This window comes from Sorangium sp. So ce590, from assembly GCF_051521365.1.
In the GTDB taxonomy this organism is placed as follows: Bacteria; Myxococcota_A; Polyangia; order Polyangiales; family Polyangiaceae; genus Sorangium.
Map to the genome: position 1 here is coordinate 6,233,642 of NZ_CP150346.1, position 230,686 is coordinate 6,464,327.

The window sequence follows — 230,686 nt, forward strand, 5'->3', positions numbered from 1 at the left end:
GCAGGCACCGGCAGGTTCACCGACGGGCACGGCTCCGCGACCCAATGAAAGCAGTCCGAGCCGAGCGCCCCCCGTGGTCTCGGGGCCAAGGCCGTCGACGCCCTCGCCGCCGCGTATAGCATGGCGCGGCCCATGACCACGAAGACCAACGCGGCGCGCATCCTCGACAGCCTCGGCATCCAGTACGAGCTGCGCGCCTACGAGGTCGATCCGAGCGACCTGACCGCAGGCACGGTGGCCAGGAAGATCGGCCTGCCGCCGGAGCAGGTGTGGAAGACGCTTGTGGCGCGCGGCGACCGCCACGGCGTCTGCCTCGCGGTGGTGCCCGGCAACGCCCAGCTCGACCTGAAGGCGATGGCGCGGCTCACGGGGGACCGGAAGGTCGACACCGTGCCTCTCAAGGACGTCCAGCCGCTCACGGGCTACGTGCGCGGCGGGGTCACGGCGCTCGGCGCGAAGAAGGCCTATCCCGTCTACGCGGATGAGACCATCGAGCTCTTCGACGTCATCTCCGTCTCGGCCGGCGTGCGCGGCACCCAGATCCTCCTCGCTCCCGGCGACTACCTGCGCGCGACGAAGGCCAGGGTCGGCGCCATCGCCATGCCCGGCAGCGACGCAGATTGACGGCGCGCGCCGCCGGATCGCGGTAGGATGGCAGAGCTCGGCTCCGGCTCGAGCCCGGGGCGGCGACGAGGGATATGACCAGAGCGGCCTGCGACGTGCGCGACCCGAGCGAGCTGAGCACCGCCGAGCTGCGGCAGCTGTGCCAGGGCTGCCACCCGTGGGAGCTCGGGCTCGGGGCGGTCCAGCTGGTCGCGTCGACCGCGGCGAGCGGCGCCGTGCTCGCCGCGGCCGCCGCCTGCATCCCCGGGCTGGTCCAGTGCATCAGCGTGGGCCCGGCGCTCGCGGCGGGGCTCGCGGTGTGGGAGTCGCTCGGGGTGGCCAGGGCGTGGCTCCCGGGCGCGGCGTACCGCGAGGAGCTCGCGTTCCGGTCGTGGCACGCGGGGCTCTCTCCCTGGGCGGGGGCCCAGGCGCTGCGGCGCTGGGCAGGGCGCGCGATGGCGCGCCGGCCGGCGCCGGACTGGCTCCTCGTCCTCGAAGGCATCGCGCCGGCCGGCGGAGGGCGCCGCTGGGTCAAGGTCGAGCTCTCGCTGTCGCCGTCCTCGGACGGCCCGTTCCGCTCGCAGGCCGGCGGGCACGCGCTGCTTCACCCGGGCGGGGGCGGCACGGCCGGGCCGCGCGAGCGGCGCCTCGCGCCCGAAGAGCTCGACGACCTGCAGCGGGCGCTCGCGGAGCTCCCCGAGGGGCTCTCGCTCGCCCCCCCTGCTTCACCCCGGAACCCGGCGGTGTTCAGCGGCCACTGCGAGCTGCTCATCGCCAGGAGGGCGCCGTTCGCCGCGGTCCAGCTGACGTGCGCGTTTCCGTCGCTCGAGGCGGGCTCGCAGCCGCCCTCGCTGTCCCTGCTGCACCGCCTCGTGCAGATGGCCTGGAGCGAGGGCGAGAGGGGCCCGGCTTGATCGGCCAGACGATTGACCGCAAATACAAGCTGATGCGCCTCCTCGGCGAGGGAGGGATGGGGTCGGTCTACGAGGCGGAGCACACGACAACGCAGCGGCGCGTCGCGATCAAGGTCATCAACAGGCGACATCTCCTGCCCGGCGGCGAGGGGGAGCAGCGCCTCCGCCGCGAGGCGCGGGCGGCGAGCGCGATCGACAGCGAGCACATCGCGCAGGTGCTCGACGCGGGCATCGATGACGCGACGGGCACCGCGTACATCGCGATGGAGCGCCTCCACGGGAGGGACCTCCAGCAGCGCATCGACGCGGGCGGGCCTCTGCCGCCCGACGTGGCGCTGCGCATCGGCGCCCAGGCGCTCGCGGGCCTGCAGAAGACGCACGAGGCGCGCATCGTCCACCGCGACATCAAGCCTGCGAACCTCTTCCTCGCGAGGCGCCCGGACGGGTCGCTCACGGTCAAGGTCCTCGATTTCGGCATCGCCAAGATCCTGGCCGATCCGCTGGCCGCGCGGCTCACGACGGGGCTGACGAACACCGGCATCCTGCTCGGCTCGCCGCTGTACATGTCGCCCGAGCAGGTGCTGAACGGCCGCGACGTCGATCACCGCACCGACCTCTGGTCGCTCGCCAGCGCGCTGTACTGCGCCCTCGCCGGCCACGCGCCGTACCAGCAGGTCGGCACGGTCGGTAAGCTCGTCTTCACGATCTGCAGCACGCCGCCGCTGCCGCTCCACGAGGTCGCGCCGTGGGTCCCGGTCGAGGTCGCGGCGGTCCTCCACGGCGCGCTCGCGCTGGATCCGGCGGCGCGCTACCCGAGCGCCGCGGCCATGCTGGCGGCGATGCGCCCGCTGCTCACGGGCGGCACCGAGCTCGATCCGTCGATGTTGGACGGCGATCTCCGCATGAAAGAGCCCATGTCGAGCGCTCCTTCCCTCGATCTGGCGCGGCCCGAGCGCGAGCCGATCAGCCGCTCTGTCGACGCTGCCGCGCCGATCTCGCGGGGAGAGACCACGGCGTCGCTCGACATGAGCTCTGTAGCCGAGGACGTGTCCGTCACGCAGGGTGACGCGATGGCCACCCTCGCGGCGCCGCTACCGCTCACGGCGGCTGCCGTCCCCAGGGCAGCAGAGCGCGACGCGTCGCTCGATGCGGCCAGCCGCGCCGGCGATCCGGCCCGGCGCTCCCCCTCATCGCGCTGACAGGCGAGCCGGCGCGGCAGCGGGAGGCGGCGCCTCGCGCATCAGGTGCAGGCCGCCGAGCACGAGCAGGGCCCCGGATACGAGGAAGGCCAGATCCCAACCCAGCTGACCGGGCCCTGGACGGACGTGGTGAATCTGGAGGAGGTGGTGATCGATCACCCCCTCGACCAGGTTGAACCCCCCCCAGCCCACGGCGGCGGCGCCCGGGAGGATCCGCCCGGGCAGCGGATCTCCGCCCGCGCGCAGCGCGCTCCAGAGCTTGCTGACACCTGCCACGGTGAGGCCGAATGCGACAACGCTGAACAGGCCGTCTGCGAAGATGTTCCGCCTCACGTCGTCGAGGGTCGCGCCCGGATGGCAGCTGAAGCAGATCAGGTGGTGCCACTGCAGGAGCTGATGGAACAGGATCCCATCGAGCAGCCCGCCCGCGCCGATGCCAAGGAGCACGCCGGCCGTCTTCACGGCGCGTGACGTCCTCGCGGGGGTGTCGTTCTCGATCGGGCGGGCTGTGCTCATGGGGGTCCTCCTGGGCAGAGCGCCATGCGAGGGTCAAACCACGGGCGCGTGCGGAGGAGGGCGGGTGGGGCCGGGTCGACCGCTCTCGGGGCGATGCCTCGGCGACGTCGACCGGCCAACGCGGAGCTGGCACGGAGTTGGCACATGCCCTCGATCCTAGGTTTCCGCAGAGTCGTCGAAAGGTGTGAGATGGATAATCGAATGAACCCGGAACGCCCCGCAGGAACGCCGGAGCCGGAGCACCAGGGTCCCAAGCCGGTTCACTACACGTATCACGACGGCCGCGAGGATTATCTCCATGTCGGCCGCCAGGGGGGCACGGAGACAGACAAGTCCGAGGCGCTGATCCCCCCTTCCGAGGAGGTGCCTTCACCGCTCCAGGCGACGGCCCGGGCGCCCGAGGCGAGCGCTTTGCCGCCCGAGGCGGCGGCCCTGCCGACCGAGGCGGCGACCTCGCCTGCCCCGGCGAGCGCGCCGCCGCCCGAGGCGACGGCCCTGCCGCCCGAGGCGACGGCTGGCGCAGCGGCGCAGCGCCCTCAGCAGGGGATCCGGATGAGCGAGATCGTCACGCGCGGGCTGCGGACCGGCGCCGTGCTGACGGCAGCGACGATGTGCACGATGATGGCAGCCTCCACCCTCAAACGCGGGTCGCCCTGGGCCTCCATGAACGCCATGGCGACGGCGGTCGGGCTCGGGGGGCGCCGCGCGAGCGACCGGTTCGACCCGGCCGTCACGCCGGCCGGGGTCGCGGTGCTCGCCGGAGGCCTGCTCGTGTGGGGCATCGGCTACGAGAAGGCGCTCGACGCGGCCGGGCGGCGCAGCAGCCCGCTCACGGGCGCGCTGTCGGCGCTCGGCGGCTTCCTGTTCGACGAGCTGGTCTTGCCCGACCGGCTCATGAAGAACTTCCGCGCCAAGATGGGCGTGCTCGGCACCCTCAGCAAATACGTCGCCCTGGGCGTCGCGAGCGCCGCGGCCCCTCGGTGAGCGCGCTCCGCGCCGGCGCGGTCGCCCCCGGCTCGGCCTGATGGAGGGTGGGGGTCAACTGTGCCCAGAGAGAGTTCACATGTAGGCGACAAGGCGGTAAGGCGTGAAGATCATTGGATTTTTCTTCCCGCCTTCCCGCCTTCATGGTCAAATTTGACAACTACCCGCGCTCCCCCGCCGCCGCGCCCTGCTACCCCTGCCCGGCGGTCCTGCGCTCCTCCGCGCTCCGCTCCTCGTGCTGCGGCAGCGCGCCCGCCACGGGCCGCGCCTCGTCGGGCGCGTCGCCGCTTTGCGCCGCCTGCTCCTCCGGCAGCGCCGCCGCGTCCTCGGCCGCGATGCTGCGGTCCCGCGGCTCGCGCGAGCCGGCCGGGCCACCGCGACCGGACTCCTCGTATGGACCGCCGCCGAGCGTGCCCGGCGCGCGGAGCTCGGCGTCCTTCGGGTGCGGCCCGTCGAGCCGGAAGATCCCCTTCGACTGATCGACCTCGTCGGTACGCCCCTTCCCCTGCGCCTGCGGCTCGGGCCGCTCCTTGTCTTCGCGCCCCATGGTTCCCCTCCCTCGCTCGGCGTGCGCCGTGCATCCCCCGCACACACACGCGGTTCGGTTCGCTGCGTGCACGCGAGGTGCCGGCGCGCGCCGGCCCCGCCCGCTCACGCCGGCCGCGCCGGCCGCTGCTCTCCGGGGGATCCCTCCACCGGGACCGGCTGGGTGAGCTGCTCCGCAGGCGTCCCGGCGGCCATCTGCTGGGCGATGATGAGCTCCCGCCCCTGCTGCCGCAGCCGGGGGAGCCTCGTCGCGAACACCGCCGCGGCCACGACGCAGCAGGCGCCGCCGGAGGCGACGGTCGCGGGCGCGCCGATCCGGTCCGCGAGCCAGCCGGCGAGCAGCGCGCCGAGCGGGGCCATCCCCATGAACATCATCGCGTAGACCGCCATGACGCGGCCGCGGAGCGCGTCCGGCACCATCGCCTGCACGAGCGTGTTCGACCCCGCCATCTGCACCATCTGCGAAAAGCCGACGGGCACGAGCAGCAGCGCCGACAGCCAGAACGACCGCGACAGCGCGAACAGCCCGAGCGCCACCCCGAACCCCGCGCACGCCGCGGCGACCCAGTGGCCGAGGCCCCGGAGCCGCCTGCGCCCGGCGAGGACGAGCGCGCCGAGCAGCGCGCCGATGCCCGACGCGCCCATCAGGATGCCGAGCCCCCGCGGACCGCCGCCGAGGATCCGGTCGGCGAAGATCGGCATCAGCACCGCGTACGGCATCGCGGTGACGCTCACGACCCCGAGCAGCACGAGGAGCGCGCGGACCGCCCCGGTGTGCGCCACGAACCGGAAGCCCTCGGCCGTCTCGGCGAGCGCCGAGCCGAGACGGACGGCGGCCGGGCGGGGCGGCACGCGCATCGCGAGGAGGCTCGCGATGACGGCGAGGAAGCTCAGCCCGTTCGCGAGGAAGCACCACGCCTCGCCGATCGCGCCGACCAGGACGCCGGCCACGGCCGGGCCGATGATCCGGGCGCCGTTGAACATCGAGGAGTTCAGGGCGATGGCGTTGGCGAGGTCCTCCCTGCCGACCATCTCGACAACGAACGCCTGCCGCGTGGGGATGTCGAAGGCGTTCACGACGCCGAGGAGCACGCTGAACCCGAGGATGTGCGCGACCTCGACGCGCCCGCTCAGGGTGAGCGCGGCGAGCCCGAGGGCGAGCACCATCGCGGCCGATTGCGTCGCGATGAGGATGCGGTGGCGGCTCCGCCGGTCGGCCACGGCGCCGCCGATGGGGGCGAGCAGGAAGACGGGGATCTGCGTGGCGAACCCGACGGTGCCGAGCAGCAGCGACGAGCCCGTGAGGCGGTAGACGAGCCACGACAGCGCGACCGACTGCATCCAGGTGCCGACCAGCGAGACGAGCTGCCCCGAGAAGAACAGCTGGTAGTTCCGGTGGCGGAGCGCGCGCACAAGCGCCGGAGCAGAGGCCGCCGGCCGCCGGCCGTCGCCCGCCCCGCGGAGCGGCGCCGCTTCAGGTTCAGGCTGACGCATGGCCGCAGTATGGTGTGCTGGAGGGGCAGGAACCCGGGATCGGAAGAAATTGCGCGCCGAGATCTCCGGGCCGTTTCATGTTACCGAGAGTCTCGATGCGCTGGGTGTCCCGTCCCCTGTTCTGGGTCGTCGTGGTCGCCACGATCGCAGGGGGCGGTTACGCCGCCGTCCGCGCGCGAGGGCCCAGCGTGCGCACGGCCCGCGTGGTCGCCCGCGATATCGAGCAGCACATCGTGGCGAGCGGACGCGTCTGGGTCCCGTCCCGGGTCCAGGTCTCCGCGCAGAGCGCGGGCCTGGTGGTCGCGGTCGGCGCGGTCGAAGGACAGCGCGTGCGCGCCGGCGACCTGCTCGTGCAGCTCGATGACGCCGAGGCGCGAGCGGCGGTCGCGCAGGCCCAGGCCGCCGTCGATCAGGCGGCCGCGCGCGTCGAGCAGCTCCGGCGCGTCGGCGCGATCGTCGCCAGCGAGGCGCTGCGCCAGGCCCAAGCGCAGCTCGAAGGCGCGGAGAAGACGTTCGCGCGCACCCGCGAGCTCGCGAACTCCGGCGCGACCCCCCCGGCGGAGCTCGACGACGCGCAGCGGGCGCTCGAGATCGCGCGCGCGCAGAAGGCGGCGGCAGAGGTCCAGCAGCTCTCGTCGGCGCCGCTCGGCGCCGACTCGCGCGTGGCGCTCACGGCGCTGTTGCTGGCCCGGGCCCAGCTCACCGGCGCCAACGTGCGGCTCGCGCAGGCCCGCATCACCGCGCTGGACGACGGCGTGGTGCTGTCGCGCTCCGTCGAGCCCGGCGACGTGGTGCAGCCGGCGCGGACCTTGCTCGTGATGGCGGCCGACGCCGCGACGCAGCTCGTCTTCAACCCCGACGAGCGCAACCTCCCGTTCATCTCGCTCGACCAGGCGGCCCGGGCCTCGGCGGACGCCTACCCGCAGATCGTCTTCGACGCCGTCGTGAGCTACATCGCCCCCTCGATCGACCCGCAGCGTGGCAGCGTCGAGGTGCGCCTGCGCGTGCCCCAGCCTCCCGCGTTCTTGAAGCCCGACATGACGGTCTCGGTCGACCTCACGGTGGCGCGCGCGGCCGGCGCGCTCACGCTGCCGAGCGAAGCCGTGCGCGGCGCGGCGACCCCGGAGCCGTGGGTATGGGCGGTCGAGGGCGGCCGCGCGGCGCGCCGGTCGATCGCGCTCGGGCTCAAGGGCGAGGGCAGCGTGGAGGTCGCCTCGGGCCTCCCGGCCGGCGCCGAGGTGATCGTGCCCGACGGGCGCGCCCTGTCCGATGGCCAGCGCGTGCACACGGAGCGCGACTGATGCCGTTCGAGTGGTTCGTCGCGCTGCGGTACCTGCGTGATGCCCGGGGCCAGAGCGCGCTCATCCTGGCCGCCGTCTCGGTGGGCGTGAGCGTCATCGTCTTCCTGTCTGCGCTGATCGGCGGGCTGCAGACCTCGCTCATCGACAAGACGCTCGGCTCGCAACCACACATCACGCTGCGCGAGCCGCGCAAGGAAGCGCGGCCGCTCGTGCAGCCCAGCGCGGCGCTCGCGATCGCGCGCGGCGTGCAGCCCGCCCCGCAGCGGCTGCGCTCGATCGACCAGTGGCCGACGGTGCTGCGCGACCTCGAACGGCACACCGGCGTGCTCGCCGCTTCGCCCATCGTCACCGGCGCGGGCTTCGCCGTTCGCTCCGACGCCAAGAGCCCGATCGTCATGTACGGCGTCGATCCGGAGCGCTTCGTCGCCATCATCGACCTCCGGAGAAAGATGGTCGCCGGCCGCTTCGACGTGACGGGCGGGTCGGTGGTGATCGGGGCGGCGCTCGCTGCCGATCTCGGCGCCGTCGTCGGCGACAAGCTCCGCGTCACGAGCAGCGAGGGCATCGACGACGTGGTCACGATCTCGGGCCTGTTCAGGCTCGGCAACGAGGCGGTCGACCGGAGCTGGCTCGTCGCGTCGCTGCGCCACGCCCAGGCGCTGTATGCCCTGCCCGCCGGCGCGACCGCGATCGATCTGAAGGTCGCCGACGTGTTCGCGGCCGAGCGCATCGCGGCCGAGCTGCGCGAGCGCACGGGGCTCGACGCCGATAGCTGGATGGAGCTCAACGCGGAGCTGCTGAGCGGGCTGTCGGCGCAGTCGAGCTCGAAGGACATGATCCAGTTCTTCGTGGTCGTCGCCGTCGCGCTCGGCATCGCCAGCGTGCTCATCGTCTCCGTCGTGCAGAAAGCGCGCGAGATCGGCATCCTGCGCGCCGTCGGCACGCCCGCGCGGCGCGTGCTCGCGATATTCTTGATCCAGGGCGGCGTGCTCGGCGTCGCGGGGTCGATCGTCGGCTCGGCGCTCGGCGCGGCCTTCGCCAAGCTGTTCGAGGTCATGACCCAGAACCCCGACGGCGTGCCGCGTTTTCCGGTGACGATCGACGCCGGGCTGATCGCCGCCGCCAGCGCGCTCGCGACCGGCATCGGCTTGCTCGCCGCCGTGATCCCGGCGCGGCACGCCGCCCGGCTCGACCCCGCCACCGCGATCCGCAATGGCTGAGCCGCTGCTCGTCGTGGAGAACGTGGTCAAGGACTACGGCCACCGCGTGCGGACGCGAGCGCTCGCCGGCGTCGACATGGCGCTCGAAGAGGCCGAGTTCGTCGCGCTGATCGGGCCCTCTGGCTCCGGCAAGAGCACGCTGCTCAACATCATCGGCCTGCTCGATCGCCCCACCAGCGGGCGCGTGCTGCTCGGCGGCATCGAGACGACGCGCCTCGACGAGCGCGAGCTCACCCGGGTGCGCGCGCGCATGCTCGGCTTCGTGTTCCAGTTCCATCACCTGCTGCCCGCCTTCAGCGCGCTCGAGAACGTGATGCTCCCGGCCTGGGGCGACGAGGGCGCGCCGAGCCGCGCTCTGCGCAAGCAGGCCGAGGAGCTGCTCGTCGCCGTGGGCCTCGCGGACCGCATGCATTTCAAGACCACCGATCTCTCCGGCGGTCAGCAGCAGCGCGTCGCCATCGCGCGCGCCCTCTCGCGGCGGCCGCCGCTCGTGCTCGCGGACGAGCCCACCGGCAACCTCGACACGGACTCCTCGAACGAGATCTTCGCGCTGCTCCGCAAGTTCAACCGCGAGCTCGGCACCACCTGTCTGATCGTCACCCACGATCCGCGCATCGCCGAGCGCTGCGATCGCACCATCACGATCGTCGACGGGCGGGTGCGCTGACGCACGGCGAGCCTGGAGCCCATCGCCATCGCGCTCAGCCTCAGGCCGCGCGCGCCGGCTCGGCCGCTGGCGCGCGCCTCAGCCTCCGCCCGCGTAGCCCGCGGGCCACGACGCCGACACGAGGCCGCCGTCGACGACGAGGTCCTGGCCTGTGACGAACGAGGCCTTGTCGCTGAGGAGGAACGCGACCGCCGCGGCCACCTCTCCCGGCTTGCCGACGCGGTTCATGGCGTGCAGCGACGCGGCGAAGGCGCGGCCCTGGGGATCGTCGAGGCGCCAGCCCGCCGTGGCCATCTCCGACTCGACGATGCCAGGGCTCACCGTGTTGACGCGAATGCCCTTCTGCGCGTACTCGACCGCGACGGTGCGCGAGAGCCCGACGATGCCGGCCTTGGAGGCCCCGTAGACGGAGAGCCCGGGGAAGAAGCGCGACGCGGCCACCGAGGCGCAGTTGACGATGGAGCCCCCGCCGCCCGCGAGCATGGCCTTGAGCTGGTACTTCATGCACCAGAAGGCGCCGCGGAGGTTCGTCTCCATGAGCAGGTCGTAGTCCTCGTTGCTCATCTCGATGAACGGCACCAGAAAGCCGCTCCCGGCGTTGTTGAAGCTGCCGTCGAGGCGGCCGTAGGTGGAGACGGCGGCGTCCACGAGCGCCTTGACGTCGCTCTCCACCCGCATGTCGGCGGTGACCCAGGTGATCTCGCCGCCGCGGTCCTTGACGGCGGCGACGAGCTCGCGCCCCTGCGCCTCGCGCCGCGCGCTCGCGACGACCTTCGCGCCCTCGGCGGCGAGCGCGGCGGCCGTCTCCCTGCCGATGCCCGAGCTCGCGCCAGTGACGATGACGACCTTGTCTTTCAAAGCTCCCATGCCGCACGTCCTCTCGCGAAGGTAATCGGCGCCGCGGTGACCGGCTCCGGCGCTCGAAACGCCGAGATCAAGCAATCGTCCTCGCTCGCCCGGAGCACCTCCCAGCGCGCAGAACGGGCCGCGACGATGCCAAGGGCGCGACCAAATGGGAAGCGATTCCGGCGCCGTTCAGCGCAGCGCGCCCTGCGTTCGCCGTGTGCCGCGGGGCGCGGATGTGGGATGCCGGGACTGCGCCCGGCGGGGGCGAAGTTGGGTTATAGCCCTGCTCCCATGAACCGATCCCGCCTCGTCGCCGGCGCGCTCTTTCTGGCCGGCCACCTCTTCGCGCTCGGTTGCAGCGCCCCCAAGCCGGAGCCCGAGATCGCCTCCTCGGCCCCGCAGAGCGGCTATGCCGGGCGCTACCCGGCCGAGCTCCAGGCCACGGCCACGTCGCTCAGCGAGCGCGAGGACCTCGCGAAGCGCGCCACGGACCAGCTCGCGGGCTATCCGGACCAGCTCAAGGAGCCGGACTGGAAGGTGGTCGTCGACGTCATCGAGCAGGCCGACGCGGCTGGCCGGAGCTACGACTACGTGGAGCGCGTGCGCGCCGTGAACGGCGCCATGGAGTTCTTCGACGACAACAAGGACGAGCTCAACCGCAAGGTGAGCGGCGCCGCGCAGTACGTCGTCAAGCAGAAGGGGTGCGACGCCGACGTCACCGGCGCCACCGCGCACGCGCTCGAGGAGGGCGTCGCCCGCCAGCTCGAGAAGTACGTCCGCGACCGCAACGAGGCGCACCGCCGCATCGAGCGTCATCGCGCCTCGCTCGGCAAGGAGAACGCCGCGACGCTCGAGAGGCAGGCCGATGCCGTGAGCTTCGCGAGCTACACCGTCCACATCGACATGGTCGAGCACAAGCTCCGGCTCCGCCGCATGCTCGAGGAGATCGAGGCGATCAAGGCGTCGATCGACGAGGCCGTGGCGGCGGAGCGCGCGTTCCAGTCCTCGGGCGATCGCACCGACGCGGAGAAGAAGGCGTCGGACGCGCGCATCGAGGAGCTCGGGCGCAGCAAGGCGATGCTCGACTCGTCCGCGACGCAGGTGAAGCAGATCGACGAGACGATGGAGGAGCGTCTCGCCGCGGCCCAGAAGAGCTACCGCGAGGCGATGGACGCCCTGATCGCCACCCTCCGCAAGAACGCCGGCCTCCCTCCCGCCCCCCGCGAAGACTGAGCCCCCGCCTCACCCCTCCGCCCCGTCCCCCTGTCTTTCGTGCGCGTGCGCGCCCTCGTGCTCGCCCTCGCTCCCCTTCCCTACCCCCCCCACCGCTCCGCCATCGCGAGCGTCTTCTGGTTATCCGGCACCGTGAGGAACCTCTCCCTCCACACCGGATCGCTGATCTTCCCCGCCCTCTCCAGCAGCCTCTCCCGCGCCGCCGCGATCACCGCCGCGCAGTCCGCCTCCATCCCGTTCGCCGCCAGCGCCTCGGCATAGACGAGCCGCACCGCGGACTCCCCCTCCTCGATCGCCCCGATCGCCTCCAGCATCGAGAACGCCTCCCCCGCCGCCGACAGCCCCTCGTCGAACCTCCCCAGCCCGAGGAGCGCCCGCGCCCGCGCCGCCACCGCCGCCGCGCGCAGCGGCGGCGCGCTCTGCAGGATCTCCGCCGCCGTCGTCGCCTCGCGCTCCGCCCCCTCGAAATCCCGGGCGAGCAGCGCGATCCGCGCGAGGTACGTCCGCGCGCTCCCCTCCTGGCGCGGATCCCCGAGCCGCTGCGACAGCGCGATCGCCTCCCGCTCGATCCGCTGCGCCTCCTCGACGCGCCCCCGGTAGCCGAGGACGTTCCCCAGGTTGCTCAGCGTCGCCGCCACCAGCTCGTGCAGCCCCATCCGCTCCGCGCCCGCCAGCGCGCTGCGCAGCACCTCCTCCGCGCCCGCGAAATCCCCGAGCTCCGCGTGCATGTAGCCCACGTTCATGCGGACCGCGCAGGCGTTGCCGCGATCGCCCGCCCGCTCGAACGCCGCGAGCGCCGCCGACAGCCCCGCGAGGCAGGCGCCGGGATCGCCGTTCACCAGCGCCCGGATCGACCGCGCCTCGTGCAGCCGCGCCACCACCTCGGCCTCCCGCTCCGCGAGATCGGTCCCGTCCCCCTCGATCGCCTCGATCAGCGCGTCCGCGAACGCGTAGCGCCCCCCGAACACGAGCAGCAGCGCGCCCTCGCCGAGGCACATGTGCTTCGCCACGAGCGCGCCCTCCGCGTCCGCCTCGGCGGCCTGCGCCGCGCCCATCCAGCGCTCCACCCGCTCGAAGCCGCCCAGCTTGCCCGCCGCGACCGCCACCTGCTTGATCGCCGAGAACCACGGCGCCGCGCCGGCCGGCAGCCGGTCCACCGCCTCCGTCCCGCGCTGCTCCGCGAGCGCGAGCTCCCCGCGCCAGACGTGCGCCTCAGCCTCCACGAGGCGCAGCGCCCCAAGCGTCTGCGCCGTCGGGCCGCACGCGACCCCGCGCTCGGCGCGCTCGATCGCGGCCGCGAGGTCCTGCGCCCGCAGCGCCTGCTCGGCCGCGCGGCAGTACGCGGCCGCGGCCCGCGAGAGCTCGCCGCCGCGCTCGAAGTGCTCGCCGAGCGCCATCGCGTCCGCCGCGCCCGCCCGCGAGAGCCACTCGCCCGCGAGCCTGTGCCCGAGCCGCCGGTCGCCCTCGGTCAGCATCCCGTAGGCCGCCTCCCGGACGATCGCGTGCTGGAAGCTGTACTCGACCTCGCCGGGGAGGCTGCCCTCGCCGCGCCGGGCGATGACCTCGCGCTGCTCCAGCTCGACAAGCTTCGGCGCCACCTGCGCCCCGCCCACGAGCGCCGAGACGCCGCCCTGCCAGAACGTCTGCCCGAAGATGCTCGCCGCCCGCAGCGCGCGCCGCGCCTCGACGTCGAGCGCCTCGATGCGCGCCTGCACCATCGCCAGCACCGTCTCGGGCAGGTCGGCGCCCTTGCCGTCGGCGACCGCGCGGATCTGCTCCTCCAGGTAGAACGCGTTGCCGTCGGCGCGGTCGACGATCATCGCGAGGAGCTCCGGCGCCACGCCCTCGCCGAGCACCTGGCGCACGAGCCGCTCGCTGGCGCGGCGCGGCAGCCCCGAGAGCTGCACCTCGTGGACGCCGCGCCCCGCCCAGAGCTTCGGGAAGAGCTCGCGCACCTCGGGCCGGCCGAGCGCGAGCACCATCAGCCGCTGATCGCCGAGGTTGCGGAGCGCCGAGTCGACGAGCATCACGCTCGGCAGGTCGCCCCAGTGCAGGTCCTCGAGCGCGAGCAGCACCGGCCTCGCCGAGCACTCGGCCCGGAGCAGCTCCTCCCAGGCGAGGCGGATCTGGTCGCTCATCAGCACGGGGCTGCGCCGCGCCGCCTTGAGCTGCGCGCTGTCGCCGTCGGGGAACGGCACGCCCATGAGCTCCCCGAGGAACGCCGCTGTGCGCGCGGAGTCGCCCCGGCCATACCGCTCGACGCGCGCGCGGATCTTGTGCTGCCGCGCCTCGATCGGCTCGCCGTCGAACAGGCCGATCGCGCGCCGCAGCGCCGGGGCGAGCAGGGCGAAGGCCGAGCCGGCGCTCATGGGGTCGCCGCGCCCGATCCACACCTCGATCTCCTCGCCGCGGTCGCGGAGGCGCCGGAGCAGCTCGGTGCGGAGGCGGGATTTGCCGGCGCCCGCGGGCGCGGTCACGAGCACGGCGCTCGGCGTCGACTCCTCGACGCAGTGGGAGAACGCGGCCTCGAGGAGGGCGAGCTCGCGGTCGCGCCCGACGCACGGCGTCGGCTTGCCGAGCAGGGGCGGCGTGGTGGCGAGCGCCTCGCGCTCGCCGTGCACGCGGAGGGCGCTCTTGTCGCGGGTGACGTCGAACCGGGAGCCGAGCAGCCCCGCGGTCACCTCGTCCAGGCGGACGGCGTCCGCGCCGACCGGGGCGTGGACGGACGGCAGGAGGTGGACGGCGCGGTCGATGAGCTCGCCGACCGGCAGCCGCGAGGAGATCTCGGCGCGGCCGGTGACGAGCGCGACGGGCACGCAGCCGAGCAGCGCGTTCAGCGCGAGCGCGCAGCGCGCGGCCTGGGCGGCGAGGTCGGTCGGCGCCCCGCCGGTGGAGAGCACGATGAGCGGGGAGCGGGACTCCAGGATCTCGAGCTCGCCCTGGTAGCGCTCCGCGACCGCGATGAGCGCCTTGCTGCGCTCCAGGTCCTCTTCCTGGGAGCGCGTCGCCTCGGCGTCGCCGGTCACGTCGCGCGCGAGCACGAGGCACATCATCTTGCGCTCGTTCGTGGTGATCTCGCTCCCGCGCACGGTGTTCGAGGGGCGGCTGCTCACGACGTCCGGGCCGAGGTCGTCGAGCGCGAGGAGCTCGGCCACGACCGCGTCGCCGTCGCGGGGCCGGTCCTTCGGCGACTTCGCGAGCATACGCGCGACGAGATCGTCGAGCGCCTCGGGGATGTCGCCGCGGAGCTCCCGGAGCCGCGGCGGGTCCTCGAGGATGACCTTGATGAGCACCGAGAGCCCGTCGGCGCCCTGGAACGCCGAGCGCCCGGTGAGGCACTTGAAGAGCACGCAGCCGAGCGAGAAGACGTCGGCGCGGGTGTCGATGTTCGGCTCGCTGCGGGCCTGCTCCGGCGCCATGTAGCCCGGGGTGCCGAGCATCGTGCCCGGCATGGTGAGGTGCCTATCGATGGCGCCGAGGCGCACCACGCCGAAGTCGAGGAGGGTGACCCCCTCGATGGCGCCGCCCACGAGGAGCAGGTTGCTCGGCTTGAGGTCGCGGTGGACGATGCCGGCGCGGTGGACGACGCCGAGCGTGGCGGCGATGCTGGAGCCGAGCGCGAGGGTCTCGGCGACGGTGAGCGACCTGCGGGCGAGGCGCTCGGTCAGCGTCTCGCCGGCGAGCCACTCCATGGCGAGGTAGGGCTGCCCGGTCTCGGTCGCGCCGTGCGCGGTGTAGCGCACGATGCCCGGGTGTCGGAGCGCGGTGAGCGCCTCGAGCGCCTCCACCTCCCGCGCGAACCGGATCGCCTCCTGGAGCCCCCGGCGCTGCAGGACCTTGAGCGCGACCGGCTCGTTCGTGTCCAGATCGATGGCGCGGTAGACGTCGCCCATCCCGCCGGAGCTGGCGAGGCGCTCGATGCGGAAGCGACGGTCGATGACATCTCCCACGCGCATCTCGGCTTCCCGTGTTACCTGAGATCTCGCATGAGCTTGCTTACAACGGTGAGTAGACGAACTCGGCGCCGATCGCCAGCGAGTCCGCCCGGAGCGACCGGACACAGCAGTACATTGCCGGTCGCGACAGAGCACAGAATGTGAGATAAAAAACATAGAGCGCCGGAGCACGGGCGGAAGCTCCATGCAGCGCGGAGCGCGACCCCGTGCGGCACCAGGAACCCGGCGGCTTTCCTGGGAACGGGGTCGCTCCCCGTCGGGCTCGCCTCGCGGCGGGCTCGCGTCCGCTGTCACCCTGGCGGATCTGCGCTGAGGTGTGGCCGCGCATTTTCACCACAGCGGGGCAAAATGCCCTGTCCGCAGGATGCGCGTCACGACGGCTCATCGTCTCCGTACGGTGTTCTGAACTCGAATTCATGGCACGCGGCGTGCTGGACTGAAGCGCATGAAGAGGAGCTGACCAGGTGAGCAAAGGAAGCGGTTCAACCAGCTCGGTTGGAAGGTCCTCAGGCCTGTGGCTGCCCGTTGAGGCGTTCCGAGGCGGGCCCCGCACGAGCATCTCGCGCCTGACGCTCTCCTGGGGTAGGTTCCGCCGCCGATGGACACCCAGACTTACTTCCAGGGCAAGAGCGTTCTCGTCACCGGCGGATCGAGCGGCATCGGTCTGTCGTTCGCGCGGCTTGTCGCTGGCTACGGCGCCGCGGTGACGCTGGTCGCGCGCCGCCGCGCCCTCCTCGACGAGGCGGCGGTGGGCATCCGGCGGGAGCACCCGTCGGCGCGGGTCGACGTCCTGGAGCTCGACATCAGCCGGGCGGACGACGTCGCGCGGGCGATGGAGTCGCGGATAGCCGAGCGCCCGATCGATCACCTCGTGAACAACGCGGGCGTCGTGATGCCGGGGCGCTTCCTCGAGCTGCCGATCGAGGAGTTCCGCGGCATGATGGACGTGAACTTCTTCGGCGCCGTCCACCTGTGCAAGGCGGTGCTGCCGGCGATGGTGGCGCGCGGCAGCGGCCATGTGCTCAACGTCTCGTCGCTGGCGGGCGTGATCGGCATCTACGGCTACACGCCGTACGCCGCGAGCAAGTTCGCGCTGATCGGCTTCTCGCAGGCGCTGCGCGCGGAGATGTGGCCGCACGGCGTCCGCGTGAGCGTGTGCATGCCGCCCGACACCGACACGCCGCAGCTCGCGTTCGAGAACCGGTACAAGCCCGCGGAGACCAAGGCCATCGCGGGCAACGTGAAGACGCTGGAGCCGGACGCGGTGGCGCGCAGCATGGCCGACGGCATGGCGCGCGGCCGGTTCGAGATCTACCCCGACCTCGGCTCGCGTGTGGGCGCGATCGCGCAGGGGGTGCTCCCGGGCGTGGTCCGCTGGGTCTGCGACAGCGCGCAGCGGAAGGCCGGCCCGGCGGCGGGCTGAGCGCCCCGGCGGGCGGCATGGGGCACGCCTGCCTCCGCCCCGATTCGGCACCTCCTGGCGTCCCACGCATCCGGTGCGCTGGTCGACGCATCCGCTGCGTCCCGAGCTGCTCCTCGCGACGTGCTGGCGCGGCGCCCCGGAGGCGGCGAGAGGCACGCTCCTTGCGTGTCGATCACGAACACACACGAGGACATCTCAGGGGAGAACGCCATGGAACCGAATTCTTCGAGCATTTCGAGCAACACAAAGCCGTTCAACGTCCTTGCGGCCGTGGATCTCTCGCCCGCGAGCCGGGGCGTGCTCCTCCGCGCGCTGTGGCTGGCGAACGCGGAGGAGACGGGCGGCGAGGTCCACGTGGTGACGGTGACGGACAGCCAGCCGGAGATGCTGAGCTTGCAGGGCCTCGCCCGGACCTCGAGCGCCGCGGACGCCGCGCAGCGGCTCCAGGAGCTCGCGACGAGCGTCGTCAACGAGTTCGCCGTGCCATCGCGGCCCGCGCACGTCGAGCGCGTGGTCACGCACCTCCTCACGGGCGATCCCGCCCGGGAGATCGTCTGGCTCGCGGCGCACATCGACGCGGATCTCATCGTGATGGGCACGCACGGGCGCACCGGCGTGAAGCGCGTCCTGCTCGGCTCGGTCGCCGAGCGCGTCGTGCGGACCGCCGGGTGCCCTGTCTGCGTCGTCCGCGACAAGCACCACGACGACTCCTGGCGCGTGCCGGAGATCGAGCCGCCCTGCCCGGAGTGCCTCGTGGCGCGCAACGGGAGCGGCGGGGCGAACCTCTGGTGCGAGCGCCACCAGGGCCATCTCCGCGCGCACGTTTACTCCAGTGCCGAGACGACGAGGAGGGTGCAGCGCGCCGTGAAGCCCTGGGGGTTCTCGACCTGACGTCGCGGGCCTGGCTTCCCGCCGGCCGAGAAACTGCACCACGCCACGCGATGGCAGCTCCAGCCGTGTACGCTTTCGGGTCACGGCGAGCGTAGTCGTGAGCCGGTTGGCCGCGTGCGCGGCGCACCACCTCCAGCGCGCGCCTTCGCGGCGCTCGTGGGGCGTCTCCTCGACGAGGCAGGGCGTGGTTCCGCGAGAGCCCGACCTTGTGCCAGGGGGGCGGCTTCGGCCGCGTTCTTGGCAGTCTGCGAGCGGGCGCGGGTTCTGTGCGCTCGCTGCTCGATCACCTCGCGGAGGACGACCGCTTGATTGTGAAGCTCATCCTTCGCCCCATACACGAGCGTGAGCGCCCCGCGATTCGCCAGCGCGACGAGCTCGTCGACGAACCCGGCGGCTGGCTGCCGGCGGAGCTCGCCGCGATAGCCCGCCGCGAACTCGTCCCATCGCGCGGCGTCGTGACCGAACCAGCGGCGGAGCTCATCGCTCGGCCCGATCTCCTTCATCCAGGCGTCTATCGCGAGCGCGTCTTTCCGCACGCCTCGCGGCCACAGCCGGTCCACGAGCACCCGGTATCCGTCCGTCGCCTCCGGCCGCTCGTAAGCCCGCTTGAGGCGCACCGGCTCCGCCCTCTTGGCGCCGAGGTGCGCGGTCCGCACTCTACCCGTCGTCGTCCGTCGCTTCACGTTTGCCATGCGCCCTCTTCCCTTCTTCTGCGACAAGCCCGTGATCGTCAACCATCTACCGGCGGAGAACTCGCGAATGGTCCCCTGGCGCGTGCGGCGCAAGCTCACCGAGGGCGAGCAGACGTTGACGGCGGAGCCGCGTGAATGAGGCCCTTCGCGAGGAGGCCACCTCCCAGGGCGAAAAAGTAGAGATAGCCCCGGCGATCGCCGAAGCTCGCCAGGGAGCGCCGCAGCGACGCTCCAGGCCGAAGCTCCATCAGCCCGCTGAGCCCGCGTAGGGCACCGACGTCGCCCGGCGGGAACACGTCGAGACGCCTGAGACCCCGAAGCAGGACCAGGCTGGCGCTCCAGGGGCCGATGCCCGGTAGCTCGTCGAGGGTCCTGAGCGCATCGCTGGTGGTCATGCTCGAGATCCCTCGCTCCGAGAGCTCACCCGACTCGATCGCTCGGGCGACGTGCCGGAGCGACTCGGCCTTCACGACGCTCAGGCCGCATCTCCGCAGCGCATCGAGACGAGCCTCCGCGATCGCCTGGGCCGTGGGGAACGCCCGGAAGCGGCGACCGCCCTGCTCGAGGTACCTGCCGAAGCGCTCGACGAGCCGGCCGACGATCGCGATACCGGCGTCCAGGCTCACCTGCTGGAAGGGGATCACGTTCGCGAACGCCTCGAAGAGGTCAGCGAACCGCGGGGGTCGCATGCCTCGCAGTGCGAGCGCCGTGGCGCGGAGCCGGCGCTCGGCCTCGACCACATGTTGCAGAGGTTCTGGATCCAGATCCAGGCCGAGCACCTTGCGGAGGGTCCGCTCAAGCCCGGCGATCGTGGCGGTGGAAGGGTCGCCTCCTCGGACGAAAAACCGAACATCGGGGCTGTCGATGGTCCCGCGGTTCTCCACTTCGACCAGCGCGAGATCGTCGCCCGTCGCCACCACCCGTTTGTAGCGCTCTCCCTCCCAGACCTCGACCAGGTTTGCCGGTCGTCGCAGAACGCGCACGGTCGCCTCGAGGTGGAACGGCGCTCGGGTCCTGAGCCGCCCTTGCGCGACCGCTTCGCCTGGGCACGTGGCGTGCGTTTCCAGAGACCGATCGTGCGGGCATCTGCTCGGGTCCGCGTCAGCAGCCAGTGAATTCCTCCGTCCGGATATCATCGTCATCGACACCGGCCTTGTTCAGCATCGCGCGGAGGCCCGCGACCATCGCGCGTGGACCAGCCAGATGACAGAGCGGTCCTGTGATCTGGTCCCCCGGCGAGGCGCTGCTCTGCAGGTGCTTCCCGATGAGCGCGGGCTTGTCGAACCGGAGCGCCAGCGTTCGTTCGGCCACCTCGGATCGTGTCTCCAGCTTCAACGAATAGAGGGGCCACTTTGCTTCGGTGGTCATGTCTCTCCCATGAACAGCCGCGAGATCAGCGCATGGCTTGGATCCACTCCGTCGAGCCCGTCCCGCAGCCCGGTGGGACTGAGGCATCGCATCGGTACACTTCGCACTTGGGGTCCTCGGACGGGCTGTCAAGCCGCCCTTCTCTGTTCTTGCACCCTGCAGGCGCACCTCAGCGGTTACATCGGCGCCTGGACGTAGATGCAGCGCGATCGGGCCGCCCGTCTGCGCTCACGCGGCCTGGGCTGCGTGAGCGGCTCGGCGAGCGGTTCTTCCGCGGCGAGGAGATCGCGATACCGCCGATCAGCTACGATACCGACGCTGTCGAGGAGCTCACGGGCAGGGCCGGCGGATCCGTGTGGGTCTGCTCCTTCGGCGTGCCGGTGCGCGACGCCGAGGCCGCGGGGCGGCGCAGCGACGCACGGCGGCCGCGGCGCGCGCACCGGCGCCGGAGCAAGACGAACGGGGAGAGGCGCCGCGGTCGGGGGCAAAGCCCCGTGGAGAGGCTCCTCCTCACAGGCGGTGAGCGCTCCTCCAGCTAGGACGAACAGTGCGGCGGGCGGACTTCTGTGCTGCTGTCCACCACGAAGCCTCGAGCAGATCGCCTGATGACGAGGTAGGTGGGCGTGCTGCTCATGTACTCGGCGAGCGCCGGCGGCGCCGGGATCCGAGCCGTCCATAGCCACGCGGGGGCGTGCGGCGGCGTGGCGCAACCGGACACGTCGGCGAGCTCGATGCGCTCCGCGGCACGAGCGCGCTGCAGGCGCAGGTGCTGAGCGCTCAGCCCGGGCGAGCCGCTCGCCGCGGACCTGGCTTCGCTCCAGGGCTTCTCGAGCCAGGCATCGACGAACGACTCGAGGTCGCTCGGCACATCGGCCACCGGGCACGGTGAGGCGTCGAGCACCGCGCTCACGCGGGCGGGCTGCCCGCGGGGCTGCCGGACGACGACGAAGGCCTCTCGGCTCCACGCCTGCGGCGGATCGTGCTCCGCGTGGAGCTCAAGACCAAAGACCCACGCGCGCTCTCCAGCGCGGGGCTCGCACGCCCGGACGGCGCCGTACTGCCAGCGGACCCCCTCGGCGTCGAGCGCCCGCAGCAGCGCCGTCGCCTGCGTCCCTGCGAGCTCGGTCGGGCTCTCCAGCCTGTCTCGATACGCCGGCACGCCGAGCCAGCGCTCGACGAGCTCGTAGGGCGCGGCGCTGCCGTCGTTGCTCCGCAACCACCGCTCGCAGAGCCGCTCCGTCTCGCGGTCCGCCTCGGGCGATTCGCCTGGATAACCATCGCGACAGCGGACGAATCGATTCACGTCGTAGGCCGACGTGGAAGCGCTGTACTTGCCGTCGTACTCGATCACGATGCGCCCGCCGAAGCCATCCACGGGATGGAGCCTCCAGAAGCCGAGACGTAGGTCCGAAAAGCCGTGCGTCCTCGTCGGGAGCGGGCGCAGCAGCGCGGGCACGTCGGCCACGACCCGCAGGCAGCGCGGGTACGCTTCGTTCACGAGCAGCCGCGTACCGGGACTCGTGAAAGCCGCCTGGTACTCGACGCGGAGATCCCGCCGGCCGTCGGCGTTCAGGTCCAGATCGGTGTCGACCGTGAACGGGAACTGACCGTCCCAGTCATGGATACCGCGGGTCGCGAGGTCCTTCGGACAGGAGCTATCGGCCAGGTCGCTGATCCGGTACGCGAAGCCATCGACGCCCGGTGGCACGCCTGACTCGGTGTACTCCGCCGAGCGGACCCGGCCTCGCAGCGCGTACCTGCCCGGCGCGAGCTCCACCGACAGCGCCGGGCCGCACGCCAGCACGTTCCCTGGGCCGGTATCGGACATCGCCTGCACGCTGATCAGCGCGCGCGTCGTCATCAGCTCCGGCGACGGGAACGGCCCCGTGCTGGCCCACAGCCGCAGGGGCTTCGGCACCTCGATCACCCAGAGCGGCGGATTCGCGGCGTCCGCCGCCATGGCCTCGCAGCCGAGCTCGGCTTCCGTGCGCGCCGGCGTGAGCGGCTCGGGTCGCGCGGCGTACTCTCCAGGCCGCCATTCGAGCACGGGGACCGCAGCCGCGCCGCGAGGCGGCGTGACAGCCACGACCGCATCGAGAGGCGGCGCTCTCCCTGTCGCAGGCGTGGCCACGATCGGAGCGGCGACGTCAGTCGGTCCGAGCGCTCCGGCTTTACGTGGGATCTGCGAGGGAGCGCTCGCTGCCGGCCCGCACGCGCACAGGCTGAGCCCAACAGCGACCAGATTCCGGCCCAGACGCGGCCCGAGTGTGCCCGGAGCTGGACTCCCTCGCAGACGCTCGCCATCGTTCATGCCGCGGCGCGCCAGCAATCCGCGCGCCGTACGCCGCATGCCATCGGCGCCGTCTCTTTCATGATTCGCGCACCGGAACCGTCGTCGTCGGGACACAGCGACCGTGGGCGTCGAGACGCGCTCGGCGTCGACGGGGGCCATGGAAACGGCAGGAAGCAGGGCGGCTCGTACAGGTTTCATCGGCCTGATCGCTCGGCCGAGAGCGGGCTCAAGCTTCGACCCGCTCCTCGGCTTCCCATCGCCCGATCGGCGCGTGCGCGATGATCGTCAGCTCGTTTCCCTCGATCGTGTAGTCCATGTCGAGCCCGCCCTCGGCCCGGACGCGCGCGAGGCCCAGGCCCGAGATCCCGTCGATCATCGCCGTCTCCGTGATGAGCTGGTCGTAGTGCTTCACCGGGTCGCTCGCGGCTTTCAGCGCGATGAGCTGCCGCTCGACCTCGCGCAGGCGCTCGGGCGACGCCTCGTTCCGCGCGCGGATCTTCATGACCTGCGAGCACTGGTCCTCCTCCAGCGCGAGCTCGAGGCTCACGCGAGAGCCGGAGGAGTACTTGGTGATGTTCTCGGCGAGCTCGTGCGCGGCCATGTAGAACCGCGAGCTCACATTCGCGTCGTCCAGCACCTGGCCGCAAAAGCTGGACACCAGCCGCAAGACCGCCGTGGACAGCCGCTCGTTCGGGAAGAACGTCACGCAGAGGAACAAAGAAGCACTCTGCGCCTGCTTGGGTGTTAACACGATCCGTGATTCTACGCGGTTTCCCTCCTGGCGCCAACCACGACTTTCCGTTCCCACTCCCGATCGCCTCCCCTACTCCCTCTCCGCCATACTCCCTCTCCCCCTACTCCCTCTCTTCTACTCCCTCTCTCCTCCACCGACCCATCCAGCGAGGCGTGTCCGCTCGAGCCCGACACGGCCCCCGGTGCGCCTCGGGCGCACCACGTCGCCGCCTTGCGGACACATCCTCAGCGGCGCCCGCACAAGGAGGTGACGTGCGCCCTGAAATCGCCGTACCGCATCGCACATCGCGAGCGCCCGTCATCGGTTGTTCTGCGGGGCAGGCGGCTCGTGCACGCCTCGTCTCTGCCACGCCTGATGGCGCGGCGCTTCCGCCCGAACATCCCGCCTGGGTCGTCCAGGCGAGGCGCGACATCGTCGCGGTGAGTCGCTAGCATCGCCTCGGGGTATCACCGATGTCGCGGTTCAGCGGGATCGTCTCGACGCGCGCTTGTCGCGGACGAACCGAGGAGAGCTGCCGTGAAACATCACAAGGATCTCTGGAAGCTCGCGTGTGCAGCGTTCGCCATGCTGTCGATGGCATGGATCGCAGGCTGCGATCAGGGCGGTGGGGGCGAGGTCGTCAGCAACGGCACCAGCAAGGCGCGCGCGAACGTGGAGGACATCATCGACGCCCACCCGGACCTCAACGTCGCGACGGGCCTCTTGTCGTACAACGGGCCGGCCATCGTCGCCGCCGTCGAGGCGCTCGGGAAGAAGGGCAAGGTCATCCCGCGGTCGTCTTCGACCAGGTTGTGCACATCGTCCAGGAGCAGCGGCGCGTGCGGCGCACCGCCGAGGCGAACGCCGCCCCGCCGCGCCAGCTCGAGGCGCCCCCCACCGCCGGCGCCGGGTAGCCGCCCGCCGGGATCAGCGGCGCGTCGTCGTGCGGCGGCGCGCCCGCGCGAGCGCGTAGCGGAAGCCGCGCGCCAGGTTCGCCTGCGTCACCATCGCGCCGACGTCCAGGCCCTGCGCGACCATCATCTGCGCGGCCTCCGGCGTCATGCCGACGAGCACCGCCTCGGCGCCGAGCAGCGCGGCCGCCTGCGCCGCCTTCACGAGCTGCGACGCCGCCGACGCGTCCACGACCGCCATCCCGGTGACGTCGATCAGCACGACGCGCGCGCGCTGAGCGCCGATCGCGCGGAGCATCGACTCGATGAAGTTGCCGGAGCGCTCGGCGTCCATGACGCCCACCACGGGCATCACCAGGATGCCGTTCGCGATCGGCACGACGGGGCTCGAGAGCTGGCGGATCGTCTGGAGCATCGCGGCCTGCTGCTCGTTGGCGCGCTCGAGCGCCGCGCTCCGCTCGGAGATGCGGCGGAACAGCCGGGCGTTCTCGACGCCGACCGCCACCGTGCCGGCGACGCGGACCAGGAACGACACGTCGCCCTGCCGGCACGCTCCGCTGCGACGGCTGCTCAGGACGAGGGCGCCCAGGACGGTGCCCCGGGCCTGCAGGGGCAAGGCGACGGCCGTGCGCGCGCCGGCGTGCGCGGGGGGCAGGGCGACGTCCGCGCGCGCCTCTCCCTCGTCGGGATCGATCACGAGCGGGCTGCCCGCCTCGATCGCGCGGCCCACGAGAGAGCCCGCCGGGATCGAGACCTGGTCCTCGATGACGGAGCGCGAGGGGGGCGGTAGCCCGATCAGCATGATCTCCAGCGCAGGAGCGACCGACGGGCCCCGAGCGCCCTGCCCGACGGCGACGCGGCGGGCCGCGTCGAGCGTGAGGTAGTCGCTCAGCGTCGTGGACCACGGCGTCCGCTCGAGGGTGACGCAATCAACGCCGGTGTGGAGGGTGCGCGAGGGCGGCAGCTCGGCGAGGGTCGGCTCGAGGCCCTGCGTGACCATCCGGTGGATCACCTCGACCGCGCGGAATCCCATGTCGTGCTCGCGCTGGACGATCGTCGCGTGGATCGCGCCCTGCCGGAGCAAGGCGACCGTGCCGGCCATGAGATCGAACCCGACGACCTTCAGATCGCCCGCCCTGCCGAGGGCCCGCGCCGAGAGCCCCCAGGACGGCCCGTTGTCGGCGGCGGCCCCGAAGGCGCCGGCGACGTCGGGCCGCGCCTCGAGCGCCGCCGTGGCGAGCCGCGTGCCGGCCTCGAGATCCCAGTCGCACGCGAGGGTCGGCAGCACCGTGAGGTTCGACCCGCGGGCCGCCGCGCAGAAGCCCTCGACGCGCTCGCGGACGCCCAGCGCGAGCTCCACGGCGCCGAGGGCCGCGACGACGCCGCCGCCCGGGAGCAGCCGCTTCATCACCTCGGCCGCCAGCCTGCCCGACGCCACGTTGTCCGTCCCGATGTAGAGCGGCGCCCGGCTGCCCGGGATCGGCGGCGTGTCGATCACGACGACCGGGATGGCCACCTCCGCGGCCTGCCGGAACGCCTCCTCCGCGTTCTCGGGGTTGCTGGGCGCGATGAGGATGCCGGACACCCGCCGGCGGATCGCCTCGTCGAGCAGGGCGCGCTGCGAGCCCTCGCCCTGGCCGCCGTGGCCGGTCCGGAAGTCCACGGTGACGCCCAGGGGCCGCGCGGCGCTGTCGGCGCCGGCGCGGATGTTCTGCCAGTAGGTCGTCGGCTCCGACGTCGGAGCCCGGTACACGCGGGCGCGGCGGTCGCCCCGGCCAGGCGCGAGGCTGTCTTCCTCGAGCAGCCACAGCTCAACCGTGCTCCAGTCCGGATCGAGCTGCACGCTCTTGATGCCGTGAGCGATGGTCTCGATGAGGTCGTGCAGCGCGACGGTCGTGCCCACCGCGCTCAGCAGCTTCTCGAAGAGGCGGATCTCCTGCGCCGCGCTCGCCTTGTCGTCATAGAGCCGGTGGCGCTCCAGCGCGTGTCCGGCGGTGTCCGCGAGGGCCTCGATCGTGGCGCGGCGCGCCTCGTCCGGAGACTCCAGGGTCGCCTGCTCGATCGCGAGGTAGCCGACCGGCTCGCCGTACAGCTGGATGGGCGCGACGAGCATGCCGGCCCCCTCCGGGACGGCGCCGCCGATCCCGAGCGCGAAGGGCAGGTACGCCCGGTACCACGCGCGCGCATCGACGACGTAGCTCCCGCGCACGGCCTCGGGCGTCGCCTGGGCGAGCGCGGCCCCGTCGCCGGCGAGCTCCGGGGCGACCGGCATGTGCACACCGGGTCCAGGGGGCGCGTCGAACCCGACCAGCGCGCGCGCCACGAAGCGGTCGCCCTCGCGGAGGAGCAGGCTGCCGCGCGGCGCGCGCGAGAGGATGGCCATGGCCCGCCGCACGATCTGCTGCAGGACGGCGAGGAGGTCGGGCACCTTGAGCATGCGGGCGTACCGAGGGGCCATCACGAGGCGCGATGAGCTGGCTTACAATGCGCGAAACGCCTTGCCTCTTTCAAGATCGCTCCCAGCCTCGCGACGACTGCAGCATGGATCTCGCCGGAATCCGCCCGAGCTTCAACTGGTTCGCGCTCTATCCGATCAGAGAAGCGTGCGCCGCAGCCGGGCACGCTCTCGGGCCTCATCCCTTCGATCCCATCAACACACACAGGCCGTCAGGCACGGTGTCGAGCGCGCCGGCCGAGGCGAAGTCGACATAGACGCGCTACCGGGCGCCCCGACAGCGATGTCCGAGAGGCCGTCTCCATGGAAGTCCGCCGAGGCGCCGAGCTCGCTCACGTTCTGCTGCTCGCTCACGTTCTGCTGCGACTGAGGGTCTCGCCGCGCGCCTTCCGCGACCCGGCCCGGGAGAGGCGATCGCGCGCGGCCCGGCTCGGGAGAGGCGGCGACCCGCGCCGGGCGCGCGCCGCGAGGGGGCGGCGCTCAGGGCGCCTGGCAGGAGACGCGGTGGATCGGCGCCTCGTCCCCCTCGCCGATCGTCACGTAGTCCCACCCGCCGGGCACCCAGGCGATCGCCTCCCCCTGGTCCTCGTCGGCCGCCGGCATCTCGCAGGGCGGCCCGGCCAGCGCCTGCGCCACGGTCTGATCCGGCGCCATCGGATAGAAGAAGACGTGCGAGTACGTGCGGAGCAGCACGCCGGCGCCGTCCGGGTGCACGTCGCCGCCCGTGAATTGCGGCTTGCCCACGGGCGCCTTGATCGAGCCCGCGCCGGCGAGCGTCGCCGGCCGGCCGGCGGCAGGTCGCGTCGATAGCTCGTAGATGCGGGCGCTCTCCTTCTTCTTCTTCACCTTCGTCACCACCGTGAACGCGCCGGTGACCGGGTGGACCAGCAGCGTCTCCGCGTTGTGGCTCCCGTCGGGGTACGCGAGCGAGATCGCCTCCGCGGACAGCGCGCGCGGCGCTCCCCCGAGCGCGTCCGGCTCCCTCACCTCGTAGAGCGCATAGCCGTCGCGCTCCCGGTCGTTGTCGCCGATGTCCCCGAAGAACAGGCAGCTCCCCCCGCCTGCGCCGCACGGGCCCCGCGCGACGTCCTCCCAGTCGACCGCGGTCGCGCCCGTCACCCCGAACTCGCCCCGCGGCGCGCCGTCAAGCCCGATCGCAAAGAAGCGCGGGGCATCGCCCGAGTCGTTGTGGAGGTACAGCGCGTCCGCGTGTACCGCAGAGCCGACCACGCCGGAGCACTCGGCGAGATCGCCCTTCGGCAGCGCGCCGACCCGCGCGACCCCGCCGCAGCGGGGGCAGCCCGAGGTCCGCACCGCCACGCCCGCCGGCGGCCCCGCGCCCCGGCAGCCCGAGGCGAGCAGCGCCAGCGCGAGCGCGGGCTGCAGGAGCCACCGGACTGTAGCTTTGCGACTCCAATGCAACGCGCGGGGATACAGCGGCGATATCGAGGGCTTGCCAAGGATTCCGCTAGCGGACATCCGGTGAAATTTATGTCATCATGGCGTACATACAGTAACAATTTCGCGACGCCGCGGCGGCGCGACCCACGTGGCCCTGACGATCGAGGAGGCCGCCATCCTGGACGTCATCGAGAGATACGAGTTCAAATACCTGGTCCCGGAGCGGCTCGTACCAGCGATCCGGGAAACGGCGCGCGCTGTCGGCCGGAGGGACCGGTACGCGAACGAGGACGGCTCGTACCGCATCCGCTCGCTCTACTTTGACACGCGCGGGTTCGACCTCTTCTGGGCGAACTCCCGTGAGCAGCGGGACCGCTTCAAGCTGCGGGCGCGCACCTACCCCGGCAAGAAGAGCCCGGTCTTCCTCGAGGTGAAGCGGCGCGTACAGGACGTGATCATCAAGTCGCGCGCGTGCGTGCCTGCGGACGAGTGGCGGGAGCTGCTCGAGCACCACCGCCCCGCCGCGCTGGAGCGGCTCGCGCCGGGCCCGCGGAAATACGCGGAGCGGTTCATCAGCGCGTTCCACCGCCACGATCTCCGGCCCGTGGTGGTCGTCGACTACGAGCGCGAGGCCTACGAGAGCACCCTCGACAAGTATGCGCGCATCACGTTCGACCGGAGGGTCGTCTGCCAGCGCAGGGAAGCGCTGGATCTCGACGCGCCCGACGGGAGGTGGCGCCCTGTCGACCACCCCGTCCAGACCCAAACGCACGAGCCCGTCTGCGTCCTCGAGCTCAAGTTCGAGCGCAGGCCGCCCGCGTGGATGGCGGCGCTCGTGCAGCGCCTCGAGCTCGTCCGGCACTCGTTCTCCAAGTACTGCTTCAGCGTCAACGCGCAGCTGACGCTCCCGGAGGCGCGCGCGGCCCGGATCGAGGGAGGGCCGCGGCCATGATGGACTGGCTGACGACGGTCTCGCAGGGCGAGGCCATCGAGTGGCGCAGGGCGCTCATCGCCCTCCTCGTCGCCTTCGGGCTCACGCAGGGCATCGCCGGCGTCTACATGCTCACGTTCCGCGGCCTCTCGTACTCGCGGACCATCGTCCAGAGCATGGCGCTGGGCAGCATCATCACGTGCACGCTGATGCTCGCCGTCGGCAACAACATCGCGGCCGGCATCGGGATCGCCGGGGGCGTCAGCGCGATCCGGTTCCGCACCACGATGCGCGATCCGCGCGACGTCGTGTTCGTCTTCGCGTCGCTCGCCATCGGCATGGCGAGCGGCGCGCAGGCCTACGGCGCGGCGATCGCCGGGGCGGGGATGTTCGCCGGCGCGACGCTGATGCTCCACGCCACCGGCTACGGGTCGCGCCGGCAGCCGGACGGGCTGCTCCGGTTCGTCGCGCCGTCCGGGCCGGCGGGCGCGGACCTCGGCGGCGCGATCGCGGGCGTCCTCCGCGAGCACTGCGGCTCCTTCTCGCTCGTGACCCTGCGCGAGGCGGCGCAGGGCGCCGTCATGGAGCACGCCTACCAGATCAGCGTGCGCCACCCCGACCTGCGGGTGCGCCTCGTGACGAGCCTTCAAGCGCTCCCCGGAGTGGAGGACGTGAGTCTGATGCTCCAGGAGCCGACGCTGGACCTCTAGTGATGCATCTCTGGCGAATCCGATCCGCGCTCTCCTCCGTGACCCCCGCGCTGACGATGCTGGGCACGCTCGGCCTCGCGGCGTGGCTGCGCTTCTCCGGCGCCCCGACCGGCGGGATCTTCGCGTTCGCGCAGGCCGACGTCGAGATGGTCGCCGCGATCGAGGTCGGGCGGGTGGCCTCGATCGAGGTCGACGTCGGGGACGAGGTGACGCCGGGTCAGGTGCTCGTCACGCTCGACAGCGGCGCGATCGACGCGGAGCTCGCCGTGGCGCGCGCCGACGTGGAGCGCCTCCGGGCGCTGATCCCCGCGGAGCACGCGCGGCTCGATCTGGAGCTCGAGGCGGGCGTCGAGGACCTGAAGCTCGAGCTCGCGCGCGAGGTCGAGGAGCAGCGCCGCGCGAGCGCCGAGGGCCAGGTGCTGGCCAGCGAGATCTCCCGGGTGAAGCGGCTGATCGAGGACAAGCAGGCGAGCCTCGACGTCCTGGGCTCGCTCGACGTGCAGCGCGCGGGCGTCGACGCGATCGCGACCGAGAAGCCCCGCACCATCCAGCTCCTCCGCGCGCAGATCGCGGTGGCCGGGGAGCGCCGGAAGAAGCTCCTCCAGCAGGCGAGCCCGGAGACGGCGAAGATCGAGGCGGACCTCGCGATGGCGAGGCGGAGCGCCGAGCAGCTCGAGGTGCTTCGCGCCCAGCAGACGCTGCGCGCGGCGCACGGCGGGCGCGTCTCGGCGGTGCGCAAGCGGCCTGGCGACGTCGCCGTGCCGGGCGACCCGATCGTCGAGATCGCCAACGCGCGCGGGCAGGTCATCGCCTGCCTCCCGGACAACTCGGTGCTCCACGTCGAGGCGGGCGACACCGCGACGCTCTGGGCGCGCGGCGGGACCGGGCGGCCGCTCACGGGCAGGGCCGTCACGGTCGGGGCGATGGTGACGCAGCTGCCGCTCCGCTGCTGGACGGACCTGAACGTGCCGGTGTGGGGCCGCGAGGTCACGATCGCGCTCGATCACCCGGTCGATCTGCTCGCCGGCCAGCCGTTCGATGTCGCCTTCGAGCGCTCGAGCACCGCGCCCCCCGCGCCGCCGGCCCCCGGCGCGCCGGCCGCCCCCGTGGCGAAGGGCGCGCCCGCGGCGGCGCCGCCCGCCCGGGCCGCCGACGCGCTCCGCATGACGGTCCCGGCGGCGTTGCGGCAGCGGACGCGCTTCGAGCCGTCCGGCATCCTGCCCCGCCCCACGGAGGCGCGGTACCTCCTCGTCAGCGACGACACGGGCCACAAGGACGAGAAGGACGAGGGCGTCCCCTGGCTGTTCGCGATGTCCGCGGCCGGCGCCGTCGATCCGGAGCCGGTGCCGGTGAACGGCGTGAAGGAGCTCGCGGACATCGAGTCGATCACCGCGGGCGACGGGGGCGACGTGTACCTGCTCTCGTCGCAGGGCTACAGCGCGAAGGGCAAGCGCAAGAAGGCGCGCACCGCGCTGCTCCGGCTGAAGCCGGACGGCCGCGGCTTCCGCGTCGACGCCGAGGCCCACCTCGCGGAGCTGCTCGACGCCGCGGGCCCCGCGGCCCTCGCGCAGCTCGGGCTCCCTGGCGGCACGCGCCCGCTCGAGATCGAGGGCATGGCCTACCGCGACGGCGCGCTCTACTTCGGGCTCAAGTCGCCGCTCGACGCCGAGGGCAACGCGCTGATCTGGAAGCTCGGCGCGCCGCGCGCGCTCTTCGAGGCGCGGGGCCTCGATGGCGCCGGCCTCTCGCTCTGGGCGCGCGCGCGCGTCGACGTCGAGCTCGACGGCGCGCCTACGCCGGGGGGGATCTCCGATCTGTGCTTCCTCCCGGACGGCTCGCTCGCGATCGCCTCGACCCCGTCCACCGCCGACGGCGCCGCGGGGTCGCTCTTCCACGTCCTCCGCCCCGAGGGCGGCGTCCTCTCGCCCAGCCTCGTGCGGCGCTTTCCCGGCCAGAAGCCGGAGGGGATCTCGCTCGCGCTGTCCCCGGGCAAGCTGATCGTCGTGTTCGACGCCGGCGCCGAGGCGCCTTTCTTCCTCGAGATGCCGTGGCAGGGCTGAGCGGCGCAGGGCGGCGCCGTCCAGGCCCGGAGAGATCCCCACGAAGGCCGTAAGGCATGAAGATCACTGATATTTTCGCCCTCCTTCGCCGCCGCGCCGCGCGCGCGGCAGCGCGGCCCGCCGCGGCGGCGCTGTCGTCCGTCGCGTGCCTCTCGCTCGTGGCCTGCGCGGCGCCCGCGCAGCTCGAGGGGTCGGAGCGCGCGATCGCGCTCTACCGCGAGGCGCGCGCCGCGAAGGCGCAGGCGCGCGCGCGGGCGGGCCTCGCGGCGGGGCGCAGCGCCGCGCCGCGCGAGCTGAGCGCGGACGAGGCGGTCGCCATGGCCAGGGAGCAGAGCGGGACAGTCGCGTCGATGAGGGCGCGCGAGGCCACGGCCCGGGCGGCGGTCGACGCCGCGTCGGCGGGCACCTACCGGAACCCGGAGATCCGCGTCTCGCAGCTGCGCCTCGATCAGGTGCTCGATCGCGAGCCGCGCTTCTCGGCGGGCGTCCGCATTCGCCCTCCCCGGCCCGGCGAGGCCGGCGCGGCCGCGGACGTCGCGCGCGCGGACGTGGACGTCGCGCGCGCGGAGACACGCGTCGCGGAGCTCGAGCTCGAGGCCGAGGTCCGCTGGATGTTCGACGAGGTGCTGCTGCTCGACGCCGAGCTCGAGGCGCTCGGGGCGGTCGCCGCGACGCGCCGCCGCCTCGCGGACCAGGAGCGGGCGCGGGTCGCCGTATCGCAGGTGACCGCCGTCGACGAGGCGATGGCGGCGCTGTCGGCCGCGGTGGCCGAGGAGGACGGCGCGGCGCCGCGCGCGCGCCGCGAGGTCGTGCTCGCGGCGCTGCTCGATCGCGTCGGGCTCGACCCCGCCGCGCCGGTGCGCCTCGTGGGCGAGCCGCTCGCGACCGCGCCGCTCGTCCCCCTCGCGTCCGAGGAGGCGCTGATCGAGGCCGCGCTGAGGAACCGCCCGGAGATCGCGCTCGCGGCCGCCGAGCTCGACGCCGCCGGCGCGGAGGGCGCGCTGGCGCGCACGCTGCGCTGGCCGTGGTTCTCGTTCGTCGAGTTCGGCTACGAGTTCTCGCCCGCGACGCGCGACCCGATGGGCTGGACGTTCGAGGCCGGGATCGAGCTGCCGCTCTTCGACACGCACGCGAGCGAGGTCGCCGCCGCGGACGCCGGGGCGGTCGCGGCGCAGCGCACGCTCGCCGCCGAGGTCCAGCGGGTCGCGCGCGAGGTGCGCGATCGGCTCCGGGAGGCGCGCGCGGCGGGGGCGCTTGTCGAGGAGTTCAGGGCGCGCGCGCTCCCGGCCGTCGAGCGCGCCGGGGTCGAGGTCGCGCGCGCGCTCGACAGCCGCCAGATCGACGGGGTGCGCGCGCTCGGCCTGGAGGAGCGGGGCGCCGCCGCGCGGGTCAAGCTCCTGCGGCTCGTGCGCGAGTACCGGACGGCGCTGGCCGAGCTGCGCATCGTGGTCGGCGGCCCGCTGGACGCGAGCAGGCCGGCGGCCCGGCGCTGAGCTCCGGGGCTCCGGCCATCCAGTTCCAGGGACAGCGCGATCCGGCGCTGCGCGGCGCTTCACGGCCACGGGCTCGACGTGAAGCGCGCGGTGGCGCCCCGGCTGTCTCCATGCGTCCTGCGCCGTTGCTCTTGCTCCGAGGCGGCGATCTGCGCCTCTCCTGAGCGGTTGAGCTGCGCCTCGCGCAAACCGGCCGCCTCCCGGCCCTTCAGCGTGCTCCGCGACCTTGCGTGCAGCGCTCTCCGTCGTGGATCTGGCCGCTTGAGCTGCGGCCGGTCCAATCGGAGCTCCACGCCTCCGCGTGTCCGACGGTGAGCTTGATGGCGAGGAGAGCTGCGCGCGTATCGCAAGCGGCTGTTCAGCCTCGCATCAACGGTCTCCAACGACTCACGCCCATCCAGGGTCGCGCGACGCACCTCTCACGCGGGCTGGACCAGCCGCGAGCGGCCGCCACCGCCACGGCATCAATCGATGTCAGCGAGGTCAGCACGGCACGTGCCAGTAACGAACCCATGGCAAAAGGCGCGCGACGCCGGCATTCTCGCCACCACCGCTGCTGATCCGCTGCTGCCTGGGAAGCAGTGAATCAGCAGCGCAGCTGGCCAGGACGCCGGATGGACATGGCGCGTGGGTCGAGCACCGATCATCGGAACACGGCGCCCCAGGCGAGGTGGCACCATCGCCGCGAGCCATGGAAGGACATCATACGAGGCGAGTGTGCTTGCCAAGTCGAGAGGAGCAGAGTAAGAGTCGTTCGCAGGACGAGCCCGCGGCCGCGCAGCCGACATCGAGGCGGTGTCGGCTGCGGCTCCGGACGCGACAGACGAGGGTCTTCCCCGGGAGGACTACCGGGTCATCGCGCTCGCTCCCGCGGCGGCGAGGGGCGAAGCCACCTGTCCGTGCTGTGGCGCGCGGGTCGCGCCGAGCGCGCCTGGTCGCCCATCCGATGATCCGAGCGCCCGCCAGACGTTCAGCCAGTTGAGCAAGAGGAACCGATGTCACGAGCTACAGTCACGTTGAAGACCCGGGACGGTCAGACCGAAGCATCCGTCTTCCGCCCCGACGCTGGTAAGGGTCCCTGGCCCGCGGTGCTGGTGTACCAGGATGGCCGCGGCATTCGTCCCGCGCTCTTCGAGCTGGGGGAGCGCATCGCGCAGGGCGGCTACTTCGTCCTGTTGCCCGATCTGTTCTATCGCGGCGGCCCCTATCAGGCGCCGGACGCCGAGACCTTCACGCGCGATCCGGAGTTTCGCAAGCAGTGGCAGCAAAAGTACATCGCCACGGCCACGAAGGCCAACGTGCGCTCGGACACGGAGGCGTTCCTCGCCTTCCTGGCAGCCGAGCCCGATGTCCGCTCGCTGTCGATCGGCACCACCGGCTACTGCATGGGAGGCGGGTTGTCGCTGTCGGCCGCCGGCCAGTTTCCCGACCGTGTGATCGCGGCGGCGTCTTACCACGGCGGCAACCTGGCGACCGACGACCCGGAGAGCCCGCACCTCCTCGCGCCGCGCGTTCGAGCGCGCGTCTATGTCGCGGGCGCGGTCGAGGACGCGTCGTTCCCGGACCAGCAGAAGCAACGCCTGAGCGACGCGCTCGAGCAGGCCGGCGTACAGCACACGGTCGAGACGTATGCAGGCGCGAAGCATGGCTGGGTCCCCTCGGATTCGGCGGTGTACAACGAGGCCGCGTCCGAGCGCCACTACCAGACGTTGCTCGCGCTGTTCGACGCGACGCTCAAGGCGGCGGCTCCGAAGAGCTGAAGAAGAGGAGAACCATGACGGATTTACCCACTCGCCTGCTCGGACGCACCGGCGTCCGCGTCACCACGCTCGGCTTCGGCGCCATGGAGCTGCGAGGCGCCCCGCGCGGCCCGGAGCTCTCGGATCAGGAGGCGGAGCGCATCCTGAACGACGTGCTGGACACCGGGATCAACTTCATCGACACCTCCATCGATTACGGTCGCAGCGAGGAGCTCATCGGGCGCCACATCTCGCGCCGCCGGAGCGAATACTTCCTGGCTTCGAAATGTGGCTGCGTCGTCGGCGGGGCCCAGGGTGAGCATGTGCACACGGCACAGAACATCCGGCACGGCGTGGAGAACAGCCTGCGCCTCCTGAAGACGGACCACCTCGACCTGGTGCAGTTTCACCGGAGCCTCACCCGGCGAGAGTTCGAGCAGGACGGCGCGCTGCAAGAGGCGCTGAAGCTCAAGGACGAGGGCAAGGTTCGTTTCCTAGGCGTCTCGGGCACGCTGCCCAACCTGGTGGAGCAGATCGAGATGGGCGTCTTCGACGCCTTCCAGATCCCATACTCCGCGCTGCAGCGCGAGCACGAGGACGTGATCAGCAAGGCCGCCGAGGCCGGCGCGGGCACCATCATCCGCGGCGGCGTCGCGCGCGGCGCGCCCACCGATTGGCAGCGTACGAACTATATGCTGCCGGGCACCACCATGCAGGACCGGTGGGAGCGGGCCAGGCTCGACGAGCTGCTCGACGGCCTGAGCCGGATCGAGTTCACCCTGCGCTTCACGCTCTCGCACCCGGGCCTGAGCACCACCATCGTCGGGACCCGGAACCCGCAGCACCTGCGCGACAACCTGACGTTCGCAAGGAAGGGTCCCTTGCCGAGCGAGGTGGTCGCCGAGGCGAAGCGGCGCTTGAGCCAGACGGGCTCGGCGCCGGAGCCCGTGCCCGCGGCGGCCGCGCGCCCGCCCAGCGCGGCGCAGGTCTCCGCGGCGATCCGGCCCTGAGGAGCCGCGCTGGACAGCGACCCTCCCGCCGTGGCGGGAGGGTGCAGGGCCTCGCTGCTCCGGAGCCAGAGCACCGTCGTCGCGGCAAAGCGCCTTGGTCGTGCGCAGTCGTCAGGGCGGCGCCTACCCTCTGGGTGTCGAGGTCCTGTCGAGGAATTCGCGCACGTCCTGCGGGAGCTCGCGGTGAAACGCCTCGCGATCGAACCCGGCGGGGTCGCTGGCGGGCAAGAAGCCCGGGGTCCGCATCGGGGGAGGAAACGGGCTCAAGAAGGAGAAATGGCCTGCATTCTCGACGATCTTGAACGTGACCTGCGCCCGGTCGGGAATGAGGTCGAGCACGAGCTGCCCTTGCCATCTCGGCGTCATGCGGTCGTGCTCCGCGACGAGCAAGAGGATGGGCACCGTGACGTCCTGCAAGGAGTCGTTGAGGCCGAACCAGCCCGTCGCGGGCGCCATCAGGACCAGCGCCTTCACGCGCGGGTCCTTCGTGACCTCGACCCGCTGCCCCGGCCCTGCCCAGGGCTGCCCGCCCGCGACGGCGAGCGCGGTGTAGCCCCCCATGGAGTGCCCGATGACCGCGATGTCATCGCCCCGCAGGTGCGGCCCGATCTCCGCATCGGAGCAGAGGGCATCCACCGTGAGGCGGACGTGCCGGGGTCGATCCCGGAGGTTCTCGACCGTCTCTGACATGGATCGATCATTGCGATTGTCCCCGGGGTGCTCGGGCATCGCGACGACGTATCCGCTCCGCGCGAGGTGGGAAGCGATCGTCCGGTACACGAGGGGTGAGCTGCCGCTGCCGTGCGAGAGGACCACGAGGCGCCGCGGGCCCCCGTCGACGGGGGCGTTCGGGGCGACCTCGAGCGAGTAAGGACCCATCGCGACGATCTCGGCGGGGACGTGCGTCGGGTACATCAGCAGGACCGGGAAGGAGAGGTCCTGCACCTCGTCTCGCACGACCAGGCGGCGGCTGCCAACGAATCGAATCATGCTTGTTTCTCCGGAGGTCATCTGGGTGAGCGGAGGGCCACGGGAGGTGGTCTTCTACTGGAGCGGGAGGAGGATGTCGGTGACGCCCTCGTGATCGGGCACCTCCGGGAAGAAGCGCACCCGGTGCAGAAAGAGCGGGAAATCCCGCGGCGCCTCTCCGCTCGCGGGGAGCCAGGTCGCGTACAGGTGCCTCGCGGCCTGGAAGAGCGTGTCATCGCCCCCGATGTGCCGCAGCACGGCGCAGCGGCCGCCGGGGATCGTCTTCTCGACGACGCCGGACGGGTTCTCTGACACAGGGCGATGGATGGCCGCGCAGAGGTCGATGCGGTAGGCCTCCGGCGGGGTATCGGCCGGGTCGTCGTGGAGGATATTGAAGGTCGCGCTTCCCCTCGGCGGCAGCCTGTTCTCCTTGCGCCACCCGATGAACCGCCGCACCGATTCCAGGATGAGCTTCGGGTCGCCCCGGTGCTCGAGGGCGGCGACGCGCGTCTCCTCGAAGCGCGCGACCTGCACGTCTCCGGCACGATCGTCGGCCTGCAGGGGCAAGGTCCTCGCCTCTCTCAGGCGCTCGTGGGTCGCATGCCACGAGTCCCACCGGGGCTGCTCTCGGAACTCGGACGGGGTCTGGCCGAAGGCCTTCTTGAAGGCGCGGGAGAACGCTTCGGGGCTCTCGTACCCGCTCGCCATCGCGATGTCGATGATCCGGGCGCGATCCTGGAGGGCGAGCCGGTACGACGCGTGTCGCAGGCGGACGAGCTTCACGTACTGGTGGACGCCTATGCCGAAGAGCTCGGAGAACTGCCGGAGAAAGTGATACTTCGAGAACGCGGCGACGCCGCTCAGCCGCTCGAGCGTCAAGTCCTCGTCCAGGTGCGCGTCGATGTACTCGAGCACCCTGCGGAACCGGACGAAGCAGGCGTTCGCGGCGGCCTCGGTCAAGGCGGTGTCCTCCACGGCGAGCGACAGGGTAGCGAGGGGCTGCCCGTCATGCCTGACCGAAGTTGCTGAGCTTCAGGGCGACCCCTGGCGCGGGCTGCCCGTCCAGCGCAGGTCGGCGAGGATGGGGAGGTGGTCCGAGCCGAGATCCGGGCCGATCCACGCGCGCTCGGTGGTCCAGCCCGGCCCGGCGAGCACGTGGTCGATGCGGATACCGAACCAGCGCGTCCGCTTCGTCGTGCCGAACCCGAGCCCTGCGCGGGAGAACGCGTTCTCGAAGCCCGCCCAGAAGCGCCGGTAGATGGCGCTGTCGACCGGCATGTTGAGATCGCCGACGATCACGGCCGGGTGGGGCGCCTCGTCCACCCATTGCCTCGCGAGCTCGGACTCCCACGCGCGCAGCGCGATGACGCGGTCGTGCTCCGCTGCCTGCTTCCACAGGCCGTGGATCAGCGCCTCGATCGCGTCGCGGGGCGTCTCCAGGTGCAGGTTGAGGAGGCTGAAGGTGCGCGTCCCGGGCGCCGCTTGCGCGCCCAGCTGCGACGCGTCCGGCGCGTCCGCAGTCGCCTGCGGCGCGTCCGACGCCCCGACGTCGGCGCCTGGGCCGGGGGAGCCGGCCCGAGCGCCGGGGGTCGCGCGGTCCGGCAGCGCGATCGCGTAGCGTAGGATGGCGCCGTGGCCGCCTGCACGCCAGACGTCGCGGCGGTCCCTGGACTCGGCCTCGAGGAGCGGATACCGGCTCACGAGGCACATCCCGCGCTCGACGTGGACGAACCACCCCGGGAAGGCGGCCGTCAGCTCCGGCTCCGGCGTCGCGCACTCCTGCAGCGCGAGCACGTCGGGCCGGGACTCGGCCACGAAGCCCTTGAGTCGCTCCATGTTCATGGCGCGACTCCCCGTGTTGAACGAGGCGACGCGCAGATCGCCGCGGCCCGTCCCGCCGGCGATCGCCCGGAGCGAGAGGGAGTATCCCAGGATGGGCCCGACCACGATGGCTGACGCCAGCGCCGCCAGGAGGAGGGCACGGCGCTGCAGGAGGAGCGCGGCGGGCACGATCACGAGCAGAGGCAGAGCGAGGAGCTGGCGCGGGCCGAAGAGGATGAGCGTCGCGAGCCACCACCGGTCGCCCAGGACGGGCAGGGCGAGCCAGATCGCGACGACCACGACGAGGTAGAGCACGGCGCCGGCGAGCACGACGGCCCGGAGCCGGCGCCAGCGCGGCGGGGGCGGAGAGCGCCGGGCGACACGCTCTTGCGGAGCGGAGGAGGATTCTGTGGATGGCTCGCTCTGGCGCATCGATGTCTTTCCGTGGGTGTGCTCGGGGGAACGCTCGCGAGCGCGGCGCTTATCCGCGCTTCCGGGCCAGCTGCGCTCGCGGCGCCGGCGCCTTCTTCTTGGCCGGATTCCCCTTCTTCGCCACCGCCTTCTTCGCCGCAGCCCCCTTCTCCCCCGGCTCCGGCGCCGCGTCGTCGAGCGCCCGCAAGGCCCGCTTCGGCGCCACCGCGCGGTAGCTCTCCTCGATCCACTCGAGCAGCATCGCCTCGGGCACGCGGTCCTTCGGACCGAAGCGCGCTGTCACCCACCCGCTCTTGCCGAGGTTGTACCCGGTCGGCTCCGCAAACGGCAGCATGAGCGCGGCCTCGCCCGACTGCGGGAGCTTGGCGGTGACGCGGAGCTTCCCTTCGTGGGTGTTGAGGAAGACGAAGATCTTCCCGCGCACCTTGGCGACGCGATCGCCCCAGGGGAACTCCTCCACCGCCTCGGGATAGGCCAGCGCGGCGTCGCGCAGCCTCGCAAGGAGAGGTGTGAACGTCGCGTCGTCCTTGATCGTGGTCATTCGCCGAGCGTAGGGCGCACGCCGGCCCGCGTAAAGCCGGCGCCGCTCGCCGCCTCGCCCGCGCGCTCAAGGGCTGACTTCCCCGGAGCCATCAGGTACGGTGGGCCGCTCAGGAGCTATCCATGTTTTCGCTCGAGAACCGTGTTCAGGAGTATGCCTGGGGCTCGCGGGAGGCCATCGCGACGCTGCTCGGACAGGGACGTTCCGACAAGCCCCAGGCCGAGCTCTGGATGGGCGCCCACCCGGCGGCGTCCTCGTGCATCGAGCTCGACGGCGGCCGCGAGCGCCTGATCGACGCCATCGCCGGCCGCGCGGACGCCTTCCTCGGCGGGCCGACGCGCGATCGCTTCGGCGCGCGGCTCCCCTTTCTGCTCAAGGTGCTCGCGGCCGACCAGCCGCTGTCGCTGCAGGCGCATCCGGACGAGGCGCAGGCGCGGCGCGGGTTCGACGCGGAGAACGCGGCCGGCACCCCCATCGACGCGCCCGAGCGCACCTACCGCGACCCCCACCACAAGCCCGAGCTCCTCTGCGCGCTCACCCCGTTCGACGCGCTCTGCGGCTTCCGGCCGGCCGACGCCCTGCCGGAGGTCTTCGAGCTCCTCGCTGGAGGTCCGGCGGACGCGCTCGTCCCGCGCGGCGCCGCGCCGGTCGACGCTGCCGCCGTCGCGCGGCTCTTCCAGGGCCTCCTTGCGCTCGACCCGGCGGCGCGGCGGGAGCTCGTCTCCTCGGTGGTCGAGGCGTGCCGGGCGCGCGCGCAGGCGGGCGGCTGGCTCGCGCGGGCCTCGGGCTGGGCGCTCCGCCTGCACGAGCTCTACCCGGGCGACATCGGCGTCGTGATCGCGCTCCTGCTCAACGATGTGCACCTCGAACCGGGCGAGGCGCTGTACCTGCCGCCGCGCCGGCTGCACGCCTACGTGCAGGGGGTCGGGATCGAGATCATGGCGAGCTCCGACAACGTGCTCCGCGGCGGGCTCACCCCCAAGCACGTCAACGTCGACGAGCTCGTGCGCGTCCTCGACTTCTCCCCGTGGCGCGTCGAGCCGGTCGCGCCGCGGCGGGCCGGCGCAGAGTCGTTCTACGACACCCCCGCGCCGGAGTTCCGGCTCTCCCGCATCGAGCTCGACGCCGTGTCCACCTGGAGGACGGACGACCGGCGCGGCCCGGAGATCGTGCTGTGCACCGGGGGACACGCGTCGCTGACCGATGCGCGCGGCGTCGCCCGCGATCTCCGTCAGGGCGGATCCATCTTCGTCCCGTTCGCCTCGGGGGCCTACGCCATCGAGGGAAATGGCCAGTTCTTCCGCGCCACCGTAGGCCTCTGAGGCCGAGTCGAACGGCGCCCCCCCGCGCCGCCGCCTCCCCCGACGCTGCTCCTGAAAACAGAGCATCAAAGAGCGCGGAGCCATCATCCCTTCTCCCCTCTGCGCCTCTGCTCCTCTGTGGCTCACCCTCTTCCTCTTCTCATGAAGCCACGGATCCGCGTGGGCGCGACGCACTACCCGAGAGCGTCCTCCATCCGCACGCGCACGAGCCGCACGCCGGAGGGCAGCCGGAGCAGCGTATCGCACCACTCCGAGCCCCCGAAGCGATAGCGGATCTGCACGCCGAGCGCCGTCCCGTCGCCGAGCGCGCGGCGGGCGAGGGCGAGCTCGTCGCCCCCGCTCCCTGCCCGCGGGAGGTCTCCGGCGCGGGCCGTCGCGCCCGCCTTGAGCGACACCGAGACGAGCTCCGCGGCCCCCGCGATGTCGAGGAAGAGCTGTTCCAGGGTCGCCTCGTCGAGCACCGCTTCCTGCAAGGGCGGCAGCGGGATCTCGGGACCGATCTCCGTCTCAAGCATGGCGTGGAGCTCCCTGCGGCAAGGCGCGCGGAACGACGGTAAAGCCGCGCACCGGCGCGGGACAGACCTCGACGCAGCGGCCGCAGCCGGTGCACCTGTCCTCATCGAGCTTCGGCCGCCCGAGCTCCATCACGAGCGCGCCCTCGGCAGGACAGCGCTCCACGCACACCGAGCAGAACGACTCGAGCGCGATGCAGGCGTGCGGCAAGAGCCGCGGGACGGCGCCTGGCGGCAGCGCGCCCTCGGCCCCTCCCCGGCGCCATGGCGGCGGCGAGGGCTGCTCGGCAGCGCTTGCGCGGGGTGTGGGGACCTCGGCCGGCGCGGAGATCCCGAAGGCGGGAATCGTCTCCCCCGTGACGGCCCCGGAGCCGACCCGCTGCGCGTAGAACGCGTCGAGCGAGAAGGCCGCCGCCGGCGCAGGCGCGAAGGCCGCCGCCGGCGCAGGCGCGAAGGCCGCCGCCGGCGCAGGCGCGAAGGCCGCCGCCGGTGCCCGGGTCGACCCCCGCGGCGCCTCGGGTCCCGGCGAGAAGATCCGGAGCAGATCCCGCCGGCGCATCTTCGGCCGCTCGGCGCTCATGGCCTGTCCGCTCCCATGCTCGGCGGCGGCCACGCCGAGAGCGGCGTGGGCGCGCGCTGATCCAGCTCGGCCGAAGGCGCGTGACACTGGGTGCAGCTCTGCCGGTAAGGGTGGGTCGAGCGCAGGCCGAGGGCGCCATGGACACCGTGGCAGCTCGCGCACTCCGAGCGCATCAAGGTCGGGTGCGGGATCGTCGGTGGCGCGCCCTCGTAGGCGCGCGCGCCTCGCTGCGGCGAGGCCAGGCCCACGAAGCTGTTGTCGGGCGCCGGCGGCGTCTCCGCGAGCGGCCTCGGGTCGTCCCCGACGACATGGCACTGCGTGCAGCTCTCGTAGCGCCGGTGGCTCATCCTGGGCGCGGTGAGGTTTGCGACGCGCAGCCCGTTCTCGTGGCACGACAGGCAATCCGGCGCGCCGAGCTGCTCGATGCGGTGCGGGATCGTGGGCGGCGCGCCGTCGTAGGCGCGGCGGGAGGCGCGCCGCTCGAGCGCCGCCTCGCGGTCGGCCTCGGATGGCTCCACGCGCGCGTAGAGGCCGGCGTGCGCCGCCTCCAGCCGGGAGAAGGCGCCCTCGTACATGCTCGCGTTCGGGCCGTGCGCGCGCTCGCGCATGTCGGCATAGCTGCGCGCCTCGACGCTCGCGGCGGGCGGCGGCGAATCGCCGCGCAGCGCCGCCACCCCCTGATCCGTGCCGCGGAGTCCCGAGAAGAAGCCCGCCGCCGTGATGGCGACGACCGCCGCGAGGCCGACGTGCAGGCCGCGGGCGCTCCTCATCGCGCCTCTCCCTGCCTGCGCTGCGGCTTGCGCCGGATCCGGACCGCGCACTTCTTGTAGTCCGGCTGCTTCGAGAGCGGATCGTAGGCCTCCAGCGTCGCGCGGTTCACCATCACCGTCTCATCGAAGAAGGGGACGAACACCGTGCCCGGCGCGGGCGCGCCGCGGCCCTCGATCCAGACCGGCAGCTCGAGCGCGCCGCGCCGGCTCTCCAGGATCACGACCTCGCCGTCGGCGACGCCGAGCTTCCGCGCGTCCTCGCGGTTCATCTCGAGGTACGACTGCGGCATCGCCCGCTGGAGCTGGGGTATCCTCATGGTGAGCGAGCCCGTGTGCCAGTGCTCGAGCACGCGGCCCGTGCACAGCCAGAAGGGATAGTCGGCGTCGGGCGACTCGGGCGGCGGCTCGTAGGGGTGGAACCAGACGAGCGCCCGGTCGTCCCTTGTGACCGAGTGGTAGAACTGGATCTCGTCCTTCGTCACATAGGGATCGTCGAACTTCGAGAAGCGGAACCGCGTCTCCCGCCACGAGCCGTCGGGCTGCTCGACCACGGGCCAGCGCAGGCCCCGCGCCTTCACGTACTCGCGGTAAGGCGCGAGGTCCTTGTGCTTGAAGCGGGTGAACTTGCGGTACTCCTCGAAGAGGTGCTCGTCGACGTTGACGTCGTAATAGTGCCTGTGGTCCCAGACCGGCACCTCCTTGCCGTCCTTCCGGATGTCGAACAGGAAACGCCCGTCCTTGTCCTTCATCCCGGCGAAGCCCATGTCGTGGAGCTTGCGGGCCACAGCGATGATCTGCCATCCGTCGTCCCGCGCCTCGCCGGGCGGATTGACCATCTTGAACCACTGCTGCGTGCGCCGCTCGGAGTTGCCGAACATCCCGTTCTTCTCGACCCACATGGCCGAGGGCAGGACGAGATCCGCGGCGCGCACCGTGGCCGTCGGGTAGACGTCGGACACGATGAGGAACTTGCCCGGGATCTTGCGGCTCGCGTCGAAGAGCTCGTTCGTGTTCGGCAGCGACTGGCCCGGATTGGTCACCATCACCCAGAGGGTGTCGATGTCGCCCCCCTGCTCCTTCGGGGTCGAGAAGCGCTTCCAGAGCTCGACCGCGTGGTAGCCGGGCTTCGGGTTGATCCGCCCCTCGGGCAGGTTCCAGAGGTGCTCCGCCTTCTGCCGGTGCTCGCCGTTCGTGACGACGAGGCCGCCGGGGAGCCCGTTGGCCACGGTGCCGACCTCGCGCACGGTGCCGCAGGCCGACGGCTGGCCCGTCAGGCTGGTCGGGGCGTCGCCGGGCTTGCCGAAATGGCCGCTGAGCAGGTGCACGCCGTGCACCAGATCGTTGATCGCGGTGCCGCGGGTGTGCTGGTTCATCCCCATGCACCAGAGGCTCGTGATCCGCAGGTCGCGGCGCCCGAAGAGATCCGCCAGCATCCGGAGGTCCTTCGCGGCGACGCCCGAGAGCGCCTCCACCCGCTCGGGCGTGTACTCGGCGAGCGCCTCCCTGTACTCCTCGAAGGTCATCGGCCGTCCGTCGAGGGTCGGGTGCTCGGTCCGCTGGCGGAAGTTGCAGAACTTCTCGACGAACGCCCGGTCGAACGTCCCGCGCTCGACGAGCAGGTGCGCGATGCCGTTCGCGATCGCAAGATCGGTGTTCGGCTTGAAGTACAGCGTGTGCTGGCAGAAGGCCGAGGTGCGCGTGCGCCGCGTCGTGAGATCGATGAGCAGCACCTGCTCGCCCCTCGAGCGCCTGTCGACGACGCGCGAGAAGAGCACGGGGTGCATCTCGGCGGGGTTGTTCCCCCACATGAGGAGGACATCGCACCTGTCGAGGTCCTCGTAGCAGCCGGCCGGCTCGTCCACGCCGTAGGTCGAGAGGAACCCGGTCACCGCCGACGCCATGCAGAGGCGCGCGTTCGGGTCGATCTGGTTGTTCCCGAGCCCCGCCTTCACGAGCTTGTTCGCGGCGTACCCCTCGGGGATCGTCCACTGGCCGCTGCCGTACAGCGCGAAGCCGGCCGGGTTCTGCGTCGCGCGCCTGGCGATGATCTCGATCGCCTCGTCCCAGCCGATCGGCTCGAGCTTGCCGTTCTTGCGGAGCAGCGGCCTCGTGAGCCGGTCTTTGCCGTAGAGGGCGAGGCCGACATGATACCCCTTCACGCAGAGAAGGCCCTTGTTGACGTCCGCGCTCTGGTCGCCCGCGACAGCGACCACGCGGCCCCCCTTCACGCCCACCTGCACGTGGCAGCCGGTGCCGCAGAACCTGCACGGCGCCTTGTTCCACACCACATCGGCGGCGACGGGCGCCGCCTCGGCGGCGACCGCGTCCTTGCCCAGCGCGAGCCGGCTCGCGGCCACGGTCGCCGTGCCCATCGCGGAGTACTTCAGGAATTCACGCCGCTCCATCACTCCTCCAGATCCGAGAAGTCGACCGACACCAGATCGACGAAGTCCACGCCGTCAATGAGGAGCACCCGCTCCAGGAGCTCTGCGCCCGCGAGCAGCGATGCTGTCTCGGCGACCGCGGGCAGCCTGGAGCCGGACGGTGGACCCAGCGAGAGCGCGGCCTCTCCGGCGAGCGAGCGATACGCGCGCTCTCGCGCGCTGGGTTCATCGGCAAGGGTGATGACAAGAGCACTGATGGGCATGGCACTTCCGTCCGCGCTGGCAAGGCCTGGGCCACGCGGGAGCGCCGCTGGAAGACCGGCGGATTGCACCTTGCGCACCGCTGCTCACCCGAGGCCCACGGCGCCCCGAGACCGCGCCTCACGCAAACCGTGCGTCCATACGCGCGCCCTGCACCCCGCTTGGGTCGCGGGCCACGGCGCCGCCCCGGACGCGCGCGGTGGCACGTGACGTGCGATGGGGCGGCGCCGTGCACTCCTCTCTTCATCGACCCGGGGCCGCCGCGATTCTGGGCCTCCTGTGCCTGGCGCACGAGGCAGGCTGCAAAGACCGCGACCAGCCGCTGGAGCTGCGCCCCGCGCTCGACGCGACGCCGGTCGCCTCCGCGACCATCCATCGCCCTGACAAGCTCTCCGGCGTCCCTACCGACAAGCGAGACTCCCTCGGCCGGCCGATCCGCGCGGCGTGCGTCACGTGCCACTCGCTGCGCCGGCCGGAGACGCTGCCGGCCTCGGCGTTGGAGCTCGACGAGTTCCACGTCGGGCTGCGGTTCGAGCACGGCGAGCTGAGCTGCGCCTCGTGCCATGTGATCGGCGACCAGGACACGCTGCGCAAGGCCGACGGCGCGCTCGTCCCGATGCGCGACGCCATGCAGCTCTGCGCGCAGTGCCATGGCCCGCAGCACCGCGACTACGCGAAGGGGGCGCACGGCGGCATGAGCGGCAGCTACGCGGGCGGCGCGCGGGTGCGCAACCACTGCGTCGACTGCCACGATCCACACGTGCCGGCGTTCCAGCCCTCGACGCCCGTCCTGCCCCCGCGCGACCGCTTCGTGGGGAATCCCGGCACCGGAGAAGGAGCCCACCGATGACCCAGCCGTCGAGGCGCGTCGCGCTCAAGGTGCTCGGAGGCACGCTCGGCGCCTCCGCCTTCGCTCACGCGATGGAGCCGCTGCGCGCGTGGAGCAAGGATCTCTCGCTCGATCAGTTCCTGCAGCGCCATTACAAGGAGCTCACCCGGGACGAGATCGGCGAGGTCATCCGCCGCCTCGAGCAGCAGACGCGCGAGGAGTACGGCCGCGAGGTGACGATCCGCGACGTCCGCCCGCAGGAAGGGGTGCAGTTCGGCTACGCGCTCAGCCTGAGCGTGTGCATCGGCTGCCGCAAGTGCGTCGAGGCCTGCCACGTGGAGAACAACCACGATCGGCGCACGAACAACTCCTACATCCGCGTGCTCGAGATGGAGCAGGGCAGCTTCGACATGGAGAAGGGCAACGCGACGTACGAGCACGCGGTCCCCGCGAAGGGCAAGTACTACCTCCCCGTGCAGTGCCAGCAGTGCGACAACGCGCCGTGCGTGAAGGTCTGCCCTGTCCAGGCGACCTGGAAGGAGCCCGACGGCATCGTCGCCGTCGACTACGACTGGTGCATCGGCTGCCGCTACTGCGAGGCCGCCTGCCCCTACCACGCGCGACGCTTCAACTGGACCAAGCCCGAGATACCGGCCGACGAGATCAACCCGGACCAGGGCTACCTGTCGAACCGCATCAGGCCCCAGGGCGTGGTGGAAAAGTGCACCTTCTGCCTCCACCGGACGCGCGAGGGCCGGATGCCAGCCTGTCTCGAGGCCTGCCCCACGGGCGCGCGCGTCTTCGGCAACCTCCTGGATCCGGGGAGCGAGCTCCGCTGGGTGCTCGAGAACAAGCGGATCTTCGTCCTCAAGGAGGAGCTCGGCACGCGGCCGCGCTTCTTCTACTTCTTCGACGTCTGAGCGAGCGGAGCCACGATGCGCAAGGACACGCACGCCATCACCTACCCGCGCTTCCTGCTCCGGGTCATCGGCCAGAGCTTCGAGGGCTCGTGGCGATTCTATCTCTGGATGACCGTGCTCACGGCGATCGCCCTCGTCGGCGCGAACGCCTGGGCGCACCAGCTCGCCGAGGGCATGCAGGTCACCGGCATGAGCGACCACGTCTCGTGGGGCCTTTACATCGCGAACTTCACCTTCGGCGTGGGGCTCGCGGCGGGCGCCGTCATGATGGTGATCCCGGCGTATCTCTACGACGACCACGAGATGCACGACGTCGTGATCCTGGGCGAGCTGCTCGCGATCGCCGCCATCGTCGTGTGCCTCCTGTTCATCGTGGCCGACATGGGGCGCCCCGACAGGTTCTGGCACATCCTGCCCGGGATCGGCCGGTTCAACTGGCCGATCTCGATGCTGACCTGGGACGTCATCGTCCTCAACGGCTACCTGCTCATCAACCTGCACATCTCGGGGTACCTCATCTACACGAGGTATCTCGGCAGGAGGCCGGACAGGCGGTGGTACCTGCCGTTCGTGTTCCTGTCGATCGGCTGGGCGGTCTCGATCCACACGGTGACGGCGTTCCTCTACTCGGGCCTCGGCGGCCGGCCGTTCTGGAACTCGGCCCTGCTCGCCCCCCGCTTCATCGCCTCGGCCTTCATCACGGGCCCCGCCTTCGTGATCCTGCTGCTCCAGCTCGTCGCCCGGCTGACCCGGTTCCGCGTGGGCGACGGGCCGATCCGCACGCTCACCTCCGTGCTCCGCGTGACCGTGCTGCTCAACCTGTTCATGCTGGGCTCGGAGCTCTTCACGTCGCTCTACACCGGAGGCACGCACGGCGCCGCGGTGACCTACCTGTTCTTCGGCCTGCACGGCAAGGCCGCGCTCGTGCCGTGGATCTGGTCGGCCGTCGCGCTGAACGTGGCCTCCGCGGCGATCCTGCACCTGCCGGCGAGCCGCAGGAGCCGGGTCTGGCTCGACGCCGCCTGCGTCGCCGCCTTCGCCGGCGTCTGGATCGAGAAGGGCATGGGCCTCATCATCCCGGGCTTCGTGCCGAGCACCCTGCACGAGCTCGTCGAGTACGTGCCCTCGATGGCCGAGTGGAAGATCACGGCGGGCATCTGGGCCGTGGGGCTCATGGTGCTCACGATCGCGATCAAGGTCGCGCTGACGGTGCTCACCGGCGAGCTGTCGGTCGAGCCGCGCGGGCGAGCGGACAGAGCAGATTCAGCCGGGAGAGCAGGGGAGCCCGCCGCAGCGGAAGGCTCATGACGAGGCGGCGCGCGCCCGCGCCGCCCGCCGGGGGCTCGCGCCGTCCGCCGGGGCGCCTGCCGGCTCGCTGCACGGGGGCGCTTGCCGGTCCGCCGGGGCGCGCGCGAGCGACCCGGCGGCGGCGCGCCACGTCGCGAGGACGCGCCGCTTCAGCACGCGGAGCTCGTGCGCAGCGAGCTCCGCGGCGCGGCGGGCGCTGTCGTTCACCGAGGGCCGCGCGGCCCGGAGCTCGATGAGCGGCCTCGCCGACAGCGACAGGGCCAGCTTGTACTGGCAGGGGCTGTCCAGGAAATCGTACTCGCGCCGCCCCTCCTCGATCGCGGCGCGGATGGCGTGGGCGTGGATCACGGTCCCGGGCCGGAGCCCCTTCGGCAGGTCGACCCTGCGCCCGCACTGGTAGAAGTAGAGCTTGTTGTTCCAGACGAGGTTGTAGAGCGCCGCGATGGGCTCGCCGCGCGCCGAGAGCCACGTGAGATCGAGGGCGCCACGCTCGAACAGCGCGGGCATCACCTCGTCGTGGAACTCGCGAAAGCGCCGCGAGGCGAACACGCCCGCGCGCCCCTCGGCCGACCACCGCTCGGCGTGCAGGCGGACCAGGATCGCCCGCGCCTGCGCGAGCTCCTCCCGCGTCCTCGCCCGCTCGAGCGTCAGCGCGCCGCCCGCCCACGCTTCGAGGTCGCGCATCGAGCGACGCACGAGGTAGCGGCGCGACGTGGAGAGCGCGCCAAGGTACGCCTCCCAGCTGGACGGCAGCGGGATGTACGGTGAGGCGTCGGTGACCTCGATCCGCGCGTCGATGCCGTGCTGCCGGAGCTCGCGCGCAAGGAGCACGGCGAGCGCGCCGTCGGTGCGCATCGCCGGCATGGCGAGCTCGTCCCAGGCGCCGAGCGCTGCGCCCGTGAGCGCGCCGGCGAGCGCGCGCGCGACGTCGGCCTCGGCGCCCCGCTCGGCGATCACACCGAGGTTGCAGGAGCATATCTCGTCGGCCTGGTCCTCCCCCGAGGCGAGGAGCTCCAGCCGGCGGAACGGGATGCCGCTGCGGTGCCGGCAGCGGCGCTCGAGCAGCGGCGCGAGGCCGACAAGACGGGGCCCATCGAAGAAGAGCGCGGCGCGCAGCGAGCGGCCCTGCGCCCCGAACACGCGCCACCAGGCGAGCGTCCAGTCCGGCGTGACCATCGGCTCGTTCAGGCCGCTCCGCCCCATCAGATCTTCCCACGCCCCGCGCATCGCGCAGAGCTCGGCGACCTCGGTCACCAGATGAAACCGCAACATATGCCCTCCCCTCCGGACAATCCCGCTCTCGTGTCCGCCGCCCCGCCCGGGCCCTCCTCGCAGCGGCGCGACGGCGGCACCGCTCCCCTTCAGCGCCATCGCGGCCGCAGGTGGGCGAGCGCCCCCCGCGCCGCGCCGAGGCGCGTGTCCAGCCACGTCATTCGATATCCATCCTCGTCGGCGCGCCGCTCGGCGCGCTCGTGATCATAAGGGACCCGGTGGAATGAGATCTCCTGTCGCCACGAGTCGAAGACGGCGAAATCCGCGAGCTTCTCGCTCCTCCGGGCCGCGTCGACCGAGCCGGGGTTGATGAAGAAGCGCTGGCGCCCGCGGCCCAGCGAGACGCGCTCGCCTGTCGGCCCCGCCGTCGCGACCCCCGCCTCGACCTCGTAGAGCGCCTGGACATGGGTGTGCGCGAAGAAGCAGATGCGCCCGCTCGGCTCGCGCTCGCGGAGGAGCAGCGCGTTCTCCTCGATGTGCGCGGGGCTCACCATGTACTGGCAGACATCGGCGACGCCGCCGTGGACGAGGACGATCTCGCCCTCGATGACGCGCCGCTTGGGCAGCAGCGCGAGCGCCCGCTTGCTGTCCGCGGAGAGCGCGCTGCGCGTGCGCCGGAGCGCGAAGGCCGCCTTGGCGCCGCAGCGCTCGACGCCCAGCCGCCCGATCGCCATGAGGTCGTGGTTGCCCGCGATCGCGAGGACCGGCGGCCGCGCGAGCAGGCGCACGCACGCGTCCGAGTCGGCGTTGTACCCGACGATATCCCCGAGGCAGATCAGGCGATCCACGCCCCGCTCCGCAAGGAACGCCTGGACTGCCGAGAGGGCCTCGATGTTACCGTGAACGTCTGCGATGATCCCGTAGAGCATGGCGCGCCACCTTTCGTGTGAGGAATGAGCTGACCCATCGCGCGAAGGGCCTCGGGTCGTCCCAGGCGAAGGCGTCATAGAGGGTGTGCGCCCCCGCGATCGAGCCGATCCACGACGCGAGGGACGCGCCGCCGCGCTGCTCCCGGAACGCGCGGTAGACGCGGTAGACGTCGAGCCAGCGGTGGCCCGGGGCGGCGCGCGGGGGCGCGGCCGGGCGGCGGCCCAGGGCCAGGTAGTCGTACGCGACGCGCGGCAGGTTGACGCCCGCCGCGGCGCCCACGTGGTTCCAGAGGGTGTACCGGGCGTTGACCTCGAGGGTATAGAGCGCGCCGCTCCTCGCGTCGCGCGCGAGGTCGATCTTGAAGGGCCCCTTGAGCCCGAGCTTCCCGGCGACCTCGCGCCCGACCGCGGCGACCGCCTCGTCGCCCGTGACCTCGACGATCGCGCTCTCGCCGGCGAAGGCCGGGTAGGTGCGGAGCTTGCGCCCGCAGAACCACGCGAGCAGCTCCCCCCGCTCGTCCGCGAACCCGTGGAACGACACGAGATCGACGACGTCGCACGCGATGTGCTCCTGGACGATCAGATCCTGCTCGAGGCGCGCGAAGTGCGGGTGCGCGAGGAGCTCGGCGCGCGTGCTGAAGAGGCGCGCCTTGCCCAGGCCGCCGAGGAGCTCGTGCTGGATCTCGGCCCAGGCGGACTTGCGGCGCGGCTTCACGAGGAGCGGCTCGCGCAGGCCCGTGAGATCGCCGCCCGGCCGCAGCGTGCGCGGCGCGAGGATGCCTCTCGCCTCGCAGAGGCCGTAAAACCCCTCCTTGTCGAGCAGAGACCAGCACACGTCCTCCTCGTTGAGGAGGAAGAGGAAATGCTGCGCCAGCGCTCTCCGGTGGCGGTAGATGAGCTCGAGCTGCGGGTCGGTGCCGTAGAACAGCGGGATCCTGCGTCCGAGAGCCGCATGGAGCCGCTCCCCGAGGCGCAGCAGGATCGCCGCGGACGCGTCCCGGTTCGCCTCCTCGAAGCCGGGAACGAGGCAGGCGGCGCTCACGTGGCGCGAGCACAGGACCCGGTCCGCCGGGTCCGTCGTCGCCACGATCACCGGGGTCCCGACCATCCCGTGAGGCCGGACCAGGGTGATGTCGCCCAGCACGAGCGCCGGGGGGCGCTCGGGGGAGAAGCGGGTAACGTCGGTGTCTGTTCGGTCCATGATCACTCGAAGAGCGAGGAGGGCAGGCTGCGGGTTTCGTCCTGGGTTCCATCGAGCGCCGGGCCCGGATCGCGCGGCGCCGCCGCGCCTCGCTGGACGACGTGCCGCGTCAGCACCTGCTTCGTCCGCAGGACGCCCGACACGGAGCGGATGAAGCTCCGGTGATCGGCGCCGAAGTCGATCCGGGGCACGGAGAACGGCGCGTCCGGGGAGCTCTGGAACCGCTCGGCGGTCTCGTAGTCGCAAGGCGAGTTGGTCACGGCGCCCAGAAAACCGAGCCGGCGCAGCGTGGCGCTCTCGCGAGGGCCGAAGTCCCTCCCCACATGCCCGTTCGGATAACAGAAGATGGGGACCGGGCGCCTGGCCTCGGCGCACAGGCGCGCCCAGGACACGAGGATCTCGTGCTTCGACTGCGCGTCGCTCGTCCTGGAGAGCACCGGATGGCTGACCGTGTGCGGACCGAACGTGATGCCGCGCGCCTCGCACGCGCGGACGTCATGCCACGACATGGGCGCGTAACGCGCGGGCGGACGCGCCGGGAGCTCGACCTCGGCGGCGGCGGCGAGCCGCTCGATCGCGCGGAGCTTCTCGGCGTCGGGGACGCGCTTGCACTGCTCAATGAAGCGCCGCGCGAGCTGCGCCCGCGGGGTGCCGTCGTCCAGGCGGACGACGTGGCGCAGGCCGGCCACCATCACGCTGAGCTCGCGGCGCCGCGTCGTCTCGAACACGTACTCCACGCGGTGCCACCAGCACCACAGCTCGCCGTCCAGATAGCCGGTCACGACGAAGATGGTGGCCGGGCAATCGAACTCCGCGAAGAGCGGCGCGGCGACCGTCGCCTGGTCGCTCGTGCCGTCATCCATCGTGAAGGCGACGGCCCGGTCGATGGGCGGCGCCTCGCCCGCGAGGCCCCGGAAGACCCGCTCGAGCGACACGATCGGATACCGCTCGCTCCTCAAAAACTGCAGCGCGCGCTGGAGATCGCGCCGTTCGAGGCCCGCGATGCCGCGATCCGGGTCCGCGAGCCGATGTATCACGATGATGGTCACCTGCCCGCGCATCATCCGCGTGAATGGCCGAGTCGCCCACGGCACGGCCAGGAGATCCGAGAGCCATTTCACCACGTTCGACATGAGTCCTCCCCCTTCGAGAGCCTTTGACAGCAGCAGAGATCGGTGACAGCAGCGCTCCGGCGGCCGCTCAGCTCGGGAGCGCCGCCGGCGAGCGCGGCCGATCACCGCGAGGGCGGCCGTCGCCGCGGTCCGGAGCGGCGGTGATCTCGCGCGGCTTCCGGTCCGCGCCCCAGATCCAGGCGAGCACGGTGCTCGGGCGGACAGCGGCGACGACGCGCGGCGGCTGCCGCACGAGCAGCAGCGCGTACAGCTCCATGTAGCGCTCGGCCATCCGGGCGGCGGAGTAGCGCCGGAGCGCGATCGTCCGGCCGCACCGGCCCATCTGCGCGGCGAGCCCGGGATCGACCTGGAGCTCCGAGAGCCTCGCGGCGAGCGGCGCGACCTCGCCGGAGGGCACGAGGAAGCCCGTCTCGCCGTCCACGAGGGCGGTGGCCACGCCGCCCACGTCCGTCGCGACGGCCGGGAGCCCCACGGCCATCGCCTCGAGGAGCGCGAGCGGCAGGCCCTCGGACAGGGAGGGCAGCGCGAACACGTCGAGCGCGGCGAGGAGCTCTGGCACGTCGTGGCGCTCGCCGGCGAACAGCACGCGCTCGGACACGCCGAGCTCGCGCGCGAGGGCGGTGAGCCGCCCGCGCTCGGGTCCGTCGCCGACGATCAGGAGCCGCCCGCTCCAGGGCAGCGACCTCGCGGCGGCGCGCACGAGCAGCGCCTGGTTCTTCACGGGAGAGAGGCGCCCCACGCTCCCGACGACCCAGGCGTCCTGCGGGATCGCGAGCTCGGCCCTCACCCGGGCCCGCGCCGCCGGATCGGGCGCGAACCGCGACAGGTCGATGCCGTTCGCCACGACGTGCAGCTTCGACGAGCCGACCTCGCGCCGGCCGAGGACGGCCGCGGCGGTCGGCTGCGACACCGCGACATGGGCATCGACGAACGCCGACGCGGCGCTGCGCAGCCACCGCCGTCCTTGCATGTCCTGGGACACCCCGTGCCTCGTGTGGATGACCGGGACCCGGTGCAGCCACCCGGCGGGCGCCGCGTAGATGAGCGACAGGTGGTTGTGCGAGTGGACGAGCATCACCCCCTTCGTCGCGAACAGCGCGGCGAGGCGGGCGGTGAGCGTCCTGTCGAACCCGGGGCATTTCGGCACGAGGTGCACCTCGACCCCGCGCCGCCGGAGCTGCTCCGCGCGCGGGCCGTCCGGATCCTCGGCGATCGCGACCGCCAGCACGTCATGGCCCGCGCCGCGCTGGGACGCCGCGAGATCGACGACCACCTGCTCGGCGCCGCCGGTCTGGAAGCTGCTCACCACGTGCACGATGGCGAGCCGCCGAGGAGCCCGCGAATCCTCGCGACCGCGGTCCTCGGCACCGCAAACAGCCTGTGTCTCCATACCCCTCTCCCCCACCGGGTGGACTGCCGTTCATTCGACTCGCCTGCTCGTCCAGCGCCGGCCCTGCCTGGCTGTCCTCCTGGCCCGCCGCGCCCGGCCCCTCCTGCACGGCAAACACCGTCCAGGGCATCGCCGGAGCGGACCTGGGATGGTCCGGCGCATCGATTCGATGGATCGACACGAGCGCTGCAACACGCCGCATGACTACATGGCGGACGGCAGGGGCGCGACTCGGGTCCACTATACGGCGGATTCGAGAGCTGACAAGCGATTCAAGCAACAAACGGCAAAACCGAAGAACAGGGCTGCGCAACCCATATAAGGAGTCGGTCCGCAGCGCCGAACAGGGGTGTTCCGTCCCGGTCTTCGACTGGCGTCCTCGTGAGCGGCGCCTCGCCGGCCAGGCGCCGCTCTCGAGGACGCGCCGGCGGCCGGCCGTCGCCCGCAAAGTGGTTCATTTTCGGCCAGTTACAAGAATCGTCCCCGGCCGGTCGCGAAAGGTGAGCCGCGCCCGGATCGCGCGAGCACTGTGGAGGGCGAGCGGCGGCCCGGGCGGGGGGCCGTTGCAAGGGAGCGTGGGTGACGGCCGTTCGCCCTGCGGGGCGCCGGGCGGCGACTTCGGCTCGTCATCTCTTCACGTCTTCATGGAATGAAGGAGTTCGCGATGGACATTGCCGGACCGAGGCCACCTCGATGAAGATCAGGAGCGGTGCTCCGGCGCGCGCCGGCGGGGCGACGTCGGCCGCGAACGGCGTCAGGGGCTGCGCGGCGCCTGGCGAAGGTGATCGAGCAGCTGGGCCTCGTCGCTGCCGATCATCCGGTCGATGCCGTCCTCCCGGACATGGCGTTGAACCTGCAGCGCGCCCGCGGTCGTCCGCACGAGGATGGCGACGCGCCGGAAGCCGCTCAACAAGGCTGGCCGCAGCCGCAGCATCGCCGCCTCGAACTGCGGATCATTCCGCCCCATCGCCGCGCGCACATCGACGAGCAGGCACAGCCCGCTGCGGCCCACCCGGTCCAGCGCGCGGCTCACCTCCATCCACCGCTCCTCGAGCTGCGCCGGGGACTCCAACGGCGTCGCGCTCCGCACGACCCGCACGAGCTGTGCCGCGGGGTCGATCGTCACGGTGTAGTGAGCATTGCGCAGGATCTCGAGCATGGTCCACGCTCATTCTATCATGAGAGCCGCCCTGGCGAGCCGCGCCCCGGGAGCCGCTGAGTTCGCCGTCGCTGCCCGGCGATTTCTTCAACGCCCCCGGCAAAGGCGCCTCGGCCCCCTCCAGGAGACTGGCCCGGCGAGAGCTGCCTCCTGAATCGCTGGGATGCCCGCGTGCGCCCGACGCGCGGCGGACGGCTCGCGGTGACCTGCCCTTCGCCTTGGCAACACCTGCCGAGCACATGCAGCACGCGCAGCCGAGCTCGCTCGATCTCCGGTAATGGCGGAAGTCGAAGCTCCTCCCGGCGGTCTCGGGCGCTCCTCCGCAGGGTAGTTTCCGGAGTCTGCGACGTAAGTACCGGTAGGCATTGTGCTATCCTCGCCGTCGTGCTCTCCTCCTACGACCTCGCCGCCATCATGGCCCGCCTTGAAGGGCGCGCGGCCGGGCCCGACGTGGTCACGCAGGAGCGTCAGGCGGCGGTCGCCGCGATCCTGCAAGCGCCGGCGGGGCCTCCGGGAGCGGCGCTCGAGCGTGCGGGGAGCCGGGAGCCCGGGGAGGCCGAGCTCCTCCTGATCCGCCGGGCCGAGCACCCGGCCGATCCGTGGTCGGGGCACATGGCGCTCCCGGGCGGCCGGCGCGAGCCGTCGGACGAGAGCCTGCTCGCCACCGCGATCCGCGAGACGCGCGAGGAGGTGGGGATCGACCTTGCGGCGCACGGCACCCTGCTCGCGCGCCTGCCCGACATCCCCGCGGTCGCGCGCGGGCGGCGCGTCGGGATGATCATCGCTCCGTTCGTCTTCGCGCTGCGCTCCACGCCGGATCTCGCCCTGAACGACGAGGTGGCCGAGGCGCTCTGGACGCCGCTCGGCCCGCTCGCGCGCGGCGAGCGCGCCTCGAGCTATGCGTACACGCACGAGGGGAACGTCCGCCAGCTCCCGTGCCTACGCGTGGACGAGCGGGTCGTCTGGGGGCTGACCTACCTCATGCTGGAGCAGCTCTTCGACGTGCTCCACCGGTGAGCCGCGGGCCCGGGCGCTCGACCCGGCCCATGACCGGCGCGGGCCGGTTCGGACGTGGCGTCGCTGCGCCCCTCACACGATCGAGGAGATCCGGCTCGCGGATCACGTTCACGGCGCGGGCCTCATGGGGCTGATCCGTCGTGCGAGAGTCGGCACGACGCCCCGAGGGTCGATCCAAGGCCGGTCGATAGGTCGCTCGGGCTGAAGATCGTCTGTCGAAAGAACGGTGACACTGGGCTGCTCTCGCGGAAACGAGAGAGAAACGACAGCGATCGCTGAGCTTCGACCCATCAACCCGCATGGCTCCAACTCAGGGACAGCCACAAAAGCAACAGTCACGATCGCACCATGAAACAATCCGGGGCCCTTCACGCGAAGAGCTAGCCCGGCCGCATGGACACACGGCAGCAACGCTGGCCGGCAGCGCCCCATGACGGGTCAGCGATATGGCGCAAGCGAGGGGCGGCACGCGCCTGTTGGCCCCGGCGCGCCTCCCACCCTGCATCATCCAGTAATGATACAGCGGAGCGCGGCCCTCCTAACAGAAAAAAACAGAAAAAAAGATACTTGCCGAAAGTCTGAAGGGCGACAAAGTACGCCGGCATGCAGCTTCGGGACACACATTCGAACCACGGACGGTCGTCAATCCGAACGAGTACGCTGTTCCTCACGTTCCTCCCGGGTTCGCGTGGCCAGGAATCCTAGCGATTCTACGTATATACGGCGTCGCCTGACCCGGGACGAACTTAGGGAACGAAGTTACTAGCTCGCGACGCTGCTCGACGTAGGGCGAAGCAAACGGCCGCGTTTTTGCGCCTTGGCGCAGCGCGCGACGACGGAGGTATTGCGTGAGGGGAGGGAGTCAGGGAGCGAGGGACATCATCGCCATTGTCGGCATGGCTTGCCGGTTTCCCGGGTCCTCGGACTACCGGCAGTACTGGCAGCTCCTCGTTCGGGAGGAGCACGCCATCCGCGAGATCCCGCCGAGCAGGTGGGATCCACGGGTCTATTATTCCCCTGATTTCAACGAGCCTGACAAGAGCATCAGCAAATGGTGCGGGCTCGTGGACGATATCGACGCCTTCGACCACCGCTTCTTCAGCATCTCGGAGCGTGAAGCGAAGAGCGTGGACCCTCAGCAACGCTTGCTCCTCGAGGAGACGTGGCACTGCATCGAGGACGCCGGCGTGCCCCTCAGGCAGCTCCGCGCCCGGACGACCTCGGTGCACGTCGGCTTCATGGCCAGCGATTATCACCAGGAGTCCGCGGCCCTGAACCGACCGATCGACAGCTACGCCGCCCTGGGGAGCTACAGCTCCATCCTCGCCAACCGGATCTCCTATACCCTGGGGCTACGCGGCGCGAGCCTCGCCCTGGATGCCGCCTGCGCGTCGTCCCTCGTCGCGCTCCACGAGGCCAGGCGCTCCCTGCAGCGAGGCGAGAGCGACTTCGCGATCGTCGCGGGCGTGAGCCTCAACTTTCACCCATGGAAGTACATCTCCTTCTCCAAGTCGCGCATGCTCAGCCCGGACGGGCTGTGCAAGACGTTCGATAAGGACGCCAACGGCTACGTGCCCGGAGACGGGGTGGGCGTCCTTATACTGCGTCCGCTCGCCGAGGCCATCGCGGCCGGAGACCATATCCACGGCATCCTTTCGGGCTCCGCGGTGAATCACACCGGCGCATCGCGCTCCATCACGGCGCCTCGCGTGGCCGCCCAGCGGGACGTCATCGTCGACGCGTACGAGGACGCGGGCTGGAGCCCAGAGACGGTGACGTACGTGGAGGCGCACGGCACAGGCACCTCGCTCGGAGACCCGATCGAGCTGGAGGCGCTCACCGAGGCCTTCCGCCGCTACACGCAGAAACGGCAGTACTGCGGGATCGGGTCGGTCAAATCGAACATCGGCCACCTCGAGGCCGCCGCGGGCGTGGCCGGGGTCATCAAGGTGCTCATGATGCTGAAGCACCGCACGATCCCCCGGACGCTGCATGTCCAGACGCTCAACCCCCTTATCCATTTCGAAGAGACGCCCTTCGTGGTCGCCACCCGCAGCAGCGAATGGCGACCGGCCGGGGACCTGCCCCTGCGGGCAGGGGTGAGCTCGTTCGGCTTCGGCGGCGCCAACGCCCACGTCCTCCTGTCCGCGTACGAGCGCAGCCCCGCGCGCCTCGATCCGCGCGCGCGAGCCGAGCTCGGCGCCCCCCATGACGTGGCCTCGCCGTGCGCCGCCGCAGACGGCTCGGCGGCGCACGGCCCCCGGGGACGCGCGGACGAGCGCGAAGGCACCGTGTTCATCGTCTCTGCCCGGTCAGCTCCTTGCTTGACGAGGACCTTGCAGCGCTGGGAGACCTTCGTCGACGAGCACCTCGCCGGGGAGAGCCGGGCGCTCTCGCTCCGCGACGTGGGCGCGACCATGGCCGCCGGGCGGGAGAGCTTCGCCTATCGCCACGGCTTCTACGCGCGCGACGCGCAGGAGCTCCGCCGCCTTATCAAGGAGCCGCCCAGCCGCCTGGAGAAGAGCACTCCGCCCCGCTGGATGACGCGCTTCGGCGCCCTCGCCCTCGGGCGAGGCAGGCCCGTCGCGACGCTGCTCGGCGCGCGCCACCTGATCGAGCGGCACGTCGACGCCCTCCGGAGCTTCCTCGAGGAGCCCGAGCTCGGGCCGGCGGCGGAGCTCTACGAAAGCGGCGACGCGCCCGAGCGCCACGAGCCGCTGCACGCGTTTCTGTTCGGGCACGCGTACATGTCGGCGCTCGCCGACCTGAACCTCAGGCCGTGGGCGACCACCGGTGAGGGTCACGGCGCCTGGTTGGCGCTCGCGCAGAGCGGGATCCTGCCGCTGAGCGCCATCGTGGCGGGCCTCCGGGGCGGCGAGGAATGGCGGCGCCTCCCGCCTCGCCGTCCCACGTTGCCGTTCTTCGATCCGATCCGTTCGACCTACCTGATGCCCTATCGCCTGGACGCCGAGTACCTGTCCTCCCTCGTGGAGGGGCTGCCGGTGCCAGCGACGGCGGTCGAGGGAGTGCTCGCGAGAGCCCGGCCCCTCTGGGGAGCGCAGTTCACCTTCAAGAAGTTCCTCGACGAGTGGTCGCCGGTGCTTCAACCGCTGGGCACGACGCCTGAGCGCCTGCTCCAGGAGGAGCTCCCCGCCTCGGACGCGCGTCGCTCGCTGGCCGCGATCGTCGTGCAGAGCTCCGTGCGAAGGCTGAACCGTCGATGGCAGCTGACGGACACGCTCTCCTCCGGCGATCCGCGGGTGAACGAGCTGGTGGACCTCGTGGTGGACGGGCTCATGCCGCACGAGGCGGTGGTGCGGCTCGTCCTCGCCCCTCGACCGGACCTCGACGCAATCGCCGAGATCCTGCGCCAGCGCCAGGGGATGCTGGATCTCGACCAGCCCTACAGCGTGCTCCGGAAGCACAGCGAGCGCCTCGACGAGCAGGAGATCGGCGACTTCCCCCGGTGGATCCGGGGCATCGTCGACCGCGAGCCCGCGAGCCTGCCCCCCGGCGACGACGTCGCGTTCCTCGATCTCGGGCAGCTGGCGAGGCCCGCCGGGCCGGGGCTGGCCATCCCCGTACTGGATCAGCCCCTCGAGCTCACGGCGCTGCGCCTGTGGCTGGAAGGGACCGATATCCGCTGGGAAGAGCTCTTCCCGGAGGGGAATTTCGCGAAGGTTCCGCTGCCGGGCTACGCCTTCGACAGGGGGCGCTTCTGGCTGCCGGAGGGCGAAGGCGCCCCCTCCCCGGTCAGGGCTCCGGGGCAGCTCGACGGCCGCTCCGAGCAGGCGGGCGCGGCTCCGCCGCTGCCGGCCCGGCAGGAGGGCGCGGACGCCGCGCCGCTCCAGGAGGGCGCGGACGCCGCGCCGCTCCAGGAGGGCGCGGACGCCGCGAGCACCACACCCGAGCGACGCCCGCCGCTCACGCCCGACGAGAGCGCGAGCCAGGCTCGACGCGCCTTCACCTCCAAAGACCGCCTGATCGCCGCGCATGTCATCTCGGATCGCCCCATCGTGCCCGGCGCCCTCATGGTCGAGATGGCCCTGGAGGCGTCGCAACGGCTCCACGCTCACCCGACGACCACCCTGAAGGACGTCCTCTTCCAGCGGGCGGTACCGGTGGATGCACCGGCGGAGCTCACGCTCGAGATCGAGCCTGAAAGCAGGCGATTCAGCGCGAAGCACGCCGGCCATGGGATCTGCCGTGGCGCTTATGGGCACGAGCCCCCGCCCGCGCTGGAGGCCCTCGACCGAGAGGCGCACGCGTGCGACCGCCGGGCAGACCCTGACCTCTACAGCGGCCTGGCGCGCGTCGGTTATCGCTATGGCGCCAGCCTGCAGGTGATCGCCGCGGTCGGGCAGGTCGGCCAGCGTCACGTGTTCGAGCTCCGCTCGGCGGCGGCCGGCCCCGCGCGCCTCGCCGGCTTCGACCCCGCGCTCTTCGACGGCCTCCTGCAGGCGGCGCTGGTCGTGGGGCAGCGCCTTGGGGCGTTCAGGGGGGGCGGCGCGCTCTACGTGCCCCAGGCCATCGCCCTCCTCGAGCAGCTCGCTCCGCTGAACGCGGGCTGCCTGGTGTGCATCGACGAACGCGACGTCTCCGTCGAGGACTACGGCCTGCTCGCCGATCTGCGCGTCCATGATCTCTCGGGCGCCGGCCTGCTCCGGGTCGAGGGCATCTTCTTCCGCAGGGTGCCCCGGGGATTCCTGGGCAGCGCACCGGAAAACCCCTCCGAGCGCCCCGTAGCCGCGCCGCGCCGCCGTGACGAGGGCAGCTCGCCCGGGATCGCTGCGGCGTGCTATCGACCCGTCTGGGAGCGACAGCGGCCCGCCGGCCGCGGGGGGGCAGCGCTGGGCCATCACGCGATGGCGATCCTCCGCTCCGAGGCCCAGTCCGTGGCCTGGCTGGAGCCGCTGCGCGCCCGCTATGCGCACCTCACGATCGCGCGGCTCGGTGGCTCCCCCGCGCAGGCGGGCGACGGTCGGCTCGTCCTGCGCGACGACCAGGAAGAGGACTTCTCGGCGCTGCTGCGCCGCGTGGAGCGAGAGGCCGCCGGCGAGGGGGTGGATATCTATTTCCTGGCAGCGCTCACCCCCGCGGCCGCCCCCGCGCCCTCGCCGCCTGCGCCGCTCGATCCGGCGCTCGGCCCGGAAGACGAGGCGGCGGCGCGCGGCGCGTTCCTGCTCGCCAAGGCCCTCGTCAAGAGCGGGGCGCAACATCACCTGATCATCGGCACGCGGCATTGCCAGGCGGTGCTGCCCGACGATCGAGGCGAAGGGTTCCGCCAGGAGGTGCTCTGCGGCATCGCCAGGACGCTGGCCCAGGAGAACCCCCAGCTCCGCGTCCACCTGGTGGATCTCGACGCCGCCGATCCGCGCGCGTGCGCCGGCCACCTCGTCGAAGAGCGCGGCGTGCTCGACCAGGTGGACCGGGTAGCTTACCGCGACGGCGTCCGGTACGTCCGCGCCTTCGCGCCGATCGAGGAGCCCGGCGCGGCGCCCGCGCCCTCGCCGTTCCAGGACGGTCGGGTCTACCTGCTGCTCGGCGGCGCCGGAGGGCTCGGCCTCCGGCTCGCCGAGCACATCGCCTCTCGCGCCCGCGCTCGACTGGTGCTGGTCGGCCGCTCCCCGCTCGGCGAGGAGGCTCAGCGCCGCCTCGCCGCGCTGAGCCGCGACGGCTGCGAGGTCCTTCATCTGAGGGCGGACATCAGCGATCCGCAGCGGTGCGAGGAGGTCGTCGCGACGACACGGCAGCGATTCGGGGCCATCCACGGCGTGCTGCAGCTGGCCGGCGTCGTGGAGGACAGGTTGATCGTCGGCAAGTCCTGGGACTCGGTGCGGCGAGAGATGGCTCCCAAGGCGCAATGCGCCTGGTCCTTCCATCAGCTCACCCAGGGCGAGCCGCTCGATCTCTTCGTCACCTTCTCCTCCGTGGTCTCCCTCGTGGGCAACCGCGGCCAGGTGGGTTACGCCGCCGCCAACAGCTTCCTCGACGGGTTCATCCACCACCGGGCCCGGAGCGGCGCGCCTGGCAGGAGCTTCGGGGTGAACTGGACGCTGTGGGAGGCCGGCGGGATGGGCACGCATCCCGAGATCGCGCGTCGGTTCTCGGCGCGCGGGCTCCCGCCCATCGGCGAGCGCGCAGCGCTCGACGCGCTCGACCGGCTGATGACCCAGTGCCCGTCGCCTCAAGGGATCGTCCTCGCCCGATCGGCAGAGCACCTCTTCCCCTCGGCGCGACCCGCTTCAAACACCGTCTCTCCCGCGCCGGAGCGCGGCGGGCAGGGTCGAACCCCAGTTAACGAACAAGGGCCAGGGAACGCGAGCATGGCATATCGGTCGCAATCATCGGGTTCTCGTGAAGAGCTCCACGCGGCGGCGCGAGAGGACAGACCGCAAGCGGCGCGCATCGAGGGCGATCTCCGTCGGCTCGTCGCCACCAAGATCCAGGCGGTATCGAGCGCGATCGACGCGGAGGAGCCGTTCTTCTCCCTGGGGGTCGACTCCGTGGCTCTCCAGGAGATCACGGAGCACCTCGAGCACACCTATGGGTCGTTGACGCCCACGCTGCTCTTCGAGCACCCGAACATCCGCAAGCTGGCCCGCTACCTCGCGGAGCGCGCCCCCTCCGCGCCCGCTGCGCCGGGGGAGGCGGACCAGGCTCCGGCGGAGGTGCCGTCGGGCGAGGCTGAGCCCACGCCGCCCGCCGCGCATGCGGTCGTCCCCTCCCCCGCTCCGGAAGCTCCCGGAGACGCCCCGTTCCGCGCCGCAGGGGCAGAGCGCGCCGCGACCAGGGAGGAGCGCGACGCGCCGGGTACGCCCGCCGCTCCGACCTCCCGGCGCCCGCGGCCATCCTCCGTGATCGCGATCGTCGGCATGAGCGCTCGCTTCCCCAGGTCCCCCGATGTGGATGCGTTCTGGGAGAACCTGCGCGGGGGCCGGGACTGCATCGAGGAGATCCCCGCCGAGCGCTGGGACCACCGGCGCTACTTCGAGGAGACACCGCAGCCCGACAGGACGTACGGGAAGTGGGGCGGCTTTATCGAGGACGTGGCGTGCTTCGACCCGATGTTCTTCAACATCTCCCCGCGAGAAGCGGAGCAGATGGATCCGCAGCAGCGCCTCTTCCTGGAGTGCGCGTGGGCCACCATGGAGCATGCGGGCTACGGCGATCCGCGCGCGTACAAGGACGACGCCGTGGGCCTGTTCGTCGGGGTGATGTGGAACGAATACAGCCGTATCGGCAGCCGGCTCACCCACCAGACCGGGCGCTACGCCGGGCCAGGCTCGCTCTACTGGGCGATCGCCAACCGGGTCTCCTACTGGATGAACTTCACCGGCCCGAGCCTGGCCATCGACACGGCGTGCTCCTCGTCGCTGATCGCCGTCCACCAAGCGTGCGCGAGCATCCAGAACGGAGAGTGCGACATGGCGGTGGCCGGCGGGATCAACCTCTCGATAGATCCTGACAAATATCTCTATCTGGCGCAATCCAGGTTCCTGTCCCTCGACGGGCGCTGCCGCAGCTTCGGCGAGGGCGGCACCGGCTACGTGCCCAGCGAGGGCGTCGGCGCCGTGCTCCTCAAGCCGCTGGACCGGGCCCTCGGCGACGGCGATCACGTGTACGGCGTCATCCGCGGCTCCGCGATCAACCACGGCGGCAGGGCCGCCGGGTTCACCGTGCCCGATCCGGAGTCCCAGGCGAGGCTCGTGCTCGACGCGCTTCGACGCGCGCGTGTGTCGCCCGATCAGCTGGGCTACATCGAGTGCCACGGCACGGGCACGGCGCTGGGAGATCCCATCGAGATCGCCGGCCTCACCAGGGCGTTCCGCGAGGCCGGCGCAACGCGCCGGAGCTTCCCCATCGGCTCGGTCAAATCCAACCTGGGCCACCTGGAGGCCGCCGCCGGGATCGCGGCGCTGATCAAGGTCCTCCTGTGCATGCGGCACCAGGCGATCCCGAGGAGCCTGCACAGCGAGACAAAAAACCCCAACATCCATTTCGACGCCGTTCCGTTCGAGCCCGTGAACGAGCTTCGCCCGTGGCAGGCGGACGGCGGTGGCTCTCGCTTCGCGGGCATCAGCTCCTTCGGCGCGGGCGGGTCCAACGCCCATGTCATCGTCGAGGCGCACGAGCCCCACGTGCGCCGCGGCGCGGGCGAGGACGCCGCGGGCGAGGAGGCGCTGTTCCTGCTCTCCGCGAGGAACCGCGAGCGGCTCAACGCCGCGACGGCGCGGCTGCGGGACTTCCTGCGCGAGCAGGCCACCGAGTCCCCCTCTCTGGGCGACATCGCCTATACGCTGCAGGTCGGGCGCCAGTCCATGGATCACCGGCTGGCCCTCATCGCCTCCAGCCGGGAAGAGCTGCTCGCCAAGCTGGACGCCGTGCTCGCCGGTCGCGGCGAGGTGCCCGGTGTGCTTCACGGTCAGGTCCAGGGGCACAAGACCGCTTCGTTCTCCATGGATGGAGACGCCGAGGATCGTGAATACCTGGAGAAGCTCGTCCGCAACCGCAAGCTGCCCAAGCTCGCCGGTCTGTGGCTGCAGGGGCTCTCGATCCCCTGGGAGCTTCTCCACGAGGGTCCCAGCCGCAAGCGGACCGCCCTGCCGACGTACCCTTTCGCTCGCGAGCGCTACTGGTTGCCCAGCGTGGAGAGCGTATCGTCGGCCCCCGCGCCCTCCCCCACCACCCCCGCATTCGAAGCGCCCGCCGCGCCCGTGGGAGCGCCTGCGCCTCGCGGGGAGACAGGCGTTCTCGAGAACTTCTTCTTTCACCCGCAATGGTCTCTGGCGCATTTGGATCCAGCGATGGCCGTGGGCGGCGCAGCCGTCCAGAGCGCGCTCGTGATCTTCACGCCGGAGGGCGCCCCTCTCGCCGAAGCCCTGGCCACGAGTCACCCCGGCGCCCGTATCGCCCGTGTTCTCCTCGGCGCGCAGCGAGAGCCCTCCGCATACAGCCTCTCCGATGCTCGGGACGGCTCGGCGGTGCGCGCCGCACGGCCGTCCCTCGGAGCGTCCGGAGCGGTGGAGGTTCAGGCCGACGATCCCGGCGCGCTGGAGCGCGCCCTCCGGGACCTGGCTGCCGCCGGCCTCTCCCATCTGGATGCCGTCTATTTCCTCGGTGGGCTGTCCGCGCAGGAGCCCGCTGCCGGCGATCTGGACGCCCTGGAGCGCTCCCAGCAACGAGGGTTGCTGTCCCTGTTCCGCCTGGTGAAGGCCCTGGACGCCCTGGGGCTCGCGCCGTCCTCGTGCCACCTGAAGATCGTCACCAACGATGTCTGCGCGGTGCGGGCCGGGGATCCCGAGCGGCCGCTGGCCGCGGGGATGTACGGCCTCGCCCGCTCCATCGCCAAGGAGTATCCCCGGCTCAAGGTCAGCTGCATCGACGTCGGGACGGAGGAGCTCGGACGCCCGGAGGAGGCGCTGGCCAGCGCGGTGATCGCCGAGCCAGGCCACCTGCGCGGCAAGGAGGTGGCGCTGCGAGGCGGCAAGCGCTTCCAGCGCTCGATGGCCGCCCTGCCGCTGCCGCTGCCCGCGGCCGAGCCGTACCGCCAGGGCGGCGTCTACCTGGTGCTGGGCGGCGCCAGCGGCCTCGGTTCCCTGTTCAGCCAGCACCTCGCCGAGGCCCACGGCGCCCGGTTCGTGTGGCTCGGCCGACGCCCCCTCGGCGACGGCGTGAAGCAGCAGATCAGCGAGGTAGAGGCGCGCGGAGGCGAGGTGCTCTATCTCCAGGCCGACGCCGGCGACCCGACGTCCCTGCGCGCGGCCGTCGCCCGCGCCAAGGCTCATTTCGGCGCCCTCCACGGGGTCATCCACTCCGCCGTCGTCCTCGGCGACCACCCCATCGCCACCACCGACGAGGCCACCTTCACCGCCGGAGTCCGCGCCAAGATCGCCGGCAGCGTCGCCGTCCACCAGGCCGTCGCCGGCGAGCCCCTCGACTTCTTCCTCTATTTCGGGTCGATCGCCTCGTATCTCAACAACGGCGGCGCCAGCCCGTACGCCGCCGGTTGCACCTTCCAGGACAGGTACGCGCTCTTCCACCGCGCGCGTGCGCCCTACCCGGTCCGGCTCATCAACTGGGGATACTGGGGCAAGGTCGGCGCCGTCGCCCGCACGGCCGATGTCCAGGGTCAACAGTTCGGCGCCATCGGCGTCGGTCCCATAGCGCCCGCGGACGGGATGGAGGCCGTGCGTCGCGTGCTCTCGCAGCGTGTGCCCCAGGTCGTCGCCGTGCAGCTCACGCGCGAGCCCACGGACCTCCTCGGCCATGAGCTGAGCCACACGACGACCGTCTATCCGGAGCGCTTCGAGCCCCTGCTCGCTCGAAGCTTGCCGCGCATCCAGCCCGAGCTCGACGCGGTCCGCGCGTTGCTGCGGTACCAGCCCTCGTTCGACAGGCTGGAGCGCTTCAGCGAGGATCTGCTGCTGTGCGCGTTCCAGGACATGGGCGCCCTCCGGTCGGGCGGCCGCGAGCCGGCGGCAGCCCTCCGCGAGCGGCTGGGCATCGCGGACCGCTACAGCCGACTCTACGACTCCCTGCTCGCGATCCTCGAGGGGGCCGGCTACCTCCGCATCCAAGGAGACGACCTCCTCATCAGCGATCGGGTGGCGCGCGAGGAGCGCGGTATCCAGCGGCAGATGCAGCAGCTTGCGGCCCTGCCGGAGATCGAGCCGTACGTCCGGCTGCTCTGGGCGTGTTATCAGCGCTATCCCGAGCTGCTCCGCGCCCAGGTCGCAGCGACCGACGTGCTCTTCCCGCAGGGATCGATGGATCTGATGGGCCGGCTCTACAAGGGCAACCCCACCGCCGATCATTTCAATGCTCTGGTCATCGGGAGCCTGCTCTCGTTCGTGGAGGCCCGCGTCGCGCGCCTGCGGCACGGCGAGAAGATCGCGATCCTGGAGGTGGGGGCCGGCACCGGCGGCACCAGCGCGTCCGTGCTCGACGCGCTCGATCCGTACGCGTCCCATATCGAGTACTTCTATACTGACATCTCCCGCGCCTTCACGCAGTACGGAAAGCGCCAGTACGGCCCACGCCACCCGTTTGTCACCTTCCAGCCGCTCAACCTGGAAGAGGACATCGCGGCGCAGGGTTACTCCCCGGAGCGGTTCGACGTGGTGCTGGGCGCGAACGTCGTGCACGCCACGAGGAACCTGCGCAATACCCTGCGGAGCATCAAGAGCCTCCTCAGGGCGGGCGGCTGGCTGATCCTCAACGAGATGACCCGGGTCGTCCATTTCCTCACGCTCACAGCGGGCCTGCTGGACGGCTGGTGGCTCTTCGAGGACGGGATCGAGCGCATGAAATGGTCCCCGCTGCTCAGCGCCTCGATGTGGAAGGGCCTGCTCGAGGAAGAGGGCTTCGGCCGGGTCGCGCCCCTCGAGCACAGCGACGGTGCCTCCTCCTGGACCATCCAGGGCGTGATCGTCGCCGAGAGCGACGGCGTGGTCCGCGGGCCGCGCGCCGAGCGCGCCTCCTCGCGCCCTGATGCATCCGCCGCGGCGCCGCCGCCCGCGGCGATCGCGCCCGCCCCCTCCCTCCCCGCCGCAGAGCAGGCCTCCACGTCGCGGCCGATGTCCCTGCAAGCCATCGAGAGCAAGATCATCGACGGCCTCGCGCGCACGCTGCAGATCGACAGGCCCGATCTCGACTCGGACGTGCCTTTCACGACGTTTGGCGTGGACTCGATCTTCGCCGTGGAGCTCGCCGGGATCATCGGTCGCGAGCTGGGCATCGAGCTGAGGACCACGGCCCTGTTCAACTATCCAACCACGCGCGCGCTCGCCGAGCACATCGCCACCACCTTCGCTCCCGTACAGGCGACCGCCAGCCCACCGCCGGGCGCGGCGGCGCAGCCGTCCCAGCCGCAGCCGCTCCAGCAACAGGCGCAGGCGCAGGCGCAGGCGCAGCCGCCGCCGGCGCAACCGCCGCAGCCGCCTTCTCCCGTCCAGGGAACGGCGCCGGCGAGCCGGCCGGCGTCGCCGCGGTTGGCCCTGGAGCAGGTCCGGCAGGTCACCCTCGATGCCCTCGCCGAGGTGCTGGCCGTCGATGCGCGAGAGCTCGACCTGAGCGCGACCCCGGAAGAGTGCGGCCTCGACGCGCAGCAGGCGGTCGCGGTGTCGAGCCGCGTCAATCAGGTCCTCGGGACGGGCGTCACCGCCACGGAGCTCCTCCGGCGCGTGCCCCTCTCCGAGCTCGTGGACCAGCTCGCCGCATCCCTCCCCACGCCCCGAGAGGCCGACGAGACGCGCGCCCCCCTCGTCGCGGCGCCCCTCGTCGCGGCGCCCCTCGCGCCGACGCCTCCTCCGGCGACCTCTGCGCGGCCTGTCCGCAGCATGGATATCGCGGTCGTGGGCATCTCCGCCCGGCTGCCCGACGCCGAGACGGTCGCCGACTTCTGGCGAAACCTGTGCGATGGACACGACGCGATCCGCGAGATCCCGCCCGATCGCTGGCCCCTCGACGGGTTCTACGACCCCGATCCCGCCGCTCCCGCCCGCAGTTACAGCAAATGGGGCGGATTCCTGAGCGACATTGGCGGCTTCGACCCGCTCTTCTTCGGCATCTCGCCGCTCGAGGCGGAGCTCACCGATCCCCAGCAACGCCTCTTCCTCCAGGAGGCCTGGAGAGCCCTCGAGGACGCCGGGTACAGCGCCGACGCCCTGAACGGGCAACGGTGCTCCGTCTTCGTGGGGTGCAAGGACGGAGATTACGTCTACAAGCTCGGCGCCTCGGCGGATCCCTCTTATCGGCTCATCGGGAACACGCTGTCCATCCTGTCGGCGCGCATCTCCTATTTCCTCAACCTCAAGGGGCCGAGCGTCCCGATCGACACCGCCTGCTCGTCGTCGCTGGTGGCCCTTCACCTGGCCTGCCAGAGCTTGATCAGCGGCTCCAGCGACCTCGCCGTGGCCGGGGGAGTCGCCCTCATGACCACCCCGATCAGCCACGTCATGCTCAGCAAGACCGGCATGCTGTCCCCCACAGGGAGCTGCCGCACCTTCGACGACGCCGCCGATGGACTGGTCCCCGCCGAGGGCGCGGCGGCCGTTATCCTGAAGCCCCTCGACGCGGCCCTGCGCGACCGCAACCACATCTATGGAGTCATCCGTGGATCCGAGGCCAACCAGGACGGCAGGAGCAACGGCATCACGGCGCCCAGCACCCCCTCGCAGGCCGCCCTGGAGATCGAGGTCTACCGCAAGGTCGGCGTCCACCCGGAGACCATCGGTTACGTCGAGACCCACGGCACCGGCACCAAGCTGGGCGATCCCATCGAGATCCACGCGCTCACGGACGCGTTCGCCGCCTTCACCGACAAGAAGCGGTTCTGCCCGGTCGGCTCGGTCAAGACCAACATCGGCCACACGCTGGCCGCCTCCGGCATGGCCTCCCTCATCAAGGTGCTCTGCTGCCTGAAGCACCGCACGCTCGTGCCGTCGCTCCATTTCGACCGGCCGAACCGTCATATCGATTTCGACAACAGCCCCTTCTACGTGAACACCGCGACGAGGGACTGGATCCCCGCCGGCGACCATCCGCGCCGGGCGGCCATCAGCTCCTTCGGCATGAGCGGCACCAACGTGCACGTGATCGTCGAGGAGGCGCCGGCAGAAGCCGAGATCACGGCGCCCACGGTAGCCCCGTACACCCTTGTCCCGCTCTCTGCGAAGGCGCCGGGGCCGCTTCACCGGAAGGTGGTGGACATGATCGCCTGGCTCGACGCCGGCGGGAGCGACCACGAGCTCGGCGACATCGGATACACCCTCGGGGTCGGCCGCACCCACTTCCCCTTGCGGCTCGCCTTCGTGGCGCGCGACACGCGCGATCTGCGCCAGGAGCTCGCGGCGTGGCTCGCGCGCCACCCCGCGGCGGCCGACGCGCCGGCGCCTGCCGGGCAGCCGGATCCCACGTCAGAGCAGCTGGCGAGCCGCCTGGTGAAGGAGCTCCGCGACGCCCCTCCAGCGCGCGCCGAGGCCTACCGCGAGAAGCTGCAGGCGCTGGCCGACGTGTACGCGACGAGGCACGACCTCGAGTGGGCCGCGCTTTACGCTGGTCAGGCGCGGCGTCTGCTGTCCCTGCCCGCGTACCCGTTCAACAACCGCAGGTTCTGGGTGGACGAGCCCCGGCAAAGCGGCACCGAGCACGAGGCCCTGCCCGCCGCCGGCCCCGCGCCGACGCCTCGACCGGAGCGCGCGCCGGCCGAGCGCTCACGGCCAGAGGCCAGCCAGCCGGATCGCGCAGACCCGCGAGCGACCTCGATCCTCTATTTTCAGCCGACCTGGGAGCCTGCGGCCGCCGGGCCCGCGACAGGCCAGCTCCGCGGTCCAGTCCTGCTCTTCGACACCGACGAGGGCGCGCGCGATCGCCTGAGAGATCGCTGCGGTCCGATCCTGCTCGTCAAGCCGGGCGCGGAGTTCCGCGAGCTGGGCGACGGGACTTACGAGATCAACCCTGACGAGGAGACGAGCTATCACCGCCTCGTCGCGGCCAGCGGACAGCAAGGCATGCCGCCGCGCCACGTGGTGTACCTGTGGCCGCGCACGCAAGCTCCCGAGGAGGGTGGGCCGACCGTCCCGTTCTTCCGGGCGACGTCTCTGTGCCGCGCGCTCGCTGCCCATCTCCCGGCCCGCGGCGAGGGCACCGACATCCTGTACACCTACGGGCGGCGCGGTGACCGGCTGGACTCGACCCACGCGGCCATGAGCGGGCTGGGCGCCAGTCTCCGGCTCGACGTTCCGCACCTCCGCCTGAAGGTGCTCGGCCTCGACCCGCAGCGCATGGACAGCGCGGCGCTGAGCGATCTCCTCGTCGCCGAGATGACCGCCCCTCACGAGGGCGCGGTCCGCTACGAGGGGCGAGAACGGCAGATCCAGCGCTCGCGACCGTGGCGGCCCCGCGAGGAGACGAAGGCGCCTCTTCGCAGCAAAGGGGTCTACCTGATCACCGGCGGCGCCGGCGGGCTGGGCCGGGTGTTCGCCGAGCACCTCGCGCGCCGCTTCCAGGCCAGGTTGGCCCTGTGCGGGCGCTCTCCCCTGACCTCCGCCACCGAGGAGCTGCTCCGCCGCCTCACGCAGCTGGGCGCGGAGGTCGCCTACATCCGGGCTGACATCGCCGATCGCGAGGACGTGTTTGCGCTGCTGGGGCGCGTCGAGGCCCGGTTCGGCGCGGTCCATGGCGTCATCCACAGCGCCGGTGTCACGGCCGACGCCAACCTGCGGAGCAAGGGCCGCGAGCAGATGGCCGCGGTGCTCGCGCCCAAGCTGCTCGGCGCCCTGCACCTCGACGACGCCACCCGCCATCGAGAGCTGGACTTCTTCGCCCTGTTCTCCTCCGTGACCGCCGTCCTGGGCAACATGGGCCAGACGGACTACGGCTATGCGAACAGCTTCATGGACCACTTCGCGGCGTGGCGCGAGGCCGAGCGGAAGAGCGGCCGCCGCACCGGGAAGACCGTGTCCATCAACTGGCCGCTCTGGCGAGAGGGCGGCATGGGCGTCTCGCAGGAGATGCAAGCGCTGTTGACCTCCGCCTTCGGCATGACCGCGCTCGACAGCGAGGCAGGCGTCGACGCCTTCACCCGCGCCGTGACATCGGAGCACCCTCAGGTCCTCGTGCTGGCCGGCGACGAGGCCAGGATCCACCACAGCCTGGGGCTCGCGGGGTCGCTCGCGCCCGCCGGCGGGCCTCGCCCTGCGGCCCCGCGGGCGCGAGTGGCCGCCGTCGAGGCGCACGCGGAGGCGCCGTCCAGCGCGGCCGCTGCCCGGACCGCGCTGGCGGAGCGGGTCAAGGCGCTCCTGCTGGAGGCGGTCTCCAAGGTGCTGAAGCTCACCCCCGAGGAGCTGAATTACGAGACGCCGCTGATGGAATACGGCCTGGAGTCCATCAACGTCATCGTCCTCGCCAACCACCTGAACCGCACGTATGGCCTCGCGATCACGCCGGTGCGCTTCTTCGAGCACGAGACGCTGGCGTCGCTCGGCGCCTGGCTCTGCGAGGCCTACGAGGACCACCTGGTCCGGCGCCTCGGCGTCGCGTCCGCGCCGGCGGTCGAGCCCCCGGCCTCTGCCGCGGAGACCTCCGGGCCCGAGCGGCGAGAGCCAGCGGCGTCGAGCGCGCGAGATGCGCGGCGCTTCGATCCGGCCGTGCCCTCGGCCACCGCCGAGCCGGGCGGCTCTTCACGCGACGAGCCCGTGGCCATCATCGGCATCAGCGGGGCGCTGCCCGGGTCGAGCGCCCTGAGTGCGTTCTGGGAGCACCTCGATGCGGGCCGCTGTCTCGTCTCCGAGCTGCCCGGAGACCGCTGGGACTGGCGCGCTCACGACAACGGCGAGCCGAACCGCAAGGGGCTGCGCTGGGGCAGCTTCTACGAGGACATGGACAAGTTCGATCCCATGTTCTTCGGCCTCTCGCCCCGGGAGGCCGAGCTGATGGATCCCCAGCACCGGGTCTTCCTGCAGACCGTGTGGAAGGCCATCGAGGACGCCGGGTACAGCCCCTCCGCCCTGAGCCAGAGCAACACGGGCGTCTTCGTGGGCGCGGCGGCGGCCGACTACCTCGATCTGCTGAACGGACACCGCACCGAGGCATACGCCCTCACCGGCACGACACACTCGATCCTGGCGAATCGCATCTCGTTCCTGCTCAACCTACACGGGCCGAGCGAGCCCATCAACACGGCGTGCTCCAGCGCGCTCATCGCGATCCATCGGGCGGTGGAGGCCATTCACACCGGCTCCTGCGATCTGGCCATCGCCGGCGGGGTCAACGCCATCCTCAGCCCCACGACCGCGCTGTCCATCGCGAAGGCCGGGATGCTCAGCCCGGACGGGAAGTGCAAGACGTTCGACCAGAGCGCCAACGGGTACGTGCGCGGCGAGGGGGCCGGCGCGCTGCTCCTCAAGCCGCTCCGCCGCGCCCTCGCCGACGGCGACCATGTCTATGCGGTCATCAAGGGCAGCGCCGAGAACCACGGCGGGCGCGCCAACTCGCTCACGGCGCCCAACCCGCGCGCCCAGGCCGATCTCATCGTCGCGGCGTTCCGCAAGGCCGGCGTCGATCCCACCACGGTCGGCTACATCGAGACGCACGGCACCGGCACCGCCCTGGGCGACCCGATCGAGATCAACGGCCTCAAGATGGCCTTCGAGCGGCTCTACGAGGCCCATGGCCGACCCGCGCCCGAGGCGCCCCACTGCGCGATCGGCTCGGTCAAGACCAACATCGGCCACCTGGAGGCGGCGGCGGGGATCCCCAGCGTCTTCAAGGTCCTCCTGGCGATGAAGCACCGCAAGCTGCCCGCAAGCCTGCACCTCCGCGACCTGAACCCGTACATCGAGCTCGAGGGCAGCCCCTTCCGCATCGTCACGCGGACGGAGGACTGGAGGCCCGCCCTGACCCTGGAGGGGCGCGCGCTCCCGCTGCGCGCGGGGATCAGCTCCTTCGGCGTCGGCGGGTCCAACGCCCACCTGGTGCTCGAGTCGTTCGACGAGGAGCGCGCCGAGGGCTCGCCGACGGCCGAGGGGCGGCGCGACCCTCATCTCATCGTCCTCTCCGCCAGAGACGAGGAGCGCCTGAGCGACGCCATCGACGCGCTGATCGCCTATCTCCGCGGGACCGCCCCGGAGATGCGACCATCCCTGGAGCGCATCTCGTACACGCTGCTCACCGGTCGTGACGTCATGAGCGCGCGGCTCGCCTGCGTGGCGACCGACGCGGAGGAGCTCATCACCTTGCTCTCCCGCCACAGGGCAGGCGAGGCGGTCGACGGGCTCTTCACCGGGCAGGGGGACGAGCCGCACGCCGCGACGCCCGTGCTGGCGGAGGGGGAGGAGGGCCGGCAGTTCCTGGAGGCGCTCGTCAGCAACCGCAAGCTGTCCCGGCTCGCCCGGCTGTGGGCCGCTGGGCTCACGCGCCTCGACTGGTCCGCCCTGTTCGGCGGCGCCCGCGTGACGCGCGCGTCGCTGCCCACCTATCCCTTCGCGAGGGAGCGGTACTGGGTGCCCGAAGGCGACGGCAAGCCGCGCTCGGGCCAGAACGGCGTCCATCCGCCGCCGGCGAGCGCCGAGAGCGCGCCACACCCGATGATCGACGAGGAGCTCTCCAGCCCTGATGGGCGCGTCTACCGGAAGGACCTGGACGCCGGGGTCTTCTATCTGAAGGATCACGTCGTCGCCGGCGACATCATCCTGCCGGGCGTGGGCCACCTGGAGCTCGCTCGCGCCGCCGGTGAGCTCGCGGGCGGCCGGCCGGTCCGGGTCATCCGCGACGTCATGTGGATCAAGCCCATCCTGCTCGGCGGGCCGCGACACGAGGTGCGGGTCGTGATCACCCCTGGCAAGCAGGGAGTCGAGTACCAGATCCGCCACGAGCGCGAGGGCCACGCCGCGCTCTACTCGCGTGGAAGGCTCGCCCACGAGCCCCCCACGAACGGTCACGGCGACGCGCACCGGTACGATCTCGAGGCCATACGCTCCCGCTGCCGCGAGCGCAGGGATCACGAGACGTTCTATCGGGGGTACCGGGAGGCCGGCTTCCATTATGGCCCCTCGTTCAGGGTCAACCAGGAGGTGCGCGGCAACGAGCGGGAGTCGCTGGGCGCGCTGGTCCTGCCGGATCACCTGCGCCAGGAGTTCTCCCGGTTCGGCCTGCATCCCTCCTTGCTGGACGCCTCGTTGCAAGCCATCACCGGGATCCGGCTCGATGGCGGCCGCGACGCGCCCTCCCTGAGCATCCCGTTCGCCCTCGGCCAGCTGGAGATCCTGGGGCCGTTGCCCCCGGTCTGCTACGCGTACGCGACGCTGGGATCGCGGCGCGGCGAGGGCGCGCGCGAGATCCTCAAGTTCAATGTGGCCATCCTCGACGAGACCGGTCGAGCCCTGGTGCGCATCACGGACTTCAGCGCGCGCGCCTTCAAGCAGGAGCAGGGCCGCGCGCCTTCCGCGCAGCCCGCGCAGCCGCTCACCTACTACCACGCTGCCTGGACGCAGAGAGCGCTTTGAGCATCAAGGGATATTCCATGTCCAGCCATCTTCGTCCTACAGACACCATCCTCGTCTTCCAGCCTGAAGGAGCGGCGTTCGGCGGGCTCGACGAGCAGCTGAAGGCTCGGCTCTCCGGGGCGCACAGGTCGCTCTTCGTCCGGACCGCGGAGCGCTTCACGTCGATCGATCCGCACACCTACGGCATCGACCCGGGTCGCCCGGAGGACTACCGGCGGCTGTTCTCGGCGCTGGAGCAGCGCCATGCCCTGCCGACGCACGTCCTGCACGCGGGCAACTGCGTGGGCGGCAGCGCGGGGGCGGCCGGGGCGGCCGACGCGCTCGCGACCCTGCGCGAGAGGCTCGATGAAGAGCTCGGGCGGGGCCTGTACGCGATGCTCGCGCTGGTCCAGGCCAAGCTGGCCGTGAACCCGTCCGGCGCCACCCGCTGCGTGTTCGCGTTCACCGCCGACGAGGCCGGCCCGCGGCCTCACCACGAGGCCGTGAACGGCCTCGCCAGGGCCCTCACGACGGTCGATCACCGCTTCGAGCTGGCGACGGTGCAGATCGATCGCTGCGACGCGGCCACCGCCGCGCGCCGGCTCGTCGACGAGCTGACCTCCCCTCACCATCGCAACGGCGGCGAGGTGCGCTACCAGGACGGGAACCGGTACAGCCACGAGATTCAGCGGCTCGAGCCCGCTCCGCACGAGCCGGAGCCGACCTCCAGCTTGCCGCTGCGCGCGGACGGCGTGTACCTGGTGACCGGCGGATGCGGCGGCCTGGGCATGCTGTTCGCTCGCTACCTGGCGAGGAGTTACCGCGCCCGCCTGGTCCTGAGCGGCCGCGCTCCGCTCGATGACGAGAAGCGCGCCATGCTCGAGGAGCTCTCGTCGCTCGGCGGTCGCGCGGCGTACGTGCGCGCGGACGTGGGCGACGCGGCGGAGACCCGGCGCCTGCTCGCCGCCGTCGACGCGGAGTTCGGCGGCCTCGACGGCATCTTCCACTGCGCGGGCATCGCGGATCGCACCCCGCTCGCCAGGGCCACCTTCGCGGATTTCGACAGGGTCCTGCGTCCCAAGGTCCACGGCACCCTCCACCTCGATCTGGAGACACGCGACCGGAAGCTCGACGTCTTCGTCCTGTTCTCGTCGGTCTCGGCGCTGGTCGGCGACTTCGGCGCCGGCAGCTACTCCGCGGCGAACTTCTTCCTCGATCGATTCGCCGAAGCCCGCGAGCGCATGCGACGCAGCGGCCTGCGCGCCGGGCAGACGCTGTCGGTCAACTGGCCCCTCTGGCAGGACGGGGGCATGAGGCTAGAGGAGCAGGACAAGGCCCTCTATTTCGAGTTCTCCGGCATGGGCGCGCTGGGAGCCGCCCAGGGACTCGCGGCCTTCGAGGACGCCCTCCGGGCCGGGCGCCCTCAGCTCCTGGTGATGAGCGGTGACCGCAAGAAGATCGACCGCATCCTGCAGGTGCGCGAGCCGCGGGCGGCGTCTGCGCCCCGCGACGAGCCCCGGCGGCCCGACGCTCAGGTCCCCGCGCCGCCGCGCGCGTCCGGCGCGGCGCCGGGCCCGGACCGCCGGGGCGCCGCCGCGAGCTCGAGGCCCTCGTCGGGCCAGGGCGACCCCGCCCGGCCGGCCCCCCGGGCTGCGCTGCGGCGCGAGCAGCTCGTGGCCCTCACGCGGGATTACCTGCGCAGGATGCTCGCCCAGGCCACCAAGATCCCCGTCGACAAGATCCACGCGGACAAGGACCTGGAGGTCTACGGCATCAACTCCCTCATGATCATGGAGCTGAACTCGCTCCTCGACATGGATTTCGACTCGCTGCCGCGCACCCTCTTCTTCGAGTACAAGAGCCTGGCCGAGCTGGCCGCCTTCTTCGTCGACGAGCACGAGGCGCGGCTCCAGCAGCTGCTCGGCGCGCCCCCGGCCTCGTCCCCGATCGCGGCCCCTTCCGAGGAGGAGCACCGTCCGGCCGAGGAGGGCGCGCCAGAGATCGTGCTCGACGCTGGGCCGGAGCCCGCGCTGGCCGCGCCCGCGGCGCTCGGGCCGGAGGATCTCGGCATCGCGGTCATCGGGTACGGCGGCCGCTTCCCGAAGGCCGACGATCTCGACGCGTTCTGGGAAGCCCTCAGAGCCGGCGTCGATTGCATCACCGAGATCCCGCGCGAGCGCTGGGACTGGCGCAGCTACCACGATGATGCCCCGGGGACGCCCGGGAAGAGCTACTGCAAATGGGGTGGCTTCGTCAGCGATGTGGATCGCTTCGATCCGCTCTTCTTCCGCCTCTCTCCCCGCGCCGCGCACAGCATGGACCCTCAGGAGCGGCTCTTCCTGAAGGTGGCCTGGGAGACCCTCGAGCACGCGGGGTACACCGTCGATCGGCTGGTGCGCGGGAGAGAGGCGCCCCCGGGCGCAGGCCGCCGCAACCGGGTGGGCGTCTTCGCGGGCGTCATGTGGGGCGACTACGGCAAGCACGGGCAGGACGAGCTCCACAAGGGCAATCCCGTGATCGCGAGCGCCGACTACTCCTCGATCGCCAACCGCGTCTCCTACGCGCTCAACCTGCACGGCCCCAGCATCGCCTTCGATACGGCGTGCTCGTCCTCGCTCGTCGCCATCCACCTCGCCTGCGAGAGCCTCAGGCGAGGCGAGTGCCACTACGCCATCGCCGGCGGCGTGAGCCTCTCATTGCACCCTGCCAAGTACCTTCAGATGAGCAACCTCAAGGCGCTGTCCGCCGAGGGCAAGTGCCGCAGCTTCGGCGCGGGGGGCGCGGGGTACGTGCCCGGCGAGGGCGCGGGCGCGCTCCTCCTCAAGCCGCTGCGTCGGGCCATCGAGGACGGCGACCACATCCACGCCGTCATCAGGGGCACCGCCGTGAATCACGACGGCAAGACCAACGGCTACACGGTGCCGAACCCGAACGCCCAGGCCGAGGTCATCTCGGAGGCGCTGCGCCAGGGCGGCGTCGACGCGCGCACGATCAGCTACGTGGAGGCCCACGGGACAGGGACCGAGCTGGGCGACCCGATCGAGGTCGCGGGCCTGACCAAGAGCTACCGCCAGGACACCAAGGACAGGCAGTTCTGCGCCCTTGGATCGGCGAAGTCCAACATCGGCCACCTCGAGGGCGCGGCCGGGGTCGTGGGCGTGATCAAGGCGCTCCTGCAGCTGAAACACAGGCAGATCGCGCCGTCGCTGCACTCGCAGCAGCTGAACCCGAGCATCGATTTCGCGAGCTCGCCTTTCTGGGTGCCCCAGGAGCTCAGCGCATGGGAGCGGCCGCGCCTGGCGGGGCCAGACGGCGAGAAGGAGATCCCGCGGCGGGCCGGCGTCAGCTCCTTCGGTGCCGGCGGGGCCAACGCGCACGTCGTCCTGGAAGAGTGGGAGAACCCGCCGCGCGCGCGGCCGGGCCGGGACGAGGTGCTCGTGGTGCTCTCGGCCATGAGCGAGGAGCGCCTGCGCGCCTACGCCGGAAAGGTCGCCGCCTTCCTGAGCCGGGCTGACGGCGACGGGGCCGCCGCCGAGCTCCGCGATCTCGAGCGCGTCGCGTACACCTTGCAGACCGGGCGTGAGGCCCTGGAGTCCCGGCTCGCCATCATCGCCGCCGACCACCGGCAGCTCATCGCCGATCTGCAGGCCTACAGCGAAGGCCGCCAGGGCGGCGAGCCATCCCGCGTGTTCCACGGCACGGTCAAGCCATACGAGCTGCCCGAGCTCGGAGAGGCGGACCAGGCCGCCCTCGACGAGGCCACGGCGAGCCACGATCTGACCACGATCGCGCGGCGATGGGTCGCGGGAGCCGCGATCGACTGGCGCCGCCTCTATCCCTCTCCGCCTCCCTACCCGCTGGCCCTGCCCACGTACCCGTTCGCGCGAGACCGCTACTGGATACCCGTGGTCGCGGAGCGACCGGTGGCCGCTGGGGTCGCGAGGGCTCTCCACCCGTTCCTGGACACCAACGTATCCACCCTGGGCGAGCTGGCCTTCGAGAAGACCTTCTCCGGCGCCGACCCCGTGCTCCGGGACCATGTGGTCGCCGGCCGGCCGGTGCTGCCAGCGGCGGTGTACCTGGAGATGGCCCGCGCCGCCGGCCACCACGCGGGACGCGCGAGCGTCTCCAGCATCCACGACGCCGTGTGGGCGAGGCCCGTCATCGCCGCGGGCGAGCGCGTCACGCTGCGCATCAGCCTCGCCTCGGAGCGAGAGGCCGTCGTCTACCGTATCTACTCGCAAGCCGAGGGTCAGTCCGTGGTCCACGGCCACGGATACCTCACCACGGATCCGCCCGAGGGCGCTCGCCCCGCGGTGTCGGTCCAGGCGCTGTTGGACCGCTGCCCTCGGCAGATCGCGGGCGACGCGCTCTATCGCTTCTTCGAGGGCCTGGGGATCCACTACGGGCCCGCGTTCCGGCCCGTGCAGGCGCTCCACTGCGGGGAGCGGGAAGCGGTCGCCCTGCTGCGGATGCCCGACGCCGCCGTGGCGGGCGGCGACGAGGAAGGGCTGAACCCGTCTCTCCTGGACGGCGCCCTGCAGGCGATCGCTCACCTCGGGTTCGATCACGAGCTCGAGCCCTCGCTCCTGCGCCTGCCCTTCACCCTCGGCCGGCTCGTGATCCGGCGGCCTCTCACCGCGGCGTCGTGCTACGCGCACGCGGTCCTCACGCAGGACTCCCGGGCTGGCGGGGAGCGGGTCCTGAAGTTCCGTATCGAGGTGTTCGACCCGGGCGGCGCTGTCCTGGTCGAGATCATCGATTACAGCGTGCGGGTCGTGGCGCGCGGCGCGCTCAGCCAGCCCGTGCCCCATACAGCCCAGACGGAGCGAGCGGCGCCCGCCCACACCCTCTGGTACAAGCCGATCTGGGAAGCGACGCCCGTCGCCTCCGGGCACGCAGCCGCCGCGGCGGGAGAGCTGCCGGACCGGATCCTGGTCCTCGGCCGGGAGGACGAGCTGACCTCGCGCCTCGTCGACGCGCTGAGCCGGGTGCGCCCCACGCGCCGGCTCTCGGCAGGGACGACGTTCGGAGAGCTCGACCCGCAGGGCTACCGGGTGGATCCAGCGGATCCGAGCCATATAAGGCGCGCTCTCGAGGCGCTCTCGCGCGACGGCCGGTGGTCCGGCGGGAGCCTCGGGATCGTCCACCTCTGGCGCCATGGCGCCAGCGCCGAGGGCGCGATCACCGCGGGGGTCCACGCGCTGCTCCACCTGGTCCAGGGCCTCGGCGCGCTGGGCGCCACGCAGCGCGTCCGCTGCCTGTCTGTCCTTGGCCACCGCGACGGCATCGCCGATCCGCGCGACGAGGCGCTGGCCGGCTTCGCCGCCGCGCTCGCCCCGGCGACCCCGCATGTCGAGATCGTCACGGTGCAGGCGGAGCCGGCCCGGCTCGGCGCCCAGGAGCTGCTCAACATCGTGTCGAACGAGCTCGGCGCCCGCGACACAGGGGCTGGGAGCGAGATCCGTTATACCTCCTCGACTGCCCGGTGGACACGCGCGCTGCGGCCGCTCGCGGACGCGCCGGCACGGCCCGACGGCGCCGCGCCGCTGAGGACCGGCGGCGTGTATCTGATCACCGGCGGCTGCGGCCACCTGGGCTCGATCTTCGCGCGCCACCTCGCCGGGCGCCACGGCGCGCGGCTCGTCCTCAGCGGCCGATCCCCGAACGACGCCGCCAAGGACGCGTTGATCCACGAGATCCGCGGCCTGGGCGGCGACGCTGTCTACGTTCAAGCCGACGTGTGCGACGCGGAGGCCGGGCGGGCGCTGGTGCAGACCGCAGAACGGCGCTTCGGCGGGCTTCACGGCATCTTCCACGCCGCCGGCACGGACAAGGCGCCGCCCATCGCCCAGGCCGACGCCGCCTCCTTCGCCAGGGTCCTCGGGCCCAAGGTCCAGGGCACCTTGAACCTGGACGCCGCCAGCCGCCACCTCGCCACCCTCGATCTCTTCGTGCTCTTCTCGTCGATCGCCGCGGTCATGGGCGACTTCGGCGCCGGCTGCTACGCGTACGCGAACGCGTTCATGGACCGCTTCGCCGCGGGCCGCGAGGCGCAGCGCGCGCAGGGCCAGCGTCGTGGAAAGACGTTGTCGATCAACTGGCCTCTGTGGGCCGGCGAGGGCATGAGCCTGCCCGAAGGGCAGCAGGAGCTGTACGCCGGCGTCGCAGGCATGCGCGCGCTCGATCCGGCGCTGGGCGTCGAGCTCTTCACGCGGGCGCTCTCGGCGCCGGAGCCACAGCTGCTCGTGGTCCACGGGGATCCTGAGCGGATGCGGCGGGTCATCGAGCGAAGGAACCCGCGCCCGCCGGCAGCCTCACCGGCTCACACCGAAGCTGCCTCCAGCGCCGCGTCCGGCGACGAACACCTGGCCCAGGCCGTCGAGGACTATCTCAAGGGCCACTTCGCCGCCGTCTTCAAGATGGACGCAGCGCAGATCGACGCGCAAGCCAGCTTCGACGACTACGGCATCGATTCGCTCATGATCGTGGAGCTTCATTCGCTCCTCGACAAGGACATGACGCCGCTGCCGCGCACGACGTTCTTCGAGCTCCGGACCATCCGCGCGGTCGCCGATCACCTGGTCGCGGCTCGCGGCGCCGAGCTGCGCCGGATCGTGGGCCGCCACCGGGAGGCCAAGGCACCTCCGGCGCCGACGGCCGACGAGCCTGCTCGGCCTGGAGGCACGGAGGCCCCGGCCGACGGGGGCGCTCCGGTCCGCGCTGTGATCGCCGCATGGAATGAGCACGCGGTCGCCGGGGCGGGCCGCGACGCTGGTCGCCGAGCGCCCGCCCGGCCCGGAGCGACCCTCGCGGACGAAGGGATCGCGATCATCGGCATGAGCGGCCGGTACCCCATGGCGCCCGACCTGGACGCGTTCTGGGCCAACCTCAAGGCCGGGCGCGACTGCGTCGAAGAGATCCCCGCCGAGCGCTGGGATCACCGCCGGTACTTCGACCCCGAGCCCGGGAAGGAGGGCAAGAGTTACTGCGCGTTTGGCGGATTCATCGAGGACGTCGACAAGTTCGACCCGCTCTTCTTCCAGATCTCGCCGAAACAGGTGGCCACGATGGACCCGCAGGAGCGGCTCTTCCTGGAATCCGCATGGGCCACGCTGGAGCACGGCGGATACGGGCGCGTGCGCGACGACGCGGCCCGGATAGGGGTGTTCGCGGGGGTGATGTGGGACGATTACGGCCTGCTCGGCCTCGAGCAGGCGGCGCTCGGGAACCACGTGCCCACCGGCTCCGATCACGCCTCGATCGCGAACCGGATCTCGTACGTGATGAACCTGAGAGGCCCGAGCCTCACGGTCTCCACGGCGTGCTCCTCGTCGCTGCTGGCGGTGCACCTGGCGGTGGAGAGCCTGAGGCGGGGCGAGTGCACCATGGCCATCGCAGGCGGCGTCAACCTGTCCATTCATCCGAGCAAGTACACCCGTCTATGCCAGCTTCAAATGCTCGCGCCGGACGGCCGCTGCCGCAGCTTCGGCGCAGGCGGAAAGGGGTACGTGCCCGGAGAGGGCGTGGGCGCCGTGCTGCTGAAGCCGCTCAGCAGGGCCGAGGCCGACGGCGACGCCATCTACGCCGTGATCAAGGGCAGCGCCGTCAACCACGGTGGCAAGACCCATGGATACACGGTGCCAAACCCCAAGGCTCAGGCCGATGTCATCGGACGCGCCCTCGAGCGCGCCGGCGTCCACGCGCGCACGATCAGCTATGTGGAGGCCCACGGCACGGGCACCGCGCTGGGAGATCCCATCGAGGTCGGCGGGCTCGAGGAGAGCTTCAGGCCCCATACCAGCGACAGGCAGTACTGCGCCCTGGGCTCGGTGAAATCCAACATCGGCCACCTCGAAGGCGCCGCAGGGATCGCGGCCCTCACGAAGGTCGCGCTGCAGATGCATCACCGGCAGCTCGTGCCATCGCTGCACGCAGAGGTGCTCAACCCGAACATCCATTTCGAGAGCACGCCCTTCTACGTCCAACGCACGCTCGACGCGTGGCGCCAGCCCGAGGTGCGCGAGGGCGGGGTGACCGAGGTCCACCCGCGCCGCGCGGGCATCAGCTCCTTCGGCGCTGGTGGGACCAACGTCCACATGATCGTGGAGGAGTATGAGGCATCGGCTGCTGCCCTGGAGATCGCGGCGGCAGAGCCTGAGCTGGTCGTGCTCTCTGCGCATACCGAGGAGCGACTTCGCGCGCACGCCGAGCGGCTGCTGCGCTTCCTGGAAGGCTCGCAGCCTAGACGGCTCGCATCGCCCCGAGCCCCGGACTGGCGCCTGCCGGGCGCGGCGCAGCTCCGTGCCGAGCTGCGGGACATCGTGGCGCGACGCCTGGACATCGCGCCGCATGACGTCGACGAGGATGCCGAGATGTCCGAGCTCGGGCTCGGCGCGCTCGACGTGCGCTGCTTGACCGAAGACATCGAGCGCCGCTTCGGCCTGCCGGTGGGCAGCGAGGCGCTGACCGGACGGACGACGGTCGCGGTCCTCGCAGAGCGCCTGCGACACCTGGCCGCGCCGGACGCCGATCCGGGTAGCAGCGTGGCTCGTCCCGCCGTGCGCTTGAGCGATCTCGCCTATACGCTGCGCGTCGGTCGCGATCCCCGTCAACACCGCCTCGCGCTGCGCGTCGCCGACCTGGACGAGCTCATCGAGCAGCTCCGGTGCTACTGCGAGGACGGCGCGCCGAGCGGGTCTCATGGCTTCACGGGCCAGGCATCCAGGCGGACTGGAAGCAGCGGATCTCGCCAGGAGGCCATGGATGACGAGGCCCGGGTGCGCGCCGCCATCGCGAAGCGAGACCTGGCCACGCTCGGCCGGCTCTGGGTCGCCGGGGCCGACGTGGACTGGGACGCGCTCGACGTGGGCCGGGCTCGGCGGCGCATCCCGCTGCCCACGTACCCCTTTGCCCGCGAGCATTACTGGTTCTCCAGGAGCGGAGACGCCTTCACCCTCGGCCAGGCGGGAGAGAAGCGCTTGCACCCGCTGGTGCAGGCGAACACCTCCACGCTCCACGCGCACACGTACTCCAGCCGGCTCCAGGGCGACGCGTTCTATCTCGCCGATCACCTCGTGCAGGGCCAGAAGCTCCTCCCCGCGGTGGCATTCCTGGAGATGGCCCGCGCCGCCGCGGACATGGCGGCCGGGCGGCCGGTCCGCGACATCGTCGACGTCGTCTGGACCGCGCCCGTCATCGTGGACATCGAGCCGCGCGAGGTCCAGATAGCGCTCCGTCCATCCGCCGGCGGGCTCGACTTCACCGTGTCCTCCGCCGCCGAGCACGCGGCGATCTCGCACGCAGTGGGGCGGGTGCGCCTCGACGAGGGGGAGCCCAACGACGCGGCGCCGCCTCTCCCGCTCGATGACATCATCTCGCGTTGCACGGCGATCACCCGCGGAGACGCGTGCTACCGCCGCCTCCAGCAGATCGGGCTGCACCACGGCAGCAGCATGCGCGCGCTCCACGAGCTGCGCCGAGGCCAGGGCGAGGCCATTGCAGAGATACGCCTCCCGGAGCTTCATCACGTCGACTTCTCCACCTTTGCCCTCCATCCCGCCCTGCTCGACGCCGCCCTGCTGTGCACGCTCGGGCTGGTAGACGATGAGGCGGTCCGAGCCCCCTACCTTCCTTTCGCCGTCGGCCGGGTCACGCTGCGCCACCCGCTTCCGACGCGGCTCTTCGCCTACGCCACCCTCTCGGCCACGCCGCCGGGCACGAACGCCAGGGCCTCGCACGTCACGCTCGTCGACCCCGCCGGTCGGGTGCTCGTCGAGATCCGTGATCTCACCGTTCGCCTCGCGACGGCGGCCGTCGCGCCCGCCCCGGCTCAGCGGCTCTATTTCCGGCCCGGCTGGCGTCCGCAGCGCATCGATCGTCCGGCCGGCGAGCGCCCCCCGCAGGGCCCCGTCCTGCTCTTCGACGCCGACGATGGCCTCTGGACGGCCACCAGAGCACGCCTTGAGGCGCCGGTCGGCCTCGTCCGCCCAGGGCCGGCGCTCCAGGTCGCGAGCGACGACCGGTATGTCATCGATCCGAGCCGGCCAGAGCACTATCGGCGGCTGCTCGACGCGTTCGTGTCGCGACACGGCGTGCCCGCGTCGGTGCTGTATCTCCGGTCGCTGCGCGACGACCAGGGGGGCGCCGGCGACACCCGCCACCTCGATGCGGTGTTGCACCTCTGCCGCGCGCTGCAGGAGCGAAGAGGCGAGCACACCGTTCGCGTGCTCTACGCGCACCCGGCCGAGGGCAGCGCCGTCAGCCCGCGCCACGCCGCGCTGGCAGCCTTCGCGAGGAGCGTGCGCCGCGAGGATCCCAACCTTTTGTGCAGGACCGTGGCCGTGCCGCTCGACGTTGATCCCGGCGGCCTCGCCGACGCGTTGCTCGCCGAGTGCAGCCCGGACGCCGATCCCGCCAGCGAGGTGCGTTACCACGATGGTCAGCGGCTCGCGCGCAGCTTCGAGCCCTTCCAACCCGACGCCAGCCGGCCCTTGCCGCTGCGCGAGGAGGGGGTTTATGTCATCACCGGAGGTGCCGGGGGGCTGGGGTTCATCCTCTCCGACTACCTGGCCCGGCGGTACCGCGCAAAGCTCGTGCTTTGCGGTCGCTCCCCGCTGTCCGCCCTGCAGGCGTCGCGCATCCGTACCCTGGAAGCTTCGGGCGCCGAGGTCCTTTACCTGCGCGCCGACGTGGGCCAGCGAGACCAGGCGTCCGCCGTGCTCCACGAGGCCCGGTCTCGGTTCGGGGGGATCCACGGCGTCGTCCACGCCGCAGGCGCCTTGCGGGACGCCCTGCTGGCCAAGAAGAACCCGGCCGACGTCGCGGCCGTGATCTCCCCCAAGGTGACAGGCACGCTCCTCCTCGACGAGCTCACCCGGGAGGACCACCTCGACTTCTTCCTGCTGTGCTCCTCGGTCGCCGCGATCCTCGGCAGCGCCGGTCAGGCCGACTATGCCTACGGCAACGCCTTCATGGATGCCTTCGCCGCCTTCCGCGAGGAGCAGCGGCACGGCGGCCGGCGGAGCGGGCTGACCGTCTCGGTCAACTGGCCGCTCTGGCAGGAAGGCACGATGAGGCCCGACGCCGACGCGATCGCGTGGATGACGCGGGCGACCGGGATGGTGCCCATGGCTACCGAGCAGGGCCTCGCCGCCCTGGAAGACTGCCTGCGGGCTGGAGGGCCGCAGATCGCCGTCCTCACCGGCGATCCCGGCAAGATCCTGGCTCTGTTCAGCGGAGAGCGCGCCGCGCCGACGGCCAGCGGTCCCGCCGCGGTCGGGCCCGCCGAGCCCGGCGCGCACGCATCCCGCGCGGTGGGTTTCCTCAAGCGTGTGTTCTCCGAGCAGTGGCAGCTGCCGATCCACCGCATCGACGCCGAGCAATCTCTCGATCAGTACGGGCTCGACTCGATCATGGCGATGAGCCTCACCCGCAGGCTGGAAACGTTCTTCGGTGAGCTCCCCAAGACGTTGCTCTTCGAGTATCAGACCGTCGCCGCCCTGGCCGGCTACTTCGCTCGCCACCACGCCGAGGCGCTCCGGCGTGTCGTCGGCGACGGCGCCCCCGCGGCCGCTCCGCCACCCCGGCCTGCGGCGGCTCCTCCTCTCGCGGCGCCCGACCCTCGCACGGCCTCCGCTCCACGCCTCCCGGCGCCGCAGGCCGGGAGCCTCGAGCGCCTCGATATCGCCATCGTGGGGATCAGCGGGCGCTATCCCATGGCGCCTGATCTCGATGCGTTCTGGGAGAACCTCAAGGTCGGCCGCGACTGCATCGTCGAGATCCCCGCCGACCGATGGGACCATGATCGCTACTTCGATCCAGATCCTGGCGCAGCGGGCAAGAGCTACGTCAAGTGGGGCGGCTTCATCGACGACGTCGATCGTTTCGACCCCCTCTTCTTCAACATCGCGCCTCGAGAGGCCGACTCCATGGATCCGCAGGAGCGCGTCTTCCTGGAGGTCGCCTGGCAAGCGCTCGAAGACGCGGGCTACGCTCGGTCGCCGCTGACGAACCGCGCGACGGGCGTGTTCGTGGGGGTCATGTATGGTCACTACCAGCTCTTCGGCGCTGAGGCGCTGGCGCTGGGTCGGTCCGCCTCCGCGGGCTCATCCTTCGCGTCGATCGCCAATCGGGTGTCCTACTTCTTCGATTTCCGCGGCCCCAGCATCGCGCTGGACACCATGTGCTCCTCCTCGCTGACCGCGATTCACCTGGCCTGCGCTGCCCTCCAGAGAGGCGAGATCGAGATGGCGCTGGCCGGCGGCGTGAACCTCTCTCTGCACCCTCAGAAGTACATCCTGCTCAGCCGCGGCAAGTTCGTGGCCACCGACGGCCGGTGCCGCAGCTTCGGCGAGGGCGGCGACGGCTATGTCCCCGGCGAGGGCGCGGGGGCCGTCGTGCTCAAGCGCCTGGATCGCGCGCTCGCCGAGGGTGACCGCATCTATGCGATCATCAAGGCGAGCGCCCTCAACCACGGCGGCAAGACCAGCGGCTATACCGTCCCGAACCCCAGCGCTCAGGCCGACGTCATCGCCGCTGCGCTGACTCAGGCCGGCGTCGATCCGCGCACGATCACCTATGTAGAGGCGCACGGAACCGGCACCTCGCTGGGCGATCCCATCGAGATCACCGGCCTCGCCAAGGTCTTCGAGGCCTCCACCCAGGAGCGTCAATACTGCGCCATCGGCTCGGTCAAGTCGAACGTGGGGCACCTGGAGTCGGCCGCGGGCGTCGCTGGCCTCACCAAGGTGCTGCTGCAGATGGCTCATGAGCAGCTGGTTCCATCGATCCACGCGGATCCGCCCAACCCCAACATCAATTTTTCCGGGTCACCGTTCCGTGTACAGCGGGAGCTCGGTCCCTGGCAGGCCCTGGCCGACGAGCACGGCCAGCGGCTCCCCCTGCGGGCGGGCCTGAGCTCCTTCGGCGCTGGCGGCGCCAACGCGCACCTCGTGTTGGAGGCCTACCTGCCGGGCGAGGACGACAGGCCCGCGGCCGCCCCGTCGGACGCGAGCGAGCGCCCGCAGGTGCTGGTGCTCTCGGCCCGCACGCCGGAGCGTTTGCGCGTCTCGGCCGCGCGGCTGCTCGATCACCTGCGGACGCGAGCGCACACCACGTCGCTGGCCGATATTGCGTACAGCCTTCAAGTCGGGCGCGAGGCCATGGACGCGCGCCTGGCCCTCGTGGTCCACGGCACGGAGCAGGCCGTCGAGTTGCTCGAGCACTACGTCGGCGGCCGCGCGCCCGAGGGCGGGGCGCCGCGCGCCCCTGAGACGCGCGGGCTGGAGCACATCCACGAGGGGAGCGCCAGAGCGGGCCATGTCCGGCAGCTCATCCACGGCCGGGCTGGCGCCTCTTTCCTGCAAGCCCTCCTCGATGAGGGCGATCTGGACAGGATCGCCGCCCTCTGGGTGGGCGGGAGCGACGTCGACTGGTCCCGCCTGCACGAAGGCGCAAGGCCGCGCCGCGTCGCTTTACCCTCCTATCCCTTCGCGCGCGAGCGCTGCTGGTTCACGGTGTCTCCAGAGGACCCGCGCAGCAGCCTCCCGACCTCCGCCGAGGTCGCGGCGATGGCGCGGCTGCATCCTCTCTTGAGCCGCAACACGTCGACCTTCAAAGAGCAGCGGTTTGCCACGACCTTCACCGGCGAGGAGACCCTCCTTTCTGACCACCGGATCCGAGGCCGCGCCCTGCTGCCCGGCACGGCCTACCTGGAGATGGCGCGTGTGGCTGGCGAGCTCTCCGCCGAGGACCGCGTCGGTCGTTTCACCGAGGTCACCTGGCTGCAGCCGATCCAGGTCGATCGCGGTCCTGTCGAGGCCACCCTCGACCTCCGGCCGACAGAGGCAGGCTGCCAGTTTCGAGTCTGCACTCAGAACGGGGCCGTCGTCCATGTGCGCGGCCAGATCCATGTCGAGCCCGAGCCCTCCGGAGGCGAGCGGACGGTGGACCTGGCTGCCATCAAGGCGCGCTGCCCCGAGCCTCTCTTGCGTCAGGACTGCTATCGGGCCCTGCGGGAGCAAGGGTTCGAGTACGGCCCTGCATTCCAGGTCATCGAGGCCTTCTACGACAACGACGAGGAGGCCCTGGCCCTGCTCACCGTGGCCGAGCCTGATTTCCAGGACTTCGCTGGCGGACTGCACCCCATGATCCTGGACGCGGCCCTCCACGCCGGGATGCTGCACAGGCGGAAGGGCGCGACCGGCAACGACGTCACGCCGGTGCCCTTCTACCTGGAAGAGCTGGTCGTCTTCCGCCCGCTGGAGCGCCGCTGCTACGCCCATTTGAAGGTGCGACGCCCCGCCGCCGGAGAAGAGCGGAGCGAGGTCGCCGTCATGGACGTGATCCTCGTGGACGAGGCGGGCTCGCCGCTCGTGCGCGTCAAAGGGTTCACGGGGCGGAAGCTCGTCGACGCCGACGAGGAGCCGGAGCAAAACGCCGTCCTTTTCTTCGGGGACCTCTGGCAGCCCACCCCGCTCCCCTCGCGCCCGCCGACCGACGCGCCGCCTGCCAACCTCCTCGTGATAGCCGAGGACACCCCCCGGGTGCGGGCGCTCGAGCGCCTGGTCCGCGCGCGGGGCGGGCATCTGACGTGGGTTTGCCCTGTCGGGTCGCCTCGTGCGCAGGCCGAGCCGGGCAGCGCGTCGAACGGCAGGTCCGGCGACGGCGAGGCTTCGGTGCTCACGATCGACCCGCGCCATGGCGACGACTGCCGCGGGCTGATCACCACGTTGAAGGAGCAGGACCGCCTGCCCGACGGGATCATCCGCCTGTGGGACGCATCGGGCCTCGACCAGGGAGCGTCTTCGCCCGGACAGGGACCGGCGAGCGTCGAGGAGCTACAAGAGCTCTTCCACCTCGTCGTCGCGCTCGCGAACGTCGTCCCCGCTCCGAAGGCTCGCCTGCTCCTCGCCTTCCATGGCGAGGAGGCGCCCCTCGCCGTCGAGGCCACGTCCGGCTTCTGCAGGTCCCTCGGCCTGCTGCTGCCGGGCCTGCGGTCGAGCACGATCCACTGGACCCACCGCGAGCCCGAACGCCTCGCCGAGGACCTCTGGGCCGAGCTCGCCGATCGCGCCGCGAAGGGCGCCGGCGGCAGGAACGGGGCGGAGATCCGTTATCGCGGTCCGGACCGGCTCGCCCGCACCGCGGCGCCCGCCGCGCTCGAGCCCGACGCCGCGTCGACCCCGCTCCGCCACGGAGGGGTCTACCTCATCGCGGGCGGCGCCGGCGGGCTCGGGTACCTGGTCGCCCAGCACCTCGCCCATCGCTACCGCTCGAATCTGGTCCTGACGGGCCGCTCGCCACTCGACGCCGGCAAGGAGCGGCAGCTCGCCGGGCTCCGGGACGCCGGAGGCCAGGGGCTCTATTGCCAGGCGGACGTCGCGGACGAGGCCGCGATGGCGGCCGCGGTGCGCCTGGCCAAGGAGCGCTTCGGCGCCCTGCACGGGGTGATCCACGCCGCGGGCGTGCTCGACGAGCGCCCTGTCGTCGAGAAGACGTGGTCGGAGTTCCGCGAGAACCTGCGACCCAAAGTCGCCGGCAGCGTGGTCCTCGACCGGCTCACCGCGGCCGAGCCGCTCGACTTCTTCGCGGTGTTCTCCTCGACGTCGGCCGTGCTCGGAGACTTCGGGTCCTGCGATTACGGCAGCGGCAACCGGTTCCAGATGGCCTATGGCGCCCACCGCGAGCGACTGCGGCAGCAGGGCCTCCGACACGGGATCACGGCCGTCATGAACTGGCCCCTGTGGCGCGAGGGTGGCATGGGCGGTCGCGCCGAGTCGGAGCGGACCTACCTGAGGATGAGCGGCCTGGATTACCTCGACACGACCGCCGGTCTGGCCGCGTTCGAGCGCATCCTCCAGGCCCGGCAATCGCCCGTCACGGTGTTCTACGGCAAGCCGTCGCGGGTGGCGAGGGCCCTCGGCCTCGACGCGCCTCCGCTCCCGGCGGGGCGCGGCGCGGCGGTCGCGCCGCTCCCGCCGGCGGAGGCGCCGGCCGCCGCCCCGGGGGGGGCGGTCCGCGAGAGCGCGGCGCGCGCGCCGCTGCGCGAGGTGATCCTCGACGCGATCACCGAGGTCCTCAAGGTCCGGCGCGGCGCGATCGCGCCGGACGTCAACATCGCCGAGTACGGCTTCGACTCCGTGTCGCTGGCGCAGCTCGCCGATCAGCTCGGCGCGCGCCTCGGGCTGAAGCTGGCGTCGCTCGTGTTCTTCGAGCACACGACGGTGGAAGAGATCGAGGCTTTCCTGGAGCGGAAGCACGGCGCCGAGCTCCGCGACCGGATGAACGGAGCCCGAGAGCTCCACGACCGGATGAACGGAGCCCGAGAGCTCCACGACCGGATGAACGGAGCCCGAGAGCTCCACGACCGGACGAACGGGGCTCGAAAGGAGGCTCCGCGTTCTCCGGAGCCGACGCCGGCCAACCCGGCTCCACCGCCGGCGCTTCTCGAGAACGGCTCCCGGCTCGCCGGCGCCACTCGCGCGACCGCGCCGCGCAGACCGCAGGAAGGCGCCTCGCGGGGCGACATCGCCATCATCGGCGTCAGCGGCCGCTACCCCCAGGCCGAGGACCTGCGCGCGCTCTGGGCGCGGCTCAAGGCGGGCGAGAGCTGCATCGAGGAGATCCCCGCCGAGCGCTGGGACAAGGATCGCTACTTCGACCCTCAGAAGGGCCGGACTGGAAAGAGCGAGAGCAAATGGGGCGGCTTCCTCCGCGACGTGGACCAGTTCGATCCGCTGCTCTTCAACATCCCTCCCGCGCGGGCTCGGCTCATGGATCCCATGCAGCGGCTCTTCCTGGAGAGCGTCTATGAGACGCTCGAGGACGCCGGCTACACCCGCGCCATGCTGTCGAAGGACGGCGGCAAGGTCGGCGTGTACGTGGGCGCCATCTACCATCATTACGCCATGCTCGCCGGAGACGAGGCGACCCGCAGCCTCCTGCTCTCGGCCTTCGGCGCCCACATCGCGAACCACGTGTCGCACTTCTTCGACCTCCACGGGCCCTGCCTTGCGGTGGACACGACCTGCGCGTCGTCGCTCACCGCCATCCACCTCGCGTGCGAGGGCCTGCTCCTCGGGCGCACGGATCTCGCCATCGCCGGCGGCGTCAACCTCTCCCTCATCCCGGAGAAGTACCTGGGCTTGAGCCAGCTCCAGTTCATGAGCGGCGGCGGGCTCAGCCGCCCGTTCGGCGACAGCGACGGCATGATCCCCGGCGAGGGCGTCGGCGCCGTGCTGCTCAAGCCGCTGGATCGCGCGGTCCGCGATCGCGACCACATCCACGCGGTCATCCGCTCGAGCGCCATCAGCCATGGCGGCGCCAGCACGGGCTTCACGGCGCCGAACCTCAAGGCCCAGTCGGACATGTTCGTGGAGGCGCTGGAGAGATCGGGCATCGACCCTCGCACGATCAGCTACGTGGAGGCGGCCGCCAACGGCGCTCCGCTCGGCGACCCCGTCGAGGTCAACGCGCTGACCAGGGCGTTCCGGCGCTTCACCGCGGACACGGGCTTCTGCGCGCTCGGCACCGTCAAATCGAACATCGGCCACCTGGAAGGGGCCTCCGGCGTCTCCCAGCTCGCCAAGGTGCTGCTCCAGCTCCGGCACGGCGCGCTGGCGCCGACCATCAACGCCGAGCCGAGGAATCCGAACCTGCACCTCGACGACACCCCGTTCTACCTTCAAGAGCGCCTCGAGGACTGGCCGCGACCGGTCATCGCCGGCCGCGAGGTCCCGCGGCGCGCCATGATCGACTCCATCGGGGCCGGCGGGGGGTACGCCACCCTCGTGGTGGAAGAGCACCGCCCGCCGCCGCGCGACGCCGCCCCGGTCCGCTCGCCCGCCGGGCTGCCCGAGCTGTTCGTGCTCTCCGCGAGGAGCCGCAAGAGCCTGCGCGAGCTGGTCGTCAGGATGCGCAGCTTCCTCGCCGAGGCGACCGACCTGCGCCTCGACGACGTGGCCTACACGCTCCAGGTGGGGCGCGAGGCCCTGGAGCTGCGCCTCGCCGTGGTGGCGGACACCGCGGAGGCGCTGATCACGGCGCTCGACGCCTACCTTCGCGATCCCGAGGTCCCCGCGCCGGGCGTCTTCATCGGCCAGACGGACGGCGACGCGGCCAGCGGCGCGGCCGCGCCTCCCGCCCAGGCGATCCGCACGCCCGAAGAGGCGGCGCGCAGGTGGGTCGCGGGCGCCGCCATCGACTGGGAGGCCCTCTATCCCCGCCGCGACGCGCGGCGCATCCCGCTGCCGACCTACCCGTTCGACCGCAGGCGATGCTGGCTGGATCCGGTGCTCACCGACGAGGCCTCGTCGAGCCCCGCAGCGCTCTCATCCGAGGCGCCCCGGCCCGCCGCGGCGCCGCCGGCGTCCCCCACGGCCGCCGCGCCGCCGGCGTACCCCGCGGCCGCCGCGCCGCCCGCGTATCCCAGCGCGGAGACCCGGGAGCTGGAGAGCTACCTGTGCGCGCGGCTGGAATCCACGCTGGGTCTCGATCAGGGCGAGGTCTCTGCCCGCGCGTCCCTGCGGCGCCTGGGCCTGGACTCGATCCTGACCGCCAAGCTCAAGGTCACGCTGGAAGGAGAGCTCGCCATGACCATCCCCATGGAGGCCATGAGCGGCGAGAAGAGCGTGGCCGAGCTCGGCGATTACCTCTCTCGACGAGGAGCCCGCGCGCCGGAGAGCCCGGCGAAGGCGCGTAGCGGCCCGGCCGGGGCCGACCTGTCCACCTCCCTCAAGGCCCTCTCGGGCGCGGTGCTCCGGGAACGGTTCCTGGCGTTCGGGCACGACCTGGCCGGCGTACCGAGCGAGGAGCTGACTCGGCTCTACGCCATCCTGCAAGAGGAACGATGACGATGAAAAGCGCGATGAGCACCCAGGAGTTTGCCAACTTGTCTGCGGAGGAGAAGGTGCAGGTCCTCATGCGTTTGCGGGACCGACGCGCCTCGTGGCAGGCGGACCCCGACGGCTCCGCGGCTCGCGCTCAGCCCTCGCTCCGGCCCGTCATCACGGCGCGCCCGGGGGATCGCTTCCTCCCTTTCCCGCTGACGCCGATCCAGGAGTCCTTCCTGGTGGCCAAGCAGCTTGACAGGGCGGGGGATCATGTCGGATGCCACATCTACCTGGAGATCGAGGAGGCGCACCTCGACGTGCCGCGGCTCGAGCGCGCCTTCCACCGGCTCGTCGTCCACCACGACATGCTCCGGACCGTCGTCCGCGCCGACGGCACCCAGCAGGTCCAGGAGCCCGGGCGGCCGCAGCGCTTCCCGGTGGACGACCTCCGCGGGCGCCCGGGCGCGGCGCTGGATGCGCACCTGGAGAGCGTGCGCGCGAGCATGTCCCACCGGGTCTACGAGCCAGGGGCGTGGCCGCTCCACGAGATCCGGATCACCCGCTCCAGCGACGAGCGCAGCGTCATCCACGTCAGCATCGACGAGTGGGTCCTGGACGCCGCCGGCCTCAACCTCCTGCTCACGCAGTGGTATCGACTCTACAGCGATCCTGACGCGACCCTGCCCGTCTGCGAGCTCAGCTTCCGCGATTACGTCCTGGCCTCCAGGGACTTCGAGCGCTCGCCGGCCTACCAGGGGGATCTCGCCTACTGGTGCGAGAAGCTGGCCCAGATGCCCGGGGGCCCGGCGCTGCCTCGCGACGAGCGCCCCACGAGGTCCGCGGGCCGCGCCTGTTACCCCCGGCGCCGCATCCATGGGCGGCTGGCCGAGACGCCGTGGCGCGCGCTCAAGGACAAAGCGCGGGAGCTGGACGTCTCCACGACGGCCCTGCTCCTCACCCTCTTCTCCGAGGCCCTCGCCTCCCACAGCGCGCCCGGGCCGTTCTCCCTCACGCTCACGTATTTCAATCGCCCGCCGATCCACCCGCACATCGAGCTCCTGCTCGGCCCGCTCATCTCCACCCACCGCTTCCTCGTCGAGGGAGCCCCCGACCTCACGTTGCAGGAGAAGGTCCACCGCAGCCAGCGACAGCTCTGGCGCGACATGGATCATGACCGCGCCGACAGCATCTCCGCGCTCCGCGCCCTCAGGGCGAGGCGCGCGGCGCCCCCAGCGAGCACGGTGGTCTTCACCAGCGTCCTCCACAACGTGAGCAGAGAAGCCCGGCAGCAGGGGCGGAGCTTCCTTGATCAGATCGCCTATTCGGTCACTCAGACCCCGCAGATCTACCTGGACCATCAGGTCTACGAGAAGGACGGTGGCCTGCATTTCACCTGGGATGTCGTCGACGCCGTCTTCGCGCCTGGGTGCATCGACGCCCTCTTCGACACGTATTCGAGGCTGCTCGAGGCGCTCGCGGCAGAGCCCTCGCGCTGGACGTCGCCGGGATGGCGCGAGGAGATCCTGCGCCCGCAACCCCCGCGCGGCGGCGAGCCCCCCGGGGCCTCCCCGGCGCTGGTCGCCGAGGGTCTCGAGATCATCGCCCGGCCGGAGGAGCGTTACCAGAGATTCCCCCTGTCCGATCTGCAGCAGGCCTATTTCGTCGGCCGCACCGCGTTCGCCGCCAACGGGGGCGTGAGCTGCCAGATGTATCAGGAGATCGAGCTCCGCGATCCGGACCTCGCCCGCCTCGATCGGGCGTGGCGGCGCGTCATCGACGCCCACGAGATGCTGCGCGCTGTCATTCACGCCGACGGCACCCAGAGCATCCGCGCCGAGGTCCCGCGCTATGTGATCGAGGTCTCGGACCTCCGCGCGGCGTCGCCCGACGCCCGCGCAGAGGCCCTCGCCCGGACGCGGGAGACCATGGTCGACCGGGTATTCCCCCTGGATCAGTGGCCCTTCTTCGATCTGCGGCTCTCGCTCACCGAGCCGTCGAGGGCCGTCCTCCACCTGAGCATGGATCTGCTCCTCGCCGACGCGACCAGCATCCACCTCGTCTTGAAGCAGCTCTTCACCCTGTACGAGCGGCCCGAGGGGCCGTGCGCCGCGCCGCAGCTCTCCTTCCGCGACTACCAGCTCGCGCTCAAGGACCACGAGCGCACCGCGAGCCACGCGCTCGGCGTCTCCTACTGGCGCCGGAGGCTCGCGGCTCTCCCCGGCGGCCCCGAGCTCGGCATGCGCCTGCCCGACAGCCGGGGCGAGCGCCTGCGGCGTCGGCAGTTCGACGGCATCCTGGAGCAGTGGTCGCGCTTTCAGGAGGGCGCCGCGGTCCTCGGGGTGTCGGCCGAGGCCGTGCTGCTGGGCGCCTATTTCGAGGTCCTGGGCAGCCGCTCCAGCCGGCGCCCCTTCACGGTGGTCGTGGCGCGCTGGGATCGGCCGCCGGTGCACCCGGAGATCGGCGCCGTGGTCGGCGATTTCACCGCGGTGAGCTGGGTCGTCTCGCCGCCGGGCGAGACCTTCGCCGAGCGCGTCCAGCACCTCGAGCGCACGCTCTCCGAGGATCGCGAGCACCGCCTGGTCAGCGGCTCCCGGGTGCTGCAGCAGATCGCCATCAAGTCCCGGAACAGGCAGTTCCTCACGTTCCCGGTGGTCTTCACCGGCCTCGGGCCCAGCCTCAGGGGCGACCTTCCCGACACCGTCTCTCTGGGATACCGCATCACCCAGACACCCCAGGTCTACCTGGACAACATCAGCATGGAGGCCGACGACGCGCTGCGGCTCCACTGGGACTCGGTCGAGGGCGTCTTCCCCGAGGGGCTCATCGAATCGATGTTCGACGCTTACTGCCGCATCCTCAACCGGCTGACCCGCGACCACGCCGCCTGGCACGAGCCCCGGCTCGACGCGCCGCCGCGCGCCCCCGCCAGCCCCGCGTCCCTGCCCGCGCCGGAGTGCCGTGACCCCGCGCCCGGCGCCGCCCGGTACCGGACGACCCTGCACCGGCTGATCGAGGAGCGCGCGAACCTGTGCCCCGACCACGTCGCCCTGATCTTCGAGCGCGACCAGCTCACGTACCGGGAGCTCAATCGCCGGGCCAACCAGGCGGCGCGCCGCCTGAAGCGGCTCGGCGTCGGGCCCGATACCCTGGTCGGCGTGCTCGCCGACCGATCCACCGAGATGGTCGTCGCCCTCCTGGCGATCCTCAAGGCGGGCGGGGCGTACGTGCCCATCGACCCCACGTACCCTCGCGAGCGGATCGACTTCATCGCCGAGGACGCCGGCCTCTCGGTCCTCCTGCTCGCGGAGGAGCGCCGCCGGCTCTCGTCGTTCCGCGGCACCCAGCTGTGCCTCTCCACCGAGCAGCACCTCCTGGACGGCGAGGCGGAGCACGACCTCGGCCCCACCGCCGGGCCGGGTCACCTCGCTTACGTCATCTACACCTCCGGGTCCACCGGCAAGCCCAAGGGATGCATGATCCCTCATGATGCGATCTGCAACCGGCTGCTCTGGATGCAGGACGAGTACCGGCTGACGTCGGACGACCGCGTCCTGCAGAAGACCCCCTATACGTTCGACGTCTCCCTGTGGGAGTTCTTTCTGCCTCTCATCGCCGGCGCGACCCTGGTGATGGCCAGGCCGGAGGGGCACAAGGACGTCGCCTACCTGGTCCGGGTCATGGAGGAGCAGCGGATCACCACATGTCACTTCGTCCCCTCCATGCTGAATTTCTTCCTCAAGGAGCCGGCGCTCCCCACGCACCTCCGCCAGGTGTTCACGAGCGGCGAGGCCCTGTCCTACGACGTCATGGACACCTTCCTGCGCCGCTCCCCGGCCAGGCTCCACAACCTCTACGGTCCGACCGAGGCCGCGGTGGACGTCACCTACTGGCCGTGCGAGCGCCGGCCCGATCGCAAGGTGCCGATAGGCCGCGCGATCTCGAACGTCGAGATCCACATCCTCGACAGCGCGCTGCGGCCCGTCCCCGCGGGCGCCGAGGGTGATCTCTACATCGGCGGCGTCTGCCTCGCCCGCGGTTACCTCAACCGGCCCGAGCTCTCGCGCGAGCGGTTCGTCCCGAGCCCTTTCGACCCCGGCGCCCGCCTCTACAACACCGGGGATCGCGCGCGCTACCTGGACGACGGGGACATCGAGTACCTGGGCCGGCTCGACGCCCAGGTCAAGCTGCGTGGGTTCCGCATCGAGCTCGGGGAGATCGAGGCGGCGCTGAGCGCCCACGAGGCCGTGCAGGGCGCCGTGGTCGCCGTGCAGGACGCTCACACGGAGGACCCCAAGCTCGTCGCCTATCTGGTCACGGGCGACCGGCCCTTTCCGGCGCCCGGCGCCCTCAAGGCCTACCTCAAGGAGCGCTTGCCCGACTACATGGTTCCGAACCGCTTCGTGGCGCTCGCCCAGATCCCGGTGACGGCCCACGGCAAGCTCGACCGCAAGGCCTTGCCCTGGCCGGTGCCGTCTCCCGCGGCCCAGCCGGAGTCCCCGCCGGCCGTCGCGGCCGGGGCGCTTCCGGGCGCCGCCCCGGCCCGGCGGCCAGCGGGCGTCTCGAGAGAGGCCGCCCAGGAAGAGCTCCAGCGCATCCTCGGCAAGGCGCTGCACCTCACCCGCCTCGATCCCGGCGCTGACCTCTTCGAGCTGGGCGCCACCTCGCTCACCATCGTGCAGGCGTCACAGCACATCGAGGAGCGCTTCGGCGTCGGGCTGCCGGTCGAGGTCGTCCTGGCCGAGCCGACCCTCGACGCCATCGCGCGGCACGTCGCCGAGCGGACGGCCGCCGGCGCGCCCGAGCCCCCGCCGCCCGGGCCCGCGCTGGACGCGCCTCTCGCGACGCCCGCGCCCCCGGCGGCCGCCGGGGCGGCCCCCGGCCCGATCGATTTCTTCTCCAGGGAAGATCGGGAACGCTTCAAGCAACAGCAGCTCCACCTGCGTCAAGGCCTCGAGGGCCTCCCGACCGTGGGTCTGGCCGACGCTCCCGTGGCCCCGCGCCTCCACCGCCAACGCGGGAGTCGCCGCGACTACCGGCCCGAGCCCACCTCGTTCGACGACGTCTCGCGCCTCCTCGCCGTCCTCCGGCGGTACCCGAGCGGCCAGGAGACCCAGCTCTGCTATCCCTCCGCCGGCGGCACCTACGCCGTGCAGACCTATGTTCACGTGAAGGAGGGCGCGGTCGAGCGCCTCTCGCCCGGGATCTACTACTACCACCCGGATCGCAACGAGCTCGTGCTCATCAACGATCGGCCCACCATCCGCCGGATACACCACTTCTATTACAACCGCGAGCACTTCGACCGCGCCGGGTTCGGGCTGTTCTTCATCGCCCAGACCGACGCCATCCAGCCCATCTACGGCGATCAAAGCCTCACCTTCGCCGCGATCGAGGCAGGCGCGATGATCCAGGCGCTCATGAGCCATCAGGCGGAGGCGAACCTTGGCCTGTGCGCCATGGGAGGGCTCGACTTCGACGCCATCCGCGCCGACTTCAAGCTCGGGAGTGGACACCGGTACATCGTCTGCATGCTTGGAGGCCGCGTCGAGCACGAAGGTGGCGGGCGGCAGGACCGCGCGAGGCTGCTCGAGCGCGCGGGGGCGGACGGCTCGCACGAGGCGACCGCCGCGAAGGCGGACGCCTCTCGCCGCGAGCGCGAGGCTCCCGCCGGCTCGCGCGAGATCGCGGTCATCGGCCTCGCCGGCCGCTACCCCGGCGCGGACACGCCACATCAGCTGTGGCGAGCGCTTCGAAGCGGCCAGAGCGCCGTGACCCGGCCGCCCGCCGGGCGCTTCGGCGCGAGCGCTCCGCAGAGCGACGATCCCCGAGGCGGCGGAGCCTCCCCGGGGTGGGGCGGCTATCTCGAGCGGCTCGACCGCTTCGACAGCCTCTTCTTCGGCATCTCGCCCGCCGAGGCGAAGCTCATGGATCCCCAGGAGCGCCTGTTCATCGAGGTGGCCTGGGAGTGCCTGGAGGACGCCGGGTACACCCCCGAGGAACTCCGTCGCACCGCCCCCCGGGTGGGCGTCTTCGTCGGCGCCATGTGGAGCGACTACCAGAGCGTGGGGCTGGAGGCGTGGCAGCGGGATCGCCGCGCGAAGGCCGTGGCGTTCCACTCCTCCATCGCCAACCGGATCTCCTATCTCTTCGATCTCCACGGGCCGAGCGTGGCAATCGACACCTCCTGCTCCTCGGGCCTGACCGCGCTCCACCTGGCGAGCCGGAGCCTCCGGCTCGGCGAGTGCGACGTGGCCCTGGTCGGCGGGGTCAACCTCCTTGGTCACCCGTTCCACCCCGACCTGCTCGAAGGCCTCAATCTCACCTCCCGCGATGACAAGACGCGCGCCTTCGGCGCCGGCGGCACCGGCTGGGTGCCCGGCGAGGGCGTCGGCGCCGTGCTGCTGCGGCGCCTGCCCGAGGCCGAGGAGCGAGGCGAGCACATCCGCTGCGTCCTCAAGGGCACCGCGCTCGCCCACGCCGGCAAGGCGCCGCGGTACGGTATGCCGAGCACGCGCGCTCAGGCCCGCTCGATCCGTGACGCCCTCGCGGACGGCGAGGTCGCCGCGTCGGAGATCGATTACGTCGAGTGCGCCGCCACCGGCTCCGGCATCGCGGACGCCTCCGAGATCGACGCGCTCAAACAGGCGTTCGAGGGGCGGAGCCCTGACGGCCCGCCGTGCGTCCTCGGGTCGGTCAAGCCCAACATCGGCCACCTCGAGTCCGCCTCGGCCTTGTCCCAGCTGACCAAGGTGATCCTCCAGCTGGAGCACGGCGAGATCGCCCCGACGCTGCACACGGAGCCGCGCAACCCGCTGATCCAGCTCGACGGCACGCCCTTCCGGATCAGCCGCGAGCTGTCCCCCTGGCCCAGGGCCGCCGGGGCGGACGCCCCCCCGCGGCGGGCGCTCATCAATGCATTCGGCGCCACCGGATCGTCCGCTCACGCCGTCGTGGAAGAGTACCGGCCTCGTCGCCGGGCCCCGACCCCCGCGGTGGCCGGCCCCGAGCTCTTCGTGCTTTCCGCGGACACCGCCGAGCAGCTCGAGGCCCATGCCCGCGCGCTGGCAAAGCACCTGCGCGAGCGCTCGACCGCGCGGTCGCTGGACCTCGCGTCGCCGATCGCGGCCGCAGACATCGCTTATACCCTCCAGGTGGGCCGCCGCGCGATGGACGAGCGCCTCGCCATCCTCGCAGGCAACCTGGACGAGCTCGAGGCCCGCCTGCAAGGCTTCCTCGGCGGACATGGCGACGACGACGGCGAGCGCGTCTTCCGGGGCCGCGCCTCGTCGCCGCGCGATCGAGCGCCCCTGTCCCCGGAGGCGCCGCTCCCTGCGCTGGCGCGGGCCTGGGTGAACGGAGCATCCATCGCCTGGCACGACCTCTACAGCGAGGGATCGCGGCGCCGGGTGCCTCTCCCCGCCTATCCCTTCGCCCGCCCGTCTCACTGGCTCGGTCGGCCCGCCGGAGACGCCGCGGCGCCTGCCCCCGCGCGCGGGACCGGCGAGGAGGCGCCCGCAGCCCTGGCGCCGGCCACCGCGGATCCCGCCCTGCGCAAGGCCACGCTCGGCCTGCTGTCCTCCTCCTTCGCCGAGGTCGCCGAGATCCCGCGCCGCAGCCTCGATCCCGAGGTCCCCCTGGACCGCTATGGCCTCAACTCGATGCTGATCGCCCAGCTCTCCGCGCGGCTCGAGGCGCTCCTCGGTGAGCTGCCGAAGACCCTCCTCTTCGAGCACCACACCCTGGCAGCCCTCACCGACTGGCTGGTCGCCCACCGCGGCGACGCGCTCCTCCGCCGCCTCGACCTCCCGCGGCGCGCCGTGGAGCCCGCGGCGGCCCCGGGCGCGCTCCCCGCGGAGCCCGCAGCGCGTCGCGCGCCGGCGAGAGAGAGCTCGGCCGCGCCTCTCGAGAGCTTCGACATCGCCGTCGTCGGCCTGAGCGGCCGTTACCCCGGGGCCGACACCATCGACGCCTTCTGGAACAACCTGCGCCAGGGGCGTGACAGCATCACCGAGGTGCCGGCCGATCGCTGGGACGCTGCCGCGCTCTTCGATCCCGAGGGAGGCCCCGGCAAGACCCGCCAGCGCTGGGGTGGCTTCCTCGATCGCGTCGATCGCTTCGACGCGCTCCTCTTCAACATCTCACCGCGCGAGGCGGCGAGCATGGATCCCCAGGAGAGGCTGTTCCTGGAGGTCGCCTGGTGCGCCTTCGAGGACGCGGTCTACACCCGCAAGCGGCTCGCCGAGGAGCAGGCGCGCGACGGGGTGGGGGTCGGCGTGTTCGTCGGCAGCATGTACCAGCAGTACTCCATGCTCGCCCGGACGCCTGACGCCGGGGCCTCGTCGTCCTTCTGGTCGATCGCCAACCGGGTCTCCTACTTCTTCGATCTGCACGGGCCGAGCCTCGCCGTGGACACCGCGTGCGCCTCGTCCCTCACCGCGCTCCACCTGGCCTGCGAGAGCCTGCGCCGGGGCGAGTGCTGCCTCGCGCTGGCCGGCGGCGTTAACCTTCACCTCCACCCTCACAAGTACGTCGCCCTCGATCGCCTGGGCCTGCTCGGGAGCGGCGCTGCCAGCAAGAGCCTCGGCGACGGTGACGGCTACGTGCCCGGCGAGGCGGTCGGCGCCGTCGTGCTCAAGCCGCTCGATCGCGCCGTCGCGGACAACGACCGCATCTATGGCGTCATCAAGGGGAGCTTCACCAACCACGCCGGCAAGACCGCCGGGTACGGTGTCCCCAGCCCCGGCGCCCAGGCCGACCTGATCGCGGCAGCCCTGCGCCGAACTGGCATCGATCCCGGGACCATCGGCTATATCGAGGTCGCCGCCAACGGCTCTTCCATGGGCGACGCGATCGAGCTCGCGGGCCTCACGCAGGCGTTCCGCCGGTTCACCGCCCGGAAGCACTTCTGCGCCGTGGGCTCCGTCAAGTCCAACATCGGCCATCCGGAGGCCGCGTCGGGCATCGCTCAGCTCACCAAGGTGCTTTGCCAGCTCCAGCACCGGACGCTGGTGCCCACGCTCCACGCCGAGCCGCACAACCCGAGCATCGACCTGAGGGACAGCCCGTTCTATGTCCAGCGAGAGCTCGGCCCGTGGACGACGCCGCCCCTCGCCGGCGAGGGAGGGACCGCGGAGCTCCCGCGCCGCGCCGCGATCAGCTCGTTCGGGGCAGGCGGCGCCAACACCCACCTCCTCGTCGAGGAGTACGCGGCGGAGCCCCCCCCGGACGACCGGAGGGACGAGGGCGCGGTTGCCGGCGCGGTCATCGTCCCCCTCTCCGCCCGGACCGCGGGGCAGCTGCGCGCGTACGCCGCGGCGCTGGCGGACGACCTGGAGCGCCGCTCACGCCCGCGCGGCGACGACGTGCAGGCGCTCGCCGATCGCGACCTGACCGCCGTGGCCTATACCCTTCAGGTCGGGCGAGAGGCCATGAACGAGCGCTCGGCGATCGTCACCACGAGCCTCGGCGATCTCATCAAGAAGCTGAAGCAGCTCGCCGAGGGCCTGACGGACGTCGACGATCTCCACGTGGGCAGCGCCGCGGCGTCGATCTCCGCCCTGATGCTCGACGGCCGCGAGGGCCAGGCGTTCCTCTCGATCCTCGTGGAGGACGGTCGCCACGACAAGCTGGCTCGGCTCTGGGTGAGCGGCGCCCCGATCGACTGGCGGGCGCTCTACGGCGGATCGACGCCGAGGCCCCTGTCGCTGCCCCACTACCCCTTTGCCGGCGACCGCCACTGGCTCGACGAGGAGGCGCTGCCGAACGGCGCCGCCCGGAGCGCGACCGCGGCGCCTTCGGTGCGGACCGCGGATCCTCCGAGCGCGGCGCTGCCCGAGGAGCCTGGCGGCGCGCCCCCGCGCGGCGTGGCCCGGCAGGTCATCGCGCAGGAGCTCACGGCGATGCTCTGCGATGTCCTCCAAATGCAGGCCATGGACATCGATGGCGACGAGGCATTCCGCGACTACGGTATGGATTCCCGCCTCTCCGCCGCTTTCATGCGGTCGGTGCAACAGCGGTACGGGTCCAGCGTGCCGCTCAGCGCCGCGCACACCCATCCCACCCTGAAGCAGCTCACGGCCCACATTCATGGTCTCCTGAGCAACAACGGCGCAGCACGGCTCCCGTCCGGCGCCCCCCTCACGGCGACCTCGCCGTCGATCGCCAAAGCCCGGGCGGCCTCCGCAACCCCGGCGGCGATCGCCAAAGCCCCAGCGGCCTCCGCAACCCCGGCGGCCTCCGCGACCCCGGTGGCGCTCCGCGAGGCCCGGGTGCCTGATCCGCGCGCTGCGGACGTCCTGCCCGAGGCGGACAGCTTCGCCCCGCCGCCCGAGCCGGGGCCCAATCCCGACGAGCTCGTCGTCATCAACCCGCGCGGTTCACGTGGAAGCTCGTTCTGGGTGCACGGCGCGCCGGGGCTCGCGCAGCCGCTCTATCCCCTGTCTGCCGCGCTCGGCGCAGACTACCCGTTCTTCGCCTTCCAGGCCCGGGGCGTCGACGGGCTCGCCATGCCCTTCACCAGCATCGAGGAGACCGCGGCCTATTACGTCGCCTGCCTGCGGCAGGTCCGCCCGAACGGGCCTTACGTCGTGGGTGGGCTGTCCTCCGGCGGCATCATCGCCTTCGAGATGGCCCGGCAGCTCCTCTCGCTGGGGGAGCGCGTCTCTCGGGTGGTCATGCTCGACACCTACCCCGCCGTTGCCGGCCTCGCGCAGGAGACGCCGGGCGACATCGACCCGATCCTGCCGCTCCTGCTCATGGCCAATTCCTTCATCAGCTTCGACCGCGATGGGGACACGGCCATCAAGCCCGACGACCTCGCCGGGCTCCCTCCGCCGATGCAGCTCCCACGGGCGGTGCAGCTGATCAAGGAGCGGAGCCGCACCGCGCTCAGCCGCGATCAGATCTACAGGATGCTCAACGGGAACATCGCGGTCTACAAGCACCTCGACCTCGCGTGCAGGAAGTACCAACCCCGGATTCTCGACGCCGTGGACGTCCTGTTCTTCAAGGCCGAGAAAGGCTTCTTCGGCGGAGCGAACCCGCTGGGGCTGCCCATCCTGGACGTCTTCTCCTCCTATGACTACGTGACCCCGTGGCGCCAGTGGATACGCGGAGGCCTGGAGGTCGTCGAGCTGCCTTGCGCCCACGTCGACCTCCTGGAGCCCCCGGCGCTCCACCAGGTGGTCGCCCACGTCCGCGAGGCGCTGTCATGACAGGCGAACGGGGCGACCGCGCCCCGCACTGCGTTGGATATCGAGCAACCTGACACACAATCAGCCAACAAGGCTCTTTACAGGACGGGACTTTGCATGACATCGATGGCGCGACACCTGGATATCCACGATGAGCTCCCCCACACCGCTCCGCTGCCGCCGCGCGGGATGGAGTGGCGCAAGGCGTTTCGGCTCGCCAAGGAGTGCGTGGAAAAACCCTTCACCGCCGAGCTCTCCTACGAGCTCATCTTGTCGCTCGACGGCGGGGCCACCGAGCGCATGTTTCAAGACTTCCTCGCCGAACCGGGGGCGCGCGCGCTGATCCTGAAGCAGCCCGACCTGGCCGCGACGCTGGCCGACATGGATCTCCTCGGATCGATGCCGGAGGGCAGCTTGGGCCGCACCTACAAGGAGATGACGGAGCGAGACGGGTACGCGGTAAATGGAATCATCCACGTGATGAAGGCGGTCCCGACCTTCCAGGAGGTGGCGCCGGATCCCCTTCGCCAGTGGTTCAGCTTCCGCGGCGCGGTGCTCCACGACGTCGCCCATGCGCTCACAGGGTACGGGCGTGACCTCGCGGGCGAAGTAGCGCTGGGCCTCTTCCTCGCGGCGATTTACCCGCCGTACCGGAGCGGGGTCGTGTATTCGTTCATCTCCGGGCTCGCGGCGGTCACGGCGCCGCAGGACCGAAAGCTTCGCAACGTATCCTACCTGCGCGACGTGTGGATCCGCGGCCGCCGCTCGCGCATCCCCCTCAGCGCCCCGTGGGAGGAGCTGCTCCCGCTCCAGGTGGAAGAGGTGTGTCGGATGTTCCAGGTCCCGCTCGTGCGCGAGACGCATGTGGAGGGCATCCTCCGTGATGCCCGCGAGAAAGGTCCCTGGGTACCGTCGTTCAAGGCGCAGAGCTGGGCGTAGCCGGCGCGCGCGCCGCGACGAGGCCCTGGCGGGCACGTCGCGGCGGCGCGGCGCGACGGGAGGGGATCCCTCGCCGGCGCACGTCCGTTGGTCTGCAAGAACCCTGTGGTGGCCTCGGGGGTTGAGAAAAATTCAATGAAAGCGTACATGTTTCCCGGGCAAGGGTCTCAGGCGAAGGGGATGGGACGGGAGCTGTTCGACGCCTTCCCCGCGCTCGCGGCCAGAGCGGATGGAGTTCTGGGCTACTCCATCCGGGCGCTGTGCCAGGACGATCCTCATCAGCGCTTGAACGAGACCCAGTTCACCCAGCCGGCCCTCTACGTGGTCAACGCATTGTCGTACTTGAAGCGGCGCGAGGAGGAGGCTCCCCCCGATTTCCTGGCCGGCCACAGCCTGGGCGAGTTCAGCGCCCTGTTCGCTGCGGGGGTGTTTGACTTCGAGACCGGCCTTGCGCTGGTGAAGAAGCGCGGAGAGCTGATGGGCGCTGCCCGCGGCGGCGGGATGGCCGCGGTCATCGGTCTGGACGCGGAGCGGGTTCGCGAGCTCCTCGAGCAGAACGGCGCCACGGCCATCGACATCGCCAACCTCAACAGCCCATCTCAGGTGGTGATCTCGGGCGCGAAGGACGAGATCGCCCGTCTGCAGGTCCCCTTCGAGGCGGCCGGGGCGAAGAAGTATGCCGTCCTGCGCGTGAGCGCCGCTTTCCATTCCCGCTTCATGCGACCGGCCATGGTCGAGTTCGGGCGCTTCCTGGAGGGCTATGATTTCGCGCCTCCGAAGATCCCGGTGATCTCCAACGTGACCGCCCGTCCCTTGCGGCCGGATCGCATCCGCGCGGCCCTGGGCGAGCAGATCGCCAGTCCGGTCCGGTGGTGCGAGTCGATACGTTACCTCATGGGCAGGGGAGTCAAGCAGTTCGTGGAGTGCGGCCACGGCATTGTCCTGACCGGCCTGTACTCCCAGATCCGTCGAGACGCCCAGCCCCTCGTCGAGGAGGATGGCGCGACCGGGCTGGACCGGCGGGGGTCGTCTGCGGAGGGCCGGCCGCCGGACGTCGGGGGCGGCTCCCGGGAGCTGGCGACGCCCGCGACGAAGGGGACGGCGCCGCCGGCCCCCTCGCCGCCCCGACCGGCGGCGCCCGCAGCGTCGCCGCCCGCAGCGTCGCCGCCCGCAGCGTCGCCGCCCGCGGCGAGGGGGACCAGGGGGATGTCGCTCGAGGTGCTGGGCAGCGCCACGTTTCGGGAGGACTACCGCTTGCGCTACGCCTATGTCGCGGGCTCGCTGATCGATGGGATCTCCTCCACAGAGGTGGTCGTGCGCATGGGCAAGGCGGGCCTGATCGGCTACCTCGGGACCAAGGGGGTGGCGCTGGATGCCGTCGAGGAGTCGATCCTCCACATCCAACGCGAGCTCCGCGACGGTGAGAGCTACGGGGTGAGCCTGTGGTGCGACCTGGACGATCCGTATCTGGAATGGCAGAGCGTCGCGCTCTACCTCAAGCACGATATCCGGTACATCGAAGCGGTCACCTACCTGCAGATAACGCCTGCCCTGGTCTACTATCGCCTCAAGGGAGCTTACCGCGATCACCGCGGCAGGGCAGTGACGCCTCGACGCGTGCTCGCCAGGGTCTCCAACCTCGATGTCGCCCGGGCGTTCATGAGCCCTGCTGAGGATCACGTCCTCGATCAGCTCGTGAAGGATGGGCGGCTCACGCGCGAGGAGGGCGCGCTCGGCCGAGAGCTCCCCATCAGCGATGACCTGTGCGCACACGCCGACTCCGGCGGCCCCACGGACATGGGAATAACAGCGGTGCTGATGCCCGCCATGGCGCGGCTGCGCGATGACATGATGGCGCGGTCCGGGTACGCCAAGCCGATCCGCGTCGGCGCGGCCGGCGGCCTCGGCGCTCCGGAGGCGATCGCATCCGCGTTCATGCTGGGGGCCGACTTCATCGTCACGAACTCCGTGAACCAGTGCTCGGCGGAGGCGAGCACGAGCGACCGGGTCAAGGACATGCTGCAGACCGCGAGCGTGCACGACACCGCGTATGCGCCCGCCGGCGACCTGTTCGAGCTGGGAGGCCGGGTTCAGGTCCTCAAGCGTGGCGTGCTGTTCCCGGCGCGGGCCAATCGCCTGTACGAGCTCTACCGGCACTATCCGTCCCTGGACGCGCTTGACGGAAGGACCAGAGATCAGCTTGAAAAGCACTATTTCAGGTGCGATCTCGACGAGGTCTGGCGGGATGCGCTGTCTCTCCGGCTGAGGACGCGCCCGGCGGAGGCGGCCAGGGCAGAGCGCGACCCGAGGCACAGGATGGCCCTGGTCTTCCGGCGGTATTTCACCCACAGCTCCGAGCTGGCCCGGCGAGGGGACGAGGAGCACCGGGTGAATTACCAGGTCCACTGCGGGCCGGCCATGGGCGCCTTCAACCAATGGGCGAAGGGGACAGATCTGGAAGACTGGCGCAACCGCCATGTCGACGTCATCGCCGAGCGCCTGATGCGAGCGTCCGCCGATCTTCTCGATCAACGTATGCGCGTGCTTTCGCGCTAAGCGCAGAGAGCCCGCCCGCGATCGGGAGCGCCAGGCGCGAGCGCCCTCGGTCGTTCAGCGCGTGAAGACGCTCACGAAGCCGTCCCCGGGTGCCGTTCGCTGGCGGGCTGAGGTCCACCGCTTCGAAGGGCGAGCCGGTGAAGTCGCCGACGCGGCGATCGTCAGATCGGATGTGTACCGGAAGATCGCGGCGCCGCCCGGCTCCTGGTACGTGCCTCCCACGTACACCGATCGCGAGGGGCCCGCGGCCAGGGACTCTGCCTCCGAAGGGCGACTCGAACTCGACGAACGCGGGCGGCTGCCCGGGCGTCACCCGCGCGAGGTTGGGGTCGTCGTTCACGACCGCATCGCCGAACGTCGTGCTCACGTCGGGGCCGGCGGCGACGCCGAAGGTGACGAACGCCTCGCCCTGCTCGTTCACGTCGAGCAGGTACATGAAGGAGTTATAATTGCTGATGAGCGGCCTGAAATCCGCGACAGCCAGGCTCGGGAGCGGACCGAGCCGCGCATAGAACGCGCCGTACTCGTCGGGGTAGGTCTGGTCCGCGAACGCGACGGCGCATCAACGGAAGACCCCGCGTCGCCGCCGCGCGCCCGACACGAAGGCTCCGGCGGGTGGCCGACGTGGCGCGCGCCCCTGACTGCCTCGCTCCCGTGCCTCGCGATCTCCGCGCGCCCGCGAGCGCGGCGCCTTCCCCTCAGAACCCGCCCTCGATCGCGATCCCCGGCATCGTGATGGGCCCGATCGTCTGCGGCGTGCACCCGCTGTCGTCGCAGCTCACGTCGAACACCTCCTTCGCGAGCGTCGCGTTCTGCACGTCGAGCACGAGGCCGAGGTAGCTCCGCGCGCTCAGGGCCCAGCGCTTCGATAGGCGCGCGTCGAGCCGGTAGAATGGATGGATGCGATCCGGGTGCTCGCGCGGGGGGCGGCCCGGGGCGGCCTCGTCGGCGGGGAAGCCGGTGTAGAAGACGTGGCGGATCCCGGCGCGCCAGCCCTTGCCGAGGTCGTAGAGCAGCGCGACGTGCGCGACGTGCGTCCGGTCGTAGGCGGAAGGGATCGTCACCTTGCCGCGCGTGCGCGTGGAGCGCGACAGCGTGTACGACGCCAGGAAGAACATGTCGCGCCGCAGCGCCCCGCGCGCGCCGAGCTCCAGGCCGTAGGTGTCGCCGAGGCTCCGCGTCAGGAAGCGCTCCGTGCTGAGGTTCGTGCCGCGCCCGGTGCCAATCGGATCGCTCAGGCCGAAGATCACCTGTCGAAATACCGTGGTATTGAAATTGACCGGACCCACGTTGACCTCGACGCCGAAGCTCGACTGCAGGCTGCGCTGGAGGCCCCCTGGGATGCCGCCGATCTGGAGCGCCGGCAGCGGGGCGAGGCCTGGCAGCTGCGAGGCGACGCCGAAGGCGGGGATGAGCCGCACGTGCTCGCCGATGCCGAAGCGGCCGACGATCCTCGGGTCCACGGCGACGGCGCTCCGGCCGAGCGAGGTGTAGTGGTCCACGCGCACGCCGGGCGTGACGGTCGAGCGCTCGTCGAGCACGAGCAGCGCGTCGGCCCACGCGCCCAGCGCGAGATCGAGCCGGCTGCGGAAGAGCTCGGGGAAGCTCTCGTCGAGCTGGTCGATGCCCTCGGCGGGCTCGTCGTCCGCGCCCTCGGCGGGCTCGTCGTCCGGCGGCGGGCTGGGGCGCGGGGTCACCTTGTAGCGGTCGACCGCGGCGTCGACCCCGGCCCGCAGGAGCGCGCGCCCCCCGAGGACGGGCCGGGCCAGGCTGAGCCGCGCGTTGAGCTTCCAGGCCTGCGCGCTCTCCACGCCGACCCCGCGCGACTGGTCGAGCCCGAGGGTGACCGCCGCCCGGACGCGCGCGCCGGAGGCGTCGTCGCGGTCGTAGCGCAGGTCCAGACGGTGGAAGTCGCTGTCGAGCAGGACGTTTGTCGCCTCGGCGCCGCCTTCCTCGTCGCGGGTGGCGAGGTAGTCGTATGCGCCGAAGGCGAACACGGTGAAGCGCTCTTCCGGCCCGAGCCGGTAGGTCATCCGGCCCTGGTAGTCGGCGTAGCCCACGTCGACGCTCGGCACGAGCGCCGAGGTGAGCGCCGCGCCGGCGGCGTAGTGGCCTCCGACGAGGACGTGCGTGTCCCTGTCCATCGGCCCCTCGACGACGCCGCCGAGGTCGACGAACCGGAGGCTCCCCTCCCCGCGCCAGACGTCGGACGGCGGCGCGCTCTCGGCCTCGATCGCCGCGCCGGCGAGCCGCCCGATGTCCGCGGGATACGGGCCGAGGTGCATCTCGACACGCTGGACCATGGAGGCCGGGATGACGCTGGGGCCCGCGCCCACGTGGAAGAGGAGCGGGACCTGGATGCCGTTGAAGAAGTAGCCGATGTTCCCGGGGGGCGCGCCGCGGATGTAGTAGTACGGCATGCCGCTCGCGATGCCGGTCACGCCGGGCTGGATCTCGATGGCGCGGTAGGGGTCGCCGAGCGCGCCCGGCAGCTCGCGGATGTCGCGCCGCGAGAGCGAGACCGAGCCCGGCGGGGCCCGGTTGCCCTCGACGGTCACCTCGATCCCGGCGGGCGCGGCCGGCGCGTCATCCGGCGCGCCGGGCGCCTCGTCGGGCGCGGTGGCCGCCGGCGGCTCGGCCGGGGGCGCGGTGGCCGCCGGGGCGGGCTGGGGGTGCGCCTCGCCGGCGTGAAAGCTGGCGGCGGCGGCGATCGCGAAGGCGAGGAGTGCGCTGGAGGATCTCACGCGGATGTCGTCGATACGCCGCCGGGGGGTGGGAGATCCGCCCCCCTGACGCCCCGGAGTTAGCAAATTCAGCTGCTCGGCGAAAGCCAGGGAGGCACGGCGGCCGCTCCTGCCGCCAGGGACATCGCCGTTCCGTGCGCCGCGGCTGCCTCCGGCCCCTCGACGCACGGAACGACGATCAGCCGTGCCCGCCCGTGCTCTCCTCGGGCGAGCCCTCCAGCGCGTCGTTGCCGGGTCCTCCTCGCCGAGGCTCGAGAGCTCCCGTTCGGCGCAGCGCTCCGGCGCTTGATCGCCGCCGCCCTCAGCGCCGGCGATCGCATCGGCCGGGCGGCGCCCCTCCGTACTCGCCCCGCCACGGGAGCACAAAAAAGAGCGCCCATTCGACGGCGGGGGGGGGAAGCCGTCACGGGCGCTCTGCCCTGCATTCTTAGCAGGACATGGGCCAGGGCTCAGCCCTCCTCGCTTCATGGGGTTACCCTTAGGGATGCCCCCTATATCTTTCGTTCCTGAAATCTGTGCCTTCAGTCCTGGCACCTCGGCAGCTCCACGCCTCGGCAGCTCCGCCGAGGTCGCGGCCGCCCTGGTTCCGCGCGTCAGCAATCCCTGGCGGGACGGTTCCGCGGGGGCGACGATGGACGAGATCGGGTCGTCCGTGACGCCCAGGGTTGGCGCGACGTGGGGAGACCACGCGATCCGCGGGACCTCCAGCCTGGCCCAGCGTCGCACTCGTGGCTCGGACACACCAGCGATCACCACACCATGAGCACGGGGATCGGGCTCGCGCTCGTGAAGAAGCTCGTCGAGAGCAGCGGGGGCGCGATCGCGCTCGACTCCGACGTGGGGCGCGGCGCGGCGTTCTCGTTCACCTGGCCGAAGGCGGCGTAGGCGAACGGCCGTCTCCCGCGCCGCGCGACGAACGCTCCCCCGGGAGGCCGGACGTCCTCGGGAGGCAGGGGCGGGGCGACGGTTGGTCACTGGGGGACGACGGTCGGGGCGCACGTCGATACGCCGGCGCCGATGATCTCGGCGGGGAGATCGTCTCGCAGGCGCTCCGGCGGCGCGCCCGAGCCGGGGTCGTAGCGATAGACACTCGACGTGATCATGTCGACGGGGTCGGGGTTCGTGACGAAGAAGTAGAAGGCCCCTCCCCAGGTCGCGAACGCCCAGCTCGCGCTGTCGTGGATGCTCACGCCGGAGAGCGGCGCCTGCGAGAGCGTGGCGCCGATCCTCTTGTCATACTCGCTGAGGGACGCCGGCTCCCCCGGCGCCCCCCTCACGAAGCCGAAGAGCCGGCCGTCGCCCGTGCCGGTGAGGTCCGCGTCCCCGCCCTCGCCCACGCCGAGCGGACGGACGACGTGGCTCCGCGCGTCGAACACGGAGAGCGCCCGGACGGGATCCACCTCGTCGGAGGACACGCGGAGCAGCGCCTCGCGGAGAAAGAGGGTCTCCTCGCCGGGGACGTCGTCGGCCGCGAACGCCATCCCGAACCTCTGGAGCGGGCCGCTGCCCGACATGCCCGGGACCGGCTCGCAGACGCCGGCCTCGATATCGAGGCGCACGAGCCGACCGCTATGGCTCTCGATCCAGGCGACGCCGCTCCGATCGACGGCCATCGACAGCGGCGACACGCGCTCGGTCTGCCAGAGCTCGACGGGATACGCGCACTCGAACTGGCCGATGAACCGGAAGTCCAGCGTGGCCGGGTGGAACGAGTACAGCTCGCTGTACGACGAGACCGTGTAGATGTGGTGCGACGTCAGCTCGGAGCACGCGCCGGGCACGGTGACAGACGGAGGGTTCCACACGCTCGGCGGGCCGGGGTTCACCCACCCCACGGCCCCGATCCACCCGTCTCCACCCCCGGCGCCGCCGCTCCCGCCCTCGCCGGGACGCGCTCCGGCGGAAGGATCGAGCGTGGTGCCGCTCGCGCACGCGGCGAGCGAGAGGGAAAACACGCCCGCAGAGATCAGAGAGAGATACAACCGAAGCATATCGATTCCGCGAAGAAGGGTTGACGTGCTGCGGGTACGTGGGGACGGGCCGAGGTCCCCATTTGAAATTCGACCCCGCGCCCCCTACTCCTCCGCGGCAGCGGCGCCTCGCGCCCGGGCGCGCCGGGCCGGATCGCGGCCGCCGCGCTCGCGGCCTTCCCGAGGCTCGCGGCCCTCGGGCACCTCGCCGCGCTGGCCTCCCGCGGCCTGCCCGTGGCGCTCGGCGGGCGGCTTGTCGACGCCGACCCGACGCACGGACCGTGGGCGACGCGCCGTCGGCGCGCCACGCGAGCAGCAGACCGGTCGACGGCGTGCCCACGATCGGGCGCAGCGCGAGGTGGTCCTCCCCCGCTTCCCGATCCGCCCCGCGGTCCGGTCCAGCTCGACCTGTTCTCCTGGAAGCCCGACCCGTCCGACACGCCGGAGGGGTAGGACCCAAATCCAGCCAGTCCACCCCAGTGGCCGGATCCGGCCACCACCGTTTTTTCTGACCCGGGAGGCTGTGGGCAGGCTCCGGGTCAGTTTTTTCTGAAGCCGGAGGGTGTCGAGAGCCTCCGCCTTCAGTTTTTTCTGACCCGGGAGGCTGTGGACAGGCTCCGGCGTCAGTTTTTTCTGAAGCCGGAGGCTGTGAACAGGCTCCGGCGTCAGTTTTTTCTGAAGCCGGAGGCTGTCACGAGCCGATGGCGTCGATGTAGGACAATTCGATCGGGTTGCGGTCGATTTTCGTGACCCGATCGGGGTGCGCGTAGGAAGAAGAAGCCGGATCGCAGCGCGAGGAGGTGTGGCGCGGCCGAGCGAACCAGCGCACCAACTTGCTTTACTCCATTCCTGTGCTGTACAATACGCTTCTGCTCTTCAGTGGGACAGAGCGTCCTGCTTTCAGAACGGCAGAGGGAGAAAAATGGATTCCGTAAATCTGCCTTATTTCGACAGGATCCTTAGCGCTGTCCAGCTGGCGCCCGATTCGGAAGCAGTGCAGGCGTTCGGCACACGCCATGTCCACTGGGGTTATTTCTCCTCGCCTGACCTCGCTGACCCTTCGACTCCGGAGATGCTCGCTGCCGCGGAAGCCATGTCCCAACGCATGTCCGCCATCGCAGGGGTTGCGGACGGCCTGCGTGTCCTCGACGTGGGCTGCGGGTTCGGCGGCACGATCGCCAGCATCAGCGAGCGTTTCAACAACGTCGAACTCGTGGGGCTCAATATCGATGGCCGGCAACTCGCCCGTGCGCGAGAGCTCGTCCGGCCGAGGACCGGAAACAAGATCGAGTTCGTCGAAGGTGACGCGTGTCGCTTGCCTTTCCCCGACGCGTCGTTCGACGTGGTGCTTGCCGTGGAGTGCATCTTCCACTTTTCGAGCAGGCGCAGATTCTTTCAAGAAGCGCGGCGCGTCTTGAAGCCCGGCGGAAAGCTCGCCGTCTCCGACTTCGTTTCGCTCGCGCGCATGCTTCCCTTCACCATTCCTATGCATCTCGCCAATCTGGTGAACAAGAAGCATTTCTATGGCACCCTGAACCCGCTGATGTTCACCCCCTGGGCTTACCGCTTGCTGGCACAGAGGTCTGGTTTCCATCAGATTATGGATGAGGACGTCACGCCGAACACGGTTCCAACCTATCGCTTCATGGCGCGTATGGCGAACGACGAGCGGGGGAAAGCAATGACCCGCGTGCAAGAAGCGATAGCCAAGTGGGGCATCGTTCGGTATCGGCTCATGAGTTTCGTTGCTGCATGACCTTGGTCGCGCAGCGCGTGCGCTGCCCCCGCCGAGATTTCCGCTACTGCGTTTCGCGGGGGTGCTCGCGCCAAATTCGCCGTGGCGCGTAACCGCCCACCCATCGCCATGGTCGTGGCCACTTGCGGCTCTCGCCGGGGTCGACGATGCTGGGCGCGGGGCAGCGCCTACCCACGGCCCGGTCGGACCTGGGCGGGCGCGAGAGGACCGGCGAGGTGCTCTGCCCCGCCGGGTCGAAGATCAAGGTCGGCGTCGCTCAGGATGCGTCGGCGTCGCCAGCAGCCGGAGACGCGAGAGACGCTCGCGCCCAGGCGGCGGGCAGCAGTTCGTCCAGCCGTTCGCGCGGCCAGCCCGCCTGCAGTTTGCCGATCACGTCCGTCGCCCAGGCGAGCGGGTTGGTTCCATGCATCCGGCACGAGCCGAAGCTCGTGTAGCCGACCGCGAGGCGTTTCGCTCCCTCATCCGAGCCAGCGAATAAGTAGTTTTTTCTTCCGAGCGCGACGACCCGATCATTCTGCCCATGTCGACCTGCGCTGCGTGGTGCACTACCGGTGGCACCCGGCCTATGGCGAGCGGGTTCAGGTGGCCTACCGTGAGCACCGCCAAGGCGAGCTCGTCGCCGTCTGCGAGATGGGCGACGGCACGCGGGAAGTCCTGCCTGCTTGGATGCTCGACCGTGCCGCATTCGCGCGGACTTCAGCGGCGCCCTCCCTCTGATCCACCCCGCGGCGCTCGACTGATCCACGGCGCCGCCGTCTGAAAGCGCCGTCCGCGGCGCTTTCGTGATCCACCCGCGCCGCGTCGCGGCCGTCTCCGCCGCAAAGGCGCCCGGCCCGCCGCCGCCCGCGACGCTGCGGGGATGGCGTCCCGCCGTCGATGCGCTGAGCGCCGCTGCTCCTTCACGCCGTCACCGCGTGCCCTGACCACCCAGCGCGTCTGTGGCGCTGCGTGTCGCCGCGCTTGCGACCGCAAGCTCGCGCGAGCTCGGCGCTGCCGCGAGCTCGACGACCATCGCGCCGACGAGCGCAGGCGTCAGCGCGACTGTCGCAGGGGTCGAGCGGCGGCGCCGCCCGCCGTCGCTCCCGCCGGGTGTCACGCGCCACCTTCGGCCGCCAAGTCCGCGGAATTGCCGGAGGAAATCGCCCAGCTCGTGGATCGCACCGTCGACCGGTCACGCGCCAGCTTGCTTCGCGATCTGCGCAGAAGCTGGCCGCAGCAGCGCGAAATCGTGGCGTTCACCGAGGAGCTGTCACGCGCCAGCTTCGGCGTCCAAAATCTTGGAATCACGAGCTAATTCGGCGTGATCATGGACGACCGTCACGCATGACCATCGCCTCGGAAGCCCCGCCGGTGGTGCAGTCCGCCGCGTGCACACCCCCGACGCCCGCGACCGCGACATTGAGCTCGCTGAGCTCGGCGACGGCCTCTCCGCCCTGCGCCTCTGCGACACCGCGGCGCTCGAAACGATGCGCCGCTCGCTCACGCGCCACGGCCAGCTCGACGCGGTCTCCGTGTTCGCCGATCGGGGCCAGATCGAGCTGCTCGACGGGTTCAAGCGCGCTCGCGCCGCGCGCATTCTCGGCTGGCCCACCCTCCGCGCACGCGTCGTCGACGCCGACGTGGCCGAGGCCAAGATCCTGCTCGTCGCGCTCCACGACCGTCGCGGGCTCACCGAGCTCGAGGAAGGGTGGTTGATCCGGTCGCTCTATCACGACCACCACCTGTCGCAGCCCGCCATCGCCGCGCGGCTCGGCCGTCACAAGAGCTGGGTGTTCCGGCGCCTGCTGCTCGTCGAGGCGCTGGATCCCGCGGTGCAGGCCGACGTTCGGCTCGGCCTCATCGCGCCGCGCGCGGCCGTCGCTGTGAGCCAGTTGCCACGTGGCAACCAGCACGCCGCCGCGGGCGTCGTGATCCGCCGCGGCCTGACCGTGCGGCAAACCGAGCTCCTCGTCGCCGAGCTGCTCGACGCCACCGACGACGCCGCCCGGGCCGAGCAGCTCGCGCGATGGCTCGCGCGATGGCTCGACGAGGGCGCGCAGGGCGCGCCGGGCGCGAAGCCCGGTGTCCGCCCCACGCGCCGGTCCAGGAGCGAGCTTGACTGGCTTGCGGGCGACCTCCGGACGGTGCGACTCGTCGCGGCCCGGCTCGAAGCACGCCTGTCCGGCGGCACGCTCCACACCATCGGCCCCGAGGCCGCGGCGCTCGCGCAAGACAGCCTCGTCGCGCTCGTGCCGGTGCTCGATGCCCTCGGGCGCACCATCCAGCTCGTCTGCGGCGACAGCGCCGCTTTGAAAGACAAGGACGCCGCATGACCGTGACATGGCGCACCCGCGAGGAGCTGGTGCTTCAGCTCGTGACACTCCACCGGCAGGGCCTCTCCTCCCGAGCTATCGCCCGCGCGCTCGGCGTCAGCCGCAACACCGTCAAGGCGCTGCTCGCGGCCCACGCGGACGCGCGCGACAAGGAGCACAAGGCGCTTCTGGAGCCGCCGTCGCGAGCGCCGCGCGCGTCCAAGGTCGACGCGTATGAGGCGCGCGTCGTCGAGCTGATGGCTCGCTACCCGGACATCACCGCTCAGCGCATCTTCGAGACGCTGCGCGAGGACGGCTATCTCGGCGGATACACCGCCGTCAAGAAGTACGTGCGCCGGCGGCGACCCCCGCCGCGCCCGGCGCCGAGCCGCGTCGCTCCTGTCTACGGCCCCGGCAAGATGGCGGAGAGCGACTGGTCACCTTATGAGGTCGCCTTCGTCGACGGCCACAAGGAGAAGATACAGGCCTTCGCGTACGCGCTCCCCTTCTCCAGAAGCAAATTCGTGGAGCTCTATCACCAGGCCGACCTCCACGCGCTCATGGATGGCCACGTCCGTGCCTTCGACCAATTCCAGGGCGCCGCCGCGTGCTGCACGTATGACAGCCAGAAGCCCGTCGTGCTGCGATGGGAGGGGCAGCAGCCCATCTACAATCCGCGCTTCCTCGCCTTCGCCGCACACTACGAGTTTCGGCCGCGCGGCGTGCGCGGCGAGCCCAACGCCAAGCCACGTGTCGAGCGTGGATTTTGGGAGGTCGAGTGCTCCTTCTTCAACGGTCGCTCCTTCGTCGACTTCGACGACCTGAGAGACCAGCTCGCTCGATGGCTCGACGCCATCGTCGATCAGCGTCGCCGTCATGGCAAGACGCCCCTCGACCGCTTCGCCGAAGAGCGCGAGCACCTCGTGCCCTTGCCGCGCCATCCCTACGATACGGCGCGGGTGATCTATCGCATCTGCTCCATCGATGGCTTCGTCGCCTGGGAGGGAAACGCCTACGCGGTACCCTACGATCATATCACCGACTTCCTGCCTGTCCGCATCACGCAGCACGAGCTCTTCGTCTATGGCGCCGACCTCTCCTGCATCGCGCGTCACGAGCTGGCTCCACGCGGCCAGGGGCTCAAGCTCGATCCAGCCGGCCTGCACCCGCCGCCTGGGCGCCAGAGCCCCGTCGACCTCGAGATGCTCCGCGCCGCCTTCGAGCAGATGGGTGAGGACGCCGCAGGCTTCTTCCGCCTCATGAGCGCGGGTCCGGCGCGGATCTGGGCGCATCAAGCGCGGCAGATCCTGCTCCTGCGCGAGCGATATGCGACCGCCGATCTCGACGCGGCGCTGAGGCGCGCGAAGAGCTTTGGCGCCTTCGATTCCCACGCGCTGGGGCGCATCCTCGCCGCCCGCGCGACGCCGCGCTCGCTCGACGAGTACGTCGCCGAGGACACCGTCCGGCGCATCGCCAAAGCCCTCGGCGAGACGCGCACTGGGCCGCGCGATCTCGTCGCGTACGATCGCCTCCCTGGCCACCCCGAGACCTCCGGCGCCGCCCGCGCCGACGACAAGGAGAAGACACCATGCCCAGACGGCAGAGCAGCGGTACCGACCCGCCCCTCGGCGACGACCTCGTCGCCGAGCGACTCCGGCGACACCTCGGCTTCCTCGGCTTGCCCCACAGCCTCGCTCGCCTCGATGAGCTGCTCGCATGGGCCACGCGCGAGCGGCCCGGCGCGACGGCGCTGCTCGAGCACGTGCTCGGCGCGGAGGTCGCCAGCAAGGTCGAGGCGCGCGTCGCGCGCCGCGTGGCCGTCAGCGGGCTGCGCGAGCAGAAGATGCTCGAAGCCTTCGACTGGAACTTCCAGCCCACGCTCGACAAGGCCGTCATCGTCGAGCTCGCGCGCCTCGACTTCGTGCGGCGCCGCGATGACCTCGTGTTTACCGGCAAGAGCGGCACCGGAAAGAGCCACATCCTCAAGGCCCTGGGCCTGCGCGCTTGCCAGCAGGCGATCTCCATGCGCTACGCCCGCTGCGTCGACCTGCTCGACGACCTGCACGCCGGGCTCGCCGACGGGACCTACCCGCAGCGACTCAAGAGCTGGGCGCGCCCCGAGCTGCTCATGATCGACGACGTCGGGCTCGGGCAGGTGAAGAAGCGTGAGGACGAGCCGACCGCCGCACACACGCTCTTCAATTTGATCGACAAGAGGCATGGGCGGGCGTCCACCGCGGTGACCTCCAATATCGCGCTGAGCGACTGGGGGCGCTATCTCGGCGACACCACGGTCGCGATGGCCATCCTCGACCGCCTCGCGATGCACGCTATCCGCGTGGACATCGACGGCCCGAGCTATCGCCAGCACCTCGCCGAGCTGCGCGCCGCCACCCAGAGCGCGCCGGCCGCCGCCGCCCCCGGCTGACCTTCGCTCGCCGAAAAGGGCTGCGGAGGGCTCCGTGGATGAGGGCGGGCTCTCGCGCTTCCGCTGCGCGCGCGGTCGCTTGCGCGGCCGATGCCGTCAACAAGCCCGCCTGCTTCGGGGCCGGTCCTCCGCCCATCGCCCCGGCACCGATGCCGTCCACCGGCTCTCCACCGGCGTCCACAACTTGCCGGTCTCCCCCCTGGACCCCCCTCGAGACACCTGCAACCGGGCGAGCTGCGATCGCCACGTGCTCCGCCGCTACGACGACGACGTTTGAAGAGCTCCGGACCGGAGGGGGATCCGTCTTGCTGCGCGCTCGGGGATCGGCCTTCCGGCTCAGCGACTGGATCACGAAAGCGCCGCCATGGATCCACCAGGACCACTGGCGGTGGATCTCGAATGAGCTCGGGATTGGATCAGTCCCAAGGCGCCGCCAAAGGGCCGGGGTTGGGTCCATACCGTCCGAGGGGGTGCTATCCGTCGTCATGCCCCCCTGAAACTCCGGGAGAAGTGACGGTTCGCGACGGTTCGCCCCCGTAGCGGAATCCTGGCGGGATTTCTGTCGCGCGAGCCAGCTCGGGCTCCCGGGTTGACGAACCGTACGACGTACGTTACGCAGTACGTATGAGCGCGTCCTTGCCCGTGGACAGCGACATCCGGCCTTTCCGCATCGACACACCGCAGGCTGCGCTCGACGATCTGCGCGACCGGCTCGCCCGCGTCCGCTGGCCTGACGAGCTGCCCTCGGTGGGCTGGTCGTACGGCGTCCCGCTCGGTTATTTGAAGGAGCTCGCCGGGTACTGGCGCACCACCTACGACTGGCGCAGGCACGAGGCGCGGCTGAACGAGCACCCGCAGCTCACGACGACGATCGACGGCCAGCGGATCCACTTCCTCCACGTGCGCTCGCGCGAGCCCGGCGCGCTGCCGCTGATCGTGACGCACGGCTGGCCGAGCTCCGTCGTGGAGTACCTCGACGTCATCGGTCCGCTGACCGATCCCCGCGCTCACGGCGGCGATCCGGCGGACGCGTTCCACCTGATCATCCCCTCGCTCCCCGGATACGGGCTCTCCGGGCCGACCCGCGAGGCCGGATGGGGCGCGCGCCGGATCGCCCGCGCCTGGGCCGAGCTCATGCGAAGGCTCGACTACCCGCGTTACGGCGCCCAGGGCGGCGACTGGGGCACGTGGATCTCCCGCGAGGTCGGCCTCGTCGACCCCGACCACGTGATCGGCGTGCACACCAACGGCCTTGTCTCGTGGCCGTCCGGAGATCCCGAGGAGCTGGTCGGCCTGACCGACGTCGAGCAGGCCCGGCTCAAAGCGTCCGAGTACTACCTGCGCGAGCTGTACGGCTACAAGAAGATCCAGTCGACCCGGCCCCAGACGCTGGCCTACGCCCTCTCGGATTCACCGGTCGGCCAGCTCGCCTGGATCGTCGGCGTGCTCAAGGAGTGGACCGACTGCAAGGACACCCCCGAGGACGCCATCGACCGCGATCGCATCCTCACGAACGTGATGCTGTACTGGCTCACCAACACCGCCGGCTCGTCGTCCCGCTCGTTCGTGGAGACCCCCGACACGCCCGACGACGCGGACCTCGCCGACGTGAAGCCCTCGACCCTGCCGACCGGGGTCGCCGTGTTCCCTCGGGACATCATCGCTCCGATTCGCAGGTTCGCCGCCCGCGACAACACGAACATCGTGCACTGGTCGGAGTTCGACCGCGGCGGCACCTTCGCGGCCATGGAGGAGCCCGACCTGTTCATCGGCGACGTGCGCGCCTTCTTCCGCCGCTTCCGCGGACCGGCGCGAAAAGGGTGATCTCATGGGCGAGGTGACGACGATTCCCGTGCTGCCGTGCGTGTCGATGCCCGAGACCCTGGCGTTCTACGGCGCCCTGGGCTTCGAGGTCACCCACCAGCAGACGACGCCGAACGTGTAAGCGGCGACGCGCCGCGGCGCGGGAGACGCCGGACGACCACGACGAGGGGGCCGCCGGGTCGCGCTCGAATTCGAGGCTGAGCCGGGCGCTGCGCGCCGAGCTCGACGATGCGCCGCTCTCCGACGAGGAGCGCGCGCAGATCCAACCCCAGCTGAACGCCTCGGACGCGCTCGACCGATCGTAGAGCTAGCCAGTGACTGGTTCCGCCCGCGACCGATGCGCGCGATGCACGGCGGCGACGTCCCCAGCCGATCCGGATGCGATCCAGCCGCGATACGCCTTCCGTGACCACCAGCAAAATTCTCATAAAACAATCAGCCCACAGACTGATAATCTCGTGAACCCAACCGGAATGCTCTCGATGCTTCGAGGCTTCATGGCAGATTGGGCTTTCCTGCCCTGGCCGACCCAAGTATGGATTCAGCGTGCGCGCTCTCCCTGCTCTGAATCGGCGCTTGCGCTGCGCCCCGGGCGCGTGGGCCCACCGGCGTGAAGGAGCACGACGAGAGGTTGCGGAGGCGGCGCCGAGAGATCAGCGCGGCGCAGTGACCCCTGTCCGAGAGCCGGGCCGAAACACGCCAGAAAAGGGCCACCACGATGACACCAAGGAAGTACCCGATCCTGATCGCGCTCACGCTCGCTGCGGCCGGGAGCTTCGCGGGCTGCTGGCCCGGCACCGCCGTCCAGCTGTATTCGTGCGACGACCCGTGCTGGGGCCTGGAGGCCTACGAGTGCGACGAGCCGTGCCCCGTGTGCGAGGGCGCGTGCGTGGAGCTACCGTACCTCGGGTTCAGTGATCCCATGCTGCTCTGGCGGGGCGACTCGACCGACGGGGCCTCTGCGCCGGAGTGCCCGGCGGAGACACCGGACCTCGTGTTCGACGGTTACGGCGGCTTCACCGACGCGCACAGCTGCTCGACATGCCTTTGCACGCAGCCCTCCTGCGAGCTGCCGCCGGGCCTCCGGGGGAGCGCCTCGACCACGTGCGACGGGACGGCGCCCGCGTCGTTCGACGCCCCCGACGGATGGGACGGCGCATGTACCGCGGCCGACGCAGCGGCCTCGGACGAGCTCGGCTCGCTGCTCATCCCGGCGCCGACGGTGGACGCCTGCGCGCCGACGCTCGATCCCGGAGGGGCGCCGCTCGAGCTGCCCGCACCCTTTGCTGTGCGGGCGCGCGGCTGCGCCGGGTCGGCGGACAAGCACACGTGCGGAGATCCCTCGATGATGTGCATCGCTTCCCCCGTGCCGCGCCCGGAGGGCTTCTCGATCTGCATCCACCACCTCCGCCAGGGCGAGCCGAGGTGCCCGAAGGAGTACCCCGAGCTGCAAGCGCTGTACACGGGCTTCGACGACACGCGCAGCTGCACGCCGTGCGGGTGCGATCCGCTCCAGGGCAGCGCGTGCTCCGCCCTCGTGTCGGCCTACGAGGACGGCAGCTGCCGCCAGCTCCTCGGCGCCGAGACGGTGACGCTGGCCGGGCCGAAGTGCGTCGCAGGGCCGGACCTGCGGATCGAGAGCATGGCGGCGCGGTGGGTCACGAACGAGCCGGGCACATGCGCCCCGACCGGCGGAGTCGCCACGGGGCAAGTGATACCGAAGGGCGCTTCGTATTTTTGCTGTCAGTCCGACGAGGCCGTCTTCGTGCACTGATGACCTCGCCCGCCCCGCACGCCCGTTCGACGCAGCGCGCGCGGTGCCCTTTGGCTCGAGGACGCGACTTCGTGTACCCGGGCGCGCGCTTCGCGGGTATAGAAGCGAATCACGCGGAAGGGAGAGCGGATATGCGAATCGCACGATGGTGCTTCTGGATGGCGCTCGCAGCGAGCGGCTGCAGCGTCTCCGACAGCGGCACGTCCCCGGCAGACAGCGGCCAGCCCACAGGCGCCGGCGATGACGGCGGCGAAGGTGGCCGGGGCGGCGCGGGCGGCGCGGGCGGCGAAGACGATACGTTCGGCGCCGGCGCCGGGACCGGCGGGAGCAGCGGGGACAGCGGGAGTGGGGACGCTGACAGCCGTTGCATCGAGCGGGCGGCCTTCGTGTATGTGCTCTCGCAAGACAACGAGCTCTACAGCTTCAAACCGGATCGCAAGGAGTTCACGAAGATTGGTGTTCTGGGTTGCCAGACCGACATGGATCCGAACTCGATGGCGGTCGATCGCGACGCGGTGGCGTGGGTCAACTACGCGCAGGCCGACGACAGCGCCGGGACGCTGTTCAAGGTCAGCACCGAGGACGCGAGCTGCGAGCCCACGGAGACGTCGCTCCCGGAAGGGTGGTCCCGGCTCGGAATGGGCTTCTCGAGCGACCTCTCGCGCCCGGACGCGGAGCAGCTGTTCGTGGCGGGCGCGACAGGCACGCCGGGCATCGGGCTCGGGAGGATCGACGGTCCATCGGTGAGGCCGGTCGGGGAGTTCAGCGGCTCGCTGCGCGGCGCCTCGGCGGAGCTCACCGGCACGGGCGATGGACGCCTCTTCGGCTTCTTCACCACCTCGCCGGTCCAGCTCGCCGAGATCGACAAGGAGACCGGCGAGATCATCGAGGCCACGGACCTGCCCGGCATCGAGACCCCCAGCGCCTGGGCGTTCACCTTCTGGGGTGGCGACTTCTACTTCTACACCGCGCCGGATCGGTTCCAGTCCGCGTCGCGGACCACCAACGTCAGCCGCTATCGCCCCTCGGACGGCTCGATCGACACGGCCTACATGACGAACATCGGCTTCCGCATCGTCGGCGCCGGCGTGTCGACCTGCGCCCCGCTCGAGACGCCGCGCTGAGGGGCTGCCGGGCTCGTCGCGCCATAACGCCTCGCACGCCTCGCGGGCGCCGGCGTTCCGCCTTTCCCGACAAGACGTCTTCGTGAGAATCCCGGCACGATCGGGAACGGATCCAGCGAGCCCGTTCCCGGTCGTATCGACGTCTACCGTTCCGGCCCCGGCGGCATCAAGTTGGGTGTGCCCGATCGGGCGTGGAGGTGCTGCGATGCGGATGAGGCTGCTCCCTGTGCTCGCGCTGCCGCTCGCCGCGGCGTGCGGGGCGGCGCCGGGCGCCGATCACCCGGCGCGCGAGGGCATCTTCGGCGCAGCGGGGCCGAGCGAGTTCATCCTGCTCACCGCCCGGGGCGAGCTCGTGAGCGCCGACATCGAGCCGGGGCGCGTCGTCGGGCCGGACGTGAACCTGGGCGTGTACGCGGCGGGCGGCCAGCGCGGCGGGCAGGCGGTCCGGGGGATCGCGTTCAACCAGGCCGTGAGCGTCACCACGACCGGGCAGGGCGCGACCGGCATCGTCGGCGCCATGCCGCTTCAGCTCTCGGTGACCCGGGCGGAGGCAGGGCTCCGCGCGCGCGGCCTCGTGGCCGGCGCCCTCTCCGACTACAGGCTGGACGACCGGCAGCTCACCGGCCAGATCGGGCGATGCAGCTACGAGCTCACACGGACGGGACGCACCTACGAGGGATCGCGCAGCTGCGGAGGCCAGCCTCACCACGTGACCGTCCTCCTGCCCCGCGGGCTGTCCTCGTGGAACGACGCCGCGCTCGCGACCACGCTCGGGCTGCTCCTCGGCGCCTGAGCGCGCTGCCCGCCGTCGCGCCGTCGCGTGGCGAATGACAGGCCGCGCAGCGGCTGCTAGAGCTCCGGTCCACCTGGCAGGACGAGAGCCGAGAGCCCGCCGGGCACGGGAAGGCCGCGCCTCCTGGGCCCCAGCCTCGGAAGGCCTTTCTTCGTGCCTCGCACGAAAACCCCTCCACTACCTCCGTGACGAAGCCCAGATCCGATGGCAACGCGCCGGGCAGGTCGGCCGCGGCGACTTCCCCCAGCCCCCTCCTCGAGGGGCGCTCTGCGCCCATCCCTGTCGGACCGCGGCTCGAGGCCGTGCTCGATCTCGCGTACCGCGCGCGGCGCTCGGTGCTGCTCGAGGGGCCGACGGGCATCGGCAAGAGCGAGCTCGTCCGGCAGCTCGCCGAGCGGCTCGGCATCGCCACGGTCGTGCTCGACCTGAGCCTCCTCGAGCCGCCCGATCTCGTGGGCCTGCCGGTCATCCGGGACAACCGGACCGCCTACGCGGCGCCGTCGGTGCTGCCCCAGGACGGCGCCGGCATCCTGATGCTCGAGGAGCTCAACCGGGCGGAGCGGTACATCCAGCAGCCGGCGCTCCAGCTGCTCAGCGCCCGGCGGCTGCACGAGTACGAGCTGCCCGCGGGCTGGGTGTGCTTCGCCGCCGTGAACCCCGAGTCGGCCGACTACCAGGTGACCCCGCTCGATCGTGCGCTCCGGGCGCGGTTCCTCAACCTGAGCGTCCGCGCGGACCGGGCGTCCTGGCTCGCCTGGGCGCAGGTGAGCGGGCTCCACCCGGGCGTGATCGCGCTGGGGCAGGCGCACGAGCGCATCCTCGACGACGTCCCGCCGCGCACGTGGACGTACGCGTCGCAAGTGCTCGGCGCGCTCCGTCCCGAGGAGCTCGCGGACGGCGTGCTCCTGCGCGATGCGCTCGGCGGGTACCTGCCGCCGAGCTGGGTGGAGCTCCTGCTCGCGTCGAAGGATTCCTGGTCGACGCGGCTGCCGTTCGACCTGCGCGCGCTGCTCGCCGACTACGGGCCGACCTCGCCCGCGGGCAAGGTGCTGCGCGCCGCGCGCGAGCGCGGGGAGACCGACCGGTTCGACGAGGTGACGACGCGGCTCGCGCCGCTGCTCGAGGGGCCGGAGGTCGGCGTGCTCGCGGCGCAGCGGAAGCTGTCGCTTTCGGCGTTCGAGGCGCTGCTCGCCGACCTGCCCGGCGACCACCGCGAGCGCCTCCAGGACGCGCTCGGCGGCAACGCGACGGCGACGCAGCTCATCGACGTCCGCCCCGAGGAGCTGCTCCAGAACTACGCGAGCAGCGCCGCCGAGCAGAAGGTGCTGGCGTGGCGCGCCGATCCGCTGCGGCAGCACCGCGTGGGGCTCGTCGTGACCGCGCTGTCGGCGCACCTCGCCCAGCAGGCGAAGCTCGTCGAGGTGCGGCGGAGCAACGTCGCGCGGGCGTGCCTGGGCCAGCTGCTCGCGCAGCTGCCGGAGCGCTGGGCCCTCCGGCTCGCGGGAGCGCTGAAGAAGCACGGCGTCACGCCCATCCGGCCGCAATGAAGCGGGACAAGGAGACGGCGAAGCCAGCCCCGGGGACGGAGGAGCCGGCGCTCAGGGACGCGAAGCCGGCGCGGGGGAACGCCGATCCCGCGCTCGGGAGCGCGAACCCCGCGCTCGAGAGCGCAGCGCACCGCGAGGTGCCCGAGGACGAGCTCACGGCGTGGCTCGACGCCTTCGTGCGCGATCCGGGGTTCCTGGAGCGGTATCCCTGCTATGCGGCGATCCTCGCGCGGCTCGCGCCGGTCGCGGACCCCTCGGTCAAGCGCATGGCCGTCTCGCTGTTCGAGGGTCGCTTCTTCCTCCACGTCAACGTGGAGTCGTTCGTGAGCGAGCCCGTGTTCCTGCGCGGCGTGCTCCTGCACGAGGTGCACCACGTGGCGCTCGGGCACCTCTGCCACCCCAAGTTCGCGGGCGCGGACGAGCCGGAGCTCATGGATCTCGCGCTGGAGATGTCGGCCAACGAGTACATTGAGGAGCCGCTGCCCGACCCGATCCGCTGGCAGCCCTACGCCGCGCTCGGCCTGCGCGGCGGCCAGAGCACGCTGGAGCGCTACGCGCTGCTCGTGAGCGCGGCGCGCGAGGGCAAGCTCCCGCAGCGGGGCGGCGAGGCCGTCGACGACCACCGCGTGCTGCGCCGCCCGTCGCGGGAGCCGGGCGCGGTGGAGCAGACGCGGCAGCTGCTGCTGCGCGCCGCCGAGGAGGCGGGCGCGCTCGCGGGCGACGGCGACCCGGCGGACCTGCCCGGCCTGACGCTCGCGGGCAAGACGCCCGGCCGGCTCATCGAGGAGCTCACGGACGTGCTCGGCCCGCGTGCGACCCCGCTCGACTGGAAGACCGCGCTGCGGATGTTCGTGGCGAGGGAGCGCGCGCCGGTGCACACGTACGCGCGGCCGAACCGGCGCTTCCCGGGCCGCATCGGCGAGGTGCCTGGCAGGACGTACGCGCCCCGGGCGATCGCGAAGCCGTCGGTGCTCGTGGCGATCGACACGTCGATGAGCATGCGGCGCGACGAGCTGGAGGAGGTCGCCCGGCAGCTGCAGGCGATGAGCGAGGTGGCGCGCATCACCGTGGCCGAGTGCGACACGGAGATCGGGCGCGTGTACGCCTTCGACGGCCGGCTCAGCGACGTGGGCGGCCGCGGCGGGACCGATCTGCGGCCGGTGTTCGCGCCGGAGTTCCTGGCGGCGCGGAGGGTCTCCGGCGTTATCTACTTCACGGACGGCGCGGGCCCCACGCCGCCGGCGCCGCCGCCGCTGCCGGTGCTCTGGATCCTGACGAAGCCGCTGGAGTTCGCGTGCCCGTGGGGGCAGCGGGCATGGCTGGACCGGAAGCCGCGGCGGGGGTGACGGTGGCGGGCAAGGGCACGAAGAGGATCGCGCGCGGGGGGAGCGCTGCAGCGGAGGGCGGCCGGGGCGGCGCGCCGGCCGGCCGCGGGGAGGACCCGCCGGCCCGCCGTGCGGCGGCCCCGTCGCGCCGCGCATTCTATGGCGGCTGGTCCGAGGAGATCGTCGAGCACCTGGAAGACGAGTTCCGGAAGCTCCGCGCGCTCGCGACGCTCGAGCTCGGCCCCGAGCTGGAGATCGCGATCTGCCATGCGCTCCGGAAATTCCTCCCCGAGCGCGCGGGTGTCTGTCGCGGCTGGGTGGTGGACACCACCGGAGACAAGCAGGGCGAGGACATCATCATCTACGACGCCGCGCGCTTCCCGACGCTGCGCGGGCTGGGCGGCGATCTCGCGATCCGGGAGCGCGTGCCCGCCGAGGCCGTCCTGGCGTACATCGAGGTCAAGCACACGCTGTATGTGCAGGCGAAGGTGCCCGCGAAGAGCCGGGGGCAGTCGCTCGTGAAGGCGTGTCGCCAGGTGGCGGCGGTGAAGGGGCTGCGCCGCGCCCCCGTGCCGCCGGAGATGATCGCGCCGAGGATCTTGCTGGAGAACGCGGTCAAGCGGAGCAGCGGCTTTCCAGCGATCCGCAACCCCTGGTATGCGGCCATCTGGGCGCTGAACCTCCGCGTCGACAAGGATCTAGAGCACAACCCGGCCGAGGCCGTGAAGCGCCGTATCGCTGCCGTCCGGCGGGCCGGCACCCGGGCCGAGCACCTCCCCGATGTGATCGCCGCCGGCCCGGTCCTGATGACGCCCGCGATCGTTGCCTCGGGGGTACTGGAGTCGCGGCCGTTCACGACGCCGGACACGGAGCTCATCTTCACGAACGGCATGAAGGCGCTGGGCGCGGCCATGGAGCATCTCACGTGGGCGATCGACGACATCCTCCTCGGCGAGATCCCGTGGAGGCGCATGCTCGAGCATCAGCTCCGGCAGGCGGACGATGAGGCAGGGAGCGTCCGGCTCGGGATCACCTGATCCGGCGGGCGGCAGCGCTGCTTCGAGCCGCGGTTGCCGTCTCCAGCGCATCGGGTGAGCTGTGGGACGTCAACGGCTTACGTGCTTCATCGCCAACTCGTTGCGAAAGAGTGTTCCGGATCCGTTTTCCTCTGCGAAGGCACGGAGTTCGACGAGGTGCGACTCGGTCGTCGTCACGGCGTCTCGGCTCGCCGCATGCGCTGCTTCGGGTTTCCGCGAACATACGCTGGATACGGCGACCGGCGCCTGCTATCGCCCGGTGCCATGGGTCGGCCGGACCAGTTCGCCAAGAGGACCTTTGGCGAGGAGACCGAGCGCATCACCGCCGGTGCGGCCAGGTGGCAGGATCCTCCTGAGATCAGGCTCGAGAAAGTTCAATGCGATGGCTTCCTCGTGATCAGCCGTCCAGATCGGCTCGAGCATCTTCCCGCGCCGTGGTCGGAAGCGCGAGCTCATGACGAGGAGATCATCGAGCTGAAGCTGGCCGGGGACCATTTCCTGTGGATCGCGGCCAACGAGCTGCCTCTGCGCGACGATCGGCAGCTCAAGCTTCTGCGGCGCGACGTCGACGGGCTCGCCCGCGAGCCGGCGCGGGGCGCTCGCCGGCCCGGGTGACGGGCGCCGGAGCCGGCGCGCCGAACGGCTCGCCGAGGAAGGGCTCGTCGAGCCAGGGCCGACCCGCCCGCCGCCCCGTCCAGGCCGGCTCAGGCGCCGCGAGCTGGGCGTGCACCGCGCGCCAGGAGCCCCTGTCCTGCAACGCACGCGCTGATCCATGCGCCAACGTCCGGTCGCTCGACGGAACCTCGAGCGCCTGAACGTCATCCGCAGCGCGCCGCACGAGCCGCTCGCTCGATGCCCGTTCACCACGTTGCGACACGAGGTCTCCCCTCTGGAGTCGACTTCTTCCCTGCGACAATGAGCAGACCATGACGGACTAGATCCGCCGGGGAGGTAGCGCAAGCTCAATCACGCTGTGCTGCACGCGCAGAATGCTCACCCAGAGCATTGCGGCCACACACATTATTTTCTCTCCCAACGCGCACAATCATAGCATTATGATCACGCACGTTATTTTCTCGCTCAAAGCGCGACAACCAGAGCATTTCGCGCACGGGTCCGGTTTTCGTTGCCCGACTCCTGGCTGCGCGAGGCTTCGAACCGATCCTGGCGCCACCGGCGCGGATCGTTGCTCTGCTGCGCTCTGGTTTCGGCCGTGTCGTCGGGCTACCGCGCCCGCCGGAGCATGGCCACGCCCTTCCAGGGCGGCGTCTGCGCGTACACGATGAGCTCTCCCTGGTCCGAGAACTCGCACAGCGCCTCGTAGGCAATCCCCGCCTCGTCGTAGGAGATCAACTTGAAACGATCCCACACGGGGTCGCGGATCTCGTAGGCGCGGTCGACGTGGAGGCCGGGCGAATCCGCGAGGATGCGCTCCCCGTCGAAGCGGACGATCAGGTGCGCGTACTGGAACTCGAGCATCGACGCGAGCATCGGCTCGAGCGGGACCTCGGGCTCGAACCGCACGAGCCGGAAGCTGCCGCGCAGGCGCGCGTCGATCGACGCGAGGGCGGCGGCCGCGTCGGGCCCCTGGGACGCGCTGGAGCCGCAGCCGGCGGACTGCGCGGCAAACACGGCGGCGCAGGCGACGAGGAGGAGTCGGGAAGCGCGGAACGCTCCGGAGGGACGCAGGGAGGGACGGCTCGCCGGGAGCGACATGGGCGGAGCTTAGGGCGGTCGGGCGAGCAGCGCAAAGCGGAGCAGGAGCGCGCGGCTGAACGCAAACGTGCGAACGATCCTCCTTCGTCGGGCGCCTGCCGCCCTGCGCCATCGACGCTCCGCCCCGGCGATCCACGGGAGCCGCGCGGCCTTGCGCGGCACTCGGGCGCTCCGCACAATCCAACGAGCGAGCCGGCCAGCCCTCGACACGCCGGCCGGACCGCGCCGCGCGGCCGGAGCGACGCCCGCGCTCGACCAGGGGGAGCCATGACCGACGTCCCGCGAGGCACCGATTTCGTCGCACGCCTTCCCGAACGCGCCTGCGCCGCGCGCGAGGACGCCCTCCTGGAGGCCGTGCAGGCCGGCCACCTGGCGCCCATCTCCTGGCTCCCGGTGCACAGCGAGCACGACGAGCACCGCGCGACCTTCCTCGTGAGCGCCGATGCGCTCCGCATCGGCGACGCGCACGACTCCGTCCGGATCAACGCGTCCGCCAGGACGACGCAGCGCATGGCGGATCAGCTCGAGTGCGCGATGCTGACGACGCGCCTCTGCGATCTCGTCTGGGAGCAGGCCACCGTGCGGATCCAGCCGTGCTTCGGCGCCCCGGATCCCACGATGGCGAACACCTCCCGCATGCTGGAGCACCACCGCTGCGTCGAGGCGCGGGTCGCGGGGCGCACCGGGCTCATCGAGAACGTGGGCAAGCACTGGGTGCTCACCAACCGCCTCGCCGGCAGCCGCGACCGCGCCGCCAACTACGGCTGGTTCGACCCGGGCGCCGTCCACAGGCACGGCCGGCACCCCCTGTGGCAGCCGCTCGGGCTCGCGCACGACCTGGATCACGTGGACTACTCGCAGGTCGTCCGGCTCGTGCGGCGGCGGTGCACGGTCGACGACGCGGAGCGCGACCTCCTCGAGGTGATGACGGATCCGGCGCTCGCCGGCCTCGTCTCGTCCGAAGGCCCCCTGCGCGTCCTCCGGCAGCCCGGGGTGCCGGAAGAGGCGTGATCGCCGCAGCGACCTCCGCGATCGTGAGCGCGCCGGCCGCGCCGGAGCGCCGCGCTCACTGGTTCACGAGCCGCATGCCGACCTCCGGGTAGCGAGGACCGGCGGCCGCGCCCTTCGGCGCCACCGCGTCGAGGCGCCGCAGATCGCCCTCGGTGAGCGCGATCGCCTCCGCAACGACGTTCTCCTCGAGGTAGCTGCGGCGCTTCGTGCCGGGGATCGGGACGATGAAGTCCCCCTGCGCGAGCACCCACGCGAGCGCGAGCTGCGACGCCTTCACGCCCTTCTCCCGCGCGATGTCCTCGACCTTCGCGACGAGATCGAGGTTCTTCTGGAAGTTCTCGCCCTGGAAGCGCGGCGCGAAGCGGCGGTAGTCGTCCGGCGCGAGGTCCTCGAAGCGCTTGATCTGCCCCGTGAAGAAGCCGCGGCCGAGCGGGCTGGTAGAGCTCGATGACGTCGACGCGGAGGCGCCGCAGGCTCGCGTCGCAGGCCGCGCGGATGTACTCCGGCGTGCCGTTGATGCCGCGGACCGTGACGTCGCTCGCGTCGCGGACGACGCCGCACTTGGTCGCGAGGACGACCCGATCGCGCCGGCCCTCGATCGCCCGGCCGACGAGCTCCTCGTTCGTGAAGGGACCGTACATGTCCGCGGTGTCGAGCAGCGTGACGCCGAGCTCGATCGCGCGATGGATCGTGGCGATCGACTCGGCCTCGTCGCGCTGGCCGTAGAAATCGCTCATGCCCATGCAGCCGAGACCGAGGGCGGAGCCCTGGAGAGGACCGAGCTTGCGCGTGTGCATGGTTGGGCTCCTCGGGGCCGCAGGGATGGGGCCCCGGCGCTTCGACGCACGCCACGGTAAGAGTGAGAGCGCGCTCGAAGTCAAGAGGAGCGCAGAACAAATGGACTCTGTGCCTCAATGGTTCAAGCGCTTCCCCACCACGGAATCGGGGAGGAGCCCGGGGCGCTGCGCACGAGCCCCCGTTGTCCACAGGGTGGCTCAGCCGCCCGGCGGAGCCGCCGGCGCGTGGCCGCCGAGCGCGCGCACGTCGTCGGCCGTGTCGACGTCGATCGCTCCGCCCGCCCAGTCGATCGCCACGACGTCCTCGACGCGCAGCAGCCGGCCGGCTCCCTGGTCGCCTTCGAGGCGCGAGAGGGTGTCCCAGCGAGATCGGTCGAACACCGCCGGCGCGCCCACGACGCCGCTGAACCGCGACGCGGCGATCGGCGCGCCCGCAAGCCAGGCATTCCGCAAGGCGGTGAGGTGCTCGGCCGTGATCAACGGCTGATCCGCGAGCGCGATCAGGAGCGCATCGGCCTTCGAGGCCTCCGCCCACCGGACCGCGGCGCGGATCGAGGAGGCGATGCCCTCTTCCCATCCATCGTTCGCGATGAGCGCGACGCCCAGATCGCCGAGCGCGCGCGCGACCACGCCGGCGTGGGCGCCGAGCACGACGCCGACCGGTCCGGATCGCGCCTCGACGCACGCCGTCGCCACGCGCCGGACGAGCGGCGCCCCGTCGAGCTCGACGAGCTGCTTGGGGCGGCCGAGGCGACGTGAGCCGCCGGCGGCGAGCACGACAAGCGCCAGGCCGGCATGCAGAGCTCGGGCGCGGTCGCGGAGCTTTCCCCCCCGCGCCCGGCGCGCGACGGCCTGGAGCTCGCCGACGACCGAGAGCGCGATCTGCTCGGGCGTCTCGGCGCCGAGATCGAGCCCGATAGGCGCATGGATCCGCGGATCGTCGCCGGGGCGGCGGCCGATCTCGGCGAGGAGATCGCGCGTGCGGCGCGCGGGCCCGAGCACGCCGATGTAGCGGGCGCGCGACGCGAGGGCGACCGCGAGCGCGTCGCGATCCGGCGTGCGCTGATGATGCATGATCACGACGTACGGCTCGGCCGCCGCGTCGATGAGCGCGCCGAGGCGATCCATCGCCCCGCCGGTCGAGAGGGCGCGATCCGCAGCGAGGAACCGGGCGCCCTGGTGGAGGGTGGGAGAAGCGACCGTGACCCGGAAGCCGACCGACTTCGCGAGCGTGACGAGGGGCGCCGCGTCGTGGCCGCCCCCGAGCACGAAGAGCTGCGGCGACGGCGCGATCTTCTCGACGAGCACGGTGATCCCCAGCCCGTCGAGCTCCACGACCCCGGCCGGCCCCCGCGCCACGGCCTCGATCGCGGAGCGCGCGGCGGGATCGGCCACCGGGTGCGCGAGCGCGCACGGCGGACCGAAGGCGAGGCGCGCGCCGACCCGGACCGCGCCGGCCGTCGAGCGGATCACCGTGACCAGCGTGCCCGTTGTCTCCTCGGCGAAGCAGGCGCCGGCGAACGCGAGCGCGTCGTGGGTCGCTCCTGCCGCGACGTGCTCGAGCAGGACATCGACGACGCCGTTGCAGCCGAGCCCCACACCCCACGCCTCCCCGTCCTCGGTTGTGGAGTCGTAGGTGACCACCACGGCGCCATCGCGGCACCGGTGCTCTCCGCGGAGCATCACGTCGCCCTCGAGGCAGCCCCCGCTCACGCACCCCGACAGCCATCGATCGCCGGCCACCAGCATCCGCGCGCCGGGGCGCCGGTACGACGACCCCGACACCCGCACCACGGTCGCGAGCAGAAACGGGGAACGATCCGTCGCCAGGGCCGCCGCCTCCCGCACGATCCGCTCGATCTCATTCATGCGCCCGGCATCATCATCCTTTCGCGATGCGCCCGCCAGGGCGTTCATCGACACTCGGCGCCGCGGGTCGCCCTCGGGCGTCGCAATCCGACGTCAAACGACGTCAAACGGCGTCAAACGCCGGTGAGCCGCTGGTCGATGTTGAAGAAATGATAAGAACCAGCGCAGTTGCTTGACGTCGCACCAGCGCAAACGTATGGCGTGGACGGCCATGAAACTCGATATCAACGGCGTTGTTCGCGAGGTGGATGCCGCTCCGGAGATGCCCCTGCTCTGGGTGCTCCGGGATCTGCTGGGATTGACCGGCACCAAGTACGGCTGTGGCATGGCCCAGTGCGGCGCCTGCACGGTCCACATCGACGGCAAGCCCGCGCGGTCCTGCGTCCTGCCGGTGTCGAGCGTCGGGGCGCGCAAGGTGACGACGATCGAGGGTCTGTCGGCCGACGGGTCGCACGCGGTGCAACAGGCGTGGGCGCAGGCCGACGTCGTCCAGTGCGGGTACTGCCAGTCCGGGCAGATCATGACCGCGGTCGCCTTGCTCGAACAGAAGCCGGATCCGAGCGACGCCGACATCGACGCTGCGCTGTCCGGAAACGTGTGTCGGTGCGGGACGTATGTGCGTGTACGCGAAGCGGTGCTCCTCGCTTCGCGGCTCAAGCGAGGTGGCAAGTGACCGTCTCCCGGCGTGACTTTTTGCAAGCGACCGCGGGCTCGGCGGCGGGGCTCCTGCTCAGCTTCTACGTTCCGCAGGGGGTCCGTGCCGCGCCGAAGGCGGCGCAGCCTCCCCCGCTGTCGCCGAACGCGTTCGTGCGCGTCGGAACGGACGAGTCCGTGACCGTGCTGCTCGCGCACTCCGAGATGGGCCAGGGCATCTGGACCGGGCTCGCGATGCTGATCGCCGAGGAGCTCGAGTGCGACTGGTCGAAGGTGCGGTCGGAGCACGCGCCGGCCGCGCCTGTTTACGGCCATCCGGTGATGCAGTTCCAGATGACCGGCGGGTCGTCGAGCACGAACGGCGAGTTCGATCGGTATCGCACCGTCGGCGCGATGGCCAAGGACATGCTGCTGCGCGCGGCGGCCGCCCGATGGAAGGTCGCGCCCGCGGCGTGCGTCGCCGCGAAGGGGGTCGTCACCCACGGCAAGGAGCAGCTGACCTTCGGCCAGCTCGCCGAGGACGCGATGAAGCTGACCCCGCCGGCGAAGGTGAAGCTGAAGGACCCGAAGGACTGGAAGCTGATCGGCACCCTCGTGCGCCGCATCGATACGCCGGAGAAGATCACGGGCAAGGCGCAGTTCGGGATCGACGTGCACTTCCCCGGGTTGCGCACCGCCGTGGTGCTGCGCCCGCCGGCGTTCGGCGCCAGGCTCGTCAAGTTCGACGCCGCGGGCGCCCTCAAGGTGCCCGGCGTCGAGAAGGTCGTCCCCACCGCGAACGGCGTCGCCGTCGTCGCCGCGCATTTCTGGGCCGCCAAGCTCGGGCGCGACGCGCTCCTCGCCGAGTGGACGAAGCCCGAGGGCGGCGGGGCCGACAGCGCCAGGCTGCTCGCCGACTTTCGCGCGCAGGCGCGGACGCCCGGCGCGGTCGCCAGCCAGGTCGGCAAGGTCGAGGACGCCCTGGCCGCGGCCAAGTCGAGGCTCGAGGCGGAGTACGACGTGCCCTACCTCGCGCACGCCCCGATGGAGCCGCTGAACTGTACGGTCAAGATCGAGGGCGATCGCTGCGAGATCTGGACCGGCACGCAGTTCCAGACCGGCGACCAGATGGCCGCGGCGAAGATCCTCGGCACGACGCCCGAGAAGGTCCAGATCCACACGACGTTCCTCGGCGGCGGCTTCGGGCGGCGCGCCAGCCCCGTGGCGGATTTCGTCGGAGAGGCCGTGATCGTCGCGAAGGCCGCCGGCGTGCCGGTCAAGGTCGTGTGGACGCGCGAGGACGACATGCGGGGCGGCTATTACCGCCCCGCGTACGTTCATCGCGTCCGGGTCGGCGTCGACGGGCGCGGCATGCCGGCGGCGTGGGATCACATGGTCGTGGGCCAGTCGATCGTCGCCGGCACACCGCTCGAGTCGTTCATCACCAAGAACGGCATCGACCACACCTCGGTGGAAGGGATCGCCGAGTCGCCCTATGTCGAGGGGACGCCCGCGCTGCGCGTGTCGCTGCACTCGCCGAGGACGCCGGTCACCGTGCTCTGGTGGCGCTCGGTCGGCAACACGCACACGGCCTTCGCGGTGGAGAGCATGGTCGACGAGCTGGCGCACGCCGCCGGGCAGGATCCGCTCGCGTACCGCCTGGAGCTGCTCAAGAACAAGCCGCGACACGCCCATGCGCTGAAGGTCGCCGCCGAGGAGGCCGGCTGGGGCACGGCGCCCGCGCCGGGGCGGGCGCGCGGGCTCGCGATGCACGAGTCGTTCGGCTCCATCATCGCCGAGGTCGCCGAGGTCTCGATCGAGCAGGGGCGCATCCGCGTCCACGCGGTCACCTGCAGCGTCGATTGCGGCACCGCGGTGAACCCGCTCGGCATCGAGGCGCAGGTCCAGGGCAGCGTCGCCTTCGGCCTCACGGCCGCGCTCTACGGCAAGCTCAACATCGTCGAGGGGAAGGTCCAGGAGAGCAACTTCCACGACTATCCCGTGGTCCGGATGGTCGACATGCCGCGCATCGCCGTCCATCTCATCCCGAGCAAGGCCAAGATGGGCGGCATCGGGGAGCCTGCCACCGCGCCGATCGCGCCCGCCGTGGCGAACGCGGTGTTCGCGTTGACCAAGCAGCGGCTGCGCTCCCTCCCGTTCCGCCTCGCCTAGGTACTGACCATGATCCGATCGTCTCTTGTTCTCGCCTTCCTCCTCGCCGCGTGCGGGGGACAGACGCCCGGGGCCTCGCAGGGCCCCTCGTCGTCGCCCGTCAGCCGCGAAGCCGCCCTCGCTGCGTTCGAGACCGTGCGCGGCGTCCTCCAGCATCCTCGCTGCCAGAACTGTCACCCCGCGGGCGACGTACCGCTGCAGGGCGACGAGGGCCGCCTTCACAACCAGTTCGTGCTCCGCGGTCCCACGGGCAACGGCATGGCCGGCGCCGAGTGCACGACGTGTCACGGGCCGACGAACCCGCCCGGCAGCTACGGCCCGCACGTGCCGCCCGGCGTCTCGAAGGGCTGGCACATGCCGCCGCCCGAGATGCCGATGGTGTTCGTCGGTGTCGCCCCGGGGGCGCTCTGCGAGCAGATCAAGGATCCGGCGCGCAACGGCGGCAAGGACATGGCGGCGTTGCGCGTCCACCTCGAGGATCCCCTCGTGACCTGGGGCTGGAGCCCCGGCGCTGGCCGCACGCCCATCCCGACGCCTTACGCCCGGTTCGTGGCTGCCTGGGAGACCTGGGCCCGCGCCGGCGCCCCCTGCCCGGGCGGGTGATCTTCGTCCACCCTCCGCGACAGGACAGTGTGCCAGGCTCTGATCGTCGTGTCATGAGGGGGCGCCGACCGCGCGTCCCGCGACGCGAAAGGGATGAGCTCCCCAACGATCTCACCGGACCTGCCCGGCGGATCGGGCTCCAGGGCAGCGACGCGGTGGCGATCGCGACTTTTCACTGTAGACGGTACGACTTTTGCAGTGGGCGTGTCGCGGAAAGGTCACGCTCATGTCCAATCGGCTACCGTCTTCTCCTTCTGTTCCTTCTGTTCGGTCATGGTCGTCCCGCACGCGAGCGATCTCGCTGCTCGCGCTGTGCGCCATCCCGTCTGCCGGCTTCCTGGCGGGCTGCGCGGATGAGCCGGACAATTACTACAACTACTATTACACGACCGGGGAGGGCGGGGCCGGGGGCGCCGGCGGCGCCGGCGGCGCCCCCGCGGAGGAGTACCCCGGAGCGCCCGTCGCCGACACCGAGGTGGCCGAGCATGCGCTCGATGTCTTCGGTACCATCGGCAACCGCTACTGGTTCGCTGTCCCGGAAGAGCAGCTCGAGATCATGAACGAAGGGTTCGCCGGCGGCGGGATCCCCATAAAACGATCGGAGTTCGGGGATATCTACTCACCGACCGGGGAGGACGCGACCTTCGTGGATCATCTCTGGGTGACGACGGCCGGCGCCGAGGGCAAGACGGCGGATTACGGCAAGGTCCAGGTGGGGATCGCCGGACAGTCGACGATGCGGCCCTGGACGAAGCGCTCGATTCCCAACCTCAACATCGACGCGGACGAGTTCGTCGAGAAGCAGCGGCTCGGCGGCGTCGAGCACCTGCGGCTCAACAACGGCCAGGTCGGGACCATCTTCCGTGAGCGCCTCACGCTCGAGCTCTATACGCGCCTCGATTACCCGGCCCCCCTGACCAGCTACGCCTGGGTCTCGAGCAATGTCTGGGGTGCGGAGGTGTCCATCCCCTACGTCGTGGTCGAGCGTTACAAGAAGGCGTTCTGTTCGCGCCTCGAGGACAAGCTCGGCGGCGGCTGCGTCAACATGTGGGAGTTCGCCGGAGACTTCGCCGGCAACGACCCGTGGGGCGGCGGCGGGAGGCCGATCGACATGGTGCCGCCCGGGGGCAGCGTCTTCGACGATCCAGGGAGCTGCCAGCTCAAGACGTGCGACAACACCCGCGTGAAGGAGCTCGAGGAGGCGATAGCGGAGGCGCCGCGAGGCGAGGGCTTCAAGGCCGCGCTCGCGGGCTGGATCGACTGGCCGGCTTTCCATCGATTCCAGTGCCTGTCGTGGGTGCTCGCCACCGGAGACGACACGCTTCACAACGGCAACAACGTCGTGCTGGTCGAGCGGACCGATGGTCTGTTTCAGTACTTGCCGTACTCGGTCGACATCAGCCTGGGGCAGAGCTGGTATCCGCAGGTCCCTCTGCCCGGCACGAGCGCGCTGGCGCGCGGATGCCAGAGCGAGCCGGCCTGCTGGGCCGACACGATCGCGGCGTGCGAGGACGTGATCGAGGACTTCGCAGCGCTGGACCCCAACGCGGTCCTGAAGGGCATCTACGAGCAACTGTCGGACGAGGGCATGCTCCGCTCGGGCGATGAGGAGCGGTACGAGCTTCTGGACGCCTGGATCACGGCGCAGCTCCAGTTCCTGCCGGTGGAGCTGGAGAGGAACCGTGACGAGCCGCAGCTCTGCGTTCCTCCCCAGGTCGATTGCGGTGGATACTGCGGCTATCCCGAGGACTGCGGCCTGGGCGCCGGAGCGGGCGGATTCGGTGCGGGCGGTGGTGGCGCGGGCGGTGGAGACCCGGGCGAGGGTGGCGCGGGCGGTGATGGCGGTGGTGGCGCGGGCGGTGGTGGCGCGGGGGATGCTTCAGGGAAGTGACACCGAGAATGGCGCCGTGAGGTTGTGTGCCCGGCGGCGCCGTGCTCGGCCGCGCGGGGAGCGCTCGGCTCCCGGAGCAACCGAGCTCCATCAGCTCGGCTTCATGTGGAGGCGCGCCCTATGGCTCCGGGTACCCTACGGCCCGTCGAGCTCAGAGCAGGCTCGCCGTCGGGCCAACGACGATCTCGTTCACGTCGACATCTTCCGGCTGCTCGATCGCAAACGCGATCGCGCGGGCGACAGAATCCGATGAAATCGCAATTTTCCGCCACTCATTCACCGTCTGTCGCGCGCTGTCGTCCGTGATGGTATCGGCCAGCTCGGACTCGGTGGCGCCAGGGGAGATCACGGTCACCCGGATGTCGGTGGACTCCTGCCGGAGACCGTCGGAGATGGCCCAGACCGCGTATTTCGTCGCGCAGTACACCGCGGCCGTCGGGAGCACGCGGTGCGCGCCGATCGACGCGAACGACCCGGGCGCCGCGCCGGGCAAGCAGGCGCGCGGTGGCCTCGCCGATACCACTGCTCGCGCCGGTGATCACAACGACCTTACCCTCGATACCAGGCATGGGAGACTCCTCGATACGGATTGCTCTCCGGCGCGGGAGTGCGCCGGTCACGAGGAGAACCTAGGGCTTCACCGCGAGCACGCGGTAGTCGGTTCCTGGACGGCTCTTGCCCGATCCTGCACGGCGTGCCCACGGCGCGACGAGGCGCGCTCCATCCTTCCCGCGCGCGGGAAGGATGGATGACGAGGAGGAGGAGCGGGGAGGCGCCGGGCGCCCTCGCCGGCCTCTGCCGGGTGGGCGGCTCGAGCGCGATGAGGTACCCTGGACTCATGCATGGAGGCGTCCGGGCGGCGGCGAGCGCCGGTTACCGCGTCGGCTACGAGAGCCCGTCGCAGTTCAGCCGCGAGTACAGCCGGCTGTTCGGGGCGCCGCCGTCGCGCGACGTCGCGCGGCTCCGGAGCAGGATGGGCTCGAAGTCGCTGATGGGTTAGCCCCAGGGCGCACGCCGGCACGACCGGAGAGGCAGCGACCCGCCGGGGCAGCCCGCGCTGCTGTGGCATGGATTCCTGGGGACCGGCAAAGGCCGGGGCGGCGCCGGGCGCTGTCGCTCTCCTCCTGGCGGTGCGGGACATGAGATGCCCGGCCGGGTGGGAGATGCCGTGGGTCACGCCCGCGCCCGCTCAAAAAAAAATCGAGACGCGCGTAGGGAGGGCCGGCCCGGGCGCGTCCCAGGAACACAAGCCGGCAAGAACAGGCTGGCCCTTGCACCAAGGAGCACGACCCACATGACCCTCTCCCTCTTCTCGAACACGGCCCACAGCGCCATCCGTCGCTTCATCCTCGGCAGCTTCCTCGCGACGGCCGTGCTCGCCGGCAGCGGAGCGGCCTACGCGGCGACCAGCGCGAACGGCGCGGCGGACACGCAGGCGCCGCGCCAGGGCAAGGACGCCCGGCGCGAGCACCGCCCCAGGGATCCGGCCCGCCTCATCAAGCGCCTGGACAAGAATGGGGACGGCAAGCTGACCGTCGCCGAGCTCCCGGAGAAGGCGCAGAAGCGCCTGGGCAAGGCGGACACGAACAAGGACGGCACCCTGTCGGCCGAGGAGCTCAAGGCGCACGCCGAGCAGCGCACGAAGGCGCGCGCAGCGAAGCAGCAGGCGCGCTTCGTCAGGAGCGACAAGAACGGCGACGGCTTCCTCACCAGGGACGAGGTGGGCGACAAGCGCTGGGAGCGGATGAAGGCGGCGGACGCGAACCGCGACAACAAGCTGACCGCCGACGAGCTGCGCGCGGGGCGCTCCGCGCGCAAGCAGCCGGCAGCGCGGTAGCATCGCGGCGGACGCGCGGCGCGCGCGGCGGCGGTCAGGGCATGATCCCGGAGCGCAGCGCGCGTCGAGGCGCCACGCCGGCTCGGCCGACTCCACCCGCGCGCCGCCGCGCTCCCCTCCCCCCGGCGCTCGTCGCTCAGCGCCGCGAGCGCCCCTGCGCCGGCCCCGGGTGTGATGGGCGGTCGGCAGCAGGGGGGTCGCTGTCGCCTCGCCCGATGGGCGGAGAGGTCTCCTCGCCGGCGCCAGGCGCTATCGCAGCGCCCGCGCCAGGCGCCGTCTCCGCGCCAGCGCCGGGCGCTACCGCGTCGCCGGCGCCCGCCGGAGCGGCGACGCGGCGCTTCCTCGGACGCCTGGGGAAGAGCGGGAGCTGCTGCTCAAGCACCTGGCTCCGCCAGGCGAGCAGCGTCTGCGCGCGCCGGCGCGCCGTCTCCTTCCCGATGCCGGCGGTGAACCGGTAGAGGCGCCGCGCGAGCGCCACCGTGGTGGGCGCCGCCGGATCGAAGAGATCGGGCGCGACCTCCTTCACGACGTCGCAGATGAAGATCGCTCGCCGCAGGAGCATCCGCTCGTCGGCGGTGCCCGGCGGGGCGGCGAGCAGCTCACGTCCAGCGGGCGTGATCGCGGCGTCGTCGTCGCCGAGCCAGCCGAGGACGCGGGCAGCGGCGAGCGCGTAGCCGACGTGGCGCAGGGAAATGCCCGTCTGCTCCACGATCTGCTCCTTCGCGGTCACCCCTCCGGCGAGCGCCTCGAGCACGCGCCGGACGTTCGCGAGGTTGTCGGCCTGGGGGATCTCGGTGCTGCGCAGCAGGCGGGTCGGCGGCATGGGCGACGATGAAGCCCCGGCCCCGGCCGGGAGGCGACACCATAGCGCGCACAGGAGCAGCGCGGATCTCGAACGCGTCCGCCCCGGTCCGGGCGATAGGTCGCGCGGCGGCGCCGGTGCCAGGCCCCGCGGTGGCGCCGGCGCCAGGCCCCGCGGCGGCGCCGGCGCCAGGCTCCGCGGCGGTGGCGCCGGTGCCAGGCTCCACGGCGGCGCCGGTGCCAGGCTCCGCGGCGAGGTGGGCCGGGAGCGCCCTGGCCTTGCTCGACCGCCTGAGCAGCGCCCTCTTCCGCAAGGGGCGCAGCGCCCGTCGTGTCGGCGCTGCGCCGCAGCGGTCCATCGACCGCACCGGCGCAGCGTCGACACGACGGGCGAGCTCTGCGAGCAGGACAAGGCGAATGGCGATCTCGACAAGACCGGACGTGGAGCCCGGCTGCCCCTGAGACAGCCGGGCTCGCAGCGGCGTCGCCCGGCTGTCGCGCCTCAATCGCTCAGCTTATCGAATCCACCGATTGACGATGTTTTCGTACAGCTCTTGCTGACCGCTCGTGAGCTTGACCTCACCACCAGCGTTGCCGATCTCGGCCAGCTGCTCCAGCGTCAACTTACCCAGCTCGAACTCTGCACCCTTACCACCGTCGAAGGATGCGTAACGAGCCTTGCGCATCGACTCGATCGGCGACTTGCGGATCAGGTCGTCGGCGATGAGGAGCGAGCGAGCGAACACATCCATGCCGCCGATGTGTCCGTGGAAGGTATCGGTCAGATCCGTCGAATTACGACGACGCTTGGCGTCGAAGTTGACGCCGCCACCCTGGAACCCACCGCTGCGGAGCAGGATGAGCATCATCTCCACCGTCTCGTTGATGCTGTAGGGGAACTGATCGGTGTCCCACGCGTTCTGATAGTCGCCGCGGTTGGCGTCGATGCTGCCGAGCATACCGGCGTCCGCAGCCACCTGCATCTCGTGGTCCATGGTGTGGCCAGCGAGCGTCGCGTGGTTCGTCTCCAGATTGAGCTTGAAGTCCTTGTCCAGGCCGTGTTGACGCAAGAACCCGATCACGGTCTCGGCGTCGAAGTCATACTGGTGCTTGGAGGGCTCCATGGGCTTGGGCTCGATGAAGAAGACCCCCTTGAAGCCGCGCGAGCGCGCGTAGTCGCGCGCCATGGTCAAGAAGCGCGCGAAGTGAGCCTTCTCGCGCTTCATGTCCGTGTTCAGCAAGCTCATGTAACCTTCGCGACCACCCCAGAACACATAGTTCTCACCGTTCAACGCGATGGTGGCGTCGAGGGCGTCCTTGAGCTGGGCGCCGGCATAGGCCACCACGGAGAAATCGGGGCTCGTGGAAGCGCCGTTCATGAAGCGCGGGTTGGTGAACAGGTTTGCCGTGCCCCACAGCAGCTTGACACCTGACTGCGATTGCTTCTGCTTGGCGTACTCGACGATGCTCTGAAGACGACGCGACGTCTCGGCGCGGCTATCGCCCTCTTCTACCAGGTCGATGTCATGAAAGCAGTAGTGCGTCGCACCCAGCTTGGTGATGAACTCGAAGTTCGCGTCCATCTTCATACGAGCGCGGGTCAGCGGGTCCTTGCCCTCATCCCAGGGAAAGTGGATCGTCCCCGGACCGAACGGATCGTGCCCACGACCGCAGAACGTGTGCCAGTAACACACGGCAAACTTGAAGTGATCCTTCATGGGCTTGCCAGCGACGACGCGGTTGGCGTCGTACCACTTGAAGGCGAGGGGGTTGTCGGACTCAGGCCCCTCATAAGGGATCTTGCCGACACCAGGGAAGTACTCTTTGTCGCCAGTTACAACGGTCATAAACGGATCTCCAGCTCGTGGTTTGCGTGTGCCTTATATCAGAGGGCGCCTTCGACAACAAGCCTCCGGCACCGGCGTCTCGTACCAGTCACCGTACCTAGCTGAGCCGCGTCGACATCCCCCTCAGGGACGATCCGCGCAACCTGACCGCGGGTGCCTGCGCTGCCCTCGCTGAATCCGTTGAGACGCTCGTACTGCCGCCCCTGCGGCACCGGCCGTGCGGCGCGATCGTGTCCACGACGGCGGCGGTAACGTTACAGCAACGAGGTACTTCAGCGCGTGGCGGCGGCCTGTGCGCGACGCGTAAGCGGGACCAAGCCCTGCGCATCCGTCGTCTCGCGAGGCAAAAACTCACCCGCATCTCTCGCCGCCAGCCGCGTTCGCGCGGACGCTACGCTCACGTACCAGGTCAGCGCGTGCGTGTCAACGCTCGCCAGAAACCGCGTGAATTTGGACAGGCCGCCCTCTGGCGTCCGGGGCCGCGGGTGACGCGAGCCGGCGAGCCGCTTCGTCAGATGTGCCCTATCGCTACAGCGTCTCGAAGCTCGACTCTCCTTTCAAACCCTTCACCTGCACCTGGCTCCGCGCCCGCGGTCGCGGCCCGGCAAAGCCTCCCGCGCGGCCAGGGATGAGCCTCGCCGATGACGCGCTCGTGCTGCGCGGAACTTGGCCCGCCCGCGCCCTCTCTTGCATCTGCGTCGGGTGCGATCGCGTCTCTACCTCGCGCTCGCCGCCGCGGTCGCCCTGTGGATCGCGCCGGCGACGGCATCTCCGGCGCCCCCGGGCGTTCGCAAGCTCCACGTCGAGGGCGGCGCGGTCCACGCCGCGGTCGGCGCGTCGGGCAAGCAGGTGCGCCTCACGCTCGATCCCGAGCTCCAGCGCGCCGCCGAGCGCCTCCTCGCCCGCTCCGGCGCGCCCGAGGGGGCCATCGTCGCCTCCGACGTCCGCACCGGCCGCATCCTCGTCTGGGCGAGCCGCGGCAAGCGCGACTACGTCGCCACCCCGCTCGCCCCGAGCGCGAGCCTCTTCAAGATCGTCACCGCGGCGGCGCTCCTGGAGGGCGGCAAGGTGAAGGTCGCGACGCCGGTCTGTTACACGGGCGGCATGAGCGCGATCACCGCGCGCGACCTTCTGGGCCGCGGCTCCACCTGCACCGTCTTCGGCGAGGCGCTCGGCCGCAGCATCAATGGCGTCTTCGCCCGCCTCGCCGGCCGGCACCTCACGGCCGCCGACCTGCGCCGCAAGGCCCGCGATCTCGGCTTTGACGGCGAGGTCCCCATCGACATCCCGGTCGCGCCCAGCACCGCCGAGATCCCGTCGGATGCGCTCGGCCTCGCCCGCGCCGGCGCGGGCTTCTGGAGCGGGCGCCTCAGCCCGCTCGGCGCCCTGTTCGCGATGCAGACCATCGCCAATGACGGCGAGCGCGTCCGGCTCTCGCTGCTCGCGCCGCCGGGCGCGCAGGCCGGCGGGGACGCGGGCGCGCCCGCGCCGCGGAGCACCGACGGCCGCGGACTCCGGCCCGAGGTCGCGCGCACCCTCCGGTCGATGCTCGAGGTCACGACGCGGCGGGGCACCTGCGCCAAGGCGTTCCGCAAACCGGACGGCACGCGCGCCCTCGGCACCATGCCCGTCGCCGCCAAGACCGGCACCCTGGTCGGCGGCAGGCCCGCGCGGATGTTCTCCTGGTTCGCCTCGTTCGCGCCGTCCGATCGCCCCGAGATCGCCGTCTCGGTGATGCTGGCCAACGAGATCGCGTGGCGCACCAAGGCGAACCTCGTCGGCCGCGAGCTGCTCGAGATCTACTTCGGCCGGCGGCGCCCGGGCCCCGTCGCGCGGCGGCGCTGACGGACGGCGAGCCCGGCGGCGCAGCACGCTCGGACCGCACGGTTTCCGCTGAGGAGACGCGCGCCTGCTTCCGTGACGGCGCCCGCACGTCGAGCGCAGACCCTTGCTTGGCGTGGTTCCGACTTGCGTCGCGCATTGCGCTCCGCTCCGCGTGTGTGTGACGCTCGCAGGCCATGGCGAAGGTCACCGCGCTCGGCATGGACACCATCACCGAAAAATCTGGCCATCAGATGACCGGGATGGCCGTGAGCGTATGCCTCACGCCGGCCGCGCCGAGCCCATTGCCCATCCCCTACCCCACCATGGGCACTGTCGCCGAGGGGATCATCGACCCGTGCATGCGCACGAAGATCGAAGGCGCGAAGATCCTCACGGTGGGCGGCTGCATGAAGGCCTGTCACGGCAACGAGCCGGGCACGCTGAAGGAGGTCGTCAGCCTCAACACCGCAGGCCCCTGCTTCCCCTGGCTCGGCGCGCCGAACGTGCTCATCGAGCTCGGCATGGCCGGCATCACCGGCAGCATGGGGCAGATGAACAAGTCCATCACCGTCGGCGCGGGCGCCAGCGCGAGCGGCGCCGGCGGGGGCGCCCGGGGAGGGGGCAACAGCGGCGGCGGCGCGGGAGGTCCGGGCGGGGGTGGGCCGCAGGGCGGGAGCAACGCCGGTGGGGCCGGCGGCGGGAGCGGCCAGGGCGCAGGACCGCCGAGCCCGCCGGCGCCGCCGGGCGCCGAGGGACAGGCCAGCGGCGGGCACCCTGTCGATGTCGTGACCGGTACGATGTTCACCCATCTCGCGATCGATTTCTCGATGCCGGGCTTCCTCTCGGCCCAGATGACCCGGAGATACCGCAGCTCCGCGGTGCGACACACAGCGGGCCTCGGCTGGGGCTGGTCGCACAGCTTCTCGTGGCAGGCCACGCGCGCCGGAGACCGCGTCGTCCTAATCGATCCCGACTTCCGCGAGGTGCCCCTCGCGGTCCGGGGCGAGGACGAGATCGTCGTGCTTCCGTTCGACGTCCAGGTTCGCTTCGTCGGGAACGACATCGTTGTTGCGCTGAACGACGGCTATTTCCGGGTGCTGCGCCGCGCGGCGGGCTCCCCCGTCTACCGGCTCGCGGCGCTGCGGGACGAGGCCGGAAACGCCATCGAGTGCGTCTGGGAAGCCGGGGAGCTCGTCGCGCTGCTCGACTCGGCCGGACGGCGCGCGACGTTGCGGCGCGACGGCCCCTACCGGAGCTGGATCCAGTCGATCGCCGGCGAGGACGGCAAGACGTACGAGCGACGCCTCGTCACGTACGAGATCGACGAGCGGGGCGATCTCGTCCGGGTCATCGACGCAGGCGGCGCCGAGACGAGCTATGCCTATGACGAACAGCACTACCTCGTCAGCGAGAGCTTGCCAGACGGGACGGTCTATCGCTTCGTCTACGCCGAGCACGCCGGGCAGCGGCGCTGCGTCGAGACCTGGGGCGAGCTGCGGGGAGGCGACATCCTGGGCGCCCTCGGCGCGCCCTCCGACGCCGCTCCCGCGCAGGCGAGAGGGCTCTTCCACGCTCGCTTCACCTACGGGCCTGGCCCCTTCGAGACGCGGATGATCGACGCGGCCGGCGGAGCGCACCGCTACCTGGGCAACGCCCTCGGGCTCGTGGAGGAGTACGTGGATCCGCGCGGCTACTGCTGGATCTACCGCTATGACGAGTCGGGCCGCCTGCTCTCCATGACCGACGGCGGGGGCCGCGTCGAGCGGCGCGCCTTCGACCGGCACGGCCGCATGGTCGGCCTCACGAGGCCAGACGGCGCGCGGTGGGCCTGGAAGAACGACGACGAGCAGAGCAAGATCGTCAGCATCGACGCCGCTGGCAAGCGGGAGATCGAGACGTCGTGCGGCACGCGGACGGTCGAGCACGAGGACGCCCGCGGGCACATCACCCGCTTCGCCTACGACGCCCGCGGGCTGCTGCGCGACATCGCCTATCCCGACGGCACGGTGGAGGCGCGCTCCTACGATGCGCACGGCAACATCAGCGAGCATACCTTCGAGGACGGCACCAGGGCGCGGTACACGTTCGATCTCTTCGGTCGCCCCGTGCGGGTCAGGACGCCGCGCGGGGCAGACTACGAGCTCGGTTACGACTCGCGTGGAGATCTCGTGCTCATCGGCGAGCCGGGCGACAAGAGGACGGAGCTCCGGATCGGCGCGGCCCGCCTGATCGAGGCGGTGCGCGACCCGTCCGGCGCGGTGACGCGCTACCGTCACGTCGCGGGCGCGCTGGTCGAGTGCGTGCGCGCGGATGGGACCCGCTACGCGTTCGGGTACGACGCCCTGCGCCGCCTCGTGTGGATCGAGAACCCGGCTGGCGAGCGTTATCAGCGCACCTATGACGGCGCGGGCAACGTCGTCCGCGAGACCTCGTTCGCGGGCGTGACAACGGAGTACGCTTACGACGGCTCGAACCAGCTCGTGTCCGTCACCCGAGCAGACGGCTCTTGGATTCACCTCGTGCGCGACGCGGAGGGGCGGCTCGTGGCACGGGAGCACTCGACCGGGCTCGCGGAGCGGTTCGCCTACGGCGCGGGCGGCGCGCTGACAGCGGCCGAGAGCCAGGGCGTCCGCGTGCGGTTCGAGCGTGACGGGGAAGGGCGCATCCTCCGCGAGATCCAGGAGGCGGGCGGATGGCGGTTCGAGATCGGCACGGAGTACGACGGCAACGGGGGCGTCCTCGGGAAGGCGTACTCGACCGGCTGGAGCGTCTCGTTCATCCGGCGTCCGGGAGACGGCGTGCCCCTCGCGCTGCGCGCCGTCACGGAGAACCCGGAAGAGCTCCGCTTCGAGTACGACGACCGCGGGGTGGAGACGCTCCGCCGGCGCGCCACCGGCCCCGGCGCGATCGCGACGGAGAGCGATGCGTATGGGCTCCCGACGCGCGTTTCCGTGCTGGGCGAGGGCGAAGCGCTGCTGCGAGAGCGGCGGTACGAGTGGGCCGCGGGTGGGCCGCTGCTGCGGGTCGTCGACATCGACGCCGGGCAGCGGCGGTACGAGCTCGATCCGCTCGGACGACCGCTCGCGGCGGAGGGGCTCGGGGCCGCCGAGCGCTTCCAGTATGCGCCGCAGGGCACGCCGGTGCCGCGGGGGCAGCCGTGGGCGGTCGGCCGCGGCGGGCGTCCGACGAGCGCCGGTGACGTGCACGTCGCGTGGGATGCGCTCGGCCGCCTCGCCGCGCAGCATGCCCCCGATCCGCAGCGATGCTGGACGTATACCTATGACGAGAACGATCGCCTGATCGAGGCGAGGCGCGGCGACGGCCTCGGCGTTCGCTACCTCTACGACCCGTTCGGGCGACGCCTCGCGGAGACGTACGATGACGGCGAGAGCACCTGGTTCGGGTGGGACATCGACAGCCCTGTCGAGGAGCGCGGGACGAGAGGCGGTACGGTACGCCGCGTCTTCCGCGACGACGGGTATGTGCCGCTGCTCGAGGCGGAGGACGGCCGCGCGTTCCGGATGATCGCCGCCGACGCAGCGGGCACGCCGTGGCTCTACGTGGATCCGAGCCGCGGCCTCGACGAGATCGACCTCTCGGCGTGGGGCGCTGTCGCTCGCCGGGGCGGCCGGCCGGGCGGCCTGCGGTTCGCCGGACAGCGCGAGGACGCGTTCACCGGGCTGCACTACAACCATCACCGGCACTACGCCCCCGCCCTCCACGTCTTCCTCACGCCCGATCCGCTGGGGATCGACGCCACGCTCAACGACGTGGGCTTCGTGCCCAATGTGACGCTGTACATCGATCCGCTCGGGCTCACGACCATCGTGGTGGGCGCTCCCAACGACCCCACCATCAAGAGCCACGCGAAGATCCTGCAGAAGCAGTATCCGGGCGCGAAGGTGATCACCTCGGATCAGCTGGGAAAGCCGCCTGGCTTGTGGCAGAAGCTCCGCGGCAAGAACAACAAGATCGATCCCAACGAGAGGCACGTCGTGGTGACAACCCACGGCGCGCCCGGGAGCGCGCAGTGGGGCAACGGCAGCGCCAGCGGCGAACAGATCGGTGACATGCTGAAGAACGCCGGGTTCCAGGGCGGCGCAGGCGCGGTGGTGGACGTCTCCGCCTGCAACGCGGCGACGCCCGCGGCGGGCCAGAAGAGCATCGCCCACGGGATCGCCTCTTCCACGCGCGCCAACGCGAACGGCGCGATGCGCGACCCGTCGGTCGATCCGAACAAGGTCCACAACTACCAGGGCAAGAAGCCCTTCTGGAAATTCTGGGGGAATCCGCCCCAGTATCCCTATCGCCCTGGCGAGATGTGTCCTACGCCACAGGGCCCCTTCGTGCATCAAGGCTACTACGTTGGAGTGACGCCCTCCGGATCGATCAGCGGCGTCCCGTTCAAGCCATGAGCCTTCGTCCCGAGAGCGTCCTTTCCCCGTTTGGCGGGCCGCCCCGGCAGGCGGATCTCGACGCGCTGTTCTCGCGGGCCAGCTTCGGACGCGTGCTCGCGCGACGGCCGGAGCCAGGGCGCAGCGTCGCCCCGACGCTCGCGTGGGTGGACCGCGCCGCGCTCGCCGAGCTCCGGCCGCTGCTTCAGATCTGCGACAGGGCGCCGCCGGCCGAGCGCGCGTGGCATGAGGCGCCGGTGATCGAGCTGTTCGGCCGGGGCGAGCGCGTCGCGACGCTCACGCTGCATCGCGGGCTCGCGCTCGGTTATCCGGGCTGGAACGCGGCCGCCACGCTCGTGCGCCCGGAGGAGCTCGCGGGCTGGCTGGCCGAGCGGGGATGCCCCGCGTCGCCGGGTGCGACACCGGGCTCAGGGCCAGAGAGCGCGGCGGAAGAGGCCCGCTGGCCGGAGGGTGCGCCTCCGGAGCTCGCCCCGCTCCGCGGGGTGCTCGCTGCTGCGGCCGGGGGCCGCTTCGCGGGAGCGATCGAGGCGCTGTCGGCGTTGGGGCAAGCGCGTCCGGCACCTCTGGATCAGGCCACGGCGCTGCTGGAATGGCTAGGTCGCGACACGGGCACGTGGAAGGCCGCGCCGCGCAGGGATCCCGTGCCGCTCGCCCTGCTCCGCGTGCTCGGAGACGCCGTGGTGGACGACGCCATCTGCGCCGGGCTGAGCTCGGACCCCGCGCGGCGCGGAGCAGCCCGCTTCGTGGCGGAGACGATCGCGACGCGCGCGGACCAGAAGCGGCGGAGCGAACGGCTCTCGGGCGCTCTCCCGGCGCTACGGGAGGCCGCGCGGACCTCGGAAATCGTGGGGAGCAGCCGCGCGTTCGAGGCGGCGCTCGCTCCTCCTCCGCTGGCGGCTCCCGAGGGCACCCGGCTCCTTGCAGCGGCGCAACACGGCCGCCTCTCGCGGATCTGCCGAGACGGCGATCACGTCGATGCGCTGGATGGGCTCTCGATCACCCGGTTCAGCGCCGGCGCGCCCGAGGGGGAAGTCCTGTTCGCGCTCCCCGGCGTGCAAACCCCCCTCTTCGCGCGCGAAGGGCGCGCGTGCTTCCGGCTGAACGGCCGTGTCTGCGAGGTGTCGACGCCAGGGGGGCCGCTCGTCGCGACCGAGCCCAGCCTCTGGTCCCGCATCGCGCGCTCGCCGCTCTCTTACAGCGTCGCGCGCTCGCGCTGGGAGCGCGCGCGGCGGCGCTGCGCAGAGCGGGTGGAGACGCAGGAGCAGATGCCCATCTTCCTCGAGATCGACGAAGAGGAGGAGGAAGCGTACGTCGAGCTCGGCGCGGCCGGGGCGCCGCTGCCGCGCGCGCTGGCGACACGCGCGCTCGCGTGGTTTGCGCCGGAGGGCAACCTCGTCACCTGGGAGGGCGCGCGCGCCGGGTCCGCCAGGCTCGAAGGCCGGCCCATCGACCTCGCTGCTGGCGATGACGGGCTCTACGTGCTCGTCGAGCACGCGCCGGGAGAACACGCGGTCCTCCGGATCGATGGGGGGGCGATCACGACGTCAGCGCGCTTCCAGGTGGAGCCTTGCTCCATCGCACACTGGAGGCCGACGGGCGAGGGCGTGCACCTGCTCCTGGAGGCGCCGCTCGGCGACGTGCTGGTCGACGTGGCGCGCAGGAAGAAGGCGTGAGCGGCGTCGGCCGCGAGTTGCTCGAGATCTACTTCGGCCGGCGGCGCCCGGGCCCGTCGCTCGGCGGCGCTGACGGACGGCGCCAGGCTGGGCTATCCTGCGGCGATCCGCATGACCGCCCGAGATCGCGTACCCCTCCTCCTCGACCACCTGCGCGAGGCCTACCCCGCCGCGCGTTACGAGCTCAACTGGGAGACGCCGCTCGACCTACTCGTCGCGACCATTCTGGCCGCGCAGTGCACGGACGAGCGCGTCAACCGGGTGACCGCCGCCCTCTTCAAGAAGTACACGACGGCGCAGGCGTACGCCGACGCCCCCGCCGAGGTGCTCGAGGAGGAGCTCAAGCCGACCGGCTTCTACCGGCAGAAGACGAAGACGGTGAAGGCCGCGTGCCAGGCGCTCGTCGCGCGCTTCGGCGGCGAGGTGCCCGGGACCATGGCCGAGCTCACCTCGCTGCCGGGCGTGGCCAGGAAGACGGCGAACGTCGTCCTCAACACGGCGTTCAACCTCCCCTCGGGCATCATCGTCGACACGCACGTCGCCCGCCTCAGCGGCCGCATCGGCCTGTCGAAGCGCGAGAAACCCGAGCAGATCGAGGAGGATCTCATGCGGATCGTGCCGAAGGATCAATGGACCTTCTTCGGCCCTGCCATGGTCCTGCACGGCCGGTACACATGCGTGGCCAGGAAGCCCAGGTGCGCGGAATGCCGCATGAGCGATCTATGCCCGAAGGAAGGGGTGTGAGCGAGAGATGAAGATCGATCTACCTGACTCATGGCAGCACGTGCTCACGGGGGAGCTCGAGCAGCCCTACTTCCAGCAATTGACGCGCTTCCTGGAGGCCGAGCGGAACGCGCACCAGGTCTTCCCCGCCGAGGACGACGTCTTCGCCGCGTTCAAGCTCACGCCGTACGAGCGCGTCCGCGTGCTGCTCCTCGGCCAGGACCCGTACCACGACGACGGGCAGGCCCACGGGCTCTGCTTCTCCGTGCGCCCGGGCGTCCCGCCGCCGCCGTCGCTCGCCAACATGTACAAGGAGGCGCTCTCCGATCTGCCGGGCTTCAAGGTCCCGCGCCACGGCTGCCTCACCGCCTGGGCCAGCCAGGGCGTGCTGCTGCTGAACACCGTGCTCACCGTCCGCGCGCACACGCCGAACTCGCACAAGAACCAGGGCTGGGAGACGTTCACCGACGCCGTGATCAGGAAGGTCAACGACAGGCCGGACGGGGTGGTGTTCGTGCTCTGGGGCGGCCACGCGCAGAAGAAGGCGAAGCTCATCGACGCGCGCCGTCACACGGTGATCAAGGCAGCCCACCCCTCCCCGCTGTCGGCGAGGAGCGGCTTCTTCGGCAGCAAACCGTTCTCGACCATCAACGCCGCCCTCAGCGCCCGCGGCGCCGACGAGATCGACTGGCGGCTCCCGGAGATCGAGTAGCGCCGCGATGTCCCGGCAGAAGCGCTCCCTGCCGCTCGCCCCCGGGACGCGGTACACCCCCGCCGTCCTCGAAGGCATCGCCGACGGCGAGCGCGCCGCCCTCGCGCTCTCGCTCGGAAAGCGCACCGAGGCCGGCGCCGTGGCGGCCGCGGCCTCGGCGCTCGCGCGCGCCGAGGCGCTGGAGGAGGCCGCGGTGGCCGCCGAGCCGCCCGACCGACCGATCGCCTGCAGGGCCGGCTGCTCGACCTGCTGCGTCAGCAAGGTGCTCGTGCTGGCGCCGGAGGTGCTCCGCATCGCGGCCCACCTGCGCGCCACCCGGACCGAGGCGGAGCTCGCCGCGCTCGCCGAGCGCGTGCGCGCCGCCGACACAGCGACCCGCGGCCTCTCCCGGCTCGAGCGCGCCGAGGCCGGGGTCCCCTGCCCGCTCCTCGACGAGCGCGGCGCCTGCTCGGTCCACGCCGTCCGCCCGATCGTGTGCGCGGGCTGGACCTCCCTCGACGCCGCGGCGTGCGAGCGCCATTTCGCCGCGCCCGCGGCCGTCCCCACGGCGCCCATGCACCGCCCGGGCTACGAGGTCGCGAACGCCGTCCTTGCCGGTCTGGGCTGGGCCGCGAGGGAGCTGAGCCTCGACGCCGCGCCGCTGGAGCTCATCGCCGCGCTGCGCATCGCGCTCGAGCGCCCGAACGCCGGCGAGCGGTGGCTCGCGCGCCTCCCCGTCTTCGCCGCGGCCCGCGACGCCGAGTGGCAGGAGGACCGGCGGCGCGAGGCGTGATCGCCCGCCGCCGGCCGTCCCGCCGCCATCCCGGCGTTGTCAGGCGAAGAAATCCGTTTACTGTGGCGCGCCGCGGAGGTCGCCGCCGGTCGGCGCTTCGCGGCAGGACACAGGACAAGGAGGCTCCATGAAGCTTTACGGACATCCCATGAGCACGTGTACGCGCAAGGTGCTGATGGTGCTCGCCGAGAAGGGTCACGAGGCGCAGTTCGAGCTCGTCGACGTGTTGAAGGGCGAGCAGAAGCGGCCTGAGCACGTCGCGCGCCAGCCCTTCGGCGTGATCCCGGTGCTCGAGGACGAGGACTTCACGCTCTACGAGTCGAGGGCGATCATGCGTTACCTCGACCAGAAGCTCCCGGGCGCCTCGCTGACGCCGACCGAGCTCAGGGCGAGGGCGCTCATGGATCAGTGGCTCAGCGTGGAGCAATCGTACTTCTCCACGCCCGCCGTCAAGATCGTCATCCAGAGTGTCATCCACCCGATGCGCGGCCAGCAGTGCGACGAGTCCGTCGTCAGTGCGGCCAAGGCCGAGATCGCGCGGACGCTCGACGTGGTCGACAGGGCGATGGCCAGCCAGGAGTACCTCGCGGGCTCGAGCTACTCGCTGGCCGACGTCTCGTGGACGCCGTACCTCCACTGTCTCGTGATGTCGAAGGTCGAGGAGCTCATCACCGACCGGCCGAACGTCGCGGCCTGGTGGAAGCGCATCAGCGCGCGTCCGGCCTGGGTGAAGGTCTCGTCCTGACCACCGTCGCCCCGTCCTGAACGGGGCCGCCCACCGTGCCCGCGGGCCGCGTGGCCCCGGAGCGGCAGGCCACGTTGCCCGCCGCGCCGGGAGGCCGGCCACGGCTGCAGGCCCGAAGCAGCCGCAGCGGGCTTCACGCACGAAGCGCGCGGCGCGTCGAGCGGCAGGCGCCGGCGCCCTCCCTCGGACGGCTCCGGCGGAGTACGATGCGCGCATGCCCGTGTACCGCTCGTCCGCCGTCGAGCACGCTGCATCGCTCAAGTCCCGTAGGGCACAGCGACGTCGCTGGTGAGCCGTAAGCCGGGCGGAGGCGCCGAGCGCGACGTCGAACCTTCACGCAGGAGAGCAGAGGAGCTGCCGGCAACAGCGCTCGCCAGAGCGCAAGCACCCAAGGCGACGACGAGGCCACACGCCGTCACGACGCCGGCGACGAACGAGGAGCGTCGCGCGCAGGCCCAGAGCGCGCGCGTCGCTCTCCACCATGCTCGGAAGAGCGCGCAAGCCGCGAGGAGCACGAGCAGCGCTGCCGCTCCGATGACGCCTGCGCCACAAATTGGGCTCGGCGCCGTGATAACGCCCGCGTACGCGAGCGGCAGAAGGACGACATCAACGCTCAGCAGCAGGCAACCCAGGCCGACAAATGGATAACGAAAGGGCCACGGGACGCGCAGAACCCATCCTCTCGCTACAGCGCTCGAACGGCGTTGCCAGATCTCGAAGAGCTTGCTTGCAAAGGCTATACCGGATGTGAAGGCGAGCGCCATGCGGGTAAGGTCGATGGCGGCATCGACGGCCTGCGGCTCGATGCCCCCAGTCGCCTCTAGGAGTCCTGCGCTGGCGACGGCCAAGACCGCAGCCCAAAGGACCAGGAGGAACAGCGTGATCGGCCCCGCGAACAGGAACGACAGGATCGCCAAGGCGATCGCCGCGAGCACGGCTTGCCAGTGGCTCGACACGGAACTCGGCACGGAACAAGACGACCCGGAAGCAGGCAGGGTGGAGACCTTCATGGCTCCCGGCCGAAATGCAAATCGTCGGCCAACATCTCGCGAAGGACACCGACACGCACAGCATCCAAGCGGCGCAGGACGATGCGCGACGGGAGCGGGTTGCCCAGCCAGGCTCCTCGCTCGCGAGGTGATCGCGTTCAGAACATGCGGCCGTGCGGGTGATCGCGATCAGCTGCGAGGCAGCTCGAAGCACGGTACGCCGGCGTCTCGGGTGCAGGCTGCGAGCCCCGAAACGCACAGCGCGCCGTCGGCATGCCGGGTGCTCCAGCGCGGAGGGCGACAGGAGGTCATCAGCATGAGCGTTACCCAGCTCGTTCAGCGCAAGGATGTACGGGATGCCTTGGACCGAGTCATTCCTCCCTACAGCCGGGCGCAGCGGACCACGATGAAGGTACCCACGTCGGCATGCAACCCGCGTCTCGTTGGCACCGCGTTCGACTACGCGCTGCGCTTCGGCGAGCATGCCGCCGATGGCGGCGGCGGCAGCCGCGCGTGGCGGAGCTCCAACGGCTTTCCCCTGGTCTCCGGACCAGCTCGCCGTTCACCGCTTCCGCGAGCGCCGCTCGCCGCCCTCCTGTTGGATGGCCTTGAGCCGCCGGAGCAGCTGACCTCGGGAGAGCCCGAGACGTTTCGCCGCTTGAACCTGGTTATCGCCGCAGGCGTCGAGCGCCTCCAGGATCGCCTCCCGCGTCGGCGGCGGCGCTGCGACTGCCGCCGCGCGCACGCCGAGCAACGGCTCTACAATCGAGAGCTTGAGCCCCGTCGTCGGATCTGTCGCCGCGACCAGCCGACTCATACCCCGCACGTTCTCGGGCCAGTCGTGGAGCATCATGAGCTCCACCGCCTCCACGTCCACCCGCACGCGCCCCAGATCCAGCGGCCCGTGCGAGCGCTCCCAGAGCGCCCGCAGGATCGCGAACACATCCTCCGGTCGCTCCCGCAGCGGCGGCAGCGCGATGCGCACCGGAAACCGCGCCAACAGGTCGAGACGGAACCTCCCCTGCTGGACCGCCTCCTCCGGCGGGCGGTTGGTCGCCGCGATGATGGCGATATCCACGAGCGCCGGCTGCGTCGCGCCCACCGCGAGCACCTCCTGGTTCTCGAGGACCCGCAGCAGCTTGGGCTGCAGCTCGATCGGCAGCTCCCCGATCTCATCGAGGAACACCGCCCCTCCGGCGCTCGCTCGGAGCAGCCCAGGGTTGCTCGCGCCGCTTCCCGAGAACGCCCCGCGCTCCCAGCCGAAGAGCTGCCCCTCGAACACGCTTGCGACGATGCCTGCCACGTTGACGCGCGTGAAAGGACCTCTCGAGCGCCCGAGCGCCTGCACGACCGCCTCGGCGAGCATTTCCTTGCCCGTGCCGCTCTCCCCTGTGATGAGCACGTTGCGCACGGGCCGCTTCGTAAGCCGGTCGAGCTCAGCGCGCGCTGCGCTGAGCCCCCACGGCCCCGAGAGGCCGCCGATCGCGGGCGCCGGCTCCGCTCGCCCGGTGTACGTCTCGCGGTACACGAGGAGGGTTTCGCCCGCGCGCAAGACGGACCCATCCTCGAGCGGCACCGGCTCACGTGCTGGAAGCCGGTGGCCATCGAGCCATGTCCCGTTGCGCGAGCCCACGTCCTCGACCTGGAGCCGCCCCCCCGCCCGCGTCAGGCGAAGGTGGTTGGACGAGACCTTCGTATCGTCGAGCCCCGCCGCCGCGAGCCACGCTCGCCCCGCCAAGACGCCAGGGGACGGCAGAGGCACGACGACGTTGGCGGGAAAGGCGGCAAGCAGCACTGGAGAGCCCCGATCCCGGCGTGTGCCGGTCGGGGGCCGGTGCTCGTCGGTGGGCACATCGCGCGGCGGGCGGGTGGTCATGGCGCCCGCCTCATCGTACGGCCGAGGCGGCTCCCTAGCGAGCGTGCCGTGTGCCCCTCCTCATTCTGCGTCCAACGCCACGGCGACCCGCACCGACGCGCTGGTCCTCTCCCCGACGTACAGCAGCAAGCCCTGGCACAGCACGCTGCTCTTGAGCCAGTCGTAGTTGGCGGCGACGCGCCCCTCCGAGAGCGGCACACCTGCCTCCATCACCCGGACCACGACGTCGCCGCGCACCAGCTCGGCCGTCGTGACGTGCAGTCGATCGGGCTGGCTCCGGGCTGTCGGGTCCTGCGTGAACGGGATGCAGATCTCCTCCCCCGTGGATTTGCGGTGCACGCATGCCTCTGCGGCCGGGTGGGTCTTGGCCATGTCCTCGCTGAACCCGCTTTCGCCCTCCGGCCGCCGGGCTACCCCGATGAGCCGCAGCAACCAGGAACGATCCGGTAAGGGGACGTCCTCGCACGGCGCCGGCAGGCAGGTCATCCCCGTGGAAAGACAGTCGCCCTGCTTTCTGCAGCACGGCGTGACCTCAGGCGGCTTCGGCGGCGCGACCTGGAGCGGATCGGGCCGCACGGAGGCAACGCCCGGCGCAGCGGGCGGAAGGACGGACACAACCTCGTCGGCCTCCGGATCGGTACGACTTGCGAGCATCGCGGCGCCTGCGGAAGCAGCAACCCCGAGCGCCAGCCCCAGCGCCAGGAGGAGCGCCGATTGCCCCACGCTGCCGGGCGACCGAGGCTTGAAGGTCGGCTCCGCGTGCACCGTGCGCAGGCTCGGTGCGGGGATGGGGGTCACGGCAGACCGCCGCGGCCCAGCAGTGGAAGGCGCCGGCGAGAGCGTCGGGGCGGAGGGCCGCAGCGCCGCGGAGGGCGGCGAGGGCATCGGCGTGGTGCGGGGCGGGTCGCTCGAACGGGTTCCGGACCAGGAAGCTCGTCCGCGCTGTACCTGGAGCTCGGTCGGGCCAAGGTGCGGATCCGTCGCGCTCGCGCGCGGCGACGCGACGCGCAGCCGCCCCGGGCTCGCTGCCGTCGCCGTATCGATCCTCTGCAGGAGCGCCGCGCCATGGGTTAGCCGCCGCCGCGGCTGGATCTCGAGGCACGCGCGGATCACCTCGGCCCAGAGAGCGTCCGGCACCTGGGGCGGCCAGGGGCGATGTCCTTGCTCCGCCGCGACATAGGCATCGACGAATGCCTCGACCGGCGCGTCCGGAGAGAGCCCAGTCGGATGGGCTCCGCAGAGCAGCTCGCACGCGAGCACGCCGAACGCGAACACGTCGCGGGTGAAGCCTTCGCGCAGCGGGAGCCAGAGCCCAGGCGCGAGCAGCTCGGGCGGCAGGTACGCGACGGTGCCGATGACCGCGCCCGTAGCCGTCAGCGGCCTCGGGTTTCCGGCGGGCGCGGCGATCCCGAAGTCGATGAGCCGCACGCTGCCGGGCGCATCCGAGGTGCCCCAGAACGCGTCCGTTACGAGCACGTTGGCCGGCTTCAGATCGCGATGCAAGAGGCCCAGCCCATGCACATGCGCCAGCGCGGTCGCGACCTGGGCCAGCACGGCACCGCGCTGAGCGAGCGACATCCGCGTCGCCGCGTCCGTCAGCGACTGGCCTTGCACGAAGTCGAAGACCAGCCCCACAACGCCGTCCGCAGGCGCTTCGAAGAGGGCGCGGCACGGGATCAGCGCCGGATGTACGGCCCCGGCGACGGCTCTTGCCTCACGCCGGGCCCGTTCCGCGGCGCCCGCATCGAGGCCGCCGAGGAAGAACAGCTTGAGTGCGCGCAGGCTCCCATCGAGCGGATCGTGGACCTTCCAGACGGCGCCCTGCCCTCCTCGGCCGAGAGGTTCGATCAGGGTATAGCGGTCGACGCGCACGCCGGGGTGGAGCTGCACGGTCCATAGTTACCGCAGCGGTCTGGCCAACAGAAGGGGTGATCCAGAGCTGGCGGCGGGAGCGCTCGCCAACGTGCGATTCTGGATCCACCCCGAGCGCGCGCCCGACCGCAGCGCCGCGGCGCGCCGTGTCCTGGAGGGATCCGTGTGGGACGTGATCGAGAACAGCGCGGCAGCTCCACGCCTGCGCGACCGCCCGCAGCGACGGCTCGGCAGGCGCCGGCGCCCTCCCTCGGACGGCTCCGGCGGAGTACGATGAGCACATGCCCGTCTATCGCTCGTCCGCCGTCGAGCACGCCGCGTCGGTCACCATGGCGGCCCGGACCGACGTCGGGCTCAGCCGCGACCACAACGAGGACGCCTTCCTGCTCAGCGACCTCGCGCGCGGGCTCACCCACGGTCCTGCGGCGGCCCAGGCGTCGGTGGAGCCGCCGCTCGCCCTGGCGCTCGGCGTCTACGACGGCTCCGGCGGCGCGTCGTCCCCCGACGCGGCGAGCCGGCTCGCCGCGCGCACGGTCCACGCCGTCCTCAGCCGAACCGCGCCCCGCTCGAGCGACGCGCTCGAGCGCAGCCTGCTCGAGGCGCTCAACGCGGCCGGGCGCGCCGTCCTCGACAACGCCCGGAGGAGCCCGGAGCACCGGAGCAGCGGCACAACGGCCACCGTGGCCGCGCTCTGCGACGAGCGCCTGCTGCTCGCGCAGGTCGGCGACAGCCGCGCCTACCTCCTCCGCAGCGGCGCCCTCACGCAGGTCACCCGCGACCAGACCCTTGTCCAGTCGCTGCTCGAGAGCGGCAAGCTGAGGCCCGAGGAGGCCGCGACCTTCGAGCACCGGAGCGTGATGCTCCAGGCCCTCGGGCTCCGCGCGAACCTCAGCATCGCGCTCTCCGCCGTGGAGCTCCGCCGCGGGGACACCCTGCTGCTCTGCACCGATGGGCTGAGCGACCTGATCGACGATCAGCGCATCGCCGCCGCGCTCGACGCCCACCCCGACCCGATGGAGGCCTCCAGCGCCCTGATCGACGCCGCGCTCGCCGCAGGAGGCCACGACAACGTCACCGCGCTTGTCGCGCGGTTCGACGGCCCGTGGCTCGCTCCGCCGGCCGGCGATGGCGACCTGGAAATCATTGAAATTGCTCTATTTTCTGAGGGGACTACCCGCCGCTCCGACGGCGCGCTGCCGAACCGGCGGATGATGTGAACGCCCTGGGCGCGCGCCTCACGCCGGCGCGCGACACAACGGCGGCTGGCGCGGCGCTCGGGCGCTTGCCTTCCGCAGTGAATTCAGCGATTCCACCCGGACGGAGGCTCGCCTTGGAGAGGGGGGAGCCGCATGCTGTCTTTTCGGGACGGAGCGGAGGGTCATCGTTCTATGGAGCAGCGCACACTCGGTTCTACGGGCGTCAAGATCCCGGTCGTCGGACAGGGCACCTGGCAGATGGAGGCGGATGACGAGGCGGCCTGCCTCGACGCCATCCGGCGGGGGATCGACGCAGGCATGACACACATCGACACGGCCGAGATGTACGGCTCGGGCGCGGTCGAGTCGCTCGTGGGCAAGGCGATCGAGGGGCGGCGCGACGAGGTGTTCCTCGTCTCCAAGGTGCTGCCCACCAACGCGAGCTACTCCGGCACGCTCGCCGCCTGCGAGCGCAGCCTGGAGCGGCTCCGCACCGACCGGCTCGATCTCTATCTGCTCCACTGGCCCGGATCTCACCCGCTCGAGGAGACCTTTCGCGCCTTCAAGGACCTGAGGGCCCAGGGCAAGATCCGTTATTTCGGCGTCAGCAACTTCGACCAGGCGGAGCTCTCGAAGGCGATCGCGATCGCCGGCGTGCACGAGATTGCCTGCAACCAGGTGCTCTATCACCTGCTCGAGCGGGCGATCGAGCACCGCGTGCTGCCGCTCTGCGAGCGGCACGGCATCGCGGTCGTCGCCTACAGCCCCTTCGGCTCGGGCCGGTTCCCGGCGCCGGACAGCACGGCGGGCAGGGTGCTCGCGTCGATCGCGGCCGCCCACCGCGCGACCCCGCGGCAGGTCGCGCTGCGCTTCCTGCTCCGCCGCCCGCCGGCCTTCGTGATCCCGAAGGCCGCGAGCGCCGCGCACGCGCTCGACAACGCGGCCGCGGGCGATCTGCGCCTCACCGGCGAGGACATCGCCCGCCTGGAGACGGCGTTCCCGCTCGGCCGGGACCGCGGCGTGCTGCCGACGCTCTAGCTGCCGACGCTCTAGGAGAGAGCGCTCATGTGCGGCGGTGGCCCATGATCCCCCGAGCCGGCGCCTTCGCTACGCGAAGAACGCGCTCAAGGCCCCCCTGGCCCCAGGGAGAGCGGAAGGAGTGACCGCAGGAGGCCGACCGATGTGCTAAGGATCCGGCCTGTGCCTGGACTTGTGTTCCCCTCCGGATCCTTTGCCGCCTACCTCTTTGATTGCGACGGGACGATCGCGGACTCCATGCCGGTCCATCATCGGGCCTGGCTCGAGGCGCTCGCCCCGCACGGGTGCGAGCTCACCAGCGAGGATTTCTACGGCTGGGCGGGTATGCCGACCGATCAGATCGTCGACCTCCTGAACCGGAAGTACGGGCTGCGGATGCCGCTGGCCGAGATCTCCGCGGCGAAGGAAGAGGCGTACTACCGCCTGATGCCGACCGTGCGAGGCGTACCAGAGGTCGTGTCCGCGCTCCGCGACGCTCCTCCGCGCACGAAGCGCGCCGTCGTCTCGGGGAGCCCCCGCGCCTCGGTGGAGAAGACACTCGAATTCCTGGGTCTCCGCGGGTACATCGACGTGGTCGTCGCGGCGGAGGACTACGCGCGGGGCAAGCCGGCGCCCGACCCGTTCCTGGAGGCGGCAAAGCGCCTGGGCGTCGAGCCCGCGCAGTGCCTGGTCTTCGAGGACGCCGTGCTGGGCATCGAGTCCGCGCGGGCGGCGGGCATGCAGTGGGTCCTCGTCGATCCCCGGGCGCTCCGCGCCGAGCGGCCAGATCCCTGATCCACGCCGGAAGGCCGCGGGAGACAGCCCAGAATACGTCCTGCCGCTCCTGGCCCAGGGGCGGTCGTGGCATACTCCGCCCATGAACCATGCACTCCTGCGCTCAGCGCTCTCCGGGCTGCTCCTCGCTGCCTGCGGCGGCTCCGTCGACACCCCGCCCGGCAGCGGCGGAGCGGGCGGCGCCGGCGCCGCGGGCGGCACCGGGGGTGCCGGCGGCGACACCAGCTCGACCTCGAGCGGCGGCGGAACGCCGGTTGTCTGTGGCGGGCGCAGCGGGGGAATCTGCGGCGCGGAGGAGTACTGCGACTTCCCCGACGATTCGTGCGGAACGTTCGACAGCGAGGGCCAGTGCTCCGCCCGGCCCGGGGGCTGTCCGGCGGATTGCCCGGGCGTCTGCGGGTGCGACGGCCAGTTCTATTGCAATGCGTGCGGCGCGCACCAGGCCGGGGTGGACGTCTCGGAGAACATCTCCTGCATCGATCCCGTGGGCGGCGACTACACCGCGACGTACTGGCCCGGCGGGCTCGATCACCTCGTCGTCTACAAGGCCGAGCCGGAGGCGGACCGGTGCGTGATGCTCTACGCCGACGCGCCGGTCGAGAGCGCGCCGGCCGGCCTCGACGTCGCCGCGCTCCCGGAGGGGTGGGTCGTGACGCGCATCGCGGTGACCCGCGGGGCGGCCGACTGCGCGCCGGGGGACAAAGCGCCCGCCGGCGAGGCCGTGCACGCGACGGACGCAACCGGGATCCTGGCGATGGATCTCTCGCCGGGAACGGCCGCGCCGTGCACCCTCGACGTGGACATCACCGCCACCTTCCCGGGGGAGCCCGCGACCGCGCGCCTCCGCGCGACCGGCGTGACCGTGAACGACGGGTGCCTGTAAACGACGCTCGCCTCGCGGCGCAGGGTGCTGCTCGACGCTCCTCGCCGGCATCCGGGCATGACACCTTCCGCTCATGAACCGTGGTGCTTCCCTTTCCCTCGCGCTTTCCACCTCCTCGCGACCGGGCTGAGCTCGGCGGCGACTGCCCGTGGCGGGGCGCGGGCGCCGCGGAGCTCCGTTGGCCCCCAGGCCCCCGATCGCGGCGGTTCGCGCGCCGCCGCGTCAGCGCTTCTTCGCACCGCCGCCGCGCCGGGCCTTCTCGGCCTCGGCGAGCCGCCGGCGCGCGTCGTCCAGCGCCGCCTGGCTGGCGAGGCCCTTCGGGAGCGCCTCGTAGCCGGCCACCTCCTCGCGCAGCGTCGCGACCTGCTCCGCGCCCTGCCCGAGCCGCTGCTGGATCTCCGCGCGGAGCTTCAGGTAACGCAGCCGGCGCGGGCCGTAGGCGCGGCCGATGGCGCGCTCCACCGCGGCGAGCGCCTCCGCCTCGCGGCCCATCGCGTGGAGCACCTGCGCGAGCCGCGCGGGCGGCTCGTACGACGCCGGCATCTGCGCCTCGCGCTCCTTCAACATCGCGACCGCCTCGTCGCCGCGCGAGAGCGCGAGGTACGCCATGGCCCGCCCGTAGTCGTACGCGGCGGCCGCCTCGGGCGCCTTCGCCTCCTTCGCGGCCCGCTCCAGCACGGCGAGCTTCGACTCGTTCGCCGCGCGGGCGCCGGCCGCGTCGCCGAGCGCCTGGAGCCCCTCGGCGAGCAGGCCCCACGCGTCGGCCCGGTCGTCGGCGCTCGAGTCCGCGGGCGGGCTCTCGACGATCGACCGGAGCCGGGCGACCGCGGCCTCGCGCGCGGCCCGCTGGGCCTTGCCGTCGGGGAGCGCGGCCGCGCAGGCGAGCAGGACGCTCGCGAAATCGGCGGGCAGCGCCGCGCCCTTCACCTCGCCGACGTGCGCCCTGCCGACGTCCGCGCACGCCGCCGCGTCCTTCCGACGGAGCGCCGATACGAGGCCAAGCAGCGCCTCGCTGCGCCGCGGCCACGCCTCGCCGCCCCGCGCCACGGCGCGCTGGTAGGCGGACGCCGCGGCCGCGTGGTCGCCGGCGCTGTGGGCCCGCTTCGCCTCGACCAGCAGGCGGTTCGGGTCGTCCGCGGGCAGCGCCGAGGCCGCCCGGGAATCCATCGCGTGCAGCGCCTCGCCGAGCAGCTCGCGCAGCTCCTGCACCGACGCGGCGCCCCGCCAGAGCCCGACCACCTCGCCGTCCGCCGGCTCGAGGACGAAGAACGTCGGCCACACCGTCACCTCGTGCCGCTCCAGGAACGGCGCGCTCTCCGGTCGATCCGTGTCGATGTCGGCGAACACCACCCGATCGGCGAACGGGCGCAGCGACGGATCGGTCAGCACGTAATGCTTCATGCTCAGGCAGGTGTGGCACCACGGCGCCCACGCATCGACGAACAGCGCCTTGCCCTCGGCCCGGGCCTTCTCGCGCGCCCGCGGCAGGTCGTCGCGGATGAACTCGAGCGGCGGCCGCGCCGCCGCCGCCGGCTCCGGCCTGGCGTCGAGCGAGGACGCCGCCGCGGCGGGCGGGGACGCCGCGGCGGCCGGGGGCGCCGACGCGCGCGGGGACGAATCGCCGGCGCAGGCGGCGAGCGAGGCGAGCGAGGCGAGCGCGAGGAGAGCGGAGAGCGAGGCCGGGGAACGCACGGGCCAAGGGTAGCCCAGCAGCGGCGGTCTCGCCCTCCCTGCGACAGGCGAACCCCCACGTTGACGGGCCCTCGGCGCGGCGCGTACATATTTTTAACCGTGGGCCGACCTCGTGCTCGCCTGCGGGCGGGACGGCGGCGGCGCAGCTCGCCGGGGACGCCAGCACAACACATCAGGGGGAGCCCACATGATCGCGCGCGTGCTGAGGATAGGGGAGCATACGGTCCGCATCGGTGAACACGAGGACACCGTGGATCTGATGCTGCGGGGCGACATCTCGCCGGACGAGGTGGTGCGGCTCTTCGATTTCATCGCGTCCCATCTGGCCGGGCAGAGATACATGCTGGTCACCGGCGACGTGGTCCAGCTGGGCCGCGTTCCGGCCGAGTCCCGGAAAGCGGTCGTCAAGGAATCGGGCAGGGTGCCGCCCATCCGCGGGGTGGTCTATTACCGGGTGACCTTCGCGGGGAGGGTCATGACCGAGCTGGTGCTCCGGGGCTATGCGATCGCCACGGGGGTCGACGTCGCCGCCCACTTCGTCAACGAAGAGGCGGAGGCGCGGGCGTGGCTGGCCAGGCGGCGCGGGCAGCTCGCCCGTGAGTATCGCTGAGCCCGCCTGGCATGGCCTGGAGCGCCCGCGACGCGGCTGCGGCGCGCGCCGGACCGGCGGCTGGCGAGGGCGCGGCGGCGCGGGCGTGAGCCTGCCCGGACGGCGCGCGGGATCCGGGCCGGCGCGCGGCGTCCCTGGCGGGCTCGACCCTGCGCCGACAATGCGCCCCCCGGACCCGCGCAAAGCTGATACAGTGCCGCCGCGGTGAACGACTACGCGGGCCGGTGCGGAAGCTGCGCGGCATACACCCGGGTGCATGAGGATCCAGTGCGCGGTCGCGTCGGCGAGTGCGCCCTCGAGGTGTACCCGCCGCCGATCAAGGCGACCGCGACGTGCGCCCGCTACCGGGCCAAGGGCGCGCCGCCGCCGCCGCCTCCTCCGCGGGCCGCAGGCCAGCCCCGCGGCTCGGGCGGCAGGTCGCGGCCGGCCGAGCGGGCGCCGTTGCCGGAGCGCCGTCCCGGAGCCGCGCCGCAGCCCCTCCGTTCGCCGCTGCCAAGGGAGATCGACATCGACATGGATATCGACGAGTTCCGTCGTGTGCTGCGCGAGGTGCTGTCCGAGGAGCTCGGCGTCGGCCGCGCCGAGATGGGTGGCCGCTGGGAAGGCGGGGAGATCGTCCTCCGGCCGGGGAAGGAGGGCACGGCCGAGAAGCGCATCCCGCTCGACGTGTTCTTCCACAAGATCGTCATGCTGCGCGACAAGCTCCGCGTGCTGGAGCAGAAGATCAACGCGCACGAGGGGCTGACCGACGCAGAGAAGGTCCAGCTCCAGGCGTACATCACCGGCTGTTACGGCACGCTCACCACGTTCAACGTGCTCTTCGCCAACCGGGACGACGCCTTCGCCGGCAGCGCTCGCGATAGCGACTGAGCGGGCGCCGCGACACGAGACCAGCAATTCCGTCGCTGCCACGGAGTCCGGGGGGCGCGAGGGCGCTCGGCGAAGAGCTGCACGAGGCGTCGCTCACCATGGTACAAGGTGCGCGGAGGTCGCCGGATGGCCATCAAACAGCTCACGCCCGAGCAGATCCACACCATGTCCCTCGAAGAGAAGGACACATGGTGGCTGAAGAACGTCTACCGCGGCGACATGCCCCAGCTCACGTGGCGTTCGGCGGTCACGGGCATGCTCCTTGGCGCGTTCCTCTCGCTCACGAACCTGTACATCGGCGCGCGCACGGGCTGGTCTCTCGGGGTCGGGATCACGAGCGTGATCCTGGCCTTCGGGCTCTTCAAGGTGCTCTCCAGGCTGGGCCTCGGCAGCGACATGACCGTGCTCGAGAACAACGCGATGCAGTCCATCGCGACGTCGGCCGGATACATGAACGCGCCGCTCTTCACGAGCCTCGCGGCCTATTCGATGGTCACGACCACGATCATCCCCATGGGCCGGGCGATGATCTGGATGTTCATCCTCGCCATCCTCGGCGTGCTCTTCGCGTTCCCGATGAAGAAGCGCTTCATCAACGACGAGCAGCTCCCCTTCCCCGAGGGCATGGCCGCCGGCGTCGTCATGGACGCGCTGCACGAGAGCGACGCGAAGGAGGGGCTCTTCAAGGCGAAGCTCCTCCTCGGCGGCGGCCTCGCGAGCGCCGCCCTCGAGCTCCTCCGCGACGACAAGGTGATGCGCGCGCTCTTCGCGCTGAAGAGCATCCCCCATCACTACGACGAGCTCTTCTATCACGGCTGGTTCGCCGACCTGCTCGAGCGATGGGGCGTCTCGCCGGCCATCCGGGGCATCCCCCTGAACGAGCTCACGATCCGCTTCGATACAAGCATCATCTTCGTCGCCACAGGCGGCCTGATGGGCATCCGGACCGGCGCGTCGCTCCTCCTCGGAGGGGTGCTCAACTACTGGATCCTCGCCCCCCTCCTGATCCAGCACGGGATCATCCTGCCGAGGAACGGGCATTACGGGTTCGGGCAGATCACGCTCTGGGCGCTCTGGGGCGGCGTCGCGTGCATGACGACGTCCTCGCTTTACGCCTTCTTCTCCAAGCCCAAGGTGATCCTCGACGCGTTCCGGGGCCTCTCCAAGAAGGGCGGAGCGAGGGACGTGCTCGCGGACATCGAGCTGCCGGTGAAGCTGTCGCTCATCGGCATCCCGATCGTCGGCCTTGTCGTCGTCGTGCTCGGGCAGCTCTGGTTCGGCATCTCCTGGTGGCTCGGGGTGCTCGCGATCCCGCTCGTGTTCATCTTCTCGCTCATCGCCGTCAACTCGACGGGCATGACGGCGATCACCCCGGTCGGGGCGCTCGGCAAGCTGACGCAGCTCACCTACGGCGTCCTCGCGCCGAAGAACATCACGACGAACCTGATGACGGCCGGGATCACGGCGGAGGTCTCGAGCAACACGGCGAACCTCTTGATGGATATCAAGCCGGGCTACATGCTCGGCGGCAAGCCGCGCCACCAGGCGATGGGGCACGTGCTCGGGGCGATCGCGGGGCTCGTGCTCTCGGTGCCTGTCTGGTATCTCGTGCTCATCCAGGGAGACATCGGGCGCTACGGGACGGAGAGGCTGCCGGTCCCGAGCGCGCTCACGTGGAAGGCCGTCGCCGAGGTGCTGATGAAAGGGATCGACTTCCTCCACCCGACCGCCAAGTCCGCGGTGGTGGTCGGGGCGATCGTCGGCATCGTCGTCGAGGTCGCGAAGCAGATCACGAAGAATCGATTCCCCCTCTCGGCGGTCGCCCTCGGGCTCGCGTTCATCCTGAACTTCACCGATATCTGGTCGATGTTCCTCGGCTCGTTCCTCTTCTGGCTCATCGAGCGGCGCGCCGCGACATGGCACAGGACGCGCGAGCGCAACGAGCGCGAAGCGCGGCTGAGCGCGACGGGGCCCGGCGGGCTCACCGAGGCGCCCCCCGCGCCGGTCAAGCGGCCCTGGTACGCGCTCGCCGCCGAGAACAGCGAGGCCATCTGCGCGGGCGTGATCGCCGGGGGCTCGCTGATGGGCATCGGCCTGAGCGTGCTCGGCGTGCTGGTGCTGCCCGACGTGCTGGAAGCCGCGAGCCTCGCCAAGGCGCTCGGACAGCTCCTCGATTTCCTCCCGAAGTGAAGCGCCCTCGGTCGCCGAGCGGGCCCATCCGGCCCGCTCGCGGCCGCCTGCAGCCGCGCCTCAGTGGTGTGACAGGAATGCGCGCCCTGGAGGCCCACGGCGAGCCACGGTGGGCGCAGCGCGTCGCCCCGTCGAGGCGCTCCGCTCGGAGGCGCTCGTGGCGCGGTTCATGCAGCCTTGTTTGCGTCGCGTCAAACCGAGCTCAACGTAGGACGCGCGAGGAGAGGACCTTTCATGCCGGTGAATGCGCCCCCGTCCCGAGGAACGCCCAGCCCCGCGCCGGTCCGTGATCCCGAACCGGGTCCGCCGGTGCAGGATCCTGCGCCGAGCGAGCCGCCGCGGCGCGACCCGGATCCGGGCGAGCCGGCGCGTCGGGATCCCCCGCCCCCGCCTCCCGCGCCCGGAGAGCGCTCTCCGGAGATCGAAGACCCGCCGGCGCCGGGGCAGCCGCCCAGGGAGCCCGGAGTGATCGCGAGGGCCGGCTCCGCTTTCAGCGCCGCGTAACGTCATCCCCTAACCATCGAGAGGTGTCCATGAACACGTGTGATTGCTGCGGCAACAGCTACGACAAGGCCTTCCAGGTCATGGTGGGCGGCACGACCTACACGTTCGACTGTTTCGAGTGCGCGATACACAAGCTCGCGCCCGTGTGCGCCCACTGCGCCTGCAAGATCGTGGGGCACGGCATCGAGGCCGGCGGGGCGTTCTACTGCTGTGCGCACTGCTCCAAGCAGGAGGGCGTTCAGGGGGCGATCGATCGCGTGGCGTGAGCCGCCGCGGGCGGCCGTGCTGGCGCCGTGAGCCGGGTGAGGGTCCGGGATGGGGAGCGTCGTTAACGGCGCTCGGGCGCGATCTGGGTCGCGCCGGCCGCTCGCTCCTTGTTCATCTGGCGAATGCAGTGCTGGAGCGCGGCGCGGAGGTTGCCGAGGGTCGTGATCTTGTCCAGATCCAGGCCGAGGCTCACGATGGTCTGGGCGACGTTCGACCGGATGCCCGTGACGATGCCCTCGGCGCCGAGGAGCCGGATCGCGCCGACCAGATCGAGGAGGTAGCTCGCCGTCTTCGTGTCCACCATGTCGACGCCGGTGAGATCGAGGATCGCGTAGCGCGCGCCCGTGCGCACGATCGCCTCGAGGAGGGTATCCATGACCTCCGCGGTCCTCTGGCTGTCGAGGACCCCGATCATCGGCAAGGTCAGCACGCCTTCCCACACCTGGATGATGGGAGTCGACAGGTCGCGGATGACCTGCTGTTGCCGCTCGATGAGCTCCAGCTTGGTCCGGAGGTCCTGCTCCGTGCTCTTCGCCTGGCTGATATCGAGGGTGACGCCGACGACCGAGTACACCTCTCCTCGCTCGTCGCGGACGGGGATCTCCCAGTTCTCCCAGAACACCCCGTGCGTCGAGGAGAGCGAATGGGACGCCTCGCCCGCGAGCGCCCGTCGAAGCACGTCGACGCCGTCGGTGCCGGCGTAGAGCTCGAACACGTTGTGGCCAAGGTGCTCCCCCTCCTGCAGCCCCGCGCCGTCGACCCCCTTGCCCTCGTGGAACGTGAACATCCCTTCCGCGTCGATCGCCCAGACGACGATCGGCAGCGTCTGCGTGACGGTCCGCAGGATCACCTCCTTCTGCTGATGGCGGCGGAGCTGCTCGCTCCGCTCCGTCACGTCCTGCCCGAACACCCCGACGCCGGTGACCTCCCCGCGCTCGTCGAGGAGGCGCTCGTGGCGCCACTCGAAGTACGCAACGCCGCCGTCCTTGCTGACGTGGCTCCACACCCGCGGCGCCGCGCCGTCCTCCGCGAGGAGCCGCCGCCACGCATCGGGGTCGCCGGACGCCGGCAAGAGGTCGTCCACGCGCCGGCCGAGCGCCTCCTGCCGCGCAGGACCGAACAGGCGCTCGGCCGCACCGTTCCAGTCCTCGATCGTGAGATCCGTGCCGTACTGGACGATCGCAAGCGGCGCCCGCTCAAAAAGGAGCGCACGCCTGCGCGCAAGCTGTCCGGCCTCAACTTCTTCCTGTGACGCAGTGGAAACGGTCATGCAAAAGAAATTTTACCCTGAACGCGTGCCGCTCGTCGAGAGCGGTCGTTACCGTCCTGCAAGCAGTACCGGCGTGCTCCGGCCACGCTGCCCTGGCGGGTTCCACTGCTGCTGTAACCTCCCGAGCAGCGCCTGCTACGTCAGCAGCCGTCGGATCGTCGCGATCGCGGATTTACGTCTCGCGAGCCGGCGCGCGGAAGGGGTGACTCACCCGGCCTGGGGGGCGAGCCGGGGCGACGCGGCTTCGGGCCCGAGGAAGCGCGCGATGCGCTCGCCGAGACGCGCGCGGAAGGCGTCGTCGGTGGGGGGCGAGTGGCGGCACCCCTCGAGCAGCTCGGTCTCGGCGCGCGGCAGGAGCACCCTCGCGCGCGCGAGCAGCTTGGCGCCGGGGAAGCTCACGTCGTCGTCGGCGCCGAACACGAGCGCGGGCCGCGCGAAGCCGGCGAGGGCCTCCGGCGTGGCGAGCGGCGGCACCCGCATGTCGAGCCGGTAGCTCCGCACCGCGTCGCCGAAGTAGGGGCCCCACAGGTCGTCGTGCGTGGAGAACAGCCCGGAGAGGAGGCGCGCGAGGCGCTCCTCGGAAGGGAACGCGCGGTAGAGGGCCATCGGGATGGCCACGCGCGTGAGGCCCTGCCACACCGGGCCGGACACGAGGCCGCCCGGGACGATCAGGACGAGCCGATCGATGCGGGCGGGTGCGCTCTGGGCCATGCGCAGGGCCACGAAGCCTCCCCAGCTCACGCCGAGGAGGTGGGCGCGCGCGAGCCCGAGCGCGTCGAGGACGTCGGTGAGCCACTCGGCGTAGGCGGGGCCGTCGAGCGGCAGGCGGACGTCGGCGCTCTTGACGGACTGGCCGATGACGTCGGGCGCGTAGACGCGATAGCGCGTGAGGAGCGGGCCGAGCTCGGGCAGGAGATGCGCGGAGCTCGCGAGCGCGCCGTGCAAGCAGACGAGCGGCGGGGCGTGCTCGGGGCCGGCGACGAGGACGTGCGTCGCGCCGAAGCGGGTCGAGACCTCGCGCGCTCGGGCCGGGACCGGGACCTTTTCGCGGAACCGCTCGAACCACGCGGCGATGCGCGCGCGCGCCTCTGGACTGCGAAAGATGATGGATGACGTCATCGAGCCCTCCTGACGTTGGCTGCGGGACGGAGGCCGCAGAGGTGCTGAGCGACGAGCCGATCGAGCAGGGCGACGGGCGACGGGTGCGCGCCCTGGACCCACGCGATCAGCGCGAAGTAGTAGAAGGAGAAGAACGCGACGCCGAAGAGCGCGGCGTCGGCGTCGTCGGCGACCTCCCCCCGCGCGCGAGCGGCGTTGAAGAGCGCGACGACGCGGCCGTGCACGGCGGCGACCTGCTCGGTGAAGCGCGCCTGCCACGGCGGGTCGGCGAAGAGCGCCTCGCGGAGCAGCGTCTTCGACAGCGTCGGCCTGCGGGCGTAATACGCGAAGAACGCGGCCCCGAGCCGGTGGAGCCGCTGCTCGAGGGTGCCGGGCTCGTCGTCGCGGACGGCCTCGGCCGCGGTGGCGGCGAGGTCGTCGAACAGCGCGGCGTGGAGCAGGTCGCGCTTGTCGGCGAAGTGGAGGAGGACCGTGCCCGCGGCGACGCCCGCGTCCGCGGCGATGGCGCGGACGTTCGCCGGCTCGAAGCCGTGACGCTCGAAGTGGTCGCGCGCGGTCTCGAGGATCCGGGCGCGCGTCGCATCCCTCTGGGCGTCGCGTCGGCCAGGCTTTTTAATGAACGCGTTCACTGAACGTGTTCATTACATGGAGGCGGGTGGCGCGCAAGCGGTATGGACGAGCCCGGCGCTCAGCGGGGTGAAGGGCGCCCGCGAAGCCGCGCAGGCGGCTACGATCCCGGGATGAGCGCCAGTCGCCGGCGCGCGTTCATCGGCACCACCGGCTCGGGCGGCGGCGGGGGCGGCGCGTCCGCGGAGTAGCACGTGGCGCAGTGACCCCAGAGCTCGCTCGCGTCGCGATCGCGCGCGATGAACTCGTAATCCTGGGGGGCGTTCACGGTCCTGGCGAGTCCGCCTCGCTCGTTCACCCAGTCGCGCAGGGTCGTCTTGACATGATCGACCCATTGCTCGGAGGTGAGCGGGGGCGCCTGCGTCGACATGGTGGGCTCCCCTCTGGGCTTGGGCTTGGGGGGCGCTGTCTGCCGCTCGTAGACCGGGAGCTCTTCGTCGAAGATACCTGGCAACCAGCTCGACCACCATTGCTTCTGGCCGGTGTCTCGAAAGGCCTTGCGATCCAATGGCTCGTCGTCGACCCATCTCACGGCGCCGCGCTCGCGTAGCCAGAATGGCTGCGCGACGCGATCCGCCGTCGCCGGGTGGGGCGCCTTCGCGCTGCGCCACCGTCGCCGCATGCGGTGCATGAGGTTTGCCGTCAGGGCGGCGCCGTTCGTCTTCCTCCATGACCGATGCTCGGAGGTCGCCCCAGGGGATGCGGGCGCCTCGCCATGGGCCAAGATCCGCGGCGCACCGAGCCGCGCACCGGAGTCCGGAATATCCGCGCGGGCGCGAGCCTTTGCGCGCTGGCGCGAGCCTTTGCGCGCGGGCGCCATCGGGGTAGAGTGTGCCCGTGTATACCCTCTATATCGCCAACAAGAACTATTCGTCCTGGTCGCTTCGACCGTGGATCCTCATGCAGGAGGCCGGCATTCCTTTCGAGGAGAGGATGCTCCCGTTCGGCGATGAGGCCGTGTGGGCGCCCTTCCGCGCGCTCGCGCCGGCCGGGAAAGTCCCGATGCTCGTCGACGGAGGGCGCGTGGTATGGGATTCCCTCGCCATGGTCGAATACCTGGCCGAAAGGCACCCCGGCGTCTGGCCGCGTGACGAAGACGCCCGCGCCTTCGCGCGCTGCGCGGCCGCAGAAATGCACGCGGGGTTCGGCGTGCTCCGCTCGTTGTGCAGCATGAGCATCGGTATTCGCGTGCGGTTGCGCGAGACGCCGCCCGCGCTCTTGCGTGACGTCGGGCGGATCTCCGCATTGTGGACCGAGGGGCTCGCGCGGTTCGGCGGGCCGTATCTCGCCGGCGACACGTTCACGGCGGTCGACGCCTTCTTCGCGCCGGTCGTCTTCCGCGTGCAGACGTACGGCCTGCCCCTCGGCGAGGCGGCGGCGGCTTACGCGGCGCGGATGCTCGATCGCCCGTCGATGCGCCGGTGGTACGCCGATGGGCTCGCCGAGACCTGGCGCGACGAGAGCCACGACGCCGAATGCCGCGCCGTCGGGGAATGGACGGCGGACCTCCGGGCGGTCTGAACCAGCCTCCCGCGCCTGCTCGAGAAAATCGCGGGGGCATGTCGGGCCCTGGCTTCGTCTTGCGGACGCAGGGCGGAACGGCTCTTCGGCGCGCTCAGGGTGAGCGCCGGCTCAGCTGGCCGCGGCGGACGGCTGCGCCTGGGAGCGCGCGCGGAGGCGCTGCTTGGCGGAAGGGCCGCCGGGGTGGCGGACCGAGGCGACGGCGCGATCCATGGCGTCGCACCAGTAGCGCGCGACGTCCTCGCGGTCGGTGAGGAGGGCGTCGATGGGGCCGTGGTCGCTCTCGATCTCGACCGCGAAGCGGTCGCCGCGGGGCTGCACGCCGACGCCGTGGACCTCCCCGGCGGAGATGGCGGCCCCGAGCCTGCCCTCGGGGCGCAGGTCGATGGCGCCGGTGCGGCTCACCCAGGGGGCGACGACGAAGCGGCCCGGCCCGAAGGACACCACCGGGGCCGAGCGCGCCGCATACCGGGACGAGAACCGGGCGACGCCGAGGAAGGCGTAGCCCGCGAGCGAGAGCAGCGCGGCGGCGCTGCCGACGCCGATCGCGATGCCGCTGTCGCCCGCGGCGGCGCTCCGCATGGTCTGGATCCACAGCACGAGCGCGGCGACGAGCAGCACGGCGCCGATGAGCGCGTTGCGGCTCGCGGCCGCGCGCGGTCCCTGGCTCGCGTGGTCCCGCACGACGAGGAGCTCGCCCTCGCTCCGGATCGCGAACCGCGCCAGCGCGGCGGCCGTCAGCGCGGGGGCCGGCGCAGCCTCGGGGAGGGGCCGCGGGGCGATGGCGCCGGGCGGCTCGGCGCCGCGCGCCGTCGCCAGCGGGACGCGCAGCGCGGCCGCGAGCGGCGCCGCCACCGCCTCGACGAGCGCCTCCGCCCGGCCGGGATCGAGGTCCTGCGCCTCGGCGACGAGCAGGCGCTGGGCTGCCGCGGGGCGCGTGGGCGTGGGCGGGGCGAGCGCGAGCCAGGCGGCAACGTGGGTCCGCTCGCGCGCGCACGTGGGGGCGGCGCAGCACGGGCGCTGCTCCGCGGTCACCTCGACGCGCACGGCGTCGCGCGACTCGGCCGCGCCCTCCCCTGCCCCGCCCGCGCCCGCGAGCCGCAGCGGCGCGAGCCGGAGGGCGCTCGCGCCGCGCTCGATCCGGAGCCAGACGGGGTCGCGCGGCGCCGGGCCGAAGCGCGCGTCCTTGTCGCGCTGCGGCGCGCCGAGCTCCGGCGCTGCGCGGAGGAGCAGCGGTGGGCCGTCTCCCTCCGCGGCGAGAGCGCGCGCCGCGCCGGCCGGATCGCCGAACGGATCGAGCGCAGGGACGGAGCTGTCGACCTCGAGAGAGCGGAGGGCACGCGCGACCTCCGCCTCGAATACTGCGGTGCTCGGCTCGGGCATGACGGCACGTTTGCCCCGGCTGCGCTGGGTTGTAAAGCGGGCCCGTCCGCGCGCCAACGCCGGGCGCCCGCTCTCCTGCCCCGGCCCCTGCTACCGCGCGCGCGGAGCCGGCCGCGGCTCGCGCGGAGCCGGCTCCCCGGCGCCGGCGCGACAGGAGCGCGCCGAGCGCGGCGAGCGGCAGCGCTCCAGGAGCCTCCGGCGGCCGGCCGCCGCCCGAGCAGGAGCAGCCGGCGTCGCTCTCGGGCTCGTCCACGACGTGCACGCGGGGCTCGACCAGGCCGCGAACCCGGCCTCGATGCCGGTGGCGGCGAAGCCGGAGACCCCTCATCATCGTCTCAGCGGCCCTGCAGCACGACCTCGAGCTCCTCGGGCGCCGCGCTCCCCTCGAGGGGCAGCGTCACCTCCACCCCCTCGTGGACCGGCAAGGTCGCCGCGATGGGCCAGGCGCGCGGCGCCCCTCCTTCGCCCGCCGCGACCTCGCGCAGCGTGACGCCACGCAGCGGAGCCACGCCGCCGTTGAAGAGGCACGCCCGTAGCCGGCCCTCCTCCACGGCGACCGAGCATGCGACGACGTCGGCCGTCGCACGCCGGATCCGCCCGAGCTTCTCCTCCTCCCCGGACGCGGCGGGCAGGAGCGACAGGAGCGCGTCGCGGGCGCGCGGGTCGCGGAGCCAGGCGAGCATCATCGCCGCGTGGATGCGCACCACGCGGTAGCGCGCGCGCGTCAGCGCGAAGAACGCGTCGGGCGACGCCACCCCGGTCTCGCCGTTGAGCAGGCCCGTCACCCCCGGCTCGATCTTGACCTCCGTCCCGGGCGCCTCGACGTGCCACTTCACCGCGCGCCCCGGCCCGAGCGCGCCCTCCCAGAACAGACCGCGCTCGGTGATCCCGGCGCGCTCGCCGCGGCGATTGCGCCGCGCGAACGTGAGCAGCACGCGGAAGTCGCTCACGGGAGCGCCGCTGTTGTTGACGACCGCGAGCTCGAAATCGTAGCGGCCACGCGCCGGCCGCGGCGGGCGCCCGCCCCCATCGCGGCCGGCATCGCCCGGCTCGGCGCCGGCATCGCCCGGCTCCGCCGCCGTCCCGCCAGGCTCCGCGGGGGCCTCGTCGTCCTCCACCCGGTTTCGCCGCAGGATCGGCGCGATCACCCCGGCGCCATCGTCGGGCCCGGTCGAGCCGAGCACGCTGAGGATGGGCACCCCCTGCCGCCAGAGCGGCGAGTCGGCGCGGTCGCAGAGGCAGTGCGGGAACGACGGCTCGGCGCGCTCCCGGGCCTCGCTCGAGAGGAGCGCTGCAGCGGCTCCGCGGGCCGCCGGGCCGACGCCGCGCGCCGCCCGTCGCTCGGCCGGAGGCAGGTCGCGGGGCGCCGCGAACCGCTGCACGAACGCCATCGTGGCCACGATGCCGACCACGGCGAGCGCCGCGGGCACGAGCACGCGGGCCCGGAGCGGGAGGGCGTCGAACCCCTCCTCACCGCCGCGCTCACGCCCGGGCTGCGCGCCGAGCGGCGTCGGTCGGGGCGCGAACACGGGCGCGGCCGGCGCGTCGGGGGTCGAGGCCGCGAGGCGGTCCGACGCGAAGCCCATGCGGCGCGACAGCTCCGCCACGAGCGCGTCGCGCAGGCGATCCGAGGGCAGCCCTCCCCAGGTCACGAGCCGCGCGGCGAAGCGCAGCGCGAGCCAGGTCGCGAGCGCGACGAGGAGCGCGAGCGACGCGGTGCCGAGCGGGCCGCTCGCGAGATAGTCGGGGGACAGGGCGGCCGCGAGCACGCCGACCGGCGCCGGCGCGATCCAGCTCGCCGCGCGGGCGCGGAGGCGCGCGCGGTAGGCATTTTCCATCGCCTCCATCGCCGCCGGCGAGATCACGCCGGGCACGCCGGGGAGATCGCCCTCGAAGCGCGCGAGGACGAAGCAGTTGTGCGGCGAGCACGCGGACGGATCGAGCGCCACGCAGAGCGCCTTGCCGCGACGGAAGAGGCCACGGATCGCGGTGTAGGGGACCCCGAAGCGGACCGGCGCCGCCACGGCGCCCAGAGCGAACCCCTCGGCGTAGCCGGCGACACGGACCAGCTCGACCTCGAGCTCCGTCTCGGCGCAGGTGAAGCGCATGGCGCCGACGGCGTTGGCGCCTCCCTCGGCGATCGCCAGGGCAGCGACGGAGAACGCACGAGCCAAGGTGGCCGCACCCTAACCGCGCGGGCCGGAGCGCCGCAACGGAAACCCGGCCCGCCCCCCCGGGACCCGGGCGCGGCGGGAGACCGTTGATCGGGCCGCGCGGGGTGCGTAAGAGGTGGCGGCATGAAGCCTTTCCAAATCGTCCTCGGCCTCTCCTGCGCTGTCCTCCTCGGTCCGGTCGCGGGCTGCGAGGACAAGGTCCCCGAACCGGATCTGCCGCCGGGCAGCGCCGTGCCGCAGGTGAAGCCCGCCGAGCCGGAGCCCGCCGACCTCATCAAGGAAGACACCGTCGTGGGCACCGGCCCGGAGGCGAAGGACGGCGACAGGGTCCGCGTCCACTACACAGGGCGCCTGCTGAAGACCAACGCCGAGTTCGACTCCTCCGTCGGCCGGGAGCCGTTCGTGTTCGCCCTCGGCAATACGGAGGTCATCAAGGGCTGGGACCTGGGCGTGGTCGGGATGAAGGTGGGCGGCAAGCGCAAGCTCACGATCCCCTCGCGCCTCGCCTACGGTGAGTCGGGCAGCCCGCCGAACATCCCGGGCAAGGCGACGCTCGTCTTCGACATCGAGCTGCTCGGCATCGGCGACGCGGCGAACGACGCAGCCGCCCCCGCGGCCGACAAGGCCGGAAAAACCGCGCCCGCGGCCGGCAAGGCGGCCAAGGGCGATAAGCCCGCCGCCGCGCCGGCCGAGAAGTGAAGTAAGGAGGCGCCCAAGCAGACGAGGTGCGCCGCGGGCGCCGCGAGAGAGGTGTAGCCCGGAACGCGCCTCGGGCGCACCGGAGAGCGCGCTACGTCCAGCGGAGCTGCCGCAGGTCGTCCCAGACGTCACGCGCGGAGAAATAGCGGTAAGCGTCGCGGCGGCGCAGCAGCTTGGCGATCACCTGGCTGAGCGGCGTGCCGAGCGCCTCGGCCTTCTGCCGCGGGGTCCCCTCGGCGATCTGCCGCGTGATCTCCTCGTAAGGGGCGTTCACGTCGATGGCCGGCTGGCCGGTGTGCATCTGGTACATGAGAAGCCCGAGCTGGTAGAGGTCGCTCTGCGTCGTCGTGTAGCCCGCCGTCACGAGCTCGGGCACGAGGATCTTCGGGTTCGCGACCTGCGGGCGGAACCAGCGGGTGACGCCGTCGAGCTGGTGGGCCACGCCGAAGTCGGTGAGCTTGACGAGCGGCCTGTGGTCGAGCTGGGAGATGAGCACGTTGCCCGCGTGCAGGTCGGCGTGCACGACGCCGTTGTCGTGCAGGTACTGCAGCGTCATCAGGAGCTGGCGCGCGAGTTCCAGGAGCAAGGGCGGCTGGAACGGGGTGCCCAGCAGCGCCCGGAGGCTCGTGTCGCACCGCTCGAGCGCCAGGTAGAAGAGGTAGTTCACCTCGAACGCGTCGTGGATGTAGACGATGTTCGGGTGGCGGAAGCTCTCCAGGCGGAGCATCTCGCGCGACCACTCCTCCTTGACGACCTGGTAGGGCTTGTTGGCCGGCCGCAGCATCTTCAGGGCGTACACCTGGTCGAACGGCCCGCTGCACTCGTACACCGAGCCATACTGGCCGTCGCCGATGAGCGCCCCGATCATGTACGTGCCCCGGGTGGAGGTCAGCGCAGAGCCCGGCACCGGAAACGGGATCAGGAAGCTGCCAGTCGAGGACCAGGTCACGGCGACGCCATCGTAACCGAAAACGACGGCGCCCGTTCACCCCGCGGCGCTCGCCCCGCCCTGAAGCACGCCCCCGCGGCCGAGCAAACCCCCGGGGCGGCCCGGGCGCAGCGCGCCGAGGGCGGCCGGACGCTCATGAAGCGGCGAGCTTCCGCAGGACGTCCGCGGCCTCGGCCTGATCGAGCTCGAGCGCCGCGGCGACGTCGAGCAGGAGCTCGCGCTCGCTGGTCCTGACGATCCCGTCGGAGACCACGACCTGGGCGGCCAGGAAAAAGGCGACCTTCCGGGCCTGCGGGGTGGCGAGCCGCTCCTTGAGCGACGCAAGCCGGGCGACGCGGCCCTCCTTCTGGAGCTGCTCCACCACGGTACGGATGAGCTCATCCATCGTGCTCGGCGGGATCCGGCGGTCCGTGAGCGACTCCACGCTCCGTGCGAAATGCACCCTCTCCTCCTGGCTGAACTCGCCGTCGGCGAACGCCGCGAGGAACATCAGCTCGACGAGCGCCTCGAGGTTGGGCTCGTCAAGCGTTTGCAGCGGAGGAGGGCTCATGAGCGGCATTGGATCCGTCTACACCGAGGCCCGGCGGGGGACCAGCCCCCGGCGCGCCCCCGCCCCCCGGTGCGTCCGGGGCAAACGCCTCCGCGGGCGGCGTTGGGAGAGGGCGACCGGTGTGTCATGAGTTCGAGGATGCACGTGCGTGAACTCGCCCAGGCGGCGCTCCTCGGCGCGCTCCTCCTCTGCGGCTGCGGCGGCGCGGCCACGACCACGCCGCGCCACGCCGCGGGGCCCCTCCGGCCTGCCACCGCGGCGACGCCGCCCGCCGCGGCGCCAGCCGAAGCCGCCCCACCGCCGTTCCGGCTGCCCTGCGAGCGGGACGATCTCGTGGGCTGCACGAACGGCTGCGCCGACCGCCAGATCGAGGACTGCGTGACGCTCGGATCGATGTACCTGGGCGGCGCGATCGTCTCGGTCGACGTGGGGCGGGCGATGGGGCTGTTCAAGGCGGCGTGCGCCGAAGGGAGCGCGCGGGGCTGCCTGCGGCTCGGCGACGCGTACCACGATCGGCTCGCGCCCCCCGACAGAGCCGACGGGGCGAGCGGGGCAGACGCGGCGGACGTGGCGGACGTGGCGGCGCTCTACTGGCACGCGCGCGCGTGCCACGCGGGCGCGAACCTCGGCTGCCTCGCGGCCGGCAGGGCCTACCTCCACGGCCAGGGCGCGAGCGCCGACGCCGGGCGCGCGGCCGCGCTGTTCCAGCGCGTCTGCGAGCGCGGCAACGCCCCCGCCTGCGTCGAGCTCGGGCACCTCCACGCGCAGGGCGAAGGCGTGAAGCGCGACGGCCCGAAGGCGGTCGAGCTGTTCACCAAGGCGTGCAAGCTCGGCCTGGACGAGGGGTGCCTGCTGGCGAGCCGGTCCGGCGACGTCCTCCCGCCGCGCGACTGACGCGATCGCCGGCGCGGCCCGAGGGGTGTCAGTCGGTCCGACGGCGCAGGGCGATGTCCAGCGCCGCCGTGATCATCGCGGTGAGCTGCGTGTCCGAGACGCTCTCGGACGGGAGCACGACGAGCTCCGCGCCGATGCGCCGCGACAGCTCGATGAACCCCTCCGGATCGAACGCCCGCACGTCCTGGGTCATCACGATGGCCAGCGGGTTCAGCCAGGCCGCGCTCCCGCGCAGCGACACGAGATCGCACGCGAGCAGGTCGGCGCCCTCGACGAAGACCAGCCGGCGGCAACGCTCCGCGAGCTGCTCGCTGGCGCTCACGATCAGCACGACCGAGGCAGAGGCCGTCCGCATGCTGCGCCCCGCGGGGCGCGTCGGCAATTCGCGCGTGCTCATCGCAGCCGAGGTCAGCGCGCGAGGAGCGGACGCCGGTAGGGGACGGGCCCGTCGCCCTCGCCCCGAGCCCGCGCGCGCTCCTCGTCGGCGAGGGCGAGGTCCATGACGAAGGAGCCGAACGACAGCCGGAAATCCCGGTCGTTCGGCTTTGTCGCGTAGAAGGCGAGCAGGGAGAGCACGCTCCCGATCTGCGCCGCGGCCGGGTCGTCCGGGCACGCGCTGAAGCGGTCGGCGAGCGTGCAGAGCTGCCGGAAGAGCGGACCGCCCGGGTGCGGGCCGGCGCTGCACATGGCGAAGGTGCCGCTGCCGCGATATCCGAGCTTCCGGCGCTTCCTTCCGGGGGTACGGGACGGGGGGACCATCGTCATGATTGCTGCCCAAGCCGCCTGTGAAGGTTGAATCGCGCCGCGCAGGGGCTGACCTGCCGCGGGACGCTCTCCATCACTAAAGAGCAGCCGGAAGAGAGTCAATCGGAGAGGACGCGGCGGGCCAGATGAGCGCGAAAATCTGCGGAATGGTCCCCCGTCCGACCAGCGCGTGGGTATACGTCACCGCATGAAGGCAGTCGTGCTCGCCGGCGGCAAAGGCTCCCGGCTCCGCCCCTACACCGCCCTTATCCCGAAGCCGCTGATGCCGATCGGCGATCACACGATCGTCGAGATCCTCCTCCGGCAGCTCGCGCGCGCCGGGGTCACCGACGTGGTGATGTGCGTCGGCCACCAGGCCGCCCTCATCGAGGCGGTCGCCGGCGAGGGGAGGCGGTACGGGCTGCGCCTCTCCTACCAGCGCGAGGACACGCCGCTCGGGACCGTGGGTCCGCTCCGGGTCATCGAGCGGGACCTGCCGGAGCGCTTCCTCGTGATGAACGGCGACATCCTCAGCGACATCGACTTCGCGGCGCTCCACCGCACGGGCGAGGCGGCCGGAGCGCCGCTCGCCGTCGCCGTCTGCGAGCGCGCCTCGAAGATCGACCTGGGCGTGCTCGACCTCGGCCCCGAGGGGCGCGTCGTCGGGTTCCGCGAGAAGCCCACGTACACGTTCTGGGTCAGCATGGGCATCTACGCGATGAGCCGCGCCGTGCTGCGCTTCATCCCGGAGGGCCGGCCGTTCGGGTTCGACGACCTCATGCACGCGCTGCTCGACGCCGGCGAGCAGGTGGCCACCTTCCCCTTCCGGGGCCACTGGCTCGACATCGGCAGGAGCGACGACTTCGCCGAGGCGCAGGAGGAGTTCGAGAAGAACCGGCAGCGGTACCTACCGGAGTGACGCGGCGAGCGCCTCGCACACGGCGTCGACGTCGGCGTCCTGCATGCGCGGGTGGAGCGGGAGCGTGAGCTCGCGGCCCGCGATCGCGTCCGTCCGCGAGAGCCCCTCCTTGCGCACCCGGTCCGAGGCGCCGTGGTGCGAGAAGCGGTGGATCGGCGTGTAGTGCACGCTCGTCTGGACGCCGCGCGCCTTCATGGCCTCCATGACGGCCTCGCGCGAGGCGCCCTCGGGCAGGAGCACCGGCATGAGGTGGTGCGCGCTCTCGCCCAGCGCGCGCGCGTAGAAGTCGCGGTACGGGAGCCCGACGCCCGGCAGGCCGGCGAGGCGCTCGTGGTAGCGCGCCACGAGCGCCCGCCGCCGCGCGTTGCCCGCCGCGAGCCGTCCGAGCTGCACGACGCCGATGGCGCTGCGGATCTCGTCGATGCGGTAGTTCATGCCGGCGGCCATGACGTCGTACGTGAACGCGTGCCCCTTGTGCCGGTCGAGGGTCAGCGTCGTCATCCCGTGCGCGCGGAGGAGCCGCATGCGCGCGAGGAGCGCGTCGTCCTTCGCGATCACGGCGCCCCCCTCGCCGACCGCGAGGTTCTTGTTCGAGAAGAAGCTCAGGCAGCCGACGTCGCCCAGCGTCCCGAGCGCCCTGCCCCGGTAGCTCGCGAGCGGCGCGTGCGCCGCGTCCTCGACCACGGCGATCCCCCGCTCGGCCGCGATCGCGGCGATCGCGTCCATGTCGCAGGGGTAGCCGGCGTAATGGACGACCGCGATGGCCCGCGTCCTCGGGGTGATCTTGCGGGCGATGTCGGCGGGGTCGACGCCGAGGTCGTCGTCGCCGACGATGTCGGCGAGCACCACGTTCGCGCCGCACTGGAGCGCGGCGTTGGCGGTCGCCACGAACGTGAGGCTCGGGCAGATCACCTCGTCGCCGGGGCCCACCGAGAGCGCCGTGTACGCGAGGTGCAGCGCGGCGGTGCAGTTCGTCACGGCGAGCACCCTCGGGGTGCCGAGCGCCTCGCCGAGCTTCTGCTCGAACTGCGCCGTCCGCTCCCCCATCGTCAGCCAGCCCGACGCGACGACCTGCCGCGCGGCCTCCGCTTCTTCAGGCCCGAACGAGAGATCGCTGAGAGGTATCTTCCACATGGCGTTCCATCCATCCCGCCGGCCCCGCGCCGGGAGACCGAGCGCGTGAAGCGCCCGCCCGGACGGCGCGGCGTCGTGCGTCAGATCGCGTACTCGCGGGGCCGGTACTCGGCGAGGTGGCGCTCGACATAGGCGTACGTGCGCGCGAGCCCCTCCTCGAGCGGCACGCGGGGCGCGTAGCCGACGAGCTCCGTGGCCCGGCGGAAATCGGCGAGCAGCACCATCACCTCGCTCGCGTCGGGGCGCACCCGGGCCTCGTCCGTCACGAGCTCCGCGCGCTTGCCGGTCACCTCGAAGATGAGCCGGACGAGATCGCCGATGGAGATGGCGCGCCCGCTCCCCACGTTGAGCGTCTGCCCCACGGCCCGCGCGCTCGATCCGACGAGGAGGAAGCCCGCGACGGTGTCGGACACGAAGTTGAGGTCCCGCACCGGCGCGGTGCTCCCGATGCGGAGCGCGGCGCTCCCGGCGGCGAGCTGCTGCATCACGCTCGGGATGATCGCGCGCGACGACTGCCGCGGGCCGTAGGTGTTGAACGGCCTGATCGTCGCGACCTCGAGGCCGAAGGAGAGGTGGTAGCTCTCGGCGAGCTTGTCGGCGCCGATCTTCGTGGCCGAGTACGGGGACTGGCCGGTCAGGGGGTGGGCCTCGTCGATCGGGGTGTAGCGCGCGGTGCCGTAGGTCTCGCTCGTCGAGGTGTGGACCACGCGCGCGCCGTGCTCGCGCGCCGCTTCGAGGACGTTCAGCGTGCCCTGCACGTTCGTCGCCACGTACTGCTGCGGGGCCACGTACGAGTACGGGATGCCGATCAGGGCCGCGAGGTGGAACACGACGTCGGCGCCGCGCACGAGCGACCGGACCGCGCCCGCGTCCTCCACGTTGCCGGGGACGATCTCCACCTGCGCGAGGACGTCCTCGGGGAGCCGGTCGAGGTGCCCGCGTCGCGAGCCCGAGGTGTACCGGACGAGCGCCCGCACGCGCGCGCCCTCCCGGACCAGCGCCTCGACGAGGTGGCTGCCGATGAACCCGCCGGCGCCGGTCACGACGGCGCGCTTGCCGCGATAGAAGCCTTCGCTCACGGCCGCGTCCGTGGCCTCTGCGGGTGCGCGCGTCAAGCGCGTACCGACGCGCGGGGCTCGCGGCCGGGCGGCGCCGCCGCGATCACTGGATCTGGATCTGGTCGGTGGGCGTGTTGCCCGCCCCCTCCGGGGTCCCGATCTCGCGGTGCACGCAGAGCCCCTGCTTGCAGTAGGACTGCGGCGGGCTCTTGCAGTCGACCTTGGGCTCCTCGCACTTGCCCGTCTTGTAGCTCTCCGCGAGGGGCTTGATCTTGTCGAAGGTCGCATTGCTGATGGGCTTCGCACAGCCCGGCCACTCGCTCTGGCGGCAGTCGACGTCCGTGTTGCAGTGCTGCGCCTTGTTCACCATCTCGAAGGCGTCGCCGCGGAGCTTGTCGCACTCCTTGGGCTCCATCTTGCTGTCGCAGCCGGCGAGCAGCGCGAGCAGGACGAGGCATCCGGCCAGGCGGAGCGGGGTTCGAGATCGGAAGGAGGCCGTTCCAGGCCGCCCCCTTCGAGGAGCACTCGCGATCATTCAAGGTTCTCCCGGTCAAGGTCGCCCTTCCGCGCCGGAAGGGAGCGGCTTGCGCCGAGCCCTTCGTATCACGGCTGGATTCGGGCGCGCAGCTGGCGTAGCCCGTCGGCATGGTTCTTCCTCGAGAAGGCGTCGGGGCCGGCGGCGCCGTACACGGCGGTTCCGGCGCGGCTGCCCGGAGTTGCCTCCGGGTGCTCACCCTGAACATCTGGAACCGCCACGACCCGTGGGAGGCGCGCCTCGGCCTCATCCGGAAGGGCGTTCGCGAGCTCGATCCCGACGTGGTCGGGCTCCAGGAGGTGCTGTCGCATGAGGGCCGGTCGCTGGCCGACGACATCGCCGAGGGGCTCGGCTACGAGGCCGCGTTCGGCGCCGCGCACGACCTCGGCGGCGGCGTGCTCTTCGGCAACGCCGTGCTGTCGCGCTGGCCGATCGGGCGGAGCCAGGCGTTCCCCCTGCCCACGGGCGAGACCGACGAGAAGCGCTCGATCCTGCTCGCCGAGCTCGCGTCGCCCCGCGGCGTGATCCCGTTCTTCGTCACCCACCTGAACTGGAAGTTCCACCACGGCGCCGTGCGCGAGGCGCAGGTGGCGGCCGTGGCCGAGATCGTCATGCGCGAGGCGCCCATGGAAGGCCTGCCGCCCATCGTCGTCGGCGACTTCAACGCGCAGCCCGAGTCCACGGAGATCCGGTTCATGAAGGGGCTGCACGCCCTGAACCAGAAGAGCGTGTACTTCGCCGACACCTTCGATCAGACGGGCAAGGGCCCCGGGTTCACCTTCGATCCCCTGCGGAACCCGTTCGCGGCGATCACGAACGAGTACCCGCGCCGCATCGACTACGTCTTCGTCCGCGGTCCGGACGAGCAAGGGCGGGGCAAGCCGCTCTCGTCGCGGGTCGTCCTCGAGGAGCTCGAGGACGGCGTCGCCGCGTCGGATCATTACGGGGTGCTGTCGGAGATCTCGCTCTAGGACTCGCGACCCCCGGCATCCTCGGAGGATGCCCTGTTCACGTGTACACTGGCGTCATGTCGACCCCTCGAGCCCCGGGTGACGGCCCGCCGAGCCCGCCCGGCGCTCCCGGCGAGTGCTCGGCTCCCCTGCCCGCTGCCCCTCTGCGTGTCGGTCCGGTCGTGCCGGACGCCCTGGCGCTCATCGGCGGCACGCCGCTCGTCCGGCTCGCCCGGATCTCGCCCGAGGGGGGCGGCGTCATCTACGGCAAGCTCGAGTCGATGAACCCGGGCGGCAGCGTCAAGGACAGGGCGGCGCTCGGCATGGTGCTCTGCGCCGAGCGCGAAGGGGCCCTCAGGAAAGGGTCGACCCTCGTCGAGGCGACGAGCGGCAACACCGGGATCAGCCTCGCGATGATCGCGGCCGTGCGCGGCTACCGCTGCGTGGTGGTCATGCCCGAGGACATGAGCGTCGAGCGCCGGCACATCCTCCGCGCGTACGGCGCCGAGATCGTCCTCACGCCCGAGGGTCAGGGCATGGCCGGCGCGGTCGCCCGCGCGGTCGAGATCTGCGCGGCGACCCCCGGCGCCTGGATGAGCCAGCAGTTCCAGAACCCGGCGAACCCCGCCGCCCACGCGCGCGCCACCGGCCTCGAGATCCTCGCGCAGACCGGCGGCGACATCGCGGCGTTCGTCGCCGGCGTGGGCACCGGCGGCACGCTGACCGGCTGCGGGCGCGTGCTCAGGGATCAGCTGGGCAGCGCGGTCCGTATCTGCGCGGTCGAGCCGACGAACAGCGCCGTGCTCTCGGGTCGAGGCCCAGGCCCCCACGGCATCCAGGGCCTCGGCCCCGGCTTCGTGCCGGCGATCCTCGAGCGCTCGCTCATCGACGAGATCCTCACCGTCACGGAGGCGGGCGCGTCCCGCATGGTGCGGCGGCTCGCCCGCGAAGAGGGGCTCCTCGTCGGGCCGAGCTCCGGCGCCAACGTCCACGCGGCCGTGGAGATGGCGCGCAAGGTGCGCGGGACGATCGTGACGGTGCTGCCCGATTCGGGGGAGCGCTACCTGACCTGAGCCGCGTCCGGCCGCAGCGCGCCCAGCTCGTCCGCCGGGCCCACCGCGACGGTCGTCGCCCCGGACAGGGATCCCAGGCCGCCATCGGCGATGGCTCGGCGGCTCCTCGCCGCCCCGGCGCGCATCCCTGCGCCGCGGGCCGCGCCGTGGAGGACCCGCTCGACCATCGGCTCGTGCAGCGCGAGCAGCCGCGCCGGGGCCACGCCGAGGACCCCGGTGAGCGCCACCATCGCCAGCAGGAACGCCCGCTCGCGAAACAGGAGCGCCTCCACCGAGGCGCCCCGCAGGTCGCGCCCCAGCGGACCCAGGAAGGCGCGCTGGAACGCGCGGAACAGCGTGATCCCGTTGAGCGCCGCCGCCGTCAGCGCCAGCACCGCCAGCACGGGATGAATGTGTAAAATTCCATGCAGGAGCAGGTCCTCGCTCACGAACGAGAGCGCCCCCGGCATCCCGATCGCCGCGCACGCGAGCAGGAAGAAGAAGGCGGCCATGCGCGGCGTCCGGGCCACGAGGCCGCCGAGCGCCCGCGTGTCGGCGGTGCCGGTGCGCGCCTCGAGCGCTCCGATGACCATCGCGAGCCCCGTGATCGCGATCGACGACGCGACGGTCTGGAGGAGCGCGCCGCTCACGCTCTCCCGGCTCAGCGAGGCGATCCCCAGGAGCACGAGCCCCTTCTGGCTCGCCACGAGGTAGCCGAGCAGCCGGCGCAGATCCGTCTGGACGAGCGCGAGCACCGCGCCGTGCAGCGCGCTCACCAGGCCGAGGACGGCGAGGATCGGCATGCCCTCGGCGCAGCCGGCAGGCAGGAGCGCCACCCCGACGCGCAGGAGCACGCAGACGCCGACCTGCATCTCGGCGAGCAGGACGGTCACGCCGAGCGGCCCCCGCTCGAGCAGCACGGGCAGCCAGCCGTGGAACGGCACGGCGGCCATGCGCATCAGCACGGCGATCCCGACGAGCGCGAACAGCGGCGACTGCCACGCCTCGGGGATGCCGACGCGCGAGATCTCCTCGATGTCGAACGGCAGGGCCGCCCCGCGGCGCGCGGCGAGCACGGCCATGGCGCCGATCGCCAGGGCGAGCGGCGCCGCGCCTCCCAGCAGGAAGATGCGGCAGGTGCGCCGGAGGAGCGGGTCCAGGGCGCCCTTCCTGGCGACCAGGCGCTCGACCGGCACGAGCGCGGCGAGCCACGACGCCGCGAGCACCGCGAGGTCGAGCGCGCAGAACACGCCGAGGATGGCGCTCCCCGTGGCGAGCAGCGCCGCGGCGGTGGGCCGATCGAGCGCGGCGCGCGGGCTCGCCGCGACCAGGGCGAGCAGGACGAAGCCGAGCAGCGGGAGCAGGGCGATGGTGTAGCCGTCGAGGCCGAGCCGGAGGCGCGCCCCGAGCAGCGGCAGGGCGGTCCCCCCCGCGGCGAGCGCGACGCCGGCGCACGAGAGCGCGAGCGGCACCGCCGAGAGGAGCAGGGTGAGCGCCGCGCCGACGACGGCCGCGCGGCGCGCGCCCTCGTCGCTGCGCGCCCGGGAGGCGACGAGCGCCGCGACCGCCGGCGTGAGGATGAGCGCCGCGAGGATCGGAAATGAGCTCACGTCCGGGCTCCCTTCGTGTCGCGCGCTGGAGGCTCGAAGGCCATGGCGCGCGCGTCTTCTACCCCGCGCGCGGGCTGCTCCCCCGGCTCGGCGGCGGCGCGCTCGGGCCAGCCGCTCAGCGCCGCCACCCACCGGCGCTCGCTCCGGTCGAGCAGGCGCCCGAGGCGCATCAGCGGCGCGGCGACGAGCCGCTCCTGCAGCGCCTCGAGGTGGAAGCGATCGAGGGCGAGCCAGTACGCGCGCCGCACGAGCGCCGCCGGCAGCATGCGGGCGGCGAGCCCGAGGGGCGGCAGCGGCTCGCCGGCGTGCGCGGCCCGGATCTCCTGCGCGTCGCGGAGCGCCGAGGGGGCGCGCAGCATCTGGAGGCAGCGCAGGCACGCGTGCGCGAACAGGTGGACGAGCGCAAGCCGGTAGAGCCCGAGCCCGATCTCCACGAACATGAGCCCCACCTGCGTCATCGTCGCGTGCGCGAGCGCGTTCTTCACGTCCGCCTGCACGCGCCCGACCATCGTGCCGTAGATGGCCGTCGCCGCCCCGACGCAGGCGATCACCGCGCTCGCGGCCGGAGAGCGCTGGAGCAGCGGGGCCACGCGCAACATCAGGTACACCCCCGCGTGCACCGAGAGCGCGCCATAGAAGAGCGCGCTCGAGGGCGTCGGCCCCTCCATGGCCCGCGGCAGCCAGCTCCCCAGCGGGAACTGCGCGCTCTTGCCCATGGCGGCGAGGAACAGGCACAGCGCGATCGCCGTGGCCGCTCCGGGGCCGAGCGACGCGGCGGCCCCCGGCCAGGGGGCGCCGCCGAACGCCACGCCCCACTGCGAGGAGCGGGCGAGATCGTGCATGAGCACCGCGCCCCCGAGCAGCCCGACGTCGCAGAGCCGGTAGGTGATGTAGACGCGCACCGCGGCCCGCGGCGGCGCCTCGCGGTCGTGGAAGAAGGCCACGAGCAGCACGCTCGTCACGCCCACGAGCTCCCAGCCGGCGAAGAGCAGGTCGACGGTGCCCGCCGACACGAGCGCCAGCATGCCCGTCGAGAACAGCGCGAGGAGCAGGAAGAACCGCGCAAACCCCGGCTCGCGGTGCAGGTACGCCACCGAGAACCGGCCGACCACGAGCGCGATCAGCGAGACGAGCACCATCATCGTCGCCGACAGGCGATCGACGAGCAGGACGATCTCGAACGCGTAGCTTCCGGTCCCGAACCAGCGGCCGAGCTCGACCGGCAGAAAGGCGTAGGGCGCCGCGACGGCCGAGCCCCAGATCGCCAGCGAGGCCGCGAGCGAGACCGAGAGCGCGGACAGCACGGCGCGCGAGATGACGCGCTCGCTCGGCGTGCGCAGGAGCAGCAGGTAGGCCCCGAGCGCGGCGAAGGCCGCCGCCGGGGAGAGCACGGCGAGCGCGGCGAGCTTGCCGAGCAGCGCGTCAGACAGCATGGCCTTTGACCTCACGTGGCCGCGTGGACGCGGCGCCGATGAGCGCTGGCGGGACGAAGCCGGATCTCCCAGCGTACCAGTCGGCGGAGCGCTGGACCGCCGGCAAGGGGTCGTCCGGGGGAGAGCACGGCGCGAAGCCGTCCCCCGTGAAGCACGCGATCCGGCGCGTCGCCGGATCGACGCAGGCGAGCTGGATCCAGCCGTTGCCGATGAGCTCGCGGAGCGCCGGCTGCCGCGCGCAGAGCGCGGCGGCCGTCTCCGTGCTCGCCTCCACGGCGACGAGCAGGCGCACCGGCTCGTGGATCTCGATCATCTGCCTCGGCAGCCCGGTGCGCAGGTCGCTCAGCGATCCCTCCATGACCCCGAGCATCGAGACCAGGTTGTGCGGGAGCTTGGTGCCGGCGCCGTAGCGGCGGTTGTCGACGCAGGAGAAGTAGTATTCGAGGTTGATCCCCGCCCCGACCGGGCCGACCGCGAGCAGGACACGCTCGAGGATCGCGCCGCCCGGGTCCTGCGTCGGGTCGTACGACACGAGGAACGCCCTGCGATCGAGGAACAGCCCGCGGGTGAGCGCGCGGCGGCCGACCACGCAGACGGCGTTGGTCACGTGCCCGAGCTCGGGCCGGGCCTCGCTGAGATCCGCGGCGCGCGCCTCGACGTGCGCGAGCGCCCGCGCGGGGTCGCTCTCGGCAGGCGCCGACGCGAAGCGACGGCAGCGCTCGTGCGCGTGCAGCTCGCGCGCCGCGTCCAGGGCGCCGAGCAGCGCCGAGAGCTCGCCGCGGTGCGACGCCGGCGCGAGGTGCTGGTCGTAGAGGACGATCTCGTCGGTCGTCGTGTTGTTCATGCCGCCGAGGAAGAAGGTCCCGTCCGGGAGGTCGATCCCCCGGCCGCGGAGCGAAGCGCGGACCTCGGGGTCGTTCGCCATGGCCGCGAACAGCCGCGCGTTCGGGCCGCCGTGGCGGCCGCCGCACGCGCCGCAGTCGTAGGCCGACTGGTGCGGGTTGTTCACGCTGGTCGACCCGTGGCCGAGCACAGCCACGATCGGCGCGAAGCCGCGCGTGAGCCCCATGTTCTCCAGCGTGGCGGCCACCCGGGCCGCCTTCTCCGCGGCGGTGAACGGCCGCCCCTCGCCGGCCGCGCCGGAGCCCTCGTCGTGCGGGCTGTGGAGCCGCGTCGGCACCGCGGGGAACATGCGCCGCTCGAGCGCGCGGCGCAGCCGCGCCGTCGCCCGCGGGAAAAGGATGCGCCCGACGAGCGGGAGGGTGGAGAACAGGCCCAGGGTCGGCGTGAGCAGCACGCCGCGCGCCAGGGTGCGGGAGCCGCGCCCGAGGGCGTGCAGGAGCCGCGCCCAGCGCCTGCGGTGGGCCTTTCGGCGGCGGCCCGCCTCCTCCTCGTGCGGCCGCTCGACGATCTCGTGCGCCGGCTCCACGCCGACCGGGCAGAGGCTCGCGTGGCCGGCGTCGTCGAGCCCCCGGTAGCGGATCGGCACGCCGAAGAAGCCGGCCACGCCGAAGGTCTCGTGCCGCGGCGAGAGCTCCTCGAAATGCCGCCTCAGCCCCTCGCAGCGATCGTCGATGCAGAAGGCGACCTGGAAGCGGGGCTCTTTCACCGCGCGGTCGTCCTCCGGGCGGCGCAGGTTCGCGGCGATCCCGTGCAGCGCCTCGACCCGATGGTGGTGCTCGTAGGCCTCCTGCAGGACGCGGCGCCGCGCGATCCCGTCGAACGCCTCGAGCGCCGACAGCGCCCAGACGCGATCCGCCTTCGACAGCGGCTCGACCTCGGCGGCCGACAGCCCAGCGAGCTGGGCGAGCTGGAACAGGCGGAACGGCCGATCGTGCTCGGGCGAGCGCCCCGGCGGCGCTGGCGGCCGTGCCGCGCGGCGGGCGTGCTCGACGAGCCCGGCGAGGGGCCCTGCGTATCCGAGCCGCCGGCGCGCGACGTCGCGCAGCGCGTACCGGGCGAGGGTCAGGCGGACGGCCAGGTACTCGACAAGCGACGCGGGCGGCGAGCCCGGCGGCCGGTCGCCCGGGGTGTGCTCGAGGCGGTGGATCATGCCGGCCCACCCCGGCAGCTCGAGCAGCACGCGTGTCACGTACCCCTCCCAGGGGTCCTCGGGCACCCCGAGCTCGTCGAGGGCGCGGGCGGCGATGGCGGGCGGCGGGAGCCCCGCCGCGTCGAGCCGGCGGAGCTCCGCGTCGAGCCCCGCGAAGGCCGGAGCAGCGAGGCGCGAGCCCGCGAGCGCCATGTCGCGGAAGCAGCGCCAGATCCCCTGCGCCCGATCGGGCATCGCCCAGTGCGCGACGCCCTCGTCGAGGTAGGCGGCGAGGAGCCGGATCACGAGCGGATCGACGAGCTCGGCCGGATCCTCGCCTGCCAGCGCGAGCAGCAGATCGCGGTGCGACCGGTCGACGCCCACGCGATCGACGAGCGGCGGCTCCGCGGGCGGGGCGGGCGGCAGCGGCACGGCGCGGCACGCGTCCCAGAGCGCGAGCGCGGCGCGCGACTCCGGATCGCGGCCGCCCTGGTCGCGGAGGTGCGCTGCGGTCTCGGGGCGCTCCTCGAGCCAGCGCTCCGTGCTCTCCAGGATGCGCCAGCGCCGCTCGGCGGGGGCGTCGGCCCGGAGCCTCCGCGTCTCCCCCACCTCGGAGATACGCCACGAGAGGCCCGCCGCCGTCTCCGCCTCGATGGGATAGCGCAGCGCGAGCCGCTCGATCTCGTGGCGGGACAGCGGGCCTCGTCGCTCGTCCGGATGCGCCGCGAAGCGCCCCGCGAGCGCCGCCGCGAGGTCCTCGTCGTCGATGCGACCCGACGCGATGTGCGCGCGGTAATCCGCCTCCGCGAGGTACGGCTCCGCCTCGAAGACGGCGCTCGCCGCGGCGAGCGCGTCGTGGAACGGCAGGTGCTGGAACGCGTGCAGCGTGTTGTGGTGGACGAACACGCCGATGGGCCCTTGCGCCGGCAGGAGGTGCCCGGCGTGCTCGACCACGTCGCAAAGGCGCCTCTGCCGGGCGGCGCTCGCGCGGAGATCTCGAGAGAGCTCGGTGTTCATGGCGATCCCGGAGAACGGTTGTTCCTGGAGCTTCACCCGCGTGCGCCCCTGTCGCGGAGGCCGTGCCTCGCCTCGATTCAACGCTCGGCGACAGGGCTGATGACAGCCCTCTTCCTCGCAGAGAGCGGGTGGGACGACATCTGGAAGTGTTCGCCGAGGCCCGCGAGGGTCAAGGTCCGCCCCTCTCGCTCCATCGTGCCCTGGAGCTCGTGCAGGTTGGACATGACCGTGTGATCGACCAGGCGGGCATCCGCGAAATTGATCTCGATGCTGGAGGCGTTCGCGTGGCTCGCGAGCCTCCGCTGGAGGCTGAGATAGTTGCTGAAGACCGCCGCGTGCTTGACGCGCAGCACGACCCGCTGCCCCTCGACGCGCTCCTCCACCTCGGAGCGGAAGAGAACGCGCAGCGGCGCGCCGTTGATCAGGTGGATGAGCATCTTCACGGCGATGCCGGCCGCGACCCCGACGAGCAGATCGGAGGCGATGCACAGCGCGGCCGTGGTGCCGAAGATGATGAGCTGCTCCCTGCCGATGCGGAGCGTCCTCACGAACTCCTTGGGGGACGCGAGGCGGGTCCCCGTGAACGTGAGCATGGCGGCCAGCGCGGCGAGGGGGATCCTGTGGATCAGCCCCGGCGCGAAGGCGACGAAGAGCAGGAGGAAGATGCCGTGGAAGAAGTTCGACAACCGGCTCTTCGCGCCGTAGCCGATGTTCGCGGAGCTGCGGACGATCTCGGAGATCATCGGCAGCCCGCCGAGCAGGCCCGCGATGAGGTTGCCGGCGCCCGTGGCGAGCAGATCCCGGTCGAGGTCGGAGCGGCGCTTCGCGGGATCGAGCGAGTCGACGGCCTTCGCCGACAGCAGAGACTCGATGCTACCCACCAGCGAGAACATGATGATGTATTTGATCGACGCGGGCGTGCCGACGTGGCTGAAGTCCGGGAAGACGATCGCCTGGAGGAGGTTGCCCGGCAGGTTGACCAGGAAGCTCGGCCCGAGCGCGTACGTCGTCTGGGTCGCCGCGAGCGTGTAGGTGTGCTCGTGCTCGAGCTCGAAGGCGTGGGCGAGCGGCACCGAGAGCGCCAGCACCAGCATCGGCGCAGGGATCTTCTGCAGAAGGCGCGCTCTCCTGGCGACCGCTGGATAGCCGAAGAGGATGACCAGCGAGAGGACGCCTATCAAGGCGATCTCGGGGTTCAGCCGAAACAGGCTGTGCGGGATCTCGAGGATCAGGTGGAGCGGCGCCTTCGCCGCGGGCGTGACGCCGACGAGCGTGTGGATCTGTTTCGAGCAGATGATGATCCCGATGGCCGCAAGCATGCCGTGCACCACCGAGCCGGGGAAAAAGTCGCCGAGCGTGCCGGCGCGCGCCAGCGCGAAGGCGATCTGAATCAGCGCGGCGACAGTGATGCACGCGAGCGCGCGGCGGTAGCCGACCGCGTTGTCCCCGCCGCCGAGCTCTTGCACGGCGCCCAGCGCGATGACGATGAGGCCCGCCGCGGGTCCCTTGATGGTCAGCGGCGCGCTGCCGAGCCAGGTGGCGACCACGCCGCCGACAACGGCGGTGAGCACGCCGGCGATGGGGGGAAACCCGCTTGCCATGGCGATTCCCAGGCAAAGCGGCAGGGCGATCAAGAAGACGAGGAAGCCTGAAACGAGGTCGTTCTTCCACGAGGCGGACGCAGGCGTTGACGCGGGCGCGCCTGGAATAATCGGCTTGGACATGCGGTGTTCAGCCCTCGGATACGCGGGCCCCCTGTGGGGCCCGATGTTCGTCAGAACACGCTCCAGGACGGGACCACTCGGCCCAAGGTTCCCACGCGGGGTGACGATTTCGCCCGATGTGCAGGAACCTGCGCGCGCCTCCGTTCCGTCCCAGGGGGGCCGCCGATGTACAGCTCTCCCCCGCTCGGGGTGCCGCTGCTCGCCCCGCTGTGGCCCGAGCAACGGGTGCTACCCCACCGTCCAATCCACGCTAGAGTTCAGGGCCTCGACGCTCCAGACGCTCGAACGGCCCTCATGACCGAATCGCGACCCCTCCTCGGCGAATCGCGCGCGCAGTTCGAGTCGGCGATACGCCCGATGCTCCCGCGCCTCTATCGGTTCTGCATTTCCCTCTGCGGTGCTCGGGATCAGGCGGACGATCTGTTCCAGAACGCGCTGCTCAAGGCGTACCTGCACGCGGCGTCCTTCGAGGGACGCTCGGACCTCGGGGTCTGGCTCTGCGGGATCGCTCGGCACGAGTACCTGGAGGCGTACCGGACCGAGGCGCGGCGCCGCGGCCTGCTCGATCGGCTCGTCGACGTGTGCACCGAGGCGCTCGGCATCCTGCCTCGCGCCGATGTCCCGAGCCCGGAGGCGGCCGTGATCCTGAGCCAGGACACGGGGGTGCTCCTCGCGTGTCTCCAGGAGCTGCCGGAGGAGTTTCGCACCGTGGTGGTGCTATGCGACATCGAGGAGCTCGGTTACGATAGCGTGGCCGAGCTCCTCGGCATCCCCAAGGGGACGGTGAAGAGCCGCCACGCCCGCGGGCGCGCGCGGCTGCGCGATGCATACGAGCGTGTGGCGGCGCAACTCGTCGTCGCGGCGCGAGAGGGATCGACGTGAGCGGGCAGGACCACGACGTGCCTCCGATTCCGCAGGATCTCGCGGCGAGCGTGCGGGCGCTGCGCGCGAGGAGCCCCTCCGAAGCGCTCGTCGAGCGCGCGCTGAGCAAGCTCCCGGAGCGGCCCGAGCGGCCTGCGGTGCAGGGCGGCAAGAGGTCGCAGCGGGCGCGCAGCCCCTGGAGGTGGAGGGCGATCATCGCGGCGCCGGCGGTCGCCGCGCTGGCGCTCGCCGTCTTCCTGGCGGGCGGCGGGGGCGCGCGCTCTCCCGCGATCGAGCGCTCCGAGGAGCGCGCCGTCGCGTTGCCTGGCGACGGACACGCGTGGACGCAGCTCGATCTGTGGACCCACCGCCACGCCGACGAGCCGGCGGTGGTTCACCTCGACGTCCCCGAGCACGTGCGCGTGCGGCTCCCCGACGGCGAAGGCGGGGCGCTGGAGGAGCACTGCCAGCGGGAGCGCTGTTCGCATCGGCTGACGCGCTACCGCGGCGAGGCGCCGCTCAGCGTGGCCGTCACCCAGCCGGGCCGCTACGAGATCCACGTCCGTCACGAGTCGAACGAGGCGCGCGTGCGGGAGCGCTTCGTGCTGACCGCGGAACGTGACTGAGCCCGCGCGCGCCAGGGAGCCCGTTCGCACAGCGTGCGCGCGTGCGGCGTCGAGCTCGCCGCCGCGGTCAGGTCCGCGGCTCGCCGCGCTTGGCCTCGTCCCAGTAGCCGTCGAGCTCTTCGAGCGTGAGGGTGTCGTCCGACGCCCTTGCGGGCCAGCCGCCGTGCCGCTCGATGACCCGGCGCTCGACGTGCTCGAAGCGCCGGGTGAACTTGTCGATCGTCCGGCGCAGCGCCCCCTCCGCGTCCACGCCGGCGTGGCGCGCCAGGTTCCCGAGCGCGAAGAGCACGTCGCCGAGCTCCTCCTCGATCGCGGTGGGATCGCCGCTCTCGAAGGCCCGATCGAGCTCTCCGAGCTCCTCCTCGACCTTCGCGCGCGAGCCCCGCGCGTCCGGCCAGTCGAAGCCCACGCGCGCGACCTTCTCGCCGACGCGCTGCGCCCGGGTCAGCGCCGGCAGGCTGCGGGGAACGCCGCCGAGCACCCCGCGGTCCTTGCCCTGCCGGGCCCGCTCCGCCGCCTTGATGCGCTCCCAGTTCTGGAGCACCTCGTCGGCGTTCTCGGCGCTCTCGTCCGCGAACACGTGGGGGTGGCGCCGCACGAGCTTCTCGCAGATCGCGGCGACCACGTCGTCCGGGCCGAACGCCCCCTCGGCCCGGGCGAGCTCGGCCTGGAACACGACCTGGAGCAGGAGGTCCCCGAGCTCGGTGCACAGCTCCTTGCGGTCGCCGCCGTCGATGGCGTCGATGACCTCGCAGGCCTCCTCGAGCACGTAGCGCCGCAGCGTCGCGAAGTTCTGCTCGCGATCCCACGGGCATCCATCGGGCGCGAGGAGCCGCTGCATCAGCTCGACCAGACGCGGGAACGTGCGACCGGCCTGCTCCGGGAGCGGCGGCGCCTCCACGGGTTCGAAGGGGCGAGGCATGCAGTGCTACTAGCGCAAACCGCCCCCGCTACGGAAGAGAAGGCGACGCCTTACAACGCAACGCGTCATCCTGGATTCGCGGACTGTGGCGTGAGAAAAGTGAAGATGTCGTCGAGGTTGCGGCGGCGAGGACGACCATGAAGAGCGCAGGCTATGTGGTGTTGTTCACGATCGCCGGGTGCTCGCAGGGGGTGTGTCGGAGCGTCGGGAGCGCGCTGGGCACGGCGCCGAGCCCGGCGGGTTCCGCGGTGCTGACCGTCGCGGTGCCGACCGGGGTTGCGACCGCGGAGCCGACCGGGGTTGAGGCCCAGGCGGCCGACAGCGGCGAGCAGCAGGCGCTGGACGAGCAGATTGCCCCGCTGCGCAAGGGCGGACGCCACCTCATCGCGGAGCCGCCAGACGACGCGGAGGAGGAGGCGTACGTCGCGTGGGTCGCGGCGGCGGGCCTCGCCGCCCAGAACCGGCAGCCGCCGCCGGCTGCCCCACCCGGGTTCGCGCTGCGGGTGGTCCCCGGACGCGCTCTCTGGGTGCTGTCCGAGGACGGCTCGCGCCGTCAGGGTGCGGCCGCGGTCGTGCTGCGCGCAGGGGCGGCAGTGCCGCTCATCGTGGAAGCGCCGCACACGTTCTTCGACCGGGGGACGCTGCCCGTCGCGCTGGCCGTCTTCGAGGCGCAGCGGGCGCGGGCGTTGGTCGTCAACACGTCGCACCGGTACGGCGGGGGCCCCAAGCCGAGCGACGCCGCCGGGGACGACGAAGGCGCCGAAGGAGCGGGTGGAAAGGGCGGCGCCGACGCGGACGGCGGGGCTGCAAAGGCGGAGGCCACGGGGGGCGGCGCTCGGGCGATAGGCGGCGAGCGCGCGGGGGCCGAGGGCGCCACAGGCGCTGGCGGCAACCACGGTGCGCGTGGCGGCGCCCGGGACGCAGGCGGCGGCGCTCGGGGAGACATCCGTGCCGCCCGCGAGCGGTTGGCTGCATCCCTCGCCTTCGCGGACGTGGCGCACGCGGAGCGCTCGTTCTTCCTGTCGGCCCACCGGGCGCTGCTCCAGAATTTTCCCGGCATACCGGCGGTGCAGCTGCACGGTTTTCAGGACAGCTCGGCGCCGGACGCCGCCGCCATCGCCAGCGCCGTGGGGCACGACGCCGACCTGGAGCGGCTGCTCGCCCCGCTGCGGTCGGTCGTCAGCGACGGGAAGGTCCTCGCCTACCCCGCCGAGATCAACAAGCTCGGCGGCGCCACCAACGTGCAGGCGCGCTGGTCGCGCCAGATGGGCGCGCCGTTCTACCACCTCGAGCTGTCGCGAGCGCTGCGCGACAAACTGATGGAGGATGAGGATTTCCGGCGCCGCTTCGCGGCAGCGTTCGCGGGGCTCGTGGCCGGAAAAGGCCAGACCCGACCCGGGTTGACGCCCTAGACTTCCCCCCCCACCCGACCCAGGTTGCCCCCGTAGCTCGGGTTCGCAGATAGGTGCGGGCGAACGTAGACCGGGGCTGGGTCATGGCCGACTCCGGTCGGAAGAGCGGATGGACGCCACGGGGCGTGGACCTGACCCGGGTTGCCCTATAGACAGTTCATGGATCGGGACGGACGAGCGCAGCTCAAGAGCTGGTTCATGGCCAAATCTGCGCGGAAGCGTGGATGATGGCACAGGACACGACAAGGACTGAGCTGGAATTGCCAATCTGAATCGCGCCCCCGCCCAACCTGGGTCGGGTCGAGCAGCAGGGCGCCGCTTCGTGCGCGCTCGGTGCGGCACAACCTATGCACATCCATTCGCGCAGCGCCGTGTCAACGATCCGCCGCCCGCTCCGTCTTCTCCACACGGACGTTCCTCGCGATGCGACGTTGGAACCGTCGTCCGCCTCGCCCTGCAGCCGGTCGTAATAGTCATATAGCGGCTACGGCGTCCGTCACGCTGGCGCCGTGAAACGTACGCATCCACCACGTCCCCGCCGGGAACACGACACTGCGCACACCGGTGCGCCACCGCTCCAGCGCGGCGCGGTATAACGCGCGAAACGCCCGCACAGCGGCGCCGGCAATTCGCCATGCGTCACCCTGGTCACGGCCGACCGCAAACGTAGGATTGCATTCGCGCAGCGCCTCGAAGCTCGTCGCGCGCGCGTAGGGGGAGATCTTGCTGGCTCGCTCGGCGCCCAAGAAGTGACGCCCATGCTGGTGCATTTCCGCATGAATTTGCGCTTCTTGTCGCTCGAGCTCGGCGGCGACCTCTTGACGAAAGCCCTCAGCGCTGTCCAGCGCTATAGCCGGCGGTAGTGAGAGCGAGAGCGTCATTTCCTCGGGCCACTGAGGATTTTCCGGGTCGAGATACGCAGACGGACGCGCCGCACGCAGCACGCCGCGACCGAGCTCACCCACATTCACCTTGGCGCCCGGCCATTCATGCGCATGTCGGACGAGGCCAGCAGCCACGGGATTCGCGAGGACGTAGGCGATCTTCTCCACCACCGCCGCGCGCGTCAGCAGGCGCACGACGCTCGGGGCCTCGTGATCCCACACCGGTCCTTCCCATGTGCGGAGCACCTTGGTGCCCAGCGCGACGATGCGATGGAAAAACTGCAGGAAGCGCGGCAGGACGCCCGTCACGTCCGTTACAATCAGGTGCAGATGCGTTGACATCGCGCAGAGGGCATGAACCTGGAGACCGTAGCGACGCGCGGAGACCGCGAGGGCGTAAATCAGGAGCTGGGTGATGGCTGCGTCGGGGCGGAGGAGCAGGTGCCGACGCAGGACGCGCCGGGTAATCATGTACGTGGCGCCGGGAGCGATCTCGCGGGGCTGGCTCATGACCGGCACACACCAACAAACACCGTGCCAGTATTGTGGTGAATCATTTCGAGGAGTTTCCCCCCTCGCTGGGGCGGCGGCCGCGTTCCATGGGTGGCGACCGCCAGGACACCCGCCCGGCGGTCACCCCGGTCACCCCAACCTGGGTCACCCCAACCTGGGTCGGGTCACCCCCTGCCCGGGTCAGTCACCCCAACCTGGGTCGGGTCACCCCCCGGGTTGCCAACCTGGGTCCGAACCTCAACCTGGGTCGGGTCGCGGGTTGAACCGGGTCGGGCGGGGGGCGTCAAACGAGCAGCGCCGGGATCCGATCGGGCCCGAAGGCGGCTGCGCCGCGCGGCGCCGTCGAGAACATCGGCCGCTGGGTCGGATCGCGCCGCAACGCCGGGAAGCGCTCGAGCAGGAGCGACACCCCGATCCGCGCCTCCATCCGCGCGAGCGGCGCCCCGACGCAGTAGTGCGGACCCACGCCGAAGCTCAGGAGCCCTGTGGGCCGCCGCTGGATGTCGAAGACCTCCGGGCGCGGGTAGGCCTCCTCGTCGTAGTGGAGCGCGGTGAGCGACACGTAGAGGAGCGTCCCCGCGGGCACCGTCTCGCCGCCGATCGTCGCCTCGCGCTCCACGAACCGCACGATCCCCGCCGCGCTGCTGCACCAGCGCATCGCCTCGTCGATGGCCTGCGGCAGGAGCGAAGGCTGCTGGCGCAGCTGGCCCATCGCGTCAGGGTGCGCGAGCAGCGCCACGAGCAGATTGGCGAGCATCCAGCTGGTCGTCTCGTAGCTGCCCAGGATCAAGCTGAGCACGACCCCCTCGCACGCCTCCACGCCGCCCAGCCCCTCCGCGGCGAGCGTCCGCGCGATCTCGCCGAGCAGCGTGTCGCCCGGGCTCGCCACCTCGCGCTCCGCGATCTCCCGCAGCTGCGCGCCCATCGCGGCGTGGGCCCGCCGCCCCTCGGCCACCAGGACGGGATCCTGCGGCGCCATGGCGCTGCGGATCATCTTGCGAATCAGCACGTCATTCTCGGCGATCCGCTCCTCCTGCATCCCGAACAGGGCGCTCGTCACGCCCATGGGCATCGAGATCGCGAAATCGTCGACCAGGTCCGCCTGCTGCTTCCGCGCGAGCCTGTCCATGATCCTGCGCGCCACAGGGGTCACGATCGTCTCCTCGTAGCGGTTGACCACGCGCGGAGAGAGGACTGCGTTGAAGACCCTCCGCATGCGCGTGTGCGACGCGCCGTCGAGCGCCACGAGCGCCCCCTTCATGATCCCGATGTCGTAAGCGCGATTACTGAACGTCTCGCTGTCGCGCAGCACGGCGGTCACCTCGGCGCCGCGGAGCACGACGGTCACGCCGAGCCCCTCATCGAAGTAGATGGGGTGCTCCTTCGCCGCCGCGGCGAGATAGACCCCGAACGCGGAAGGATCCTCCGTGGTGAAGGAGAAAAGGCTCGTGCGAGGTAGCATAGTTAAATTTTGGTATTCGATTTCGAAGTATCAATCAAGCCGCATTACCGCTCGCCTCGACGCAAGCTCGCTGCGACGAGCGCGTCGTGTGCCGGGCTGTCCGACGTCCGTCCGGCGTGCGCATACCTGTGGGTGGCGCCCCTGCCCTGCCACAGCCACACCGCGCGTGTGGTTATCGACTCCGCTCTCGACGAGCTATCGAGGAGCACCCCGCGGCGAAGTGAGGCAGCACGTCCTCCAGGCGACCTTGCCGATTCCAGCGCCCAGCCGCGCCCGTCGCCCCCTCGTGCAGGCGCGCCTCCGCAACCCCGGTGGGATCGCGACCCGCCCGCGGCGCTCCCCGCCGCGGGCGATACGACGCGCCGGCAGCGGCGAGCTCGCTCGCAGCGTCCGCGACGTCCGCGACGTCCGCGACAAACGCGGTTAAGATCCTCGAACGAGGTTCAATTCATGAGATTGCTTGTCTCGATCGACTCTTGGGGTGCGCGGTTGCTCTCGGTGCTGGCGCTCGCGCCCGCCCTGGGGTGCGGCAGCGACGTCGTGATCGAGGAAGGCTCGGGCGGAGGCGGGGGCGCAGGATCGCACGGGAGCACGGCGGAAGGCCCGGCCGCGAGCTCGGGCGAAGGCCCCTCCGGGACGACGGGGACCGCGCCACCGGAAGGCTTCCCGTTCGCGTGCGACGATCCCGAGCCCATCGTCGTCGCCGGCCAGAACACCGGGTACGTGCGCTGCGCCGGCGGCTGGCTGCACCGCGCGGAGATCGTCACCTGCCCGAGCCCGCTCCCGCGCCCCGAGTCGTGCCCGGAGCCGAGCGACGACCCCGGCGCCTGCTCTTCCGACGCCGACTGCACCGAGCAGTCCCACGGCTACTGCGACACCCCGTCCGACGGCAACGCGCCCCCAGGGTGCTTCTGCCGCTACGGATGCACGATCGATGCCGACTGCACCGAGGGACAGATCTGCCTGTGCGGCAATCCGGTCGGGCGCTGCGTGCCAGCGCTGTGCACCAGCGACCAGGACTGCGGCAGGCTGCTCTGCTCGAGCTACGTCCTCAACCCGGGTTGCGGCGGGACCGGCTTCGCATGCCAGACGCCCACCGACGAGTGCGCCGGCGAAGACGATTGCTCAGGGGGGCAGGAGTGCTCCCTCGCGGCGCTGCGCCACGCCTGCGCGCCGTCGACCTGCGCGATCGGCCGGCCGTTCCTGGTGGACGGGGTCGAGCGCACCGCCGAGCCCGCCGCGCGCGACGACTGGCGGGCCGCCGCGCCAGACGCGCCGCCCCGCCGCGACGGGCTCTCGGCCGAGCAGCAGACGGCGCTCGCCGAACACTGGACCCGCGCCGCCCTCCTCGAGCACGCGTCGATCGCCGCGTTCGCCCGCTTCGCGCTCCAGCTCCTGTCGCTCGGCGCGCCGCCGGAGCTCGTCGGCGCGGCGCAGGCGGCCATGGGCGACGAGGCCGAGCACGCGCGCATCTGCTTCGAGCTGGCCAGCGCGTTCGCCGGCCGCGGCATCGGCCCGGGGCCCCTCGCCATCGACGGCGCCCTCGGCGGCGAAGGCGCCCGCGCGATCCTCGTGACGACCCTCCGCGAAGGGTGCATCGGCGAGACCGTCGCCGCGATCGAGGCGGCAGAAGCCGCCCTCCACGCGACCGATCCCGCGATCCGGCGCGCCCTCGAGCAGATCGCCGAGGACGAGACGCGGCACGCCGAGCTCGCCTTCCGGTTCGCCGCCTGGGCCATCGAGCGCGACCCCTCCCTGGCGAGCGCCGTCGTCGACGAGCTCGCCGCCGCCTCGGAGCCCGCCGCCCCGGGCGAGGCCGACCTCGGCCGCCTGCTCGGCTTCGGCGTGCTCTCGCCGCAGCACCGGCGGGAGATCCGGGAGCGCGCGCTCGCGCAGGTCATCGCGCCCTGCGCGCGGGCGCTGCTCGCGCGCGGCGGCGAGCGCAGCGGCCCGCGCCCCGCGGCCGGCCCTCAGCGCGAGGCGACCGAGAGCTTGGCGACGAACAGCTGACCGCCCGCGGCGTCGACCTGACAGTTCAGGAGCGCGAAGTCGGCGCCCGACGTCCCCGCCAGGAAGACGTCCGTCCCGGAGATCGCCAGCGCCTGGATCTGCTGGAGCTCCGGGCCGCCGAGCGCGTCGAGCCACTCGACCTCGCCGCCCGAGGCCCTGAGCCGCGCGAGGAAGATGTCCCCCTGGTCGGCCTCGCCGCTCACCTCGGCGTCGTCGATCGTCATCTGCCGCTGAAAATGCCCGGCCACGATGATCCGCCCGAGCGCGTCGACCCCGACGGCCTGCGCCGACTGAGCCCCGCTGCCCCCGAGGTGCTTGGCCCACGTGGCGACACCGCGCCGGTCGAGGTGCGCCGCAAAGCCGTCCTCCTCCGTGGCGACGAGCTCGCCCGCGAGATCGATCTGCCCCTCGAACGAGCCGGCCAGGACGACGCCGGCCTCGTGCACCGCGACGGCGCTGGCGCGCTGATCGCCGCGGAGGGGGGAGTAGTGTCGATACCAGAGGCCCGCGCCATCGGCGCTCGATCCGTCGCAGATCCAGGACGCCGGGAACGAGGCGAGGAGGAAATCGGTCCCCTCCGCGGCCGCGTCGCCGGGCGGAAGCCCGCGCTCGAAGCCGGGGAATCCGACGTTCACGCGGCCCTCGAAATCGGCGACGACGAAGGCCTCTCCGGAGGAGACGCGGAGCGCGCGGGGCCGGTAGCGCGCCCCCTCGCGGCCCGAGAAGACACGGCTGCAGGGCGTCAAGAGGGTCTGTCCATCGTAGCTGGAGAACCCCATGTCCGCCCCGCCCTGGAGCGACGTCAGGACGAAGACGCGGTCGCCCTCCGCGGCCACCGCCTTCGCCTCGTCGAGACCGGGCGACCCGTGCGTCACGCACGCCGCGACCCCGCCCGGATCGTTCTTGTCGAGCCGCGCCACGAACGAGTCGCCGGCCCCGGCGCCCTCGGGCGCCCCGCAGTCCGCGCCGAACGACAGGCTGCCCGTGAAGTCGCCCGCGACATAGACGCTGCTCTCGCCCAACGCGATCGACGTCGCCTGATGGGTGCGCGTCGCGGTGTCGTTCTCCGCGTTCCCGAAGCGCTCGCTCCACACGTGGTTCCCGTCGCGCGCGAGGTGCACAACGAAGACGTCCTCGCCAGCGCCTCCCGCCGTGAGCGGCGCGCCGCCGGCGACGGTGAGGTCCCCCTTGAAGCCGCCTGCCAGCCACAAGGTACCGTCGCCGTCGGCCGCGATCCCGCCGAGCGTTGTGTCGGCGTCGCCGAACGACATCGCCCACTGGCACGTATAGCCGGGCTCGCTGACCGTCCCGCCCCCGACGCCCAGCTCGTCGACCGGCTGGATGCCGGCGATCTCGGCGCAACTTGCGCCGCCCGCCGCGACGAGGGCGGTCGCCAGCCAGAGCCGAGCACGCCGATCGAGCCTCATCGTCATCATCAGAACACCCCGACGACAGAACCGCCGAGGACGCCCGGCGCGATCTGCACGCGGGCGCTCGCGCGCGGGCCGTCCGGGGGCAGCGTCAGCCAGAGGACAGCCGTGCCGGCGAGCGCCGCGCCCGCGGCAATGAAGGAGAAATCGGAGACAGTCGCGTACGACATCGCCCTTCTGGCCAGATCGGGCACCGGCTGCGCACAGTCCAGGTAACGCCCCGGTTCCCTGCACGTCGTCCTGGCTTTGTCCTCGACCTTGTCCCACGTGGAGATCGCCAGGCCCCCGAACGTGCTCCCGAGCGCGATGCCCGCCAGCGTGAGCCCGCCGGTCACCCACATCAGGTCCCGGTGGATCGAATCCGGCCTCTGGCCGTACGGCATCGGCCCGCGGCGCTCCAGGTCGCCGGCAGGAGGCGCCGGCGCCGCCGCGTGGGGCTGGAGCACCCTCACGTGGACCTCGACGAGCTCTCCCGGCTGCCTCGCCTCGACCTCGCGCGAGAACGCCTGCCTGCCGGGCGCGCTCGCGGTGACCCGGTGCTTCCCCGGCTCGACAGGGCGCGCCGCCCCGAGCTCCCGCTCCGCCACCCCGTCGAGCGTCACCGCGAGCCCCGGCAGCGCCTTCACCTCGTCGGACACGAGGATCGCGAGCGTCGGGAGCTCCTGCGCGATCGCCGCCGCGCGCTCGCGCGCCTCGGCGCCCCGCTTCGCGTCGCCGCCCGCCGCCTCCGTCGAGTCGATCTCGGTGTAGAGCGCCCACGCGCTCGCGAGGCGCCCGGCGCGCTCGTGGCACCTGGCGAGCTCGAGCTTCGTCTCCGTCGACGGGCGCAGCCGCCCGCTCTCCTCGAGCTTCGGACAGGCCACGTCCGGCCGAGCGCTCGCCAGGAGCGCCTGCGCTTCCCGGCGCGGCGCGTCGGCCCGCGCGCGCTCCGCGATGGTCGGCTCGGCCCAGGCTGGGGTCGCCGGCGCCGAGGCGGCCAGCGCCAGGAGGAGCCCGAGCGGAGCGCGGCCGAGGGCGCCCCGCGCCGCGCGCCCCGCGGAGCGGCGGGGTCCTCTGCAGATCTCTTCAGGCATCGAGTCCCCTGGGCGGCCGGCGCGCAGCGCCTGCGTCAGGTCCGTGCGCTGGACCGCGACGACCGATAACAGGGCACCGCGAGGAGCGCCAGGCCGAAAGGCCCCGTGGGCTGACCCCGCGCCGGTGCACGAGGAGGGCGCGCGGCGCGGCGCAGACGGGCGCGCAGCGTGGCGTGGAAGGGCCCGCGCCCGCCTGAGAGGCGCCCCCCGCGCGGCGCGACCGCACGCCCCGCGTTCCGCTTCGACCCCTGCGGCCTTTGCGCTAGCTTTCCGCCCTCGATTCCGGTCTCGTCCCTGGCTCCCGCGTCATCGAGCGTGCCGGCTGGAGCGCTCCCGCGAACAGGTGTCCTGATGTCCTCCGTGCCCGCCCCCAAGAAGAAGCGGTCCAAGAAGAGCGCGCCCTCCCTGCCTCGCCGGGACGAAGAGTGGATCGGCGGCTTCTTCTCCCTGCGCGCGTTCGTGCACGAGGGCGACGAGGCGTACCGTCCCGAGGCGGTCGTCTGGATGACCGAGCGCGGCTTCGTGCTGAGCTGCGCCGCGCTGCGCCCCGGCGACGTCGTCGCGGGCGCGGTCGACAGCTTCGAGGCCGCCGCCAGGGGCCCCCTGGAGGGGCAGCCGCGCCTGCCCGAGCGCGTGCGCGTGGCCTCGCCCGCGCTCGCCGACGCGCTGAGGGCGCGGCTCGGCCCGGCGATCGAGGTCCGCGTCGCGCCGACGCCGGAGATCGACGTCGTGGCCGAGGACCTCGAGGCGCACCTCGGCGCGCGCGACGGCCGCCTGACGCCGAGCTTCCTCGGCGGCGGCATCGAGGCGCCGGCGATGGCGTCCTTCTTCCGCGCGGCGGCCGCGCTCTACCGCACGACGCCCTGGAAGACCGTGCCCAGCGACGCGGACATCATGGCGCTGTCGATCCCGTCGCTCGGCGCGCGCGACCTCGCGCTGTGCGTCGTCGGGCAGGCCGGCCAGAGCCACGGCGTGCTCCTGTTCGAGAGCGCGCGCGGGTTCGAGCTCTACCTCGCGGAGACCGCGAAGCTCCCGGACGCGCCGCCCGCGTCGCTGCCGGCGAGCTTCTTCTCGCTGAGCTTCGACCGCGCGAGCGACCTGCACCCCGCGCTGCGCGCCGAGGTCGCCGAGCAGCGCTGGGAGCTGGCCGGGCCGGACGCCTACCCCACGCTCGCGATGGTCGACGAGGACCTGATCGGCCGCAAGCCGACGCCGAAGGAGCTCACCGCCTCCGAGGCGCTCGCGCTCGGCCTGGTCGAGCTGATGAACCGGCGCAAGGAGATCACGAAGGCGTTCCGCGGCGGCGACCCGGTGGAGGCGAGCTACGTGGTGGAGACGCACGGGGGCCCGGTGGAGGTGCTGTTCCGCGCGCCCCACCCGGAGCGGAGCTGATCCCGGCGGTCGGACGGCAACGCGCGCGGACGAGCGCGGCGGCGCACGCGGGCGAGCGCGCGATCTGGCCGCGGCGGGGCGCAGGCCTCAGCGGGCGACGAGCCGGTAGAGATCGGCGTTCACGATGAACTCACAGATGACGTTGCCGAACTGGAGGATGTCGCCGCTGCGGAGGGGCGCGCCGTCCCCGGCCGGCGTGAGGAGCCGGTCGTTCAGGAACGTGCCGTTGGTGCTCTTCCTCGCGTGGAGCATCGGGGTGTCCGCGATCAGGACCGAGATGTGAGCCTGGACCTTGGAGACGGACGGATCGCGGAGCACGATATCGCTGTTCAGGGCGCGCCCGATGAGGATGCGATCCTGCCAGGGGCTCTCCGGGCGCTTCGCCACCGGCAGGAGCTCGCAGCCGTGGGACGCGACGGTCATCCCCGACGAGATCCGGTGACGGCACACGGCCGGTTGATGGCTCGATCCGAGCGAGGTGCCGGCAAAGACGGTCTTGAACGACGGAGGGGGCTGGTCCTCGGGGCCGAGCTCCCGGAGCAGCCACGCGTGAGGGTACCTCCGGTCGAAGGCCATCCGTGAGAGCGCCCGGCTCTGGGCACAAAGCGTCGCGAAGGTCAACATGAGAAGGTCTTCCCCGGGTTCCGTGCTGTTCGAGCGGGTGGCGCCCAGCCAACCAGCGCACCGCCCGCTCGCCAGGGCCCGATAGGCATTTATACATCAGTCCACGACGGGATCACCGGGGGCCACGACACGCCCTGGGTGGAACGCTGAAACCTTCGGCGCCTTGCGGACTACATAGTCGGCGCTCGCCATACCCGGCTCACGCGCCCTCGCAGCCGCCGGATCGCGGCCCGACCGTCGGACGCGGACCGCCCCGCGGGGGGTACAGGCCCGCCTCTGGGATGGCGCCCCGCGCCGTCCCGCAGGCTCGCTCCGCGGCATCGCTTCGCGAGGTCGCATCGCGAGGCGGTTACGCTATGTTGCCGCCGTGATCTCCTCCTACAATGTCCAGCACGCGCCGGTCGGCGCCTTTGCCTCCTTCACGCTCGGAAGCTTCAACCGCCGGGGCGGCTTCGCCTCCCAGGTGGGCCGCCCGGGAGAATCGAACCTCTACATCGGCTACCGCGAGGGAGACGGGGACTTCTTCTGCCTCCCCTATTTCGAGAGCCACAGCGGCCCGGACGTCCCGTTCGGCGTCACCTTGACCCATGACACGCAGATGCGCCGCGTCTTCGGCGAGCAGGACATCCGCCGCGAGCTCGGGTGGGCGAGCGACACGATCCGCGCTGGGCGGCTGACGCTCGCCATCTACTCGCCGTTCGGCCCGATCCCCGATCCGCGCACGGCGGCGCCCTCCGAGGTCGCCGAGCGGTCCTGCCCGGCGCTCATCGCGCGCCTCGAGCTCGACAACACCGGCAGCGACAAGCCGATGACGGGCGTCTTCTCGCTCGAAGCGTCGAGCCTGCGCGACCTCGAGACGACGAGCGACGGCCGCCTGGTCGGCGTCGCGCACGGCCGGCGCTGGGGGTTCGCCGTCCGCCCGGAGCCGGGCATCCGCGCCTTCCAGGCCTTCGCGCCCGAGAACGCGCTCGACGGCAGCGCCGATCGGCTGTTCCGCCTCGGCAAGACCGGCGGCCTGCTCATCGACGTCCCCCCGGGGGAAAAGCGCGAGGTCTGGATCGCGCTCGGGTTCTACGACGCCGGCACCATCACGACCGGGATCGAGGCGCGCTACGCCTACACCCGCTACTTCCGCAGGCTCGAGGACGTCCTCTCCTTCGCGCTCGACCGCCGCGAGGCGCTCGTCAAGGAGGCGATCCAGCGCGATGAGGAGCTCGCGCAGTCGGCGCTCAGCCCCTCCCAGAAGTGGCTGCTCGCCCAGGCGACGCACGGCTATTTCGGGTCCACCGAGTGGCTGGACACCGCGCTCGACGACGCCTCGCCGCCCGCGCCGCTGTGGGTCGTGAACGAGGGCGAGTACGAGATGATGAACACCTTCGATCTCACGATCGATCACCTGTTCTTCGAGCTGCGTTACGCGTCCTGGGCCGTGCGCGACGTCCTCGACCTCTTCGTCGATCGCTACAGCTACCGCGACAAGGTGAAGCGCCCCGGCGCGAACGGCGAGCTCCTGCCGGGCGGCGTGTCGTTCACGCACGACATGGGCGTCGGCAACCACTTCTCGCCGGCCGGGAACTCCAGCTACGAGCGCCCGAACCTCGACGCCGCCTGCTTCAGCTACATGACGCTCGAGCAGCTCACGAACTGGATCTGCTGCGCCGGCGTGTACGTCGCGCGCACCGGCGACAAGGGCTTCCTCGAGCGCCACCGGGGCCTCTTCGCCGAGCTGCTCACGAGCCTCCTCCACCGCGACGCGCCCGAGCCCGGGGCGCGCACCGGCGTGATGGCGCTCGACAGCAGCCGCTGCGGGACCGGCGCCGAGATCACGACCTACGACTCGCTGGATCACTCGCTCGGGCGCGCGCGCGGCAACCTCTACCTGGCCGGCAAGACGTGGGCGTCGTACGTGGTGCTCGCCGAGCTCCTCCAGCGCTGCGGGGACGCCCCCCTCGCCGCGGAGTCCAGGGCGGCGAGCCAGAAGACGGCGCGCGCCATCGTGTCGGCCTTCCACGAGCCGTCGGGCTACATCCCCGCCCTGCTCGACGGGAGCTCGACGAGCGCGATCATCCCCGCGATCGAGGGGCTCCTGTACCCGCACGCCATGGGCTTGCTCGACGGCAACCCCGCGGAGGGCGAGCACGGCGAGCTCGTCCGGGTGCTCCGCCGTCACTTCCAGGCCATCGTCAAGCCCGGTGTGTGCCTGTTCCCCGAGGGCGGCTGGAAGCTCTCGAGCAGCAGCGACAACTCCTGGGCGAGCAAGATCGCGCTCTGCCAGCACATCGCGCGCGTGATCCTGAGGGCCGACCTGCCCGACGCCGAGCGCCACGAGCAGGCCCACGTCCGCTGGCAGATCGAGGGCTCCGGCTACTGGGCCTACTCCGACCAGATGCAGCGCGGCGTGCCCGTCGGCAGCCGCTACTACCCGCGCGGCGTGACGGCCATCCTCTGGCTGGACGAGGCCCCGGCGGGGGCGAGGTCGCCGAGCCGGTAGCCGGCGGCGCTCCGGCCGGAGCGGTGGGCGGGCGCTCGCCAGAGACGCCCGCCGCGGCGGCTCGCCCCTGCGGGGGCAGCCGCCCCGGGAGCAGGGCAATCGACCCAGGTGCTTTCATGAGAGTTCTCATCATTGGCGGGACCGGGCTCATCTCGACGGCCATCGTGCAGCAGCTCCTCGAGCGGGGCGATCGCGTCACGCTCTTCAACCGGGGCGTGACGGCGCGGCGGTTCGAGGGGGATGTCGAGGTCATCGTCGGTGATCGCTGGAAGCACGCCGAGCTCGAGCGCGAGATGCAGCGGCGCACGTTCGACGCCGTGATCGACATGGTCGCCTACGCCCCCGAGAACGCCGACTCGCTGCTCAGGGCGTTCTCGGGCCGCGCGGGGCACCTTGTCGTCTGCTCGACGGTGTGCGCCTACGGCGAGCCCCTCACGCGCTCTCCGGCGACCGACGACGAGCCGCACCGCCCCGTGACGAAGTATGGCCAGAACAAGTCGCGCATCGAATCGACGCTGCTCGCGGCGAACGGCCAGAACGGGCTCAAGACCACGATCTTGCGGCCGTCGTTCACGACCGGCGAGGGGCACACCGCGCTCGGCGCGCTCTATTTCGATGACTCGATGGCCGACCGCGTCCGGCGCGGCCTCCCGCTCATCGTCCACGACGACGGCGCGGCGCCGTGGGCCATCGCGCACGTCTCCGATGTGGCCCGAGGGTTCGTGAACGCCCTCGGCAACGACAGGGCCTATGGGCAGGCCTACCACCTCACGAGCGACGAGCACACCACGTGGGGCGGCGTCTTCGCCGCGCTGCAGGAGGCCGCCGGCGGCAAGTCCCCCGTGGTCTCGATCCCGACCGGCTGGCTCTACGAGGTCGCCCCTCGCCGCATGGTGGGCGTCAAGTTCATCTATCAATACGGGTCGATCTTCGACAACAGCAAGGCCGCGCGCGACCTCGGCTTCCGGACCACCGTGCCGCTGGTCGAGACCTTCCGCCGCCAGATCGCCTGGTCGGAGCGCGCGGGGACGTACCGGCGCGCCGAGGAAGAGCCGCTCCAGGACGTCCTGCTCGACGCGTTCAACCAGGGCAGGAAGCCGGCCCCGGCGCAGGTGCACGACTTCAATCCATGGGGGAACGAGCCCGAGTCCTGATCCCAGCTGCCGCCTCATCCGACAGGTGGCCTCGCCACCTCACGGAGCATTCCACGAGAATTTTCCGCCGGGAGCGCTCCGGCATTTTCCTTGAGCCGTGCCGGAGCGGACCTCGACGATCCCCTTCGCCAGCCGCGTCAGGGCAGGTTCTCGAGGGGATCCGTCTTGCCGACGCCCGCGTGCTCCAGGACGATGGCCTTGACGTCGGCCGCGCGGTCGAGCGGATACGCGTACGGAGCGGTCCAGGAGCAGTCTGCGCCGGACGTCTGCGTCCCGGTCGTCTCCTCGAACACGTTGTCGATGCGATGCGTGCCGCCGGCCGCGCTGTCCAGCGTGGTGATGGGGTTCTTGACCTTGTAGAAGTGGTTGCCTTCGACGCGCAGACAGGCGCCGACGCGCGAGTTCACCCCGGACGTGGGGACGTTCTCGAAGTAGTTGTTGAAGATGTGGCCGTTGCCGCCGCGGTAGCTCGGGAGGCGGGAGTTCACGTTGCTGAAGCGGTTGTGATGGAGGGTGATGCGGCGATCGCTGTCGTCTTTGTCCGACGAGCCGACCAGCATGCCCTTCCAGTGGTCGTGCAGGTAGCTCCACGAGATCGTGATATTCGAGGACTCGTGGGTGGCGTCGATCAGGCCGTCGTACTTGTCCTTGTCCGAGTTCACGGCGGTAGAGTCGGCCCAGAGCTCGCAGTGGTCGATCCAGACGTTGTGGCTCTCGTCCATGTGGATGCCGTCGCCGTTGCCGCTGCTGGCCAGCACGTGGTGGATCTTCAGGTTGCGGAGGATGATGTTGGAGGCTCTCCTCAGGTTGATCCCGATCCCCTGCAGCTCTCCGCTCGACCCGACCCCCACGATGGTCTTGTCGGATGCGACGCGCACGTCGTCGCCGCTGCCGCTGATCTTGCCGGTGATCTGGATGATCCGCGCGCCGTCCCTGGCCGCCTCGGTCCTCAGGGCGTCGAGCGAGCTCACGGAGACGACCTCTCCGCCCTTGCCGCCGGTGGTGCCGTCGCCGGTCGTGGCGTAGCCGTAGAGCCTGAAGTCGACGCCGCCGGGGCTGCTGCCACCCGTGCCGCTGCTGGAGCCGCCTTCTCCGCTGCTGGAGCCGCCTTCTCCGCTGCTGGAGCCGCCTTCACCGCTGCTAAAGCCGCCCTCACCGCTGCTAAAGCCGCCTTCTCCGCTGCTGGAGCCGCCCTCGCCGCTGCTGGAGCCGCCTTCTCCGCTGCTGGAGCCGCCCTCACCGCTGCCGGCACCGGTCCCGCCGGTGCTGGCGCTCGTGGTGGAGCCGCCGCTCCCGCTGCTCGTCGGCTGGCCCTCATTCTCTTCCGGATCCGACGTTTCCGAGCCGCACCCGACCACCGAGATGCCGGCGATGCCGAGCGCGATCAGCGCAGCCCAAGCGACTCGAGATTCGCACTTCATGAGCAAGTATCCTTTCCGTGATGAGCCAAGCAGCTCGCGCGACGCGGGTGGAGAAGCCGGACAGCGCACGGGCCGTTCCCGGGAGCTCCACAGCAACGCATGTGCCACCAGCGCATGACGGTCCGAAGCCGCCCGGCTCCCGGCCTTCCATGGCGATCTCCGCGAGGACAGCCGCAGCGCGCTTCCCCTCCCCCGACGGGCAACCGCGGCGCCGCAACCGGGGGTGTCAACCGCAGATTGACACTGTGGACACGTGAAGCACCGCGTCGTCGACCTCGACGCGGTGGGCCGCCTGCGCGAGCTCGAGCGACTCGGCGTCGCCGGGCTCGCCGCCGCGGCCCATGGTGGGCTCAGGGGCCGATTCGAACGAGCTCGACCCAGTCGAGCCTGGACCCGTCCTCGCGGCACGCGAACGAGACGAGGTGACTCCCAGGCTCGAGCGCGAAGGTGAGCATCGTTCCTTTTTCGGCGTCCGAGTCGTTGACGTAATCGAGGTGGAAATCGGTGCCGATGAAGTTGTACTGGTATCCCGGCGGCGGCGCCTGGTCCACGCGGACCAGGAACGAGTTGTCCGTGCTCTCGTTCGGCCCCGCGGCGACCCTGACCTTGATCTGATAGGTGCCGGCCTCGCTGATCTTGAACGAGCAGCTGACCCGGTCGTCGTCGCATCCCGCCACCTCGGGGACGACCACGTAATACCCGCCGTCCGCCAGCTCGTCTTCCACCTTGATGAAGCTGCCAGTGAGCTCACAGGCCTCGGCCTCGAGCTTGAGCACGTCGCCCGTCGCTCCCCCGCCGCCCGTCGCTTCCCCGCCGCCCGTCGCGCCCCCGCCCGTCGCGCCGCCCCCGCCGCTGGACACGCCCGACCCTCCCGCGGAGGCCGACGACGTGTCCCACGCCGCGGACAACCCCTCCAGCGAGCACGCGCAGGCCAGCACCGGCAAGAACGCATACAAGGGTCGCCACCGCGATGGCCGCGTGTTGACCACCGTCGTGCACGCCGGCGAAGCGCTCTCTGCATCGCCTACCGCGCGACGTCTCGTCTCCGCCTGGGGGTCCGAGATCGCTTTCACTCCAACTACTTTAGCAACACACGCATCACGAGCGCGAACCAATCGCTCCTGCTGGCGCGGCCCCGAGACGGAACACTGGGTCGAGAGACGCTCGAGGCGCCTCAGCGCGCGGCGGCGCGCGCGTAATCCTGGGCGCGGAAGAACACCCCGTGGACCTCGCCGTCGACAAGCGCCGGGACGAGCGCGCCGGGCAGGACGGACTCGACGTCGTTCGGCGCCTTGGGCCCGCCGAGATCGGTCCGCAGCCAGCCCGGGTCGAGGAGGTTCATCAGCACGCCTGTACCGCGCAGCGAAGGGACCGTGTCGCGCACGAACTTGTCGAGCGCGGCCTTCGACGCGGCATAGGCCATGAGCTCCGGCTGGTCCTGGATCCCGGAGGTCACCTGGATGATTCGCCCCCAGCGGCGCTCCAGCATCGTCGGCAGCAGCCGGTACGTGATCCGGATCGGGCTGATGACGTTCACCTCGAAGCTGAGCCGGTAATCCTCCGCCGGCGTCTCCAGGGTCGAGGTGCGGAAAGGCGTCATGATGGCCGCGTTGTTGAACAGGATGTCGATCCCGCCCGACGCGGCGATCGCGCCGTCCAGCATCCGGTCGACCGCCGCCTGATCCGACAGCTCGCCCGAGACGGCGCTCACCCGGATCCCCTTGCCGGCGAGCTCGCCCTCGAGCTCCCGCGTGTGCGCCGCGTCACGGCTGTGCAGGACCAGGTTGCAGCCGAGGCCCGCGAGGCCGCGCGCGATCTGCTTTCCGATACCCCGGCTCGCGCCGGTCACCAGCGCCCACTTTCCTTGGATTTCCGCCGTCATGGCGGTGCCTTATGGCAGGGCCCGTCCCCTCTCGCACCTCAAAAGCGAGGCGCCCCACCGGCGCGCGCGAGCGCCGCCGGTAGAGCCACCAGGTCCCGGCGTGATCCTGCGGAACACGGTCCCCGCGCACGCCGCCGTCACGGCGCACGAGGCCGCGCATCCGACGTGTCGCTGCGGTTCCAGCAGCACCGACTGCTGATCGGGTGCTGCTGTTGCAGCAGCACCCGCCGGTCACCGCCGGGGAGCGGCCTCTGTAACCGCGCGAAACCACAGGGATCCTGCGTGGCACGGCGGCTGCCAGGAGCCTGCGGTTGCCTGCTGGCGCGATCCTCTCGCCAGTTCCTGTGTAACTGGAATCAACAAGCGCTGTCCCTGGCGAGCCGCAGGGCGTCCGGAAGAACCCTCCATGATCAGCCACACCCCCTTCACGAGGCTCCGCTCCGGGCTGCTTGGATGCGCTGTACTGGCGTGCGTCCTGTCCGGCTGCGACCGCGGCGGCGGTGAGCCGGGCGCCACGATCGCGAGCGATCCCGCTTCTCCGGCGCCGGCGCACGACAGGCGCGAGGCGGGGGTCGTCCGCCTCGGGTACCAGAAGATCGGCACCCCCTATCTCCTCAAGGGCCGCGCCGACCGCCTGAAGAAGGCGCTCGAGGCGAAGAACGCCCGCGCCGAGTGGGTCGAGTTCCACGCCGGGCCTCCGCTGCTCGAGGCCATGCGCGCCGGCGCCGTGGACATCGGCCATGTCGGCGAGACGCCGCCCGTCTTCGCGCAGGCGGGCGGCGTGCCCTTCGTGTACGTCGCCACCGACCCCCCGGCCCCGAAGGCCGAAGCGATCGTCGTGCCGAAGGGCTCTCCGATCACCAGCGTCGCGGGCCTGAAGGGCAAGCGCGTCGCGGTCAACCGCGGCTCCAACGTGCATTACCTGCTGGTCCGGGCCGTCGAGGGCGCCGGGCTGACGCTCGACGACCTCCAGATCTCCTTCCTCGCGCCGGCGGACGCGCGGAGCGCGTTCGAGAGCGGCCAGGTCGACGCCTGGGTGATCTGGGACCCGTTCCTGGCGGCGGCGGAGACCGCCGGCGCGCGCATCCTCCAGAGCGGCGAGGGGCTCGTCGACAACCACCTCTTTTACGTCGCCCGGCGCGAGTTCGCCGAGAAGCACCCGGAGCTCCTGCAGACCGTGCTCGAGGAGTACCGCGTCCTGAGCGACTGGGAGCGCGACAACACGGAGGAGGCCGCGCAGATCCTCGCGACGTCGTCGGGCGTCGACCACGGGGCGTTCCTCACCGCCGAGCGCCGGCGCTCGTTCGGCATCCTGCCGATCACGCCCGAGATCCTGAAGAAGCAGCAGGACATCGCCGACACGCTCCACAAGCTCGCGATCATCCCGCGCGACGTCCGCGTGGAGGACGCATTCCTGTCGGCGCCCGCCCGCGGAGCCGTCCGATGACGGCCGCCGCCTCGACGGGCCGCCGCGCGCCGCGCGCGCTCGGCCGCGCCCTCGCCCCCTGGATCGCCCCGCTCGCGCTGGTGATCGTCTGGGAGGCCCTCTGCCGGCTGCAGGTCATCCCGAAGAGCCTGCTGCCGTCGCCCTCGGAGGTGGTGCTGGCCGCGGTCCACGCCACGAGGCGCGGCGACCTGCCGGCGCACCTCGGCGTCAGCGCGCTGCGCGCGCTCGGCGGGCTCGCGATCGGCGCCGGCGTCGGGCTCGCGCTGGGCCTTTGCACCGGGCTCTCGCGCGCGCTCCAGCTCGTTGTCGACGGGCCCCTCCAGATGCTCCGCGCCATCCCCGCGCTGGCGCTCGTGCCGCTCGTCATCCTGTGGTTCGGCCTGGGCGAGACGGCCAAGCTCTTCATGGTCGCGGTGACGGTCCTCTTCCCCGTCTACCTGAACACCTTCCACGGCGTGCGCAGCGTCGACCCGCACATCATCGAGATGGCGCGCGTCTACGACGTCCGGGGGCTCGCGCTCTACCGCGAGGTCATCCTCCCCGGCGCGCTCCCCTCGATCCTGGTGGGCCTCCGCTTCGCGCTCGGGCTCTCGTGGCTCGTGCTGATCGTCGCCGAGACGATCGGCGCGAACAGGGGCCTCGGGTACGTCGCGATGAACGCGCGGGAGTTCATGCAGATGGACCTGCTCGTGCTCACGATCGTGCTCTGGGCGATCCTCGGCAAGCTGGCCGACTCCCTCGCGCGCTGGGCGGAGCGCCAGCTGCTGCCCTGGCAGCCTCGATTGCAGCGCATGGACGCGGGGTGACACCATGAGCGTGCGCGTACCGGACGATCGCACGAAGGGCGCGCGGGTCGTCCTCGAGCGGCTCGAGAAGCGGTTCGACGACAGGCCTGTCCTCTCGGGCCTCGATCTCGACGTCCGCCCTGGGGAGCTCCTGACCATCGTCGGGCGGAGCGGGTCGGGCAAGAGCACGCTGCTCCGCCTCCTGTGCGGCCTCGAGCAGCCCACGGCCGGCGCGGCGCGCGTCGAGGCGCACGAGGGCGGCGCGGGCGGCGCGGCCGTGCGCGTCGTCTTCCAGGAGCCCCGGCTGATGCCGTGGCGCACCGTCCTCCAGAACGTCTGCATCGGCCTGCCGGCGGCGCGCCGCGCCCGCGCGCGCGACGTCCTCGCCCAGGTCGGCCTCCTCGACCGGCAGGACGACTACCCCGGCGTGCTCTCGGGCGGCCAGCGGCAGCGGGTCGCCCTCGCGCGCGCGCTCGTGCACGAGCCCAGGGTCCTGCTCCTCGACGAGCCGTTCGGAGCGCTCGACGCCCTCACGCGGATCGAGGCGCAGCGCCTCGTCGAGTCGCTGTGGGCCCAGCACGGCTTCACGGCCATCCTGGTGACCCACGACGTCCAGGAGGCGGTCCTGCTGGGCGACCGCGTGCTCGTCTTCGACGAGGGCCGCATCGTGGAGAGCGTCACGGTCGACCTGCCGCGGCCGCGCCCGCGAGAGCTCCCGGAGGTCGGTCGCCTCACCGGCGCGCTGCTCCAGACGATCCTCGCGTCGGGCGAGGGCCCGAAGGCGCGCCCCCCCTCACGCGCGAGCCTTCCTCCGAAGCTGGCGGAGCCCCTCCTGGCCGGCGCGGAGTGAGGGCCGACGCCTCATCGTCCGTCCCTCGTGCCGCTGCTTCATTCGAAGCACCCCTTCAGGCGCGGATCGGTCCGGAGGATCGCCTCGACCTCCGGCGCGCAGTCGCGGGCGGAGAGGATCGTGTAGTAGCCGGGCTTGATCTCCGGCGCGACGCGGACCGCCTCGCGCCACTCGTCGAGCGAGAACGGGTCGGCCCGGATCGCGCCCCAGAAGCCGGTCGCGTCGAGGACGGCGGCGATGTGGTCCGTGTCTCGCCCCTGGAGCTGGCTCACGACGTAGGCGGCCGTGCCGACCTGCAGGCCGTGGAGCCGCGGCCGGCTGGAGGTCTGGTCCAGCGCGTGCGAGATGAGGTGCTCGCTGCCGCTCGCCGGCCGGGACGACCCCGCGATCTCCATGGCGATGCCGTTCAGCATGAGCGCCGTCGCGAGCAGGCGCATGCCCTCGAGGTCGCGCCGGGGGCGCGCCATGAACTGGAACACGGTCGCGTCCGAGAGCAGGGCGGCGAAGTCGTTGACCGGCTCGCCGCGCGCGTGGAACGCGAGCTTCCAGTCGCGCACCGCCGTCACCTTGGCCACGAGGTCGCCCACGCCGGAGAGCCAGAGGATCTCCGGCGCGCGCAGGCAGACGTCGGTGTCGACCACCACGCCGAACGGGACGGCGCAGGGGAGCGAGCGGCGCCTGCCGCCGATCGTGAGGCTGGCCGAGGGGCTGCAGAAGCCGTCGTTCGAGAGCGACGTGGGCACGGCGAGGAACGGCAGCCTGGCGAGGAACGCGAGGTACTTGGCCGTGTCGAGGGCGCGGCCGCCGCCGAGCCCGACGATCGCGTCGCAGCGCGCCGGGAGCGCGGGCAGGAGCGCCGAGGCCTCCTCGAAGCTGGCCGAGCTGACCTCGCGCTGCGCCACGACCTCGATCGCCTGCTCGTTCAGCCCCTCGCGCATCGCCGCCTCGATGGCGGGGGGCGTCCCCACGCTCGACAGCAGCAGGACGTGGCGGCGCGCCGCGCGGGAGAGGTAGAGCCCGCTGCGCGGGAGCGCCCCGGGCTTGATGCGCACCAGCGTGGGGATGCCGATCTGGGTGGCGTTGGGCATGCGCCGTCTTCTAGACCCGCCGCCTCGCCGCGGCACGCCTGCGGAGGATGACCCCGCCGCCTCCCCGCGGCGCGCCTGCGGCTGACCTCCAGGCCGCGGCCGAGGCTGCGCAGGACGAGCAGGTCCTCGCCGAGGTCGACGTCGACAAGCGCGCGGGCGACCTCCTGGCGGACGCCGCTGAGGATCGGCCTGGAGCCGAGCAGCTGGATCGCGCGCGCCAGCTGCTCCAGGGCGGCGGCGCCGTCCGGATCGAGCGCGTCCGCGCCGGTGACGTCGAGGACCACGTGGGACGCCCGCTGCGCGACGCGGGCGTCCCGCGCGGATAGAGCGTCCAGTCCTCCACGACGGTGCCGCCCTCCGCGAGGACGCGGAGGTAGCCGTCGAGCCGCGCGCGGACGGCGGGTGACAGGTCCGAGAGATCGCGGGAGTACAGCTCGGCATGATCCAGCGCGCGCCAGAACTGGAGGGCCTTCGCGTTGGCCCAGGGGAAGCGGTACCGGTCGTGGTCGTAGACCCACGCCGGCAGGATGGACAGCTCGAGGGCCGACAGGCGCTGGTCGAAGGACGTCATGTCGTGGCGACACGTCATACGACGCCCTCGGCCGTCCTGCACGTAGCTTCACTCGTGCGGCTGGTTCACGTACGCGTCGCGCTCCGCCTCGCGGAACAGGTCGACGACGCGCCGGTACGCGGCGACGTAATCGGCGTCCGGACCATCTGCGCTGTGCATGTCGGTGTTGTCCATCTCGTGCTCGAAGGCGATCATGAGCTTTGCCGGGCGCGTTCTTGACGCGCTCCGCGGCCGCCCGGATGACGGCGTCCTGCGAGCCGTTCGCGATCTCGGTCCACGTGACGTTCTGGCCCGCCGAGTAGCGGCGCGTCTCCCACGACAGGTGGACGAGATATCCTTCCCTCATCTGCGCCGTCTCGAACCTGTCCGGGAACACGCCGTTATCGGTGGTGCCCCAGTCGTGGTAGCGGTACACGATGTCGAGCTTGCGGCCGGCCTTCTGCTCGAAGTCCTTGAACGCGAGGCCCCAGTCCCAGCCATGGTTCCTCGCCGAGTTGTACCCGCCCCACCAGGAGCCGTTCCTCGGTACGAGCTTGTCCGACACGATCGCGCGAGTCTCCGAGGGTTCCGCGCAGCGCTGCACGCGACACGCACGCTGGACTGTTAATTGGTGTTATGCCCCGGAGAAGAGTTGTAGCGCGGCACCGGCGGCGCTCCGGGCGTGTGCGGCCGTATCGTCCGTTGTCCGCTCTTCGCCGCCTGCTGCCCGTTGCGGGCGCCCTGGCGCCCGCTCAGCGGGTGATCTGCCATAGCAGCTCGAGCAGCTCTTCCACCGCGAGCCGCCGGGCTCGCCGGCCTTCCCAGGTCGAGGCGGTCACCACGGCGCTCGCCCGTTTCGCCGTGTCCCTGGCGATCTCCGCCTGCCGGCGCGAGCGCTCCTCGTCCTCGAGCTGCTGCTGCCGCGCCCTCGCGGTGCCGCCCGACGCGGCGAAGGCGAGGAGCAGCGGGAGCTCACCCCGGTCGAACCAGGTGCCGTGCTCCCTGCAAATGTCGACGATGATGCCGCTCTTGCCGGCGAAGTTCTTGCGGTTCATCGGCTGGCGGCACGCCGGGCAGCGGATGTAGCGCACGCGGACGTCGACCGGCTCCGGGCGCCGCGGCGGCCTCGGCGCGCTCGTGCCGTAGCTCTCCCGGCTCTCCAGGAGGTCTCGCAGGAGCGCGTGGTCGACGAGCTGGCCGCCGCATCGACGGCAGTCGCGCAGCAGGCCTGTCGCGGCGCGGAACGCCGAGAAGGGCTCGTCGCAATCGGAGCAGCGGAGCGCGTCCGGCTCCGCGATCGGCTCCAGGCCGAGCTCGTGCTCGCAGCCGTCGCAGCGCTCCGCGTCGGGCCGGTTCAGCTGGTAGCAGCCGCCGCAGCGCACGGTGGCGAGCGGGCCTGTGCACCCGGGAGAACAGCGCCCCTCTGCGTCGATCAGGAGGCCGCAGCGCGAGCACGTGCGCATCCCCCGATGCTAGGCGAAGGGCGCGCTCACGAGAAGCGGCGACGCGGGCGCCCTCGACCGGGAGCCCGAGTGGCCGTCGGGTCATCGGGGGTGCGCGGGCTCAGCGCACCCTGGCGGGCTGCGCGGCTCAGCGCACCCTGGCGGGGCGCGCCGACGGTCGGGAGCTCCGGGATCGGCCGCCCGGCGGCGCGCTGGAGCGGCGCACCAGCTTCCCGAGCTCCTGGAGGAGATATCCCATCGCGTCGTCGTCGTCGTGAAACACGACGACGTTGTCGTTATTCTCCTCACGCAGGAGCCGGGTCACCTGCAAGGCGCCGACCGCCGTCCGCACCACGACGGCGACGGCGGCGAACTCCTGGCAGATCATGCTGCGGGTGCGCATCGTCGCGGCCTCGAACGCCGGATCGTTGTTCATGGCGGGCCGGCGGATATCCACGAGGTGGCCGAGGCTCGCGCGCTCGAGCGACTCGTAGACCTGCAGCGCCTCGGTGTGGACCCGGATGAACTCGTCGGGGGAGGCATACGGGACCTCGGAACGGGTGCTACGGACGACCGAGCGCTCCTGATCGAGCGTGACCGTCAGGTACTCGTTCTGCAGCAGGGCCGACATGCCCCGGACAGGATAGCGGGCCGACGGCGGGCGGGTACCTGAAAAGCGCTGGCGGGATCAGGGCCACGCTGCCTCTCGGCGCTACGGGGGCTGGCTGCCACACCGTGTCAAACGGAAGCGCCTCGAAATCCACCGCGACCATCACGTGAGCTCGGCGAGCTCATCTGTGGTTCACGGCGAGACAACCACCTTCAGGACCAACCCTCGTCTCCATGCGAGACAGTCCCGCCCGCAGCCCGGGCTCACTCGAACCGCAGCGCCTCCACCGGATCGAGCCGCGCCGCGCGCCGGGCCGGCCCCACGCCGAACGTGATCCCGATCAGGATCGACACCCCGAGCGCCAGACCGACGGCATACGGCGGCACGATGGTCGCCCATTCCCCGAACCGCGAAAGCAGCACCGCCGCCGCGTACCCGAGGCCCACGCCGGCCACGCCGCCCGCGAGCGACACAACGACGGCCTCGACGAGGAACTGCCGCAGGATGTCCCGCCGCCGCGCCCCGACCGCCATGCGCACGCCGATCTCGCGGGTGCGCTCCCGGACCGACACCAGCATGATGTTCATGATCCCGATGCCGCCCACGATCAGCGACACCGCCGCCACGCTGCCGAGCAGCGTCGTGAAGGTGCCCGTGATCTGCCCCATCGTCGCCAGCATCTCGGCCTGAGACCGCACCTCGAAATCGCTCGCCTGATCCGCGCGCAGCCGGTGGCGCAGCCGGAGGAGCTGATCGAGCTGCGCGATCACCGCATCGGACCGATCCTCGCTCGCGAGCTGGAGCGAGATCGTCGACAGGTGGTCCTGCCCGAACAAGACCGACCGGTGCGTCGACAGCGGCACGAACACCCCGTCGTCCGGCGAGCCCATCCCGGAGCCCTTCTCGGCGAGCACCCCGACCACCCGGAACGCGTTCCCGTTGATCTGGAGGCGCGTGCCGAGCGGCGAGCCGCTCGCGTTGCCCCCGTACAGCTGCCGCGCCACGTTCGCGCCGAGGACCACAACGCGCGCGCGCTGCTGCTCGTCGAGGTCGGAGAACGCGACGCCGCTCGCCACCGCGAGCGAGCGGACCTCGAGGTACGCCGGCGTGATCCCGGTCACGGACGCGTTCAGGTTGCTCGCCATGTACCGGAGCTGCGCGCTGCCGCTCCGCTCCGGCGCGACCGCCGCCACGCCGTCGAGCCCCTTCAGCGCCTCGGCGTCGCCCTCCGTCAGCGTCTTGACCGTCCCGGAGCGCACCCCGCTCGCGGACGCCGACCCGGGACGCACCATCAGCAGGTTCGCGCCGAGCGACCGGATCCGCCCCTCCACGCTGCTGCGCGCGCCCTCGCCGATGCCGAGCACCGCCACGACCGCGGCGGTCCCGATGATCATGCCGAGCATCGTCAGCAGTGTGCGCATGCGGTTCGACGCGAGCGACCGCCACGCGCTCTTCGCGGTCTCCTTGATCAGCATGCCGACTCCATCTCGCTCGCGTGGAACGCCGACACCACCGTGCCCGACGGGCCGTCGGCCACGATCCGGCCGTCCTTCATGTGGATGGCGCGCGTGAGCGACCGCGCCACGCCGAGATCGTGGGTCACCATGAGGAGCGTCGTCCCGTCCGCGTTCAGCGACATCAAGAGCTCCAGCACGTCCCGCCCCGTCCGGCTGTCGAGCGCGCCCGTCGGCTCGTCGCACAGGAGGATCGACGGCCGCGTCACGATCGCCCGGGCGATCGCGACGCGCTGCCGCTGCCCGCCCGAGAGCTCCGACGGCAGGTGCCGCGCGCGCGCGGCGAGCCCGACGCGCGCGAGCGCGCTCTCCGCGAGCGCCCAGCTGTCCTTGACCGCCCCGTAGAGGAGCGGCAGCTCGACGTTCTCCGCCGCCGTCATCCGCGGCAGCAGGTTGAAGCTCTGGAACACGAACCCGATGTGCCGGTTCCTGAGCGCCGCGAGCTCGTCGTCGTCGAGCTCCGCCACGTCGCGCCCCCCGAGCCGGTACGTGCCCTCCGTCGGCCGGTCGAGGCACCCGAGGATGTTCAGCAGGCTCGACTTCCCGCACCCGGACGGCCCGATGATCGCGACCGACTCGCCGCGGCGCACCTCGAAGCCGATTTGGTCGACCGCCCGCACCGCGAGGTCCTCGCGATCGGCGTGGTACACCTTGGAGAGACCGCTCACGAAGACCGGGACGTCCATCTCAGCGGCCTCCTCGCGAGCCCATGCCCATGCCCATCCCGCGCATCGGGTTCTGCCCGCCCCGCTGCCCCTGCCCTTGCTGCGGCCCCGGCGCGCCCGTGACGGGCGCGCTCGCGAGGACGTCGTCGCCCTCGCTCAGCCCCTCGATCACGACCATGTGCGTCCCGTCGGTCGCCCCGGTCTTGATCGGCCGCTCCTCGCCGCTCGTGAGCCGCACGAACCGCCGCTTGCCCGCCGACTGCACGGCCAGGAGCGGCACGAGCAGCACGTCCTTCTGCTCCGCCGTCACGATCTCCACGTCGGCGCTCATCCCCGACCGGAGCAGCGACGCCTTCTTGTCGTTGACGACGATCTCGACGTCGAAGGTCACGACGCTCGACACCTCCTTGCCGAGCGGGCTCACGCGATCGACGACGCCCTGGAACACCCGGTCCCCGTAGGCGTCGACGCGGATATCGACCCGCTGGCCGGGGGCCACGCGGCCGATCTGCGCCTCGTCGATGGCGCCGACGATGCGCAGGTCCGACAGGTCGGCGAGCGTCATCACGGCGCTCCCGCCGCTCACGTTGGTGAGCGCCGACGAGACGAGCGTGCCCTTCTCCACCGCCACGTCGAGCACCGTGCCGGCGATCGGCGCGTAGATCTGCATCTCCTTCACCCGCGTCTCGGCGTCCTGCACCGCGAGCTCGGCCTGCTTGAGCTGCGCCTGAGCCGCGGTCACCTGCGCGCGCCGCAGCGTCATGTTGGCGCCCGCGACCTTGGTCGAGTGCGCCGCCGAGCGGGCGGTGTCGGTCGAGCCCAGGCCGAGCTCGGCGCTCCTCTCGGCGATCTGCTGGCTCACCTCGTTGTTCTTGCGCTCGAGATCGGCGGCCGCGAGCGACGCCTGCGCCGCGCCGAGGTCGGCCTTCACGCGGTCGCGCGCCACGCGCGTCTCGGCGAGCTTGCGCTCCGCGTCCATCGGATCGAGGCGGACCAGGAGCTGCCCGGCCTCGACGTGGTCGCCCTCCTTCACGAGCAGCTCGATGACCTGGCCCGCGGCGCGCGACTTCACCTCGACCTGCACGTCGGGCTCGATCTTCCCGGACGCCGCGGCGGTCTCGGTCAGGCTCCCGCGGCGGATCTCGACCGTGGGGCCGGCGGGCGCCTTCGAGGGCGTCTGATACCAGGCGTAACCGCCGATCGCGAACGTCGCGATGACCGCCGCGGCCACGCCGGACATCAGGTAGCGTTTCTTGTTCCTGTTCATGACGACCTCCTGGGGAGCACCGAAGCGAAGCGATCGAGGAGCGCGCCCGTGGTGTGATCGAGCTGGAAGCGCGAGGTGAGCGCCGTGACCACGGCCCGCAGCTTGCGGAGCTCCGCCTCCCGCAGCGTCTGCTCCGCCTTCACCACGTCGGCCGACGTCGACGTCCCGAGCAGGAGCCGCTGCCGCTCCGCCTCGGCCAGCTCGCCGGCCAGCCGGGCCGTCTCCGTGGCGAGCGCGACCTGATCGGCGGCGGCCTCGAGGGTCACCCGCAGCGAGGTGATCTCGGCCGCGATCGCCTCGGCGCGCGCCTGGTACCGCGCCTCCGCGATCGCGAGCTGCGTGCGCGCGCGCGCCGCGTCGGCGGGCGCCCGGCCCCCGCCGAACGGCAGCTCGAGGTCGAGCCCGCCCAGCACGCTGAACGCCGGCCGCCCGCCCGGGAGCGAGAGCCCCGGCAGGCGGTCATCGACCCACAGCGTGCCCACGGAGGCGGTCGTGAACACGTCGAGCTTTACCTGGTCGGCGTCCTCCGCGGAGCTCACCCGCGCGCGCTGCGCCTCGAGGTCGGCGCGCAGGGCGGCGAGCTCCTGGGACCGCTCGCGCGCGGCGCGGGTCAACGCGTCGGTCGCGGGGAGGGCCCCGAGGGAGGGCGGCGCGCCGGCCGGCGAGAGCGACGCGGCCCTCCCCGGGTCCATGCCGAGCGCGCGGCCGAGCGCGATGGCCCGCGCCGAGCGCGTCGCGCGGGCCTGCGACAGCGCGTCCGCGATCGACCCGGCCGAGGTCGAGAACTGGAGGACGTCCACCCGCGTGCCGGTGCCGAGCGTCTCGGCGCGGGTCTTCGCGTCGTTCAGCTGCCGCTGCGCGGCGGCGAGCGCCTGCTCCTGCACGCCGATCGCGTGCTCCGCGTACCAGAGCTCCCAGTACGCATCGAGCACGTCGAGCGCTGTCTGGCTGGCCGCGAGGTCGCGCTCACGCTCCGCGGCGATCGCCGACGCCTCCGCCTGCACGATCGGCGCGAGGACCGCGTCGGTCCCGGCGCCCCGGAGGAGCGGCTGCCGCGCGGAGACGTACGCCTCCGCGGTGTACGCCGGGCTCCGGGCCCCCGAGCCCCACGCCGTGTCCGCCGACGCGCCCGCCTCGAGGCCCGTCCCGATGTCGGTCGTGTACCGGAGGGCCACGTTCGACGCGACGGTGGTGCTGCCCGAGCGCGTGACCCCGGCGTCCCCGTTGCGTAAGGCCTCGGTGTACTGTCCGGTCACGGAGGCGGAGAGCGTGGGCTTGCGGGCGCCTTGCTCGGCGGCGACGGCCTGCCGCGCGGCGGTGGCCTCGAGCAGGGCCGCGCGCAGCGACGGGTTCTGCGAGGCCGCGCGGCCGACCGCCTGCTCGGCGGTGAGCGTCTCGGCGCGCGCCGCGCTGCTCAGCGAGCACGTGGCGATCACGGCGAGGGACGCCAGCCACGGCAAGGGAACGGAGCGAGTGAGCGTCATGGATCCCAGGCTAGGGTGCAGTGTCTCAAGAGGTGTCCGGTTCGTGTAAAGATTCGTCAAGAGCCTTTTGACCAGGCCTTACACGGCGCCGCGGCGGCCGCGCTACAGTCCCCGACATGGCGGATCCGCCTCATATCCTGGTCATCGATGACGACGCCGAGCTCTGCGAGCTCCTGGCCGAGCTCCTCGGTCAGGAGGGCTACGCGGTGGAGAGCGCGCGCGACGCGATCTCCGGCCTCGCGCGCGCGCAGGAGGGGCCGTTCACCCTCGTGGTGCTCGACGTGATGCTGCCCGGACTCAACGGGTTCGAGGTGCTCACGCGGCTCCGTCGGAGCTCGCGGGTCCCTGTCCTGATGCTCACCGCGCGGGGCGAGGACGTCGACCGCATCGTCGGCCTGGAGATGGGCGCCGACGACTACCTGCCGAAGCCGTTCAACCCGCGCGAGCTCGTCGCCCGCGTGCGCGCGCTCCACCGGCGCGCATCCCACGCGGTCGCGGCGGCCGCGCCGGGGCCGAGCGCTGCGGAGGCGCAGAACGTCCTCACGGTCGACGATCTCGAGGTGTTCCCTGCCGCGCGGCGCGTCCGGGTTCGCGGCGAGGAGGTCCGGCTCACGACGGCCGAGTACGACCTGATCGAGGTCCTGGTCCGGCAGGCGGGGGCGGTGGTCTCGCGCGAGGACCTCGCGCGGCGCGTCCTCGGCCGTCGCCTCGCGGCGTACGACCGCGGCATCGACATGCACGTCTCCAACCTCCGCCGCAAGCTCGGTCCCGGTCCGAGCGGCAGCGAGCGCATCAAGACGGTCCGCAACGCGGGCTACATCCTGGCCCGGGAGGGCGCGTGAGGCGCCTGCCTCGGAGGGCGTTCGTGAAGCGCCTTGGCCTCGGAGGCGGCGTGAGGCGCCTTGGCCTCGGAGGGCGCTCGTGAAGAGCCTGTTCCTGCGACTCCTTGTCTCGCTGTGGATCGCGATGGCGCTCCTCGTCGGCCTGTTCGCGGGGATCCACGGCTGGGCGTTCTCCGCCGAGTCGAGCTCGCTGCGCCGCCGCCTGAGCACGCGCAGCGTCGAGCTCCGGGCGGAGAGCGCGCTCTCCTGCGCGCGGGACGGGCTCTCCGGCTGCGAGCAGCGCCTCGCGCCGATCGAGCCGCGGGATCTGCGCGTCGCGGTCTACCGGTCGGGCGCGCTCGTGAGCGGCGAGCCCATCGAGGGAGCGCGAGGCGTCGAGGAGCAGGCGAGGCGCTCGGCCGACGGCATCGCGGTCGAGGTGAGCGAGCGGGAGCTCGTCGCGGTCGTCCTGCGCCGCGACCCTTCCTTTGCCGCGGTCGCGACGGGTCCGGTCCGGTCGCCGTGGATGTTCTTCATCGTGCCGGAGACCTTGCCGCTCCGGCTCCTCGCGATCGTGGTCGTGACCGGGCTCGTCGCGGTGCTCCTCGCGCGCTACCTGTCACGTCCGATCCACATCCTGCGCGGCGCCACGCAGCAGATGGCCGCGGGCGATCTCTCGGTCCGCGTCGCGCAGCAGCTCGCGGGCGCCGACGGCGAGACGCTGGCGCTCGGGCGCGACATGGACCGCATGGCCGAGCGCATCGAGGAGCTCCTGGAGACGCAGCGCCGGCTGCTCCGTGACGTCTCGCACGAGCTCAGGTCGCCGCTCGCGCGGCTCAACATCGCGCTGGAGCTCGTCCGCCGCCGCTCCCCGCCGGACGTGGAGCCGGCGTTCGATCGGATCGAGCGGGAAACGGAGCGGCTCAACGGGATGATCGGCGAGTTGCTCACGCTGAGCCGGCTGGAGTCGGGCCGGGGCATGGAGCGCACCGAGCGGGTGGATCTGACCGCGCTGGTGGAGCAGCTTGTCGACGACGCCGCGTTCGAGGCGGAGCAGCAGGGGTGCTCGGTCGAGCTCGGGGCGCGCGACGCGTGCTCCCTGGACGGGAGCGAGGAGCTGCTCCGGCGCGCCATCGAGAACGTCGTGCGCAACGCGGTGCGCTTCACCGGGGCGGGCACCACGGTCCGCATCGACCTCTCGTGCGCCCGCGGCCTCGCCGAGCTGCGCGTCCGCGATCGCGGACCGGGCGTCCCCGAGGAGGCGCTCGAGGACCTCTTCAAGCCGTTCTACCGGGTCGACGATCACCGGGCGCGCGGCGCGGGCGGCACCGGGATCGGGCTGGCGATCACCCAGCGGGCGGTGCTGCTGCACGGCGGCGAGGTCGAGGCGAGGAACGCCGAGGGCGGCGGGCTCGAGGTCGCGCTGCGGTTGCCGGTCGGCGCGGGGGGCTGAGCGGGCTTATCCCTGCTCGTCGCCGCGCGCCGCGCACCGCGATGGCGCATTCATCCGCCAGGGAGCCTCCCACGGCAATGTCGACACGTGGTGACGACCTGACGACCGCTCGACGCCCGCCCTCCCCGATCCACGCCTCGCGTCGCCGGCGCTTCCCAACCCTGCCCCTCGTGCGCCGGGGCGCAAGGCGGCTCGCGCCCGGCGATGGTCCGGGCCGAGCCGGTGTGCTGAACTGCGCGGATGCGCGCCGTTCCTCCGCCCGAGAGCGGGCTCGCCCGCGACCTCGTCCGGATCGGGAGGGCGCTCGCGGGCGACCTCGGTCCGCCGGGCGAACCGGTCATGCTGTCTGGCCGCGCGGACGGCCTGGTCGTGCGGATCGGCGATGTGGTGGTCAAGGCCCATGCGCACGAGACCGACCCACGGGATCTCGTGACGCGGCTGCAGCTCGCGGCGAGCCCGCAGCCCGCCTGGTATGCGACTGGCCTGCTGCCGCCCGAGGTCCTTACCATTCGTGAGTAGGCGACGCAGCCTCTCGTCTTGCGGCGGGCCGCACGTTCAGTCGGTGCGTCGCCCGCTGCGCCACTTGGTGGCATACGGCAGCACGAACAAGTACAGACCGGTGAACAGGAGCAAGGCGAGCGGGAGCAGCGCCAAGAGGCCCACCCAGACGGCAGGCGCCTCCTTTCCCATGGCGACGATGTTGACGATGACGGCCACCGTAAAGGCAATGGACAGCCAGCGGTGAGTCTGCCGAGCCCAATTGTTCCAGGTCAATGGGACCTCCTCTGAAAACGAGCCCGAAGCGGATCGGGCACACCTACGTGACCGCCTTCGGCGAGAGCGCCCTGCTCGCCGAGCGTGACGGAGTGCAGCGGGTAGCCGAGGCGCACGAAGCCGTCGTCGCTCGCTCGCACGTGGAGGACGTGGGCCACGCCGGCGGAGAGCATGGACGACGCGAC

At 71.8% G+C, this 230,686-nt stretch carries 156 protein-coding genes and 8 pseudogenes (1 of these 164 only partly in view); 81 read left to right on the plus strand and 83 right to left on the minus strand.

Translation table 11 applies throughout. The annotated features are described in order from the left end of the window. The first annotated feature begins 132 nt into the window (after positions 1-132). The 3 genes from ybaK (at position 133) to WMF28_RS23190 (ending at position 2,716) form a co-directional block, all read left to right on the plus strand. Entirely contained in the window at positions 133-624 is a 492-nt protein-coding gene (ybaK, locus tag WMF28_RS23180; protein ID WP_437595426.1) for a Cys-tRNA(Pro) deacylase, read from the plus strand. A 74-nt stretch (positions 625-698) separates the two neighbouring features. After that, positions 699-1,517, plus strand: coding sequence for a hypothetical protein (locus WMF28_RS23185; protein WP_437595427.1), 819 nt, complete (start codon positions 699-701; stop codon positions 1,515-1,517). Beyond that, positions 1,514-2,716 (plus strand): serine/threonine-protein kinase, encoded by a 1,203-nt coding sequence (locus WMF28_RS23190; RefSeq protein WP_437595428.1) that lies wholly within the window; start codon positions 1,514-1,516, stop codon positions 2,714-2,716. The genes WMF28_RS23185 and WMF28_RS23190 overlap by 4 nt, the downstream gene beginning before the upstream one ends. On the opposite strand, the gene WMF28_RS23195 is transcribed toward WMF28_RS23190, so the two are convergent. Beyond that, positions 2,705-3,232 carry a DUF2243 domain-containing protein gene (locus tag WMF28_RS23195; protein WP_437595429.1) on the minus strand — a complete coding sequence of 176 codons (528 nt, stop codon included), beginning with the start codon at positions 3,230-3,232 and terminating at the stop codon, positions 2,705-2,707. The two genes, WMF28_RS23190 and WMF28_RS23195, sit on opposite strands and share 12 nt — an antisense overlap. Positions 3,233-3,433: 201 nt before the next feature. Here WMF28_RS23195 and WMF28_RS23200 point away from each other — a divergent pair, with 201 nt between their 5' ends. After that, entirely contained in the window at positions 3,434-4,216 is a 783-nt protein-coding gene (locus tag WMF28_RS23200) for a hypothetical protein (RefSeq protein WP_437595430.1), read from the plus strand. 190 nt (positions 4,217-4,406) lie between these two features. Here WMF28_RS23200 and WMF28_RS23205 read toward each other — a convergent pair whose 3' ends face one another. Next, a complete protein-coding gene (locus WMF28_RS23205; protein ID WP_437595431.1) occupies positions 4,407-4,763 on the minus strand; it encodes a hypothetical protein in 357 nt (118 codons plus the stop codon). 104 nt (positions 4,764-4,867) lie between these two features. Further along, positions 4,868-6,256 carry an MFS transporter gene (locus WMF28_RS23210; protein WP_437595432.1) on the minus strand — a complete coding sequence of 463 codons (1,389 nt, stop codon included), beginning with the start codon at positions 6,254-6,256 and terminating at the stop codon, positions 4,868-4,870. 95 nt (positions 6,257-6,351) lie between these two features. Here WMF28_RS23210 and WMF28_RS23215 point away from each other — a divergent pair, with 95 nt between their 5' ends. Genes WMF28_RS23215 through WMF28_RS23225 form a run of 3 tightly spaced genes read left to right on the plus strand, consistent with a single transcriptional unit; the run spans position 6,352 to position 9,444 of the window. Then, positions 6,352-7,557 carry an efflux RND transporter periplasmic adaptor subunit gene (locus WMF28_RS23215; protein ID WP_437595433.1) on the plus strand — a complete coding sequence of 402 codons (1,206 nt, stop codon included), beginning with the start codon at positions 6,352-6,354 and terminating at the stop codon, positions 7,555-7,557. Next, positions 7,557-8,777, plus strand: coding sequence for an ABC transporter permease (locus tag WMF28_RS23220; protein WP_437595434.1), 1,221 nt, complete (start codon positions 7,557-7,559; stop codon positions 8,775-8,777). The genes WMF28_RS23215 and WMF28_RS23220 overlap by 1 nt, the downstream gene beginning before the upstream one ends. Beyond that, positions 8,770-9,444: an ABC transporter ATP-binding protein gene (locus WMF28_RS23225; RefSeq protein ID WP_437595435.1), complete on the plus strand. Its 675-nt coding sequence runs from the start codon at positions 8,770-8,772 to the stop codon at positions 9,442-9,444. Before WMF28_RS23220 ends, WMF28_RS23225 begins: the two co-directional genes overlap by 8 nt. Before the next feature lie 78 nt (positions 9,445-9,522). On the opposite strand, the gene WMF28_RS23230 is transcribed toward WMF28_RS23225, so the two are convergent. Then, positions 9,523-10,311, minus strand: coding sequence for an SDR family NAD(P)-dependent oxidoreductase (locus WMF28_RS23230; protein ID WP_437595436.1), 789 nt, complete (start codon positions 10,309-10,311; stop codon positions 9,523-9,525). A gap of 270 nt (positions 10,312-10,581) precedes the next feature. Between WMF28_RS23230 and WMF28_RS23235 the strand changes: the two genes are divergently transcribed. Beyond that, positions 10,582-11,523 carry a hypothetical protein gene (locus WMF28_RS23235; RefSeq protein ID WP_437595437.1) on the plus strand — a complete coding sequence of 314 codons (942 nt, stop codon included), beginning with the start codon at positions 10,582-10,584 and terminating at the stop codon, positions 11,521-11,523. Positions 11,524-11,603: 80 nt separating this feature from the next. Here WMF28_RS23235 and WMF28_RS23240 read toward each other — a convergent pair whose 3' ends face one another. Next, positions 11,604-15,479: a serine/threonine-protein kinase gene (locus WMF28_RS23240; RefSeq protein WP_437595438.1), complete on the minus strand. Its 3,876-nt coding sequence runs from the start codon at positions 15,477-15,479 to the stop codon at positions 11,604-11,606. Positions 15,480-16,077: 598 nt separating this feature from the next. On the opposite strand from WMF28_RS23240, the gene WMF28_RS23245 reads away from it, so the two are divergent. After that, positions 16,078-16,902 carry an SDR family oxidoreductase gene (locus WMF28_RS23245; RefSeq protein WP_437595439.1) on the plus strand — a complete coding sequence of 275 codons (825 nt, stop codon included), beginning with the start codon at positions 16,078-16,080 and terminating at the stop codon, positions 16,900-16,902. Positions 16,903-17,112: 210 nt separating this feature from the next. Beyond that, entirely contained in the window at positions 17,113-17,793 is a 681-nt protein-coding gene (locus WMF28_RS23250; protein WP_437595440.1) for a universal stress protein, read from the plus strand. An 80-nt stretch (positions 17,794-17,873) separates the two neighbouring features. Here the strand turns inward: WMF28_RS23250 and WMF28_RS23255 are convergent, their stop codons facing one another. From WMF28_RS23255 to WMF28_RS23295, 9 genes are all read right to left on the minus strand, one after another. Further along, on the minus strand, positions 17,874-18,485 hold the full coding sequence (locus WMF28_RS23255) for a DUF488 domain-containing protein (RefSeq protein ID WP_437595441.1): 612 nt from the start codon (positions 18,483-18,485) through the stop codon (positions 17,874-17,876). Between the two features lie 95 nt (positions 18,486-18,580). After that, complete coding sequence (locus tag WMF28_RS23260; protein ID WP_437595442.1) at positions 18,581-19,627, minus strand: DNA-3-methyladenine glycosylase family protein; 1,047 nt, start codon at positions 19,625-19,627, stop codon at positions 18,581-18,583. Further along, the gene (locus WMF28_RS23265) at positions 19,587-19,853 is read right to left on the minus strand and encodes a hypothetical protein (RefSeq protein ID WP_437595444.1); all 267 of its coding nucleotides are present in this window, start codon (positions 19,851-19,853) and stop codon (positions 19,587-19,589) included. The genes WMF28_RS23260 and WMF28_RS23265 overlap by 41 nt, the downstream gene beginning before the upstream one ends. Before the next feature lie 535 nt (positions 19,854-20,388). Further along, the gene (locus tag WMF28_RS23270) at positions 20,389-21,900 is read right to left on the minus strand and encodes a hypothetical protein (RefSeq protein ID WP_437595445.1); all 1,512 of its coding nucleotides are present in this window, start codon (positions 21,898-21,900) and stop codon (positions 20,389-20,391) included. Between the two features lie 472 nt (positions 21,901-22,372). After that, positions 22,373-22,897 (minus strand): hypothetical protein, encoded by a 525-nt coding sequence (locus WMF28_RS23275; RefSeq protein WP_437595446.1) that lies wholly within the window; start codon positions 22,895-22,897, stop codon positions 22,373-22,375. A 599-nt stretch (positions 22,898-23,496) separates the two neighbouring features. Then, positions 23,497-23,697, minus strand: coding sequence for a hypothetical protein (locus WMF28_RS23280; RefSeq protein WP_437595448.1), 201 nt, complete (start codon positions 23,695-23,697; stop codon positions 23,497-23,499). A gap of 109 nt (positions 23,698-23,806) precedes the next feature. Continuing rightward, the gene (locus WMF28_RS23285) at positions 23,807-26,248 is read right to left on the minus strand and encodes a substrate-binding domain-containing protein (protein ID WP_437595449.1); all 2,442 of its coding nucleotides are present in this window, start codon (positions 26,246-26,248) and stop codon (positions 23,807-23,809) included. A 192-nt stretch (positions 26,249-26,440) separates the two neighbouring features. Further along, positions 26,441-26,599, minus strand: a complete 159-nt coding sequence (locus WMF28_RS23290; RefSeq protein WP_437595450.1) for an FG-GAP repeat protein — start codon at positions 26,597-26,599, stop codon at positions 26,441-26,443. Positions 26,600-26,725: 126 nt separating this feature from the next. Beyond that, entirely contained in the window at positions 26,726-27,667 is a 942-nt protein-coding gene (locus WMF28_RS23295; protein ID WP_437595451.1) for a hypothetical protein, read from the minus strand. Positions 27,668-27,794: 127 nt separating this feature from the next. Between WMF28_RS23295 and WMF28_RS23300 the strand changes: the two genes are divergently transcribed. The 6 genes from WMF28_RS23300 to WMF28_RS23325 all read left to right on the plus strand — a co-directional run bounded on the left by WMF28_RS23300 (position 27,795) and on the right by WMF28_RS23325 (position 35,589). Further along, positions 27,795-28,598, plus strand: a complete 804-nt coding sequence (locus tag WMF28_RS23300) for a VTC domain-containing protein (protein ID WP_437595453.1) — start codon at positions 27,795-27,797, stop codon at positions 28,596-28,598. Further along, a complete protein-coding gene (locus WMF28_RS23305; protein ID WP_437595454.1) occupies positions 28,595-29,287 on the plus strand; it encodes a DUF4956 domain-containing protein in 693 nt (230 codons plus the stop codon). Before WMF28_RS23300 ends, WMF28_RS23305 begins: the two co-directional genes overlap by 4 nt. A 2-nt stretch (positions 29,288-29,289) precedes the next feature. After that, positions 29,290-31,347, plus strand: a complete 2,058-nt coding sequence (locus WMF28_RS23310) for an HlyD family secretion protein (protein ID WP_437595456.1) — start codon at positions 29,290-29,292, stop codon at positions 31,345-31,347. A 56-nt stretch (positions 31,348-31,403) separates the two neighbouring features. After that, on the plus strand, positions 31,404-32,840 hold the full coding sequence (locus tag WMF28_RS23315) for a TolC family protein (protein WP_437595457.1): 1,437 nt from the start codon (positions 31,404-31,406) through the stop codon (positions 32,838-32,840). Between the two features lie 995 nt (positions 32,841-33,835). Next, positions 33,836-34,600 carry a dienelactone hydrolase family protein gene (locus WMF28_RS23320; protein ID WP_437595458.1) on the plus strand — a complete coding sequence of 255 codons (765 nt, stop codon included), beginning with the start codon at positions 33,836-33,838 and terminating at the stop codon, positions 34,598-34,600. Between the two features lie 14 nt (positions 34,601-34,614). After that, positions 34,615-35,589 carry an aldo/keto reductase gene (locus tag WMF28_RS23325; protein ID WP_437595460.1) on the plus strand — a complete coding sequence of 325 codons (975 nt, stop codon included), beginning with the start codon at positions 34,615-34,617 and terminating at the stop codon, positions 35,587-35,589. A 123-nt stretch (positions 35,590-35,712) separates the two neighbouring features. On the opposite strand, the gene WMF28_RS23330 is transcribed toward WMF28_RS23325, so the two are convergent. The 4 genes from WMF28_RS23330 to WMF28_RS23345 all read right to left on the minus strand — a co-directional run bounded on the left by WMF28_RS23330 (position 35,713) and on the right by WMF28_RS23345 (position 39,352). Next, positions 35,713-36,579 (minus strand): alpha/beta hydrolase family protein, encoded by an 867-nt coding sequence (locus WMF28_RS23330; RefSeq protein WP_437595461.1) that lies wholly within the window; start codon positions 36,577-36,579, stop codon positions 35,713-35,715. Positions 36,580-36,633: 54 nt separating this feature from the next. Then, positions 36,634-37,533, minus strand: a complete 900-nt coding sequence (locus WMF28_RS23335) for an AraC family transcriptional regulator (protein ID WP_437595463.1) — start codon at positions 37,531-37,533, stop codon at positions 36,634-36,636. Positions 37,534-37,590: 57 nt separating this feature from the next. After that, positions 37,591-38,709 carry an endonuclease/exonuclease/phosphatase family protein gene (locus tag WMF28_RS23340; protein WP_437595464.1) on the minus strand — a complete coding sequence of 373 codons (1,119 nt, stop codon included), beginning with the start codon at positions 38,707-38,709 and terminating at the stop codon, positions 37,591-37,593. 151 nt (positions 38,710-38,860) lie between these two features. Continuing rightward, positions 38,861-39,352 carry an MmcQ/YjbR family DNA-binding protein gene (locus tag WMF28_RS23345; RefSeq protein WP_437595465.1) on the minus strand — a complete coding sequence of 164 codons (492 nt, stop codon included), beginning with the start codon at positions 39,350-39,352 and terminating at the stop codon, positions 38,861-38,863. Positions 39,353-39,474: 122 nt separating this feature from the next. Between WMF28_RS23345 and manA the strand changes: the two genes are divergently transcribed. Next, positions 39,475-40,674 carry a mannose-6-phosphate isomerase, class I gene (manA, locus tag WMF28_RS23350; RefSeq protein WP_437595466.1) on the plus strand — a complete coding sequence of 400 codons (1,200 nt, stop codon included), beginning with the start codon at positions 39,475-39,477 and terminating at the stop codon, positions 40,672-40,674. 173 nt (positions 40,675-40,847) lie between these two features. Here the strand turns inward: manA and WMF28_RS23355 are convergent, their stop codons facing one another. The 5 genes from WMF28_RS23355 to WMF28_RS23375 are packed head-to-tail and all read right to left on the minus strand — an operon-like array spanning position 40,848 to position 45,183. Then, positions 40,848-41,189: a hypothetical protein gene (locus WMF28_RS23355; RefSeq protein ID WP_437595468.1), complete on the minus strand. Its 342-nt coding sequence runs from the start codon at positions 41,187-41,189 to the stop codon at positions 40,848-40,850. Further along, on the minus strand, positions 41,182-41,766 hold the full coding sequence (locus tag WMF28_RS23360; protein ID WP_437595469.1) for a 4Fe-4S dicluster domain-containing protein: 585 nt from the start codon (positions 41,764-41,766) through the stop codon (positions 41,182-41,184). The genes WMF28_RS23355 and WMF28_RS23360 overlap by 8 nt, the downstream gene beginning before the upstream one ends. After that, positions 41,763-42,536: a nitrate reductase cytochrome c-type subunit gene (locus WMF28_RS23365; RefSeq protein ID WP_437595471.1), complete on the minus strand. Its 774-nt coding sequence runs from the start codon at positions 42,534-42,536 to the stop codon at positions 41,763-41,765. The genes WMF28_RS23360 and WMF28_RS23365 overlap by 4 nt, the downstream gene beginning before the upstream one ends. Further along, positions 42,533-44,941 (minus strand): molybdopterin-dependent oxidoreductase, encoded by a 2,409-nt coding sequence (locus WMF28_RS23370; RefSeq protein ID WP_437595473.1) that lies wholly within the window; start codon positions 44,939-44,941, stop codon positions 42,533-42,535. The genes WMF28_RS23365 and WMF28_RS23370 overlap by 4 nt, the downstream gene beginning before the upstream one ends. Further along, positions 44,941-45,183, minus strand: a complete 243-nt coding sequence (locus tag WMF28_RS23375; protein WP_437595475.1) for a hypothetical protein — start codon at positions 45,181-45,183, stop codon at positions 44,941-44,943. Before WMF28_RS23375 ends, WMF28_RS23370 begins: the two co-directional genes overlap by 1 nt. Positions 45,184-45,410: 227 nt before the next feature. On the opposite strand from WMF28_RS23375, the gene WMF28_RS23380 reads away from it, so the two are divergent. Genes WMF28_RS23380 through dsrP form a run of 3 tightly spaced genes read left to right on the plus strand, consistent with a single transcriptional unit; the run spans position 45,411 to position 48,238 of the window. Beyond that, the gene (locus tag WMF28_RS23380) at positions 45,411-46,031 is read left to right on the plus strand and encodes a hypothetical protein (RefSeq protein ID WP_437595476.1); all 621 of its coding nucleotides are present in this window, start codon (positions 45,411-45,413) and stop codon (positions 46,029-46,031) included. Further along, entirely contained in the window at positions 46,028-46,930 is a 903-nt protein-coding gene (locus WMF28_RS23385) for a 4Fe-4S dicluster domain-containing protein (RefSeq protein ID WP_437595477.1), read from the plus strand. The genes WMF28_RS23380 and WMF28_RS23385 overlap by 4 nt, the downstream gene beginning before the upstream one ends. 15 nt (positions 46,931-46,945) lie before the next feature. Then, positions 46,946-48,238 carry a sulfate reduction electron transfer complex DsrMKJOP subunit DsrP gene (gene dsrP / locus WMF28_RS23390; RefSeq protein ID WP_437595479.1) on the plus strand — a complete coding sequence of 431 codons (1,293 nt, stop codon included), beginning with the start codon at positions 46,946-46,948 and terminating at the stop codon, positions 48,236-48,238. On the opposite strand, the gene WMF28_RS23395 is transcribed toward dsrP, so the two are convergent. The 6 genes from WMF28_RS23395 to WMF28_RS23420 form a co-directional block, all read right to left on the minus strand. Further along, on the minus strand, positions 48,233-49,510 hold the full coding sequence (locus tag WMF28_RS23395; RefSeq protein WP_437595480.1) for a GNAT family N-acetyltransferase: 1,278 nt from the start codon (positions 49,508-49,510) through the stop codon (positions 48,233-48,235). The genes dsrP and WMF28_RS23395 overlap by 6 nt on opposite strands. 89 nt (positions 49,511-49,599) lie before the next feature. After that, entirely contained in the window at positions 49,600-50,379 is a 780-nt protein-coding gene (locus WMF28_RS23400) for a metallophosphoesterase family protein (protein WP_437595481.1), read from the minus strand. After that, positions 50,345-51,580, minus strand: a complete 1,236-nt coding sequence (locus tag WMF28_RS23405; RefSeq protein WP_437595482.1) for a carboxylate--amine ligase — start codon at positions 51,578-51,580, stop codon at positions 50,345-50,347. The genes WMF28_RS23400 and WMF28_RS23405 overlap by 35 nt, the downstream gene beginning before the upstream one ends. A 2-nt stretch (positions 51,581-51,582) precedes the next feature. Next, positions 51,583-52,713, minus strand: coding sequence for a polysaccharide deacetylase family protein (locus WMF28_RS23410; RefSeq protein ID WP_437595484.1), 1,131 nt, complete (start codon positions 52,711-52,713; stop codon positions 51,583-51,585). Between the two features lie 67 nt (positions 52,714-52,780). Beyond that, positions 52,781-54,103 carry a glycosyltransferase gene (locus WMF28_RS23415; protein ID WP_437595486.1) on the minus strand — a complete coding sequence of 441 codons (1,323 nt, stop codon included), beginning with the start codon at positions 54,101-54,103 and terminating at the stop codon, positions 52,781-52,783. Between the two features lie 754 nt (positions 54,104-54,857). Beyond that, entirely contained in the window at positions 54,858-55,262 is a 405-nt protein-coding gene (locus WMF28_RS23420; RefSeq protein ID WP_437595487.1) for a hypothetical protein, read from the minus strand. A gap of 384 nt (positions 55,263-55,646) precedes the next feature. On the opposite strand from WMF28_RS23420, the gene WMF28_RS23425 reads away from it, so the two are divergent. The 6 genes from WMF28_RS23425 (at position 55,647) to fabD (ending at position 108,785) form a co-directional block, all read left to right on the plus strand. Next, positions 55,647-56,279: an NUDIX hydrolase gene (locus tag WMF28_RS23425; RefSeq protein ID WP_437595489.1), complete on the plus strand. Its 633-nt coding sequence runs from the start codon at positions 55,647-55,649 to the stop codon at positions 56,277-56,279. An 848-nt stretch (positions 56,280-57,127) separates the two neighbouring features. Then, complete coding sequence (locus tag WMF28_RS23430) at positions 57,128-75,286, plus strand: SDR family NAD(P)-dependent oxidoreductase (RefSeq protein WP_437595490.1); 18,159 nt, start codon at positions 57,128-57,130, stop codon at positions 75,284-75,286. Beyond that, on the plus strand, positions 75,283-94,119 hold the full coding sequence (locus WMF28_RS23435) for an SDR family NAD(P)-dependent oxidoreductase (protein WP_437595491.1): 18,837 nt from the start codon (positions 75,283-75,285) through the stop codon (positions 94,117-94,119). The genes WMF28_RS23430 and WMF28_RS23435 overlap by 4 nt, the downstream gene beginning before the upstream one ends. A 2-nt stretch (positions 94,120-94,121) precedes the next feature. Further along, positions 94,122-105,311, plus strand: a complete 11,190-nt coding sequence (locus tag WMF28_RS23440) for an amino acid adenylation domain-containing protein (RefSeq protein WP_437595493.1) — start codon at positions 94,122-94,124, stop codon at positions 105,309-105,311. Between the two features lie 105 nt (positions 105,312-105,416). Continuing rightward, a complete protein-coding gene (locus tag WMF28_RS23445; RefSeq protein ID WP_437595494.1) occupies positions 105,417-106,229 on the plus strand; it encodes a Coq4 family protein in 813 nt (270 codons plus the stop codon). 135 nt (positions 106,230-106,364) lie between these two features. Beyond that, complete coding sequence (fabD, locus tag WMF28_RS23450) at positions 106,365-108,785, plus strand: ACP S-malonyltransferase (protein WP_437595495.1); 2,421 nt, start codon at positions 106,365-106,367, stop codon at positions 108,783-108,785. Here the strand turns inward: fabD and WMF28_RS23455 are convergent. Both WMF28_RS23455 and WMF28_RS23460 read right to left on the minus strand, forming a co-directional pair. Beyond that, positions 108,715-109,221 carry a hypothetical protein gene (locus WMF28_RS23455; protein ID WP_437595496.1) on the minus strand — a complete coding sequence of 169 codons (507 nt, stop codon included), beginning with the start codon at positions 109,219-109,221 and terminating at the stop codon, positions 108,715-108,717. The two genes, fabD and WMF28_RS23455, sit on opposite strands and share 71 nt — an antisense overlap. A gap of 262 nt (positions 109,222-109,483) precedes the next feature. After that, entirely contained in the window at positions 109,484-111,529 is a 2,046-nt protein-coding gene (locus tag WMF28_RS23460; protein ID WP_437595498.1) for a TonB-dependent receptor plug domain-containing protein, read from the minus strand. Positions 111,530-112,204: 675 nt separating this feature from the next. Between WMF28_RS23460 and WMF28_RS23465 the strand changes: the two genes are divergently transcribed. Beyond that, positions 112,205-112,414, plus strand: coding sequence for an ATP-binding protein (locus WMF28_RS23465; protein ID WP_437595499.1), 210 nt, complete (start codon positions 112,205-112,207; stop codon positions 112,412-112,414). Between the two features lie 86 nt (positions 112,415-112,500). On the opposite strand, the gene WMF28_RS23470 is transcribed toward WMF28_RS23465, so the two are convergent. Both WMF28_RS23470 and WMF28_RS23475 read right to left on the minus strand, forming a co-directional pair. After that, a complete protein-coding gene (locus WMF28_RS23470) occupies positions 112,501-113,484 on the minus strand; it encodes a hypothetical protein (RefSeq protein WP_437595501.1) in 984 nt (327 codons plus the stop codon). 706 nt (positions 113,485-114,190) lie between these two features. Further along, positions 114,191-114,328, minus strand: coding sequence for a hypothetical protein (locus WMF28_RS23475; protein ID WP_437595502.1), 138 nt, complete (start codon positions 114,326-114,328; stop codon positions 114,191-114,193). A gap of 93 nt (positions 114,329-114,421) precedes the next feature. On the opposite strand from WMF28_RS23475, the gene WMF28_RS23480 reads away from it, so the two are divergent. Then, positions 114,422-115,255 carry a methyltransferase domain-containing protein gene (locus WMF28_RS23480; protein ID WP_437595504.1) on the plus strand — a complete coding sequence of 278 codons (834 nt, stop codon included), beginning with the start codon at positions 114,422-114,424 and terminating at the stop codon, positions 115,253-115,255. Positions 115,256-115,511: 256 nt separating this feature from the next. On the opposite strand, the pseudogene WMF28_RS23485 reads toward WMF28_RS23480, so the two are convergent. Then, positions 115,512-115,763 (minus strand): annotated as a pseudogene (locus WMF28_RS23485) (transposase domain-containing protein); the annotation flags it as partial. 642 nt (positions 115,764-116,405) lie between these two features. Between WMF28_RS23485 and WMF28_RS23490 the strand changes: the two are divergent. The 12 genes and pseudogenes from WMF28_RS23490 (at position 116,406) to WMF28_RS23545 (ending at position 130,013) form a co-directional block, all read left to right on the plus strand. Continuing rightward, positions 116,406-116,549: a hypothetical protein gene (locus tag WMF28_RS23490; protein ID WP_437595505.1), complete on the plus strand. Its 144-nt coding sequence runs from the start codon at positions 116,406-116,408 to the stop codon at positions 116,547-116,549. A gap of 73 nt (positions 116,550-116,622) precedes the next feature. Next, positions 116,623-117,567, plus strand: coding sequence for a ParB/RepB/Spo0J family partition protein (locus WMF28_RS23495; RefSeq protein ID WP_437595507.1), 945 nt, complete (start codon positions 116,623-116,625; stop codon positions 117,565-117,567). Continuing rightward, positions 117,564-118,610, plus strand: a pseudogene (gene istA / locus WMF28_RS23500) (IS21 family transposase); the annotation flags it as partial. The gene WMF28_RS23495 and the pseudogene istA, both read left to right, overlap by 4 nt. Before the next feature lie 524 nt (positions 118,611-119,134). After that, the gene (gene istB / locus WMF28_RS23505) at positions 119,135-119,974 is read left to right on the plus strand and encodes an IS21-like element helper ATPase IstB (RefSeq protein ID WP_437595508.1); all 840 of its coding nucleotides are present in this window, start codon (positions 119,135-119,137) and stop codon (positions 119,972-119,974) included. Between the two features lie 624 nt (positions 119,975-120,598). Continuing rightward, the gene (locus tag WMF28_RS23510; RefSeq protein ID WP_437595509.1) at positions 120,599-121,798 is read left to right on the plus strand and encodes an epoxide hydrolase family protein; all 1,200 of its coding nucleotides are present in this window, start codon (positions 120,599-120,601) and stop codon (positions 121,796-121,798) included. Between the two features lie 718 nt (positions 121,799-122,516). Further along, complete coding sequence (locus WMF28_RS23515) at positions 122,517-123,572, plus strand: hypothetical protein (RefSeq protein ID WP_437595510.1); 1,056 nt, start codon at positions 122,517-122,519, stop codon at positions 123,570-123,572. A gap of 131 nt (positions 123,573-123,703) precedes the next feature. Continuing rightward, positions 123,704-124,696, plus strand: a complete 993-nt coding sequence (locus WMF28_RS23520) for a hypothetical protein (RefSeq protein ID WP_437595511.1) — start codon at positions 123,704-123,706, stop codon at positions 124,694-124,696. Positions 124,697-124,907: 211 nt separating this feature from the next. Next, complete coding sequence (locus tag WMF28_RS23525; RefSeq protein ID WP_437595513.1) at positions 124,908-125,489, plus strand: hypothetical protein; 582 nt, start codon at positions 124,908-124,910, stop codon at positions 125,487-125,489. Between the two features lie 185 nt (positions 125,490-125,674). Beyond that, positions 125,675-127,036: an AAA family ATPase gene (locus tag WMF28_RS23530; protein WP_437595515.1), complete on the plus strand. Its 1,362-nt coding sequence runs from the start codon at positions 125,675-125,677 to the stop codon at positions 127,034-127,036. Then, positions 127,033-128,382 (plus strand): vWA domain-containing protein, encoded by a 1,350-nt coding sequence (locus WMF28_RS23535; protein WP_437595516.1) that lies wholly within the window; start codon positions 127,033-127,035, stop codon positions 128,380-128,382. Before WMF28_RS23530 ends, WMF28_RS23535 begins: the two co-directional genes overlap by 4 nt. Beyond that, positions 128,352-129,398, plus strand: coding sequence for a DUF6602 domain-containing protein (locus WMF28_RS23540; protein ID WP_437595518.1), 1,047 nt, complete (start codon positions 128,352-128,354; stop codon positions 129,396-129,398). Before WMF28_RS23535 ends, WMF28_RS23540 begins: the two co-directional genes overlap by 31 nt. Positions 129,399-129,593: 195 nt before the next feature. Further along, positions 129,594-130,013, plus strand: a complete 420-nt coding sequence (locus WMF28_RS23545; protein WP_437595520.1) for a hypothetical protein — start codon at positions 129,594-129,596, stop codon at positions 130,011-130,013. A 609-nt stretch (positions 130,014-130,622) separates the two neighbouring features. On the opposite strand, the gene WMF28_RS23550 is transcribed toward WMF28_RS23545, so the two are convergent. Further along, positions 130,623-131,114: a hypothetical protein gene (locus WMF28_RS23550; RefSeq protein WP_437595521.1), complete on the minus strand. Its 492-nt coding sequence runs from the start codon at positions 131,112-131,114 to the stop codon at positions 130,623-130,625. Between the two features lie 267 nt (positions 131,115-131,381). Here WMF28_RS23550 and WMF28_RS23555 point away from each other — a divergent pair, with 267 nt between their 5' ends. Beyond that, positions 131,382-132,125 (plus strand): hypothetical protein, encoded by a 744-nt coding sequence (locus WMF28_RS23555; protein WP_437595523.1) that lies wholly within the window; start codon positions 131,382-131,384, stop codon positions 132,123-132,125. Positions 132,126-132,180: 55 nt separating this feature from the next. On the opposite strand, the pseudogene WMF28_RS23560 reads toward WMF28_RS23555, so the two are convergent. Continuing rightward, a pseudogene (locus WMF28_RS23560) lies at positions 132,181-132,922 on the minus strand (aldo/keto reductase). Positions 132,923-133,120: 198 nt separating this feature from the next. Beyond that, positions 133,121-134,791 (minus strand): NTP transferase domain-containing protein, encoded by a 1,671-nt coding sequence (locus tag WMF28_RS23565; RefSeq protein WP_437595524.1) that lies wholly within the window; start codon positions 134,789-134,791, stop codon positions 133,121-133,123. A gap of 211 nt (positions 134,792-135,002) precedes the next feature. Here WMF28_RS23565 and WMF28_RS23570 point away from each other — a divergent pair, with 211 nt between their 5' ends. From WMF28_RS23570 to WMF28_RS23585, 4 genes are all read left to right on the plus strand, one after another. Then, the gene (locus tag WMF28_RS23570; RefSeq protein WP_437595525.1) at positions 135,003-135,464 is read left to right on the plus strand and encodes a (2Fe-2S)-binding protein; all 462 of its coding nucleotides are present in this window, start codon (positions 135,003-135,005) and stop codon (positions 135,462-135,464) included. Next, complete coding sequence (locus tag WMF28_RS23575; RefSeq protein WP_437595526.1) at positions 135,461-137,596, plus strand: molybdopterin cofactor-binding domain-containing protein; 2,136 nt, start codon at positions 135,461-135,463, stop codon at positions 137,594-137,596. Before WMF28_RS23570 ends, WMF28_RS23575 begins: the two co-directional genes overlap by 4 nt. A 9-nt stretch (positions 137,597-137,605) precedes the next feature. Continuing rightward, complete coding sequence (locus WMF28_RS23580; RefSeq protein ID WP_437595527.1) at positions 137,606-138,199, plus strand: hypothetical protein; 594 nt, start codon at positions 137,606-137,608, stop codon at positions 138,197-138,199. Between the two features lie 226 nt (positions 138,200-138,425). After that, a complete protein-coding gene (locus WMF28_RS23585) occupies positions 138,426-140,090 on the plus strand; it encodes a hypothetical protein (RefSeq protein ID WP_437595529.1) in 1,665 nt (554 codons plus the stop codon). Positions 140,091-140,241: 151 nt separating this feature from the next. On the opposite strand, the pseudogene WMF28_RS23590 reads toward WMF28_RS23585, so the two are convergent. Beyond that, a pseudogene (locus WMF28_RS23590) lies at positions 140,242-140,562 on the minus strand (SDR family oxidoreductase); the annotation flags it as partial. A 22-nt stretch (positions 140,563-140,584) separates the two neighbouring features. Further along, positions 140,585-140,659 (minus strand): annotated as a pseudogene (locus tag WMF28_RS23595) (oxidoreductase); the annotation flags it as partial. 293 nt (positions 140,660-140,952) lie between these two features. Between WMF28_RS23595 and WMF28_RS23600 the strand changes: the two are divergent. Together WMF28_RS23600 and WMF28_RS23605 are read left to right on the plus strand one after the other, a co-directional pair. After that, positions 140,953-141,090: pseudogene (locus WMF28_RS23600) on the plus strand (AraC family transcriptional regulator CmrA); the annotation flags it as partial. Between the two features lie 294 nt (positions 141,091-141,384). Then, positions 141,385-141,927: an EF-hand domain-containing protein gene (locus WMF28_RS23605; protein WP_437595531.1), complete on the plus strand. Its 543-nt coding sequence runs from the start codon at positions 141,385-141,387 to the stop codon at positions 141,925-141,927. Positions 141,928-142,063: 136 nt separating this feature from the next. Here WMF28_RS23605 and WMF28_RS23610 read toward each other — a convergent pair whose 3' ends face one another. Then, positions 142,064-142,750 (minus strand): hypothetical protein, encoded by a 687-nt coding sequence (locus tag WMF28_RS23610; RefSeq protein WP_437595532.1) that lies wholly within the window; start codon positions 142,748-142,750, stop codon positions 142,064-142,066. Between the two features lie 493 nt (positions 142,751-143,243). Next, positions 143,244-144,575, minus strand: a complete 1,332-nt coding sequence (xylA, locus tag WMF28_RS23615; RefSeq protein ID WP_437595534.1) for a xylose isomerase — start codon at positions 144,573-144,575, stop codon at positions 143,244-143,246. 702 nt (positions 144,576-145,277) lie between these two features. On the opposite strand from xylA, the gene WMF28_RS23620 reads away from it, so the two are divergent. The 7 genes from WMF28_RS23620 to WMF28_RS23650 all read left to right on the plus strand — a co-directional run bounded on the left by WMF28_RS23620 (position 145,278) and on the right by WMF28_RS23650 (position 155,439). Next, positions 145,278-146,420, plus strand: a complete 1,143-nt coding sequence (locus WMF28_RS23620) for a penicillin-binding transpeptidase domain-containing protein (protein WP_437595536.1) — start codon at positions 145,278-145,280, stop codon at positions 146,418-146,420. A 173-nt stretch (positions 146,421-146,593) separates the two neighbouring features. After that, complete coding sequence (locus WMF28_RS23625; protein ID WP_437595538.1) at positions 146,594-150,814, plus strand: PAAR-like domain-containing protein; 4,221 nt, start codon at positions 146,594-146,596, stop codon at positions 150,812-150,814. After that, positions 150,811-152,487: a hypothetical protein gene (locus WMF28_RS23630; protein WP_437595540.1), complete on the plus strand. Its 1,677-nt coding sequence runs from the start codon at positions 150,811-150,813 to the stop codon at positions 152,485-152,487. The genes WMF28_RS23625 and WMF28_RS23630 overlap by 4 nt, the downstream gene beginning before the upstream one ends. 111 nt (positions 152,488-152,598) lie before the next feature. Then, positions 152,599-153,231: an endonuclease III gene (nth, locus tag WMF28_RS23635; protein WP_437595541.1), complete on the plus strand. Its 633-nt coding sequence runs from the start codon at positions 152,599-152,601 to the stop codon at positions 153,229-153,231. A 7-nt stretch (positions 153,232-153,238) separates the two neighbouring features. Beyond that, positions 153,239-153,922: a uracil-DNA glycosylase gene (ung, locus tag WMF28_RS23640; RefSeq protein WP_437595542.1), complete on the plus strand. Its 684-nt coding sequence runs from the start codon at positions 153,239-153,241 to the stop codon at positions 153,920-153,922. 7 nt (positions 153,923-153,929) lie between these two features. Next, entirely contained in the window at positions 153,930-154,694 is a 765-nt protein-coding gene (locus WMF28_RS23645) for a YkgJ family cysteine cluster protein (protein ID WP_437595544.1), read from the plus strand. A 127-nt stretch (positions 154,695-154,821) separates the two neighbouring features. Continuing rightward, positions 154,822-155,439 carry a glutathione S-transferase family protein gene (locus WMF28_RS23650; protein ID WP_437595545.1) on the plus strand — a complete coding sequence of 206 codons (618 nt, stop codon included), beginning with the start codon at positions 154,822-154,824 and terminating at the stop codon, positions 155,437-155,439. Between the two features lie 257 nt (positions 155,440-155,696). Here WMF28_RS23650 and WMF28_RS23655 read toward each other — a convergent pair whose 3' ends face one another. The 4 genes and pseudogenes from WMF28_RS23655 to WMF28_RS23670 form a co-directional block, all read right to left on the minus strand. Continuing rightward, positions 155,697-156,374, minus strand: a complete 678-nt coding sequence (locus WMF28_RS23655) for a hypothetical protein (protein ID WP_437595546.1) — start codon at positions 156,372-156,374, stop codon at positions 155,697-155,699. Positions 156,375-156,990: 616 nt separating this feature from the next. Next, positions 156,991-157,281, minus strand: coding sequence for a helix-turn-helix domain-containing protein (locus WMF28_RS23660; RefSeq protein WP_437604300.1), 291 nt, complete (start codon positions 157,279-157,281; stop codon positions 156,991-156,993). Positions 157,282-157,452: 171 nt separating this feature from the next. Next, positions 157,453-158,304, minus strand: a pseudogene (locus tag WMF28_RS23665) (sigma 54-interacting transcriptional regulator); the annotation flags it as partial. Positions 158,305-158,364: 60 nt separating this feature from the next. Then, complete coding sequence (locus WMF28_RS23670) at positions 158,365-160,194, minus strand: protein kinase domain-containing protein (protein WP_437595548.1); 1,830 nt, start codon at positions 160,192-160,194, stop codon at positions 158,365-158,367. 263 nt (positions 160,195-160,457) lie between these two features. Between WMF28_RS23670 and WMF28_RS23675 the strand changes: the two genes are divergently transcribed. The 4 genes from WMF28_RS23675 (at position 160,458) to WMF28_RS23690 (ending at position 164,067) form a co-directional block, all read left to right on the plus strand. Further along, positions 160,458-161,393 (plus strand): PP2C family protein-serine/threonine phosphatase, encoded by a 936-nt coding sequence (locus tag WMF28_RS23675; RefSeq protein ID WP_437595549.1) that lies wholly within the window; start codon positions 160,458-160,460, stop codon positions 161,391-161,393. A 171-nt stretch (positions 161,394-161,564) separates the two neighbouring features. Beyond that, positions 161,565-162,410 carry an aldo/keto reductase gene (locus WMF28_RS23680; RefSeq protein ID WP_437595551.1) on the plus strand — a complete coding sequence of 282 codons (846 nt, stop codon included), beginning with the start codon at positions 161,565-161,567 and terminating at the stop codon, positions 162,408-162,410. Positions 162,411-162,572: 162 nt separating this feature from the next. Continuing rightward, positions 162,573-163,184, plus strand: a complete 612-nt coding sequence (locus WMF28_RS23685; protein WP_437595552.1) for an HAD family hydrolase — start codon at positions 162,573-162,575, stop codon at positions 163,182-163,184. Positions 163,185-163,266: 82 nt separating this feature from the next. Next, positions 163,267-164,067 carry a hypothetical protein gene (locus WMF28_RS23690; RefSeq protein ID WP_437595553.1) on the plus strand — a complete coding sequence of 267 codons (801 nt, stop codon included), beginning with the start codon at positions 163,267-163,269 and terminating at the stop codon, positions 164,065-164,067. A 222-nt stretch (positions 164,068-164,289) separates the two neighbouring features. On the opposite strand, the gene WMF28_RS23695 is transcribed toward WMF28_RS23690, so the two are convergent. Then, a complete protein-coding gene (locus tag WMF28_RS23695) occupies positions 164,290-165,759 on the minus strand; it encodes a thioredoxin family protein (protein ID WP_437595554.1) in 1,470 nt (489 codons plus the stop codon). Between the two features lie 187 nt (positions 165,760-165,946). On the opposite strand from WMF28_RS23695, the gene WMF28_RS23700 reads away from it, so the two are divergent. The 4 genes from WMF28_RS23700 to WMF28_RS23715 all read left to right on the plus strand — a co-directional run bounded on the left by WMF28_RS23700 (position 165,947) and on the right by WMF28_RS23715 (position 170,199). Beyond that, on the plus strand, positions 165,947-166,369 hold the full coding sequence (locus tag WMF28_RS23700; protein WP_437595555.1) for a hypothetical protein: 423 nt from the start codon (positions 165,947-165,949) through the stop codon (positions 166,367-166,369). A gap of 267 nt (positions 166,370-166,636) precedes the next feature. After that, entirely contained in the window at positions 166,637-167,239 is a 603-nt protein-coding gene (locus WMF28_RS23705) for a hypothetical protein (RefSeq protein WP_437595556.1), read from the plus strand. Between the two features lie 126 nt (positions 167,240-167,365). After that, entirely contained in the window at positions 167,366-169,429 is a 2,064-nt protein-coding gene (locus WMF28_RS23710; protein ID WP_437595557.1) for an OPT family oligopeptide transporter, read from the plus strand. A 533-nt stretch (positions 169,430-169,962) separates the two neighbouring features. Beyond that, positions 169,963-170,199: a hypothetical protein gene (locus WMF28_RS23715; protein ID WP_437595558.1), complete on the plus strand. Its 237-nt coding sequence runs from the start codon at positions 169,963-169,965 to the stop codon at positions 170,197-170,199. A gap of 62 nt (positions 170,200-170,261) precedes the next feature. On the opposite strand, the gene WMF28_RS23720 is transcribed toward WMF28_RS23715, so the two are convergent. The 4 genes from WMF28_RS23720 to WMF28_RS23735 all read right to left on the minus strand — a co-directional run bounded on the left by WMF28_RS23720 (position 170,262) and on the right by WMF28_RS23735 (position 173,748). Beyond that, the gene (locus tag WMF28_RS23720; RefSeq protein WP_437595559.1) at positions 170,262-171,470 is read right to left on the minus strand and encodes a PAS domain-containing protein; all 1,209 of its coding nucleotides are present in this window, start codon (positions 171,468-171,470) and stop codon (positions 170,262-170,264) included. Positions 171,471-171,677: 207 nt separating this feature from the next. Then, positions 171,678-172,589 carry an alpha/beta fold hydrolase gene (locus WMF28_RS23725; RefSeq protein ID WP_437595561.1) on the minus strand — a complete coding sequence of 304 codons (912 nt, stop codon included), beginning with the start codon at positions 172,587-172,589 and terminating at the stop codon, positions 171,678-171,680. Continuing rightward, a complete protein-coding gene (locus WMF28_RS23730; protein WP_437595562.1) occupies positions 172,586-173,218 on the minus strand; it encodes a TetR/AcrR family transcriptional regulator in 633 nt (210 codons plus the stop codon). The genes WMF28_RS23725 and WMF28_RS23730 overlap by 4 nt, the downstream gene beginning before the upstream one ends. A gap of 98 nt (positions 173,219-173,316) precedes the next feature. Continuing rightward, positions 173,317-173,748, minus strand: coding sequence for a hypothetical protein (locus tag WMF28_RS23735; RefSeq protein WP_437595563.1), 432 nt, complete (start codon positions 173,746-173,748; stop codon positions 173,317-173,319). Between the two features lie 305 nt (positions 173,749-174,053). Between WMF28_RS23735 and WMF28_RS23740 the strand changes: the two genes are divergently transcribed. Then, complete coding sequence (locus tag WMF28_RS23740; RefSeq protein WP_437595564.1) at positions 174,054-174,737, plus strand: glutathione S-transferase family protein; 684 nt, start codon at positions 174,054-174,056, stop codon at positions 174,735-174,737. A gap of 111 nt (positions 174,738-174,848) precedes the next feature. Here WMF28_RS23740 and WMF28_RS23745 read toward each other — a convergent pair whose 3' ends face one another. Next, positions 174,849-176,120 (minus strand): hypothetical protein, encoded by a 1,272-nt coding sequence (locus tag WMF28_RS23745; protein WP_437595566.1) that lies wholly within the window; start codon positions 176,118-176,120, stop codon positions 174,849-174,851. A gap of 335 nt (positions 176,121-176,455) precedes the next feature. Further along, complete coding sequence (locus tag WMF28_RS23750) at positions 176,456-178,294, minus strand: hypothetical protein (RefSeq protein WP_437595568.1); 1,839 nt, start codon at positions 178,292-178,294, stop codon at positions 176,456-176,458. A 123-nt stretch (positions 178,295-178,417) separates the two neighbouring features. On the opposite strand from WMF28_RS23750, the gene WMF28_RS23755 reads away from it, so the two are divergent. Next, positions 178,418-178,993, plus strand: a complete 576-nt coding sequence (locus WMF28_RS23755) for an FKBP-type peptidyl-prolyl cis-trans isomerase (RefSeq protein ID WP_437595569.1) — start codon at positions 178,418-178,420, stop codon at positions 178,991-178,993. Between the two features lie 91 nt (positions 178,994-179,084). On the opposite strand, the gene WMF28_RS23760 is transcribed toward WMF28_RS23755, so the two are convergent. After that, positions 179,085-179,942: a serine/threonine protein kinase gene (locus WMF28_RS23760; protein ID WP_437595570.1), complete on the minus strand. Its 858-nt coding sequence runs from the start codon at positions 179,940-179,942 to the stop codon at positions 179,085-179,087. Between the two features lie 133 nt (positions 179,943-180,075). Then, positions 180,076-180,492: a tellurite resistance TerB family protein gene (locus WMF28_RS23765; protein WP_437595571.1), complete on the minus strand. Its 417-nt coding sequence runs from the start codon at positions 180,490-180,492 to the stop codon at positions 180,076-180,078. 138 nt (positions 180,493-180,630) lie between these two features. On the opposite strand from WMF28_RS23765, the gene WMF28_RS23770 reads away from it, so the two are divergent. After that, complete coding sequence (locus tag WMF28_RS23770; protein ID WP_437595572.1) at positions 180,631-181,386, plus strand: tetratricopeptide repeat protein; 756 nt, start codon at positions 180,631-180,633, stop codon at positions 181,384-181,386. Between the two features lie 28 nt (positions 181,387-181,414). Here the strand turns inward: WMF28_RS23770 and WMF28_RS23775 are convergent, their stop codons facing one another. Both WMF28_RS23775 and WMF28_RS23780 read right to left on the minus strand, forming a co-directional pair. Next, the gene (locus WMF28_RS23775; protein ID WP_437595573.1) at positions 181,415-181,783 is read right to left on the minus strand and encodes a hypothetical protein; all 369 of its coding nucleotides are present in this window, start codon (positions 181,781-181,783) and stop codon (positions 181,415-181,417) included. Between the two features lie 11 nt (positions 181,784-181,794). Further along, entirely contained in the window at positions 181,795-182,151 is a 357-nt protein-coding gene (locus tag WMF28_RS23780; protein ID WP_437595574.1) for a hypothetical protein, read from the minus strand. Positions 182,152-182,338: 187 nt separating this feature from the next. On the opposite strand from WMF28_RS23780, the gene WMF28_RS23785 reads away from it, so the two are divergent. After that, positions 182,339-183,049, plus strand: a complete 711-nt coding sequence (locus tag WMF28_RS23785) for a nucleotidyltransferase family protein (RefSeq protein ID WP_437595576.1) — start codon at positions 182,339-182,341, stop codon at positions 183,047-183,049. On the opposite strand, the gene WMF28_RS23790 is transcribed toward WMF28_RS23785, so the two are convergent. From WMF28_RS23790 to WMF28_RS23800, 3 genes are all read right to left on the minus strand, one after another. Beyond that, positions 183,038-184,183, minus strand: a complete 1,146-nt coding sequence (locus WMF28_RS23790; protein WP_437595578.1) for a DegT/DnrJ/EryC1/StrS family aminotransferase — start codon at positions 184,181-184,183, stop codon at positions 183,038-183,040. The two genes, WMF28_RS23785 and WMF28_RS23790, sit on opposite strands and share 12 nt — an antisense overlap. A gap of 80 nt (positions 184,184-184,263) precedes the next feature. Next, positions 184,264-185,262 carry an SDR family NAD(P)-dependent oxidoreductase gene (locus WMF28_RS23795; protein WP_437595579.1) on the minus strand — a complete coding sequence of 333 codons (999 nt, stop codon included), beginning with the start codon at positions 185,260-185,262 and terminating at the stop codon, positions 184,264-184,266. An 82-nt stretch (positions 185,263-185,344) separates the two neighbouring features. Next, positions 185,345-185,776, minus strand: coding sequence for a hypothetical protein (locus WMF28_RS23800; protein WP_437595580.1), 432 nt, complete (start codon positions 185,774-185,776; stop codon positions 185,345-185,347). 191 nt (positions 185,777-185,967) lie between these two features. On the opposite strand from WMF28_RS23800, the gene WMF28_RS23805 reads away from it, so the two are divergent. Continuing rightward, positions 185,968-186,747, plus strand: a complete 780-nt coding sequence (locus tag WMF28_RS23805) for an endonuclease/exonuclease/phosphatase family protein (protein ID WP_437595581.1) — start codon at positions 185,968-185,970, stop codon at positions 186,745-186,747. Between the two features lie 161 nt (positions 186,748-186,908). Further along, positions 186,909-187,799 (plus strand): cysteine synthase A, encoded by an 891-nt coding sequence (gene cysK / locus WMF28_RS23810; protein WP_437604301.1) that lies wholly within the window; start codon positions 186,909-186,911, stop codon positions 187,797-187,799. Here cysK and WMF28_RS23815 read toward each other — a convergent pair. From WMF28_RS23815 to WMF28_RS23830, 4 genes are all read right to left on the minus strand, one after another. Beyond that, entirely contained in the window at positions 187,787-189,388 is a 1,602-nt protein-coding gene (locus WMF28_RS23815) for a complex I subunit 4 family protein (protein WP_437595582.1), read from the minus strand. The genes cysK and WMF28_RS23815 overlap by 13 nt on opposite strands. Then, on the minus strand, positions 189,385-190,821 hold the full coding sequence (locus WMF28_RS23820) for an NADH-quinone oxidoreductase subunit 5 family protein (protein WP_437595584.1): 1,437 nt from the start codon (positions 190,819-190,821) through the stop codon (positions 189,385-189,387). The genes WMF28_RS23815 and WMF28_RS23820 overlap by 4 nt, the downstream gene beginning before the upstream one ends. Next, on the minus strand, positions 190,811-193,870 hold the full coding sequence (locus WMF28_RS23825; RefSeq protein ID WP_437604302.1) for a YbcC family protein: 3,060 nt from the start codon (positions 193,868-193,870) through the stop codon (positions 190,811-190,813). Before WMF28_RS23825 ends, WMF28_RS23820 begins: the two co-directional genes overlap by 11 nt. Positions 193,871-193,947: 77 nt before the next feature. Further along, positions 193,948-195,594, minus strand: a complete 1,647-nt coding sequence (locus tag WMF28_RS23830) for a SulP family inorganic anion transporter (protein ID WP_437595585.1) — start codon at positions 195,592-195,594, stop codon at positions 193,948-193,950. Between the two features lie 294 nt (positions 195,595-195,888). Here WMF28_RS23830 and WMF28_RS23835 point away from each other — a divergent pair, with 294 nt between their 5' ends. Together WMF28_RS23835 and WMF28_RS23840 are read left to right on the plus strand one after the other, a co-directional pair. Further along, positions 195,889-196,476, plus strand: coding sequence for an RNA polymerase sigma factor (locus WMF28_RS23835; protein ID WP_437595586.1), 588 nt, complete (start codon positions 195,889-195,891; stop codon positions 196,474-196,476). Further along, positions 196,473-197,081 (plus strand): hypothetical protein, encoded by a 609-nt coding sequence (locus WMF28_RS23840; RefSeq protein ID WP_437595587.1) that lies wholly within the window; start codon positions 196,473-196,475, stop codon positions 197,079-197,081. Before WMF28_RS23835 ends, WMF28_RS23840 begins: the two co-directional genes overlap by 4 nt. Before the next feature lie 67 nt (positions 197,082-197,148). Here the strand turns inward: WMF28_RS23840 and mazG are convergent, their stop codons facing one another. Continuing rightward, positions 197,149-198,003 (minus strand): nucleoside triphosphate pyrophosphohydrolase, encoded by an 855-nt coding sequence (gene mazG / locus WMF28_RS23845; RefSeq protein ID WP_437595588.1) that lies wholly within the window; start codon positions 198,001-198,003, stop codon positions 197,149-197,151. A gap of 137 nt (positions 198,004-198,140) precedes the next feature. On the opposite strand from mazG, the gene WMF28_RS23850 reads away from it, so the two are divergent. After that, a complete protein-coding gene (locus WMF28_RS23850; RefSeq protein ID WP_437595589.1) occupies positions 198,141-199,415 on the plus strand; it encodes a hypothetical protein in 1,275 nt (424 codons plus the stop codon). Between the two features lie 473 nt (positions 199,416-199,888). On the opposite strand, the gene WMF28_RS23855 is transcribed toward WMF28_RS23850, so the two are convergent. Then, the gene (locus WMF28_RS23855) at positions 199,889-200,809 is read right to left on the minus strand and encodes a transposase (protein WP_437595590.1); all 921 of its coding nucleotides are present in this window, start codon (positions 200,807-200,809) and stop codon (positions 199,889-199,891) included. Positions 200,810-201,095: 286 nt separating this feature from the next. Further along, a complete protein-coding gene (locus WMF28_RS23860; protein ID WP_437595591.1) occupies positions 201,096-202,274 on the minus strand; it encodes a cytochrome P450 in 1,179 nt (392 codons plus the stop codon). Between the two features lie 450 nt (positions 202,275-202,724). On the opposite strand from WMF28_RS23860, the gene WMF28_RS23865 reads away from it, so the two are divergent. Continuing rightward, positions 202,725-204,284 (plus strand): ferritin-like domain-containing protein, encoded by a 1,560-nt coding sequence (locus WMF28_RS23865; RefSeq protein ID WP_437595592.1) that lies wholly within the window; start codon positions 202,725-202,727, stop codon positions 204,282-204,284. Here WMF28_RS23865 and WMF28_RS23870 read toward each other — a convergent pair. Further along, positions 204,245-205,720: a hypothetical protein gene (locus WMF28_RS23870; protein ID WP_437595593.1), complete on the minus strand. Its 1,476-nt coding sequence runs from the start codon at positions 205,718-205,720 to the stop codon at positions 204,245-204,247. The two genes, WMF28_RS23865 and WMF28_RS23870, sit on opposite strands and share 40 nt — an antisense overlap. After that, positions 205,720-206,787 (minus strand): hypothetical protein, encoded by a 1,068-nt coding sequence (locus tag WMF28_RS23875; RefSeq protein ID WP_437595594.1) that lies wholly within the window; start codon positions 206,785-206,787, stop codon positions 205,720-205,722. Before WMF28_RS23875 ends, WMF28_RS23870 begins: the two co-directional genes overlap by 1 nt. Positions 206,788-207,138: 351 nt before the next feature. Between WMF28_RS23875 and WMF28_RS23880 the strand changes: the two genes are divergently transcribed. Continuing rightward, positions 207,139-208,179: a hypothetical protein gene (locus WMF28_RS23880; RefSeq protein ID WP_437595595.1), complete on the plus strand. Its 1,041-nt coding sequence runs from the start codon at positions 207,139-207,141 to the stop codon at positions 208,177-208,179. Positions 208,180-208,266: 87 nt separating this feature from the next. Here WMF28_RS23880 and WMF28_RS23885 read toward each other — a convergent pair whose 3' ends face one another. Then, the gene (locus WMF28_RS23885) at positions 208,267-208,803 is read right to left on the minus strand and encodes an FHA domain-containing protein (protein ID WP_437595596.1); all 537 of its coding nucleotides are present in this window, start codon (positions 208,801-208,803) and stop codon (positions 208,267-208,269) included. A 367-nt stretch (positions 208,804-209,170) separates the two neighbouring features. Here WMF28_RS23885 and WMF28_RS23890 point away from each other — a divergent pair, with 367 nt between their 5' ends. Both WMF28_RS23890 and WMF28_RS23895 read left to right on the plus strand, forming a co-directional pair. Next, complete coding sequence (locus WMF28_RS23890) at positions 209,171-211,294, plus strand: glycoside hydrolase family 52 protein (RefSeq protein ID WP_437595597.1); 2,124 nt, start codon at positions 209,171-209,173, stop codon at positions 211,292-211,294. 116 nt (positions 211,295-211,410) lie between these two features. Then, complete coding sequence (locus WMF28_RS23895; RefSeq protein WP_437595598.1) at positions 211,411-212,448, plus strand: NAD-dependent epimerase/dehydratase family protein; 1,038 nt, start codon at positions 211,411-211,413, stop codon at positions 212,446-212,448. A gap of 137 nt (positions 212,449-212,585) precedes the next feature. On the opposite strand, the gene WMF28_RS23900 is transcribed toward WMF28_RS23895, so the two are convergent. From WMF28_RS23900 to WMF28_RS23910, 3 genes are all read right to left on the minus strand, one after another. After that, positions 212,586-213,869: a pectate lyase family protein gene (locus WMF28_RS23900; protein ID WP_437595599.1), complete on the minus strand. Its 1,284-nt coding sequence runs from the start codon at positions 213,867-213,869 to the stop codon at positions 212,586-212,588. Between the two features lie 350 nt (positions 213,870-214,219). Further along, a complete protein-coding gene (locus WMF28_RS23905) occupies positions 214,220-214,942 on the minus strand; it encodes a hypothetical protein (RefSeq protein ID WP_437595600.1) in 723 nt (240 codons plus the stop codon). 101 nt (positions 214,943-215,043) lie between these two features. Further along, a complete protein-coding gene (locus WMF28_RS23910; protein ID WP_437595601.1) occupies positions 215,044-215,751 on the minus strand; it encodes an SDR family NAD(P)-dependent oxidoreductase in 708 nt (235 codons plus the stop codon). Positions 215,752-216,157: 406 nt separating this feature from the next. Here WMF28_RS23910 and WMF28_RS23915 point away from each other — a divergent pair, with 406 nt between their 5' ends. Genes WMF28_RS23915 through WMF28_RS23925 form a run of 3 tightly spaced genes read left to right on the plus strand, consistent with a single transcriptional unit; the run spans position 216,158 to position 218,833 of the window. After that, on the plus strand, positions 216,158-217,198 hold the full coding sequence (locus tag WMF28_RS23915) for a sulfonate ABC transporter substrate-binding protein (protein WP_437595602.1): 1,041 nt from the start codon (positions 216,158-216,160) through the stop codon (positions 217,196-217,198). Continuing rightward, complete coding sequence (locus WMF28_RS23920; RefSeq protein WP_437595603.1) at positions 217,195-218,004, plus strand: ABC transporter permease subunit; 810 nt, start codon at positions 217,195-217,197, stop codon at positions 218,002-218,004. Before WMF28_RS23915 ends, WMF28_RS23920 begins: the two co-directional genes overlap by 4 nt. 4 nt (positions 218,005-218,008) lie before the next feature. After that, on the plus strand, positions 218,009-218,833 hold the full coding sequence (locus WMF28_RS23925) for an ABC transporter ATP-binding protein (protein WP_437595604.1): 825 nt from the start codon (positions 218,009-218,011) through the stop codon (positions 218,831-218,833). A 38-nt stretch (positions 218,834-218,871) separates the two neighbouring features. On the opposite strand, the gene WMF28_RS23930 is transcribed toward WMF28_RS23925, so the two are convergent. The 9 genes and pseudogenes from WMF28_RS23930 to WMF28_RS23970 all read right to left on the minus strand — a co-directional run bounded on the left by WMF28_RS23930 (position 218,872) and on the right by WMF28_RS23970 (position 227,453). Beyond that, positions 218,872-219,921, minus strand: a complete 1,050-nt coding sequence (locus WMF28_RS23930) for an iron-containing alcohol dehydrogenase family protein (RefSeq protein WP_437595605.1) — start codon at positions 219,919-219,921, stop codon at positions 218,872-218,874. 185 nt (positions 219,922-220,106) lie between these two features. Beyond that, positions 220,107-220,544 (minus strand): annotated as a pseudogene (locus tag WMF28_RS23935) (hypothetical protein); the annotation flags it as partial. Next, entirely contained in the window at positions 220,541-220,687 is a 147-nt protein-coding gene (locus tag WMF28_RS23940; protein WP_437595606.1) for a hypothetical protein, read from the minus strand. The gene WMF28_RS23940 and the pseudogene WMF28_RS23935, both read right to left, overlap by 4 nt. 536 nt (positions 220,688-221,223) lie before the next feature. Further along, on the minus strand, positions 221,224-221,934 hold the full coding sequence (locus WMF28_RS23945) for a zf-TFIIB domain-containing protein (protein ID WP_437595607.1): 711 nt from the start codon (positions 221,932-221,934) through the stop codon (positions 221,224-221,226). Between the two features lie 127 nt (positions 221,935-222,061). Beyond that, a complete protein-coding gene (locus tag WMF28_RS23950; RefSeq protein ID WP_437595608.1) occupies positions 222,062-222,544 on the minus strand; it encodes a hypothetical protein in 483 nt (160 codons plus the stop codon). Positions 222,545-222,786: 242 nt separating this feature from the next. Then, positions 222,787-223,998 carry an ABC transporter permease gene (locus WMF28_RS23955; RefSeq protein ID WP_437595609.1) on the minus strand — a complete coding sequence of 404 codons (1,212 nt, stop codon included), beginning with the start codon at positions 223,996-223,998 and terminating at the stop codon, positions 222,787-222,789. Further along, positions 223,992-224,723: an ABC transporter ATP-binding protein gene (locus WMF28_RS23960; RefSeq protein ID WP_437595610.1), complete on the minus strand. Its 732-nt coding sequence runs from the start codon at positions 224,721-224,723 to the stop codon at positions 223,992-223,994. Before WMF28_RS23960 ends, WMF28_RS23955 begins: the two co-directional genes overlap by 7 nt. 1 nt (position 224,724) lies before the next feature. Beyond that, the gene (locus tag WMF28_RS23965; RefSeq protein WP_437595611.1) at positions 224,725-225,969 is read right to left on the minus strand and encodes an efflux RND transporter periplasmic adaptor subunit; all 1,245 of its coding nucleotides are present in this window, start codon (positions 225,967-225,969) and stop codon (positions 224,725-224,727) included. After that, positions 225,966-227,453: a TolC family protein gene (locus WMF28_RS23970; RefSeq protein ID WP_437595612.1), complete on the minus strand. Its 1,488-nt coding sequence runs from the start codon at positions 227,451-227,453 to the stop codon at positions 225,966-225,968. The genes WMF28_RS23965 and WMF28_RS23970 overlap by 4 nt, the downstream gene beginning before the upstream one ends. A 116-nt stretch (positions 227,454-227,569) precedes the next feature. Between WMF28_RS23970 and WMF28_RS23975 the strand changes: the two genes are divergently transcribed. From WMF28_RS23975 to WMF28_RS23985, 3 genes are all read left to right on the plus strand, one after another. Beyond that, positions 227,570-228,295, plus strand: a complete 726-nt coding sequence (locus WMF28_RS23975; RefSeq protein ID WP_437595613.1) for a response regulator transcription factor — start codon at positions 227,570-227,572, stop codon at positions 228,293-228,295. Positions 228,296-228,374: 79 nt separating this feature from the next. After that, on the plus strand, positions 228,375-229,727 hold the full coding sequence (locus WMF28_RS23980; RefSeq protein ID WP_437595614.1) for a sensor histidine kinase: 1,353 nt from the start codon (positions 228,375-228,377) through the stop codon (positions 229,725-229,727). Between the two features lie 240 nt (positions 229,728-229,967). Beyond that, positions 229,968-230,246 carry a hypothetical protein gene (locus WMF28_RS23985; protein ID WP_437595615.1) on the plus strand — a complete coding sequence of 93 codons (279 nt, stop codon included), beginning with the start codon at positions 229,968-229,970 and terminating at the stop codon, positions 230,244-230,246. 36 nt (positions 230,247-230,282) lie between these two features. Here WMF28_RS23985 and WMF28_RS23990 read toward each other — a convergent pair whose 3' ends face one another. Further along, a complete protein-coding gene (locus tag WMF28_RS23990) occupies positions 230,283-230,501 on the minus strand; it encodes a hypothetical protein (RefSeq protein WP_437595616.1) in 219 nt (72 codons plus the stop codon). Next, positions 230,498-230,686, minus strand: partial view of a hypothetical protein gene (locus WMF28_RS23995; protein WP_437595617.1) — the 3' portion only. Its footprint extends 45 nt past the window's final position; only the last 189 of its 234 coding nucleotides appear in the window; the start codon falls outside the window, past its right edge — the gene reads right to left on this strand; the stop codon is at positions 230,498-230,500. Before WMF28_RS23995 ends, WMF28_RS23990 begins: the two co-directional genes overlap by 4 nt.

What these genes read in the sequence shown, in the direction of transcription:
- WMF28_RS23900 (WP_437595599.1), bottom strand. Translation starts at nt 213,869, where the DNA reads ATGAAGTGCGAATCTCGAGTCGCTTGGGCTGCGCTGATCGCGCTCGGC.
- WMF28_RS23690 (WP_437595553.1), top strand. Translation starts at nt 163,267, where the DNA reads ATGAACCATGCACTCCTGCGCTCAGCGCTCTCCGGGCTGCTCCTCGCT.
- WMF28_RS23680 (WP_437595551.1), top strand. Translation starts at nt 161,565, where the DNA reads ATGGAGCAGCGCACACTCGGTTCTACGGGCGTCAAGATCCCGGTCGTC.
- WMF28_RS23860 (WP_437595591.1), bottom strand. Translation starts at nt 202,274, where the DNA reads ATGCTACCTCGCACGAGCCTTTTCTCCTTCACCACGGAGGATCCTTCC.
- WMF28_RS23395 (WP_437595480.1), bottom strand. Translation starts at nt 49,510, where the DNA reads ATGTTGCGGTTTCATCTGGTGACCGAGGTCGCCGAGCTCTGCGCGATG.
- WMF28_RS23960 (WP_437595610.1), bottom strand. Translation starts at nt 224,723, where the DNA reads ATGGACGTCCCGGTCTTCGTGAGCGGTCTCTCCAAGGTGTACCACGCC.
- WMF28_RS23880 (WP_437595595.1), top strand. Translation starts at nt 207,139, where the DNA reads ATGTCCTCCGTGCCCGCCCCCAAGAAGAAGCGGTCCAAGAAGAGCGCG.
- WMF28_RS23370 (WP_437595473.1), bottom strand. Translation starts at nt 44,941, where the DNA reads ATGGAGCGGCGTGAATTCCTGAAGTACTCCGCGATGGGCACGGCGACC.
- WMF28_RS23850 (WP_437595589.1), top strand. Translation starts at nt 198,141, where the DNA reads ATGAAGAGCGCAGGCTATGTGGTGTTGTTCACGATCGCCGGGTGCTCG.
- WMF28_RS23245 (WP_437595439.1), top strand. Translation starts at nt 16,078, where the DNA reads ATGGACACCCAGACTTACTTCCAGGGCAAGAGCGTTCTCGTCACCGGC.
- WMF28_RS23385 (WP_437595477.1), top strand. Translation starts at nt 46,028, where the DNA reads ATGACCCAGCCGTCGAGGCGCGTCGCGCTCAAGGTGCTCGGAGGCACG.
- WMF28_RS23325 (WP_437595460.1), top strand. Translation starts at nt 34,615, where the DNA reads ATGACGGATTTACCCACTCGCCTGCTCGGACGCACCGGCGTCCGCGTC.
- WMF28_RS23910 (WP_437595601.1), bottom strand. Translation starts at nt 215,751, where the DNA reads ATGACGGCGGAAATCCAAGGAAAGTGGGCGCTGGTGACCGGCGCGAGC.
- WMF28_RS23950 (WP_437595608.1), bottom strand. Translation starts at nt 222,544, where the DNA reads ATGTCGGCCCTGCTGCAGAACGAGTACCTGACGGTCACGCTCGATCAG.
- WMF28_RS23330 (WP_437595461.1), bottom strand. Translation starts at nt 36,579, where the DNA reads ATGATTCGATTCGTTGGCAGCCGCCGCCTGGTCGTGCGAGACGAGGTG.
- WMF28_RS23825 (WP_437604302.1), bottom strand. Translation starts at nt 193,870, where the DNA reads ATGAACACCGAGCTCTCTCGAGATCTCCGCGCGAGCGCCGCCCGGCAG.
- WMF28_RS23220 (WP_437595434.1), top strand. Translation starts at nt 7,557, where the DNA reads ATGCCGTTCGAGTGGTTCGTCGCGCTGCGGTACCTGCGTGATGCCCGG.
- WMF28_RS23785 (WP_437595576.1), top strand. Translation starts at nt 182,339, where the DNA reads ATGAAGGCAGTCGTGCTCGCCGGCGGCAAAGGCTCCCGGCTCCGCCCC.
- WMF28_RS23650 (WP_437595545.1), top strand. Translation starts at nt 154,822, where the DNA reads ATGAAGCTTTACGGACATCCCATGAGCACGTGTACGCGCAAGGTGCTG.
- WMF28_RS23230 (WP_437595436.1), bottom strand. Translation starts at nt 10,311, where the DNA reads ATGGGAGCTTTGAAAGACAAGGTCGTCATCGTCACTGGCGCGAGCTCG.
- WMF28_RS23315 (WP_437595457.1), top strand. Translation starts at nt 31,404, where the DNA reads ATGAAGATCACTGATATTTTCGCCCTCCTTCGCCGCCGCGCCGCGCGC.
- WMF28_RS23800 (WP_437595580.1), bottom strand. Translation starts at nt 185,776, where the DNA reads ATGATCGCGAGTGCTCCTCGAAGGGGGCGGCCTGGAACGGCCTCCTTC.
- WMF28_RS23455 (WP_437595496.1), bottom strand. Translation starts at nt 109,221, where the DNA reads ATGTACCTGCTCGACGTGAACGAGCAGGGCGAGGCGTTCGTCACCTTC.
- WMF28_RS23945 (WP_437595607.1), bottom strand. Translation starts at nt 221,934, where the DNA reads ATGCGCACGTGCTCGCGCTGCGGCCTCCTGATCGACGCAGAGGGGCGC.
- WMF28_RS23975 (WP_437595613.1), top strand. Translation starts at nt 227,570, where the DNA reads ATGGCGGATCCGCCTCATATCCTGGTCATCGATGACGACGCCGAGCTC.
- WMF28_RS23510 (WP_437595509.1), top strand. Translation starts at nt 120,599, where the DNA reads ATGAGCGCGTCCTTGCCCGTGGACAGCGACATCCGGCCTTTCCGCATC.
- WMF28_RS23235 (WP_437595437.1), top strand. Translation starts at nt 10,582, where the DNA reads ATGAACCGATCCCGCCTCGTCGCCGGCGCGCTCTTTCTGGCCGGCCAC.
- WMF28_RS23550 (WP_437595521.1), bottom strand. Translation starts at nt 131,114, where the DNA reads ATGTCGCTCCCGGCGAGCCGTCCCTCCCTGCGTCCCTCCGGAGCGTTC.
- manA (WP_437595466.1), top strand. Translation starts at nt 39,475, where the DNA reads ATGTTTTCGCTCGAGAACCGTGTTCAGGAGTATGCCTGGGGCTCGCGG.
- WMF28_RS23480 (WP_437595504.1), top strand. Translation starts at nt 114,422, where the DNA reads ATGGATTCCGTAAATCTGCCTTATTTCGACAGGATCCTTAGCGCTGTC.
- WMF28_RS23885 (WP_437595596.1), bottom strand. Translation starts at nt 208,803, where the DNA reads ATGTTGACCTTCGCGACGCTTTGTGCCCAGAGCCGGGCGCTCTCACGG.
- WMF28_RS23855 (WP_437595590.1), bottom strand. Translation starts at nt 200,809, where the DNA reads ATGAGCCAGCCCCGCGAGATCGCTCCCGGCGCCACGTACATGATTACC.
- WMF28_RS23660 (WP_437604300.1), bottom strand. Translation starts at nt 157,281, where the DNA reads ATGATGCTCCACGACTGGCCCGAGAACGTGCGGGGTATGAGTCGGCTG.
- WMF28_RS23720 (WP_437595559.1), bottom strand. Translation starts at nt 171,470, where the DNA reads ATGACCGTTTCCACTGCGTCACAGGAAGAAGTTGAGGCCGGACAGCTT.
- WMF28_RS23215 (WP_437595433.1), top strand. Translation starts at nt 6,352, where the DNA reads ATGCGCTGGGTGTCCCGTCCCCTGTTCTGGGTCGTCGTGGTCGCCACG.
- WMF28_RS23870 (WP_437595593.1), bottom strand. Translation starts at nt 205,720, where the DNA reads ATGATGACGATGAGGCTCGATCGGCGTGCTCGGCTCTGGCTGGCGACC.
- WMF28_RS23225 (WP_437595435.1), top strand. Translation starts at nt 8,770, where the DNA reads ATGGCTGAGCCGCTGCTCGTCGTGGAGAACGTGGTCAAGGACTACGGC.
- WMF28_RS23410 (WP_437595484.1), bottom strand. Translation starts at nt 52,713, where the DNA reads ATGTCGAACGTGGTGAAATGGCTCTCGGATCTCCTGGCCGTGCCGTGG.
- WMF28_RS23360 (WP_437595469.1), bottom strand. Translation starts at nt 41,766, where the DNA reads ATGAGCGCCGAGCGGCCGAAGATGCGCCGGCGGGATCTGCTCCGGATC.
- WMF28_RS23645 (WP_437595544.1), top strand. Translation starts at nt 153,930, where the DNA reads ATGTCCCGGCAGAAGCGCTCCCTGCCGCTCGCCCCCGGGACGCGGTAC.
- WMF28_RS23955 (WP_437595609.1), bottom strand. Translation starts at nt 223,998, where the DNA reads ATGCTGATCAAGGAGACCGCGAAGAGCGCGTGGCGGTCGCTCGCGTCG.
- WMF28_RS23250 (WP_437595440.1), top strand. Translation starts at nt 17,113, where the DNA reads ATGGAACCGAATTCTTCGAGCATTTCGAGCAACACAAAGCCGTTCAAC.
- WMF28_RS23940 (WP_437595606.1), bottom strand. Translation starts at nt 220,687, where the DNA reads ATGATCGCCTTCGAGCACGAGATGGACAACACCGACATGCACAGCGCA.
- WMF28_RS23525 (WP_437595513.1), top strand. Translation starts at nt 124,908, where the DNA reads ATGAGGCTGCTCCCTGTGCTCGCGCTGCCGCTCGCCGCGGCGTGCGGG.
- WMF28_RS23715 (WP_437595558.1), top strand. Translation starts at nt 169,963, where the DNA reads ATGAACACGTGTGATTGCTGCGGCAACAGCTACGACAAGGCCTTCCAG.
- WMF28_RS23255 (WP_437595441.1), bottom strand. Translation starts at nt 18,485, where the DNA reads ATGGCAAACGTGAAGCGACGGACGACGACGGGTAGAGTGCGGACCGCG.
- WMF28_RS23895 (WP_437595598.1), top strand. Translation starts at nt 211,411, where the DNA reads ATGAGAGTTCTCATCATTGGCGGGACCGGGCTCATCTCGACGGCCATC.
- WMF28_RS23520 (WP_437595511.1), top strand. Translation starts at nt 123,704, where the DNA reads ATGCGAATCGCACGATGGTGCTTCTGGATGGCGCTCGCAGCGAGCGGC.
- WMF28_RS23310 (WP_437595456.1), top strand. Translation starts at nt 29,290, where the DNA reads ATGCATCTCTGGCGAATCCGATCCGCGCTCTCCTCCGTGACCCCCGCG.
- istB (WP_437595508.1), top strand. Translation starts at nt 119,135, where the DNA reads ATGCCCAGACGGCAGAGCAGCGGTACCGACCCGCCCCTCGGCGACGAC.
- WMF28_RS23400 (WP_437595481.1), bottom strand. Translation starts at nt 50,379, where the DNA reads ATGCTCTACGGGATCATCGCAGACGTTCACGGTAACATCGAGGCCCTC.
- WMF28_RS23415 (WP_437595486.1), bottom strand. Translation starts at nt 54,103, where the DNA reads ATGGAGACACAGGCTGTTTGCGGTGCCGAGGACCGCGGTCGCGAGGAT.
- WMF28_RS23790 (WP_437595578.1), bottom strand. Translation starts at nt 184,183, where the DNA reads ATGTGGAAGATACCTCTCAGCGATCTCTCGTTCGGGCCTGAAGAAGCG.
- WMF28_RS23625 (WP_437595538.1), top strand. Translation starts at nt 146,594, where the DNA reads ATGGCGAAGGTCACCGCGCTCGGCATGGACACCATCACCGAAAAATCT.
- WMF28_RS23210 (WP_437595432.1), bottom strand. Translation starts at nt 6,256, where the DNA reads ATGCGTCAGCCTGAACCTGAAGCGGCGCCGCTCCGCGGGGCGGGCGAC.
- dsrP (WP_437595479.1), top strand. Translation starts at nt 46,946, where the DNA reads ATGCGCAAGGACACGCACGCCATCACCTACCCGCGCTTCCTGCTCCGG.
- WMF28_RS23305 (WP_437595454.1), top strand. Translation starts at nt 28,595, where the DNA reads ATGATGGACTGGCTGACGACGGTCTCGCAGGGCGAGGCCATCGAGTGG.
- WMF28_RS23755 (WP_437595569.1), top strand. Translation starts at nt 178,418, where the DNA reads ATGAAGCCTTTCCAAATCGTCCTCGGCCTCTCCTGCGCTGTCCTCCTC.
- nth (WP_437595541.1), top strand. Translation starts at nt 152,599, where the DNA reads ATGACCGCCCGAGATCGCGTACCCCTCCTCCTCGACCACCTGCGCGAG.
- WMF28_RS23630 (WP_437595540.1), top strand. Translation starts at nt 150,811, where the DNA reads ATGAGCCTTCGTCCCGAGAGCGTCCTTTCCCCGTTTGGCGGGCCGCCC.
- WMF28_RS23835 (WP_437595586.1), top strand. Translation starts at nt 195,889, where the DNA reads ATGACCGAATCGCGACCCCTCCTCGGCGAATCGCGCGCGCAGTTCGAG.
- WMF28_RS23545 (WP_437595520.1), top strand. Translation starts at nt 129,594, where the DNA reads ATGCGCTGCTTCGGGTTTCCGCGAACATACGCTGGATACGGCGACCGG.
- xylA (WP_437595534.1), bottom strand. Translation starts at nt 144,575, where the DNA reads ATGACCGTTGTAACTGGCGACAAAGAGTACTTCCCTGGTGTCGGCAAG.
- WMF28_RS23205 (WP_437595431.1), bottom strand. Translation starts at nt 4,763, where the DNA reads ATGGGGCGCGAAGACAAGGAGCGGCCCGAGCCGCAGGCGCAGGGGAAG.
- WMF28_RS23965 (WP_437595611.1), bottom strand. Translation starts at nt 225,969, where the DNA reads ATGAACAGGAACAAGAAACGCTACCTGATGTCCGGCGTGGCCGCGGCG.
- WMF28_RS23195 (WP_437595429.1), bottom strand. Translation starts at nt 3,232, where the DNA reads ATGAGCACAGCCCGCCCGATCGAGAACGACACCCCCGCGAGGACGTCA.
- WMF28_RS23540 (WP_437595518.1), top strand. Translation starts at nt 128,352, where the DNA reads ATGGCTGGACCGGAAGCCGCGGCGGGGGTGACGGTGGCGGGCAAGGGC.
- WMF28_RS23320 (WP_437595458.1), top strand. Translation starts at nt 33,836, where the DNA reads ATGTCACGAGCTACAGTCACGTTGAAGACCCGGGACGGTCAGACCGAA.
- fabD (WP_437595495.1), top strand. Translation starts at nt 106,365, where the DNA reads ATGAAAGCGTACATGTTTCCCGGGCAAGGGTCTCAGGCGAAGGGGATG.
- WMF28_RS23585 (WP_437595529.1), top strand. Translation starts at nt 138,426, where the DNA reads ATGTCCAATCGGCTACCGTCTTCTCCTTCTGTTCCTTCTGTTCGGTCA.
- WMF28_RS23200 (WP_437595430.1), top strand. Translation starts at nt 3,434, where the DNA reads ATGAACCCGGAACGCCCCGCAGGAACGCCGGAGCCGGAGCACCAGGGT.
- WMF28_RS23565 (WP_437595524.1), bottom strand. Translation starts at nt 134,791, where the DNA reads ATGAATGAGATCGAGCGGATCGTGCGGGAGGCGGCGGCCCTGGCGACG.
- WMF28_RS23745 (WP_437595566.1), bottom strand. Translation starts at nt 176,120, where the DNA reads ATGCCCGAGCCGAGCACCGCAGTATTCGAGGCGGAGGTCGCGCGTGCC.
- WMF28_RS23375 (WP_437595475.1), bottom strand. Translation starts at nt 45,183, where the DNA reads ATGCCCATCAGTGCTCTTGTCATCACCCTTGCCGATGAACCCAGCGCG.
- WMF28_RS23770 (WP_437595572.1), top strand. Translation starts at nt 180,631, where the DNA reads ATGCACGTGCGTGAACTCGCCCAGGCGGCGCTCCTCGGCGCGCTCCTC.
- WMF28_RS23185 (WP_437595427.1), top strand. Translation starts at nt 699, where the DNA reads ATGACCAGAGCGGCCTGCGACGTGCGCGACCCGAGCGAGCTGAGCACC.
- WMF28_RS23765 (WP_437595571.1), bottom strand. Translation starts at nt 180,492, where the DNA reads ATGAGCCCTCCTCCGCTGCAAACGCTTGACGAGCCCAACCTCGAGGCG.
- mazG (WP_437595588.1), bottom strand. Translation starts at nt 198,003, where the DNA reads ATGCCTCGCCCCTTCGAACCCGTGGAGGCGCCGCCGCTCCCGGAGCAG.
- WMF28_RS23515 (WP_437595510.1), top strand. Translation starts at nt 122,517, where the DNA reads ATGACACCAAGGAAGTACCCGATCCTGATCGCGCTCACGCTCGCTGCG.
- WMF28_RS23580 (WP_437595527.1), top strand. Translation starts at nt 137,606, where the DNA reads ATGATCCGATCGTCTCTTGTTCTCGCCTTCCTCCTCGCCGCGTGCGGG.
- ung (WP_437595542.1), top strand. Translation starts at nt 153,239, where the DNA reads ATGAAGATCGATCTACCTGACTCATGGCAGCACGTGCTCACGGGGGAG.
- WMF28_RS23725 (WP_437595561.1), bottom strand. Translation starts at nt 172,589, where the DNA reads ATGACGTCATCCATCATCTTTCGCAGTCCAGAGGCGCGCGCGCGCATC.
- WMF28_RS23920 (WP_437595603.1), top strand. Translation starts at nt 217,195, where the DNA reads ATGACGGCCGCCGCCTCGACGGGCCGCCGCGCGCCGCGCGCGCTCGGC.
- WMF28_RS23555 (WP_437595523.1), top strand. Translation starts at nt 131,382, where the DNA reads ATGACCGACGTCCCGCGAGGCACCGATTTCGTCGCACGCCTTCCCGAA.
- ybaK (WP_437595426.1), top strand. Translation starts at nt 133, where the DNA reads ATGACCACGAAGACCAACGCGGCGCGCATCCTCGACAGCCTCGGCATC.
- WMF28_RS23265 (WP_437595444.1), bottom strand. Translation starts at nt 19,853, where the DNA reads ATGACCACCGAAGCAAAGTGGCCCCTCTATTCGTTGAAGCTGGAGACA.
- WMF28_RS23445 (WP_437595494.1), top strand. Translation starts at nt 105,417, where the DNA reads ATGGCGCGACACCTGGATATCCACGATGAGCTCCCCCACACCGCTCCG.
- WMF28_RS23260 (WP_437595442.1), bottom strand. Translation starts at nt 19,627, where the DNA reads ATGACGATGATATCCGGACGGAGGAATTCACTGGCTGCTGACGCGGAC.
- WMF28_RS23985 (WP_437595615.1), top strand. Translation starts at nt 229,968, where the DNA reads ATGCGCGCCGTTCCTCCGCCCGAGAGCGGGCTCGCCCGCGACCTCGTC.
- WMF28_RS23830 (WP_437595585.1), bottom strand. Translation starts at nt 195,594, where the DNA reads ATGTCCAAGCCGATTATTCCAGGCGCGCCCGCGTCAACGCCTGCGTCC.
- WMF28_RS23285 (WP_437595449.1), bottom strand. Translation starts at nt 26,248, where the DNA reads ATGGCCCCTCGGTACGCCCGCATGCTCAAGGTGCCCGACCTCCTCGCC.
- WMF28_RS23365 (WP_437595471.1), bottom strand. Translation starts at nt 42,536, where the DNA reads ATGAGGAGCGCCCGCGGCCTGCACGTCGGCCTCGCGGCGGTCGTCGCC.
- WMF28_RS23780 (WP_437595574.1), bottom strand. Translation starts at nt 182,151, where the DNA reads ATGACGATGGTCCCCCCGTCCCGTACCCCCGGAAGGAAGCGCCGGAAG.
- WMF28_RS23925 (WP_437595604.1), top strand. Translation starts at nt 218,009, where the DNA reads ATGAGCGTGCGCGTACCGGACGATCGCACGAAGGGCGCGCGGGTCGTC.
- WMF28_RS23875 (WP_437595594.1), bottom strand. Translation starts at nt 206,787, where the DNA reads ATGCCTGAAGAGATCTGCAGAGGACCCCGCCGCTCCGCGGGGCGCGCG.
- WMF28_RS23710 (WP_437595557.1), top strand. Translation starts at nt 167,366, where the DNA reads ATGGCCATCAAACAGCTCACGCCCGAGCAGATCCACACCATGTCCCTC.
- WMF28_RS23775 (WP_437595573.1), bottom strand. Translation starts at nt 181,783, where the DNA reads ATGAGCACGCGCGAATTGCCGACGCGCCCCGCGGGGCGCAGCATGCGG.
- WMF28_RS23535 (WP_437595516.1), top strand. Translation starts at nt 127,033, where the DNA reads ATGAAGCGGGACAAGGAGACGGCGAAGCCAGCCCCGGGGACGGAGGAG.
- WMF28_RS23610 (WP_437595532.1), bottom strand. Translation starts at nt 142,750, where the DNA reads ATGCCGCCGACCCGCCTGCTGCGCAGCACCGAGATCCCCCAGGCCGAC.
- WMF28_RS23930 (WP_437595605.1), bottom strand. Translation starts at nt 219,921, where the DNA reads ATGCCCAACGCCACCCAGATCGGCATCCCCACGCTGGTGCGCATCAAG.
- WMF28_RS23970 (WP_437595612.1), bottom strand. Translation starts at nt 227,453, where the DNA reads ATGACGCTCACTCGCTCCGTTCCCTTGCCGTGGCTGGCGTCCCTCGCC.
- WMF28_RS23605 (WP_437595531.1), top strand. Translation starts at nt 141,385, where the DNA reads ATGACCCTCTCCCTCTTCTCGAACACGGCCCACAGCGCCATCCGTCGC.
- WMF28_RS23820 (WP_437595584.1), bottom strand. Translation starts at nt 190,821, where the DNA reads ATGCTGTCTGACGCGCTGCTCGGCAAGCTCGCCGCGCTCGCCGTGCTC.
- WMF28_RS23700 (WP_437595555.1), top strand. Translation starts at nt 165,947, where the DNA reads ATGATCGCGCGCGTGCTGAGGATAGGGGAGCATACGGTCCGCATCGGT.
- WMF28_RS23440 (WP_437595493.1), top strand. Translation starts at nt 94,122, where the DNA reads ATGAAAAGCGCGATGAGCACCCAGGAGTTTGCCAACTTGTCTGCGGAG.
- WMF28_RS23570 (WP_437595525.1), top strand. Translation starts at nt 135,003, where the DNA reads ATGAAACTCGATATCAACGGCGTTGTTCGCGAGGTGGATGCCGCTCCG.
- WMF28_RS23240 (WP_437595438.1), bottom strand. Translation starts at nt 15,479, where the DNA reads ATGCGCGTGGGAGATGTCATCGACCGTCGCTTCCGCATCGAGCGCCTC.
- WMF28_RS23865 (WP_437595592.1), top strand. Translation starts at nt 202,725, where the DNA reads ATGAGATTGCTTGTCTCGATCGACTCTTGGGGTGCGCGGTTGCTCTCG.
- WMF28_RS23405 (WP_437595482.1), bottom strand. Translation starts at nt 51,580, where the DNA reads ATGGACCGAACAGACACCGACGTTACCCGCTTCTCCCCCGAGCGCCCC.
- WMF28_RS23355 (WP_437595468.1), bottom strand. Translation starts at nt 41,189, where the DNA reads ATGCTTGAGACGGAGATCGGTCCCGAGATCCCGCTGCCGCCCTTGCAG.
- WMF28_RS23675 (WP_437595549.1), top strand. Translation starts at nt 160,458, where the DNA reads ATGCCCGTCTATCGCTCGTCCGCCGTCGAGCACGCCGCGTCGGTCACC.
- WMF28_RS23345 (WP_437595465.1), bottom strand. Translation starts at nt 39,352, where the DNA reads ATGACCACGATCAAGGACGACGCGACGTTCACACCTCTCCTTGCGAGG.
- WMF28_RS23420 (WP_437595487.1), bottom strand. Translation starts at nt 55,262, where the DNA reads ATGCTCGAGATCCTGCGCAATGCTCACTACACCGTGACGATCGACCCC.
- WMF28_RS23915 (WP_437595602.1), top strand. Translation starts at nt 216,158, where the DNA reads ATGATCAGCCACACCCCCTTCACGAGGCTCCGCTCCGGGCTGCTTGGA.